A 230686-nucleotide genomic window follows, 5' to 3' on the forward strand; every position below is an offset into this window, starting at 1 on the left:
TGAGCCTTGAGCGCCCTGATCCATTAACCAACCGGGAAACTGAGATTTTACGTTTAATGGCCGGTGGTTACAGTAATAAAGAAATCGCCAATTCAATCTTTGTGGCTGAAGGTACGGTTAAAAACCATGTGTCCAATATCTTATCTAAACTCGGTGTCCGGGATCGCACCCGTGCCGTGTTAAAGGCACTTGAATTAGGTTTAATCTAAAGTTATGAATAATGAATTTGAACTAAGAGCCACCACATCACCGCATTGGGTGAAAGTGGCTTTAGCTGATTTTGATGCCTTTTTAAAAGACCACGCTGCCTGTGAGCGCAAAGCAGCGGCTCTGGCCATGTCGATGGTACAACATTACCCCGATAAACCGGATTTAATCCGTGGCATGATCGATCTGGCTATGGAAGAAATGGCGCATTTTCGGGAAGTGATTAAAATTATGCTGGCCAAAGGCTTGCAACAAGACAATGATGAAAAAGATCCGTATATTAAAGCCCTGTTAAAGCACATGGGCAAAGGCAAAAAAGCCTATTTGTTAGACCGGTTGCTGATTTTTAGTATTGTCGAAAAACGTGGTCATGAGCGCTTTCATCTGGTGGGTGAAGCCCTTGAGGACGCAAAACTAAAAGATTTTTATCAGCGCTTAGCCCGTGCTGAATACCGACATTACACCTTATTTATGGATTTGGCTTTGCAGTATTTTGATGAAACTGAGGTGAGGGCACGATTGGATGAACTGTTGGATGCTGAAGCTGAGATAATCAATAACTTACCCTTAAGAGCTGCCGTTCACTAACGGTGCAACCCTCCTTTCAGACTTACCTTGCGAACTACGGTCATGCCGTTAATCTGTCGACTGACTGTTATCAAGTCTGGCAGCATGTTTTAATCGTACCCATTTGTGGTGAGACATCTGATTGTCTGCAACAGCTCATCAGCGGGATTCAAGGTGACCGATATTTAATCGTCGCTTGTATTAATCGACCTGATAATCACCCTAAAAGCAGTCACTGGCAGCGACTAAATAAACAATTAATCAATCACTTATGTCAACAAGCCAATTCGGTCAGGCAAACGGCAAAAGGTTATTTTTTGTCTTTTAATTGCCACGATATCTGGTTGCTGGATTTTAATGATCAGCCGTTTGATGGTAACCAAGGCGTGGGTTTAGCCCGAAAAATGGCCGCAGATTCAGCCCTGCAGTTAATTGATCAACAAGCCATCAAAAGTCGCTGGATTCACAGCACCGATGCCGATGTGGTATTGCCGCCTGATTATTTTCAGGTGGCGGTAGATACAAAGTATGCTGCCTACAGTTTGGCTTTTCAGCATAGTAGCCATGACCCGGAAATCAATCAATGGCAGACACTGTATGATTTTAAATTAAGGTATTATCAGCAAGCCATGCGCTTTATCGGCTCGCCGTATGATTACATTCCACTCGGTAGCTGCCTGATTGTTCAAGCTGATGCGTATGCCAAGGTACGCGGATTTCCGATACGCAGTGGTGGTGAGGATTTTTATGTGCTGAATAAATTAACCAAAACAGGCCCAATCGCCCAACCAGACAAGCCGGTGATTCAGATTAAAAGCAGGTTATCGGACCGGGTGCCATTTGGTACGGGGCCGGCTCTACTGAAAATGAAAAACTCAGTTAAAACGTCACGTTTTTATCATCCACAGATATTTGCCGATATAAAAACCTGGTATCAGCAACTATATGATTATTATGAAAAGAAAGTTTTGCCCGATAACATCATTATTAATAATTTTTGGAACATTGAGCTGCTTTTACATAAAACCTTGCGACAAACCAAAACAGCTAAGCGCTGGCAGCAGTTTGTGATTGAATGGTTTGATGCGTTTAAACTATTAAAAACCGTGCATGCTTTGGAGATCAATTGGCCAAGACAGACGTTGGATGCGCTTCGGGAATTGGACTCTTTTTGGGCGTTGACTGAGGGGTTGGTTGTGCCACATTAGAGGGATAAGCTCTCGATCAGTCAACATGGAGTGCTGCTGAGCAGCACGACCCGCCGAGCCGGTTGGTGAGCGTAGCGAATCAGAGGCGAATAGCACGAAGTTATACGAAGTGTTCGCTGTGGCCGCTTTCACTTTTGTCGGGAACAAAAGTGAATGAAGTCCCAAGAACACACCCTTTTAAGTTGCCTGAGGCGGATTAGTTGGGATGAATTTGTGGAGAGGATGGATGAAATACATCCTGTATTTCACACTTCGTGCGCCTTTGGCGTCAAAAAAATTTCGGGAAAATTTTTTCATGTAACCCGTAGGGCGATATACAGGGATGTATAGCGTAAAATTCTTTCCAGAAGAATTTTTATTCATCGCATCCTTGTGATTCACCCCTTCGGGGCTAGCGTGATAGTTTGCTCCTGGCAAACTATTTGAACCGACTCAGATGCTCGCCCTCTCGAACAGTCAATTCATTTTGTTTACATATTCATAAGTTTTTTAAAAAATGTGAATACGGAGGGGTTATTCATAGGGATGGATGAAATACATCCTGTATTTCACACTTCGTGCGCCTTCGGCGTCAAATTTTGTTCCAGACAAAATTTTCGAACCAGCTCGGGTTCTCACCCTCAACCAGCGCCATTAAATAGCTGATTGAATCAGATATTTAATGGCGGTGAGAGAGGGATTCGAACCCTCGATAAGCTATTAACCTATACACACTTTCCAGGCGTGCTCCTTCAACCACTCGGACACCTCACCGCAAGGGTTGTGGATTTTACCTGTTTTCGTTGATAAATGGAACAATGATTGTTAAATCGTAGGGTTTTGATTTGATACTTTTTAAAAATTGGTCAACTCAGTTGTTTTATAACTGTCAATTCAACTTTATATTATAGGGTTGTCTTGTATGAATTTTAAAATGATGTGTCGAGAGGGATGGATCAAATACGTCCTGTATTTGCCACTTCGTGCGCCTGCGGCGTCAAAAAATGTTCCTGACATTTTTTTATTCATCGCGTCCCTGCGATTCACCCCTTCGGGGCTTGCGTGATAGTTTGCTCCGGGCAAACTATTCGAACCCTCGATAAGCTATTAACCTATACACAAGCTGATGTGAAAATTCATCGCTTCTTAAATCCTGCGGATTTAAACCGCAATGAATTTTGATGTGATGGTCTGCCGACGCCAGGCGTGCTCCTTCAACCACTCGGACACCTCACCGCAAGGGTTGTGGATTATACCTGTTTTCGTTTGTAAATGGAACAGTGATTGTTAAATCATAGGACATGCTTTATTTTTGACTGTTTTGTAATTGTTGGATGATTCGACTGCTGCCCATGATTTCTGAGGCTTCAATAACCACCATGATGGCACCGGGGTCAATGGCTTTAACCAGGCTTCTGAGTTGTGGAATACGGCGAGCATGGACGACCACAAACAACACGTGCTTGTTCTGATTTTGATTGAATCCGGTGCCCGATATCACGGTACCGTCACGGTGAAGTTGTTGGTTAATGGCTTGGCTGATTTCGCGGTATTGTTGTGAGACAATGTGAACGATTTTTTCACTGACACCGCCGGTGAGCAGCTTATCAATGACTTGTGCGGTAACGTAAATACTGATCATACTCCACAGCAGTTGTTCCATATCGCGAAAGATAAAACCCACGGTGATCAGTATAATCAAATCCATAAACAGCACCGTTTGGGCGGGTCTTATGGTGGTATATTGAGCAAGAATTCGGGCGACTATCGAAGTGCCACCGGCAGAAGCCTGGGCTTTGAGCACCAAAGCAATGCCGATGCCGGCTAAAATGCCGCCGTACAAGGTTGATAATAATAAGCTGTGAAGCACAGGAAAGGATACGTACGCCGCTGTTACATCGACTAAAACAGCTGTGATTATCATGGTTATAATGCTGCGGATGGCAAAGCCTAGATCGAGAAAATGAAAACCGGCTATCAGTAAAGGGATATTCACCAGCAACATGGCCACACCCATCGATATATCACTGAGAAAATAGATAATCATGGCCATTCCGGGTGTCCCGCCGGTTAAAATTTTGGCAGGCACTAAAAACAAGGAAATGGCAGCGGCCATAAGTGCCGAACCGATCAGAATCTTCAGAAAATTCTTGCTTTCTTCAAGCCAAAAAATGCGTTGTGGTTTCATGTTGGTTTAAGTATTTTCGGGTTTGTCCCAGAGTCTCATCAAACCTTGTTGTGCCGTGGACGCCACTAATTTTCCATTAATATCAAAAACATGACCGGTTGCAAAGCCCCGTGCCTCAGATGCGCTGGGGCTGTCACAATCGTATAATAACCAGTCATCAATTTTTAATGGGCGGTGAAACCACATGGCATGGTCCAGGCTGGCAAATTGTAAGCGTGGATCCAGATAAGAAATCCCGTGGGGCAGGGTGGCGGTGGATACCAGGTGGTAATCAGAGACAAAGGTTAATAAAGTTCGGTGCACCACTTGATCATCCGGTAACGGAGAACGTGCCCGAAACCAAATTCGTTTTATGGGTTTTTTTGGGGTTTCGTCAAAAGGATCCACGTCATTAACAAAACGGAACTCAAACGGCCCTTGGGTGGTTAGGGTGCGTCGCATGCGGGGTGACAACTGGCGAATTTTATCAATGGGTATCAGGGTCTTTTCGGTGAGTTCGTCAGGGCCTGGGACATCGGGCATCGGTGCCTGATGATCAAAGCCGGATTCAAGTTTTTGAAAAGAACAAGACATAATCAAAATGGTTTTGCCATTTTGAATGGCAGAAACCCGGCGGTTACTGAAGGTGCGGCCATCACGCACCCGCTCAACCTCAAATATCACCGGCTTATGGCAATCACCCTCACGCAGAAAATAAGCATGCAGGGAGTGGACCTGATGCTCCCGGGTGGTGGAATAAGCGGCTTTGAGGGACTGCGCCAAAACCTGACCACCAAAGATTCGGCCGGTACCGATGTCTAAAGACTGTCCGCGAAACAGGTTTACTTCCAGGGTTTCCAGTGCAAAATACTGCAACAGGGTGTCGATGTCATTGTCTTGATTGGTCATAATTTATCGCATGGCTTCCAATGTTAATTAGACGGGTGCTTTGCATCACAGTTTGCCAAGGAAACAGAGGGCCCGGATCCATTTTACGCAAGATGGTATGAGACGGATTGTCCTCGGCCGGAATTCTGCGTTGATCCAAATCTTCATGGCCCACAATGTGTTGTAAGGCCGGCAACTGACGGCTCAGGTATTGAATCAGTTGAATTAATGCAGAAATTTGTTGATCCGGATAGGCTTCTTTCATGTTTTGGTGGTCGCTGTGGTACCAGTTGGGGTATCGGCCTGTGTTCACCAGTTCAATGCCGACACTGTTCTGGTTATGGTCTTTAACATGGTGCGCCACCCGATCCAGCGACACCCATTGGTACACCTTGCCGTTGCGATCAATGTAAAAGTGACCGCTGTTGCCGGTTCCACTGTCGTATAATATCTTTTCTCCATATTCCCGAGCCATGGCCAGGTCCGGTAATTCGGTGCAATGAATCACCAGTAGATTGATGGCCGTCAAAGGGCGTTTATAAAGCCGTGAATCATAGCTGAGTTTTTGTGGATGAATCTTCACTCGACGCTTGCATAAAAGCCGTGATTTTATCAAAATTATGCAGGCAGTGCTTGGCTGCAATAAAAAAATGTTATAGCATTTGCATTAGTTATTAAAAACCTTTAGAATTCGCCGGCTATGGCTCAGTCACTACCAGAATCCATTGATTTAAATGCTGCGGTGAGAAACCGCTGGCAATTGTCAGGTCAAATTAAATTATCCGATCTGCAGAGGATGCCACATGAACTGTTGCACAGTGAAGACAGTTTGATTGAATATGCTATTCAGTTTCAGACATCGCAAACAGTTCTGGGTGAAGCAATCATTAAGGTCAAAGGTGATTTAGAATTAATCTGTCAGCGCAGTTTAGAGCCATTTACTTACACCATTGAAAATGTAAGTACAGTTGGTTTTATCAGTGAAGTGGAAGATGAAGCCAAACTACCGCCGGATGTACTGGCCACATGGGTTGAAGACATGTTGGTTGACCCCAAGGCACTGGTGGAAGACGAAATATTATTATTGATTCCGGATTACCCGAATAAAACCGGAGCCAAATTAGACAGTAAATACCTCAGCGATGATGCTGATGAACCGGAAAGCGGCGGAGAAAATCCATTTTCCGTGTTAAAAGATTTAAAATAATTTTGGAGAACCTAAGATGGCAGTACAAAAAAGTCGAAAAACCCCTTCCAAACGAGGTATGCGACGTGCTCATGACAAATTAAAATCACGTACTTTATCTGTTGAGCCGGAAACCGGTGAAACCCACTTACGACACCATGTCAGTCCTGAAGGTTTTTACCGGGGTAAAGAAGTGATTCAGTTTGAGCCGGTTATCGAAGAATAATTAACCGAATGCCTGGTAATTATTGGATCGTGGATGTCGCGGTTAATCAGGCAAAATTGAGCGCATCAAAGGGTGAATCAGTGATTTGCCCTTTGTGTTTTTGGGGCTTTTAAAATGGTGTGTGTGGCAGTCGATTTGATGGGCGGTGATACACCGGTTGAAGACCGGTTTAATGCCGTGCTTAAATTTGCCAGAAAAAACCCTGCCGTTGACCTATTGGTTTTTGTGGCGGCGCCTTTTGCCCAACAGCTCAAACAAAAAGCCGGACAGTTACCCGATAATTGGGTAACCGAAGTGTGTGTTTCACAAATCATGATGTCCGAAAGCCCACTGGCGGCCTTGCGCAACAAGCAGGACAGCAGTTTGTCGATGGCCATCAAAGCCATACAGGAAAACCGGGCTGATGCTGTCTTATCGGCGGGTAACACCGGTGCACTGGTGGCATTTGCGAAATACTGGTTAAAACTGATGCGCCCCATTGAAAGACCGGCATTGGCCACAGTTTTGCCCGGTCAGCCCAAACCCACCTTGCTTTTAGATGTGGGGGCCAGTCTGGAATACCGGGCCCAGGATTTTTATAATTTGGCCGAATTGGGTGTGCAGATGGCACCTCGCTTAATACCCGGTTTAAAAAACCCTGAAGTGGCTTTGTTAAATGTAGGTACCGAACACATTAAAGGCCATGACACCATTCAGCAAGCCGATCATCTGTTACAGCAATCGCCGCACAATTACAGCGGATTTTGTGAAGGCAGTGACTTATTCAACGGCCGCTATGATGTGATTTGCTGCGATGGCTTTGTCGGGAACATCACCTTAAAAGCCTGTGAGGGATTGATAAAAAGCATACAGCATCAAAACCGTCGCCTGGGTTGGCGACGGTGGATACCGGGATTTAAAACTGTTAATTTAAATCCGGCACAATATAATGGGGCATTATTGCTTGGATTAGACGGTTTGGTGGTGAAATCACACGGGCATTCTGGGGCTGATGCTTTCTTCCATGCTTTGCAACGCACCACAAATTACGTTAACACCTTTAAAGTCGCCCGATAAGAGAACGAAGAATGAGAACATATGCACGCATAAGCAGTACCGGTAGCGCGTTACCCGAGAAAATTTTGACTAATTCCGATCTGGAAAAGATGGTTGATACGGATGATCAATGGATTCAGGATCGCACCGGTATTAAACAGCGGCATGTGGCGGTTGACGGAGAAACGACCTCGACCTTGGCTGTTCAAGCGGCGAAACAAGCTTTGCAACGGGCCAATATGACCGCAGATGAACTGGATTTGATTGTGGTGGGCACCACCACCCCGGACTTGGTTTTTCCCAGTACCGCCTGTTTGGTTCAAAAAGCCCTGGGTTGTCCGGGCATCACCGCCTTCGATGTGAATGCAGCGTGTAGCGGTTCCATTTATGCCCTTGGTGTGGCGGATAAATTTATTCAGACCGGCCAACATAAAAAAGCGCTGGTGATTGGTGCTGAAACCCTGACAAGAATGGTGGACTGGACGGACCGGGCGACCTGTGTTTTATTTGGTGACGGTGCCAGCGCCATTATTTTAGAACCCTCACAAGAGCCCGGCATTTTATCCACCCATTTACATGCCGATGGCTCACATGATGATTTACTGAATGCCACCGTGGGCGTATCCAGTGGGTTGAAAAATGAACCCAATGGTGGTTTAAAAATCCGCATGAAAGGCAATGAGGTGTTTAAAACAGCGGTTTTGACCTTGGGCAAAATTGTCACCCAGACATTAAAGGCCAACCACATGAAAAAATCAGATGTGGATTGGTTAATCCCCCATCAGGCCAATTTGCGAATTATTGCCGCCACCGCCAAAAAACTGAACATGGATATGGATCAGGTGATTGTGACGGTGGATAAACACGGAAATACGTCGGCAGCGTCGGTGGGTCTGGCTTTGGATGAGGCCATCAGTTCAGGGAAAATCAAACGGGGTGAAGTGCTATTGCTGGAAGCCTTTGGTGGTGGATTTACCTGGGGTTCTGCCTTAATAAAATACTGATTTTAAAGGAGAAGTTATGCAATTAGAACAACAAGTGGCTTTGGTTACCGGCGCCAGTCGCGGCATCGGTAAAAGCATCGCTGAAACACTGGCCCAAGCCGGTGCAGTTGTGATTGGAACAGCCACCAGTGAATCCGGTGCCGGCGCCATCAGTGACTATTTATCTGCCTACGGCGGGCAGGGGCGGGTGTTGGATGTCACCGATGATGACAGTGTTCAGCAGCTGGTGACGGGCTTAAAAGAGGCCAGCGGCTTGCCGCAGATTCTGGTAAACAATGCCGGAATTACAGAAGATAAATTGTTAATGCGCATGTCAGCCACCGATTGGCAGCGGGTTCTGGACACCAATTTATCGGCCATTTACCGTATGAGCAAAGCGTTTATTCGCGGCATGATGAAGACGCGCAACGGCCGCATCATTAACATTGGGTCAGTGATTGGTTCAATGGGTAACGCCGGTCAAAGCAATTACGCCGCAGCCAAGGCCGGATTAATCGGCTTTTCAAAAGCACTGGCTCAGGAAGTGGGTGCGCGTGGTATCACCGTTAATGTGGTGGCGCCGGGTTATATCCAGACCGATATGACGGCTGATTTGCCGGAAGACCAAAAAACCGCCTTATTGGATAAAATTCCATTGCAAAAGCTGGGTGAAACCGATGACATTGCCCGGGCGGTGTTGTTTTTGGCTGCGGAATCAGGTCGTTATATCACAGGCGAAACCTTGCATGTCAACGGTGGCATGTATATGGCTTAATCACGGTCAAGTTCATCGGTCATAAACAGACGTTTGAAATAAATAGTGGTTTTTAGCTAAGCTGGGGACATTTATTGGTGGAAAAATCAGTGAAGCTTGCATACAATATAATTTTTTAAAGACAGGTAATGAACACATGAGTGACATTGAAAATAAAGTAAAAGAAATTGTTGTTGAGCAGTTGGACCTTGATGTCAGTGCATCAGAATTAAACAACAGCGCTTCATTTGTCGATGACTTGGGGGCGGATTCTTTGGATACGGTTGAATTGGTGATGGCTTTGGAGGAAGAATTTGAATGTGAAATTCCTGAAGAAGATGCCGAAAAAATCACCACTGTTCAACAAGCCATCGATTACGTCACGGCGAACGTTTAAGTTGTTCACAGCGTAACCTATTAAAGGCCGCGTTAAACCGTGGCTTTTTTTATTTGTGCAAATTATTTATGGGGACTACTATGCAAAAACGTCGAGTGGTGGTGACCGGCATGGGAATTGTCTCGCCGGTGGGAAACCAGTTAAAAACAGCCTGGGATAATATTTTAAACGGCGTCAGTGGAATTGGCCCTATCAGTCACTTTGACACCACTGACTTTGCGGCAAAAATTGCCGGTGAAGTGAAAGATTTTGATGTGTCAAAATACCTGTCAGCCAAGGATGCCAAAAAAATGGATCCTTTTATTCACTATGCCATGGCCGCCGGTACCGATGCCATTGAGGATGCGGGATTAGAAGTTTCTGAGGCCAATGCCGAGCGCATCGGTGTCTATGTGGGCGCCGGTATTGGTGGTATTTTGGGTATTCAAGAAACCACCGAAACCTGGCTGGAAAGAGGGCCGAGAAGAATTTCACCTTTCTTCATTCCCAGTACCATTATCAATATGGCTTCGGGTAATCTAAGCATCAAATACGGATTAAAAGGTCCCAACCTGGCGATGGTGTCTGCCTGCAGTTCGGCCACCCACAGCATTGGCATGGCTTATCGCAGTATTCAATATGGTGATGCTGATGTCATGATCTGCGGTGGGGCGGAATATGCTTCAACGCCGATTGCGATTGGTGGTTTTTCGCAATCTAAAGCCTTGTCCACACGTAACGATGAGCCCACCAAAGCCTCCAGGCCCTGGGATCAGGAACGGGATGGGTTTGTATTGGGTGATGGTGCCGGGGTTTTGGTGCTGGAAACCTTGGAGCATGCTCAAGCCCGGGGAGCCAGAATTTATGCGGAAATGGTTGGTTTTGGCATGAGCTCAGATGCGCATCATATGACCGCACCGTCACCCGGCGGTGAAGGTGCCGCCCGTTGCATGACCCATGCCATCAAAGATTCGGGATTGGCTAAAACCGACTTTGATTACATCAATGCCCATGGCACATCAACGCCTCAGGGTGATGTGGGTGAAAGTGATGCAGTGAAAATGACTTTTGGTGACCAGGCCTATCATCTGGCGGTGAGTTCCACCAAATCCATGACCGGTCATTTATTGGGTGCCGCCGGTGGTATAGAGGCCATTTTCAGTGTCTTGGCGATAAAAGACCAGATGCTGCCGCCCACCATTAATCTGGATAACCCGGATCCTGCCTGTGATTTGGATTATGTGCCCAATCAGTCCAGATCAGCCCATATCAATGCGGTGATGTCCAACTCGTTTGGCTTTGGCGGCACGAACGGCTCAGTTGTCTTTAAAAAATTTGCCGGTCATGAATGACTGAATCGCCCCCACCGGTGATAGAACGCCTTGAGGTTCCGCCTTCCTGTATTCATCTGGCTGCCAGCGATAAGGATTTTTTTCCCGGTCTATTAGAAAGCCAGTCGGGTGAAGGTATGAATGCCCGGTATGACATTCTTTTTGCCGCACCACTACAAACCCGGGTGGCTTATAATGCAGACCAGTTGATTGATTTGCTGACGGTCATAGATCAACAGCCTTCATCTAAGCCATCAAAGCTGCCCTTTGAGCACGGTTGGCTGGTGTATTTTTCTTATGAAGCGGTCAATTGCTGGCAACCAAAACTCTCGTTGCCCCCGCAGCAGGTTTTGGCTGCCGCCATTCTTTGTGCAGGTGCTGTCGTGATTGATCGAGTCACCCAAACAGCCTTTATCAGCGGACAATCTCAACAGGTTGTTGATGCAATTAAAAACCGTATCAAAAGACTAAATACCGGTGTTTTGGTACACAATACTTATTATTTGAAACAGCTTGAATCAGCCCAATTGTTTCATCGGGGCATTGAAACCTGTCAGCAGTATATACGTCGCGGTGATATTTATCAGGCCAATCTGTCGCGTCAATGGCTTTATCACAGCCAGGACAGCAATCCAAGTGCTGCCGGTTTATTTGCACGCTTAAAAAAAACCAATCCGGCCCCCTTTGCCGCCCTGTTTCAGTACCGCGAATGGGCCATTGTCAGTTCATCGCCCGAACGCTTGTTTAATGTTAATAATGGCTGTGTCAGTACCCGCCCCATAGCCGGTACCCATCCGAGGGGTCATAATTCAAAAGCCGATCGTCTGCAGATTAAACGTTTAATATCAGATGATAAAGAGCAGGCTGAGCACATTATGCTGGTTGATTTAGAGCGCAATGACATCGGTCGGGTCTGTGAGCCGGGATCGGTACAAGTGAATGAATTGATGGTGGTAGAAACCTACCCTCATGTGCACCACATCGTGTCAAATGTGCAGGGTCGGTTGCGAACAGATGTGGGCTTATCAGCGGTGATTAAAGCCTTGTTTCCGGGTGGTACAATCACCGGCTGCCCTAAAATACGCTGTATGCAGATTATTGCCGAAATTGAACAGCGTCCGAGAGGTGCTTACACCGGGAGTATTGGTTATATCAACCACCAGGGTCAATCGGATTTTAATATCCTGATTCGCACCCTTTCTTTACAGGGCACAATGGTTCAATTTAATGCTGGTGCGGGAATTGTTCATGATTCTGATGCGCACAGAGAAACCGAAGAAACTGAGCACAAAGCACAAGGCATGATTCGGGCCCTGAACGGATGATTATCGGCGCCTCCTTTAATACCGGTGACATCAGCCAGTGGGAAAACCGCTGTTTAATGTATGGGGACGGGGTTTTTGAAACCATGCGATACAAAAGCCAGCGGGTGGCTTTGTGGCCCTGGCATGTAGCGCGTTTACAAAAATCTCTGGCTTATTTGCAGATGGACTTAAGCGATCTTACATCCATCGAAAATTGTATTAACGAACAGACAGATTATGATCAGTCAGTGCTGCGATTGACTGTATTTCGTCAGCAGTCGCAACGCGGTTATCCGCCAGTCAGTCGTGACACGCACTGGCTTATCAGCCGATTCCCTTTTCAGGCACAAGGCGGACCGCAAATTTTGGGATTGGCCGGCCGCCATTTGTCACCACAACCTTTGTTAAAGGGCTTAAAACACCTCAACCGTTTACCACAAATACTGATTGCCGCTGAGTTAAATGGCCGGCACGTAGATGATTTGTTGGTTTGTAACCAAAGGGGTGATGTGATTGAAACCACCTGCCAGAATCTGCTGGTTGTCAAAGACGGACAACTTTACACCCCGGACACACAAGATTGCGGGGTGAACGGTGTGGCACTGAGCTGGTTAAATGAGCAATTGCCGATCGAAACCAAACGCCTGGATTTGACCGATATTAAACAGGCTGACGCGATAATGACTGCCAATGCCGTTCACGGTTTTCGGACGGTATCTTCAATAAAAACGCTGGCTAAGTTTCAGACTAATCACCCAATCTGCGATAGAATAAGCCGATTATGGCAACAACTGATTGACTGATTGCAGATGAAATCATTTATTATAAAACTCATGCTTGGTGCAGCGGTTGTTTTGTCGTTGGCGGCAGCTCATGCCTATTATCGCTATGAACAATTTCTCAGCACACCGGTTTTCAATACCGATGAAACCCGCATTGAAATTCAACCCGGCAGTTATTACAGCCAGCTGATCAGCCAAATTAAACAAAACAACGGTCATGGCGCCTCCTGGCAATGGCAAATATTGGGCCGCTGGCAGGGATACCAAAGTCAAATGAAAAGTGGTGAATACCGATTTACCCGTCAGGACACGCCCCGCAGTTTACTGGATGCGATTGCCGAGAACCGGGTGATACAATATGCCTGGACGGTTGTTGAGGGTCAAACCTGGCAACAAGTGGCGCAACAATTGAGCGCCCTGTCGCTTAAAAACCGTTTACTGACAGATAAGTCAGAAGCCCAGATTGCCGGTTTATTGGGCCTTCAAACGCTGTCGATGGAAGGTCAGTTGCTTCCCGAGACCTATCACTATACCCGTGAGGACAGCGATTTACAGTTACTGCAGCGCGCCAACCGATCTTTGCAGAAGGTATTGGATCAAGCCTGGCAAGCACGGCAGCCTGAATTGGCATTAAAATCACCTTATGAGCTGCTAATCTTGGCATCCATTATTGAAAAAGAATCTGCTGTGGATTCAGAACGCACGGTGATATCCGGTGTTTTTAATCGCCGTCTGAAAAAAAATATGCGATTACAAACTGATCCAACGGTGATTTACGGTGCTGGAAAAACATACGCCGGTGATATCACCTATCAGCATTTACGTACCGACACGCCTTACAACACCTACACACGCCACGGTTTGCCACCGACACCCATTGCTATGGCAGGCAGGGATTCCATTTTTGCGGCCGGTCAACCCAATACAGGTCAGGAATTGTACTTTGTGGCCAGTGGTGATGGGGGTCATGTATTCAGTGAAACCTATGAACAACATCAGCAAGCCGTGAAACAGTATTTAAAGAAACAAAATGAACAATAAAGCCCGATTCATAAGCTTAGAAGGATCAGAAGGTGCCGGCAAAACCACCGCACTGGAAACCGTCAAAAGCCAGTTAGAGCAATGGCAGGTGCCGTTTATCGTGACCCGTGAACCCGGTGGTGAAGAAACCGCCGAGCGGATACGCGATATTTTATTACACGCCGAGCACTTAGAGCCCATGAGTGAATTGTTACTGATGTTTGCCGCCCGTCATGAACATGTTAAAAAAGTCATTGAACCGAGTTTACGTCAAGGCACATGGGTTATTTCAGACCGTTTTGTGGATGCCAGTTTTGCCTACCAGGGATTTGGACGCAGACTTGATCTGGGCTTGATTGAACAACTGGAGAAACTGACCGTAGGCGATTGTCAGCCGGATTTAACTTTGTGGCTGGATGTGGCCCCAGCTGTGGGTTTGCAGCGGGCTTCTCAGCGTTCTGAAAAGGACCGCATTGAACAAGAGGATGTTGATTTTTTTCAGCGGATTCAGGCAGGTTACAAACAACGCCAGAGCCGTTACCCTGATCGCATCAAAACCATAGATGCGAATGTATCTGAACAGGCTGTTAAAGAACAAATTATCGACGTGCTTGAACAACACAGAAATCGGGTCGTATCATGATTTACCCCTGGTTACAACCGGCTTTGGATCAATGGCATCAGCAACTGGCCGCTAATCGTCAGCCACAGGCATTAATCATTGAAGGCAATCAAGGCATTGGTAAATCTGCCATGACCCGTGCGATTGTGGCTGAGTTGCTGTGCCGCGCGCCAAAACCCGAGCCCTGTGGTGAATGTCAAAGTTGTCGAATTTACGGCTCCGGACAGCATCCGGACTTGATTTTGGTGGCGCCTGAAAAAAATCTGATTAAAGTTGCTGTGATTCGGGAACTGGTGCGTTTTTTTACCGCCACAGCCCACAGTGCTCCTCATAAAGTGGCGGTTATCAGACAAGCCGATGGCATGAACACCGCAGCGGCCAATGCACTGCTCAAAGTGTTGGAAGAACCACCTGCCGGCAGCTTGCTGATTCTTGAAACGGATCGGGCTCATTATTTATTACCAACCATCCGTTCGCGTTGTTTGCAGTTAAAGTTGCAATGTCGGGCTGAGCAATACCCGGCGGTTAAAAACTGGCTGCAAAAGCAAAAACCGGACTTGTCGGCAGACCAACTGGCGCAATTGTGGGCGCTGAGTCCCGGATTACCATTACAAATTGCCCGCCTGATTGATGAAGATGTGGTGTCACAGTTAGCATCTCACATGAGTTCTATGTTGGCATATTTGGATGACCGGCAATCTTTGACAGTGGTTTCACAACAGCTTGATCAAGAGGTTAAAGCCAATCATTGGCCTTTGTTACAGACCTTGTTTTTACATTGGCTCAAAGAGGAGCACCGACCGCAGTCGGAGGCTTTTCAATGGTCACACGACCTGCGGCAATGGTTTTTTAAGCAGCCTTGCGGCAGCGGTTTGTTGCTAAATTTCTGTCAATTAATGAATACAATTATGGTAAACTTAAATAACCAAACAAAGACCCGGTTATTGATTGAGTCCATGTTGGTTAAGGTCAAGCAAAGGCAGGTCTCATAAAAGACACCACACAAACACAGGGGTAAGGATTATGGCATTTTCAGCCGGTATGGCCAAAAAAGGCATATTGTCACTCAATATTCAGGGTGCAGCCCAATTACACCAGCATTATATGCCGTTTATAGAAAATGGCGGTTTATTTGTTAAAACCAACAAAAACTATCGGATGGGTGATGAGGTTTTTCTGATATTAACCCTGGATGACGATGAGCGCATGCCGGTGACCGGAAAAGTGGTGTGGATAACCCCCACGGGCGCTCAGGGTTCTCGTGTGCAGGGCATTGGTGTTCAATTTAATGACAACAGTGATATGGACAGTATCAAAACCAAAATACACAGCATTTTGGCACCTTATAACGGCGAAGATATTGCCACATTGACATTGTGATTAATGATGCGTGATCTGTTAAACGGTCATGAACTGTCTCATCTTGAAGAAGAAATACGTCAAACTGAGCGTATACTTTATGTTGAAAAAAATAATATCTCAGGCTTGCGCAACAGCCTTAAAGCTATCACATTAAAAACCGGCTGGGCGCTTTATGTATGGGAAAACGGTCGGGGTCTGATAAATATCAAGAGTTCTGAACCGCCACCACCGAGAACTGAACTCTTTAAAGATGCGTTTAAATTTGCTTTGGCACGAAAACACTTTTCTGTGTTCGTGTTTCCCGTAATTGACAAGGACAGCTGGTTACAATGTAAAATGTTTTTTAATGAGAACAGACCGGATTCGACCCATCCGGTTAAGTTTTTATTTATTCTTCCCCGAGATCAAGCACATGGTTTTTTTAGTGACATGGCCCACAAGGTGTCATTTAACACCGGTCTCGATGGTAATTTCGTATTACGGGATGGACGTTGGGTGAGCGCCGATGAACTTAACTAAGCAAAGCCTTATTATTGCCTGTTCTCATAAAGAAGACCGGTTAAAGTTTTTTAATTTTTTTGACGGCTTAAATGTGAAACAGATACTGACAGCCAGTCACTTATCACAAATGCAAGATTTATTATGTGATGAAAACCTGGATGTCGGTTTGTTGGCGGTTGAATTATCGAGTCGTTGGATTAAAAACACCCAGCAATTGTCTCGGCTTCAAAAAAATCATTCCGGTTTAACCGTGGTCGCTTTGGTGGATGAGGACATGCGCCTGGATTATGCGCATTATCGTGAGATTATACAATCGGTCAGTCATTTGCTGTATTCACCTTTGAATCACAATCAGCTGGTGAGGCTGACTGATTTAGTTGATCAGACCAAACAGATCGTTGAACTGGAAACCTATCGGCAAGGGGCTTTTCAGGCAAGTAGTTTACCCCTGTTGTTGGTGAATGCCAAATCACAGGAAATTGTGGCGGTGAATGAGACATTTTTAAAGCAGTTTCAGATTTACAAGAAAAGACTGCTGGGACAGATATGGGTGGACTATCTGGCACAAGATCAGCAGGATAAGATTAATCGATATCAATCAGAGCTGAACGAGAAAGGGCAACTGGAGATTCAATCAAAATGGAGTATGAATGGTGTATCTTTCCCGGTCAAATTGTGTGCTTTTTATCTTAATTTTAACGGGGTACCTCATTACCTGATCGAATGTCATGATCAGAGTGAACATGTGTTTCGTCAGAAGATGCTGTATTTTTTAGACAAAATCAGGCTTCTTGATTTTGTTACAAAGCGGTCGGAAGAACTGTTAAAACAAATGGTACTGTGGGCTGAATTTGATTTTTGTTTTATGCTCACCAAAGGCCGAAAACAAAAGTATCAAAATATTGTGTTTGATTACTCTAAAAGCAATCATGCCCATCATTTTATTGAGTCAAATCATGACTTTATTTTTAGAAAACTCAAAACCCAGCGCACCTTGACTTTGAGTGAACAGGCCAGCCAGCACATTCCCGGTGACGAATTTATCACCATGAATGATGTTGAATCGATAATGGTGTTCAATTGTCGGGTCAATAAACACCAACAGGCGATTCTGGTGCTGGGCGGGGAGCGGGCTTTCCCACGGTGGCAACACCTGAAATTATTGTTCAGTAAACTGGTCGAGCATTACCGGGCGACCATGGCCTTTAAAATGTTGCAGCATTCTCATGAGTCGGAAAGTCAGTATGACGTGCTCACGAATTTGCTCAATCGCCGATACATCATCAAACACATTGAAAAATCCATTGAACAGGCGGCCCAGAGAAAACAGTCTTTGGCAGTTGTTTTTTTGGATTTAGATCGTTTTAAAGTCATCAATGACTCTTTGGGACATGATGTGGGCGACCAGGTTTTGGTAAACGTAGCCCAAATTCTCAAAGACATTGTCGGTGATTTCGGGGTGGCCTCCCGTTATGCCGGTGATGAGTTTTTGTTGTTGTTAAACCGCCATGTCAGTGCAGACAACATTAAAAAAGTGGCTGACAGTATTCTTAAATCTGTGGCCGAACCGGTGACCCTGGCAGATGGCAGCGAGATAAAACTGACCATCTCACTGGGCATTGCAGTGTATCCGGATCATGGAAAGCTGGTCAACACGTTAATTAAACATGCCGATGTGGCGTTGTACGATGCTAAATTAAACGGTAAAAACCAATATTCCATCTATCGAACTGAATTGGACGGCGAACAAGCCAAACAAAGCGAGGAAATGGTTAAAAATTTGGAACAGGCCATCGAATCTGATCAAATTGATGTATATTATCAACCCAAAATTGATGCCAAAACCGAAGACATTGCCGGTTTTGAAGCCCTGGTTCGTTGGCAGCATCCGGAACTGGGGATTATCAGCCCGGGTTTATTTGTGCCTCTGGCAGAGCAATCGGGCCTCATTCACAAAATAGGCTTGCTGGTCATTGAAAAAGCAGCCAGATGTCTGAAAGCCTGGCAGACCAGGTATGAATTGCCGCTGACCATGTCCATCAACCTCTCGCCCATACAATTAAATGATAACCGTTTGATTGACCGAATAAGCTATGTCATCAATCAAACCGGTATCCAGGCCAAATATCTGGATTTTGAAATCACCGAAAGTGAAAAATTCAAAAGTGTGAAAGATGCCTTGGTGATGTTCAATCGCATTGTGGATATGGGCTGTACTTTATCCATTGATGATTTTGGTACCGGTCATTCAACCCTGGATTATTTGCGCAAAATTCCGGCCAAAACACTCAAAATTGATCAGGTTTTTGTGAAAAACATCGGTTTGAGTCCTGATGATGAAGCCATTCTGGATGCGACCATCGATATGGCCAAGCGGGTAGGCCATTTTATTGTGGCAGAAGGTGTTGAAACAGAGAGCCAACGTCAATATTTAAGTCACAAAGGATGTGATTATTTTCAGGGGTATTTGTTTAGCCGGCCATTACCGGCAACAAAAATTGAAGATATTCTTGATCAACGCGCGCAAATCTTAAAAAATTATTAGATGGCGTGAACTTTTCGGACCGGGATTGAGTCCAAACAGGCACATGAATGAAACAAGACGACAACACTAAAATGTCCGAGAAAACCCTCGATGCTGAGTTGGTGGAGCAGGCCAAGAAAGGCCAAATGGCTGCCTTTGAAATGTTGGTTAATCGCTACCAGCAAAGGGTTGCCAATGTGATTGCCAAATTAGTCAAAGACCGCAGTGAAATTGAAGATGTGGCACAAGAAGTGTTCATTAAAGTTTTCCGGGCTTTACCGCGATTTCGTGGTGACAGTTCTTTCTACACCTGGGTGTATCGAATTGCCATCAACACCGCAAAAAATCACCTGGTGGCCAAATCCAGACGTATCCAGAATACGCAGGTTGATTATGAAGAGGCCGAAGCCTTCAGTAGCAACGAGGCACACAGGAACTTAGACACGCCAGATGCGGTCTATGCACGTGGAGAACTGGAACAAGTGATGTCGAAAGCCATCAGTCAGTTGCCGGAAGATTTGAAAACAGCGATTATTCTGCGTGAAGTGGATGGTTTAAGTTACGAAGAGATCGCTGAAGAAATGGCTTGTCCGATCGGCACCGTACGCTCGAGAATTTTTCGGGCGCGAGATGCCATTGATCAGGCCTTAAGACCCCTTTTAGACAGAGAGCAAACAAAGCAAGAACATGTCAGATCAATCTAAACAAAATATGTCCCAATTGATGGATGGTGAGCTGTCCCGTGATTGTAGCCGTTTTTTACTCAAACGCATGCAACATGATGGCCATTTTCGTCAAAGCTGGCACCATTACCATTTATTACGTTCTGCTGTCCAGCAAGATCATGAAGCACCGTTGATGTACAACCTGGGCAGTCGTGTGGTGCAAAAATTGCAAGTTGAGAGCGCGACAGTACAGCCTGCCAATAAGCCATCGCGCAGCTGGTTAAAAGCCCTGACAGGTTCTGCCATAGCCGCTTCTGTGGCATTGGTGGCAGTGATTTCCTTCAACCAGAATGCCTTCCAGACCGGTTATTCCGATGTCAACGTGCCTGAATACGCAAAAACGCCTCACCAGTTGATTAACCCACCCAATGCCATGACAGCCCGTGTAGAGCAAAAGCCCCGATACACCCGTTATCCTGACTTAACACCTCAGGTACAACACTACATCATGGATAAAAACACCCAGACAGTGATGCCGATTTATTACCGGGTATCCAGTAACCGCTTACCGGTTCAGCAAAGCATTCAAAACCAATCCAATCTTTATACGGACGAATGATCAGGTGGGCCACCATTGTGGCAAGGTCACCACAATGGGTGGATTTACAATTAATTAAACAGCCCGGCTGCCAGGGGTGCACCGGTCAATGTCACCGGCCCTTATTAAAACTGTTTTCTTTTGAAGACAACCATTTTCGGATTTATCGTCATGAAAAAGGCGTTCATTTTGTTAACCCCCATTTATTATTTTCTGAGGATTCTTCGGAACGTCAGGTGGGGCAGCAAGTGGGCATGCAAATGAATGACAGCACTCTATTGTCCGGTGGTTTTCAGTTTTATGTGCTGCCCTTGCTGGTGATGATTGCGGCCATGACCGGGGGACATTTTATGGCTGTACAGTTTCATCTGCCCACCGATGTCGGTGCATTTTGTGGTTTACTGCTGGCAATATTGTGGGTGTTGTTGCGGTTTAAAATAAAACAACACAAGCCACCGCCCACCCTGCCAAAAGTCACGATTTTGTAAATCTCCGGCACTTGTTTTATGCCGGACAGTCTATAAGTACGTTTAATATCATCTCAGGAGAAACTTATGAAAAAACGATTTGCCATCTTATTGATGTTAAGTTTGATGACCATGGTTCCGCAATTGTCAGCGGCTCAATTGCCTGATTTTACCCAACTGGTTAAAGATTCGGCGCCGGCGGTGGTCAATATTCGGGCACGGGAAAATGCAGAACAAACAGAGCCGGGTCAAGCCATGCCAAACGATGAATTGTTTCGTTTTTTTGGTATCCCCAATCCCGGCACGCCGCCTAACAGGGACCGTGTTTCGGGAGGTACCGGCTTTATTATTTCAACGGATGGTTATATTTTAACCAATCGCCACGTGGTTGACGGGGCTGATAAAATCACCGTAACCTTAAAAGACCGACGTGAATTAGAGGCTGAAATTATCGGTGAAGATGAAGCCAGTGATGTGGCCTTACTAAGAGTTGATGCCAAAAATCTGCCGACCCTGAAAGTGGGTTCAGTCAGCGATTTAGAAATTGGTGAATGGGTGATGGCCATCGGCTCGCCGTTGAGTTTTGAAAATTCGGTCACCAAAGGCATTGTCAGCGCCAAAGGGCGACGCATACGCGGTCAACAGTACATTCCCTACATTCAGTCCGATGTGCCCATTAACCGGGGTAACTCAGGCGGCCCGTTAATCAATATGGACGGCGAAGTGGTGGCCATCAATACCCTGATTTTTTCTAACACCGGCGGCTATATGGGGATTTCATTTTCCATCCCCATTGATGTGGCCATGAATGTGGTTGATCAGTTAAAAGAAAATGGCGTGGTTAAACGCGGTCTTTTGGGTGTGGGTATTGAAAATGTGACCCAGAAAATGGCCGACTATATGGGCATGAAAAAACCTCACGGCGCCCTGGTTAATCAAGTGTCTGAAGGCAGTGCCGCTGACAAAGCCGGTATTCAGGTGGGTGACGTTATTGTCGCATTCAACGGACAGGAAATCAGCACCGCGGATACCTTGCCACCGATTGTTGGTATGGTACAACCGAATACAGAGGTTAGTCTGACAGTGTTCCGGGACGGTAAAAACAAACGCATCACCGCAAAACTCGATGCGCTGGATGAAACCGTTGTTGCCGGAGAAAACGGACAATCAGAGGACGTTCAAGCCGGCATTGGTTTTTCTGTCAGTAAATTATCTGACCAGGATAAAAACCGCACCGGTGAAAGCAGCGGTGTGATTGTTACAGACATCACGGACAGAGAGGTGCAACGGGCACAACTACAGGTGGGTGATGTGATTAAAAAAATCAATAAAAAACCCATCAGTAATCTGTCTGACTTCAGTGATGCGATTGATGCGCTTAAAGACGATGAGCCGTTGGTGTTACTCGTTAAACAAGGACCGGCAAATCGCTTTATTGTGATTGAACGCAACGCAGAATAAGTATAAAATAGCCAACAAATCCCATCATTTGCATGGGATTTGTTGTTTTTGCATTCTTGACAGGAATGTGTGTGGTTAATTTGAGCCGGCTATTCAGGTCGATGCTGCATTTAAACCATGTCTGTCCTCGATAATTATGACTGTTTTTGGACCCTTGAATTCATGAAGAATATCCGTAACTTTTCTATCATTGCCCATATTGACCACGGCAAATCAACTCTGGCAGACCGGTTTATACGTCTGTGCGGTGGTCTCAGCGAGCGGGAAATGGCGGATCAGGTGCTCGATAGCATGGATATTGAACGTGAACGGGGTATCACCATCAAATCCCAGTCGGTGCGTTTAAGTTATCGGGCAGAAAATGGTCAGGAATACCAGTTTAATCTTATCGATACACCGGGTCATGTGGATTTTTCCTATGAAGTGTCCCGCTCATTGGCCGCTTGTGAAGGGGCTTTGCTGGTGGTGGATGCCGCTCAGGGAGTTGAAGCCCAGTCAGTGGCGAATTGTTACACCGCCATTGATATGGGTCTGGAGGTAATTCCGGTGATAAATAAAATTGATTTGCCGGCGGCGGATGTGGAGCGGGTGAAGTCTGAAATCGAAGAGGTGATTGGCATAGATGCCTCGGAGGCGTTATTGGTATCGGCAAAAACCGGTGTGGGCATTGAATCCGTGCTTGAAGCCATTGCTGAAAAAGTGCCGGCACCCAAAGGTGATCCCGAAGCGCCCTTACAAGCTTCGATTATTGATTCCTGGTTTGATAATTATCTGGGTGTGGTGTCTTTGGTTAGGGTGTTTAATGGTCGGCTGCAAGTGAAAGATAAAATCACCATTATGTCGCTCAAAACACAGCAACTGGTGGATGGTCTGGGAACTTTTAATCCCAAGAGAACGCCAAAAAATGCCCTCGAATGCGGCGAAGTCGGCTATGTCTCCGCTTCAATTAAAGATGTTCACGGTGCACCTGTGGGTGACACCATCACCACCGCTAAAAATCCGGCTGACAAACCACTGCCGGGCTTTATGGAATCTCAACCACGGGTGTTTGCCGGACTGTTCCCAACCTCTGCAGATGATTATCAGGATCTGCGTGAAGCCCTGGAAAAACTGCAGTTGAATGATGCTTCATTGGTGTTTGAACCGGAAACCTCTTCAGCCCTGGGTTTTGGCTTTCGCTGTGGCTTTCTGGGGATGTTGCATATGGAAGTGATACAGGAACGGATTGAGCGTGAATTTGACATAGATCTGGTGACCACTGCCCCCACTGTGGTGTATGAACTGGTTCAAAAAGACGGTACCACCAAAAAACTCGATAATCCCGCCGACTTACCGGACATGTTTGAAGAAATCAGGGAGCCGATTATTAGTGCCAATATTTTACTGCCTCAGGATTATGTGGGTAATGTGATTACCTTGTGTATTGAAAAACGTGGTATGCAAAAAAACATCGTTTATTTGGGCAAGCAGGTACAATTGAAGTTTGATTTGCCTTTAAGTGAAGTTGTTTTGGACTTTTTTGACCGCTTAAAATCAGTGTCCCGGGGTTATGCATCCTTTGAATATGAGCATAGTCATTACCAGGCGGGTCCCTTTATTCGGCTGGATGTGTTAATCAATGGCGAACGGGTGGATGCTTTATCCATTTTAACCCACCGCGAAAACGCCCAACAAAGGGGCCGTGAACTCACCGAACGGCTGAAAGAACTGATACCGAGACAAATGTTTGATGTTGCCATTCAGGCGGCCATCGGTTCACAGATTATTGCCCGCACAACGGTCAAAGCCCTGCGTAAAAATGTGACCGCCAAGTGCTACGGCGGTGATGCCACACGAAAGAAAAAATTACTGGAAAAACAGAAAGCCGGTAAAAAGCGCATGAAGCAAATCGGCCGGGTAGAAGTACCGCAGGAAGCCTTTTTGGCGGTTTTAAAAGTTGATAAATAAAGACCTAAGGTCTTAAAGAGAGGATAATTTCCGTGAATGAAATACATTTAGATTTCGAAGCGATTTTAACGCTGGCCACCCTGATAACGATTGTTCCATGGTTTTATGTCAAATTTAAATATAAAAAATCAGACGCAAAACCCGAAGGTGTCGGTGGTCATTTACTGGGATTTGCTTATTCATTTTTTCCGGTTTTTTTCTTTGTGTTGCTGGTCAGAACTTTTGTGTTTGAACCGTTTAGAATTCCTTCTTCTTCGATGATGCCGACCCTGCTGACGGGTGACTTTATTGTGGTCAGTAAATATTCTTACGGATTTAAGTTGCCGGTTTTTCACGACACATTGATTGAAATGGGACACCCTGAACGCGGTGATGTGGTTGTTTTTCGTTATCCGCCGGATCAAACCAAGGATTATATCAAGCGTGTGGTGGGCGTGCCCGGTGACGATGTTTTTTATGATATGCGCAGCAAACATGTTTACCTCAACGGTCAATTGATTGAACAGGACACTGTGGGTGTGTACGAAGGCTTTTTGGATGATTTGCAGGCACGCAGTCGCGTCATTGAGAAAAAAGAGCACCTGGGTGAAGTACCACACAGGATGTTGACCATCAACGGGGTGGTGGATCAGCCTTTTCAATACACCCGCTTGACCGTTCCTGAAGGTCATTATTTCGTGATGGGTGATAACCGTGATAATTCCGCTGACAGCCGCTATTGGGGGCTGGTGCCGGAACGCAATCTGGTTGGACGTGCGGAATTTATCTGGATGCATTGGCGAATACCGCATTTTTGGGAAGGTTTAAAGAGAATTGGCACCAAGATAATTTGACAAAGGCCTGTTTTTACACGGATAATTAATTCTCATTGTTGACTATTTAGAGAGAAATCATGAAAACAGCACACAAAGCGCAAGGCATTACATTGATCGGCTTCGTCATCATGTTGGCCTTGCTGGGCGTGGTCGCTTATGCCGGCATGCAGGTTATCCCTGTTTACCTGGATCACCACTCGGTGGTCAAGGCCATGAAAACAGCGGCCAATGAATCGGCCAATAAATCCCCTGCAGAAATCAAAACCCGCATTGATAAATTGCTTTATATCAGTTATGTGGACGTGGTCAAACCTACGGACTTTAAAGTCGTCAGAGGCAATGGTCGCGAATTAAAAGTCGAGTACGAAGTGGAAAAACCGTTTATTGGTAACTTGTTTTTTACCATGAAATTTAATGAATCTGTCCCGCTTAAATAAGTTTTGAAAATCTTAGGTCAAACCGTCCGCATCCAAAACAAAGCACTTATTCAGCAAGCGCTAACTCACCGCAGCAAAGGTAAAAATAACAACGAACGGCTGGAATTTTTGGGTGACTCGGTGTTGTCTCTGGCGGTTTCACAGTATCTTTTTGACCACTTCCCACAATTGACTGAAGGGGATATGTCCCGCTTGCGAGCGCAACTGGTTAAAGGCAAAACCCTGGCAGAAATTGCGCGTCATTATGATTTAGGCAATCAAATCAAGCTGGGACCCGGTGAAATCAAATCCGGCGGTGTCAACAAAAGTTCGGTGCTGGCTGATGCGGTCGAAGCGGTGTTCGGGGCTTTGTTACTGGATCAGGGCTTTGACTTTACCCAGCACTATGTTTTAACAGTGATGCAACCCTGGCTGGACGCCATAGATCCCGATGAAATCGGCAAAGACGCGAAAACCGGTTTGCAGGAATATTTACAAAAACATGGCTATCAACTGCCTCAATATGAGACGGTGGCGGTTGAAGATACGGATAATGAGCCGACTTTTGTGGTGGTTTGTCAGATCAGTGAGCTTCATAAAAAAACCGAAGCTTCTGGCAAGAGTCGCAAAAAGGCAGAACAAAAAGCCGCTTCTCAAATGATGGCTTTACTGACTGATGGTTGATAAAAAAGGATTTAAAGCCGGTTATGTGGCGGTGCTCGGCCGACCCAATGTGGGTAAATCCACGCTGATTAATCAAGTGTTGCAACAAAAACTCAGCATCGTCAGTCATAAACCACAGACCACCCGTCACCAAATTCTGGCCATCTACCACAACCCCAAAGGTCAGATTGTTTTTTTGGACACACCCGGCATTCATAATCAGAAAAAAACCGCTTTAAATAAACAGCTTAACCAGACCGCACGCAGTTCGGCTCAGGAAGTCGATGTAATTTTGCATCTGGTGGAAGCCGGACAGTGGCATGATGAAGACCGGCGCGCCACCGAAATTGTGATGTCCGGTGGCGGCCAGAAAATATTGGTGATAAATAAAGTTGATCTGGTTGATGAAAAGAGCGAACTGTTACCTTTTGTGGACAATATACTTATCAATTTTTCTTATGATGAAGTGTTTTACATCAGTGCTCTAAAAAACAAGCAAGTGGATCACCTGGTCAGTAGATTACTGAACATGTTGCCCGAATCGCCGCCTTTGTATGATCCGTCGTTTATTTCTGATCGATCAACGCGTTTTTTTGTCTCAGAATTGATTCGCGAACAGTTAACTTTGCGTTTTCATCAAGAACTGCCTTACAGTCTGACCGTCACCATTGACGCGTATGAACCAGAAGAATCCATAACCCACATTCACGCCACCATCTGGGTTGAACGTGAACAACAAAAGCGCATCATTATTGGACGTGGTGGTGCTGCCATTAAACAAGTGGGCGTCAAAGCGCGGGCAGAAATTGAAGACTTTATTCAATCCCGTGTTAATTTAAAGTTATGGGTCAAAATTAAGTCAGCCTGGACTGATGACCAGCAGGCACTGGATGGCTTGGGTTATAAAGAACCCTAACCGTCATGATCACTGACCAGGCTTTTGTGCTGCATACCCTTACTTACCAAAACAGTAGCCAGATTGTCAGACTGTTATGCCGTCAGCATGGACGCATTGATGCCATAGCCAAAGGCAGCCGTGGCAGCAAATCTCCTTTTAAAGGCCATTTACAACCCTTCATTGAGACCGCCATATGTTGTCAGGGAAAGCGTGATTTAAAAACCCTGACCCGGGCAGAGCAATCAGCCGTCATCGGCAGCCTGAATTATCTTAACCAGGTGGCTATGTTGTATTGCAATGAATTACTGCTGTTGTTAAATATGGACGAAGAAATGGCAATCCGTGTTTATCCTGTTTACCGTGATTTACTGACAGCATTGGCAAAGAATCAATCTGTGGCGCTTTTGCTGCGATATTTTGAATTACAATTGTGTGAACTCAGCGGTTATGCATTGACCGTTGATCCGGACATGGCCGATGAAGCCATACTGGTTTTTCAACCGGATCAGGGTTTGGTGGGCAGTCATGGCCATCAAAATTGTGATGCGGACACTTTCCGTCGTTTTAGCCGATACGAGACAATAACGGATGAAGAGCTGCGAGGCTTAAATCGTTTATTCCGATCCGTGGTGCATCATCTGGTCGGCGGACGCCGTATCCGTTCACGAGAATTGTTGCGCCGTTAAGCGCCAAGGCCATCGGCAACATGGGCTTTTGTGGGCACAATCCGTTATAATTACCTTTTTTAAAAAGCCTTTTTTTATGTCGATTAAAAAAATACTGATCGCCAACCGTGGTGAAATCGCAGTGCGCATTATAGAAACCTGTCGCCAAATGGGTATTCGTACAGTGGCGGTGTATTCGGATACTGATCGTTACTCGAAAGCCGTCAGCATGGCCGATGAGGCGGTTTACCTGGGTGGGGTGGCGCTGTCTGATTCATACTTAAATGGTGACAAAATCATACAAGCTGCTCAAGATTGCCAGGCCGATGCGATTCACCCGGGTTATGGTTTTTTATCTGAACAAGCTGATTTTGCCAAAAAAGTGGATAAAGCGGGATTAATTTTTATCGGTGCACCGGCTCAAGCCATGCGTTTAATGGGTTCTAAATCAGCGGCCAAGAAAACCATGCTGGCTGCCGAAGTGCCTTGTGTGCCCGGTTATCAGGGTGATGATCAAAGCCCTGAATTACTGGCCCAAGAAGCTGATAAAATCGGCTTCCCGGTGTTAATTAAAGCCGTCTCCGGCGGTGGCGGTAAAGGCATGAAAATTGTTGAGTCTGCCGCTGATTTCGACAAACAGCTACAATCAGCCCAACGCGAAGCCCGTAATGCCTTTGGCGATGACCGCGTAATACTGGAAAAATACATCACCAAGCCTAAACACATTGAAGTGCAGGTTTTTGCCGATAGTCTCGGTCAAGTGGTGCATTTATTTGAACGCGATTGTTCCACGCAGCGCCGCTACCAGAAAATCATTGAAGAAGCGCCGGCAGCAGATTTGGATGACACAGTGCGCCAGGCCATGCACCAGGCAGCCGTTCAAGCCACCCGGGCGATTGAATACCGGGGTGCCGGTACCATTGAATTTATTTTGGATGATGAGCAGTTTTATTTCATGGAAATGAACACCCGGTTACAAGTGGAACACCGGGTGACTGAACTGATAACCGGGGTTGATTTGGTGGCCTGGCAAATTGCGGTGGCCGAAGGTCAGCCATTACCCAAAAAACAAGCCGATATCCAATGTCAGGGTCATGCCATTCAGGCACGGGTTTATGCCGAAGATGCGGACAATGACTATTTGCCGTCCACCGGTCTCATTGAACACTTACAATTTTCCACAGAAGAAAAGGGCTTAGTGGATTCCGGCGTGCGCGCCCATGACAGCGTCAGCATTCATTATGACCCCATGATTGCCAAGCTGGTGGCCTGGGGCGAAGACCGATCAGCCTGTATTCAGCGCATGCAACGGATGCTGAACCACAGTGCGGTGTTTGGTGTGACCACCAATTTGGGATTTTTATCGACCATTATTGACAGCAGTTATTTTAAACAACATCAAATTTACACCAACAGTCTCGACAATCAAAACCTCGATATTCAGCAACAAATCCCGCCGGCTGTGTGGGCGATTTTGGCAAGTCAGATTATGCCTTCTCACGCGTCGGCAAGCATGTGGGAGCAGGTCGGCGGTTGGCGCTTGCAACAAACCCGGCCACTCATACTCACGGTCAATGTCAATGGCCAAAGAGAGCAGCATCAGGTGACGATGAACACAGACGGTTATTTAGTGGATGGCCAATATCATTATCAGCCGACTTCCGATGATTTGTGTCACCGGCACCGGTATTTTGTCCAGGTGATACATCACAACCACCGATACACTTTTCAATTGCCCAACCACGATGTACAAGCCGTGGCTTCAGATGCCAATGCACTGTATGCACCCATGCCCGGTAAGATTATTGATATTAAAGTCAGTGAAGGCGCGCAGGTGGCTCAGGGCGATACCTTGTTAATTATGGAGGCCATGAAAATGGAATTGGCGATTAAAGCCGAACGTGATGCTGAAATTAAAACACTGGCGGTGGCAGTGGATCATCAGGTGAAGGCCGATGATTTGTTGGTGGAGCTGATGCCATGATGAGTTTGCCGCAAAGCATTAAAATCGTTGAAGTTTCACCCAGAGATGGGCTGCAAAATGAATCACAGGTTATCGCGGTTAATGACAAAGTTCAGTTAATTAATGATTTACGTACTGCCGGTGTTAAACACATTGAGGTCACCGGCTTTGTCAGCCCCAAATGGGTACCTCAGCTGGCGGATGCGCAGGAAGTGGCCAGACAATTAGCGCCCGATGAAGATGTTGTCTATTCTGCGTTAACGCCCAATATGAAAGGCTTTGAAGCCGCCATGGACTCAGGTATTAAAGAAGTGGCCGTATTTACCGCTGCTTCAGAAACCTTCAATCAGAAAAACATTAATTGCAGTATCGAAGAATCTTTTGAACGCTTTGCACCGATTTTAGAGCAAGCCAAACAACAGAACATCAAAGTACGCGGTTATGTTTCTTGTGTGTTGGGTTGTCCCTATGAAGGCGATATTGATTCGGAACAGGTGGCGGCAGTCAGTGAAAAACTGTTTGCCATGGGCTGTTATGAAATATCCCTGGGCGACACCATCGGTGTCGGCACCCCATTAAAAGCACAGCGCATGTTTGCACAAGTCGCCAAACGCATACCAACCAATTCCCTGGCAGTTCATTTTCACGACACCTACGGACAGGCCCTGGCCAATATTCTGGCCTGCATCCAGGAAGGTGCCCGCATAATTGACGCTTCGGTGGCCGGATTGGGAGGCTGCCCCTATGCGCCAGGTGCCAGCGGCAATGTCAGCACCGAAGACGTGGTCTATATGCTCCACGGCATGGACATTAAAACCGGCATTGATCTGGATAAACTCATCACCGCCGGCCAAAACATCAGCAAAGTCCTGGGTCGTTCTGTCAACAGCAAAGTCGCCAACGCCTGCCGGTCTTCCTCATGAAAACCATCATTTGGCAGGACTTCGAACAGGTTGAACTGCGGGTCGGCACCATAATTAAAGCGGAGGTTTTTAAACAAGCCCACAAACCCGCTTACCAATTACAAGTTAATTTCGGTGAAGACATCGGCATCAAAAAATCCAGTGCCCAGATTACGGATTTATACACCACAAAAGAACTCATCGGCAAACAAGTCATCGCCGTGGTCAATTTCCCGCCCAAACAAATTGGGCCCATGATGTCTGAATGCTTGGTGACCGGCTTTTATAATGAAGAAGGCGCTGTAATCTTGGCTGTTCCCGATAAACCCTGTAAAGACGGCGTTAAATTAGGATAATACCCATATGATATCATTGTTATTTTTGGAGAGTGGTCATGGCAGGCGGATGGTATAAAGACGGGGCGGTGCAGGATCAGATTGATGCCGATGTGGCGGATGCTGTAGCGCAGTTAAAAAAACGGCAAGCAACCGGGCCCAGTCTTACGCATTGTGAAGAATGTGATGCGCCGATTCCGAAAGCCCGGCAGGAAGCCATTCAGGGTGTTCGTTTGTGTGTAGCCTGTCAGGAAGAATACGATCAAACCGTCACTGATCGTACAGGATTTAATCGGCGTGGTTCCAAGGACAGTCAGTTACGGTAATGATTTTCAAACTGGTAACTTACAACATTCATCGGGCCATCGGGTTGGACCGTCGCTTTAGCCCGGAGCGCATTGCCGATATTATAAACACCCTTAATGCGGATATCGTCATGCTTCAAGAGGTGGATTACGGTGTGCCGCGCTCCAATGAATTAGATCTTGCGGCGACCCTGGCGGACATGTGCGATTACCCCTATCAGGCCACCGGATACAACGTCAGTTTAAAAAAGGGCTATTACGGCAATGCCACCTTAAGTCGGTTTCCGATTGTCGGTGAAACCAACATCGATTTAACCGTGGATAATAAGAAAAAACGCGGTTGTCAGCATACCTTGATTGATTTGGATGAATCGCGTAATGAACGTTTGATGCTGGACGTGTTTAATCTGCATTTGGGCCTGTCGGCCAAAGAACGCCAAAAACAAGCGGGTATTTTGTTCAAATCCCCTGAATTTTCCAATATCAATCCTGATTATCCCTGCATCGTCGGCGGTGATTTTAATGACTGGCGATCTTTGCTGCGGGCTTTATTTATTATTGGCCGGGATTTTCAATGCGCCACCGATCGCACCACCATTCGTGGCAATGAAAAAGCCATTAAAACCTATCCTTCCTTTTCACCCCGCGGTGGCTTAGACCGTGTTTATTACCGCGGCGGTCTGAAAGCCCTGAATGCCCATCGCTCTAAAATAAAAACCGCTAAAATTGCCAGTGATCATTTGCCGATAGTGGTTACCTTTGAGTTAATGAAAAATGGTGAAAGCCATAACACAAGTGGTTAAGTATTTGGACGTAAATGAGCCAAATGTTTTATTTTTTAACCACAAAGAACACAAAGGTTTTCACTGAGGGCACAAAGTTATTTAATCCATTATTATTTCCTTAGTGAACTTTGTGTGTCCTTGGTGTCCTTTGTGGTTAAATTTCTTTTAATACAGCGAGATTATTCCCAAAGATGCTGATTATCGGACTTAGCCGGGACGGGGTGGGAAATAGGCCATAAAAAAGGCGGCTCGGTGGCCGCCTTTTATCGTTAAGATTAATCCATTTACCAGATTTTGACACGATCTTCCGGGGCTAAGTACATGCCGTCGCCGGGTTTGACATCGAAGGCCCGGTAGAATTCCGGCATATTTCTTAAAATGCCGTTGGTGCGAAATTCAGACGGTGAATGCGGGTCGGTTTCAATGCGTTTGCGCAGCTCTTCATCTCGGTATTTGCGCATCCAGACCTGGGCCCAGCCCAGAAAGAACCGTTGGTCGGGGGTATAGCCGTCTATCACACGATTGGCAGTGTAATTTTCTTTGAATGCTTTGTAGGCGATGGCCATGCCGCTGAGGTCGCCGATGTTTTCCCCTTGAGTAAATTCGCCTTTGACATGAACATCATCTAATACGGTAAAGGCATCGTATTGTTTAATCAGTTTTGCCGTGCGTTCCTCGAATCGTTTTCGGTCTTCGTCTGTCCACCAGTTTTTCAGGTTACCGTCACCGTCATATTTGGAGCCCTGGTCATCAAAGCCGTGACCCATTTCATGGCCAATGACTGCACCGATACCACCATAATTAACGGCTTCATCGGCTTCTAAGTTAAAAAATGGTGGCTGTAAGATGGCTGCCGGGAACACGATTTCGTTTTTGGTGGGGTTGTAATAAGCATTCACCCGTTGAGGATTCATACCCCATTCGTGGCGATCAATGGGCTGCCCCAGTTTATCGCGGTTACGTTTAGTTAAAAAGCGGTTGGCTTCCACCAGATTGGCAATTAAATCATCGGCCTGAATGTGCATTTCACTGTAATCCCGCCATTGGTCGGGGTAACCCACTTTGGGGTTGAATTTGGCCAGTTTAACAAGGGCTTTTTCTTTGGTGGCATCACTCATCCAGTCCAGTTCTTTTATGCTGTCGCTATAGGCATCCCGCAGATTTTCAATCATGACATTCATGCGCTGCTTGGCTTGTGGCGGGAAGTGTTTTTCAACATAGATTTTACCCACCAGTTCACCGATTAGGCCGTTGACCAGATTAACGCCGCGTTTCCAGCGGGGTTCCTGTTCGGGGGTGCCGGTTAAAACGGTGCCATAAAAATCGAAACTGGCTTGTTCAAAATCATCACTTAAATAGGGTGCCGCAGATCGCAACAATTGCCATCTGAAATAATCCTGCCATTGATAAACATCAAATTCAGAAAGCGCCTTGTCGATGGTCGTTAAATAATCAGGTTGCATAACGATGAGTTGCTCCGGTTGCTCAATCATGCTTTCACTGAGCCAGGCATCCCAGTCCAGATTCGGCAACAGGACTTTTAGTTCGCCAAACGTTAATTTGTTGTAGGTTTTATCCCGATCGCGGTTTTGAATGCGGGTCCACTGGCCTTCAGCCAGGAATTTTTCCATTTGATAGACACTTTGTGCCATATCTTGGCTGTCTTCGTATTCGGCCAAATCAAACATTGTGGCGATGTGTTTCTTGTATTCATCTCGAATTTTTTGAGATTGCTCGCCTTCTTTAAAGTAATAATCACGGTCCGGTAAGCCGAGGCCGCTTTGACTCATATACACAATGTAAGTATCTGACTGCTTTTGGTCAATGTAAACATACATCCGTAAGGGTGAGGTGCTGTATATATCGGCATAAGCCATGTAGGCGCTTAAGTCAGATTTGGACTCAAGGGCATTAATACGGGCTATTTCATCGGCCAGTGGTTGCATACCCAGCAGTTCTAATCGATCGGTATCCATCCAAGAGGCATAGATGTCGGCAATTTTTTGTTCTGTGCTGCCCGGTTGGTTGTCGTGACTTGAGACGTCAAGAATAATTTCTTTCACATCCTCGCGGCTTTCATCACCGAGTTTGGTAAAAGAGCCATAATTGGATTTGTCAGCGGGAATTTCAAACGTTTCCAGCCAGTGGCCGTTGACATGGCGGTAAAAATCATCCTGAGGTCGGATGGATTTGTCCATATGGTCTAAGGTGATGCCTGATTGCACAGAATTTTCTGTGTTTTGTACATCAGTTTGTTTGGTTTGATTGGTTTGGCAGGCCATTAAGGGTAAACAAACGGCTGCCGTAAAAAATAATTTTTTCATGGAATTGAGTCGGTATTATAAAACCCTGTTATCTTAACTGGTTTAGACCTGGTCTGTATGTGTCTTTGGTCATGTTCGGAGGACAGGGGTCAGAGGTCAGAGGTCAGAGGACTGAGGACAGAGGACTGAGGACTGAGGACAGAGGACAGAGGACTGAGGACAGAGGACTGAGGACAGAGGCTTGCTTTGGATTTGAGTTCTTATCTCTGTTTATGTTTTTATTAACCACAAAGTTCACAAAGATTTTCACAAAGTACACAAAGTCATTTAATTCATTATTTTTTCTTTCGCGGCCTTTGTGAGTTCTTAGCGTTCTCTGTGGTTTTCAGAGGACAGAGGAATGAGGACAGATGACCGAGGTCGGACTGAAGAATTTCGACCTTGATGTTATTTGTTTTTAATTATGAAATTTTAAATAGACAACAATGCTGAGGTAAAGCAATCTATGTTTTTGTCCTGTTTTTTTTACCATGAAGTTCGCAAAAGTGTTCACGATGAGCACAAAGTTACTTATTTCATGATTCTTTTCTTTGTGGCCTTAGTGTATTCTTCGTGTTCTCTGTGGTTAATTTCCTTTAATGTTATAGACGCTATTTAAAAGGACGCTATGCCGGTTTTGTTGGCTGAAGTCAACGCCCCTTGGATTTAGCTTTTACCGCTGAGGGCTAAATCGGTGACCGCTTTTGTAACTTTTTGAATGCGTTTGTGTTGTTGTCTGAGAAGATCCTGATTGTCTTTGGGTTGTTGGTACCAATGTTTTAACCACTTTAAAGCCCTTTGATAGACCTGTTGATTAGCTTCTTGACCGGCCATGCGGTCTGCCAGGACATTGACCTGATAAGCCATGCGTTGATCCATATAGTCTTTGGGTGTTTCTAAACCGGTGAGGTATTCACCGGCAATTAGGCGTTCTAACAGATCGTCTGTGTCAGTATTTTGTTGTAATCGATCAGCAAACCATGACCCGGCATCAGTCGAAAAATCCGAGAGTTTCTTGTCCAATTCATCGGCTGATAGATCGCCTTGTTCGTGTTGGGTATACAGTGCATCGATATGTTGCCATTGCTTTATATTCCGGTTTAATCGTTGTGCTGTAAGTTGTTGTTTATACTGATCAAAATCCTGCAGTAATTGTTGTTGTTCTTTTTGCGAAACATGACCTTGTTGCGCCAGTTGATGCCAGTTGCCGTTGAATTCACTGCGCAATTGATCCAGTGCTTCGATATCCTGACATTGTTTTAATTGTTTGCGGGTGGTTTTGATCAATTCCAGACATTGTTTTTTTAGGGCGTTCATTTCCGCTTGTTGGGCTTTTTGTTCTGCTTGACGGCGGTTAAAGATCTTGTCGTTGGCACGCCGGAATTTTTTCCACAGGGTGCGTTCGACTTTGGGGCTGACATAACCGGCTTTGGGCCATTGTTTTTGGAGTTCTTTGGCCGTTTCAATGGCTTCGGATAAGTCCTCAACATCTGCCAGGGCTTTGGCTTGTTCGATTAACGCCTGTTTATTCTGTTCGGCTTTTTTGTACCCCTCGGATAGATGGTCATTAATGCGGTTCATTTCCCGGCGCAGGGCTTTGGCGGCTTGGCCACGGTCTTTGGGGGGTAATTTATCCAGATTTTTCAAGTAGTTAACCGCGGTTCTGACCAGTTTGCTTAACTCCTGTGGTACACCTTCTTCCAAATCAGCCGCTTGCATGGTTTTAATGTGGTGATTGATTTTTTCTAACTGTTGATCCTGCTGTTCGCTGCGTTTTTCAAAAAACGGTTGTGCCGGTTCAAACAGCGCCTGAGAAACAGTTCGGAATTCTTGCCATTGCTTCTGATTTCTCGGTGAATAACGATCACCGGGTAATTTTTCCATGTCTTCCAAATCGGCCCATTGCTGGTTGGCCTGTTGCAGTTTTTGCAGTACTGCGTCGGGATGCATACCGGAACCAACCAGCTGTTTAAGGTCTTCAATGAGTTGTTGGCGCACTTTGTCGTGGCTCCATTGTTGCCATTGTCTGAGTTCTTTAAGTTGATTCCATAGTTGATCGATCGCAAATTTATGTTTTTTAAGTGTCGGGTGGTTAAAGCCGGCCTCTTTTTGGTGCGCGTTCAGACGATTAATCAAAGCTTTCGCTTCACTGAGTTGACCGTCTTTAATTTTCGTTTTGGTGGGTTCGATTAAAGCAACTGCCTGGTCAGCCGCTTGATTGCGACGATCAGCGGTGGCAGTGATTTTATCGGCCAGGCGAGCGATACCGTCATCAAATTGATTTTGCAAGGCCACTAAATCAGCGGTGTCTGAAGCTTGTTTGGTTGCCCGTTGCCATTTATTCCTAAGTTGTTTAAGTGAGTGCGGTGCAGCAGTGCTTTGTTCTAATTGCCGGTTTAGTTCAGCCAGAATATCATGACATTCAGTCGGTGCCTGGGCATCTTGCTGGGCTTTTATTAAGTGCTCGTTGAGCGTCGCCAGACCTTGCTGCCATTGCGCTGTTTGCTCTTCATTGAGGGTATCAATTTCAGCGCTTTGGTACTGTTCTATGGTCTGTTGTAATTGGCTCAACGATAGGTTGTTAGCACGCTGACTGTGATTCAGTAATTGTGTTAATAAATGCTGCTGCTTTTGTTGTTTCTGTTGTTTTAAAAAAGCATCCCGGTAGTCGCTGTCGAGGGTCATTTTGGCGGTATTCAGAGCCCCGAGGTAACGGGTTTTAAGTTGATCGGAGAGTTGATCCTGAGGCAATTGGTGCCATTGAAGTTCGATGTCGTTTAAATCGACTTTTTGATTTTTTAGGACAACATGTTCTAAGCGTCGACATAAGTCTTCTGCCATTTGGTTTGGATCTTCGGGGCTTTGTTGTTGTAATTTTTGGGTGATGGCGGCTTTTAAGTCAGCATTTTTATGACCCAGCTGTTTTAGAATGCGCTTGAGGGTTGAGCCCTGATCGATGACGGCGAGGAGAGCGTGTTGCAACTCTGCTGATTGTACCGTCAATAATAAATCACCCAGTAATCCCTGGCGTTTAAGCTGACTAATGGCTGATTGCTGCAATGCCAATGATTGACCGTGCTTAATTAGATGGGCTTTGGCTTCATTGCTTTGTAGTTGCCGGGCGATGGTTTTATGCGTTTCTGTTTGCTGTTCCGGTGTGATGGCGGCTAAGAAATGGCTCAGTCTTTTATCTGCCAGTAATTGCAGGTCTTTATTGGAGTGGTGTTGGACAATGTGTTGTAAAACACTTAAGTCCTGAATTCGATTAAGGGCGGCTTTTTGAACTTTTTCGCTGCTGTCATGAAAAACAATGTCTGATAAATGGGCTTTGAGTTCACCCTCGCTGCTGTGTTGGATCGCGGTTAATCGGACTTGTTCATTGTTGCTTTGCCATTTTGGCTTGTTAAACCAATTCAGTATGCTCATCAGGCCACCTGAGATAATAAGTGTTGTTCAATAAATTGTAATTGTGCGCGACCCTCATCAAGGGTTAACAGTTCACGAAAACGGAATTCGGCGGGCAGTTGGGCCGAAAACCATTTAATGTGTTTTTTTGCCATTCGACACCCGCGCGCGACGCCATAAAACTGATGTAAATTTAACACATGTTGATATAAGGTTGTCATAATTTGTGCTGTTGTCGGTCTGCTGATTTTTTCCCCGGACATCAAATAGGTATGAATTTGGCTAAAAATCCAGGGATTGCCCTGAGCGGCACGTCCCACCATGAGACCATCGCAGCCCGTTTCATTCAACACATGCCGTGCCTTATTAGGACTGTCAATGTCGCCATTGGCAATGACCGGAATATTAAGCTGTTGTTTAACCGTTTTGATTAATCCATAGTCGGCCTTACCTGTGTATTTTTGTCGTTGGGTACGACCGTGAACAAACAGCGCGGCAATCCCGGCTGATTCTGCATCCTGAGCAATACGCTCGATATTGAGATGATGACTGTCGGTACCCAATCGGGTTTTTAAGGTCACCGGTACAGTAACGGCATCCACCACCGCTTCGCAAATGGCTTTGATTTGTTCAGGATAAGCCATCAGGGCCGAGCCACAACGTTTTCTGGCAACTTTTTTTTGTGGACAACCCATATTAATGTCGATAATCTGTGCGCCGTTGCTGACATTGTGTCTGGCTGCATCGGCCATGGCTTTGGGATCAGAACCGGCGATTTGCACCGCAATCGGTCCCGGTTCACCCTCATGATTCATGCGAAAGCGGGTTTTGGCGGTTTTTAACAGTGATAAATCACAACTGAGCATTTCACCTACGGCATAACTGGCGCCCAGTTGTTTACATAATTGACGGTAAGGGCGATCGGTGACACCGGCCATCGGTGCCAGCATCACCGGGTGTTCAATTTTGTATGGGCCGATGTGAAAATACATGAGCCGATTACACCAGTTGGCTGAAAATTTTAAAGCCGGACACCCAGGTGGCAATGGCTGAACCCACATTAGTGAGGATAAACACAAGAAGCACCCGAGTAACCGGGTTTTTCCACCAGCCCGCAAGCTTCATGGCATCGGTTTGCAAAGATTCAAAATCCTGTACTTTGGGCTTGCGCACCATGGTTTCCACCAGTGCCGCCACCATTCCCGCCGCAATCGTTGGATTTAAAGAAGTGAAAGGTGCCGCCAGCATGGCCGACAGAATCGTCAGTGGATGACCACCGGCGACGGCTGCGCCAATGCCTGATAAGAGTCCGTTATACAGCAACCAGATTTTGATGAGTGACCAGCCAAGGGCTTCTTCGGTGGCAAAGCCCCAGACGAAACCGGTCACAATAACCAGGGTGATCAGCCAGGGCAGTAATTTAAACCACTTCTTTTTCGGCGGGATGGATTCCAGTTCAGTAATGGTGTTTTGATTGTTCTTTTCTTCGGTGACGTAGCCTGTTAAGCCTTTTAAATGGCCGGCACCGATAACCACCAATACCTGTGGTTTTTCTTTGTCGGTTTTTAATTTTTCGGCATGGACATGGAGTTTAGCCGCCATAAACTGATCCCGCTCATCAATCAAAGAGCGGTAAATACCGGCTGAATTTTCAGACAGTTCGCTGAACGTGCTTTCCAGCATATCGCCGGTTTTGAGTTTTTCTATTTCTTCATCGCTGATTTCAGATTGCTCAAAAAATCCGCCAAAACCGAATATCAGGTTGACCTTTTCTAAAAAGGACAGTCCCCGCCAGGTTCGTTTCATGGTGATGCCGACATTGCGGTCAATGTTCCACACCGGCAGATCTTTGGCCTTCGCTGATTCGATTGCCTGTTTCATTTCCGCACCGGGTTCAATGCCCAGTTGGTTGGCCAGTCTTTTCTGGTAGGCGCTCATGGCCAGGTTGGTGGCAATCACACCGGTTTGCTTTTGTTTGATGATACTGATGAGGTCTAAATTACGGTAGCGGTTGGTGTCGGTCAAAGCCTGGTAACGTAATTCATCCAATTCGATGGCAACAGCATCATAGTCAGCGTGTTCGATGAGTTCTTTTACCACATCAGCACTTTTTTGAGAGATGTGGGCGGTGCCCAAAAGCGTGTATTCAATGCCCTGAAATTCGACGATTCTATGAGGCTGATCCGACAGCAATTCAGCAATATCCACTTTTTTCTTCCCAAAAAAAGCGGCTATTTTAGCACCGATACCCTTTCAATTGTATGCTTTGCTTTATCGGGCCTTCATCAGGCATGTGATGAACATCTGTGCATTTTTTTGTTTGTACATAAAGACCAAAAGCTCTATGATAATTATATTCAATAGAGCTATCCATATTAATGATAACAAACCAAAAATATGCCTGAAACCGGTTCATCTGACTTACTGTTTTGGAATGCCCTGGCGCTGATTGTGGCAGCCAGCGTTTTTGTGCCGGTGTTTGTTAAAATCAAGTTTGGTGCGGTGCTGGGTTATCTGGTGGCCGGTATCGCCGTCAATTTATTGTTTTCAGGCGGTTTTTCCGAACATCCCGAAGAGTTATTGCACTTTTCTGAGTTCGGGGTGGTGCTGTTTTTATTTGTGATTGGATTAGAGCTGAATCCCGCCACTTTATGGGATATGCGCAAAGATATATTTGGTCTGGGTGCAGCGCAGGTGTTGTTTAGTGCGTTGGTGATTGGCCTGCTGGCTTATTTTGTGGGGATACACTGGACCGGATCGGTGGTGATTGGCAGCGGCATGGCCTTGAGTTCCACAGCGATTGTGATGAGCCAACTGAGTGAAAAAGGTGAGCGGCGGAGTTTGCACGGCCGCAAGACCTTTGGCATTTTACTGTTTCAGGACATTGCCATTGTACCTTTATTGTTGTTGGTGACATTACTCGCGCCCACCGGCGAAGACGTGACATTGGTACAAAGTCTGATTGATATCGGATTTGCGGTGGTGGCCATTGTGGCATTGATATTGATTGGTTATTATGTTTTGGATCATGTGTTTCGGCTGCTGGCGTCCACCGGGCTGCATGAGATTATGACCGCCAGTGCGTTGGGTCTGGTGATTGCCGCTGCTTTACTGATGGATGTGGTGGGCATGTCCAATGCCATGGGTGCATTTTTGGCCGGGGTGATGCTGTCTGAGTCTTCCTATCGGCATGAGGTCAAAGCCAATATCGAGCCGTTTCGTGGCTTGTTTTTGGGTTTGTTTTTTATGGCGGTGGGTTTGGCGCTGGATTTGCGGGTGGTGATGGATAACTGGCTGTTGATTCTGGCGATTGCACCGGGCGTTATGTTGCTAAAAACAATTTTATTATACGTGGTCAGCCGGTTTTTCAAACATGACCACAACACCTCGATTCGTCTGGCCTTTGCCTTACCCCAATTGGGTGAGTTTGGTTTTGTGCTGTTTTCAGCGGCGGCCACTGCCGGTATTTTTGCTGATAATGTTTCATCAATTCTGATTGCCATTGTGTCGGTGACCATGATGATGTCACCGTTGCCTTTATTATTTCAAAACATATTTATAAACAAAGAGTTACAGGACGTTCTGGATGAAACCTTCGAAGATACCCGCGGCAATGTACTGATTATCGGTTTCGGTCGATTTGGTCAGATGGTGTCCCAACCACTGTTTGCAGACGGTTACGATGTCACCATCCTGGACAATGATGCCCGCCGCATCCGAGAAGCCCGTGGTTTTGGTTTTAAAGTAAATTTTGGAGATGGTACGCGCCGGGATATTTTGCGTGCGGCTGGCGCTGAAAGCTGTGAGGTGGTGATTTTTTGCACCAATAATCCGGAAGTGACGAACCGCAGTATTCGGGCTTTACAGGCGATTAATCCACAGGCCAAGGTCTTTGTACGATCTTATAACCGCCGTCATTCCATTGATTTACATGACATGAATGTGACCTTTTCAATACGCGAAACTTTTGAAAGTGCTCTTATTTTAGGTAAACAGGTGTTAATCGAATTGGGCGTTAGTGAAGAACAGGCCAGTGATTACATTGAAGATATTCGTATCCGGGATTTGGAACGTTTACAGGAGCAGGCTGAAGGCGATATGGAGTCCGGCATGGAACGGGTGTTGCGCAAACCGGTCAAATCGGACTGAATTGCATGAATCGCAGCTAAAAATGTTGAGTCCTGGCTGAGATGCCGTAAGATAAGGGATTTTTCTATTTCAAGTGATTTTATGAATGACTTTATTGCAGATCTTGTAAAACAGGTCAAACCATCGGCGACCATTGCGGTGAGTATGAAAGCCGCCGAATTAAAAGCTGCCGGTCAGGATGTCATTGGTCTGGGCGCCGGCGAACCTGATTTTGATACCCCGGAACACATCAAACAAGCCGCCATTGAAGCCATTAATCAGGGGAAGACCAAATACACCGCCGTGGATGGCACGCCTGAATTAAAACAAGCCATCATCAATAAATTACAGCGTGATAATCAGGTGGACTATCAGGCCAGTGAAATTCTGGTGTCCAATGGTGCCAAACACAGTATTTTCAATTTATTAAATGCAGTGATTAATCCCGGCGATGAGGTGATTATTCCGGCGCCTTACTGGGTGTCTTATCCGGACATGACATTATTGGCCGGTGGCCGGTCAGTGATTGTTCAGACCGATGCCGAACAAGCTTTCAAAATGACCGCCGATCAGTTATCGAACGCCATCACTGATAAAACCAAACTGATTATTTTGAATTCGCCCAGCAACCCCACCGGACAGGTGTATTCGCGCGATGAATTAACCGCCATAGCTGAGGTGTTAAAGGCGCATCCGCAGGTGTTGATGCTCACCGATGATATTTATGAGCATATTTATTGGGGTGTTGAACCAATGACTAACCCGGTGGCGCTTTTTCCCGAACTCAAAGACCGCATTATATTGATTAACGGCGTGTCTAAAGGCTATGCCATGACAGGATGGCGGATTGGATTTGCCGCCGCCAATCGAGACATCATTACCGCCATGCGGAAACTACAATCTCAAAGCACCTCCAACCCATGTTCCATTTCTCAAGCCGCTGCGGTGGCGGCTTTTAACGGCCCGCAAGATTGTTTGCAAACCATGACCCGGGCTTTTAAACAACGCCATGACTTTGTGGTGCAGGCATTGAACGAAATAGACGGTATAACCTGCTTATCAGGTGTTGGGGCTTTTTATGCCTTTGCAAATGTGACCGCCTTAATTGATTCTCACAAGGATTGTAGCAATGATGTGGAACTGGCCACCTGGTTACTGGAATCAGCCGGTGTGGCGGTGGTGCCGGGTACACCATTCGGGGCGCCGGGTTATGTGCGGATTTCTTTTGCCACCTCCATGACAGTGTTGGAAAAGGCGATGGCACGGATTAAGCAAGCGGTCGAAAAATTACGGGCTTAAACATGCAGTTTCGAATCATTGTGCAATTTGCCGAATTGGCTCTCAAGGGCAAAAATCGGCACCGTTTTATCAGACGACTGCGTAAAAACATCAAAGATAAACTCAAAATACTGGGTTATGAATGGCCGGTGAAAGCCATTCATGACCGGATTTATGTACAGGTGCCGGGTGCTGAGGGTGAGGCTGAATCAATTGACGAAAAAACAGCCAGGGCAGTGGTCCATGAATTAGGGCGTTTGCCGGGTATTGCCTGGTTGAGCTTTGTTTATTGGCTGAGTGAACAGCGCTTTGGTTTTTTGGGCGAAAAACCTGATTTATTGGTGATACATGAATTGATTGAACGGCTGGCACAAGAACAATACCGTCCGGAGTCCAGCTTCGCAGTACGGGTGAAGCGCCGGGATAAACGTTTTGCGCTTAAATCCCAGGATTTTGAACAACAAATCGCGACCACCATTTTAAAAAGCAGCGACTGGCAACAAGTCAATCTGTCCCGTCCGGATCAGACCTTTTACGTGGACATTGCTTCGGATGGGGTGTCGGTGCACAGCGAAAAAATCATGGGGGTGGGTGGTTTGCCGGTGGGTTCCACCGGTCAGGTGTTGACCTTATTATCAGGCGGTTTTGATTCGCCGGTGGCCGCCTGGTTGATGGCCAAACGCGGCTGTCAAACCGATTTTATTCACTTCACCGCCAGTCATCGGCCGCCTGAGGCCATCGAGGCGGATAAAATTGTCCGAACCGCAAAAATTGTCAGTGAAAGCAGTGGCTTTGTGCGTTTATATATCGTGCCATACACCTATTTTGATATGGCCTTAATGGAACTGGATTTAGAATATGATTTAATTCTTTTCCGGCGTTTTATGGCGCGGGTGGCGACCCGTTTGATGCCGGATGTGGAAGCGCAGGCGCTGGTCACCGGTGATAATTTGGGTCAGGTGGCGTCGCAAACCCTCGAAAACATGGAATCCATGAACAAAAGCACCGAAGCCATGATTTTAAGACCGCTGTTGGCCTACAATAAACACGATATTATTGATTTGTCCACCCAACTGGGTTTGTTTGAGGTTTGTCGAGAACCGCATAAGGACTGTTGTGCTTTAATTTCAAAGAATCCCCGCACCAAATCACGTGCTGATGTGCTGGAGAAAATGGAACAGATATATTTAAGTGATTATGAATCCTTAATTGATGATACCCTGAATGATGCTCAGGTATTGACCTTTTATTTTGGACGATGGGTGAATCAACAACAAGTGGGCACAGAGGAATGAAACTTTGGATAACACTGCTTACTTTATTAGTAACGACCGGATTAATTGCGCAACCTTTTAAACCTGTCGAGCCGGTGCAATTAAGCGATTATCAGGTTTATCCCATTAATGGTCTTGATCAGATCGAACCCTCCGGTTTAACTTTAAAGAACGACACACTTTATACCGTGGGTGATAAACACCGCGCCATTTTTCGCTTGGATATCCAAGATGATGAGGCCTGGTTATACAAGGAAATGACATTGGCCAGTGAGCGTGATTTGGGTGTATCAGTGTTGGATTTAGAAGGCATTACCACGGTCAATGGTGATTTTGTGCTGGTTTCAGAAGCCCATCATCGACTGATTCATGTGGACAATCTTGGTCAGCTCCGTTGGCTGCCGGCGCAGGGCAACGATTTATATCGGTCTGCTTTTGCTGCAGGCTTACTGCAATTACACAATGCCGGTCTCGAGGGCGTAACCTATTTAGGCGAGCAGCGATTTCTGGTGGCGGCGGAACGCCAACCGCGTGGTTTAATCACACTCCAGTTTTCTGAAGACCTGACTGAGATTGTGTCACAGCATAACCTAATCATGCTGAACAGTCGTCAGTATTTGCATGGACGACACCCCGATATGACCGGTTTATATGTACACCGGAAACAAGTGTATGCCCTGCAGCGTAATGCCTATGTGATTCATGAACTCATCGCCGTGGGAAACCGGCAATACCAAGAGGGCCGGGCCTGGTCTTATGAGGATATTGTACGTGATCCAAAATACGCCTACAGCGATATGCAATATGGCCATGCCGAAGGGCTCGCGGTGGATGATGAATTCTTTTATCTGGTTCTGGACAACAACAGAATACCAAACGCCAAAAACCCCAACGATAAACGGCCTTTACTGATTGTTGCCAAACGACCAGTCCTGCACGGTGGTGATTAAATCGGTTTTGATAAAAGGTTTGGCCATCTGATTTTCCGGTCGTTCAGACAAATTAAATTCAGCCAACAAACCATCCCGGTGGCTTTGTATTTGCCAGTCAAAAACGGTGTCATCAGACACTTCAAATTGTAAGGTGAAGGTGGGGTTGTCAGTGATGTGGTATTCGATCAGTTTATAGCCCGGTGCAAGTTGTATCGGTGTTTTAAAGCGGTGAATACGTCCGCCCACAGCCAAACTGTGGATGGTCATTGCTTGTTGGGTGTAAATAGACACGATGTCCGTTCCCGGTGTGGCTTTGACGGTGACATTAATTCGTTGATAATTCATTTGATTCAAGGGTTTATGGGCCTCAATGGTGGCCGGATATGTGGCGTTTAAGTCACTTTTTACCAGAGTCGTCAGCGGTTTTTTATAGGTTTTTTGAAAATCTTGTGTGGCTTCTTCAGATAATGGATTGTCAAATAAATCGCTGAGCCAGTCGCCGCGGCGGTTATCGGCGTGAAACAGATAGGCGTGCGTTTGATCCACATCTTTTAAGTAGTTAATGGATGTCGGTAACGGTCGGTAAGGTGTAAATTGGCGGTATTCAAACACAATCGAAGCGCAGTAAATGACCGGGATGATCAATAACCAGGCGGTTTTGTCCTTCCCTTGAATGCCTTCAATCCATGCATTCAGAGGGGCCATCATTAATACCAGAATCAGCATCGCCGCCGGTGTCATCCAAATGCCCAGCGCCACCGGTAAATTGATCAGTAAAGCCCCCAGCGGCAACAGTGCCAAGAGCAGCATAAACGGTGCCAGTTGTTGTGCCCATGCGGGTTTATACAGGTTTAAAAAAGCCACCGGTAGCGCCGCCGCTGCGGGAATGATTAAAAATCCCGCGCCAGGCAGTGACAGGCTTAAAAAACTGACAGCAATCAACCAAATGCCCAGACTGAAGAGTGCATCACCGGCATGATTGAGCGGCAAACGACGGCGATAAATTAGAACAACAATTGCCAGGCTGAGAAAAAGTTGTGCATTGATGAGCGCATGACCGCCATACGGAAAGCCCTGTAAAATATCTTTCCAGCCGGGAATCAAGGTGTACACCGCAGCCAGTAAAATGTAATTGGCGATAAACACAAAAAAGGTGGTCATAACCAATGGTTTTAGTCCCTCGATCAGCGCTTTAAAGCCGTGGTTTTTATGGCTGATTGTGAGCGCCAGCAACACCAGCCAGCTCAGCCACAGCACCGCAAAAATAATGAGTGAAGTGCTGCGAGAATAACTCAATATACCCAGAGTCGGCACGCTGAAATAAACAGGTGATGCGTCAGATTGTAAATGTTTTAAATCAGTCTCAGCCAGATAATTCAGCAGTGATTTGCTCTGGATTAAATGGTGGGCCACAGAATTAAGTGACAGGTGCGCCAGATCATCGGTGGGGCTGTGGTAATTAAAATGGTCATCAATAAACGCCAGATTAAATGCATTTATACCGTGTTCTTTAAATGGTGTGACATCAGTGTCATTAGGCATTTTGGCGTAAATTTCCGCATCCAGTGAACTGCTGACCGGCATCGGCACACCGGCTTTTTGATAAGCCTCAATCAAGCCCCGGGTACCGGTGTCGGTTTCCGGTAATAAAATGGCCGGACCGCTGCTGCCGCGGGCTTCTAAATTAATGATGACGCCTATATTGTGGTGGCGTAATTGGTCTTCAATAAAGGCTTTGGCCCCCAATAAGCCGAGTTCTTCACCGTCGGTGATGAGCAGCAATAGTTTGTTCTTGGGTGTGGGGTTTTGTTGAATGAAGGTTTTAAAAATTTCCAGCGCCACCGCCACACCGGCGGCGTCATCGGCCGCTCCACTGGCTGAAAAGCGTGCGGCATCGTAGTGGGCCATCAACATAACGGCCGGCGCATCTTCAGTCTGCCCCGGATATTGGATGATGTAATTAGTTAAAGCAGCGGCTTTTCGGTTGTGTTGATTATAGTAATGGCTCCGGTGTTGATTGATTTTGATCTTGGGGTTATTTAACTGTTGCACGTGGCGTTCAAGGTATCGACCAACCACTTGATGGGTGGCTTGACCCACGGCATGGGGGTGTTCGGTGATTTTGTGGATATGCTTGAGTACGGATTCCATAAAAACACCGTCATAAATCAGATGAGACGGTGTTTTTGAGGGGTAACTGAGCTCATAGCCGCCTCGAATCACCAGTAAAATTAATACCATGAACAGGGTGTTTTTGAGCAGATGCATGGTTTTTCTCAGGCTATTGTCGAATAATGCGGGCCCCGAGCTGATTGAGTTTCTCTTCAATCGCCTCATAGCCCCGATCGATGTAATGAATATCATGCACTTCGGTTTGACCCTGTGCGGCCAGACCGGCAATAACCAGTGATGCCGAGGCGCGCAAATCGGTGGCTGTGACCGGTGCCCCGCTGAGCTTTTCTACCCCGGTGATAATCGCCTGATTGCCTTCAACGGCGATATTGGCACCCATACGATTGAGTTCATCCACATGCATAAAACGGTTTTCAAACAAGGTTTCGGTGATCACACTGGTGCCGTCGGCAATGGCATTTAAAGCACAGAACTGGGCTTGCATATCGGTGGGGAAAGCTGGATGCGGCGCGGTGCGAATGTCCACCGGCTGCGGCCTTTTTTCATGCATATCAAGATAAATTTGGTCTTCGGTGGTGCGGATCTCGGCGCCGGCTTCGGTGAGCTTTAACAGCACCGCGTCTAAATCATCCGGTTGTGTGTGGGTGATGGTGATGTTACCGCCGGTCATGGCAGCGGCCACCAGAAAGCTGCCGATTTCAATTCGGTCGGGTAATACATGGTGTGCCACGCCACGCAATTTATCAACGCCTTGAATCCTGATTTTTGAACTGCCAAGACCTTCAATGTGCGCCCCCATAGCGATTAAGTAGCGGCCCAAATCAACCACTTCCGGCTCAATCGCCGCATTTTCAATCAAAGATTCACCGCGGGCCAGACACGCCGCCATCAAGATATTTTCAGTGCCGGTGACCGTAACCTTATCCATAATAATGCGTGCGCCTTGTAACCTTTGACAATGGGCGTGTATATAACCGTCACTGACATCGATATCTGCCCCCATGGCTTTGAGGCCTTTGAGGTGTAAATCCACCGGTCGTGCACCGATTTGACAACCGCCGGGCAAGGACACTTTGGCCTGGCCGTAGCGGGCCAGCAAAGGTCCTAAAGCCAGAATACTGGCGCGCATGGTGCGTACAATGTCATAAGGTGCGGTGTGGTTATGTAAGTGATTGGTATTAATAAAAATGTCAGAATGGGCGCCGACAGTTAATTCGGCCCCCATATGTGCCAGTAGTTCGTTCATGGTGGTGACATCGTGCAAATGGGGGACATTTTGGATGTGAGAGTTGCCTTCGGCCAGTAAAGTGGCGGTTAAAATGGGTAACACGGCATTTTTGGCTCCGGAGGCTTTAATCTGACCGGACAGTTTCCGGCCACCGTTGATGACGATTTTATTGCTCATAAATGGGTTTGCTCATATTCATCAGGGGTCATGGCCTGAATACTCATGGCATGTATTTCTTGGCCCATGACCGAGCCTAGCGCCTGGTGGATTTGGCGGTGCCTTTTCAGTTGATTTAATCCAATAAAAGCAGGGGATACGATGGTGGCGGCATAATGGCGCATGTCATCGCTGTGGACATGGATATAATCACAGTCAATGTGGGCTTTTATCTTTTCTTCAATTATTTTTGGTTCCATCTTCATCAATTGTTTGTTTCTACCCGGGGCATTATCTTTTATAATGACCGGTTTATAAAGACATCATGCGCATTTAGTTTCATTTCAGCGCCTTTTGAGAATCACATTATATGTTAATAGCTTCAGGTTATCTGGTAATCGGACTGATATTGCTTATTTTTGCGGCTGACAAGTTTATTCTGGGTGCGGCGGCTCTGGCCAAACATTTGGGTGTTTCCACCATGTTGGTGGGTCTGATTGTGGTCGGTTTCGGCACCTCAGCCCCGGAAATGGTGGTGTCAGCCATTGCCTCCTTCAAAGGCAATTCCGGTCTGGCCATGGGCAACGCGATTGGCTCAAACATCACCAACATCGCACTGGTGCTGGGTGTCGGCTTGTTGATTACACCGATGCAGGTCAAATCCAAAATCATTAAACGTGAAATGCCGATTTTATTGATGGTGTGTTTACTGGCGTTGTTTTTATTACTTGATTTATCCCTGACTTTAATGGATGGGGTTATCTTATTGATTTCAATGCTTGGTGTAACGTTGTTACTGGGTTTTCTGGGTGTCAACGAAAGCAAGGACAGTTACAGTGAAGAGATCGAAAGTGAGTACGACCTTAACATTAAAATGTCTCATGCCATCTTATTTTTGCTGATGGGTGTTGTGGTATTGCCGCTGGCGTCCCAGTTGATGGTGATTGGTGCCACCGACATTGCCCAGTATTTTGGGGTGTCGGATTTGGTGATCGGTTTAACCATTGTCGCCCTGGGTACTTCTCTGCCAGAATTGGCAGCGATTGTGGCCAGTGCCGCTAAAAAAGAACATGATTTGGCCATCGGTAATATTGTAGGCTCTAATATATTCAATTTATTGGGCGTTATCGGCATATCCGGGGTAATCAACGATTACCATTTCTCACGCAGGTTTTTGATGTTTGATTACCTGTATATGGTGATTCTAACGGTCTTTTTGTTTATAGTTTCCATTTATTTTGTGCTCAAAGACCGATTTGTGTCGCGTCTTATTGGCTTGGTTTTAGTGTTATTATATAGTGCCTATATGATTTGGTTATTTGTCAGTAAAGCCACATGAGCAGAACGGTGAATGCAGAACAGGCCATCGCCCAGGCACGCCGGGTGTTTGCCATTGAAAATCAGGCCATCGTTGATTTGCAACAACGCATTGGCGAAGATTTTGTGGCGGCTGTCGAAATGATTTTAAACGGCTCCGGCCATGTGGTGGTCATCGGCATGGGTAAATCCGGTCACATAGCCGATAAAGTCTCGGCCACTTTAGCCTCCACCGGCACACCGGCTTTTTTTGTTCATCCGGGTGAGGCCAGTCATGGCGATTTGGGTATGATTACCAGTAATGACATCGTACTGGCGATGTCTAATTCCGGTGAAACCGAAGAAGTGCTGGCGATTTTACCGGTGTTAAAGCGCATGGGGATTGCGCTGATTTCCATGACCGGCAAACCGAATTCGACGCTGGCCAAAAATTCTGATATTCATATTGATGTGTCGGTGAATGAAGAAGCCTGTCCCTTGGGGCTGGCACCCACAGCCAGTACCACCGCCACTTTGGTGATGGGCGATGCGCTGGCGATTACCTTATTGGAGTCAAGGGGTTTTACCAAAGAAGATTTTGCCCGGTCGCATCCGGCCGGTTCTCTCGGTAAACGCCTGCTATTGGGGATCAGTGATGTGATGCGCAGCGGTGATGATATTCCAAAAGTCTATGCGCACACAAAGTTCAGTGAAGCATTGCTGGTCATGACTGAAAAAGCACTGGGTATGGTGGCTGTGGTTGATAAAGACAATCGGGTGGCGGGGGTTTTTACAGATGGTGATTTACGCCGTTCTTTACCCACTATTGAGCATTTTAAAGACCATGTGGTGGGTGAATTTATGACCCGTAATCCGGTCACCATCCGGGCAGATAAGATGGCGGTTGAGGCGGCACAATTAATGGAAACCCATAAAATTCATTCACTGCTGGTGGTTGATAAGGATGCTCGGCTCACAGGTGCTTTGAATATTCATGATTTATTACGGGCCGGGGTGGTTTGATGGTTAATAAAGTTATAGACAATGTTCTGCAAAAAGCCAAAAACATTAAATTGGTGATTTTTGATGTGGACGGGGTGCTCACCGATGGCGGGTTGTATTTCACAGACGATGGTCGTGAAATGAAAAAATTCAATGTCAAAGACGGTCTGGGCATTTCTTTACTTATCAAGTATGGTATTGAAGTGGCGGTCATCACCGGGCGTAATTCGGTGATTGTGGCTGATCGGATGCGATCTTTGGGTGTGAATCACGTCTATCAGGGGCGCTTGAATAAACTTGAAACCTATGAAAACCTCAAAGCGGCTTTGCACATTGATGATCAGCAGGTGGCGTTTGTGGGTGATGATGTGATTGATATTCCGATTATGGATAAGTGTGGCTTACCGGTTGCGGTGGCCGATGCCCATGACGCGGTGATTGATAAAGCCTTTTGGGTTTTAGGCAAAAAAGGCGGAGACGGGGCCGCCCGTCAGGTCTGCGATGTGTTGCTCAGCAGTCAGCAGATAGCCGTTGATGGTTATGAATTCACCGGCCGCCAATAAATGACGTTTAAAATTCGACAATTACTGATTATGCTTGTATTTGCCGTGTTGTCTGTGGCTGTTTATCAGGGTTTTTTTCGGCATTCTGCCGGTACTGATTATGAGCCATTTACCAAAGGCTATGCCTTAACCGAAGTGGTGATGCGTTCCACTGATGATAGCGGTCAGGTGGTGACTGAAATTCGTTCGCCGAACATGACCCATTATTTAGACAACGAACAAACCCTGATTGAACAACCACACGTGCAGTTGTTTGCGGATGACAACAATTGGATTTTGCAATCCCCATCCGCTGTTTTTCGACGCAATCAACAATTCTTATACTTTCCCGATAAAGTGACAGTGGTTTCGCAACAAGCCCCTATAGTGGTGGTTGAATCATCACAACTCAGTGTGGATTTAAACACCAAAGAAGGTCGCACGCCGGCTGCAATTAACCTACAACAGCCCGGTGGCTGGATGCGTGGTGTGGGTGCACATATTATATTTAACAACAAACAAATTGAACTATTAAATGATGTCTATGCAGAATTTCAGCCCCGTCAATAAATGTGTGGTCATGCTCATGGGTTTATCGCTGACTTTGAGTGTGTTTGCGTTAGAAAGTGATCGACAGCAGAAAATCACCTTGTCCGGTGACGGTTGCATCAGTAAGCTTAATCTCGGACAAACCGAATGTCCAAAAGGCATGTTGATTCGTCAGGGTAGTTTAAAAATTGAATCAGATTATGGATTAATAACCCACGAAGGCAAACTGATTGCCACCGTTAAAATGACCGGTTCTCCGGTGACCATGGAACAGCAGATGGATGATGGCAGCCGCATGGTTATCCGTGCCAATCAGATTGACTTTGATTACCAGTCCGAAATCGCTTTTCTCAAAGGGGATGTCCGTATTGAAAACAACATCGGCGTCAGCACCGGTGAGGCCATGGAATTCAATTTAAAAACGCAGGAAGTCAAAGCCGTGGGTGAAAATAACCAGCAATTTAGATTAGAAATCGATCCCAACAATGATTAAAGCCGACAATATTGTCAAAAGTTACCACAAAAGAACCATTATCGATTCGGTTTCTTTGTGTTTAAAAGAAGGTGAGGTGGTGGGTTTATTGGGCCCCAACGGCGCCGGTAAAACCACCTGTTTTTATATGGTGGTGGGCTTGGTGGTTGCTGACAGTGGCTGTATAACGATTGATGATGTGGATGCCACTGATTTCGGTATGCACCAACGGGCTCGACTGGGTGTCGGTTATTTGCCCCAGGAAGCGTCAATATTCAGAAAACTCACGGTTGAGGATAATCTGATGGCGGTGTTGCAACTGCGCAAAGACCTTAATCGGGACCAACGTGAAAACCGCTGCCTCGAATTGCTCGAAGAGCTTAACGTGGATCATGTTAAAAACCAGTTGGGTATCAGTTTATCAGGTGGTGAGCGGCGCCGGGTGGAAATTGCCCGCTCACTGGCCATGGAGCCAAAATATATTTTATTGGATGAGCCATTTGCCGGTGTGGATCCGGTATCAGTGATTGATATCCAGAAAATTGTCTATCATCTTAAAAGTAAAGGTATCGGGGTGTTAATCACCGATCACAACGTGCGTGAAACCCTGGGTATTTGTGACCGTGCCTATATTCTCAATGCCGGTAAAATGCTCACTGAAGGAAAACCGGAACAGATTATTGCCAATCCCGATGTACGAAAAGTCTATCTCGGGCATGATTTTTCGATGTGATTATCAGGCGGTCTGGCTGACTGTTTAAAAGCTGTGAATGCGATTGCACTTTAACATTTATTTCTGTATATTATTAGACAGGAGGTTACGGCCATTAACACAAATTTGCGCTTATCATTCAGTATCCATTTCAACCCGCGGTCAGACTTGACCGCAAAAAAAACCTCCCGCCTTTCACAATCATCCGGACTTATATACAGTGCATTAAATGGCCACTCTTTGTCAGGGTTGATTGTGCTCATTCAAAACCTTAAACCAAAATTCAAAACAACAATGAGGTATTAGATATGCAATTAGACATCACCGGTCAACAACTTGAAGTAACTGAACCCATTAAAGACTACATTGACACCAAATTTGAACGCGTTCGACGTCATTTTGACCAGGTCTTAAGTGTTCACGTGATTTTGAGTGTGGAAAAAATCAGACATAAGTCAGAAGCCACCATGCACATCGGGGGAAAAACCTTTTTTGCCGAATCCACAGAGGATCATTTATATAAATCCATCGATGCAATGGTGGATAAACTGGATAAGCAGATCAGACGCCATAAAAGCAAATTAAATAATTATAATAATAAAGAGGCGATTGCCATTAATCGCACACAATATTAACCCTTAATACGCATAACATGAGAAAATGGCCTGACACCTTGTTGGGCCATTTTTATTGAAACCATGAAATTTATTGATGTTCTGGAAGAAGAAAAGATCTTACTTAATTATCATTTTATCAGTAAGAAAAGATTGTTTGAACAGGTTGGTCAGTTACTGGGTGAATCCCGCTCTCAGGGGCTTTTTATTTATCACAGTCTTCTGGACCGGGAAAAACTGGGCAACACGTCTCTCGGCACCGGTGTTGCCTTGCCTCATGGTCGCTGCTTAAAAACCGATGAAATTCGTGCCTGTCTGATTAAATTATCCCATCCTGCAGATTATGAGGCGGTGGATAACCAGCCGGTTCAAATTGTGGTGGGTTTGGTTTTTCCGCTTGATGTCAGACCCGAGCACCGGCGTTTTTTAAAAGAAACCGCACATTTATTCAGACAGCATGTTTTATATGAGCAGCTGGTCAATATTGATGACAAACATCAGATGATGGATACGATATTGGAGGCTTTTGAACAATGCAACAATTAGTGATTATCACCGGTTTATCCGGTTCTGGAAAAACCATCGTTTTACGGGCTTTGGAAGATATGGAGTATTACTGCGTGGATAACTTGCCGGTCAGTATGTTGTCTGAATTTGCCGATCACATCAATGAAGATGTGAATTTTTATCCCAAAGTATGTGTTGGGGTTGATATCCGCAGTCAACAAAAAGCCTTGTCTCAATTTCCTGAGATGGTAGAAACGTTAAAAAAACAGTTGCATGTCCGGGTGATTTATTTATCTGCAGCTGAGAAGGTATTGATGAATCGCTACAGCGAAACCCGACGGCGTCACCCCCTGTCAACAGCTCAGCATAAACACTCTTTAACCGAAGCCATTCGTTTAGAAACCCAACTCATGGCAGCGGTCAAAGAGGTGGCGGATTTAATCATTGACACCAGTCAGCTAAAAGCACAACAGCTTAAACAACAGATTTGGCAAATCATGAACCAGAGCAACCAGAAAGTGACGGTAATCATCAAATCCTTTGCTTTCAAGCGCGGTGTGCCCTTTGATGCGGATTTTGTGTTTGATGCCCGTTGTCTGCCAAACCCCTACTGGGAAAAAGAATTACGGCCTTTCACCGGACAGGATAAAGCCATTATTGATTTTTTTTCCCGGCAGGAGCTGGTGGCTGAATACCTCACAGATTTGTGTGCTTTTAGCAAGAAATGGATCAATAAATTTGAAGTCAATGACCGCAGTTATATTACGGTGGCCATTGGCTGTACCGGCGGACGCCACCGGTCGGTGTATCTGGCTGAATCTTTACACAGGTATCTGGTGGATAAAAATATCAACAACATGTTGTTACACCGGGAATTAGAAGGTGATGATTAAAACTCACCGTTTGTGATAAGTGATGACTTTAAACGGGTAATGCGGGTTAACTTCGTCAATGGGGTGGTCTGTTTGTTCTTGTATGCGCCAATCTGACCAGTTAACTTTCGGGAAATAGGTGTCACCCTCAAATTCGGCTTCAATATGGGTGATAATCATTTTATCCGCCTCAGGCAATAACAGTTCAAATATCCTGGCGCCACCAATAACCATAATTTCATTATCAGACTTGAGGTGTTGCCAATCGTGAATAATTTTAAAACCATCACGTTGGTAGTCCTGTTGGCGTGTTAACACCCAATTGACCCGCCTGGGTAAAGGCTTTTTGAGTGATTCGCAGGTTTTTCGGCCCATCAGAATGGGTTTATTTAAGGTGTTCTTTTTAAAAATTTTTAAATCCGCAGGCAGATACCACGGTAAATCATTATCGGCACCAATCAGTCTGTTTTTATCAAAGGCTGCCACCAGAGTGAAACTCATACTGCCACCTGGCCTTTGATGTGCGGATGGGCCCGGTAATTAATCATTTTAAAATCACCATAATCAAAACTGAATATATCCTGCACGTCAGGATTAATATGTAAATGGGGACGCGGGTAGGGGGTTCGCTCAAGCTGTTGTTTTATTTGTTTCAGATGATTCAGGTAAATATGGGCATCACCAAAAGTATGAATAAAGTCACCCGCCTGCAAGCCACAGACTTGTGCCACCATATGAGTGAGGAGGGCATAAGAAGCGATGTTAAAAGGCACGCCCAGAAACACATCGGCACTGCGTTGGTAAAGTTGGCAAGAGAGTTTACCGTCACTGACATAAAATTGAAACAAGCAATGGCACGGTGGTAGCGCCATATGACTGACATCCCCTACATTCCAGGCGCTGACAATATGGCGTCGCGAATCGGGGTTGGTTTTTAGGCTTTCAATCAGTTGGCTTATTTGGTCTATCTGACCGCCGTCAGGTACCGGCCAGGAACGCCATTGGTGACCATAAACAGGGCCTAAATCACCTGATTCATCGGCCCATTCGTCCCAGATTCTGACGCCATGCTCGTTTAAGTATCGAATATTGGTGTCACCGTTTAAAAACCAGAGTAATTCATAGATGATGGATTTGATGTGGAGTTTTTTGGTGGTCAGCAAGGGAAAACCATCGGCCAGATTAAACCGCATTTGGTACCCGAACACACTCAGTGTGCCGGTGCCGGTGCGATCTTCTTTGCGGGTTCCGTGTTGCAGAATATGGCGGGCAAAATCCAAATAAGCGCGCATAAAAAAACCTTGCTATAAAAACTTAGTATTATAGCAAGGTTTAAGTGTTAATTAACGTTCGAATTTAACTAAGCAAACATACGCTGCACCACATTGGGCGCGTTGAAATTATCTAAGACGTGATCCACATCAACACCCAGTTGGGACATGCTCAAAGCACCTGTGATGCAAGGCCGTTCTTTATTGGAAAACGGGGGTTTTTTGGACAAATCAATAAAACGGGGTTTTTCAAGCACCTTGTTCTGGGCATTGCGTATCAATAAAATTTCCGGTTTCAAACGTTTTTGCTTGTTGTGAGATAACACCAGACCAACGGAACCGTCAGATAATTGAACAGGTGATCCGGCCGGATATAAGCCAATGGCCTGAATAAACTCATCCACCAGCTGAGCGCTGAACAATTTGTTCTTTTGTTTAAATAACCACTCCATCGCTTGAGAGGATGAATACACCTTGCCGTAAGGTTTCTTACTGGTCATGGCGTCAAAGGTATCCACAATACCGGCAATTTGACCCATGGCCGGAATTTCATCACCGACCAAGCCGTAGGGATAACCGCTACCATCAAAACGTTCGTGATGGGTTTCAGCAATGGTCAGAACATCATGGGGAATACTTTTATCTTTGGCGAGAATTTCTACACCCAACTCAACGTGAGATTCAAATATTTTACGTTCGTTTTCGGTGTAACTGTCTTTTTTGTTGAGCAGTTTTCGGCTGATTTTGGTTTTGCCAATATCGGCTAATAATACACCGGTGACCAGGGTTTCGAGTTTTTCTTCAGCGATGCCTAAGTGGCGACCAAATACAGCAGCAAGAATGGCAGAGCGTAATGAATGGCCGTAAACATATTGACCTTTTTCTTTCAGTTGGGTCAGCCACACCAGGGTGTTGGGGTTGCGAATCACCGAATTAACCACTTGGGAGGCAATTTGTTTAGTTTTCTTAATGTCAAGCCGTTTACCAACGCGCAGATTAAAACTGGTTTCCTCAACCGCACTGTTCAAATCAATCATCAGAGAATGGGCACGACTAAATTCACGCTTTATGGGCTTTAATTGTGTGGTGTAATAATCGTGTTTAATCACCAAAGGTTGGGTACGGGTGCGGTATTTGTGACTTTTATCTTTTTTTCGCAATAAAGGAGAAGGTTTAGAAATCTCAGGCTCGGCCACCAGAGATTTACCTTTGACCACATCAATATAGACATATTCACAAAAAGCTTTGAGGTCTTTGATCTCGTTCTGACTGCGAATGTAAAAACCCTGGAAAGGGAACGGTGTATCCAGCCATGAACGGTCTAATTTGCAGACGTACATGCCAACTTTGAGATACTTGACGGATATTTTTTCTTTTTCTATGCCCATAATGTTAACCTTTGAAGATTATACCTTTCGTGATTTTAGCACAACTTCATTCAACTTAAGTGACACAATTCACAAAAAAACCACAAAAGTGACAAATTTTGTCAATTCCCATTGCTTGCCATAAAAAAACCCGGCCACCAATTCAGTCGGTGCCGGGTTTTATGCTATTGTGTTGACGCTTTAGGCCATGGCTTTAATTTTGGCATTGAGGCGACTTTTATGTCGTGCAATTTTATTTTTGTGGTAAAGCCCTTTGCGCGCGACACTGTCAACCACGGGGACCATTTCGTTGTATAATTTTTGTGCTTTTTCCTTGTCGCCGGCTTCAATGGCAGACAATACATTTTTAATTTTGGTGCGTGCTTTAGAGCGTTGGCTCATGTTAAGCTGTCGATTTTTTGCAGCTTGTCGGATGCGTTTTCTTGCAGATGCTGAATTGGCCAAAACAGTTCTCCTGACTAATAGGGTTTTAAAAAACGGCGCATTTTCCCATTTTTTTTATGAATAGTCAATGTTTGACAGGTTAATTAAATGAATTTAGCTCAATCGACAGCGGTCGTCAGTTTTTTTACTTTGCTGTCTCGGTTATCGGGTTTTGTCAGGGATGTTTTGGTGGCACGCTATTTTGGCGCCACGGTCTGGACGGACGCCTTTTTTGTGGCTTTTCGCATCCCCAATTTTATGCGCCGCTTATTTGCAGAAGGCTCTTTTTCGCTGGCATTTATACCGGTGCTGAATGAAATCAAGACCCGCCAAAGTGAAGCTTATTTAAAAGCATACATTAACCATGTATTGGGAGCTTTATTGGCCGCTTTACTGGTGGTTTTGGCTTTGATGGAATTGCTGGCGCCGGGGGTGATTGCTGTTTTTGCACCGGGATTATTGGACGAGCCGGCTGCCGTGTTTAATACAACTGTCACCATGTTGCGCATCACCTTGCCTTACCTGCTATTGATTTCTTTGGTGGCATTTTCAGCCGGTATTTTGAACAGTTTTAACCGATTTGCTGTGCCGGCTGCCACGCCGATTTTGCTGAATGTGTGTTTGGTGGTGGCGGCGATTTATTTTCGCGATGCATTCGAGGTACCGGTGGTGGCTTTGGCCTGGGGTGTTCTGGCGGCCGGTGTCGTGCAATTGTTGGTTCAGATTCCGGCGCTGATACGTCTGGGTGTGGTGCCGGTTCCGGTATTTAAAATTCATGATCCGGAAGTTAAAAAAGTGATGAAACTGATGGTACCTACTTTGTTTGCCTCATCGGTGGCACAGATTAATTTGTTGGTTGATACTTTAATTGCTTCGATGTTGCCGCTCACGGCCAGCATCACCTTTCTTTATTATTCGGATCGTTTGATGGAGTTTCCGCTGGGCTTATTTGGAATCGCCATTTCAACGGTTATTTTACCCAAATTGTCACAAGCCTTTGCCGCCAAAGATAAGGAAGATTACCATAAAACCATGCAGTGGGGTATGTCACTGGCGATGTTGGTGGCGATTCCTTCGGCAGTGGGTTTGTTTATCCTGGCCAAGCCGGTGATTGTCACCCTGTTTACCTATAATAAGTTCAGTCCGCAGGATGCTTTGTACACGGCATACAGTTTAATGGTGTACATGCTGGGTTTACCGGCCTATATTGCCATTAAAATTCTGTTGCCGGCTTTTTATGCCCGTAAAGACCCGAAATCAGCGGTGCGAATTGCAGTCAAAGCGATGTTGGTCAATGTCATTTTAAATGTTGTTTTTGTGGCGCTGCTGTATGCCTTGGATGTGGTTTCTTTACACATGGGCCTGGCCATGGCCGGTGTCGGTTCGGCCTGGCTGCAGTGTTATTGGTTATATCAGCGTCTAAAACATGACGGTGTTATTCAACAGGCTTTGCTGCCCCTGCATTTACTGGTTAAATTGCTGGTGGCGGTGCTGATGATGGCTTTGGTGCTATGGATTATGTTGCAACACACGGGGGACTGGATGCAGTGGTTGTGGTACCAACGTCTGATGCACTTAGCGTTGCTGATTGGTGTCGGTGTGTTGGTTTATTTTGTGGTTTTATGGCTGCTTAAAGCACATAAAAAACTGCTATGAAGATTATTCGTTACCCGCAGCATCATCCCGTCACACTGCCTTCTGCCGTGACCATTGGTAATTTTGATGGGGTTCATCAGGGTCATCAGGCTTTAATCAGACAAACCATTGAGGTGTCGCGTTTACAGTCGTTACAATCGGTGGTGGTCACCATGGAACCGTTGCCTGTGCAGTATTTTAAAGGCCGGTTTGAAATCAGTTTGCTGACACCCTTTAAACAAAAAGCCCGATTGATCCAAAATCTGGGTGCCGATGTGTTATGTGTGCTCAATTTTAATCAAATTCTGGCGCGCTTATCAGCCGAAGAATTTTGTGGTCAGATTTTAGACCGGGGATTAAAAGCAAAGCACATTGTGGTTGGCCATGATTTTAAATTTGGCGTCAACCGCACGGGCGATGTTGCGTTTTTGGCCGACTGGGGGCGAGGCCAAGGGATTAAGGTTGAGATTATGCCACCGATCAATAATCAGCACGGTCGCATCAGTTCCACACAGATTCGTTCATTATTGGCACAAGGTGACTTTCAGCAATCCCGACAGGCGTTGGGGCGTGATTATGTGATTTCAGGGCGGGTGGCGCATGGTCGAAAACTGGGCCGAAGCCTGGGCTATCCAACCATAAATATTGAACTTAACAAAGGTGGTAACCCCTTGCACGGTGTCTATGCGGTCAAAGTCAAACTGTCTGAGCGCTGGTATCAGGGTGTGGCGTCGGTGGGTTACAACCCCACGGTTGGTGGCAATGCCAAGCGACTGGAGGTTTATGTTCTGGACTTTAATGCCGATGTGTATGGCCATTTCGTTGAAGTTTTGTTTTATAAAAAGTTGCGAAATGAAGTAGAATTTGACAGTCTATGTGCTTTGCGCACCGCCATCGAGGAAGATGTGCAACAAACCCAACACTTTTTTGCCGAACACAACAGGAGAAATCTGTGAGCCAAGATTATAAAAATACGCTCAATTTGCCCAAAACTAACTTTAAAATGAAGGCGTCTTTAACCACCAAAGAGCCGCAATGGATTAAGCAGTGGGATAAGGAAAAACTGTATGAAGCTTTACAGGCACATTGTCAGGATCGCCCGTTGTTTGTGTTGCATGACGGCCCGCCGTATGCCAATGGCGCCATTCATATGGGTCATGCGGTGAATAAAGTCTTAAAAGATGTGGTGGTCAAGTCAAAAACCATGTCGGGTTTTAAAGCACCGTATGTGCCCGGCTGGGACTGTCACGGGTTACCGATAGAAGTTCAGGTGGAAAAAAAGGTCGGTAAAGTCGGTCAAAAAGTGGATGCCAAAACCTTTCGGGAAAAATGTCGCAATTACGCCGACACCCAAATCACCATTCAGAAAAAAGATTTTAAACGGCTGGGCGTGATGGGTGAATGGGACACGCCTTATATGACCAAATCATTTCAATACGAAGCCGACATGGTCAGAGCGCTCGCAGAAATCGTGGCCCATGGCCATGTGGAGAAGGGCGTGAAACCGGTGAACTGGTGTTTTGACTGCGGTTCAGCTTTAGCAGAAGCGGAAATTGAATATCAGGACAAGACCTCGCCGGCGATTGATGTGGCTTTTACGGTGGTTGATCAGCGTATTGCCGAGGTGATTAATTTGCCGGATTCTGATTTGCCCCTGGCCATTCCGATCTGGACCACAACCCCATGGACCATTCCGGCCAACCGGGCGGTGTCCTTGCATCCTGAATTAGCATATGCGGTGGTAACAGGTCACAAAAAATTTATATTGATTATTGCTGAAGACATGATGGCTGAGGTGATGGCACGTTATGGGGTGGATGAATTTCATGTGGCCGCCACTGTCATGGGGCGTGATTTGGAAAAGATTCAGCTGCAACACCCGTTATTCGATCTGCAAGTACCGGTGACATTAGGCGATCATGTGACCACCGAGGCCGGTACCGGTGCGGTACACACGGCGCCGGGACACGGGGCGGATGACTTTTTCATCGGTCAGCAATATGGTTTGGAAATATACAATCCGGTGGATGCTCAGGGTTATTATTTAGATGACACGCCGATGTTTGACGGTCAGCATGTCTGGGAAGCCAATAAAACCATTGTTACCGCTTTAGAAAAAAGCGGTCAGCTGTTGCATCATGAAACTATTCAACACAGTTATCCACATTGCTGGCGCCATAAAAGTCCGACCGCGTTTCGCACCACACCCCAATGGTTTATCAGCATGGACAAACAACAACTGCGTAAGCGCGCCTTAAGCGAAATCGAACAGGTGAAATGGATTCCTGACTGGGGCAAAGAACGCATTTACGGCATGATTGAAAACCGCCCGGAGTGGTGTATTTCCAGACAGCGCACCTGGGGTGTGCCGATTCCGTTTTATGTCCATAAACAAACCGGTCAGTTGCATCCGGACACACAAAATATCATGGCAAAAGTGGCTGATTTGTTTGAACAAAAAGGCATGGATGTCTGGTATGACCTGAACGATGCTGCGTTATTGGGTGAGGCTGTGAATGATTATGAAAAAGTCACTGATGTACTGGATGTCTGGTTTGATTCCGGTGTCACCCATTATTGCGTGTTAAAAGCCCGCGAAAACTTGCGTGAGCCTGCGGATTTGTATCTGGAAGGCTCCGATCAGCACCGCGGCTGGTTTCATTCCTCATTATTAACCGGTGTCGCCATCAACGATCGCGCGCCTTATAAAGAGGTGTTGACCCACGGCTTTGTGGTGGACAAAAACGGCAAAAAAATGTCCAAATCGCTGGGTAATGTGGTGTCACCGGTGGACGTGATGAATAAATACGGTGCTGACATCTTGCGTTTATGGGTGGCTTCAGCGGATTACCGCGGTGAAATGACCATTTCCGATGAAATCCTGGATCGGGCTGCGGACGGTTACCGCCGCATTCGCAACACCGCCCGTTTTATGTTGGGTAATCTGAATGATTTTAAAGCCCAAGATGCGCTGGATCTAAATGACTGTCTGGCGATTGATTTATGGGCTATGCAGCGGATGCAGGATTTGCAGGCGCAGGTGTTGAAGCATTATGATGATTATCAATTGCACCATGTTTTTCAGAAAATCCACCATTTTTGTTCACAGGACATGGGTGCGTTTTATCTGGATGTGATTAAAGACCGGCTGTACACCGCACAAACAACAGGTCAGGCACGCCGCTCGGCACAGACCGTGATGCACCATATACTCAATGCTTTGGTGCGGTTACTGGCGCCGATCGTGACCTTTACCGCCAATGAAATCTGGCAGGCCATGGGTCATGAGCGGCATATTTTATTTGAGCAGTGGTATGAGTTTCCAAAAATGACTACTCATAACCCAATCAGCACTGAACAATGGCAATTATTGTCTGAAGTGCGCAAGCTTGTTTCTAAAGAATTGGAGCAATTGCGGGTGGCTGGTCAAATCGGTGGTTCGCTGGATGCGGATGTGACCATCTATGTGGATGATGAGTTACACAAACAACTGGCACCTTTTGCCGATGAATTGCGTTTTGTGTTGATTACCTCTAAAGCCGGTTTAAGACCTTTGTCTGAAACCGAACAGGGTACGGTTTCAATTGTAGACCACGCTTTGCGCATTGAAGCAATCCAGGCACAAGGCCGAAAATGTGAACGCTGTTGGCATATTCAGGACAGTGTGGGGCTGGACAGTCAGCACCCCGCATTATGTCACCGCTGTGTGATTAACATCGAAGGCAGCGGCGAAAAGAGGCGGGTGGCTTGATGCGTTTTCGTGAACGGGGTCTGGTGTGGTTATGGCTATCAGCGGTGGTTCTTATATTGGATCAGCTGACAAAATACATAGCCACGGAGGCACTGACGCTGTATGTGCCTCAAAAAGTCACCGGCTTTTTAAACTGGACTTTATTACATAATAAAGGCATTGCCTTTAGTTTATTGGCCGATCAGCCGGGTTGGCAACGCTGGTTTATCCTCATTATGGCTTCGGTGATTGTCATCTGGTTATTGCTGTGGCTATATAACAGCTCACGAACCCTTAAATTGCACAATATTTCATTGGCTTTGGTGATTGGCGGTGCGCTGGGTAATATTTATGACCGGGCTGTGTTAGGCTATGTGGTGGATTTTATTCAACTGCATTATACCGACTATTACTGGCCGGCATTTAACATCGCCGATTCCGCCATTTCCGTCGGTGCAGTGTTACTGATAATTGACACGCTCTTTAGAAAGCAGGATAAAGAACACAATGAAAGTACTTCTGGCTAACCCACGCGGATTTTGTGCCGGCGTTGACCGTGCCATTGATATTGTTAATCGGGCCTTGGATTCTTTTGGTGCGCCGATTTATGTGCGCCATGAAGTGGTGCATAACCAGTATGTGGTGGAAAAGTTGCGTGATCGAGGAGCGGTTTTTGTCGATGAGCTGGATGAAATTCCCGCCAATCAGATTGTGATTTTTTCTGCCCATGGGGTATCAAAAGCGGTGCGTGAAGAAGCCAAGCGCCGTGATCTGAAAGTTTTTGATGCCACCTGTCCATTGGTGACCAAGGTTCACATTGAGGTGTTTCGTTATTGTAAACAGGGCTACGATTTGGTCCTGATTGGCCACCATGGCCATCCGGAAGTGGAAGGCACATTGGGGCAATGGGACAAGCATAAAGGTGAGGGCACTGTTTATCTGGTGGATTCCGTGGATGAAGTCAAAGATCTGGCGATTGATAATCCCGATAAGGTGGCCTTTGTCACCCAAACCACTTTATCGGTGGATGACACCAAAGAAATTATCGAGGCTTTACAAACCAAATTCCCGGCCATCGAAGGCCCCAAGCATGATGATATCTGCTACGCCACCCAAAACCGTCAGAATGCGGTGAAAGAGCTCACCGAATTTTGTGATTTGGTGTTAGTGGTCGGCAGTATTAACAGCTCCAATTCCAATCGACTTAAAGAGCTGGCAGAACGCAAAGGAGTGACTTCTTATTTAATTGATGATGCCGGCCACATCAATCCTGATTGGCTGAATGGTGTTGAGACCATCGGACTCACCGCCGGCGCCTCGGCACCGGAAAAACTCGTCAAAGACGTGATTGCCTGGCTCAAAAAATACGACAACGGCTTGCAAGTTGAATCCTTAGACGGCGAACCGGAAAATATGGTATTTGCCTTACCTAAAGAACTCAGGTTGGTTCAAACTTCTTAAAAACCATCTGCCAACCAACCGTTTATCGGTTCTTTTATTCCATTGGTCGGAAGTCGCTCTCTGTTACTTGCGTTTTGACAAAAATTTAGACATGATTAACGTGTACTTAAGTCAAAACAGCGAGCGCATACAATGAAAGTCAGAGGGTTTACCTTAATTGAACTGATTATCACTTTGTTGATTGGTTCCTTATTATTGGCCTGGGGCGTCCCGAATTACCGGGATTTCAAACTCCGCCGAATGATCACCGATAACGCCAACAACCTCACCTACAGTTTAAACCTGGCCCGTGCCGAGGCAATTCGTGTGGGCACCGACGTCGAAATTGATCCGGTGGGTGGTCAGTGGCATAAAGGCTGGACCGTGACAGTTAAAGGGATTGGGGGTGCTGCTGATTACGTTATTGCTGAAGAAGATACCATGGACAGTCAAATGCGTTTTAAATTGACCAATATCGCGTCCAATAAAATTATTTTTAACCGCATTGGTGGTTTGAAAAACAACCAACCCGCCCGTTTTATCCTGAAACATAAAGACATGGCCAATGATGAAAAAGAAGTTCTTGTCACCATGTCGGGTAACATTAAGGTGGTCAACAAATGAAGAATAAAGACGACGGTTTTACTTTATTAGAGGTCCTGATTGCCATTGTGGTATTTTCTTTCGGGCTATTGGGTATTGCCGGCATGATGACCATTTCAGTGCGTAATAATCACAATGGTTACTTGCGTTCTCAGGCAAATTTTCTCGCTGAAAATATGCTGGATCGGATGCGTGCCAACCCCAACGGCTTATGGAATAGCTTTTATGCCGGTACCGCGACACCGGGAGCGACAGCTTGTGATTTGGCCACACCCTGCAATTACCAACAATTGGCTCAGTATGATATGCAACAGTGGGCGCGGTCATTACAATTGGCTTTACCCAGTGGTCAGGGAACCATTAATTGTGTAATAAATGGAACAGTTCCGGCCATATCCAGTGCCGTGACGCCGCCTTCAATCTGGGCGCCCGGAGCACCCTATAATGGTGTATGTACAATTCAGGTAACTTGGAACGAAGCCAATCGGGATTCTGCTTCAGATCTGCAAACGATGGAACTTATCGCACAACCATGAACATGAACGGTAATTATATGAATATAAAGAACAATAAATTTCAGTCACAACATGGCTTTTCATTAATTGAGTTAATGGTGGCTATGGTTATTGGTTTGATTGTTTTGCTTGGTCTGGTTTCTTTGTTTAACAATTCGAGTATTTTAAATAAAGCGCAATCAGGATTGGCATCACTTCAGGAAAATGGACGTTACGCCATTTCACGTATTAAAGAAGATGTTGAACAAGCGGGTCGCAAACATTGTGCCACATTGGCCATGCCGAACAGACTGTTCTCTAACTGGAATCAGGGCTATGAAATGTCAACTTGGTCTGTGGATGCCAATGTAAATCTTAATGCCAATACATCAACCAATGGTTTTCCTGCAATCAATCAAATTCAGCTGGATTTGACAGCCGATGCCGATCAATTACCTGACTCGGTGGTCACGGCAGGTTTGCCGGAATACCCCTTAGACCCGCAATATTTTATTCGTGGGCATGAGTGCGGTGCTTCAAACTGTCAACCCGGCGTGAATATTATTGGTGCCGATACCAGTGGCGTTATTCCAAGTATAGGGACCAATGCGGGTGATCGGGCCGCCAACACGGACGTGTTAACGGTGCGTTATTTGACCGGTGGTAATCGTGTAACCAATATCGTGAAAACCGGTAGTGGTAATACCATCACTTTAGAAGATTCTGAACCCATTTCAACCAATTTAGCGATGGTGGCAAATTGTAATTTTTCGCTGATAGGAAATGCCACATGGAACATTAATACCTTGAACTTTAATGTTAATCAACCCTTTAATCCTCAATTAAGACCGGATACCCGAGCGTTTAATATGGCACGTGATTTCAGGACAGTAACATATTTTGTGGGTATTGATAATGATCCCAATCGGTCGGGACGCCAATTTAGCTCGTTGTATCGGGCTGAAAATGGCGTGGCTCAGCAATTGGTTGAAGGGGTTGAGCGTTTTGATGTCTTTTATCTGGCTCAAACCCAAACCGGACATGTGGTTCGATTAACCGCCAATCAGGTGCAGTCTGTAAGTGGGGGTGGTGACTTAAATTCCGACGATGCTATGGATACCATGATTGGCTGTATTAATCCGCCTGTTATAGCTGAACCATCAGAGATTAATGGTGTTCAGCTGGCCAATGGTCCGGGGTGTTTATGGCGTTCTATTTATGCCATGGAAATTCATGTATTGATGAATACTGTTAATGACAGTTCAATGGTTCAGGATGAGGTTTTTATCTATTCTCCTGACGGAACGACTGTTCAAACACCCAGCGCCACATTACCTTCAGGTTTGGACAGAGAGCGTATGTACCGAAGAGAGTTTACTGCAACGATTCCCATCAGGAGTTACACCCTATGAATAATCAAAATTTCTCAGTTATTAAACGTCAGCAGGGTGCCGCTTTGGCAGTCGGTTTAATTTTATTGCTTATCATTACGCTGATGGGTTATGTCGGCATGAAAGGCACCATGTTGCAGGAAAAGATGGCTGCCGGGTTGCATAACCGCAGTCTGGCCATGGCCGGTGCTAATTCCGCCGTGCGTGCCGGTGAGTCTTTTTTGTATAATTTAATTGATTCAACCAATTCTGTTCAGGCACGTGGCACACCCTCTGGATCATTTTTTGATTTATATTCGCAGCTCACATCCGTAAAAGACCTTTCTGCACCGATAAATCCCATCGTTAAATTGTTTAAGGAACGAAACTGGAACAGCGCGGCCGGCACGGTACATGCCAATGATTTTACCACTTCGACCTACAACGGCGCACTTTCCCAACAACCTCAATATATTATAGAAGAGCTTCCTTACGAGTTATCGTTTGGTGGCTCTAGGAATGATAGACTTTCAGGTGGTGGTGGTGGCGGTGATGACGAGCAAAAAGTCTTTTTAGTAACGGGCAAAAGCCCCAGCGGTGACGGACGTACAATTGTTTTGGTGCAATCCATGTTTACTGCGATTATCAGCAGTTCTTCAACAAATTAATCAGAGGTTAGTATGTATAACAACAGAATATTTACATTTTTGGGTATTTTCACCGTCTGCTTGTTAGCCGGAACAACGCCGGCCAAAGCTTCTTTGTTGCAGTTGTCGCATGACCCCTTGTTTCTTAACCAAACTGTACCACCGGCGATTGCCGTAACTTTAGATGACTCTGGCAGTATGGCCTGGGGATTTATGGGTGAAAGTGGCTGGAATGATTTTGTGACCCCCACCGAAAACCGGATTTATTATAATCCGAATATTAAATACACCCCACCCATCAACGCCGACGGCAGCCAGATGCCTAATTCCAACCCTTATAACGCCTGGGTGGATGGTTATCCCAATAATATGACCGACACGGTTAATTTAACCACGAAATATGTTCCGGTGGCTGAATATGTTTATGATCGCTGGGATGATGATGTGCATATCCGCTTTAAGCGCACCGGCGTGTCCAATGTCAATCAAAATTGGATTGATGATAATTCATATAAAAATTACCACCCAAACTGGTCATCGGCCGGGACTCGGGCGTTTTACCTGACCAAAAACGGCAGTAACTATACGGTTCATTATCTTTATGGTGCTGCTGAATTGCAGAATTTTGCCAACTGGTACAGTTATTATAACAGCCGCATGAAATTGGCACGGGCTTCCATTAGCCGGTCTTTTGCCGGCTTTGGTCCCAGTTTTAAAATCGACTGGCAAAATTTACACAAAGACACCACCCTCAATAATTTAGACAAGTTTGAAAACACCCATCGGGATAATTTTTATAACTGGTTGTTTAAATCGCCGGCCAGTGGCGGTACACCCTTAAGAAATGCATTTAAACGGGCCGGTCAGTTATTTGAAAAAGGCAGTAGTTATGATTCTGCTGACTTTAACACCCGTTTGTCATGTCAACAAAATTTCCATATAGCCGTATCAGACGGGGAATGGAATGGCGGGTTTTCAAATCCTTCAAACTTTAAGCATGATAACCAGTCTTTGAGTACTTTGCCGGGCGACACCGGTACCACCGCACAACCCGGTGCCAAATACGGGGCTTATAACGGTTCAGGTGAACAGACCATTTATCCCTACAGTGGCGACAGCAACAGTTTGGCTGATGTGGCTTTTCATTACTGGGCCAATGACCTGATGCCGAGTTTGAATAATAATGTGAAGCGTTACAAAAAAGACTATAAAAATGCCTCAGGCGCGAATATTAATTTTGGTGGCAACACCGATGAATGGGCCAATGATGAGTTTGTCTGGAATCCCAGAAACAACCCCGCATACTGGCAGCATGTGGTGACTTATAATGTTGGCATGGGATTGGAGTCTTCTTTGGTACTGGATCAGATGGCCGGTGGTGCGGCTTGTGTCACCAATTCTATCAGCGACCCCAAAGAAGCGGTTTATCAAGCTTTGCGGGATGGCAGTTGTTCCTGGCCTTCGAATAAAATTGATGACGTTTGGCACAGTTCTATCAACAGCCGCGGTGATTTCTTCAGTGCCAATGACCCTGAAGAGTTAATTAAAGCCCTGAATAACGTGGTTAACGATATTTTAGAACGCTTATCACGGGGTAGTTCTTCAACCATATCATCCGGTGTAATCACCAATAACACCCTGGCATACTCACCGGGATTTGACTCATCTAAGTGGTCCGGTAATTTGATAGCACGAGAGGTTAATGGTGATGGCAGTTTTGGTACGGTTAAATGGGACGCGGCTTGCGTCTTAACCGGTGGATTGTGTGCGGCCACAGGAACCCATGTTACCAAACAAATGAGTCGAAATATTTACACCTATAACGATGCTCAAGGGTTGGTAGCCTTTAATACCGGTATGCCTGCGGCATTAAAAGCAGAAATGGCGGGTCATGCCAGTGATTTAATAGCCCAGACCGGTGTGACGGTGAATGATTTAATTGATTATGTAGCCGGCGATCAAAGCAATGAAATTGCCCAGGGTGGGGTGCTTCGAAACAGAAGCAGTATTCTGGCGGATATTGTGCACGCCAGTCCTTCGGTGGTCAGAGGACCCAATGCGGGATACGAAGATGGGGACTGGCCTACCGGCACTCCTGAACAATTGGCATCAGCCAATGGCAATGGTTACCTGGAATTCCAAATCGCCAAACAAAATAGACACAATGTTTTATATGTGGGTTCCAACAGCGGCATGTTGCATGCCTTTGATGCTGAAGATCCCACCACCACTCAGGAATACTGGTCGTATATTCCAAGCAAAGCTTTCGACAATATACACCGTTTAGCCAATCCGCAGTTTAAGCATTGGTCATATGTGGATAACACAGCAATCACTCGCGATGTCTATTTCAACAAAAAATGGCGCACCGTATTGATAGGCGGAATGCGATACGGTGGACAAGCATTTTATGCTTTAGATGTAACAGACGGACCTTCCACAACGCCAAAAGTACTTTGGGAGTTTACCGATGAAGATGATGCCGATATGGGATTTTCATACGGACAGGCCACCATAACCCGTGTGAGCAGTACCGGTGAGTGGGTGGCCTTATTACCCAATGGCTACAACAACACCCAAAATTGGACGGAAGATCCGTCCAATCCAAATGATATCCATGTTTCAGGCAGTGGTAATGCGGTGTTGTATGTTGTTCGATTGCGTGATGGTCAGTTGTTGGCTAAACTTAATACCGGCGAGGGTTCGCCAACCAATCCAAATGGTTTGGCTTCTGCTGTGGTTGTTGATTCCATATATGCGGATAAAACAGGCGCAACCGGAATTGGTCTGGATCAGGGCGGCGATTATGCCTATGCCGGTGATTTGTACGGAAACCTATGGCGTTTTGACATGACCAGCCCGAATTATTCTGACTGGTCTTCTTCAATCACACGCTTGGTCAAAGCTAACAATATTAAGCATCGGCCAATTACCACCAGACCAGAAGTGGTTGGAATTCCAAGAAGTTATCGCTCAAAGGAAAAAGATGTGATGGTGATGTTTGGTACCGGAAAATACATTGAAATACCCGATCGTTCCATTAATTTACCGGCTGATCAGTATATGGTGGGTGTCATGGATGGCGTTACTTCACTAAATCAGAATTTATCAATCACCAGCAGTGATTTTGTTGAACAGTCTTTTACCACTAACGGTGGCATACGAACACTCTCAGATTACCCTGTTGATTTAATGACTAAAAAGGGCTGGAAGGTTAAGTTGCCGGAACAGGGCGAGCGTCTGGCCAATCCGTTATCGATGTTAGCAAACCAAGTATTGATTGCTCCGACCACTGTTACGGCTGGTATAGATCCCTGTGAGGCCGGTGGGCGAAGCTGGATTTCTGCTTTTAACCCATTAACCGGCGGTACGCCAAGAGTGGGTAATATTTTCCGATTGAAAAATGGTGGTGTTGTAGAAACCGGAACCGGATTATTAATCAATGATTTAATTATTGGTGGGGTCAATGTCTTAAAAGATCGGTTGGGTCAGGCATTTATTCCTATTGAAGGCACTGCGTCGTCACCAATTGATCCCATTGTTTTAAAAGGCTACAACTGGCGTCGCCGTAACTGGACAAATTTACTAACTGATTAAGGTATAATAATGAATATGTCTATAAATAAAATAACTGCTATTTTCATGTTGACACTACTCTTGGCAACAGGTGTTTGTGCGCAAAACAAATCGCTCAGTCGGTTGGTTGAAGCTTCTTTACAAGAGGTGAATACAGCCAAGCAACAAGTTGTTTTTAACAACCAACGCTATCGTTATGAACCGGATTTGAAAAATGCCCTTTATCAAGATGAAGATGCCGGTAAACGGCTGGATATTTATGATTTGAAAGAAGGTGAAACTTATTTTTTTAATCTTTATCAGTCTAATACCGATCGCAATGACCAGTTTAAATTGATTTTTATCGCAAAAGAACCGCAGGCTGAATAATGAAACACTTTAAATATAAAGGCTTTAGCTTAATTGAACTCTTGGTGGTGATTGCTATTGTGGCTATGCTGGCAGCTTATGCTATACCCAATTACCGACAATATGTTTTAGAAAGCAGACGATCAGAAGCACAAAATCGCTTATTGGAAGTCGCCGGTATGTTTGAAAAATATTATGCCAACACCAACCGTTACCCCGGGGGGCTAACAGGGGGTGGTAACAATCTCGATTTGGATTCTGGTTATCTGACCTGGGAAAACTACCAAATAACGGCTGCCACCGGAGGCGGCTGGACCCTAACGGCTACGGCCATCGGCGGCCAGGCCCAAGATAGCGAATGTCCAACCATCAACTACAATAATTTAGGTCAGAAAACACCGCTTAACTGTTGGCAGTAAATGAGATAGTCTGCTGTGAGGGCGGTTTAATACCGCCCTTCTTTTAAGATGCGTTGTTTCTGACGGTTCCAGTCTTTTTCCTTACTGGCGGCGCGTTTGTCGTGAAGTTTCTTGCCTTGTGCCAAAATAAGTTTTAACTTCACTTTGCCTTTTTTCCAGTACAGACTTCTGGCCACCAGGGTCAGACCTTTGCGTTCGACTGCGCCAATTAAATAGTCGATTTCACTTTTATGTAGCAGCAATTTTTTAAGCCGGTTACTGTCAGGAACTATGTGGGTTGAGGCGGTATCGAGCGGGGTGATGTGACAGTTGGTTAAAAACACTTCGCCTAGTTTAATATAGACATAGCTTTCAGCTAAACTAACTTTTCCCGCGCGCAGCGCTTTGACCTCCCAGCCTTGCAGTTCCAGACCGGCTTCAAATTCCTCAATAAAATGGTATTCGTGTGAGGCTTTTTTATTGACAATGATGGTGTTATTGTTTTTCTTTGCTTTAGCCATAAATTAAATATTGTGTTCCCGGGTTCTGTTAAAATACCGCCTTAATTTTACCAAATTAGTCACGTTAAGCGACGATTTCAAGCAAAATGACTGAGATTATCAAATCTGCCATTGTACCGTATAGCGCCCATGATATGCGGCAGTTGGTCAATAATGTACCGGCTTATCCGGAGTTTTTGAAATGGTGCGAGCATGGCTATATTCTGGATTCTTTTGCATCGGGCTATGAAGCAGGTATGCTGGTTAAAATCAAAGGCATACGGGTGGATTTCAGCACTGTGAACACCTTGATTGATGATGTTGATTTTTTGGCGGTGGCCATGACATTATCCAAAGGACCATTTCGTCGCTTGCAGGGTTATTGGCGATTTATTCACTTATCCGAATTGGGCTCTAAGGTCCAACTGGAATTGTCTTACGAAATTAAATCAAAAATGATTGGCCGCATGTTTGCCAAAGGCTTTGATCAGGTGGCTTCACAACTGGTCAGTGATTTTGTTCGACGCGCCGGAGATGTGTATGCTTAATATTGAAGTGATTTATGCCACACCCGAGCAACAGAAAATGATTGAATTGGTGGTTAAACCCGGCACCACAATTGGACAAGCCATCGAGCAATCTGGTGTCATGACGCAATATCCGGAGATTGATTTGGCCAGGAATAAGGTGGGTATTTATAGCCAGGTAAAGCCTTTAGATTATGTCCTCAAGACCGGTGACCGAATCGAGATTTACCGTCCGCTGATTGCTGATCCAAAAGTCAAGCGGCGAGAAAAAGCCGAGCAGAATAAAACAAAATAGCTTGGATTTGTTTTTTTGAACCACAAAGTTAGCCAAGTATTGGCAAATGACACAAATTATTAATTATTTATATTTACCTTGTGAACATTGTGCTTACTTCATGTTAATTTTGATTAATTTTATGATAGTTATTAAGTAATCAGGCTCAGTCTTAAAGCCGCTGGATACCGGCCTGCGCCGGTATTGCGGTGCGATGCTTCGCATCAGCACCTTATCTACTCTTTTTCGTCCTCTGGGAAATAATTACCTTCGGTTCTGACCAGTTCATTGTCTTCAAAATATAAAGTCAGTTTTTTAAGTTTTTTAAACTTGCCTTTGACTTTAGAAGTGTTGATATAATCCCATCGATCCTGGTTAAAGGGGTCAGCGATGGCCGGTGTGCCTAAGATTATGGCCACTTGTTTTTTGCTCATGCCGGGCTTAATTTCGTTGATATCCTCTTGTTTGAGAATATTGCCCTGTTGAATCGGGGTTTTATAACAAGCCGATAAACTCAGTAAAACAGACAGCAGAATAATTTTGATGGAAATACTTTTCATGGGTAATTATGTCCAAATTTGTGTGCCAAATGATACAATAAATTCAATTAAATAACAGTTAAAAATTAACATGTCGAAAAATGAAATAAAAGAAGCCGGCTTAAAAGTCACTTTGCCCAGGCTGCAGATTTTAGAATTTCTCACTGCCAATAAAGGTAAGCACTATACAGCAGAAGATTTATTCACCGAAATGAAACTGGCCGATCAGGATTTAGGTCTGGCAACCATTTACCGTGTGTTAAATCAGTTTGAAACGGCCGGGCTGGTAATGAAGCACCAGTTTGAAGAAAATCAGGCGGTGTTTGAGATTGATACCGGCGAACACCATGATCATATGGTGGATATCGACAGCGGCAAAGTGGTGGAATTTTATGATGAGAATCTGGAAAAGTTACAAGAGAAAATTGCCGATGAACATGGTTATGATTTAATTGATCATAAGATGGTTCTTTATGTGAAAAAGAAAAAATGACAGTAGAATAGATATGGATATTTATAAAGAATTTTATTTAGAGTCAGCGCACTGGCTGCCGAATGTTCCTGATGGTCATAAATGTGGTCGCTTACATGGTCATTCATTTAAGGTTATCATCACAGTGTCCGGTGTGCCCGGTAATGACAGTGGTTGGATTATTGATTTTGCGGATATAAAGGCTGCATTTAAGCCAATTTTTGAACAACTGGACCACCAGTGTCTCAATCATGTCAAAGACCTTGAGAACCCAACCAGTGAGCGTTTAGCACAATGGATTTGGCGTGAGTTAAAGCCTCAGTTACCACAACTGTCACAGGTGGAAGTCTGTGAAACCTGCACCTCCGGCTGTATCTATCGGGGCGAGGATTAAAAATCAAAAAAAGCTGTTGATTTTAATTGACTATCTTTCGATAAATGATGATAATACGCAACCTCTTTGTGGGGCTATAGCTCAGCTGGGAGAGCGCAACACTGGCAGTGTTGAGGTCAGCGGTTCGATCCCGCTTAGCTCCACCAACAAAGAGATTTAAAATAATGTCCTTGCGTCCCCTTCGTCTAGTGGCCTAGGACTCCGCCCTTTCACGGCGGCAACAGGGGTTCGAGTCCCCTAGGGGACGCCATCTTTGAGTAGCCGAGACTCGAAGACTCTCAATCAAACAATCGGAAATGTTCTTGTGTCCCCTTCGTCTAGTGGCCTAGGACTCCGCCCTTTCACGGCGGCAACAGGGGTTCGAGTCCCCTAGGGGACGCCACTGAGAACAAATTTGAAGGTGAATCTCTGCGTTGCAGATGAATTCTGAGACGGTCACGGACTTGGTCGTCCGCTCCCGCCTTCATAATCCCTCTGCGCCTTGATCTCCACCTCCAAATTTGCTCTCAGCTCCAGTTTTGAATGCAGCTATAATTTCAGAAATGATCGATATGGTTTTCTGCGTTGCAGATGAATTCTGAGACGGTCACGGACTTGGTCGTCCGCTCCCGCCTTCATAATCCCTCTGCGCCTTGATCTCCACTTCCAAATTTGTTCTCAGCTCCAATTTTGAATGCAGCTATAATTTCAGAAATGAACGATATAGTTTTCTGCGTTGCAGAGTTGTTCTGAGACGCTCACATTTCAGAAGACTGATGACAGCGGTCATAAAACAGATTTTTCATATATCCTTAACAAAATAATTTTCAGGGATTGTTAAATTTGAAGCCAGTTGTATTTCGGACTATGGCAAGAAGCCACAATATTTTTTATTCTGTCTTCAGTCCTCTGTCATCTGACCTGTGTCCTTTGTGCGCTCTTTGTGTCTCTGTGGTTTTCTTTTTATTCTATTCATCACAGTTCAATAGGCTTTCCACAATGTGCATGAGGGGAGTGATTTAATTAGTTTTTGATGAGTTAGGTCTATTCTGAAAGACGCTTGATACCGGCCTGCGCCGGTATTGCGGTGTGATGCGTCGCATCACACCTTAGTTGTTTCGTTGCCAGGTGTAGTCACAGAGGAACAGTAGGGCTTGTTTGGCTTGGCTGTCTGGTAATTCTGAGAGGCATTGGGCGGCTTGTTGGGCTTTGGATTGGGCTTGTTGTTGGGTGTATTCGATGGCTTTGGAGTCTATAACTAATTGTCTTAATGCCATGAAGTCAGCGGCTGTTGGGTCACTTAATGCTTGGCTGACGGCTTGCTTTTGTAGTTTTGTGCCGTTTTTAAGCAGATAAATCAGGGGTAAGGTGAGTTTGCCTTCCTGAAAGTCGTCACCTATATTTTTGCCCAAGGCGTCGTCTTCGGCGGTGTAATCCAGGACATCGTCGGCGATTTGGAAAGCGGATCCCAGTAACATACCAAATTGTGCCATTTGTTGTCGTTGGTGAACTGAAGTGGCGGTGATAATCGCAATGAGTTCACAGGCGGCTTCGAATAATTTGGCGGTTTTGTTGGCAATAATTTGATAGTAATTGTCTTCGGTGAGTGTTTGATCGCCGATACTGAGAAGCTGTTGGACTTCGCCTTCTGAAATGGTGTTGGTGGCTTTTGACATCACTGACATGACATCCATGCTGTCGGCAGTGACCATCATTTTAAAGGATTTTGAATACAGGTAATCACCCACCAGAACGCTGGCGGCATTACCCCAGATTTCATGGGAAGTTTTCTCGCCACGTCGCCGGTCTGATTCGTCCACCACATCATCATGGAGTAAAGTGGCGGTGTGAATCATTTCCACCACCGCCGCTAAATTGATGTGTTGGTTGCCTGAATAGTCTAATGCGCGGGCCAAGAGCATCATAATCACCGGTCGCAGGCGTTTACCGCCATTATTAATGATATAGCGACCAATCTGGTTAATTAAAATGACTTCCGAATTGAGCTGTTGGGTTAAATGCTGATTTACCTGTTGCATATCAGAAGACGTGAATGCCAATACATCCTCAAGGCAGCTTATTTGTCCGGTCATTGTGGGTTTTAAATTGTCAAAGAAGCGTTATTATAATCAACCGTTGGCGTGATAAACAGATGATTTTTCCCTGATAAACCAAGAGTGGTCAAATTCCTCTTCAGCGGGTAAAATGCACCGCCATGACAACTTTATCCCCAAAGACCGAACGTCGGACAGCCATTGCGATTGCCTTTATGATTGCTTTGCGCATGTATGGGCTTTTTCTGATCTTACCGGTGTTTTCGGTGTATGCCCGGGACATCACCGGCTCAACACCGTTTCTGGTGGGTATGGCGATCGGTATTTACGGTTTAACACAGGCTTTTCTTCAAATCCCCATGGGTTTTTTATCGGATATTTGGGGACGTAAAAAAGTTATTGCGCTGGGTTTGGTTTTGTTTTTAGCAGGCTCAGTGATTGCCGCACTGGCATCAGATGTTTATACCATCATTATCGGTCGGGCGGTGCAGGGCATGGGTGCCATTGCGGCCACCGGTCTGGCTTTGATTGCCGATGTTTCACGGCCTGAGCAACGCAGTAAAATGATGGCGATTGTCGGTGTCAGCATTGGTTTGTCCTTTATGCTGGCTTTTATCACCGGTCCGATGCTGGCCAGGCTTTATGGTTTAAGTGGCTTGTTTTGGGTGACCGCAGTTTTAGCTGCATTGGCGATTTTGGTTTTGTTTGTATTTATCACCGAGCCTGAAAAACGCATTGATCGCGATTACCGATTCATCGAGGTGGTTCGCAGCCTCCGCAATAAGCAGTTGTTACTGCTGGATTTGGGGGTGTTTGCCATTCACGCTAGTATGTCGGCTTTGTTTTTGGTGTTACCGGTCATTTTGGTGAATAATTTTGATTGGCCGGTGATCAATCATTGGCATTTGTATTTACCGGTGATGGTGGCTTCGTTATTTATCATGATTCCGTTGATTTTCTGGCAGGAAAAACAAAAGAATCATATTCGGTTGATGCTGGTTTCGTTTTTATTGCTGGGGATAAATTTTTTGCTGTTACACATGGGTATGCAGCAATGGCTGGTGATTGTTGTCAGTTTAATTGTCTATTTTGGTCTGTTTAACTATTTGGAAGCTTCGATGCCGGCTTTGTTGTCTAAAGTGGCCACCGAACAATACCGAGGTGCGGCCATGGGGGCCTATTCAACCAGTCAGTTTTTGGGCGCCTTTACCGGCGGTGCTGTCGGTGGGTATCTGATGTCCTTAGCGCTCGGTGCTGTATTATGGGCCTTGTTTGGTTTATTGATTTTTATCGCACTTGTGGGTATTTTGATATTTGGTCATCAAAAATCCATCACCTGAATCAGTCTTCTTCACGGTTGAGTTTTTTGATTAAAACGGTGTTGATGGTGTTGTCTTCGCCCACTTCCAGTATGGTCAGACGATAATCCTCAATATCCAGGGTCAGATTGGCTGAGGGTAAATCTTTAATGGTTTCTGTAATCAGACCATTAATGGTTGTGGCGTCGTCGGTCGGTAAATCCCAGTGAAGTCGCCGGTTTAAAAAACGTATCGCAATACGCCCTTTCACCACATACTCGTGGTCACTTTTTTGAATGATTTGAAGACCACGGTCGCCAAACTGGGAGGTGAAACGCCCGACTATCTGCTCCAGAATATCATCCAGTGTAATCAGGCCGACTAAATCGCCATATTCATCCACCACCAGACCCATGCGCCGTTCTTTGTTTTGAAATTCACGCAACTGGCCCGATAAATGGGCTGTTTCGGGTACAAAATAAGGTTTGCGTAAGATGCCTTTTAATTTTCGTTTGGTTAAGGTGCTGTTTTTGAGCATGCTCAGGATGGTGCGAATATGTAAAATGCCAATAACATGGTCAATACTGTCCTGATACACCGGCAGTCGGGTCAGGTAGGTGCCGACAATTTTGCGCTCGATACTGTCCCAGTCATCGTTTATATTAATCGCCTGAATCTCATTGCGCGGCACCATCACATCTTCCACTTTTATGTGCTCTAAGTTCATCACATTAATCATCATTTTTTGGTGCACATCGGGATTGAGCATATCATTTTCAATCACAAGTGTTTTGAGTTCTTCACGGGACAAAGCTTTTTCAGCGATTTCTGCAGGCACGCCCAACAATCTGAGAATGCTGTTGGTAAACAGGTTAATCAGCCACACCAGGGGCCAAAAAATTTTTAACAACGGTGTCAGGATAAAAGCTGCCGGATAACCGATGCGCTCAGGATGAATGGCGGCATAGGTTTTGGGGGTGATTTCGGCAAAAATTAATATAGCCACGGTCAAAATGGCGGTGCCAAAGACAATGCCCTGTTCACCGGCCACTTTCAGTGCCAGCACCGTGGTCAGTGCAGTGGCCAGAATGTTGATAAAATTATTGCCGATGAGAATAATACCAATCAAGCGGTCGGGCTTTTGCAACAAACGGTGGGCCAACCAGGCACCTTTTTGGGTTTTGGCATCATTTTTTAATTTAAGCCGATTAAGGGCCATTAAGCCGGTTTCGGCACTGGAAAAGAAAGCCGACAACAACAGCAGACCGATTATGACGCTGACTAATTGTCCTGTTGAGAGGGTGGCGAGCATCAGAGCAGGTAATCAATCACCAAATAACTGCCGAGAAACCCAATCATTAGCAGGGCCATGGCAATCAGGTTCAATTTTATGGCTTTTTTGCCACGCCAGCCTTTGAGCATGCGGCCGGCAATCAGAACGGAAAACAGAATCCAGGCAAGGATGGAAAACACGATTTTGTGGCCCATTTGGTTGCCAAAGAAATTGTCGATAAAAATGGCACCGGATAACAGCGACAGTCCCAAAAATAACCAGCCGATTACAATCAAAATAAACAGCTTCTCTTCGTTTGTTAATAAACTGCTTAAACTCAAATCGGCACTCATAAAAGCGTTCTTTTTAAGTCGGTATATTTGAATGGCCAGATTAATCGCCACCAGAGAAGAAACAAACAAAAAGCTGTAAGCGAGTATGGATAATGTGATGTGTAAATCAATAAATAAAGCATAGGGTTTGGAAAAGTCCGGCAACGGCCAGAAATAAATCCACGCCATAACCGCAATGGCAATAGCGCTTAATAAAATACGAACGGTTTTTAACCTGAACTGACCGCCAATCACGATGATATTGGACAACCAGCTCACCACCAGACAGGCATTTTGGGCGTTAAACGTCCAGCCACTGTCATTAAGCAACAGCAAAGCTGTTAAAACCGTTTGAAACAAACTGGCAAGTATCAAGAACAATACGGAAACAGGGTATCTTTTAACCAGCAGCAAAGCGATTAAATGGGCCGCTGTGGTGGCAATAAACAGGCTTGTCATGGCGTTGGGAGACGATATTTGTTGATGGTCTCATTTATCTTTGAAGATGAAGCCATTATAATGGCATGCTCGTTATTTACCAACAGGATAATCCAATCATGTTCGACAATTTAACCGATCGGCTTTCGCAAAGCATCAAAAAAATTCGCGGTCAGGCCAATCTCACTGAAGACAACATTAAAGATATTCTGCGCGATATCCGGGTGGCCTTGTTGGAGGCAGATGTCGCTCTACCGGTGGTTAAATCATTTATTGATGACGTTAAACAACGGGCATTGGGGCGGGAAGTTTTAACCAGTGTTAAACCCGCACAAATGATGGTGAAAGTCGTTCAGGAAGAACTTGAGCGGGTATTGGGTAAAGAGACCAGCGGTATTAATTTTAACGCGCAGCCACCGGTGGTTATTTTAATGGCCGGTTTACAAGGGGCCGGTAAAACAACCACCTCAGGTAAGCTGGCCAAATACCTGACCGAACGCCAACAGAAAAAAGTCATGATGGTGTCTGCCGATGTCTATCGTCCGGCAGCGATTGAGCAATTGCAAACCGTCGGCGAACAAGTCGGTGTCAGTGTGCATCCTTCTTCGGTGATCGATAATCCGGTTACGATTGGGAAAAGTGCCGTGGATGCGGCCAAAAAAGGATTTTTTGATGTTCTGATTGTGGACACCGCCGGTCGTCTGGCGGTGGATGAATCCATGATGCAGGAAATCAAAGCCCTGCAGGACAGTTTAAATCCGACAGAAACCTTATTCGTGGTGGATGCCATGACCGGTCAGGATGCTGCCAATACGGCCAAAGCTTTTGCCGATGTGTTGGATCTGACCGGCGTGGTTCTCACCAAGGTGGATGGTGATGCCCGCGGCGGCGCCGCCCTATCAGTTAAGACCATCACCGGCAAACCGATTAAGTTTCAGGGTGTGGGTGAGAAAATGGACGCACTGGAGCCTTTTCATCCGGACCGCATTGCCTCCAGTATTCTGGGCATGGGTGATGTCTTGTCTCTGGTGGAAGAGGCCGAGCGTAAAATTGATAAGAAAAAGGCTGAAAAGTTCGCCAAAAAAGTCCAAAAGGGCAATAAATTCACCTTGGAGGATTTTCAGGAACAGCTGCTACAAATGCAAAACATGGGTGGTATGAGTTCCATGCTGGATAAATTACCCGGTATGGGACAGTTGCCAGATGCGGTTAAAGATCAGGCCAGTGATAAACACACCAACCGGATGCTGGCGGTGATTAATTCGATGACGGTTAAGGAAAAGCGTTATCCACAATTGATTAAGGGATCCCGGAAACGCCGCATTGCCAACGGTTCCGGAACATCCATTCAGGATGTGTCCAAATTGTTGAAACAATACAACCAAATGCAAAAAATGATGCGCAAGTTCAAAGGCAAAGGTATGATGAAAATGATGCAGAAACTGGGCGGCAAACTCCCCGGTGGTGGTTTGCCGTTTTAAATACCATGCGTAAACAGGGTTGGTTTTTGATGGCTTTGTTCGGGGTGAATCTCATTCTGATGGGGCTTGAGACGGTGTATGCAGCCAAACTGAAACTGTACCATTGCCAGTCGGCGGATGGCAACAGGGTGGTTCAGGATCGACCCTGTGCGGTAACAGGCACGATCAATGTTAAACCGGGTGCGCAACAACAAAGAAAAACCCGACATGCCGTGACAAAACCAACTGGTCCTAAACCACCGCGGCCAAACAACTTCACTTCCCATGCCCGTAAAGACAAACAGCCGGTCTCTTCACAAGCTTTTGTTGATTTGTTGCAAGGTCAGCCGTGGGCATCACAAATTACCCAAAACCGGCATGGCTGGCATCTGACGGCGACGCTGTCGGCTCAAAACAATCAGCAGCCGAGCCGTGTGTCTGTGGAATATTTTAAAAACCCTGGGTTGACACTCAATCAAGAGGCGTTTTCTTACGCTTTAAACCGTTATCACCGGATTCGTTTAACCTATCCTTTACTGGACAGTGAATTTAAGTCCCATCCGGCTTATAAGGTGTTTAATATCATCTACCGTCATGCCGCGCAAGCGGCCATAAGTGAGTTTTACGTCAGTAAAGCAGACGCATCCCTGTGGGTTTTCAGCCTGCAATGTAACCCGGTGGATCAGGACGCAGCGCGTGCACTGGTGGCACAATTTCAGGCCTTAATCTAAGTAGACTTTATCAAGAAGATCAACCCGTTCGGTTATCCACAAAAGCTGTGGATAAGTGTGTGTATAAAGTCCTTATTTTTAGTTAAAGTGAAGTTAAGTAAAGACGTTGTACAGATTGGTTAAAAATAGCTCATTCTATAATTTCTAAATATATCAATACATTACAAACATATATTGAACAAAATTCTAATAACGTTTCACTAAATGTTTGTTTTGTACTTTGGGTGCATGGCTTGTGCATAAGTGATCCGTAATGCAGTCAAAATGTGGCTTTAAGCCCGTCAAATATTATTCCTGCGTCTTGTCTTTGCGGTAACTGACGAAGAAGCCTTCTAAGTCTCCATTTTCCGTATACACATTCACCGCAACAAGAATATAGCCGAAGCGGGCAAAGTCCTGATGGGATTCGGTCATTTTTTCGGCAGCCCCGTTTTTACGGCTAAATCGTGATATATCGATAAAAACAGTGACCGCTTCTAAACCCGATTTGGCGGCTTTTTCTGCGTCTGAGGTTGCCGTCGCTGTCGATGAATAACTGATTATCATCAGAACCATGAGGGTCGATAAAATAAATTTGTACATAAATATACCTTGAATTAATCGCTTATTATTGTATTTAATCAGGCCGCTTGCATACAATAGTCGTTTTTTTATCATCATAACCTCCATGACCACAGTATTAACAGGGATCACCACCACTGGAACCCCACACCTGGGAAATTACGTCGGCGCCATTAAGCCGGCCATACATCGCAGCCTGGATGCTGATATCAGCAGCTATTTCTTTCTGGCGGATTTGCACGCCTTGATCAAATGCTGGGAGCCTGAGCGCATCGCCCAATCCACCCGTGAAATTGCCGCCACCTGGCTGGCTTTGGGTCTGGATACAGACAAATCCGTTTTTTACCGCCAGTCGGATGTGCCTGAAATCTCAGAACTCACCTGGTTGCTGACTTGTATGACCGCCAAAGGCCTGATGAACCGATCCCATGCCTATAAAGCGCAAGTGGCTGAAAATCAGGAACAGGGCAGTGAGGATCCGGACAAAGGCATCACCATGGGCTTGTTCAGTTACCCGATTTTAATGGCGGCGGATATTTTGATGTTTAATGCCGATGAAGTGCCGGTGGGTAAAGATCAGATTCAGCATTTAGAAATGGCCCGCGACATCGGTGCCCGTTTTAACCATCATTTTGGCGAGCATTTTGTGATGCCAAAAGCGGTGGTGGATGACAATGTGGCGGTTTTGCCCGGTTTGGATGGTCGAAAAATGAGTAAAAGTTATAATAACACCATTCCTTTGTGGCTGCCGGAAAAGAAACTGCGCAAGCATATCATGAAAATTAAAACCAATTCCCTGGAACCGGGGGAGCCAAAAGACCCGGATGATTCCGCTTTGATGGACATTTACCGCGCGTTTGCCAGCGATGAACAAGTGGCTGAAATGCGGCAAGCCTACCGTGACGGAATCGCCTGGGGAACAGCAAAACAAATTATTTTTGAGACTTTGAACACAGAATTGCAACAAGTTCGTCAAAATTATGAAGATTTGATGGCCAATCCTGCTAAGATTGATGAAGAGTTACAAAAAGGGGCGGCCAAAGCCAGACAGTCTGCCAAGCCATTTTTGGCGCAATTAAAAGACGCTGTGGGGATTCGGCCAATTGTTTAATTAGACAGGAATCTCATTTAAATTGGGTCAATGGGATTCTCAGTTTTTAAGAGGTCATCATGATTGATTTTAAATTTGGACAGGTCATGTCCACCTTGTTTAAAACCAAAGAATTTGTTTTATTTCGTTTTTTGATTTATATGGGCATAACGGTGGCTTATATTGCGGTCACCGGCACCGGTGGTGGGATTGGCTATTTGGTCGGCAAAGTGGGGAACAACCCGGAAAGTGGTGTATTTTACGGTATGTTTGGCGGATTTGCGCTGGTCAGCGGTGTGTTGTACTTTTTCCGAGAATACCTGCTCTATTTGGTCAAAGCCGGCCACATTGCGGTGATTGTCAAACACCTGGATAATCAGCCGATGCCTGAGGGCCAAAGTCAGGTGAAGTATGCCCAGGGTGTGGTAAAAGACCGTTTTACCGAGTCCTCGGTCTTATTTGGTGTGGATCAGTTAATTAAAGGTGTGCTGAAAACCTTCACCCGGATTTTTTCCGGTGTGATGCTGTTGCTGCCGTTTATTCCGCAACCGCTGGTCAAGTTTGCCAACGCGGTGGTGACCATGTCCTTAACCTATGTGGATGAGGTGATTCTGGCTTATTATATCCGTAATAATTCCACCAATCCCTGGGAAGATTCCCGCAAAGCCCTGGTTTTGTATGCACAAAACTACAAAACATTTCTGAAAAATGCCTTGTTTTTAACGGTTATGACCTGGGTTATGGCCTTATTGGTGTTGATTGTGGTGTTTGCCCCGCTGGCGGCACTCATGAGCTTTGGCGGCTATGAAGGTGGATTCTGGCCGTTCGCACTGGCGGTGGTCACCGCCTGGGGCTTAAAAGCCGCTTTGATAGATCCGTTCGCCATGACGGCGCTTATGCAGGTCTTTTTTAAAGTCACTGAAGGCCAGGAACCCAATCCCGAATGGGAAGCCAAATTAGAGCGCGGTTCCAAGAAATTCGTCAAACTCAAAGAAAAAGCCTTTAACTGGGTGCAAGGCGATCGTGCGAAAACCGATGACACCGCAGCTAAAATAACCCAAACCGATTAAACATTAAAGCCCGGCTCGGCCGGGCTTTTTTGATGAGCCCTTTTAGTCAACGTATCCTGTCAATCATTGCGGCCGTTCCTGTCGGCCAGGTGGCCACCTATGGTCAAATCGCGGTCATGGCCGGTGAGCCCCGCGCTGCCCGTCAGGTATCACGCTTATTGCACAGTTGCAGTGATAAATATAATTTACCCTGGCACCGAATTATCAACGCCCAAGGACGGATTGTCTTGAATGGCCTGTCGGCCCGAAAACAGACCCAAAAATTACGCGCTGAAGGCATTGAAATATCAGACCGTCATCGCATAGACTTAACGGTTTATCAATGGCAACCCAAGCGGGATGATTAAAACAAAAGAATACAAGAAACGCCGCCAACAACTGTTGAAACGCGCCGGTAATGATGCCGTCATTATTGTTAAATCTCGGCAAGAAAAACTGCGCAACGGCGATGCCCAATACCGTTATCGACAAGACAGTGATTTTTACTATTTAACCGGATTTAATGAGCCGGATGCGCTGCTGGTACTTATTCAGACTGGTGAGCAAACGGCTGAAATTTTATTTTGTCGTGAAAAAAACCTCGACAAAATGATTTGGGACGGTCCCATGACAGGCACTGAATCGGCTGTCCGAGATTATGGTTTTGACCGGGCTTACGACATCAAAGAAGCTGATCAAAGAATGCCGATTTTTTTGCAGGATCGAGAACGCCTGGTGTTCAAACTGGGTGAGCATGAAGATTTTGATCATAAAGTCAGTGACTGGGTTAAAAATATAGAACACCGTAAGGGTCAAAAATCGCGCGCGCCCAAAGAATTTGTGTCGCTCGATCCCATGGTTCACGATATGCGGCTGTATAAAAGCCGCGCAGAAATTCGTTGTCTGAAAAAATCCGCAGAGATAGCGGTACAAGCCCACCTTCGCATGATGCAAACCTGCCGGCCGGGATTGAATGAATATGATTTACAAGCCGAGTATATACATGAATTAACACGCCATCGATCTGAACCCAGCTATTTGCCGATTATCGGCGGGGGCAGTAATGCGTGTATTCTTCACTATATTAATAATAATCAACCATTAAAAAATGGAGATCTGGTGTTGATTGATGCCGGTGCTGAATATGATTATTATGCCTCAGACATCACCCGCACCTTTCCGGTGAATGGTCGTTTCACTGCCCGACAACGGGATTTGTATGAAGTGGTTCTACAAGCTCAGAAAAATGCCATTGCCGCGGTAAAACCGGGCAATCCCTGGAATAAACCGCATCAGGCGGCAGTCAAAACCCTGAGTCAGGGATTGCTCGACCTGGGTATTTTAACAGGCTCTTTAAATCAGGTCTTAGAAGAAAAAGCCTATCAACCCTATTATATGCATATGACCGGCCATTGGCTGGGCCTCGATGTCCACGATGTGGGTGATTATCAGGTGGATGACTTGTGGATTGAACTGGAAAAAGATATGGTACTCACCATAGAGCCGGCCTTGTATATCGGTGAACACACCGAAGCGCCGGCAGCCTGGAAAGGTATTGGTATTCGTATTGAAGATGATGTTCTGGTCACGGACAGCGGTGCTGATGTATTGTCATCTGAGCTGGTTAAAGAGATTGATGACATTGAAGAATTAATGAGAGATAACACATGAAGAAAATACTAGCCGTTTTTTTGTTGGGCCTCAGTGGCGCCGGTTTTGCCTTAACGGTGTCCTGTGGTCATTTGTTTGACAGTGAGCAGGGTAAATTTGTTGAAAACCAGCTTATTGACATTGATCAGGACAAAGTTAGGGCTGTCCTGGATAAAAAAGACCAGATCATTGATTTGGAATTCAGTGACGGCTATTGTCTGCCCGGTTTAATCGATGCGCACACCCATTTGTCTTCTCAAATGGGCCCCGACAGTTATGTTAAAAAATTCACGTCCAATGCCCCGGATGTGACTTTAAACGCTGTTCAGTATGCCGATCGTACGATACAGGCGGGCTTTACCACAGTCCGTGATCTGGGAGATTCTTATGGCGTCACTGTGGCTTTACGGGATGCCATTCATGCTGGTAAGGTCGTTGGACCGAGAATTTTTACTTCCGGAAAATCTCTGGCCACCACCGGTGGTCACGCCGATCCCAGCAATGGATACCGGCATGGCTTACACCCGCCCACCGGACCTGCAGACGGTGTGGTTAATGGTCCGGTGGAAGCGCGCCGGGCGGTGAGACAACATTACCAGGATGGCGCCAATCTGATTAAAATCACGGCCACCGGCGGTGTTTTGAGTCAGGCTTCCAGTGGTGATAACAGTCAGTTTACGCGGGATGAACTCGAGGCCATTATTTCAACGGCCCGGGACTATGGCTTTAAAGTGGCCGCCCATGCCCATGGCAAGGCCGGTATGAAACGGGCGATTGAAGCCGGTGTGGACAGCATTGAACACGGCAGTTATCTGGATGATGAAATTGTCAAACTGATGAAAAAACATGGCACGTATTTAGTACCGACCTTGATGGCCGGTGATTTTGTCGCTAAAAAAGCCCGGGAAGACGGTTATTTTCCGCCGATGGTGGCCAAAAAAGCCGCCACCATCGGACCTATTATGGGTGCGGCGTTTAAACGGGCTTATGACGGTGGTGTTAAGATTGCTTTTGGGACTGATAGCGGTGTGTCTGAACACGGTGATAATGCCCGTGAATTTGCATTGATGGTGGAACAGGGCATGTCACCGGCAGAAGCCATCGTGTCAGCCACCAGGTCTGCCGCTGAATTGATTGGTGATGATAAAATCGGTGTCATCAAAAACGACAGTTACGCCGATATGGTGGTGGTCAAAAGCAATCCCTTAGATAATATTCAGACACTCACCGATATTCCGGTGGTTATTAAAGGAGGTCAAGTGATTAAAAATGAATACGCAGATTAATACCCGAATTTTAAAATACCACGCCGGTGATGTGCAGGCGCACGGCTTTTTGGCTGAACCGCATCATCCCGACCCACATGCAGCGGCCATCTTACTGGTGCCGATGTGGAAAGGCCGGGTTGAATTTATTGAGGACAAAGCCCGGAAGATGGCTGAACGTGGAATGACTGCATTAGCAGTGGATCTTTATGGAGATGGTGTGGTGGCGGCAGACAACGATGAGGCGGCAGCTTTGATGCAACCGTTGCTGGATGATCGGGCCGAATTACACCGCCGCATCCAGGCCGGCTTTGAAGCCTTGAGTCAACAAAACGTGGCCGCCGATAAAATCATCGCCATTGGCTATTGTTTTGGCGGTCTGGTGGTGCAGGATTTGGCCCGGATTAATCATCAGGTGGCCGGGGTGGTGTCAGTGCACGGTTTAATGAACAAGCCGGATGTGAAAACGCCGGAACACTGGACAGCCAAAGTGATGTTGCTACACGGTGCCAAAGACCCGATGGTCAGCGATGAAGACTGGCTGCAATTACGGGATGAGATGATGCAGGCCGGTTGTGATTGGCAGAAACATGACTTTGGATTGGCTTATCACGCCTTCACCACACCCGGCGCCAATGATCCGGATTTTGGAACGGTTTATGATCAAGACGCCCACCGACGCAGTGAGCAGTTGATTTCAGATTTTATCGCTGAAATAGCGGGACGCTCAATTTAAGTGCCACAAAAGGTTTGGTAGCCGGCATCGTATTCAGGTGCCGGTTGCTGAAACCGCTGGGTGTTTTTGGTGGTCTGATAGGGTGACTGAAGTACCTGTAGAAACATTTTAAACGGATGTAAATCATTGTTTTCCACAGCCGCCGACAGAACCTGTTCGACCTCATGATTTCGCGGAATGACCAAGGGGTTGTGCTTTTTCATGGTTGATTGAACAGACTGTAAATCCGCTGTGGGTAATTGCTGGCGCCATTGCCCATAATAATCGCCCAATTGGTCTTTGAGTGCATCGTCATCAGTGGATTTTTTAGCATTTTCAGTCAATGCGATAAACACTGAGGTGTAATCCAACTGTTTTGTTTGTAATCTTTTAAGGAAATTATCAATCCATGGGCGTTCAAACACAGGCCGGTTAAAGCCTAATTTGCGGTTCATCATCGCCACAAAGTCCGTGGACTGTTGTTCCGGAATGGCTTTAATCATGTCTTCGGCCTGTTGCAAGGCCACCTTTTCATCGGCGTTAATTAAGGGTAATAAACATTCGGCCAGACGCGCCATATTCCATTGCATGATGCGGGCTTGTTGGCCAAAGGCGTAGCGTCCTTGACGGTCAATGGAGCTGAATACCGTGGCCGGATGGTAAACACCCAACATGGCACAAGGCCCGTAATCAATGGTTTCGCCGCTGAGTAAGGTGTTATCGGTGTTCATGACGCCGTGAATAAAACCAACCCGCAGCCAATGATTGATAAGTGTAATCTGTTTTTGAATAACCGCCTGAAGTAAATCAAGGTATTGATTTCGACTATTTTTAAGTTCAGGATAATGACGAGCAATCACAAAGTCAGCCAGTTTTTTTACCACACCATTCTGGCCGCGGGCGGCAAAATATTCAAAAGTGCCCACCCGAATATGCGATGAGGCCACCCGGGTGACAATGGCACCGGGCAACAGTTTTTCTCGCAAGACTTTATCGCCGGTACTGACCACCGCCAAACAACGGCTGGTGGGTACACCCAGATGATACATGGCTTCACTCATTAAATATTCACGCAAAGCCGGTGCTAAACTGCATAAGCCATCTCCGTTGCGTGAAAAGGGGGTTTGTCCGGAGCCTTTGAGTTGTAATTCAAAGGTACCATCATCGGTGTGCACCTCGCCCAATAAATGCGCCCGACCATCACCGAGTTGCGGATTAAAATGCCCGAATTGATGGCCGGCATAGGCACAGGCCACCGGCTGAGAGCCGGGTAAATTTATCTGACCACTAAAATATTCGGCACGTTTTGCGGTTTCTAATGATTGAATATGGAGCTGCCCGGCCAATTGTTCATTCCACAACAACAGCTTAGGGTCGCTGACCATAAAAGGCTGAGTCGCCCGGCATAACTGCGGGTCTAATTGTGCATAGTCATTAGTGAGTTTCATTGAGGTCAATATGTGTATTGTCTTTAATGAATAACCGGTACATGGCGGGTATCACCAGTAAAGACAAGGCCGTTGACACCGATAAACCTGAAATTATGGACCAGGCCAGCGGCGGCCACAAGGTCGATTTGGTCATCACCAGGGGCAATAAACCGGCGATGGTGGTTAAAGTTGTGAGGATAATCGGTCGGGTTCGCCGGGCGACACCTTGTTGAATGGCTGTTGCCAAATCCATGCCTTCATCCTGATTGCGTTGGATTAAATCCAACAAAACGATGGCATTATTCACCACAATACCAACCAATGCCAAGACCCCTAAAGTCGCGGTAAAACCAAAAGGCGTGCCTGTGAGCAGTAAGCCCAGGGGCACACCGGAAAAGGCCAGTGGTACGGTGATTAAAATAATCAGCACTTTTCTAAATGAATTAAACTCAATCAATAAAAACACCAACAATAAAATCACCCCGATGGGTAAAGCATTGCCCAAGGATTGATTGGCTTCGCTGGATTCCTTGGCTGCTCCGGCAATTTGATAGGATACACCCCGTGGAAAATCCATGTCATCCAGTTTTGGTAATAACTGAGTTAACACATCATTATAGGTATAGCCGTCTTTGGTTTCGGCATAAATACTGGCCGTGCGTTGTAAGTCCAGGTGGTGAATAGCGGCCGGTAAGTATGAAATGTTATCTTCACTGATGGTACTTAAAGACAATGTGTCCCGGCCGTGATAAATGGAAATGTCGGATAATTGCTCAATTGGAAAGTTAACATGCTCGGCCGATTGCATGACGATATTCATGGGATCCTTATCCCCGCGATATTGGCCAATAACCTGACCGGAGGTGCGTAAAGCCAGACCGGACGCCAGCTGTTGCCGCGTGATGTTGTTCATATTGAGTAACCCATCATCGGGTGTTAGGGTTAATTTCGCCATCCCCAGCCCCAGGGTGTTGCGCACCATACGCGCGCCCTGGGTGTTCTGCAGCTCGGATTGAATGGTTTGCACCGCATCACGGAGTTGTAAACGGTCATGGGCAATCACTTTGAGTTCAACCGGGGCTTCTGCCGGTGGCCCCTGCCCAAGGCGATGGGCGACGACCTCAGCTTGTGGAAATTGTGGGTTTATAGATGCACCAATCCATTGAATAAGTTCCTGACTGTTATCCACATCATCCAGAATGGCGACAATTCTGGCCACATGCGGTGAATGGGGTTTTTCCACCAGATTATAGTAAAAAACTGGCCCTGAATTACCCACAAAAGTTACCGTTTCTTGAACATGATCACGGGCAGCGATTTGCCGGGCTATGTTGCGGCTGACAAACATGTTTTCTTCGATGTGGTAATTCTCCGGATATTTAATATCGATAACCAATTGATTGCGGTCAGTATCGGGGAAAAAGTCTTTTTGCACATGGCTGAACAAATACGCAGATAAGCCAATAAACAGCACCGCAATAAGGATAATTAAACCACCTTTTGTGGTGGCCAGACCACCCAGTTTTTCTCCCAACTTTTCCAAAGACGATTGCCGGCGTTGTTGATTGGGCTTTAGAAAAAGGTGGCTAAACGCCGGCGTTACCATAATGGCATAGACATAACTGACTGAAATCGACAGAATAATCATCACAGGAATTGCCCGGGTGAAATCAGAAGCATTGCCCTGGGATAATAGCATCGGCATAAAAGCCGCGATGGTGGTACCGGTGGCTGAACCCAGTGACATGGCCAGTTGTTTCACAGAAATCACGGAGGCTTCGCCGCCACGGCGACCCTGGTCGATGTAATATTGTATGTTTTCGACCATGACAATGGCATTATCAACCAACATCCCCAGGGCAATGACCATGCCGGCAATGGCAATCTGATGCAGCACGCCGCCACCGAGATTAAAGATGGCCAATGCTGAAAAAGTCACCAGAGGAATAATGGTGGCCACCACCAGGCCGGGGCGTAACCCTAAAAATAAAGCTAAAATTATGGTCACTAAGGCCATACCGGTCAGTAAAGAATAGCCAAGCTCTCGCAAACGGTCTGTGACCCGATCGGGCTGAAAAAACACTTCTTCAATGGTCACATTTGGGTATTCTTGAGCCAGATCAGCGACGTAATCGCGCAGTTGTTCACCAAAATCGACCACATTCAAACGATTATTAGGCACATATACGGCCAAAGCCACCGCCCGTTCTCCCTGATGCCAAAAGCCGCTTTGACCTACTGTTTCAGACTCAATCCGGACATCGGCGAGGGTTGAAAGTGGTAATTGTTCGCCGTTAAATAATTGAATCGGTGTATTTTTAATTTCATCCAGTGACTTAAATTCAGTGTGTGCATCCAGGCTGACCCGCTGATGACCGACATGCAGCGGCTTAATGGGCCGGGCTTTGGTTTTGGCGTTGATTTGCTCGGCTATGGATTCATGATTTATGACCCGGCTGGACACAAAATCATCTTTGAGGGTGATGGTGACTTGTTCTTCGGGCATGCCGTAAAGTCGCACCTTGCCCACCCCTTTTAACCCGAACATGCGGTTTTTAATATCTTTGGCAGCACGCCGTAAATGCATGACATCGTTGTTTCCGGCGATGGCATACACCGCCAGCGCAGTGTCCAGTAAACGGTCTTCCACGGTGGCTTCCAGTACGCCTTCGGGAAATTCACGTTCGGCGCGGGTCACCGCGCGTCTGACTTTGTCCCACACCAGATCGGTGTCATTAATATGTTCCAGCATCTGTACCACCACCTGGGCAAAACCATCGCGAACGGTGGACCGAATTTCTTCTAACTCTTCGATTTGGGCGAGTTCTTCTTCCAGCGGTTTGAGCACCTGTTGCTCAATTTTATGCACATCCGCACCGGGATATTGAACCAGCACAAAACCATGACGATAGGGGAAAAACGGGTCTTCCTGGCGATTCATACTCGTCCAGGACAAAATGCCAAATAAGGCCAGCAAAATCGAGGTGGTTAAAATCAGTCTTTTCTGATTAACCAGTAATCGCACAATACTCATGATTCAGAGGATTTTTGTGGTGGTGTTAAGGTACTTTGGCCTGCGGTGACCACAGTTAACGGTGGTGTTTGCGGTCGCTCAAAACGAACCCAAATGTGGTTATTATCAAAAGCAACCACTTGAACCGCTTGATGTTGCAACTGTTCATTGTTAAGTACATAGACATAAGGTTCATTAATGCCGTCATCAATCACGGCACTCACCGGTAATTGATAAATATTATCAATAGGTTCGGGGATGGTGATGTCTATTTTTTGGCCGGCCAACAAGGTGGTATTGGGTGTTAAACTGACCAGGACTTTAAAAAGTTGCGAAGCCGGATTGGCTGAGCGGCTGATTTCCTTCACGGTAACGATCCATTTATCTGGTCCATTATGGGCTGTTAAGTCCTGATTGATTTGCAGCTGTTTAAGTAAGGCATGACTGACATATAGTGGGGCCTCAAAAAGATTGGAGCCACTGAAGACAATCACGGCCTGTCCGGCCTGAACCTGAGCTCCCGGTTTGACCATAATATCGGCCACTTCACCGGCAAACGGGGCAGTGAGGGTGGCTTCTTTTAAATTGTTTTGGGCGGCTTGTAATTCAGCTTGTAATGTCTCTTGTTGTGATTTAAGTTGTTGCACCCGGCTGGATAAACGATCCAGTTGGTTTTGGCTGATGGCTTGAATGGCGGACAGGGATTGATTCCTTTCCAGCTCAGACAGGGTTTGATTTAAGTTCGCTTGATTGGCCTCGATTTGACTCTGGATACGATCAATTTGTGGCGCTAAAGCGGGATTATAAAGCGCCAGGAGTGCCTGTCCTTTATTCACCTGCTGGCCAATTTCTACATACTGTTCAGACAACCGGCCACTAACCTGAAAGGCCAGCTGGGCTTGCTCAACGGCTTGCACAAAAGCACTGATTTTATGTTGCTTATAGTGGGTTTTTGGCGAGAACTCAGCACGGATGATGGCACTGTCATCGCTGTTTTGGCTTGGTTGATTGTCATCACTGCAGGCTGCGAGTAATAACAGCACAATGATGCCGATGGTCAAAACATAAAAACGACTGTGCTTCGCAGATCTTTGGTCGGTCATTGGGTTCATGGTTTTATCCCTTTCATTAACAAAGCAATAAAATGATTCATAAATGTGTCGTCATCCCGGTAAATGGCTGCGTCCCATTGCTCAAAGCGACAGCGGGCCACAAAATATTGATTAATACCGTTGATAAACGTCATGATAAGCACACTTGGATTGATACCGGGGCGAATCAGTCCTTGTTCCTGAGCGCTTTTAATTAAAAATTCGCCTTGTTGAAACAAAGGGCGATCTAAATCCCCGCAGCCGGCGTCATTGTCCAGATGGGCATAACTGAAAAACCGTGCCACCAAAGGGTTTTGCTTTATAAAGTTAAAGTAATTTCGCATCGATTTTTCAATCAACGTCAGCGGGTTCTTTTCCTGCTCAAACAGAATTTCCTGGGTTTGGGCGTATTGATTAAAGTAATGCTGTTTAACCTCATCCCATAACTGCTCTTTGTTACCAAAATGGTGAAATATCAGGCTTTTGGTGACATCTGATTGCTCGGCAATCATGGCCACCGACACATGGGCAAAGCCATGTTCGGCGAATAAAGTTAAGGCCGCGTCTAAAATTGCTTCTTTTTTTGTGATTGATGGATTCATAGTGGCGGATTATACAATTGACTGACCGGTCGGTCAATTGTATTGAATCACTAAACTGCCGGTTGTTACATCTTATGGGTTATACTCAGCTATTTATCTGATCTCACGATATGCGCCCTTCTTATTCACTTAAATATAAATTGGCCTCTTTATTTGTTCTGATGTTTTGTTGTGCGCATGTGCAGGCAGCAACTTTTTACCTGATTCGACATGCCGAAAAACAAACCGGCGACGACCCGAGCCTGACCCAAGCGGGACATGAGCGCGCTCATCGAATCGCGAATCTGTTAGCGCAGGCCCATATCAAAAAGATTTATTCAACAGACTACCGCAGAACACAACAAACGGCATCACCTCTGGCTCAAAAGTTGGCGGTTCCTATCACCACATATAATCCGAAAAATTTACAGCAATTGGCCAAAAAATTGCGGCAATCAAAAGAAAATGTCGTTATTTTCGGCCACAGCAACACCACACCTCAATTAGTGAGATTGCTTTCGGGACAAGCGATACCGGATATGGATGAAAGCACCTATCATCTCATCTATCAGGTCATCACCTTCCCCGAGTCCAAAAATAATAAAACCGCGGTCAATGTTTTAAGCAGTCAATAATACACGGGTTGGAAACTATGCCATTGTGGTGAATATTAAATGGATAACCACAAAGCCCACAAAGGTTGCACAAAGAACACAATGTCATATTTATGGTGACAGTTCTTGATGACCTCTGCGAGTCCTTTGTGTTCTCTGTGGAAAGCTATTTGAAAAAGAATCGGATGCCTGTCCCAGATTTGGCACTCTGTGGAAAGCTATTTGAAAAAGAATCGGATGCCTGTCCCAGATTTGGCACCATACAAAAAATAATGCATAAAAATAATCAAGCAATAAACGTATGGTGGTATTAATATGTCAATATCCATACTTTGAAGAAATTAGCAAGTTGAGTTCAAATCATAATAAAGTTAATAATCTGCCAAGCAATAAACCTGTCATCATTAGCCGGTTGGTGTTGCTATTAAGTCTGGTGTTTTGTTTTATTACTGGTCTTAGCCATGCCACTCGCTATCGTCACCTGAGTATGGGGGAATATAGTCAATTGGCTGAATTGATTGTGATTGGTGATACATATAAAGATAAAAATGATCAATATATTAAAATCACCCAGGTACTAAAAGGTGATAAGTCATTTCGGCATAAAACCATTTCATTAACCAATAAGCATTTAGATAGACCCAATAGAATAACAGTGGCCGGTTCCTATCGATTTCCACCGATAGGTGAAAAGAATGTGGCTGTTTTATTCAGTGAAGATTGGCAAAACAGGCGTGTCTTTGACATGTTTGTTTATAGTTATACCGATAAAGATGACATACGAAATTTAAAAAAAATGTTAGCTATAATTGATGTAGATAATGAAAGCAGAAGATTAAAAAAACTCATGAAGTTTGCTTTACAAGAACCGTTATCGAATTCAGCTATGCGGGAACAATTTGTAACAGAAATAGCTTACCTTGAAGATCCCAAAAGCTTTCCTGTGGTGCTTGCGTATTTTGAACAGGTATTGATGCAGCATGAAAAATTTTTACAGAAGACATCATCTTCAGAAGCCAAAAGTTTAGCTGAAGAATATTTATATGATTTGATGCGCGCAATCAATGAAACCGCTGATTTGCGGGCAGTCCCTTTTTTTGTGTCTGCCTTAGATTCAAATTCTGAAGAAGTTCGCAATACAGCAGCCCATGCCCTATATTTCACGTATCCGGGTGCTCCTGGTGTGACAGAAGCTTTTATCCGTTTTAAAGATACCCAAGGTGTTCATGAATTTGCCGCTCAATACTTAGCATTAAGATTTGACTACAAGGATTCTAATCCATTGGCAGAACATCCCTTGTACATAGCAAATAAATTAATAGAACAAGGAAAATTACAAGCAGCAAGAAGGATTTATCACCAACAGTTAGTTTTAAATGAAGCCACATTGTCTGATAAATTATTCACGGCTCAAGCACTGTTGAACATTTCCAATGAAGGAGATAAGGGCTATTTGGTTCAACATCTGCTACCGGAAATAGACGCCATGCTGATGACTGAAAAAAATTACTTCCCCAACTTGGACAGAGTGATTGATATTCTGACTGAAATTCCTAATCAAGCCAGATTACCTGCTGTTCTTAGAATTTTGGAATTAAAAATAAACCAAAATCAAAAAGCTTTTATTAAAGCAGTTTTTGTCGTTGCCACCATGGGGGATTCCGCTATTCGACAAGCTGAGTCTATTATTTTAAACAGGCTCAGCAATATTAAATACAAAGGAAAAATTTACGGCTGTTGTCAAGATTTGCACTTATTATTGGCTCTTATGTGGTTGAACCCTGATCAGGTAGCTCAGCCCCATGCGGAGATATTTTCGGATGAACTTTATAATCATGTCAGACCTTTTTCATCTGTCAGCACTGTTGATGATGAAGCGAAGTTTTTAGCAACACAATTTAAAGACATTAATGATGTCAATCCCATTGTGAAGTTATGGCTTATTCAGCGCATAACTTTTTTAAAAGATGAACAGGCTTTACCGTTGTTACTGAAATTATTAACGGCAGATAGCAACCATGATTATCAGATTCATAAAGCCCTTATGGCTATCGGTGGAGAATCCACCCAAAACGCTATGGTGTCTTTATTTTCTGACCCACGAAAATGGGTAAGAACAACGGCAATCAAAGTCTATGCTAAATTAGCCGGTGAGAAGATTCTGCCTTATTTGCGAAAAATGATAACGGATGAAAATTATGGTGACAAACATGAGGCACTTACCTACTTATATTATTACGGCACACCAGAAGATTTACCTTACCTGAATATAAATTGTGATTTTTGGCAGACCAACAATGATTTACACGACTGGGCATGTCGTGCGAGATATGGCATTTGGGACCGACATGATTATGATCTCAACGGACCCATTAAAAAAGTCAGTGGACTTCCGATAATGTCGCGTGGGAAGTGATTAAATCATAATAAATCGTTAACTTGTTCCAGTTGAGTTAAATATTACAAGCAAGCTTGTTTAAGCTCTGTGGTCTCTGTGTCTTTGTGGTGAATATTAAATTGATAACCACAATGACCACAAGGGATGCTCATAGAACGCTAAGTCATATTTCTATGCTCTATTTCTATGTGACCTCTGTATGTTCTTTGTGTTCTCAGTGGTTAACATTGATTTAAACAGTCTTTCAAGGTCGTCATGATGGATATTTTTAGATTATCAGCGTTTTCTTTTAAGTTTTTGGATTTCGCGGCGGTCTTTTTTGGAGGGGCGGCCTTCGGGTTTGGGGGTGGAGTGGTATTCGAGTTTGCTGAGCAGTTGTTTATCTTGGCGGGCTTGTTGACTGGCTTCGGTTTCTTCATAGAGGGTTTGGGCGACTTTGGCGGGGCCCCGGTTTTCGGATAATTCAAGGACATCAACCACCCATTTTAACTGGTCTTTTTTGATTTCGATTTGATCGCCGACTTCGATACATCTGGCGGGTTTGCAGCGCTGGCCGTTGACTTTGACTTTGCCTTGTTCTATTTTTTTCTTGGCCAAAGAGCGGGTTTTGTAAAACCGGGCGGCCCACAGCCATTTGTCTATTCTCACCATTATAAATCCTTTTTCGGTGGAACAAATAAGTTGCCCGCCAGCAGGCCGACTGAGATGGCGACGGCCACCAGGGCGGCACTGAAAGCGGCCTGAACGCCGGTGATGGTGTCGTGGGTGTACATGGCGGTGAGGGAGTTAAAGCCCATGCTGCCCGGAACCAGTAAAATAATGCCCGGAATCTGCATCAGTGAGGCCGGGTTGTCGGTGATGCGTGAATAAACGTTTCCGGCGGTGGCAATCAACACCGCAGTGGCCAGTGAAATAAAGGGTTGATCCAGCCACAATTTAAACAACTTGGATCCGGTATAGGCGAGGGCGATGGATAAAAATATCCAAAAAACATCGGCAAGACGGGCCTTAAAAATGACCGTAAAGGCCAGTGATGTGATGACAATCGCCAGATAGCGAAACCAGTCGGGTGTGGGTGTTGACTGGGTAAAGGCTTCATCTCCAAACAGGCGGTGACCAATGAGGTAACCCAAAGCCAGACCAAATGACAATAAGAATAACACGGTCACCGCTCCGGCCAGACGACCGCTACCGGATACCAGATGGTCGGTGGACAGCTCACGCATGGCAATGGTGATGCCCAGACCCGGAATTAAAACAATTAACCCCGATAAAGCCACCAGAACATAGTTAATACCTGAACTGTAATGGTGAATCATGATGGCGAGAATGCCCACAACCATTGCAGAAAAAGGCGCAACAACATGGGACAGGTGAAAATATTTATCGCCGGTACGGGCAAATATTCCGGTGACAATACCCAAACAAAAAGCGGATAAGACATCCAGCCAGCCACCTGAAAATAAGGTGGAAAAACCCGCTCCGACGATACCGAAAGCCAAAACCACCAACCAGCCCGGATACTTGGACTCCTGGTCTTTGATGTGGCGGATGGTTTCGATGGCGGTGTCGATGTTAATGACGTTGTTTTCCAAATCATTAATCACGCCATTAATGCGCTGCAGGGTGCCGAGATTGATTTGTCCCACTTTGGTCTTCACCATATAGGTGCGCTGTGCATCACCTTCCCCGATACTGGCGATGATGGCGGTGGGAAACGCCACAAACTGACCTGAAAAATTAAATTTTTCTAAAATCACCTGCATATAGGCTTCCAGACGGTGTGACGGGGTTCCGGCTTCGGCGATGGCTTTGCTGATACTAATCAGCATGGCAGCTTGTTTTTGGCGAATTTTCCTTTTTTCGGAAACCATGATAAGAAAAAAATTAAAAGTACTATATTAACCTGAATAGCGACTATCACCAATAAGCAGGCGTTAGATTTTGGTTTATTTGCCAAAAACCGCTACAATTCATGCTTTGAACAATTCTTGTGTCTATGACAATCCATAATTTTTCCGCCGGCCCGGCGTCACTGCCCGCAGCGGTTAAACAACAACTGAAAAGTGAGCTGGATAACTGGCAGAATACCGGCACTTCGGTGATGGAGGTCTCACACCGAAGTCCAGAGTTCAAAGCGCTGATGGCGGACAATGAAGCCTTATTGCGGTCTTTGCTGGGTATCAGTGATGAGTATGCGGTGTTGTTGGTGCCCGGTGGTGCCCGATTACAATATGCCATGCTACCCATGAATTTGTCTGCACCGAATCGCAAAACGGTTTACCACGTGAATGGTTATTGGGGGTTTTTAGCCTATCAGGAAGCACAAAAATTTTCACAGGTTGTGACCACCACTGAACCGCCCAAAGCGCCCTATCAGCCACAACACAGTCTGGGTGACTATGATGCCGCTCAAATTGACACAGATGCCGATTATTTTCATTACACCAGCAACGAAACATTAGAAGGCATTCAGTGGCACACATTGCCTGACAGCAACGGCTTGCCGTTGTGTTGTGATATGACGTCGGATTTAATGACCCGTGAGGTTAATATAGACGATTACGGCATCATTTATGCCAGTGCCCAAAAGAACCTCGGCATTGCGGGTTTAACCTTGGTGATTGTGCGCAAAGATTTCATCGGCCAACATGATAACAACATACCCACTTTGATGGATTATGCCACCTTTGAACAACACAATTCAGCCTACAACACACCCCCCACCTTTGTGTGGTATGTGATGTATTTGGTGTTGCAATGGTATCAACAACAAGGTGGAATTCAGGTCATGCAAATACGCAACCGGGCCAAAGCCCAAAAACTCTATGATTTCATTGATAACAGTACATTTTATTCAAATCGTGTCGCGCCGGGCATCCGCTCTGAAGTCAATGTGCCTTTTTGGCTGGCGGACGACGGTTTGAATGAGCAATTTTTAAGGGAAAGCAGTGCCGCCGGACTAAAAGCGCTGAAGGGCCATAAAGCCGTGGGCGGTATGCGTGCCAGCATTTATAACGCGGTACCAATGCAAGCGGTGGACGCACTGATTGAATTTATGCGCAATTTTGAGAAACAACATGCTTAAGATCGGTCAAACCAATCATTTAACCATTCAAAAACTGATGACAACCGGTGCCAAATTGGTTACCGATCGCCAAGACACTCTGTTTTTACCGGCCAAGTTTGTGACCGAATCCATGAACGAGGGCGATAACATTTCGGTATTTATTTATTTAGACAAGGATGACCAACCGGTGGCCACCACCGAACAACCCTTGGTTCAAGTAGGTCAGTGCGCGTTTTTAAAGGTGGTGGATGTGAATAAAACCGGTGCCTTTCTGGACTGGGGCTTACCGAAAGATTTATTACTGCCTTATGCGGAGCAAAAACGCCGTTTACAACCGGGTAACAAGCAGGGCGTTTATGTCTATCTCGACAAAGCCTCCAATCGGATCACCGCCACCAGTCGCTTAAATAAGTTTATTCCTGAAATAAATGGCCCGTTTAAAGGCGGTGAACAGGTTGAGTTGTTTTTCTGGGGTAAAACTGAATTGGGCTTTAAGGCGGTGATAAATAACCGGTATTTAGGCTTATTGCACCATCAGGATGATTATGAAAGTGTACGGGTGGGTGAAAAACGCAGCGGTTATATTAAATCCATCAGTCCTGAAGGGAAAATTAATCTGGCTTTGCATTTGCCGAACAAGGCCCAATTGGGTGATCTGGCCGAACAAATTTATGCGGATTTAAAAGCCCGGGGGGGTGAGTCTGATTTAACCGATAAAAGCAATCCCGAAGCGATCAAAGCCAAATGGCAGGTCAGCAAAGGCAGTTACAAAAAAGCCCTGGGCAAACTGTATAAGCAACGCAAAATCAGTCTGGCGGCGGATAAAATCAAACTGATCGATTAAGCCGTCGTTTTGTGACGACCCATTGGATTAAAACCCACAGATAAGCCAGTGACCAGGCACTGACCGCAGCGATTAAATACGCATTACGCTGGCTTGAATAGTCGGCAGCCACGCGTGACAGCACCGCAGCAATAAGCAACAACACGGGGGGGTAAAATATGATGGCCGGAACGTGCCGTTTTGGCATCAGGTATTTGAGTATCACCATCGATGACAAGGTACCGATGGCACCCATGGTAATCACATGCATAAAGGCCGGTTGATAGTGGCCCGTGCTCAATGCATAAGCCAGCAGTATACAACCGCAGATTAGCCACAGATAGCCTAAACTTAAGCCCATTAAATCACTGCGATACCAACAGAGCCAAAACTGCCAACGCAGCAGTCGCAACAACAGCAGGCCGGCCAATAACAACAACACAACCGCCGCGATGCGGTGGGTTTGCGGATGCAACAATAACAGGGAAGCCAGAGGTGGTAAGATTAAAATAAGGGCTTCAATCCGCGGTTGTACCCGCGCGAGTAAAATATAATTTTGTTGCTGTAATTCGCCGGCAAAAGCCGGTGCCAACATGCGCCCGGCGATAAAGGCCATCAGCATAATCAGCAACACCAACAGGCTTTGCATCAGATTTTGCGGACTGATTGGCCAGTGGGTCATTGACAACAATAACCAACCCAGAGGAAAGCAAAATAAGGCCACCAATAAGGGTGCAATCACTTTATTGCGCCATTTTTTCGCCACCAGATAACGTGGTGCGATATGGCGCACCACCCACAGGGCAAACAGTACCGTCAATAACGCGGTAATAAGTGTGCCGGGTGCCATCACAAACGCCACCCGGGCGGTCAGCCACAGTAACAGCATCAGCCGCATTTTAACAGCTGTTTGTTTGCCTAAGGTGTAGCCGCAGATTAAGGCCAGTACAAAACCAAAAAACATTTCATGGGCATGACCCAGACCGATTAAGGCGTGGCCCCAGGGCGTCCAACCCATGCGTGTGGTTTGCGAAAGTACCGACAACACAATGGCAGCCAGACAGGCTGCGGGGAAAAACACATCCTGAGATTTAATTAGTTGTGGTTTGGCTTTCATCATCCGCTGTCATGGCATTATCGGTTAAGTGGCGTATAATAGTTCGCCCGTAATCACTTTGCCATTATTGTCTGTCAACTGTCATGATTAAAACCAATAAACTTGATACCCATCAAATCATCTTGAGCGGCAGGAGGCAGTAATGAACCGGTTACCGCATGCCAAATGGGTTTACTGGTTGATCGCAGTGGTGGCGCTGGCTTTGGGTTTGATTGGTGTGGTGTTGCCGCTGTTACCGACCACACCTTTTTTGATTGTGGCTTTATGGGCCGCCGGTCGCTGTTCGCCCCGCCTGGCCCGGTGGCTTGAAAACCACCCCACAATGGGGCCGCTTTTGCGTAACTGGCGCGACCACCGCGCCATTCCCATCACCGCCAAAGTGTTGGCTTGTTTAATGATGGCGCTCAGTTTTGCGGTGGTCTGGTACCGTGGGGCTTCCACCACGGTACTCATCGTTGTTTTTATCGTGATTATCAGCCTGATGGCTTACATTCTCAGTAAGCCCAGCACCCATATAGGTTCCAATAATTCCCACAAACAACAGAAGAATTAAGTGAGTGATTAACTTTATCGGTACAAGGGGTGCTGGGCAGGCCCAATAACCACACTGAATTAATTAATTGAGACCTCTGCATAAGTCTGGATCTTTGGAAAAAAGAATTGAAAAGCTAAAGTTCAAGGCAGGAAACGCGAGTAATAGCAGGGCTATTGATTAGTTTTCTAACGCAGAAATTTAGCTTTTCAAACTTTTTAACATGATTCACGACTTATGCAGAGGTCTCTAATTCAAAAAAAAAAATTAGAGCCAAACTTACTTCGGCTCTAAACGAATGGCGCCGTCTAAACGAATAACAGAACCGTTTAAATAGGTGTTTTCGATGATATGCGCGGCGGTGTGGGCAAATTCGGCCGGTGAGCCGAGGCGTTTCGGGAAGGGCACGGATTCTCCCAGGGCTTTTTTAATTTCATCGGGCATACCCGAAACCATGGGGGTCATAAAAACGCCCGGGGCAATGGTCATCACGCGAATCCCAAAACGGGTGAACTCCCGCGCCATCGGCAAGGTCATGCCGACAATACCGCCTTTGGACGCTGAATAAGCGGCTTGTCCGATTTGGCCTTCATAGGCTGCCACCGAGGCGGTGTTAATAATCACACCGCGTTGCTGATCTTCATCGCCAGGGTTATTTTGCATAAGTTGGGCGGCGGCTTTGGCGACATTAAAACTGCCCACCAAATTAATTTGAATGGCTTTATTGAAATAATCCAGCGCCATGGGTGCTTCACGGCCCAGGACCCGTCCGGCAGACAATACGCCGGCACAGTTAATCACCACATTCAAGCCCTCCATATTGTCGTTGGCTTGCTGACAAGCCTGTTCAATGGCGGCCTCATTACTGACATCGGCGGCCACAAAAAAGGCCCGTTCAGGATGCAGTTGTTGCTGCTGGGACTGACCGACTTCCTGGTTGATGTCGATGAGGGTGACTTGCCCGCCACCGTCTATAATATGTTGTGCGCAGGCCAGACCCAGTCCGGAAGCGCCCCCTGTTATCAGGGCTTTAACTTGATTTATTTTCATACGATTATTGTAAAGGTTTCTGTTGGTTTAAGGGTCGCATTAAGTAGCATAAACAGTCCAGTTGCACCGCTTGCGGACTGAGGGTAATCATGGCCGGCATCACCGATTGACTCAATTGTAGTTGTTGCGCTTGAATGCGAAAGTATTGTTCCGTGATGTCATAATCCATGGCATCCGTCACCGTAATGGGCATCGGAGTTTGATCGGTTTGTAACTGACCGAACACGGTACCGGGTGCCAACTGATGAAAATTATGATAATCCAAATCTTCAGGAATTTCAAAGTCAACCGGCTCCCGGGTTTCACCGGCCACACCGATGGTCATGTCTTTTTTAAGTTTAACCACGGCAAAAATATTCATCACCTCCTGATCTTCACTGACCCCGGGTAGGTCATTGAGATTAGACAAACGGCATAGATTTTCTAAAAATGTAATGGTTTGTTCAATACCATCGGCGGTTCCGCTCATGCCGCATTCAATGGTGACGGCCGGACAAAACTCAGAAAAAGCCCCTGACTGAATGCCGTCGGGACTGGTGATGTGAATGATGGTTTTTGAAAACAGGGAGGCCAAATTAATGTGTTCTTTTTTAATCGCATTGATACCGGCATAGTGCGGATTGCGGCCGGTGTTGTTATGAATATCGACACTGGCGAGGGGGTTTTGTTGTTTCAAAAATTCGGTGATGTCCGCCATTTTTTTAGCCACTGGGTGGTGATTTGGCCGTTGACCGGGCCAGCAGCGGTTAAAATCAACGCCATTGGCTAACTGGCGCACGTTGTTTTGTGCGGCCTGAACATTGCCAAACAGAATGATCAGGGTTCTGGGTAATCTGGACAGGTGTCGTTTCAGATAAACCCGCAAGGCATCCCAGCCGGTGGTTTCATTGCCATGTTGCAAAATTGATATGAAAATGGGCCGTTTAATGCGCCCTTTCAATTCCACCAGTGTCAAATCATCGACAAACTGATGGAGTTGATTGGCTTTGACTTCTAGTATCCCATCAGGTAATTGCGACAACATCCGGGGCATGTAAGCGTTCTCTTAAATTTTTAAAGTGGTTAAGTTAACGCTTTGCCGAAAAAATTGGAAGACCCTGCTTGATTTTTTTTACCTTCGGACCCAAAATCTATGGGATTTTTTCATAACCGATTGTACCATGATTGAATGTTCACACCTCAGTAAACACTTTGGCGATGTAAAAGCGGTGGATGATTTAAGTTTTACTGCTCACAAAGGCCAGGTTTTGGGATTTTTGGGGCCCAACGGTGCCGGAAAATCAACCACCATGAAAATGATTACCGGTTTTTTGCCGGCCACTTCCGGCAATATTAAAGTATGTGGCATCGATTTGGCCGAAGATTCCCTGGCAGTCAAAAATAAAATTGGTTATTTACCCGAAGGTGCACCCAGTTATCACGAAATGCAGGTTGGTCCTTTTTTACAATTTACGGCGCGAATGCGCAATATACCGTCTGCCCGTCAACAAGCTGCGGTTGATTCGGTGGTGGCCAGACTGAATTTAAACCATGTCTATTACCAAAAAATAGACACCCTTTCCAAAGGCTTTAAACGCCGTGTGGGGTTGGCGCAAGCCATTATTCATGACCCTGAAGTGCTGATTATGGATGAACCCACCGATGGTCTGGATCCAAACCAAAAACACCAGGTGCGTGAACTGATTACCGCCATGTCCAAAAATAAAACCATTATTCTTTCAACCCATATTTTAGAAGAAGTGCATGCGGTGTGTGATCGGGCGATTATTATTGCACGTGGTGCGATTGTGGCGGATAACACGCCCACTGAAATGGAAAAAATGTCGCGTTATCACCATGCGGTCAGTTTTGTGGCCGATTTAAACACCGAATTACTCAATAAAATTAAACACCTCGATTGTGTGCGTGATGTCACATATAACGCCCGCCTGAAGGAAACCACGGTTTTTCCGTCACAGGGTTTGTTTATTTTTGATGAGATCAGTGCGGTGTTAAAACGTGAAGGTGTTCAGGTGATGAGTCTTAAAATGGAGGCCGGCCGTCTGGATGAAGTGTTCAGGAATATCACCCAACCGATACAAAAGCAGGAGGCGGCAATATGAATCACATTGGTGCCATTATTCGCAGAGAATTACACAGTTATTTTGCGACCCCGATTGCCTATGTTTTCATCGTCATTTTTTTGGTGATGAGCGGGGTGTTTGCTTTTTATTTTGGCAGTTTGTATGAACGCGGTCAGGCAGATTTGTTGCCATTTTTTAATTACCATCCTTGGCTGTATTTGTTTCTGGTGCCAGCGGTGGCCATGAGAATCTGGTCTGAAGAACGCAACAGCGGTAACATTGAATTACTGATGACTTTGCCGGTGAAACGCCTCACCTGGGTATTGGGTAAATTTTTGGCGGCCTGGCTGTTTGTGGGTCTGGCTTTGTTGCTCACTTTTCCCATCGTGATTTCAATCAATTACCTGGGTGATCCCGATAACGGGGTGATTGTGGCCAGTTACATGGGGTCATTCTTGTTGGCCGGTGCGTTTCTGGCCATTGGCAGTTGTTTATCGGCAGCCACCAAAAACCAGGTGATTGCTTTTATTCTAACAGTGGTGATTTGCTTTTTATTCCTGTTGTCCGGCTTCCCGATGGTGTTGGCGTTCTTTAAACTGTTTTTACCGCAGTTTATGGTGGATGTGGTGGCATCTACCAGCTTCTTAAGTCATTACACTTCAATTACTAAAGGGGTGTTGGATTTGGGTGATTTGGGCTATTTTGCCTTAACCATTGGTGTGTGGTTATATGCCACTGTGTTGGTGGTTGACATGAAAAAAGGAGACTGATGATGAAAAGAACCGGACATCGATTGCAACTGATAATACTGGCTGTTATTTTTTTATTATCATCTGTGATTATCAGTGAAAGCGGCTTGTTCTCACGATTACGTGTGGATTTAACCGACAATAACATGTTCACCCTCAGCCAGGGCACCAAAAATATTGTTAACAACATCGATGAGCAGGTACACCTGCGTTTGTTCTTTTCTGAACAAGCGGCACGTGATTTGCCAATGTTGCGAACCTACTTTCAACGGGTCAAGGACTTTCTCGAAGAACTGACCCGCTTTGGCGCCGGGAAATTAAAACTCAGTATCATTGATCCGGTGTCATTTTCAGAAGAAGAGGATCAGGCTTCACAATTTGGTTTACAGGCTTTGCCGGTGGGTGAGGGCGGTGAAAATGTGTTTTTTGGCATTGCGGCCACCAATGCGTTGGATAATGTGGCCATTATTCCTTTTTTTCAACCGGAACGTGAGTCCTATTTAGAATACGATTTGGCCGAGTTAATTTACAACCTGAATAACCCTCAGAAACCCCTCATTGGGGTGATGTCAGCTGAACCGATGCTGGCCAACGGCCCGACTGCACCGGGAATGCCGTCGCAAGAACAAATCGTGTTGACCCAGTTAAAAGAAATGTACACGGTCCAATCGGTGGCATTAGATCAGACGGATTTAAGTAATATTGATTTACTGATTTTGGTGCATCCACAAGACCTACCGGAACAAACGCTGTTCGCGATTGACCAGTATGTGATGGCAGGAGGGCGTTTACTGGTGTTTGTGGACCCCATGAACCAAACCCAGGAAGTGCCCGCAGACCCACAAAACCCGATGGCCCAGTTTCAGGCTAACCGCTCATCAGATCTGGCGCCTCTGTTCAAGGCCTGGGGGGTTGAATATGACCCCGGCCGGGTTGTTTTAGATAACCCCTCTGCTTTAAGCATTCAATCCACCCAGGGACAAACCATTCGCCATCTGGGAATCAATGCCTGGGATGGTGATAATTTAAGCGATGACATCGTTAATTTTGAGTTGAATAAAATTCATACCGCACTGGCAGGTTACTTTGAGGCTGAAGCGGGGCGGTTGACACCCTTAATCACCAGCCACCAGGATTCAATGACCACCGATGTGGATCCTTTTAGTATGTTGTTTAATCCTGCTTCATTGTTTCAGCAATATCAGGCCGACGAGGCGCGTTATGTGATTGCGGCACGATTAAACGGACCCCTTGAAAGTGCATTTAAAGAGGGCTTTGAAGACATGGACGTTGACGATGTTATCACTGAGCAAAGCGATCCGCGGGTGGTGTTGGTGGCGGATGCGGATATGTTGTATGACCGTTTATGGGTACAGTCACAGAATTTCTTTGGTCGTCAGGTATTTTCGCCTTTTGCGGATAATGGTTATTTTGTGAATAATCTGGTGGATAATTTATCCGGCAGTGAGGATTTGATAAAAGTGCGGTCGCGCGGCTCCTCACACAGACCGTTTGATAAGGTTCAGGCCATTCAGCTCGCCAGCGACAAAAAATACCGTGAAACTGAAAACCAATTACGTCAGCAGCTCAGAGAAACAGAAGCCAAGCTGAATGAATTGCAGCAAGCCAAGGGCAGCGAAAGTCAGTTGATTTTAAGCAGTGAGCAACAACAGGAAATAGAACGCTTTAAACAACGAAAACTTGAGGTGCGAAAGAACTTGCGTGAAGTGAAAAGAAACCTCAATAAAGACATCGAAGCGCTTGGAAACCGCATTAAATTTATCAATATTGCACTGATTCCGATTCTGATTACGCTGGTGATTATCATCGTTTCTGCCTTTCGCAGTCGTCGCAGGGAGTACAAAAAATGACAACAGGTAAAACCCTGCTGGGTTTATTGATTGTGGCCGGTGGTTTGGTGTTTTATTTAATGAACCAAGCACCAAAAGACAGCGGGCATGATTTTTTGATTGCCGCTTTGAGCAACAATGAGACCGGCATTAAATCCCTGGACCGTGTTTTGGTCACACAAGGAGAGCAGCAATTTGATATGCGCGAAAGTGATAGCGGCTGGCATTTGAATGGTGGTTTTTATGTGCGTGTGGATTCACTGTTTAATTGGGTACAGGCGTTAAAAAATGCCCGCTTAATTGAGCGCAAAACCGCCAACCCGGCTCATTTTCCCGCTTTGTCTCTGACTGAAGAAGATTTAAGGGTTCGCCTGTACCGGGGCGAACAGTTATTGGCAGATGTTATTTTGGGCCAAACCGGCAGCACCCCCGGCGCCCGCTTTGTGCGTTATGCGGAGGATACACAATCCTGGTTGGCCTCCGGCTTGAATGATTTAAACTCATCTAAAGAGCTGTGGACTTTAACCATGCTTTTTGATGTGCCGGATAATCAGGTGCAGGTCATTGAATGGACCGCCGAAGACATTGTGCGCTTGGTTAAGGATGATGAAACAGGTCAATGGCAGTTTGCCGACCCGGCAACGGATGGTTTCACACCGGATCAACAAGCGGTTGGGTCACTGGCCAGCGCTTTATCGGGTTTCAGAATTCAGCAAGCACTTGAGGCGGAACAAGATTTAGGTCAACCGCAACAGGTCTTTGTTTTTGGTTTGACCGAAGGCCGTTCGGTCACTTTGGCTTTATTTGGTGACAAAGACAGCGCTATTTTGAAAGTAACCGACAGTGATCAGCCGGAGCGCTATCTTAACTGGCAATTCACCGTGCCGGATTATAAACTGGACACCTTAATGATGTCTCAATCTGAGGCCCTGAAAAAGCCATCGGAGGACACCGAAAAAGGCCCAAATCAACTGTTATCGAGTGATCAGACGGACACAGAAGGATGAACCGTCAGGCGCCTCGATATTTGATTTTAGCGGCATTTTACGGGCTCACGGCGGTGGCGTTGGGCGCTTTGGGTCAACATGCTTTTGGTCTTGAAGCCGGTTCCAGACCTTATTTATTGTTTCAGCACGCATATATCTACCAGTTGATTCATGCTTTGCTGTTGATTTGGGTGGCGACCCAGTTACATCATGGGTTTTGGTTGCGGGCGGCTGCGCTGGCCATTGCGGTGGGTGTCTTGCTGTTTTGTGGTGGTTTGTATGTGCTGATTTTTTTAGGTCAAACCGCCTTTTCATGGATCACGCCAATCGGTGGTAGTTTATTGATTTTGGGTTGGTTAAACCTGGTGATTCATGGGGTTAAACAATTGTTTAAACCCCAATAAATTTTTCATAAATACCGTAATTGACGTTAAAAATTTATTAAAACTGACACTTTGATGGCTGTTTTTAGTTCATAAATGTGTGATTAGTCACATTTATAACAACCTTTCAGATTAAACTTTAAGACTCGTCACAGAGCCAGTCATCATGAAAGATTACCGCCAAAGCCGTCGCCAAGTCATGGCCGGTCTGTCTACCGCCGGTTTATTAACGGCTTTGCCGTTTTCAGCCTTGCCCACTGCGACAAATCAAAAATCCGTTCCACCCAAACAACAGCCCACCGCCGGTTTTAAGGCGGCCCCTTTACCCAATCAGACATTTGCCCATATGGTGCTCAATCGATTGGGTTATGGTGTTACGCCGGGTATTATGGATAAAACTTATTTTCAGGGCCTGGGCACCACCGATGCCGATCGTTTAAGTCAGTTTGTGGATCAGCAGCTGGCCGGTGGTAATGATGTCTATGTGAATCAACGTATTAACCAGGCGGGCACCTATGAGACCTTGAACAAAACATTGAACCAGTTATGGGTTGATTATCACATTGATGCCAATAATCAAACCAGTTCCAGTCAGCCGGTGGGTGAGCATATGCTTTTGAAGTTTCTGCGTTCGACTTACTCACTGTTTCCTTTACGCGAACGGATTGCGGAATTTTGGCATAATCATTTTAGTGTTTATGGTTATGATTATTATGCCCGCTCGGTCTGGAGCAGTTGGGATAGAGATGTGATTCGCACCCATATGCTGGGCAATTTTAAAGACTTTCTGATTGCGACGGCGCGGCATCCAGCGATGTTGTATTATCTGGACAATTATAATAATTCCCGCTCGGAACCCAACGAAAACTACGGTCGCGAATTGATTGAATTACATACCCTCGGGGTGGAAAATTATTACGGCCTGGCGCAACCCCATGAAGTACCGACCATAACCGTGAATGAATCCGGCGGTCCGTGGCCGGCCAACGGCGTGATTCAACAGTATTATGTGGACAATGATGTTTATGAAACCGCACGCTGTTTAACCGGTTGGCGGGTGAATGATTCAACTTCGCTGGGTGATACCGGAGAATTCTATTATGACAGCGGGCGTCATGATAATTTTGCCAAATCGGTGCTAACCGGCGGATTTCAGAATTTCACCGCCAATCAGGGTGAAACTGACGGCTTTGAAGTCATGGAAATGCTGGCCTATCATCCAGGCACCGCCAAACACATTGCCGGTAAACTGGCGCGGGCTTTTATCAGTGACAACCCGCCGCAACAGCTGATTGATGACGTGGCGACGGTATTTTATGATAACCGGACAGCCGCCAACCAACTGGAACTGGTGTTTAAAGCGTTATTCAACCATGCCGCATTCAGTGATCCCCAGTACTGGCAAAGCAAGGTAAAACGACCATTTGATGTGGTGGTTTCTGCGATGCGGGCCTGTGATGCCGATTTTACGCTCAGGCCTGATGATGGTGACAGCAACAGTTTTGTTTATCGCATGGATGACACCGGTCATTTTCCGTATGAATGGCGGCCACCGGATGGTTATCCGACCGATTCATCATTCTGGTTAAATTCCACTGCTTTGGTGCACACCTGGAAAACCGTTGACTGGTTAATTGATCACGATGCTTCTTCAAGTCCTTTGCTGCCCATTGTGCCTTATGTTGTACAACATTTTCAGGGCTTACCGGCCACTGAATTGACGCCGGATAATATGGTTTCCTACTGGATGTCACGACTGTTTGACCAAACACCGACCAATGGCTGGCTGGGTGATCCGGTGTATGAATCCATCATCACATTTATTTTAACCAGGCCTCAAGATCCGAGATACCCCCAGTGGCACAGAAGTAATTATATTGATATGTCCATGCTGGCCAACAATGAATGGCCCTATTACTGGGGTGAACGGCTGCGAGGTGCGGTTAAGCTGATGATTGCGTCACCTTATTTTATGCAACGGTAGGAGGGTACAATGCGAACCATGAATCGACGTAAATTTTTACAATCTTCTGCTCTATTAGCCGGCTTATCCGGCGTTAAAATCAGTCGGGCGCACAACCTCATGTCTTCATCGCAACCCATCGTCATCGATTTGTTTATGCGCGGTGGTCTTGATGGGTTGAACCTGATTCCACCTTTCTCCGGTGCTGACCGCATCGAATACGAAATTCTTAGACCGGATTTGCAGGTGCCTTTAACCGGCGCGAACCGGGTTTTGGATGTGGGTGAAGCGTTTGGTTTTCATCCGGCTGCCGTTGGTTTCAAAGATATGTACCTAAGCGGTGATCTGGCGATTATTCACGGTACAGGCTTGCCCAAACCGCAGGTGACACGGAGTCATTTTGATGCCACCAAACTGACTGAACTGGGAACGCCCAATAATACCTTAACCCCAGATGGATGGCTCACCCGCCATCTGCAGAGTTCACCTCAGATCACCGGCGCAGAAATTATACCGGTACTGGTTTCCAGTGGGTCGAAACCCATCAGTTTGCAGGATTATTATAATGCGCTGACAGTGAGTCAGGTGAGTGGTTACCACCCCAATTCCGGTCGTTTTGAAGACCCGCATGTGGCTGCGATTAATGCCATGTATGCCGGCACATCTGCGATGGATGAGGCGGTGCATGGCGCCATGGATACCCTGCAAATTCTGCACCAACTGGATTTGGATAACTATCTGCCCGGTGGCGGTGCGGTTTACCCGGATAACAGTTTTGGGGATCAGTTACAGTTGATTGCACAACTTATTAAAGAAGATTTAAATATCAATGTGGCAACCGCGGAATTGGGCGGTTGGGACACCCACAATGGCCAGGGCGATGGCGGTGGTGGTTATTTTGCGGATCGGGTGGGTGATTTATCCGCTGCGGTGTCGGCACTGTGGCAAGATTTGAAAGCATCCGGCTTCGGCCAACAAGTGACCATAGTGATTCACAGTGAATTTGGTCGACGCGCCAAACAAAACGGCGAAGGCTACAGTGGCACAGACCATGGATCTGGAAATGTGATGTTGGTGATGGGTGGTCGTGTTAACGGCGGTCAGATGTACGGTCAGTTTGCCGGACTGGCGAATGCTCAACTGTTTGAAGGTGAAGATGTTTCACCGGAAGTGGATTACCGTCAGGTACTGGGCACCATCGTTAAAGAAGTGCTCGGCAATCCGCATTTAGACCAGGTTTTTCCGGGATACAGCGGACACCAGTCGATGAATTTTGTGGCCAGTGATTTGATTTTTAAAAGTGGATTTGATTAAACAGCTCAGCTGTGGTGTTTAAGCAGTTTTTGTAATTGTTGCGGAGAATGCCAGTCAGGACCGCAAACAAAACGGGGCACCAACCAACGGTTTGTGGTTTTGCTGACGGCTTTTGGCTCACAGGTAAAGGCGGCTTTAATGCCGGCCCGCGCGGCACGATTCGGTAAATATTCTTGTGTCAGGTAGTTGTTGGTTTGCCCCCAGGGGTAACAAAATAATTGACTGTCAGTATTTGCTAAGCGGTCGATTTCATGTTTTGCCTGAATGATTTGACGGTCAGCTTCAGTGGCTGATTCAATGATTGAAAAATGTGCCAGATCGGGCGAATATATATCCGGATGACGGTGATCCCAGGAATGATTTTCAATCGACATCAAAGGTGATTCGTTCGCCGTTTGCCACCAGCTGTCATTTAATAAGGACTGTCCGCACAGTGATTTTTTGGCAATGATTTGTCGTGCTTTGGCATCAGCAATCACAAAAGCGGTGAGGTGGGCATGGGGTTGCTGTTGAATACCGACTTCATTTTGAAAATCTTTCAGTAAGTTATACAGACTTTTTTGTGGGCCGTACTGCAAATACTCTCCATCGAGGAAATCCTGATCCAAACCGTCATCACAACTTAAGGCCACCAAAGGCGTATCTTTTTGCGGTAATTCCTTCAAACCCAAAACCCAGTCGATTAAGGCGTGTAGAGAGATAATACAAAATCCCAGATGATGCAGCGTATAGAGATCACTTTGAAAGGCGATGCGGTCATTGGTCTGGTAACTGTTACCTGAAATGTTGCCGGCGTGATAGGTCAACACCGGCACCTGACGAATGGGCATGGGTTTTAATCCAGAAATTCTTTTTTAACCGTTTTAAAGGCATTCAAAGCCAAATCCAGGTCATTTTGTGAATGGGCCGCTGAAATTTGCAGGCGAATTCGAGCTTCGCCTTTAGGAACAACCGGATAACTGAAACCAATACAATAAACACCCAGTTCCAGCAAACGGTCGGCCATATCGGACGCCAGACGGGCATCACCCAGCATAATGGGTGTGATGGGGTGATTGTCTCCGGCCACGGTAAAGCCCAGCGCAGACACCTGCTGTCTGAAATAGTCGGTGTTGGTTTTTAGTTTTTCGATTAGATCCTGAGATTCATTAATCAAATCAAGCACCTGAATACTGGCTGCCACCAAAGGTGGTGGTAAAGTGTTGGAAAATAAATACGGCCGTGAGCGTTGGCGCAACAGTTCAATCACCTCTTTTTTACCGGTGGTGAAGCCGCCGGAAGCCCCGCCCAGGGCTTTGCCTAAAGTGGACGTAAAAATATCGACTTTGTCCAGCACGCCTTCCAGTTCCGCTGACCCACGTCCGGTCCGGCCGACAAAACCGGTGGCATGAGAATCATCCACCACCACCATGGCATGATAGCGCTTGGCCAAATCAGTGATTTGTTTCAAAGGGGCTATACGGCCATCCATTGAAAACACCCCATCGGTAACAATTAACCGGCGTTCACACTGTTGGGTTTTTTGGAGGATGTCCTCTAAAGCACTCATATCACAGTTGGCATAACGGTGACGTTGGGCCTTGCACAATCGGATGCCGTCAATAATGGAGGCGTGATTCAGTTGGTCACTGATAACGGCATCTTGATCATTCAGGATGGTCTCAAATAAACCGCCGTTGGCATCAAAACAAGATGTGTACAAGATGGTGTCTTCGGTACCGAAAAATTCACTGATTTTCGCTTCAAGTTGTTTGTGGATATCCTGGGTGCCGCAAATAAAGCGAACGGATGCCATGCCAAAACCATGACTGTCTAAAGCTTTTTTTGCGGCCTGGATAATGGCCGGATGGTTGGCAAGACCCAGGTAGTTATTGGCACAAAAGTTCAGTACTTTCTGGCCGTCGGGCAATTCAATATGTGCCGATTGCGGGCTGACGATGATGCGTTCTTTTTTATAGAGTCCATCGGCTTTAATTTGATCAATAATTTTTTGGTATTCTTGCATGTTAACTCCAGCTGCACACGACTTTACCGCATTCACCTGAGGCCATCAGATCAAAACCGTGTTGAAAGTCGTCGATTGAAATTTCGTGGGTGAGTACATGTTGTAAGGGAAAACCCGATAACAGCATTTGTGTCATTTTATACCAGGTCTCGTACATTTTCCGACCGGTCACCCCTTTGACGGACAAGCCTTTAAAAATAATGTTATCCCAGTTGATTTGGGTTTCATCGGGTAACATGCCGAGCAGGGTAACTTTGCCACCGTTATACATATTTTGCAACATGTCATTGAAGGCATGGGGGTTGCCGGACATTTCCATGCCCAAGTCAAAACCCGTGATGCGGGCATCACGCATGACATCTTTTAAGTTTTCACGGGTTACATTGACGGTTCGGGTGGCGCCCATTTTTTTGGCGAGATTTAAACGGTAGTCATTAACATCGGTGACAATCACATTGCGAGCGCCCACATGGTTACAAATGCCCGTGGCAATAATGCCAATCGGACCACAGCCGGTAATCAGCACATCCTCGCCGACCATATCGTATTCCAAAGCACAGTGTGCGGCATTACCAAAAGGATCAAAAAAAGCGGCTAAATTGGAGGGAATGGCGTCTGGAACAGGCCATAAATTTTGCACCGGCATGGCCACATATTCTGCAAAAGCACCATCACGATTGACACCAATGCCCTGGGTGTTTGGACATAAGTGCTGGGTACCGGCACGACAATTGCGGCATACGCCACAGACAATGTGGCCTTCAGCACTGACCCGTTGTCCGATTTCATAGCCGTTGACTTCTACCCCCATTTCGACAATGTGGCCCACGAATTCATGACCAATGACCAGAGGTGTTTTGATGTTCTTGGCAGACCATTTGTCCCAATTGTATATATGTAAATCTGTGCCACATATGGCGGTTTTTTCAACTTTGATGAGAACATCATTGTGGCCGATGTCAGGTTGAGGAACGTCATCCATCCAAATGCCTTTTTCGGGGGATTTTTTGACCAATGCTTTCATGTATATCACCGTGCGTGAAGTATAAGTGGGTTGTTTGATGCCAATTTTTCAGGCGACCCCATTATAAACCATAACGGACTGATTGACAGCGTTGTTACAAAGCAATCAGACCGGGACCGTTTAACGTACAATCGATTGGAGATTAGTCTGTGTCGATTTTCGCTATTTCCTCCTGGCGCAAGTCTTTGCGCAGAATCTTGCCCACATTGGTTTTAGGCAGTTCGTCTCGGAATTCAACCATTTTTGGGATTTTGTAGCCGGTGAGGTTTTTGCGGCAGTGCTCAATCACATCATCGACAGTCAAGTCTTTGTTGTTACTGACCACAAACAATTTGATTTTTTCGCCTGAGCGTTCATCGGGAACACCAATGGCTGCGGCTTCAACAATATTCGGGTGTAAGGTGGCTGCATCTTCAATTTCATTGGGGTAAACATTAAAACCCGAGACCAGTATCATGTCCTTTTTGCGATCCACAATCTTAAAGTAACCATCTTCTGTCATGATGGCGATATCTCCGGTTTTCAGCCAGCCATCGATAAAAGTGGCGGCGGTTTCTTTGGGCCGGTTCAGATAACCCTGACTGACCTGGGGTCCTTTGATGCACAGTTCCCCGGGTTCGCCCACCGGTAAAGGTTGGTTATTGTCATCGCGGATCTGACATAAAGTAGAAGGAATCGGTAAGCCGATGGTGCCATTGTAATCTTCAAGCGGAATTGGATTGATACAGGCCGCCGGAGAGGTTTCTGTCAGACCGTAAGCTTCTGCCAGCGTAACGCCGGTGACCTTTTTCCAGGCTTCTGCAGTGCTTTTTTGTACCGCCATACCACCGCCTAAAGCAAACTTAAATTGACTAAAATCCAAATCGCTGAAGCCGGGTGTGTTTAATAATCCGTTAAACAGGGTGTTCACGCCGGTCATCACGGTAAACTTGTGTTGGCCGAGCTCTTTGACAAATCCGGTCATATCTCGGGGGTTGGTGATCAAAATATTTTTAGCCCCGTAATAGGAAAAGGTCAGCATGTTCGCCGTGAGGGCAAAAATATGATACAAAGGCAAAGCAGTGATGGCCACTTCCTGATTTTTATCATCCAGTTCACTGCCAATCCACAATTTGACTTGCATCACATTGGATACCATGTTGCGATTGGTCAAAATGGCGCCTTTGGAGACACCGGTGGTGCCGCCGGTATATTGCAAAAAAGCCAGGTCGTCCAAATTGCGTTTGACTTTGTTATACGTTAACTTTTCACCTTCTTTAAGTACTTCTTTAAATTTTTGGGCATTGGGCAGACTAAAAGCCGGCACCATTTTTTTGATGTGCTTAATCACAAAATCCATGATAAAGCCTTTTAAACCGCCCACCATTTCACCAATGGTGGTGGTGATGACTTGTTGGACATCGGTTTCGTTGAGCACTTCTTGTAGCGAAGCGGCGGTGTTTTCAATGATTAAAATACCTTTGGCTTCAGAGTCATTCAGCTGATGTTTCAGCTCACGGGGCGTGTAAAGCGGATTGATGTTGGTGGCAATCATACCGGCCCGCAGTATGCCCAAAACCGCAATCGGATATTGCAATACGTTGGGCATCATGATGGCGATGACATCACCTGAATTGAAATGTTGTTGTAAATAGGCGGCAAACTGCTGTGAATAATCATTCAGTTCAGCATAAGTGATACCCTTGCCAAAATTTACAAAAGAGGTTTGCTGTGCATATTTTTCACAGGCTGAAACCATCATATCAGCCACATTTTGATAAGGTAATTCACCGATTTCGGCCGGAATGCCGGGTTTGTAATGATCTAACCAAGGTTTATCTATTTTCATACTGTCCCAATTATTTGTCATATCATTTCTGCGAATGATTTATCGATTAAAAGTCAGGTATCACCAATCAATCAGTGATCTCAAGCCCTACAGAAGTTTCTATTCAATAGTAAATGTTTTTATGACAATTTTCTACTTATTTGATAGACTTTAGACTGACCAATCAGACACAGCACCTATGCCGACAGACTTGTTGATTCATGCCCCGCAGCCGCACACCATAGGTGTTTTGGTTCTTACCGTCGTGGCACTGGTATTATTCACCCGTGAAAACATCAGCTTAGAAACCTCCAGTTTCTTTGTTTTGTGTATGTTGGTGATTGGCTTCCAGATTTTTCCATACGTCAAAAGTAACGGTGAAGTTTTTCCTGTAAGCTCTTTTTTTCTGGGATTTGGGAATGAAGCGCTGGTGGCTGTTTGTGCCCTGATGATTGCTGGTCAGGCTTTGGTTCGCACCGGTGCCACCGAGCCGGTGGGTCGTTTTTTAGCCAAAATGTGGGGTTACAGTCCGTCTTTGTCATTATTGATGACATTAATTGTCGGTGCGGTGCTCAGTGCCTTTATTAATAACACGCCGATTGTGGTGCTGTTATTGCCGGTTCTCATCAATGTCTCTTTAAAAACCGGTCAATCGCCTTCTGGAACGCTGATGCCAATGGGTTTAGCCACCCTTCTGGGGGGCATGTCCACCACCATAGGCACCTCCACCAACTTACTGGTGGTGCAGGTGGCCGAAGACCTGGGTGTGCCTAAATTTGATATGTTTGATTTTGCCTTGCCGGTAATCATCGCCAGTGCGCTGGCCATTCTTTATTTGTGGCTGGTGGCGCCCTTGATTATTCCTGAACGCCTGCCACCCTTACGCGACACCTCGCCACGGGTGTTTACCGCTGAATTAAAAATTAACGAAGGCAGTTATGCCGATGGTAAAACCCTGGCAAAAATCCGTGATAAGTTGGACGGTAAAATTTCAATTTCACGGATTGTACGCGGTGACAATCTATCAATTGCCACCCTGCCGGATGTGGTGATTCACGCCGGTGACCGGTTACTGGTCACCGATACTCCGGATAATTTGCGTGAATATGAAATTGAGCTCGGCGCTTCTTTATACACCGGCCGAAAGCAAGTGGGTGAAAGTAATCCTTTGTCCGCCGGTGATCAGTCAATTGCAGAGCTGGTGATCACATCCGGTTCTTTATTAGATCGTGTACGTGTGGGTGATGCCCGCTTAGAAAGTAAATTTGGTTTGACCTTGCTGGCCATTCATTCACAGGGTAAGGAAACATCGGCATTATCCAAAGGTGTGAATGACCGGGTGATTCATCAGGGTGATGTGTTGTTGGTGCAGGGTAGTAACGAAGCGATTAAAGCGGTGAAAAAATCCGGGTCTTTGCTGTTGCTCGATGGCGGAGAAGAATTGCCCCACACCGAAAAAGCGCCTTTGGCGCTGGCGGTGATGGCCACAGTGGTGGCGTTGGCAGCTTTTAACATCACTTCTATTGCGGTGAGTGCCACCGTGGGCTGTTTTGTGTTGATTGCCACCGGTTGTTTGCGCTGGCATGATGCCACCCGTGCTTTAAGCGTGCAAGTGATCCTCATTATTGTGGCGTCTTTGGCACTGGGTTCGGCTTTGATGACCACCGGTGGGGCGGATTTTCTGGCCAATGTTTTTGTGGTCACCACCCATGCGCTGGCACCGGGCATGGTGTTAGGGATATTAATGCTGGTGATGGCGGTATTGACCAATGTGGTGTCAAACAACGCCACCGCAGTCATCGGAACGCCGATTGCGGTGAGTATTGCGCAACGCATGGGTATGCCGGTGGAGCCTTTTGTGCTGGCGGTGTTGTTTGGTGCCAATTTAAGTTACGTGACCCCGATGGCCTACAAAACTAATTTGTTGGTGATGAATGCCGGGGGGTATAAATTCAATGATTTTGTGCGCGTGGGTCTGCCACTGGCCATCATCATGTGGTTGTCGTTGACTGGATTGTTGACGTGGATTTATCAGCTTTATTAAAGGTTAATGTATGGGTGAACAAAACATAACACGCGGTGACAGCCACGAGGCAAAACGTCTGTTTACACGGGCGGTTTTGAATGATTTACGGGCTTTGGAACTGATGATTGACGAGGGTCTTATCGAGTCCGGTGCTCGCCGCATTGGTGCCGAGCAGGAAATGTTTATCACTGATCAGAACTACAGCCCCAAACTGGCGGCTTTAAAAATATTGGATGAGATTAATGATAAGCGTTTTACCAATGAAATTGCTTTGTTTAATTTAGAAGCCAACCTGACCCCGCGCCGATTTGTCGGTTCTTGTCTGCGTGATATGGAAGCAGAAACGCAGGAAGTCGTGGCGTTGGCAAAAAAAGTGGCTGCCGGGCACGATGCACATATTATTTTAGCCGGTATTCTACCGACCCTTCGGCAACTGGATTTAACCCTGGACAGCATCACGCCGATGGATCGCTATTATGAATTGAACGACCGTTTAAAAGAAATACGCGGTGACGATTTTCGGATGGATATTCGAGGCATTGATGAGCTGGCAGTGACCCATGATAATTTTATGCTGGAAGCGATGAACACCAGTTTTCAGATTCATTTTCAGGTCAGTGGGCATGAATTTGTTGACATGTATAATTTATCGCAGGCAGTTACCGGTCCCTTAATGGCGGTGGCTGCCAATTCGGGGCTTATCCACCATTACCGGTTATGGCATGAATCCAGAATTGCGGTGTTCCAAAATTCCATTGATACCCGTTCCACGGCCCACCAAAAACGTGGGACCCAGCCACGGGTTCATTTTGGAAACGAGTGGATTGAAAGCATTGTCGATGTGTTTCGCGATGATATTTCACGTTTTCCGGTGGTGTTGACCACCGATTTCGAAAAGGACCCGGTGGCCATGGTCAAAGCCGGCACCATGCCAAAATTGAAAGCACTGATGTTGCATAATGGCAGTGTTTATCGCTGGAACCGACCCTGTTATGGGGTCAAAGACAACATTCCGCATCTGCGGATTGAGAACCGGGTGTTGCCTTCAGGGCCAACCACACTGGATGAAATCGCCAATGCGGCTTTTTATTTCGGCATGATGTCAGGTTTAATGAAAGAAGCGACCCAAATCCCGCAAAAGATGCGTTTTTCCGATGCCAAAAATAATTTTTTACAGGCTTGTCGAAGTGGACTGGAATGTCACTTTAACTGGTTTGAAGGTGAAACATTACCGGCCACGGAATTAATTTTAAAACAGCTGTTGCCAATAGCCGAAAAAGGCCTGACCAGTTCGGGTATTGATGCAGCGGATATCGATCGCTACTTGTCGGTTATTGAACAGCGGGCACACAGCAAACAAACCGGCGCTAAGTGGGCCATTAAATCCATCACTGAAATGGACAAAGAGGTCCACCCTGATGAAAAAGTACGGGCCATTGTGGCGGCCATGAACCGCCATGAAAGCAGCCAGAAACCGGTGCATGAATGGCCGTTGGCCGCCCTTGAAAAAGATGTGGACTGGCGTGCATCCTATCATCGCCTGGGCCAATTTATGACCACTAAACTCATTACGGTGCGGCCCGATGATTCCATGGATCTGGCGGCCAGCATTATGGACTGGAAACGGGTGCGACATGTGCCGGTTGAAAACGATAAAGGTGAATTGATTGGCCTCATTTCACACCGTTCAATCATCAAAAAAATTGTTGCCGGTGAGCGGGAGGAAAGTGTGGCAATTCGGGACATAATGAACCCGGAGCCGATTTTTGCCCATCCGCAAACCAGCACCGTTGAGGCATTGCGAACCATGCGTGAAGAGCGCATCAGTTGTTTGCCTATCGTGGATGAACACAACATTTTGGTCGGTGTGGTCACCGAATACGATTTTATCAAACTGGCAACCAAAATTCTGGAAAATGATTTACAGGATTTTCAGGACAACAGCCATCAGTACAAAAACAATAAATCAGGAGCGTAAAAATTATGGGTATTTGGGATAAATTATGGGGTGAATTGGTTGATGTTATCGAATGGACCGATGACAGCCGCCACACACTGGTCTATCGCTTTCCACGGCATGGCAATGAAATTAAAAACGGTGCGATGCTCACTGTTCGAGAAGGACAGGTGGCGGCGCTGGTGAATGAAGGTGAACTGGCGGATGTCTTCACGCCCGGTCTCTACCAATTGGAAACTGCCAATTTGCCTATATTATCTACACTGCAGGGCTGGAAACATGGATTTGAAAGTCCGTTTAAAGCCGAGGTGTATTTTTTCAACACCCGCACCTTCACCGATATGAAATGGGGGCTGAGAAATCCGCTCATATTGCGTGATAAAGAGTTTGGTGTTATTCGGGTGCGGGCCTTTGGCAGTTATACATTTCGTATCGCAGAACCGGCGGTGTTGCTGCGAGAGATTGTCGGTACAGATGGTCATTTTGTACTGGAGGAAATCATCGGCCAGCTAAAAAATCTGGTGGTCAGCGGCTTTGCTCAGGTGATCAGTCAGTCGGGTGTGCCGGTCCTGGATCTGGTCGCCAGTTATGATGATCTGGGTCAATTTTTAACCGAACAGATTCAACCGATGTTTGCCGCTTATGGTTTGTCTTTGGAGCAATTGCTGGTGGAAAACATTTCTGTGCCCGAAGCGGTGGAAAAAGCCCTGGATGAACGCGCCAGTGCCATTGCGGTGGGTGATTTGAACCGTTTCAGCCGTTACCAACAGGCGCAGTCCATGCGCGATGCAGCCAATCAGTCCGGCACAATGGGCGGTGCCATGGGGATGGGGATGGGTTTTGGTATGGCACAGGCCTTTGGTCAGGCTTTGACCAAAGGTGATGACACAGATCCCCTAGAACCACCGCCGATGCCGGAGTCGGTCAAAGAAATTAAACACTATTTTGTGGTTGTTGACGGTAAACGCATGGGTCCGCTTAATTTAGCCGCCATAAAAGAATTGATTGAAAAACAGCAACTGAAAGCCGAAACCCTGGTGTGGACCGCCGGTATGCACGATTGGAGTGGCGCAGATCAAATTAAAGAAATTAATGCCTTGTTACAGCAACAGCCGCCACCCATGCCTCACTAATTTGGTATCATGATTCAATATGCACACTTTAAATGTCAGCAGTGTGGCTCTGACATGGATTACGCCATCGGTCAAAATTCATTGCAATGTGTCAGTTGTGGTGCCACCAATCCGATTGAATCCACTCAAGATGTCATAGATCAGCCTCATGATTATGAATTAACCAAAAAAAATCTGGACTACCTGACACCACAATCAAGCCAATTAGAGCTTCATTGCAGTAACTGTGGCGCCACGTTTTTAATGGCAGCGGATCAACATGCCGGTGATTGCCCTTATTGTGATTTAAATATCGTGGTACCTGCTGAGCAGCACCGTCAGCTGGCGCCTGATTATGTCTTACCGTTCGAAGTGGATGACAAAACCGCCACCCAATCATTCAGGAAATGGCTGCGTAAATTATGGTTTGCACCCTCAAAACTTAAGCTAAAGGCTTTTAAATCTCAACCGATGAAAAGCGTGTATATACCGATGTGGAGCTTTGATGCGGAGGTCAGCTCATCTTATCAGGGACGGCGTGGTGATTATTACACCACCTACCGGACGGTGACTCGGCGGGTGAATGGTCGCAGCCAAACGTCGAGGCAACCGGTACAAGAGATTCGCTGGCGCTCAGTCAGTGGCCATGTCTTTAATGTGTTTAAACATGTCTATACCTTCGCCTCTAAAGCACTACCGGATAAATTTTTGAATTTTTTAAGTCGCTGGGATTTTCAAAAAGTACAATCATATAAACCGGACTATCTAAGCGGTTTCCAATCGCAACTTTACCAATTAGGTATTGATGTGGGTTATCAAAGGGCGCAGCAGATTATGGACATCACCATCCGCAGTAGCATCCGAAGCGATATTGGTGGTGATCAGCAGCAAATTCATCAAGTTAATTCAGACTATAAACAGGTCAAATTTCGACTGGTGTTGGTGCCGGTATATATGGCCGCATTCAGTTTTAAAAATAAAATTTACCGATATGTGATTCATGGCCAGTCCGGTAAAACCTATGGCGAGCGACCCTGGAGTTGGTTGAAAATAATCGGCACTTTATTATTATTGGCCTCAATTGGTGTTGCTGTGTTTATGTATCAACGCTGATTTTTTATTCAATTACAACCCTTGACGGTGATATTTATAGACAATATTTCTCTCAAAAGTTAAACTTGAGCCATGTTCAACTAAATGGGGCGATTCCTTACCCTAATGACAGACGACCAGAGTAATAAAGACACGGACGAAGACGCGTCGCAGAAAACGTGGTTATCCAAGATAACCAACCTCTTTAATGACCAGCCCCAAAGTCAGGATGATATCCTGGAAATACTGGATGCCGCTCACCAGGACGGCTTACTGGACGCCTATGCCTTGAGTATGATGAAAGGGGCCTTAACTGTTTCGGAATTGCAAGTCAGGCAGGTGATGGTACCGCGTTCACAGATGGTGGTGGTGCCGATTGATGTCACCATCGAACAAGTGCTGCCGATAATTGTTGAATCCGGCCATTCGCGTTTTCCGGTGGTTGGTGAGGACAAAGATGAGCTGGAAGGTATTTTACTGGCCAAAGATGTTCTGCGTTCTTTTGTGAAAGAAGAAAATGATTTTAATCTTAAAGAGTTAACCCGGCCTGCAGTGGTGATTCCCGAATCCAAACCCATCAACACCTTGTTGCAGGAGTTCAGAACATCGCGCAACCACATGGCGATTGTGATTGATGAATACGGCGGGGTGGCCGGTCTGGTGACCATTGAGGATATCTTAGAAGAAATTGTTGGCGAAATTGACGATGAATACGACAGCCAGAATGAACCTTTTATTCTCAAGCTGGCCGATAAAAAATACCGCATCAACGCGCTGACCACCATATCTGAGTTTAATGAATTTTTTGATTTGGATATAGATGACAGTGAGTTTGATACGGTTGGCGGCATGGTGTCAAATAAAGCCGGCCGTCTGCTGGATGAAGGTGAGACACTGGTGATTGATCACATGATTTTTACGGTGACCCAGTCAGATAAACGCCGCATCCAGTTTTTAGACTTAGAATGGTCTTAAGACAGTGCCTTTTTTTATTTTTGTGTCTTTCGGCCACCGCCCATGGTCAGATGGTTCGCTTAATTACCATAGGCCCGGGTGAAGCCTTCTGGTCGGTATATGGTCACACCGCACTGGCCATTGATAACCAGGTATATGCTTTTGGCTATTTTGATTTTGATGCGGATAATTTATTCAAAGCATTTTTACTGAATGACATGAATTATGCCATGGGTATCAGTGAATTATCCGATGAACTATATTGGGCACAACACCATGAACGCCCATTCACCGAACAAGTGCTTGAGCTGAGCACCGGGGCAGTTCAACAATTAAAGCAGCAGCTGGCACAGCATTATTTACCCGAAAACCGCCGTTACCGGTATGATTATTTTGCCAATAATTGTGCCACCAAAGTCCGCGATTTTTTAAACCAGGCCACCGACGGTGAGCTCTATCAACGCGCACAGGCGCTCAGTCCGTACAGTTATGCCGATTTGACTTTACCAGCGCATCACCAATCGGCCATGCGTTTTGGTTTGGCTGTGGGTTTTGGTTATCAAGCCTATCAAAAAATCAGTTATTGGCAGGCAATGGCTTTTCCTTTGGTCATTAAAGATTTTTTCAGCCATCAAATGGCGGATGCTGTGACCTATGAAGCGGTGATTTATCAGCCACCAGCCGATTCATGGGAATTATTAAAAAATCATGCTTTTTATTTGGTATTACTGACTGTTTTGCTCCTTGCCTGGTCCATAAAATCATTGCGATCTTATGCCATCACGGTGTGGTTTTATGTGGCCAGTCTTATCGGTGTGGGGCTGTTGTTATTGTGGTGGGTGTTGCCGCATCCCATGGCCGATGGTAATTTCAATGTGTTGCTGTTCAACCCGTTGTTATTTTTGCTGGTTTTACGCAAACAGTCGCTATTTATGACAGCATTGTTAGGAATCAGTCTGTTTGTCTGGTTGGGTTTTGCCTGGTATTGGGGGGCGTGGTATTTAGTGCCTTTGATGTTTCTTCATGTGTTATTTTTAGTGACACGATGGCAACAAAGCTCTTAACCGCAATGGCTTGATTTGTTCAAAAAACTAATCTGACCTTTGCTGCTATTTTGCAGTGCCGATTTAAAGTCAGTCATATGGTCTTTGGGCACACGTACCTGCATGTCAGCCCCTTGGCTGTGAAAAATTTCTTGCAGAACCTCACCCTCAAATTGTTGGCATAAAGCATGGACATTTTGACCATGCGCAAAAGGCACCTGCAGACAGAGGACTGTTTTCGGTATATGCCATTGAAAAGGTGCACTTTGCAGATTTTTGGCAATCACGCCGCCATAGGCGCGAGCCAGTCCGCCGGTACCCAGTTTGATGCCGCCATAATAACGAATCACCAGTGCACCCACGGCATCAAATCCGGCACCGTCAATGGCTGCGAGCATCGGTTGGCCGGCTGTGCCTGAGGGTTCGCCGTCATCATGAAAGCGGTATTGTTGACCCAATCGGTATGCCCAGCAATTGTGGGTGGCCCGGGAATCGCCGTGGCGACTTAAACATTGTTCAAAAGTCGCCAGGCTGTCAATCGGAAAACATATCCCAATAAATGTGGATTTTTTGATGTCTTCCTGATACCGGTGTGTTTTTAGCAGGTTTTTAAAGGTCGGCAAATTCGTCCGGAATTTTGGTGTCAGGGTAGGTGTCTTTAATGTACTTAACCAAATACTCTGCTTTTTCAAATTGATCGTTTTCAATCATAAAAGACAGGGCATTCACTGCATCAGTGCCATTGTTAAAACGCATGGCAAATTCCATAAAGTACGGGGAGCGTTTTTCAATTTCTTCTCGCTCTTGAGGGGTGGGAATAACAGCTTCATCCATTTTATCTGTGTCGTAGGAAACGACTTTGATTTCAGGTTCTTTTTGTTGTTCCACCACAGGTTCCTTCACTTGGACCTGAGGGCTTTCATCACTTTGGGTCATGCGATAGCCCAGTGCCACCGCAAAAATAATGGCGGCGATGATAACGAAACCAAAAACCATCGATTTAGATTGGTTGGCCATAATTTTTAAATCCTCTTCATTTTGAATGTTGCATTAGAACGTGGATCAGTCAATTCGTTCCACGATTTTGCTGAGAATTTTACCTGATTTGAGTTGGGTTGCAATGATTTCCTGGTTCTTCACCTGCCGACTGTCGGTAATCACCCGACCATTTTCGTCTGTGGTGTAGCTGTACCCGCGGGTCAGCACCGATAAGGGGCTTAAAGAAGAAAGCCGGCTGATGAGCTGTTTTAATGCATTTTGGTCTTGTTGGTATCTGCTGCGAATCAGTTGATTTAAGCCTTGTCGGCTGTGGTGTATCGTTTGTTGTAATGTGCGAATCTCTGGCTGCCGAGCCGACAGCTGATTGTGAACCTGTAGCAGCCCGGTTTTGGCGTATTCGAATTTGTACTGAAGCCTGCGGTTTAATACATGCGACAGGTGATTGACTTGATGATGTTGTTGAGACAATCGGGTTTTGGGGTGTTGTTTTTCCAGTCGGTAAGTCAAACCATCCAGCTGTTGTTGATTTTTGCGTACATTATTTTGCATCAGTAAATCAAGGTAGCTGCTTTGATTTTCAAGATTGTGTTTGTTGTCTGAAAACTGACCGCTCAGACGTTCCGCTGCCGCGGTGGGGGTGATGGCCATTTCATCGGCACACAGATCGGCAATGCTGACATCGCGCTCATGGCCAATGGCAGTGAGCAGTGGCGTCTTTAAATCAGCGATGATATGAGCCAATTGTTCATCATTAAAACACCATAAATCTTCTTCAGAGCCGCCGCCACGGGTCAGCAGTATGGTCTGGTGGTTAGACTGATCTGCTTCGGTCAGTGCCCGGATAATCGACCGAACGGCTGTGTGGCCTTGTACTGCTGTGGGATAAAGGGTTACATTTAACAAGGGGTTTTTGCGTTGGATGACTTCCAGAATGTCTCTTAATGCCGCCCCTTCAGGTGAGGTGATGATGGCCACATCGTCGATGATGGCAGGTAGTTTTTGTTTGCGCGCTGCGTCAAATAAACCGGCGGCCTCAAGTTTTTGTTTTAATTGATGAAACTGCTGCTGCAAACGACCACTGCCGGCATCGAGAACTTTTAAAACATTAATTTGAACAGTGCCACGGGGCGCGTACATGGACAAATATCCGAACACAACAATCTGCTGACCGGATTCGATGGACAGATTGTTTTGCTGTTTAAACATAACACATCGAATGCTGGCATTCGGGTCTTTTAGGCTAAAATAATGGTGACCGGCGCGGGAGCGAAAATAATCAGTGACTTCACCGCTCAGCCAGAAGCTGTTGAGTGCTGATTTTAACAGTGAAGCCAGGGTTTGGTTTAGCTCAGACGGGGTCAGTGGATTTTGGACGTTATTGCCTGAGTTTATATACATTTGAAGACCCCTTATGTGATAGAATACGCCGCTAATTTTCCAACCCAGGTGACCGCCATGAGAATTGCCTACGACGCCTTAACCTTTGATGATGTACTGCTGGTTCCCGATTATTCAGATATCTTACCAAAAGACGTTAATTTGTCCACCCGCTTTACCCGTAATATCCGGCTTAATTTGCCCATAGTATCAGCCGCCATGGACACCGTGACCGAAGCCCGGCTGGCCATTGCCATGGCACAACTGGGCGGTATTGGCGTGATACACAAAAACATGTCGATAGAACATCAGGCCGCCCATGTGGCGCAGGTTAAAAAGTTTGAATCCGGGGTGATTAAAGACCCGATAACTGTCGGTCCTTATACCACCATCCGAGAGGTTTTAGCGCTCACCAAAAAACACCGGATTTCCGGTGTTCCGGTGGTTGAAAACGATGAACTGGTGGGGATTGTCACCAGCCGGGATATGCGATTTGAAACAGTACTCGATGATCCGGTGCGCAATATTATGACCCGCAAAGAAAAACTGGTCACCGTGGGTGAGCACGCGGCCGAGCAGGAAGTGCTAAAACTGTTGCATCAGCACCGCATTGAAAAAGTACTGGTGGTCAATGACGATTTTGAATTGAAGGGTCTGATCACCGTTAAAGACATCCAGAAATCTCAGGATTTTCCGTTTGCGGTGAAAGACAAAGAAGAACAGTTGCGGGTGGCCGCAGCGGTCGGTGCCGGCGGAGATACCGATGAACGCGTTGCTGCTTTGGTCGATGCCGGTGTGGATGTGTTGGTGGTGGATACCGCCCATGGTCATTCAAAAGGTGTGATTGACCGGGTCAAACAGATTAAAGCGCATTATGACGGCGTCGATGTGATTGCCGGCAATATCACCACCGGTGAGGCGGCCAAAGCCCTGGTTAAGGCGGGTGCGGATGCGGTTAAAGTCGGGGTGGGTCCGGGATCCATCTGTACCACCCGTATTATTGCCGGTGTGGGTGTGCCGCAGATTTCGGCCATTGACGATGTGGCCAAAGCATTACGCGGTAGCGGTGTTCCGTTGATTGCCGATGGTGGCGTCCGCTATTCAGGTGATTTGGCTAAAGCGATTGTCGCCGGTGCTTCCACGGTGATGATGGGTGGTATGTTTGCCGGTACCGAAGAAGCACCCGGGGAAGTGGAATTGTATCAGGGCCGAACCTTCAAATCATACCGCGGTATGGGTTCTTTAGGCGCCATGGATAAAGGGTCCAAAGACCGTTATTTTCAGGATGAGGTGGATGCGGAAAAACTGGTACCCGAAGGCATAGAAGGTCGGGTGCCGTTTAAAGGGCCTTTGGCGCCGGTTGTGCATCAATTGGTCGGCGGATTGCGTGCCAGTATGGGCTATGTGGGTTGCCGCGATATTGATGAAATGAAAACCAAACCAAAAATGGTGCGTATCACCAGTTCCGGCGTACAAGAATCCCATGTTCATGATGTTCACATTACGAAAGAAGCCCCCAATTACGGAACCCGAAACTGATGGACATTAAACAAAGTAAAATCCTGATAATTGATTATGGATCACAGTATACCCAGCTGATTGCCCGACGCATCCGTGAGCTGGATGTTTATTGTGAAATTTACGCCTGGGATGCAGACAGTCAGGACATAATAGATTTTGCACCGACCGGTATTGTTTTATCAGGGGGGCCTGAATCCGTGCATTTGCCCGATGCACCGCCTTTGAATACCGATATACTTGATCTCAATGTGCCGATATTGGGTATTTGTTACGGTATGCAGCTTTTAAATGTTCATTTTGGTGGTCAGGTGGAAGCCTCAGATTTTAAAGAATTTGGTTATGCCGCCGTTGAACTGATGGATCAGTCCAAACTGATGGCGCAAGTGGATGATAACCGCATTGATGTGTGGATGAGTCACGGTGATCAGATTAAACAATTAGCCCCTGACTTTAAAGCCGTGGCTAAAACCGGCACCACAGAAGTGGCGGCTTTTGAATACCCTCAAAAACAATTGTTTGGCTTACAATTTCACCCTGAAGTGGAACACACTGAAGGTGGCCGGGACATGTTGGCGCAATTTGTCCACACAATTTGTGGCTGTGAAAAACAGTGGAAAACAGGCAACATCATCGATACCCATGTGGACAATATCCGTGCCCAAGTCGGTCAGGATCAGGTTTTGTTGGGTTTATCCGGTGGCGTTGATTCATCCGTGGTGGCGGCCTTATTACATAAAGCCATTGGTGATCAGTTGGTCTGTGTGTTTGTGGACACCGGTTTATTGCGTTTTAAAGAAGGCGATGAAGTGATGCAAACCATGGCGGATAAAATGGATATCCGGGTGATTCGCGTTAATGCGCAACAACAGTTTTACAGTGCCTTAAAAGGCATCGATGACCCCGAGCAAAAAAGACGGGTAATTGGCGAGCAGTTTATCCGGATTTTTGAGCAGGAAGCCAAAAAACTGGATGACATTAAATGGCTGGCTCAAGGCACCATTTATCCTGATGTGATTGAGTCTGCCGGCGCCAGCACCGGTAAAGCCCATGTAATCAAATCTCATCATAACGTCGGTGGGTTGCCCGCCGATTTGGCGCTGAAACTGATTGAGCCGCTGCGGGATTTGTTTAAAGATGAAGTTCGAAAATTAGGCGTGTCTTTAGGCTTACCGGCCGACATGGTCTATCGGCATCCGTTTCCCGGGCCCGGTTTAGGTGTGCGTATTTTAGGCGAAGTCAAGGCAGAATATGCAGATATTTTAGCCCGTGCCGATGCCATATTTATCGAAGAACTGCGTCGTCATGATCTGTACGATAAAACCAGCCAGGCTTTTGCTGTGTTCTTACCCATTAAGTCTGTGGGTGTGGTTGGCGACCAGCGTCGTTATGAATACGTGATTGCCTTGCGTGCCGTAGAAACCATTGATTTTATGACCGCCCGATGGGCACACTTGCCGTATGAGTTTATTGACCTGGTTTCTCGACGCATTATCAATGAGATAGACCGGGTTTCTCGTGTGGTATATGATATCTCAAGTAAACCCCCGGCCACCATTGAATGGGAGTAAGCGCTCAACAAGATGAAGATTTTATGCTGTTAGCTTTACAGCAAGCCAAGTTAGCGGCCGAATTGGGTGAAGTGCCGGTGGGGGCGGTTGTGGTGTATGAGAATAGCATCATTGCCAGGGCGCATAATCAACAAATCACTACTCAAAATCCCACAGCTCATGCTGAGGTACTGGTGCTGGAACAAGCGGCACAAGTCGTTGAAAATTACCGATTGCCCGGATGCACTTTGTATGTCACATTAGAGCCTTGTTTAATGTGCGTAGGCGCGATGGTTCATGCACGCATTGAGCGGCTGGTTTATGGTGCTGCTGATCCTAAAACCGGAATGGCGGGTACTGTGGATAACTTATTTGAGCAACCTTACCACAATCACCGCATCAGTTATGATGGCGGTATCATGGCTGAAAAATGTGGACAATTATTACAGGATTTTTTTAAAGCCAGACGTCTGGCGAAAAAATCCATACGTTCAGAGTAAAATCAGGGTGATGCCGTTGCAGACACGCCGGTGGTCACAACCCGGCTGTTACTAATGGCATTCAGGCGTTGCTGGTTTTGTTTGTAACGGTTGTACAAGATTTTAACCCGACGAACGTATTCTTTGGTTTCAGGAAAAGGTGGTATTTGTCTGTTATAGCGTTCAACCGCGGTTTCTCCCGAGTTGTAGGCCGCCAGATAAATGTCCATATTTTTGTAAGCATTTTTTAAGTGTTTCAAATAGGCCGCACCGCCAAGAATATTTTGTTTGGCGTCAAAGGGATTGTTGACCGCATAGGTTTTTTGGGTCAAAGGCATCAATTGCATAAGTCCTTGTGCACCGGCCGATGAGACGGCAGCCACTTTGTAAGCCGATTCTGCGTGAATAACCGCCTGTATCAGCGCTTTTTCAACACCATGGGTGGTGACCGCATGGTCAATTTCCGCCTGGTATAAATCGGTGATTAAAGGGGTGTTTTTCCAATCGACACTGTTGCGCCACACAGAACACTCAGGACAGCGAATATTAAGAATATGGTAGGATTTGCCCCTCGGTTTTTTAGAGGAGTAGTGTATAATGCCTTGCGCATCCACGTGTTTATAAACTTTCATATTGCCGGCCTGGGCTGTATTTAATCCCCAGCCAAACAAACATAAGGCGGTCAAAGCCCACGAAATGAGTTTAAAGCATGTTCCGTTAACCGGCTTCAAAATGGATGTTTTTAAGGTCATGTTAAGAACTTGTGTTTTAAAGTGGTACTGTTTATCATGACCGAATTATAATTTATTTCAACGGCTTTTAACAAACTGATGAAGCAAAATATGATGACAAAACCCTTACAATCGCTCAAAAAAGCTCTGTTGTTAGCCTTTTTAAGCACGTTAATTGCTTGTTCGCCGCCGACAGTGGTTGAGATTAATGACAACACCTATTACCAGCTTGAAGAACAGGTAGAAGCCGTCAAAAATTCTCAAGTGGCGGATGCGGCGCCGCTTGAAATGAAATTTATCACCGAAAAATTACAACGCGCCAAAAAAGCCAAAGCCATGGGTGAAAAACGCGAAGAAGCACGCCTGACCCAGCAAATACGATCAGATATTGAGGTGGCCCGCTTACGTGCTAAAGTTAATCGAATGAATCAGGCCCTGCTTGAAAAGCGCGATGAATTATCGGCGGCCCGGGTTTACCTGCAACAACTGGAGGCCCAATTACCATGAATAAAATGGTTATTGTGATGTTACTGACGTTATTTGTCAGTTATTTATCAGCCAAAGAAAACCTGGAACTGGAATCTTTGCGCATTGAATTTGATAATTTTATCACTGAACAAAAATACAAACCCTACGCCAAAAAGGAAAAAGCCCAGGCCAAATCAGCCATTGAAGCCTTGTATAACCAGCGCGGTGAAGTGAAGAATCATGCCGTCTATATGGCCCGCAATCACTTAAAAAAGGCCAAGCTGGCGGCGGAAGCGGGCTATTTGGATCAAGCGCTGAAAGAGACAGAGGCACATTTACAAACGGTCAACATGAAAACCCTGAAAGCTGAAGCGCAACTGGCTCGCATGGAAGCTGATCGGGCCCAGTTGCTGATTAAATTACATGCCGAAGAGGCTGAACGGGCGCGTCAGGAAAAACAAAATGCCCTGGAACTGGCCAATCAGAAAGCCAGTGAAGCAGAGATGACCCAGGCAGAACTGGAAGCGGCGCAGGCGTATGCTAAAGCGCAGGAAAAAGTGGCGGCACTGGCCAAAGAAGAGGCGGATTTGGCGTTTGCTGAAATTGAAGCCTTGCGGATGCAATTAGAATCTCTGGTTGCCAAAGAAACCGACGCCGGTCTGATGATGACGCTGGGCGATTTTGTGTTTGATTCTGGTTCTGCCAACTTAAAACAAGCAGCGGTGGATAATTTTGATCGGGTGATGCAGTTTATCAGTGGTTATCCCGGGCGAAAAATTCGCATTGAAGGCCACACCGATTCCACCGGCAGTGAAGACTTAAACCAAAAATTATCCCAAAAACGTGCTGATGCTGTGAAACAATTGTTGATTAAAAATGGCATTGAAGCCGAACGCATAAACGCCGTTGGTCAGGGTGAATCACATCCGGTGGCGACCAACAACACAGAAGCCGGCAAAGCCAAAAATCGTCGGGTTGAAATCATTCTCCTTAAATAAAAGGCCATTACATGCAAGTTGTTAATTCCGTGGTCGATCTGATCGGCCGCACACCCATGGTGAAAGTCAATCATTTGGACACCGGTCCTTGTGAACTGTATTTAAAACTGGAAAACATGAATCCCGGTGGTTCGATTAAAGACCGCATTGGTTTGACCATGATTGAAGAGGCTGAAAAAGCCGGTAAGATTAAACCCGGTGACACCCTGGTGGAGGGCACCGCCGGTAACACCGGTATTGGTTTGGCGCTGGTGGCGGCGCAAAAAGGCTATCAGCTCATTCTGGTGATTCCCGATAAAATGAGCAAAGAAAAAATCTTTAACCTCAAAGCCATGGGTGCTGAAATCGTCCTGACCCGTTCCGATGTGGCCAAAGGCCATCCACAGTATTATCAGGATTTGGCCCAATCCATTGCCGATGAAACCCCCGGTGCTTATTTCATCAATCAGTTTGGCAATCCGGATAACCCCAAAGCCCATTACCAAACCACCGCACCTGAGATATTTGAACAATTGGACAATCAGGTGGACGCCATCGTGTTTGGGGTTGGTTCCAGTGGTACGGTCACCGGTTTAAGTCAGTATATTGATGAACACCGCGCGGATACAGAACTGATTTTAGCTGATCCGGTGGGCAGTATTCTGGCTGAATACATCAATGAAGGCACTTTGAGCACCAAAAGTGGTAGTTGGAAGGTGGAGGGTATTGGAGAAGACTTTTTACCCACCATCAGTGATTTCAGTCATGTCACCAAAGCTTATTCGGTGAGTGATAAAGAGAGCTTTCACTATGGCCGTGAATTGCTATCAAAAGAAGGTGTGCTCGGTGGTTCATCCACCGGTACCATCTTAAAAGCCGCGCTTGATTATTGTCAGTCAGCCACTAAACCTAAAAAAGTGGTGGCCATCGTCTGTGATACCGGTAATAAGTACCTGTCAAAAATGTATAATGATTATTGGATGATGGATAATGGTTATATGGAAACGCCGGTGCACGGTGATTTACGCGACCTGATTGCCAGGCCTTATCAGAATAATGACACCATTGTAATGCGACCGGATGAAACCCTGGCCGATGTCTATCAACGCATGAAATTGTATGATGTATCCCAGTTACCGGTGATGGCCGACAATGAAATTGTGGGTATTATTGATGAATCTGATGTGTTGTTGACGGTGTTTGATAATGCCGAAGCCTTTAATAACAGTGTAACTTCAGCCATGACCGATCAGCTTGAATTTTTAGATGTCAAAGCTGAAATCAAAGAATTATTGCCGGTTTTTGAAGCGGGTCGGGTGGCCATTGTTAAACAGGATAATGAATTCTTAGGTCTCATCACCCGTATTGATTTACTTAACTATTTACGCCGTTCTGATCAAAACCAATAACACCTTATGCAATATCGGCCATTGGCACAGTTTCAGGTCTCAGAAGTGGGCCTGGGCTGCGCCAGTTACTGGGGCAAAAAGCACTTTTCCGAACAACAGGCAAGTCATGTGGTACAAACTGCGTTGGAGCAGGGTATTAACTACATGGATACCGGTGCCAGTTATTCGGGCGGTTATGCCGAGCAGCGTTTAGGTCGTATCCTTAGACATGTAGCCGATAAAGACACGCTTGTTGTCAGCAGTAAAGTTGGCACCGAAGTGGGGCGTTTTGGGCGCTTATACAAAGACTTTAGCCCTCAAAATATACGACATTCATGTGAACGCAGTCTAACACGATTAGGTATTGAGCAACTGTCTGTTTGCTTTTTGCATGGTCCCAATGTTGAAGATTTTAACGATAAAACCTATCAAACGCTGGCTGAGTTAAAACAAGCCGGAAAAGTGGCTTTATGGGGCGTTAACACATTTAATCCGCACATCATTCAACTGACTCAGGAAAGTCATCAGTTTGATGTGTTGATGACTGACTTTAATATTTTCAAACCGCATCAGCTTAATACCTTAAAATCAGCGCGACAACAGGGTCTGGAGGTCATTATTGCCGGCGCTTTAGGCAGTGCTTTGTACAGTCGTGAATGGCAACGGGCTTATCGATTAAAAAACCTGTGGTATAAATTACGGGCCTTTAAAAATAATCGAGCGCAACTAAAAGCGGCTAAGTATTTTGACTTCCTGAATACACATCCTGATTTAACTGCAACCCAACTGGCTTTGGCTTATGTCTTGCGATTTAATTGTTTTTCATCGGCCTTAATCGGCAGTACATCAGCCGGGCATATTCGGGACTTGACAGCTGTCAGTGGTCAATCTATCCCGTCAGAGTACTTTCAACAAATCAGCCAAGCGCAAAAACACTGTGGTTTTGTTTGATTAAACCAGACTTTCAATATATAATATAATACTTATATTAAGTAGAGTGTTCTATGCATATTGAATCTTTTTATCATCAAGATACCGCCACCTGGACCTATGTGGTGGTGGATATAGCGACCCGACAGTGTGCCGTCATTGACCCGGTGCTTGATTATAATCAAGATGCAGCCCGTTACAGCACTGAATCAGTGGCAGAGGTGATTGCGTATATTAAGCATCAGAATTTAACCCTGCAATACCTGTTAGAAACGCATATCCATGCCGATCATATCAGTGCCAGCCATTATTTAAAGCAGCAGTTAGGTGGTGAGACAGGCATTGGTTCGGGTATTGTCAAGGTGTTAAAACATTGGGTACCGGTGTTTGAAACCGAGCAGGATACCGCCATGGATGGTTCTCAGTTCGATCATTTGTTTGAAGATGGCGATACTTTTCGAATCGGTGAATTAAACGCGCGTGTTATGCATACGCCGGGTCACACACCGGCCTGTGCCAGTTATCTAATCGAGTCGGCGGTGTTTGTCGGTGATACCTTGTTTGCACCGGATGGCGGAACGGCCCGTGTTGATTTTCCCGGTGGCAGTGCCGAACAAATGTATCATTCCATCCAAAAACTCTATGCCTTGCCTGATGAGACAATGATGTATTTGTGTCATGATTATCCTGATGAAGGCCAACAACCGCGTAACTGCTTTACCGTGGGTGAACAAAAACAACACAACAAAATGATTCAGTCAGCTACGTCATTGGCAGAATACACCAAAGTCAGACAACAACGGGATGCCAGGCTGGCCGTGCCAAGATTGATTTTGCCGTCCATTCAAACCAATATGCGTCTGGGTGCATTTGGTGCGGTGTCTGACCAAGGCACACAATTTATTAAAATCCCCATCAATAAACTATGAGAAAATCATGAAACAATTAATGTTAATCGCAACAATCCTGTTTTTAGTGGCGTGCCAGCCACAAACCAAACAACAATCCTCTGAGACTGTCACTGAAGCGGCGGAAATTGATTATTTAAGTCTGGGGCAACAACACGCCCAAAAAGCACAACAAAAATTAGGCGGTAATCTGAAAAAAGCCATGCAGGCAAGTGGCCCGGTGGGGGCGCTGCATTTTTGTCATGAGCAAGCCATTCCCTTAACGCAATCTGTGGTGGCCGGTGATTTACTGGACTTAAAACGGGTGTCAGATAAAAACCGCAATCCGGATAATGTTCCCAATGCCGATGAACTTAATTACATTAAACAAGCCAAAGCCCGGTTGGCGGCCGGTGAAAAACCCAGCGGTGAAGTGAGGGAAGCAAATGGCCGGATGGTGGGCTATTATCCCATCGTCAGCCAACCGGGCTGTTTACAATGCCACGGTTCAACTAAAACAGACATTGCCCCTGAAACCTTACAAGCCATCAAGGAACGTTACCCCAATGACAAAGCCACCGGTTTTGATGTCAATCAACTGCGTGGTATTTGGGTGGTGACCATGTCCAAGCACCCATCCCAGCACCCATTAAAGAATCCGTGAAGTTGAAAATTGTTAGAACAGTTTAGGATTGTATTCATCTGGATGAATGTAAAGGGTGCTGGGCAGGCCCGGCACTTATTGAGAATCTGTAAGCTTTAATAAATCCGTAGGTTGGCGCTGAGTAACGCGAAGCCCAACATTTTAGAATTTAGCTTTGATGTTGGGCTTCGCGGAGCTCAGCCCAACCTACACTTTTTTCAAAATAAGTTATTTTTTTTCAAATTAAGCCAAAAACCCGCCGTCCACCGGTAAATTAACGCCGGTGATATAACCGGCCTGGTCACTGGCCAGAAATAAATAGGCGGGGGCGATTTCTTCCGGTTGTGCCATGCGGCCCATGGGGATTTGTGGCAGTATCATTTTTAACATGGCTTCGTTCTGGGTCAATGCTGAGGCGAATTTGGTGTCGGTTAAACCGGGTAGAACGGCGTTGACGCGAATACCATGGGCGGCACATTCTTTGGCGAAGCTCCGGGTCATGGCCATAATGGCGGTTTTGGTCACTGAATAAATGCCCTGCATGGGCGCAGGATCAGCGCCGTTAACTGATGCGGTGTTAATAATGACACCGCTGCCCTGTTTTTTCATTTGTTGCCCGGCCAGTTGGCTCAAGTGAAAATAACCTTCAATATTAACTTCAATGGTTTTTTTCATGGCATCATAACCGGTGTCAAGAACCGGTCCGAAATAGGGGTTGGCGGCGGCATTGTTAATCAATACATCAATCCGTCCGCACTGTTCAACCACCTGGCTAATCAGTCGTTCCCGCGAGGTTTTATCGCCGTTATGACAAACGATGGCGTGGGTTTTGCCGCCCAGCTTGCGAATATCCTCAGCCACTTGATCAATACTGTCTTGTTTACGGGAGCTGACTACCACGGTGGCCCCGGCTTTTGCAAACTGATGGGCAGCGGTTTCGCCAATACCCCGGCTGGCACCGGTTATAACGACAACCTTTTTATTAAAATCATACATGGGAATAACCTATTTGTTGTTGACTGTGTTGGATCAGAATATCACGAATTTGGCCAAAGGGTTTAAATCGCTGATCATCAGTCTGGCCTTGTTCATAGCGATAATAAATTTGTTGGACGATGACCATCAGGCGGAATAAACCATAAACGTAATAAAAATTATAATTATCCAGAGACTGACCACTTAACTGGCAGTACTGGTGGACGTAGTCATCCCGGCTGAGCATATTATCTTCCGTGGTCGGTTGGGTGCCAATGGCCTGTAAACTGGCAGCATCATCGGCTTCAATCCAGTAAGCCAGTGAACAGCCCAGGTCCATCAGCGGATCGCCGACGGTGGCCATTTCCCAATCCAGGACACCTTTGACGGCGGTAGGGTTTTGTTGATCAAAAATTAAATTATCAAATTTAAAATCATTATGGATTAAACAATAATCACGGTTATCTTCCGGTTTATGTTTTATCAGCCAATCGATCACAATATCTGCATGATTATGTCTGGCCTGAACATTTCGATAGCGCTGTATCCAGCCGGTAATTTGTCGTTCAATATAACCCCGGCCCTTGTTAAAGGCCTGAAGATCCTGGTTAAGCGGGACTTGATGTAACTGTAATTGAGCTGCAATGAGCGAACGACATAATGCCGGTTGTTCATCTGGCTTGTAATTATCGGGTAAATTTTTGTGTATTTCGATACCGTTAATGGCTTCCATAACGTACACGGGCCGGGGAAAAATATCCGTATCATCAATAAAAAAATGCACTTTGGGGCTGAGCTTATAAAATGTCGATAATGCATTGAGTAAATTAAATTCTCGTGCCATATCATGTGCCCCTTTGGCTTTGGTACCGGGTGGTGAAGTACGGACAATCCAATCACGGCCGCCATCCGTCAACCGGTAGGTGAGGTTTGATACGCCCCCGCTTAAAGCACTTAAATGAGCTTCCCCGGAGAGTTCTAAGCGCGACCGCAGATACGAGAGCAGTGGGTTTGTACTCATGTTTTAATCTCCGGCAGTAATTGTTGTCTCATGGCTAATAGGTGATGTTTATAATCTGTAAGCTCTATACCCTGTGCCTGGTATTTGTGGTTTTTTAAATACCAATCCTGTAACGCTGCTTTTAACACCGAGGCTGTTAAAAAAGGTGAACTGCAGAGGCATAAACCTTTCGAAACCGCTTTATTGATGTCAGTTATTAAGGCTTGTTCCAACAGCTTCTCTGATTCAACAAAACGATTCAGTAAGGGCTTATTAAGGTGTTTGGCTTCCATAAAGACAAAATAAAACCAACGATTCAGTCGTTCACTCATGTATAAGTGATAGACCAGCAAGTGATCAATGCTGGTCAAGGGATTGTCGCTTTGCACTGAAATTAAAACCCGCTCAGTCATGGCCACCAGACCGTGGTGAATCATCACAAACAAGTCTTCTTTGTCATGAAAATATTTATACAAGCCACCGGTACTGTAACCGGTTGTCTGGCTTAAGTCCCGAAGGGTCATGCCGTTGTAACTGTTTTGTTTAGAAATGCTAAAAACAGCCGAGATAATGGTGGCTAATTTGTTGGTGGCGATGCGCTGGTTTTTGAGATTTAAGCGTTGTTTGTTTTGCTGGTAAATAAATTGCCATTCATCCCCAAAAAAATAATCAAATTTCTTTTTAAAGGTTTCGTAATCCATAGGTTAATCAAACTTTGCCAACAGTTGCTTGGCTAAGGATAATTGATGGACTTCATCAGGGCCGTCATAAATACGCGCAGCACGTTCTTCGCGATAGAAAAAGGACAATACCGTGTCATCGGTCACACCCAAGCCACCCAAAGCCTGAATGGCATGATTCATGACTTGTTGCAACATCTGCGCGGTGTGGAATTTAATCATGGAAATGGCGTGCCTGGCGGCTGCATAACCTTCCTTGTCTATCCGTTCGGCGGTGGCCTGTACCAAATGTTGAGCCGCTTCAATGGCGGCATAACTGTCGGCAATCTTAACCTGTATAACCGGCTGTTGCGCCAGGGTTTGGGTGTCGGTAATGTGACGTTGTTTGACATGACGGCACATAATGTCAAAGCAACGCCTGGCAATACCAATCCAGCGCATGCAATGTTGTATCCGTCCGGGACCCAGGCGCTGTTGTGCCATCAAAAAACCATCGCCACGTTGGCCCAGTAGATTATGCTGAGGGACTTTAACATCGGTAAACTTCACTTCGCCATGGGAAAAGTAACCATCACCTTCACTGCCCATCACTGAAATATTACGTACCAGTGAATAGCCCGGGGTGTCGGTGGGGACAATAATCATACTGGCTTGTTGGTGTTTGGCGGCCTTTGGTTCAGTGACAGCCATAATTATGGCAAAATCAGCCCCATCGGCCCCGGTGGTAAACCATTTATGGCCATTTATGTGCCAGTGGCCATCCTTTAATTCAGCGCTGGCACCGAGGCGGGTTGGGTTGGAGCCGGCCATGGCCGGTTCAGTCATGGCAAAACAGCTGCGGATAGCACCGCTGGCTAAGGGTATAAGAAACTGTTTTTTAATACGATCATCGGCATATAAATGCAGTAATTCCGCATTGCCGGCATCCGGCGCCTGACAACCAAAGCAAACATGACCCAACGGTGATTGTCCCAGAATTGCCGAGAATTCACCCAATTGACTGACCGTTAAACCCTGACCGCCGATATCTTGCGGTAAATGCGGTGCCCACAATCCAGACTGTTTGATTTTTTGGCGAATGGTCTCAATGGTTTGTTGCAATTGTGACCATTGGTGAGAAAGTAATAAGGATTCAGCTTCGATAATATCCGTTTGTACGATATCCTGAGCATGTGATTTAAAATCTGAAAAAGATTTGTTTTGCATTCTAAGGGCTTGTGGAGAATCATTAAATTATAGCAAAAGTCGAACAGGCGTTCGAAAAACTTTGTTAAAATTATGCCATGAAAAAAACCATGGTTATTACCGGTGCGGCCAGCGGTTTGGGTCGAGCATTGGCTATTAAGGCGGCAGCGCAATATGATGTTGCCGTTTTGGATATTCAGGCACAAGCCGGTCAACAGGTGGTTGATGAGATTCAATCACAAGGTCATCAGGCCGCTTATTTTAATTGTGATGTTACCGATGCTCAGGCCATGGATACGGTGGCACAACAGGTACTGTCTCATTTTGGGCATGTCGATGTGTTGATTAATAATGCCGGTATCGCCTCTGAGGGCGGGGTTGAAGCCAGCTCCATTGAGCAGTGGAATCGGGTATTGTCTATTAATCTGATGGGTGTGGTACATGGTTGTCGGGCTTTTTTACCCTATTTAAAACAACAGCCCGAAGCAGCGATTGTTAATGTGGCGTCATTTGCGGCCCTGGCGCTGGCACCTTATATGGCCTCCTATAATGTGTCTAAAGCCGGGGTGGTGGCCTTAAGTGAAACCCTGCGGGCTGAAATGGTGGGCACCGGGGTGCATGTGGCGGTGGCCTGTCCGGCTTTTTTTAAAACCAACCTGACCCAATCCATGATCGACAGCCATGATAAAATGAAACAGCGCATTGAAAAATGGATGGAATCATCTTCATTTAATGCCGATGATGTGGCCCAAGATATTCTGACCGCCATCGATAAAAAACAATTCATGGTGTTAAGTGATCAAAAAACTAAAAACCAATGGCGTGTGGCACGCTGGTTGCCCAATGTATTTTTTCGGCAAAAAATTAAATTTATTAAACGGTTAAATTAATGAGTAAAACACAGCAGTGGTTATTATACGGGGCTTACGGTTACACCGGTGAGCTGATTGCCAGACAAGCCGTTAAAAAAGGTCTCAAACTGGTGCTGTCCGGACGCGATGAGGCCAAAACCAAACAACTGGCTAATGAACTGGGTTTATCTTATGTGGTTTTTTCTGTGTCTGATTTGGCCAACAATACTGACTTGTTAAAAGCTTATGATTTGGTGCTGAATTGTGCCGGGCCGTTTTCGCAAACGGCTGAAGTATTTTTGGACGCTTGCATTGAAGCCCGGTGTCATTATTTTGATATCACCGGTGAAATAGCGGTGTTTGAGGCCGCCGCCGAACGCCATCAACAAGCGGCTCTGGCAGAAGTTATTTTATGCCCCGGTGTGGGTTTTGATGTGATACCGACGGATTGTATGGCGGCCATGTTAAAGCAGGCCATGCCCGATGCCAGTCACCTGTGTCTGGGCTTTGATTCTCGTTCCGGTTTCAGCCCCGGGACTGCCAAAACCTCGGTGGAAGCGTTGCCTGAAGGGGGGCGAGTGCGTGAAGACGGTTTGATTAAGCAGGTGCCATTGGCTTATAAAACCCGCCGCATTGATTTCGGCGGTGGTCAGAAACTGGCCATGACGATTCCCTGGGGTGATGTGGCCACCGCTTATTATTCCACCGGAATACAAAATATTGAGGTCTATATTCCCGGTTCACCTAAATTAGTTAAGCGGATGAAACGCATGAACTGGATACGACCGGTTTTAGGTTGGTCCTGGGTGCAAAATATAATTAAAAAACGCATTGAAAAAACCGTCAAAGGCCCCGATGAGCAGGCCCGTGAGAAACTCACCACTTACGTCTGGGGTGAGGTCACTAATCCTGCCGGGGAGCGGATTCAAAAACGCTTGCTGGTGGCCAACGGTTATCAACTGACAGTGGATGGTTCCTTGCATGTGGTCAATGCGGTCTTAAGTCAATCAGATCTATCACCGGGTTATCAAACCCCTTCGAGTCTGCTGGGTGCAGATTTAATTCGGCAATTACCGGGTACTCAAGATATTCACATTGAATCTTAGAAATATGTCATTTTGCTTACCTTTAGCCATTATTCTATAATTACTATCCCCCACAAATTAAAAGAGACAGTTAGATGAGGACGATGATTTTTATAGTCAGCGTTTTAGGCATGATGTTGACTTCAAGTGTAGGCGCCAAGATAATTCCCAGTGATGGGTTATGGCAAACTTATGATGATCCGGCCATTGGTAGCGGTATCAATATTCGCACACAGGGTGATATCACCATGGTTATTGTATATACCTACCGTGATGATGGTTCGCCGGTCTGGTATTTTGCCACCGGTGAAATAGATGCCAATGGTGTCTTCCGAGCGGCCATGGGTGAAACTAAAAATGGAGAGAATCTCTTTAACGATAACCCACAAACGGCAGACATTGTTAATCCCAATAAAACCATTGAATTGGTGTTTAATGCCACCGAAACCGGAACGTTATCGATTAATGACAGCGAACCTAAACCCATCCATACCTATCGATTTGGGATTGAAGGTATTGAAACCGCACAATTGACCACGCCATCAGGTGATTCCTATCAATTTCCTGATATTACAGGTCAATGGGTGATGGGTAATGCGGATGATAATTTTGATATTAGTTTTAATTTTTATACTTACTATGGTGGTTTGCAAGACCCGCCTGAGCCCAATTTTCCGTATTATTATCTCAATGACTTCATTCAAAGTGGTGACATCTCGCATCGACTAAGATGTCCAACGCTGCGGTCATATGATGAACCTTATTGTGAGTTTAGAGTTGATCCATATGATATTCAAACCAGCGAAAAAGCAGAATTATTAAGTCGTTTATATGTGTTTTTAGATGACATCGGCATGAATACCATGACCTTTCATTTACAACCTAAAGATGATGACAGTTACAGTCGTGACCACCCGGTTTATCAGGCGTTTCGCTTAAACACTGAGTTTGAAGACCCGAATGATATTGATACGCGTACGTTTCCGTCTGAAGGCCTTTGGCGCACTTTGGATGATCCTCATATTGGTAGTGGTATCAATTTTCACTCACAGGATGATGTGGTTATGATGACTGTCTATACCTATGATGACAATGGCGACCCCATTTGGTATATGACCACCGGTGAGCTGATGACCGAAGATGTTCCGGGCAATAGTTATAATGCCAACAGTTGGTTCAGTTCAAAAATGTTTTCTACTAAGAACGGTACACCCATTGAGTCAAGCAGTCCGATGGCTGCTGAAGTTGACCAGGTTCATGATGTGACACTTTTATTGAGTGGGCAGCAAATGGCACAACTTAGTCAGGATACGGGTGACTTTAAGACCATTCAGGGTTATCAGTTTGGCTATCCGGAGTTTGTGGCAGGTCAGTTTTTTGACAATGGCGACCCACTTAAATTTGCCAGTCCGGAAGGCTGGTGGTTGATGGCGGAAGAAAATGGTTCAGAGTCCGCTTTACTGCATTTGGTTAAAGAGTCTAATAATAAACTATCACCACCACCGCCGACTGATTGGGTTAGATTTAATAATGTGGCGCCAACTTCTTCATGGATTGATGCCATTCGGTGTCCTAAAACATCAGCGGGTTTCTGGAATCGATGCCAGGTTTTCATGACGGTGCCTGATAATGCGGTCTCAAACAGTTTGCAGCTAACTAATATTGGGGTTGATGCCATGCGGATTTATCACCGTGATGAAAACAGAACGGATATTGGTGACTATCCTTATTACTATTTTTATTATAATTTTTACCGCATTAACCCGCCGATGCAACCCTAAGGATAACGGTTCATATGAATATAATAAGCCGCGTACTGTTTGTTGCTATTGCCCTTGTTTGTTTAACCGGCTGGATAAACAGTGCTGTGGCTTTATTGTTGGGTGTGGCTTTGGCACTGACTTTGGGCAATCCCTTTGCCGAACAAAGTCGGATCGGGGTCAAGCACCTGTTAAAAATTGCGGTGATTGGTTTGGGTTTTGGCATACAGGCCGGTGAGGCGCTCAGTACCAGTGTGGATAGTTTGGGTATTACGGCCATGACCATTGTGAGCACCGTTTTACTGGGTTGGATGTTGGCCAAAGCCTTGAAAATGGATCGTCATTTAGGCCATTTGGTGTCATCAGGCACGGCCATTTGTGGTGGCAGTGCGATTGCGGCGGTGGCGCCGGTGATCAATGCCCAAAATAAACACATTACCATGGCCATTGCCGTGGTTTTTTTGTTAAATGCAGTGGCTTTACTGATTTTTCCCACCATTGGTGCTTATTTAGATTTAAGCCAATATCAGTTTGGTGTCTGGTCGGCGATTGCCATTCATGACACCAGTTCGGTGGTGGGGGCGGCGCTGGCCTATGGTGATGAAGCGCTTAAAACCGCCACCACCGTAAAACTGGCACGGACTTTATGGATTATTCCGTTGGCTCTGGTGTCGATGATAATGTTTAAAAGTCATGACAACAAGATTAAAATCCCCTGGTTCATTGGCGGTTTTATTGTCGCCATGTTGATTAACAGCGCCGGTTGGTTGCCCGAAATGGTGACCGGGAATATCACCCTGGTGGCCAAGCGTCTCTTGATTTTAACCTTGTTTTTGGTGGGCAGCAGTCTATCTCTGGCGGATATCAAGGAAACCGGCTGGCGACCGATGTTGATGGCGGTTATTTTGTGGTTGTTTATCTCTGTGCTGTCCTGGTATACGGTGATTCACTGGACGTGACAGCGTTCACAATTTGACAGGTACAATTCTTCACGTTAGATTCAAGGCGCAGCCTTATCATAGAGCCATAGAATCAATGTGAGAATAACCATGAAAGATCTGATGTTAATTGTGCTGTTTTTAAGTGCTTCAACCGTAACCCGAGCCAATCCTTCTGCAGATGTGTACCGCCAAACGTTGTCTTGTGGTAAAGCAGGGTGTGCGGTGACCTGTTACCAGCCCGGCGACCGTTGGCAAAGTTTTCTGCAAACCGCCGGGGATATTGAGTTGACTTATTTTTTATCTACCGGCGTGCGTCAGTTGAAAGCACCGATGCCTGATGGCAGTTTTACCGTTCTTGACACCCATCCCACTTATCAAAGCTGCAAGATCACCGGTGTGGTGGCGCGTGCACAAACTGATGAGCCTGTTCGTCACCAATAATTCAGGTTAAAATTCAGCCTTGCCAATCAATTATAAAAAATGATCATGCGTTGTGTTGTTTACCGTTCCAACAAAAAGGCCGGTGCATATGTGTACTGCAAAGAGGGCTTTAGTCCATCAGATTTGCCTGATGAATTACAAATTTTATTGGGTTTGTGTGAAGCGGTGATGACTATAAATCTGGATGAGCGTGAAAAATTAGCACGTGAAGACATCTTAAAGGTCCGGCAAAATCTGAATGAGCATGGCTATCACTTGCAAATGCCGCCAAAAGAATCCATAGGTGTGATTAACTTCGGTTAGTCTTCATCACGCGCATCGGATCTGAGCGTTTCTGCCAGAAATGCCAGTTCGTTTTCATTCATGGATTTTAGAGGTGGCCATTGCGGGTTCATTTTTTTCAGTCTTTTTGTCATGATGGTAGCCACCAACAGTCGCATCATCTGTTTATCATCTGCCGGAATGATGTACCAGGGTGCCTCATCGCTGCTGGTTTTATCGAGCATATCATCAAAGGCGATTTGATACTGATCCCAGTGGTCTCTTTCTTTGAGGTCATTGATATTAAACTTCCAGTTCTTGTCCTGATTGGCATAGCGCCGCACCAAACGTTCCCGCTGGACATCTTTGCCAATATCTAACATAAACTTAATGACCTGGGTGCGGTTTTGGGTCAGGTGTTTCTCCACCCGGTTAATGGTGTCAAAACGTTGTTGCCAGAATGATTTTTTCACCGGAACGTCAATTTTCTGAGCGCCTAAAAAATGGGGGTGTACGCGGACCACCAGGGTTTCTTCGTAATAACTGCGATTAAAAACACTGATTTCACCCTGAGCCGGAAAATGCGGGTAACAGCGCCACATAAAATCATGGGCTGCTTCTTCTTTGCTGGGGGCTTTAAAGCTGTGTACGTGCAAAAGCCCAGGGTCACAATCTCGAAACACATTGCGCACGGTACTGTCTTTGCCGGCGGCATCCAGGGCCTGAAATATAACCAGTATCGACTGTTTGCCTTCGGCCCGCATTTGCCGGCTTAAATCACCCAGTTCGCGGCTCATTTGTTTCAGGTCGTTGTGATTGTTTTCAAACCAATGGTGCAGATCGGACATGTTGGGTCGGGTTTGACCCGGCCGGTGGCGAAATTTTTTAACAGATGGCATACAATGGGCTGTTTTAAAATTAGCCATCTTAACGAAATTTATGTCAAAACATAAAATATTATTTATCTGTATGGGCAATATATGTCGTTCGCCCTCTGCAGAAGCCATCTTTTCACAGTTGATTAAAGACGCCGGTTTGACAGATCAGTTTGTCATCGATTCTGCCGGCACCCATGCCTACCATGTGGGTCATGCGCCGGATAAGCGTTCGGTGGCCGCGGCCGGCAACCGAGGCATAGATATGAACCATTTGCGCGCTCGCCAGGTAGAGTTGTCTGACTTTACCCAATATGATCGATTGATTGTGATGGATCTGGCCAATTTACATGAACTCAAAAAACGTTTTCCTGATCAGTCCCATGACAAGGTTAGCTTAATGATGTCCTACGCAGAAAAGCGGTTTGAAACTGAAGTGCCGGATCCGTATTACGGCGGTGAAGACGGCTTTGAACGGGTACTGGATTTATTGCAGGATGCTGCGCAGGGTTTATTGGATGACATTCATTCAGGTGACAACCAAGTCTAATGTTATAATGCGCGCTTTTTTTCAGAGACTCTTCGGTGCAATTTAAACACATTAAACAAGATCAGGATGCCAGGCGCGGTCGCTTAACTTTTTCGCGTGGCACGGTGGAGACGCCTTGTTTTATGCCGGTGGGCACCTATGGCACGGTGAAAGCCATGTCGCCGCAAGAAATTAAAAGCATTGGTGCGGAAATTATTCTGGGTAACACCTTCCATTTAATGTTACGCCCGGGAACGGATGTGATTGCCGAACATGGTGATTTGCATGATTTTATGGCCTGGGACAAGCCGATTTTGACCGATTCCGGTGGTTTTCAGGTGTTTTCGCTGGCCAAACGCCGGAAAATCACTGAATCGGGGGTTGAATTTGCTTCTCCGGTGGATGGTTCGCGGGTGTTTATGGGGCCGGAAGAGTCCATGGCGGTGCAGAAGAAATTAGGCTCAGACATCGTTATGATTTTTGATGAATGCACACCTTACCCGGCAACAGAAAAAGAAGCGGCTGAATCCATGGAATTGTCTTTACGCTGGGCGGAACGGAGTTTAAAAGCTTTTGAGGGCAACCCGAATGCCTTATTTGGTATTGTTCAAGGTGGTATGTATGATCATCTGCGTGAACGTTCGGCGGCGGCGTTAACCGACATGGATTTTCATGGCTACGCCATCGGTGGTTTGTCGGTGGGCGAACCCAAGGATTTGCGCGAACAGGTATTGGCCGCCAGCACGCCATTATTGCCGAAAGATAAGCCCCGTTATCTGATGGGTGTGGGTAAACCGGAAGATATTCTGGCGGCTGTTTTAATGGGTGTGGATATGTTTGATTGTGTGATGCCGACACGTAATGCCCGTAATGGTTATTTGTTTACCTGGGATGGCGTGGTGAAGATTCGCAATGCCAAACATCAGTATGATACCACGCCTATTGATGAAGATTGTGGTTGTTATACCTGTCAGCATTTTTCCAAAGCGTATTTACGTCATCTGGATCGCTGCGGTGAAATGCTCGGTTCACGGTTAAATACCATTCACAATCTCTATTTTTACCAACAATTTATGGCGGCCATCCGACAGGCCATTGAAGACAACCGAATTGATGTCTTTGCCCGGGAAACCTTTGCACGTTTGGGGGTTGCTGTATGATGTTAAGTCGACAAAAGCAAGCCTTGATAGAAAGCTAATTAGGCGCTTCCGGTGTGTCTAAATGTGTTACAATGTTGCGTTTAATTTTTGACCTTAAGGGATGCTGATTTATGGCGGAAAATTCCACTGATATTATTAAAATAAACATCGAAGACGAGATGCAGAAATCATACCTCGATTATTCGATGAGTGTGATAGTGGGGCGCGCGCTGCCGGATGTGCGTGACGGCCTCAAACCGGTTCATCGCCGGGTTCTCTATGCCATGAATGTGCTCGGTGTCAACTGGAATAAACCCCATAAAAAATCAGCCCGTGTGGTTGGTGATGTGATTGGTAAATACCATCCGCACGGTGATGCTGCTGTGTATGACACCATTGTGCGCATGGCTCAGCCGTTTTCCATGCGTTATCTGTTGGTGGACGGGCAGGGTAACTTCGGTTCGGTGGACGGCGATTCGCCGGCGGCCATGCGTTACACTGAAGTGCGCATGGCCAAGATTTCTCATCAGATGCTGGCTGATATTGATAAAGAAACCGTTGATTTCGTACCCAACTACGATGAAACAGATTCCGAGCCTTCGGTGTTACCAACCCGGGTGCCGGCTTTGTTGGTCAATGGGTCCTCCGGTATTGCGGTGGGTATGGCCACCAATATACCGCCGCATAACCTCAATGAAGTGATTGATGCGGTGATTGCTCTGATTGAGAATCCAAAGATTACACTGGACGAGGTGATGACCCATTTGCCGGGACCGGATTTTCCGACGGCGGCTTTTATCAATGGTTCTGAAGGCATTCGTGAAGCTTATGAAACCGGTCGCGGTAAAATTTACATGCGTGCCCGTTCAGACATTGAAACCGATGAAGCCAGCGGCAAACAAACCATTGTTATTGATGAGCTGCCTTATCAGGTCAACAAAGCCCGCTTAATCGAAAAAATAGCCGAACTGGTCAAACACAAGAAAATCGAAGGTATTTCTGCTTTGCGCGATGAGTCCGATAAAGACGGCATGCGCATTGTGATAGAACTCAAACGCGGTGAAGTGGCGGAGGTTATTCTTAACCAGTTATTTAAGCTCACCCAGTTGCAAACTGTTTTCGGTATTAATATGGTGGCGCTGGTTAACGGTCAGCCGAGAACACTGACGTTAATGGAAGTGCTTAACGAGTTTGTGAAGCACCGCCGTGAAGTGGTGGTCAGACGCACCATTTATGAGTTGGCCAAAGCCCGTGATCGGGCCCATGTTCTGGAAGGTTTGTCGGTGGCTTTGGCAAATATCGAAGAAGTGATTGAGCTGATTAAAACCTCTAAAAATCCGGCCGAGGCCAAAGACCGTTTGCTGGCGAAAAAATGGGATGCAGGGTTGATTAAAGCCTTATTGGATGACAACGGTGATTTGTGTCGTCCTGAGGAGCTGGATGCGGCTTACGGATTTTTCGAGGATGGTTATCAGTTGTCGCCAATTCAGGCCAAGGCGATATTGGATTTACAGCTGCACCGTTTAACCGGTCTTGAGCAAGATAAAATCAATGATGAGTTTAAAGAAATCATCAACGCCATCAAAGAATATTTGAATATTCTGACCAATCCGGATCGTTTGCTGGAGGTCATTATTGAAGAATTAAACGAAATCAGAGAGCAGTTTGGTGATGACCGCAGAACCCGTATTTTGAATCGCCAGCGTGAGTTAACCATGCGGGATCTGATTATTGAAGAAGATGTGGTGGTGACCTTGTCGCATGCCGGCTATGCCAAAATGCAACAGCTGGATGTGTATCGCGCTCAGGCACGCGGCGGCAAGGGTAAATCCGCCACCAATATGAAAGATGATGATTTCGTTGAAAAGCTGTGGATTGCCAACACCCATGACACCTTGCTGTGTTTTAGTAATATGGGTCAGGTATATTGGTTAAAAGTCTATGAATTACCGATGGCCTCTCGCACCGCACGTGGTAAACCGTTGGTGAACTTGTTGCCTTTGGACAAGGAAGAAAAAATAACCGCCATTTTACCGGTGCGTGATTATGATCCCGATCATTATGTATTTTTTGCCACCGCTAAAGGCGTGGTGAAGAAAACATCCCTTGAAAACTTCTCACGACCGCGCGCCAACGGTATCATCGGTCTGGGATTGCTGGATGATGACTATCTGGTTAATGTGGAGATCACCAATGGCGACCAGGATGTGTTGCTGTTTTCCAGTGACGGAAAATGTATCCGTTTCCATGAAAGTGATGTGCGATCCATGGGACGTACCGCACGGGGCGTGAAAGGCATTAATTTAAAACCGAAACAGTCCGTGGTGTCCATGTTCGTGGCTGAAGAGGGTCACGTTCTGACCTGTACGGAAAACGGTTACGGCAAACAAACCGCGTTGCAGGAATTCTCACGGATTCATCGGGGCGGGCAGGGTGTGATCGCCATCAAAACTTCAGAGCGTAACGGTCAGTTGGTGGGGGCTTGCCAGGTGTTGCCGGATGATCAGGTGATGCTGATCAGTAATGGCGGAACCCTGGTGAGAACTTCGGTGGCCGGTATTTCGACCTTAAGCCGCAACACCCAGGGCGTGACCTTGATCCGTCTGGCAGAAGATGAGTCTTTGGTGGGTCTGGCCAAGATTGTCAATATGGATGAAGATGATGATTTGAGTAATGATGTTGAATCAGGAGCCGACAGCAGCCCAGAAACCGGTGACCATGATGCGTAAACTGATGGTGGCCGGAAACTGGAAGCTCAACGGCAGTCAGGTCATGTTGCGTCAGTGGTTGGCAGATTACGCTGAATCAGCCGCTGATCGCGAAGCGGTGGAAGTGGCGTTGTGTGTACCTTATGTCTATGTGCCTGTACTTAAAGAGCTGGCAGCGGCTGATGTGACGGTGGGGGCGCAGGATTTGTCTGCTCATGAAAAAGGCGCTCACACCGGCGAAGTGAGTGCCGCCATGTTAAAAGATGTGGGTGCAGAACTGGTGTTGGTTGGTCATTCTGAGCGGCGCCAGGATCATTTTGAAAGTGATGCTTTGGTGCGCGAAAAATGTCAGCAGGCACTGTCTCAAAACCTGACCGTGGTGGTGTGCGTGGGTGAAAGCCGCCAGCAACGCGAAACGGATAAGACGTTTGTCGTCATAAAACAGCAACTGGATGCATTCAGCGATCTGATAACCGCAGATAATGTGGGGCGCTTTTTGGTCGCTTATGAGCCTATTTGGGCGATTGGCACCGGCTTAACCGCCTCGGCAGAACAGGCGCAGGAAGTTCATCAATTTATCCGTTCTCAATTGGCGGCTAAAGATGTTACAATGGCGCGCCAAATTCGGCTCCTTTATGGTGGAAGCTGTAAAGGCAGCAATGCTTTTGAATTATTTTCCATGCCGGATGTTGATGGTGGCCTTATTGGTGGTGCTTCATTGACAGCGGAAGATTTTATGGCGATTTGCCGTGAGGCAAAAAAGCTGATGAACGAAACACAGTCAAGCTAATCATTTTTTCGGTTTGACACAGGCGGTGATGTGAAAGTCACTGTCAGGAGACAACAACATGACAATTAACTTTTTAAATATTTTACAGGTGCTGGTTACCATCGCCATGATTGGTTTTATTTTGGTGCAGCGCGGACCGGGTGCCACCGCCGGATCTGCTTTTGGCAGCGGCGCATCCGGAACAGTTTTCGGTGCCAAGGGGTCCAGTTCTTTTTTGTCGAAAAGTACCGCTGTTCTGGCTACCTTGTTTTTTATCATAACCATGGCCATCAGTATTGATTTTCAAGGCACCTATGGTGTGACAGAGCAAAAAGAAACCCAGGATTTGGGGGTCATGGGTACCCTTGATAATGCCCAGCGTCCTGAATCGATGATTCCAAGTGAAGGGGACTCTGAACTGAATACGCGAGCTCAACAAGCCCAAACGGGCACTGAAACTGTTGAAGAAACACCCGTTGAAACGGTTGATCCGACCATCGATGCGGCAAGCGGTGAAGAGTCGCAAAGTCAGCCAATTGATGAAGATCAAGGCAGTGACCAGTAAATGATTCGTATCATGTCCGATGCGATGTGGCGGCCATAATTATATTATGGTTTTAAGAATGTGCCGAAGTGGTGGAATTGGTAGACACGCTATCTTGAGGGGGTAGTGGCCTAACGGTCGTGCCGGTTCAAGTCCGGCCTTCGGCACCAATGTATTTAACATATAGATTATAGGGATGGATTTATGATTGCCGAGTATTTTCCGGTGTTATTATTCCTGGCCGTATCTGTCGGTTTGGGCGTGGTTTTGATTTCATTGGGTCTTCTGTTCGGTACCCGCAAAACCACTGATGAGAAAGTTTCGCCCTATGAATGTGGCTTTGAAGCGTTCGATGATGCTCACATGAAGTTTGATGTGCGCTTTTATCTGGTGGCCATCTTGTTTATCATCTTTGATTTAGAAATTGCCTTTTTGTTTCCATGGGCGGTCGTATTGACTGAATTGGGTGCATTTGGACTGGTTTCTATGTTCTTGTTTTTGTTACTGTTGGTCATAGGCTTTATCTATGAGTGGAAGAAAGGAGCATTGGAATGGGAATAGTCGATAATATTTTACAGCCGGTGGTTGATCAGGGTGTTCAGGACAAAGGTTTTGTCACTGCCCGCATTGATGACCTGTTGCATTGGGCACGCACCGGTTCATTATGGCCGATGACCTTTGGTCTGGCCTGCTGTGCGGTGGAAATGATGCACGCCGGTGCGGCGCGTTATGATTTGGACCGTTTTGGGGTAATTTTCAGGCCCTCACCGAGACAATCGGATGTCATGATTGTGGCGGGTACTTTGGTCAATAAAATGGCCCCGGCTTTGCGCAAGGTTTATGACCAGATGCCGGAGCCCAAGTACGTTATTTCTATGGGATCGTGTTCCAACGGCGGTGGTTATTACCACTATTCCTATTCCGTGGTGCGTGGTTGTGATCGTGTGGTGCCGGTGGATATTTATGTACCGGGCTGTCCGCCCACGGCAGAAGCCTTAATTTACGGCATCCTGCAATTGCAAAAGAAAATCAAACGCACCAACACCATTGCCAGAACATCATGAGTAATTATAAAAGACAATTAAGCAAGGATTTGGCGGCACAATTCAGTGATCTTGATATCATTATCAAGGAAAGTCCGCAGGGCGTCAGTTGTACAGTTCCGGTTGAGTCCTGGCTGGAAGTGGCCAAAACCCTGCGCGATGAACGAGATTTTGATTTTGATCAGTGTATTGATTTGTGCGGCGTGGACTATTTAAGTTACGGCGAACCTGAGTGGCCTACTGACGATGTAACTTTTACCGGTTTTAGCCGCGGCATCCGTGGTAAAGGACCGGGACGTTTTTCCTGGAGCGAACGCCGCCGTGAAACTGTGGCCAATCGTTTTGCCGTGGCGGTGCAATTATTATCACTGAATAAAAATCAGCGGTTAACCTTAAAGTGTTTTGCCCCGGATGAGGGCATGCTGGTGGTACCGTCATTGATTGATATCTGGCCGGGTGTTAACTGGTTTGAACGAGAAGCCTTTGATTTATTTGGAATTATTTTTCAGGGTCATCCGGATTTGCGCCGAATATTGACAGATTATGGTTTTATTGGTCATCCATTCCGCAAAGATTTCCCGTTGATTGGCAATGTGGAAGTGAAATATGACGAGAAGAAAAAACGGGTGGTTTACCAGCCGGTGTCTATTGAGCCTCGCGTTCTGGTGCCAAAAACCATTCGACGCGATTCCCGTTATGTTGATAACACAGCCGGGCAGGAGAATTCATAATGGCTGAAATTAAAAACTACACGATGAACTTTGGACCGCAACACCCCGCGGCCCATGGTGTGTTGCGACTTATACTGGAAATGGACGGGGAAGTGATTACCCATGCCGATCCGCATGTGGGTTTGTTACACCGTGCCACCGAAAAATTGGCGGAAACCAAACCATTTAATCAGTCTATTGGTTACATGGATCGCTTGGATTATGTGTCCATGATGTGTAATGAACATGCTTATGTGCGTGCCATTGAAAAACTGTTGGGTATTGAAGCGCCGATTCGGGCGCAATACATCCGCACCCTATTTGATGAAATTACCCGTATCAGAAATCACCTGATGTGGATAGGAACCCACGGATTGGATTTGGGTGCCATGGCTTTGTTTTTATATGCGTTCAGAGAACGTGAATTGTGCATGGATATGTATGAAGCCGTTTCAGGTGCCCGTATGCATGCCACCTATTACCGTCCGGGCGGTGTTTATCGGGACTTGCCTGAAAAAATGCCGAAACATAAACAAAGCCAGTGGACCAAAGGTGAAGACTTAAAGCAAGTCAACGAATGGCGCGAAGGCTCTTTACTGGACTTTATTGAAGCTTTTGCCAATGATTTCCCCAGTAAAATTGCGGAATATCGAACCTTGTTGGAAGAAAACCGAATCTGGAAACAACGCACCGTAGGTATTGGTGTGGTTTCGCCCGAACAAGCCAAAGCCTGGGGGTTCACAGGCCCGATGTTGCGCGGCAGTGGTGTGGCCTGGGATTTACGCAAAAAACAAACCTATGCCGCCTATGACAAAGTGGACTTTGATGTGCCGGTCGGCGTCAACGGAGATTGTTATGACCGCTATCTGGTGCGTATGGAGGAAATGTCGCAGTCAACCCGCATCATTAAACAATGTGTGCAATGGTTGAAAGACAATCCGGGGCCGGTGATGGCGGATAACCACAAAGTGGTTCCACCGAAAAGAGAGGCCATGAAAGAAGACATGGAATCACTGATTATGCATTTTAAGCTGTTCACCGAAGGTTATTCAGTACCGGCCGGTGAAGTGTACAGCGCGGTTGAAGCGCCGAAAGGCGAGTTTGGCGTGTACATGATTTCAGATGATTCCAACAAACCGTTTCGGGTTAAATTACGGGCACCCGGTTTTGCCCACTTATCAGCCATGAATGATATGGTGAAGGGTCACATGTTATCGGATGTTGTGGCCGTTATCGGAACTATGGACATTGTTTTCGGGGAGATAGATCGCTGATGTTTCAGATTGTCAATCCACAAAATAAAGAAAAAACTCATCTGGATTTGTTATCAGATGAAACACGGTCAGCCATAGATGGCTGGCTTAAAAAATACCCGCGTGAACAGCGCCGATCTGCGGTTCTGGGCGCTTTACACGCCGTTCAGGATCAAAATGGCGGTTGGGTTTCTGCTGAATTAATGGCTGCCGTGTCCGAATACATTGACATTCCCCTGGTATGGGTGCGTGAGGCCGCTGAATTTTATTCCATGTTTCATACCCAACCGGTGGGTCGTCATAAAATTTCAATTTGTACCAACATCTCCTGTATGTTGCGTGGGGCTGATCAGGTGGTTAAATACGCTGAAAACAAGTTAGGCATTAAGTTGGGTGAAACCACCGAAGATGGTCGCATCACACTGGTCAAAGAAGAAGAATGTGTGGCTGCCTGTACCGGCGCGCCGATGATGATTGTCGATGGCCATTATTATGAAAATTTAACCGAACAGCGTATTGATGAAATTATGGGAGGTTTAGACTGATGGAACAAGTCAATGTGTGTTTAAACCCGAGTAAAGACCCGTCATTAAAGGAATACCTGAGTAAAGGCGGTTATCAGGCCTGGAAAAAAATCCTGGCTGAAAAAACCGATCGTGATGACATTATTAACACCATCAAAGCCTCGGCTTTACGCGGACGCGGTGGTGCAGGATTCCCCACCGGTTTAAAATGGAGCTTTATGCCCAAAGATGCCCCAGGTCAAAAATACCTGTTGTGTAATTCAGATGAATCAGAGCCGGGTACCTGCCATGACCGTGATATTTTGCGTTATAACCCGCATGCCTTGATTGAAGGTATGGCGATTGGTTGCTATGCCATGGGTGCCACCGTCGGTTATAACTACCTGCGTGGTGAGTTTCATCATGAGCCCTATGAAAATTTTGAGGCGGCGGTGAATGAAGCCTATGAAGCCGGTTTACTCGGTAAAAATATTCAGGACACCGGCATCGATGTGGATATCATCGGAACCTATGGTGCCGGCGCCTATATTTGCGGTGAAGAAACTGCCTTAATGGAATCTCTGGAAGGCAAAAAAGGTCTGCCGCGGTTCAAACCGCCATTTCCCGCCAATTATGGTATTTACGGCAAACCCACCACCATTAACAACACCGAATCACTGGCTTCGGTGCCGGCGATCATGCGTGAAGGCGCCGACTGGTTTTTAAACCTCGGTAAACCCAACAACGGTGGTGTCAAAATTTTCTCGGTATCCGGTCATGTGAATAAGCCCGGCAACTATGAAATCCCACTCGGTACACCCTTTAAAGACTTGCTGGAAATGGCCGGTGGTGTTTTAGACGGTAAAAAGCTTAAAGCCGTGATCCCAGGTGGGTCTTCGATGAAAGTATTACCGGCTGATGTGATGATGGGCTTGACCATGGATTATGACGCCCTGGGAGAAGCCGGTTCCGGCTTGGGTTCCGGTGCGGTGATTGTCATGGCCGAAGGCACTTGCATGGTGGAAGTCTGCCAGCGTATTTCGCGGTTTTATTATATGGAATCCTGTGGTCAATGTACGCCGTGTCGTGAAGGCACCGGTTGGATGTACCGCATGCTGGATCGTATCTTATCAGGTGGTGGTGAACAAAAGGATATTGACATGTTACGTCAGGCCGCAGGTCAAATTGAAGGGCACACCATTTGCGCCTTTGGTGAAGCGGCTGCCTGGCCGGTACAAGGCATCTTAAAATATTACTGGGATGAGTTTGAATATATCGTCAAACACAAGAAATCAATGAATGAGAGGTTAACTTCATGACCGAGACAAGCAATCAGGTGCCTGACGATAAAGTCACCATTGAAATTGATGGTCAAACGGTATTGGCCGACAAAGGCAGCATGATTATCCATGCCACCGATGCCCATGGCATCAATGTTCCCCGATTTTGCTACCACAAAAAACTCTCCATCGCCGCCAACTGCCGAATGTGCATGGTGGACGTGGAAAAAGCGCCAAAACCACTGCCGGCCTGTGCCACGCCGGTGGCTGAGGGCATGAAAATTTATACCCGTTCAAAACGTGCCACCAGTGGCCAGAAAAATGCCATGGAATTTCTTCTTATTAACCATCCCTTGGATTGTCCGATTTGTGATCAGGGTGGTGAATGTGAACTGCAGGATGTGGCCATGGGTTATGGCCGTGATGTGTCGCGGTTTGTAGAAGGTAAGCGCTCTGTGGCTGATGAAAACCTGGGCAGTTTGGTGGCGTCCGATATGACGCGCTGTATTCACTGTACCCGTTGTGTGCGGTTCTTAAATGAAATTGCCGGCACCGATGAACTGGGCGGTATCGGTCGCGGTGACCGGACTTATATTGCCACCGCCATCGGTCAGGGACTGGATTCAGAATTATCCGGTAACATCATTGATTTATGCCCTGTGGGCGCGCTGACCAATAAGCCGTTTCGATTTAAAGCCCGAGCCTGGGAATTGATGGCCACAGCCGGCTTGTCGATGCACGATGCCTTGGGTTCAAATATATATTACCACACCCGTCACGGTAAAATTTTACGGGCGGTACCACGTGAAAATGAAGCCATTAATGAAGCCTGGTTATCAGATCGTGACCGATACGGTATACACGGATTGAACCATGATCAGGATCGCGTTACCCAGCCGATGGTTAAACAAAATGGTCAGTGGAATGTTATTTCCTGGGAAGATGCATTGGGTATTTTGGTCAACAAACTCAAAGACACGGCACCAGAAAAAGTGGCTTTGTATACCGGTCAGTATGCCACCAGTGAAGAATATTATTTACTGAAGAAAATATTCGACCAATTGGGCAGTGATCAGCATGAACACCGTTTAAATACAGTTGATTTTAGTATGCCTTATCATTCACCCCGTCACGATGTGGCTCTGGCGGATGTGGCTGCGCAAGAAAACATCATTCTGGTGGGCAGTTATGCGCGCCATGAACAACCGATTCTGAACCATAAGATCCGTCAGGCCTGGTTAAAGGGTGCACAGATTAATGCCTTTGGCCCCTGCCATTTTGAGCAGAATTATGATTTGAATTTAGACATCACCGGTAACCAGCTTGACTGGGTCAAAAAGCTGGGTGCTTTAGGTGTCAGCTTGTCGGAAATATCGGGTCAACGACCGGACGGTGCGCTGGGTGATTGGCTCAAACAGCAATCGGCTGATGAGGACATTAATTCATTGGCTAAATCCCTGTTAAAAAATAATCAGAAAGTTTTGTTTGTGGTGGGGCACATCGCTGCACGCCATCCGCAAGCCCAATTAATTCAGGCCCTGGTGGCGTGGATGGCCGGGGTGGTCAAAGCGTCGGTTAATGAGTTACTCTTGGGCGCCAATACCTATGGTGCCGGCGTCAACGGTTTATACAATGACCGTGATATTAAACAAAATGATCATGCGGTTAACCTCATATATCAGGCTGAAATTCAGGATTTTGCTGAGCCCGCCAGGATAAAAGAGTGCTTGGTCAACAGTGAGATGACCGTTGTTTTTAATGCATTTTGTGATGAGGCATTAAAATCACGTGCGGATTTGATTTTACCGATTGCACTGTTGCCTGAATCAAGTGGTAGTCTGATTAACAATGACGGTACCAGACAAACCGCGCTGGTGGCGCACAAAGCGCCCGGTGAAACCAAACCCGGTTGGCGGGTGTTGCGTGTTTTGGGCAATATGCTGAATCTGAGCGGGTTTGATTACGAAGATGTGCATGAAGTGATGCAACAAACCGAACAATTAAAATTGCCCGTTGTGAAGTCACCGATGAACCTCAAAGAAATCAGCAACCCAAAAGCCAAAGGACTGGTGCTGTTTGCTCATCAGGGAATTTATGACGGCGATGCACTGGTCAGACGTTCGCGTCCTTTACAGGAATCAAAAATAGCGACCGCCGATAATGTGTATGTGAATCCCGGTGATTTGTTATCAATTGGTTTTGCCGCGGGCGATCTTGTTTCCGTTGAACAAAACGGCCGTTATGCTGAATTAACGCTGGCCACCGATGAAGCGGTGCCGGCCGGTTCAGCGGTGGTACCCATGGGTCGTTCAGCCACCTTAAATATAAATGCCGGTGAGTTATCGGTGAGCATTATTGGAGCACAATCATGATGGAAACAGTGATTTATCTGGCCTGGACCATGGCAAAAATCCTGGCAATTGTGCTGTCAGTGGTTTTGGTGGTTGCCTACCTGACTTATTTTGAACGCAAAGTCATTGGTTTTATGCACGCCCGTATCGGCCCCAATCGGGTGGGCTTTTTGGGCTTTAAGTTGCGTGGTATCGGGCAACCATTTGCCGATGTACTGAAACTGCTCACCAAAGAAATTATTTTTCCGCAAAAAGCCAATAAATTTCTGTTTGTGATAGCGCCGATGATTACCCTGGCCACCGCTTTTGCAGCCTGGGCAGTGATTCCGTTCTCTGACGGGCTGGTGCTGACCGATGTGAATGCCGGATTAATTTATGTTCTGGCCATGACTTCTTTGGGCGTTTACGGCGTTATAATTGCCGGTTGGGCATCCAACTCGAAATATGCCTTATTGGGTGCTTTACGGTCTGCAGCACAGATTATTTCTTATGAAATTGCCATGGGTTTTGCCCTTGTGGGTGTGATTGTGGCCGCCGGTACTTTAAATTTATCGGGTATTGTCAATGGCCAGCAGGGTGGTATTCTGAACTGGTATTTTATTCCTTTGTTCCCCTTGTTTATCGTCTATTATATTTCAGGTGTGGCCGAGACCAACCGTTTGCCTTTTGACGTGGCTGAAGGTGAGTCTGAGATTGTGGCCGGTTTCCATGTGGAATATTCCGGCGCTGCGTTTGCCTTGTTCTTTTTGGGTGAATACGCCAACATGATTTTAATTTCGGCACTCGCCACCATCATGTTCTTAGGTGGCTGGCTTTCTCCTATTGGTGGTGACAGCTGGCTGGCCCAACCCAGTATTTTGTGGTTTATCGCCAAAACATCGGTTTTCTTGTATGTTTATTTCTGGCTGCGTGCCACTTTGCCACGTTATCGTTACGACCAAATCATGCGCCTCGGGTGGAAGGTCTTTATTCCTATCACCATCGTCTGGATTTTGGTTGCGGCTGTTTTAAAAGTTTACCAAATTGGCCCTTGGTTTTAATCATCAGGAGTAAATGATGTCTAAAATCGTCAAATATTTAAAAAGTTTAACGCTCAAAGAAATTCGGCAGGGTATGTTCCTGACCCAAAAATATTTCTTTAAACGAAAATTTACGGTGCGTTATCCTGAGGAAAAAACCCCGAAGTCACCACGCTTTCGCGGTTTACACGCTCTGCGACGCTACCCCAACGGCGAAGAACGCTGTATTGCCTGTAAGTTATGTGAAGCGGTGTGTCCGGCGGCGGCCATCACCATTGATTCAGAAGAACGGGAAGACGGAACGCGACGCACCACCCGTTATGAAATTGATTTATTTAAGTGTATATACTGCGGCTTTTGTGAAGAGTCCTGTCCGGTTGACTCCATTGTAGAAACCGACATTCATGAGTATCACATGGAAACCAAAAACAAAAAAGTGATTACTAAAGAGCAACTATTGGCCATCGGTGATATGTATGAAGAACAAATCGCCAATGCCCGCGAACAAGATAAGAAGTACAGATAATGAGTCCGGAATTATTAATACAAATATTGTTTTACCTGTTTGGTGCTTTGGCCATCGGGTCGGGGATGGCCGTGGTCAGTGTCAGAAACACGGTGTATTCAGCTTTGTTTTTGGTGTTTTGTTTTTTTAATGTGGCCATCTTGTGGATGCTGCTGGAAGCCGAATTTCTCGCCATCATTCTGGTGTTGGTGTATGTGGGTGCGGTGATGGTACTGTTTTTGTTTGTGATTATGATGCTGGACATCAAAAAAGTCACCAAAAGCCAGTTCAAAAGCGGCTACACCAAAGCGGCTTTATTGATTGCCGCTGCCATGTTGGTGGAACTGATGATGCTGTTTGGCTACCGCATGAAAAGTCAGTTACCGGCCGATGAGCTGATTCGTCAGGGTGAGTCTTACAGCAATGTGACGGAAATCGGCATGACTTTATTTACTGATTATGTCTATGCTTTTGAAGTGGCGGCAGTTATTTTGTTGGTGGCAATTGTGGCCGCCATTATGCTGACCATTCGTAAACGACCTGAGAATAAACAAATCGATGCGTCAAAACAAATCCATGTTAATCCGGCTGATCGCTTTCGGGTGGTGTCTATGGACGCTGAAAAAGGTAACGGAGAAGAGTCATGAGTTTAACCTTAAATCATTATTTAATCTTTTCCACCTTACTGTTTATGGTGAGTCTGGGTGGTATCTTTGCCAACCGCCGAAATATTCTGGTGGTGTTGATGTCACTGGAATTGCTGTTATTGTCAGTCAACACCAACTTCATAGCCTTTTCCAAGTTTATCGGTGATGTGGACGGACAGGTTTTTGTGTTTTTTATTCTGACCGTGGCCGCTGCTGAAGCCGCCATCGGACTGGCGATATTGGTGATGCTTTACCGCAATAAAAAATCTCTTGATGTTGATGATATTAATGAGTTAGAGGGTTGATCATGGATATGAAGACAAATTTAATTATCATTGCATTCGCACCTTTGGTGGCCGCTGCGATTGCCGGCTTGTTCGGACGTAAAATAGGCCGAACAGGAGCCCACAGTATCACCATATTGGCGGTGGGTTTATCCTGCGTGCTGTCAATAAAAGTATTGTGGCAGTTTATCGCCGGTGAAGCCTCTGCATTTAATGAGAACCTGTACAGCTGGGCGGTGTTTGGTGATGTCGCCATCAACGTCGGCTTTCTGGTGGATTCCTTAACTGCCATTATGATGTCGGTGGTGACTTTTGTATCCCTGATGGTGCATATCTACACCATCGGCTATATGAAAGATGATCCCGGCTATCAGCGTTTCTTTTCCTACATATCCTTATTTACTTTTTCCATGCTGATGCTGGTGATGAGTAATAATTTTATGCAACTGTTTTTCGGCTGGGAAGCGGTTGGTCTGGTGTCCTATTTATTGATTGGTTTCTGGTACAAAAAAGAATCGGCCATTTTTGCCAATCTGAAAGCTTTTATGGTTAACCGGGTGGGTGATTTTGGTTTTCTCATCGGCATTGCCGGGGTGTTATATGCCTTTGGCAGTTTGGATTATGCCGAGGTGTTTGAGCGCGCACCGCAAGTGGCGGGTGAAACCATCGCCATTTTCGGTCAAACTGAATGGTCTTTAATCACAGTCATTTGTATTGCACTTTTTATCGGAGCCATGGGTAAATCAGCGCAGGCACCATTGCATGTGTGGTTACCGGATTCGATGGAAGGTCCGACACCGATTTCGGCGTTAATTCACGCCGCCACCATGGTCACAGCCGGTATTTTTATGGTATCCCGGATGTCGCCGTTATTTGAAATGTCAGAAACCGCTTTGAGTTTTGTCATGCTTATCGGTGCCTTTACCGCTTTCTTTATGGGTTTAATCGGTATTGTTCAAAACGACATCAAACGGGTGATTGCCTATTCTACCTTGTCACAACTGGGCTATATGACCGTTGCCTTGGGTGTATCGGCTTATTCAGCCGCCATTTTTCACCTGATGACACACGCTTTCTTTAAAGCCTTGTTGTTCCTGGGCGCAGGTTCAGTGATCATTGCCATGCACCATAAACAGGACATGAAAGAAATGGGTGGTTTGAAAAAATATATGCCGATTACTTTTGTGGTGATGTGGATTGGCAGTCTGGCGCTGGCCGGCTTTCCGGGAACCTCCGGTTTCTTTTCCAAAGATGTGATTATCGAAGCCACCCATTTGTCAAACCGTTGGGGCTCGGGCGTGGCCTATTGGGCTGTTTTGCTGGGTGTTTTTGTCACCGCTTTGTACAGCTTTAGATTGTTATATTTGACTTTTCATGGCAAAGAGCGCATGGACAACCACACCAAAGATCATTTAAAAGAATCTCCCTGGGTGGTGACATTACCGTTGATTTTATTGGCGATACCATCAGTCGTTATCGGCTGGATGACCATTGAGCCGATGTTGTTTGATGGCTTTATGAATGATGCCATTGTGGTTAAAGCCGGCCATGATGTGGTCAAAGAGCTTGGGCTGTACCATTTTGAAAGTCCCGCTGAATTCACCTTGCACGGTATGATGGCGACACCATTTTTCCTGGCCTTGTTCGGCTTTGCAGTGGCCACTTGGGTTTATCTTAAGAAGCCAAGTCTGTCCACCAAAATCAAGCACAAACTGGCACCATTGCACCGCATATTAATGAACAAATACGGTTTTGATGATTTTAATCAAAAATACATTGTTGGTGGTACGGTGAAATTAGGTGAAGCCTTATGGAAGTGGTCTGACAGCCGTTTTATTGATGGCTTAATTGTCAATGGCAGTGCCAAATTCATTAATGGTGTTTCTAAATTACTGCGACCGTTTCAGTCCGGTTATGTGTTCCATTACGCGCTGGTGATGGTCGTCGGGGTGATTGTGTTTATCAGTTTTTATCTCTTTTAATAGGCAGTCTTAACTATGTTTGAACAATCATTATTAAGTGTATTAATCTGGCTGCCCATGATTGGTGGTCTGTTACTGCTGGCCCTGGGTCAGCAACGCGCCGGTATGGTTCGTTTTTTGGCACTGGTGTTATCGGTGGTGACTTTTTTATTGAGTCTGCCTTTATGGACACAGTTTGACGGCGGCTCAGCGGCCCTGCAGTTTGTTGAAAAAACGGTGTGGATAGACGCCTTAAACATTCATTACCATCTCGGGGTCAATGGTATTTCCATGCCGCTGGTGATTTTAACCACCATCATCACAGTGCTGATTGTGCTGTCCGCCTGGAAAGTTATTGATAAAAATGTCCACCAGTACATGGCGGCGATGTTGATTCTTGAAGGGATGCTAATCGGTGTGTTCAGTGCCCATGATGCTTTATTGTTTTATTTGTTCTTTGAAGCGATGCTGATTCCGATGTTTATCATCATCGGTATCTGGGGCGGGCCGAATCGGGTATACGCCACTTTGAAATTCTTTTTGTACACTTTCTTAGGTTCGGTATTAATGCTTATCGGCCTGATTTACCTGTATATGACCAGCGGCACCTGGAATTTAACTGAGTTGGCGGCTTTGCCGTTAACCATGACAGAGCAAACTTGGCTGTTTTTTGCCTTTTTTGTTGGTTTTGCCATTAAAATTCCGATGTTTCCGGTGCATACTTGGTTACCTGATGCTCACGTAGAAGCACCCACCGGCGGTTCTGTGGTGCTGGCCGCCATCATGTTAAAAGTTGGTGGTTATGGTTTTGTGCGTTTTTCTTTGCCGATTTTACCGGACGCCAGTCAGGAATTTACCTGGTTGCTGATTACTTTGTCGTTAATTGCCATTATCTACATTGGTTTAGTGGCGATTGTACAAAAGGACATGAAAAAGCTGATTGCCTATTCATCGATTTCGCACATGGGTTTTGTGACTTTGGGTATTTTTCTGGTTTTTATGCTGATGCGTTCAGACGGCAACAGCGATATGGCGCTCACAGGAGCCATGATTCAAATGGTTTCTCACGGCTTTATTTCTGCCGCGATGTTCCTGTGCGTAGGGGTCTTGTACGACCGCTTACACACCCGCATGATCCGTGATTATGGCGGCGTGATTAACACCATGCCATGGTTTGGCGGATTTTTTGTGTTTTTTGCCATGGCTAATTCGGGTCTGCCCGGTACTTCGGGCTTTGTAGGCGAATTTATGGTGATTCTGGCCAGTTTTCAGGCCAGTTTCTGGATTGCCTTTTGTGCCGCCATTACCCTGATTTTGGGGGCCGCTTATTCCTTGTGGATGATCAAGCGTGTGGTGTTTGGTACCATCACCAACGAAGCGGTCGAATCCATGCAGGATGTCACGACAAGAGAGTTTTTTATTTTGGCCGTGTTGGCGGTGTTTGTGTTGGTTCTGGGTGTCTGGCCTGAACCTTTGGTAGAGGTTATGCGTGCTTCTGTTCAGCAATTGATTGAACACGTGTCAGTGAGTAAGGTGATTTAATATGTTTGGATGGTCTGAATTAATTCCCGCATTACCGGAACTGTTGGTGTTGGCCATGGCCTGTGTGGTTTTGATTGTGGGTTTGTACTCTTCGAACCGCAGCGGTGGCGGATTTATCGTATTTTTATCCGTATTAACCATGTTGTTTGCAATCATAATCACCGCTAAGGATCATGTGGCTACGGTGGATTTTAGCCGACAACTATTATTCAACGGCAGCTTTATACGTGATGGTTTTGGTGATTTACTTAAAATTGTTGTTTATATTTTAATGATTGCCGTGTTCTTTTATGCGAAACAGTATTTGCGCACCAACCAGAATGTTCGGGGTGAGTATTTTGCCTTGTTATTGTTTGCCACTTTAGGCACCATGGTGATGATTTCAGGTTACAACTTCATCAGTTTATATCTGGGATTGGAATTGGTGGCATTAAGCTCCTATGCCCTTGTGGCTTACAGTCGCACTGACATTAAAGGTAATGAAGCTGCCATGAAGTATTTTATCCTCGGTGCCATGGCATCGGGATTGTTCTTATATGGTGTGTCCTTGTTATACGGTGCCACCGGCAGTTTACAGATCAACGAAATTTCTGCGGCGATTGCCCGTCAAGATAATGACATGATGCTGGTACTGGGACTGATTTTTATTTTGGTGGGGATTGCTTTTAAACTGGGTGCGGTGCCGTTTCATATGTGGTTACCCGATGTGTATGAAGGCGCACCGGTGGCCACCACGTTATTTTTATCTTCCGCGCCGAAAATTGCCGCTTTTGCCCTCGCTGTACGGGTGTTGAGTCAGGGTATGGAAAATATCTTTGATTATTGGCAACCGATGGTGGCTTCATTGGCTCTGTTATCAATTGTGATTGGTAATGTTTTTGCCCTGCAACAGGACAACTTAAAACGCATGTTTGCCTATTCCACCATTTCTCACATCGGATTTATGTTGTTGGGTCTGGTGGGTGGTGCCGATGGTGTGGCCTCCGCCATGTTTTACATCATTGTCTATCTGATTATGGCCATTGGTGGATTTGGCGTTATTGTGTTGTTATCCAGCAAAGGCATTGAAGCGGAAAAAATCAGTGATTTTAAAGGCCTCAATCAGCGCAACAGTTGGTACGCCTTTATGATGCTCCTTATTTTATTTTCGATGGCCGGTGTGCCGCCGCTGGTTGGGTTCTTTGCCAAACTCTATGTGCTGCAGGCTTTAATTGCCGCCGGTTACCTGTGGTTGGCCATTGTGGCGGTTATTTTTGCTGTCATCGGCGCATTTTACTACCTGCGTGTGGTTAAAGTGATGTATTTTGATGAGTCTGAAACAGACCAGGCGATTGATGTCAGTTTTGATGTGAAAGCTGTACTCAGTGTTAATGCGTTGGCACAATTGGGCTTGCTGGTCATTTTGCCGGTGCTGTTTCAATACTGTATTTATGTCACAAAAACGCTGTAAATAATGACCACTGATACACCACAAGTCGGTCTTATCATGGGTTCGCAATCTGATTGGCGCACCATGCGACTGGCTGCAGATATGTTGGACAAACTCAATGTTTGCTATGAACAGCAAGTGGTGTCGGCCCATCGCACGCCGGATAAGCTAATGGAATATGCCGCTTCAGCACAAAGTCGCGGCATTCAGGTGATTATTGCGGCTGCCGGTGGCGCTGCGCATTTACCCGGTATGGTGGCCGCTAAAACAAGCTTGCCGGTGATTGGTGTACCGATTCAATCCAAAACCCTCAATGGCGTTGATTCTTTGCTTTCAATTGTCCAAATGCCTGCCGGTGTGCCAGTGTTGACCATGAGTATCGGCGATTCCGGCGCCAAAAACTCAGCTCTGGCAGCCGCATCCATTTTGGCGCTGAAAGATGAAGATATCGCGGCATCTTTGAACATGTTTCGACAAGCGCAAACCCAAAAAGTACTTGATCATCCAAACCCGGCAGGGGATTCATGACCCCAACCATCGGCATTTTAGGCGGGGGTCAACTGGCCCGAATGATGGCGCTGGCCGGTTATCCACTGGGCTTTAAATTTGTTTTTTTTGATCCGGGTAAAAATGCCTGTGCCGGACAGGTCGGCCCTCTGATCGTGGCCGATTACGGCAACGAGGTGGCCCTTGAAGAGTTTTGTCAGCAGGTGGACTGTGTGACACTGGATTTTGAAAATGTACCGGTGGAAACCTTGCGACAAATTGCCAAAAAAAAGCCGGTGTTCCCGTCACCGGATGTTCTGGCCATTGCTCAGGACCGTTTGGTCGAAAAACAATTTTGTCATTCCATTAACGTACCGACCTCTGACTTTGAACCCATCAACGGTTTGTCTGAATTAAAATTTGCCGCCAGGAAATTCGACTTTTCTGCCATTTTAAAAACCCGCCGCATGGGCTATGACGGCAAAGGCCAGTATCTCATTCGCTCAGAGCAGGATATCAGCCAAATTCCGGGTGATGTTTTTAATCAGGAATTGATTTTAGAAAGAATGGTGCCTTTTGAACGCGAAGTGTCGGTGATTGTGGCGCGCAGTGCTTCAGGTGATATGAAAACCTGGCCATTGTGTGAAAACAAGCACAAGGCAGGGATTTTAACCACCACCATGGTACCGGCCAAACCCCATGAATTAGATGACAAGGCATTTGAATATGCGGTCAAGATGGCTGAATCATTGCAGTATGTGGGTGTCATGGTGGTTGAATTTTTCCAGACAAGTCATCAGGTGCTGGTCAATGAATTTGCCCCAAGGGTGCATAATTCAGGCCATTGGACGATTGAAGGTGCGCACACCTCACAATTTGAAAACCATTTGCGGGCAGGGCTGGACTTACCGTTGGGTGATACCGGTATGGATGGCATGGCCGCCATGCTCAATTGGATTGGCGCTTTCCCCGATCAGGTTCATCATTTGACTGACATTGGTTTACACTGGCATATTTATGGCAAAAAAGCCAAACCCGGACGTAAAATTGGTCACGCCACCCTGACGGCACCGGATCCGCAACAATTACATGATAAAATACTGCAATTAGTTAATCGCCTGGGTGTGCAGCTTTAGGCTGTCAAGCCCGAATACCCGTCAATCACATGAGCATCTGTCTTTTTGGAGTGAACCATAAAACCGCCGATATTGCCATTCGTGAGCGGTTTACAGTGGCTGAATCAGATTACCGTTCACACATACAAGAGACCCTCAGTCACCCGGCAATTCGGGCCGTGGTTATTTTAAGTACCTGTAACCGGACCGAATATTATTTATCGGTGTCTTCGGTTAAAGCATTTGAAGATTTTTATGAAAACACGTTCGGCCGACAGGATAACCGTGATGTGATTTATAAGATGAGCGGTCAGGCTGTGGTGAACCATTTATTTGCAGTAACGGCGGGTATCGATTCGTTGGTGGTGGGTGAAACCCAGATTCAGGGCCAGGTTAAAAAAGCCTATGAAACCGCCAGACAGGTGCGCATGGACAGTGCCTTAGATAAATTGTTTCAAATGGCTTTTAAAGCCGCTAAGTTGGTGCGTTCAGAAACCGAAATTGGTCGTAATCCTGTGTCTGTGGCCCATTGTGCGGTGCAGTTGGGGCGGCAAATATTCGGTGATTTGCAACAACAAAAATTATTGGTGGTGGGTGCCGGTGAGACCTCGGAGCTGGTGATTCGCTATTTGATGAATCATCAGGCAGACACCATCACACTTACCAACCGCACCCGTTCAAAGGCGGAAAAAATGGCCCGTATCTTCAATACCGGGGTGATGCCATTAGCGGATTTGAACCGAAGATTGGGTGAATTTGATTTGATTTTCACCGCCACCGCTTGTCCGCATCATTTAATTACCCATGCGGCCGCCAAACAAGCGCTGGTGGCCCGCAAGCACCGGCCAATGGTGATGATTGACTTGTCTGTGCCGCGTGATATCGATGATTCCATTAAAGCGCTGGATGATGTGTTTTTATATGCGGTGGATGATCTGCAAAAAGTGATTACTCAAAACATGAGTCGTCGGCAAAACACGGTGGAAGAAGCGCGCCGTATTATTGAAGCCGAAGCCACCTTGTTTATGCAATGGCAGCAAAGAAAAAAGTACCACGGTTTATTAAAGCAATACCAACATAAAGTTGACCATGATAAAGTGGGGGTGCTGGAAAAAAAACAGGGTGATGTGGATGAAATGGTTTTGCAAAAAATGGAAATTTTGGCCCATCAGGTGAGTCAGAAAATAGCTCACCCGATTATGCAGGGTTTACGAAAAGTCATTGAATCCGGTAATGAAGAACACATTAAGTTAATGGCTGAACTCCTTGATTTAGAAATAGAAAATGACACCCGAAATTAAACAGAAACTGGCCATTGCTGAAGAACGCTTTGAAGAAATCACTCGCTTATTGACTGAGCCTGACGTGATGTCCAATCAGAACAGGTTTCGAGATTTATCCAAAGAGTACGCACACTTAGAGCCCTTGATTGCAGTCTACAGAAATTATCAGGCCACTGAGCAGGAATTGAGCGAGGCCAAAGAAATGATGGCCGATGAGGAGCTCAAAGATCTGGCGCAGGAAAGTATGGCTGAAAGTAAAGCCCGCCTTGAGCAGTTGGAGAAATCGCTTAAGGTTTTACTGATTCCCAAAGATCCGAACGATGATAAAAATATTTATCTGGAAGTCAGGGCCGGAACCGGCGGTGATGAAGCGGCGATCTTTGCCGGTGATTTATTTCGCATGTACATGCGCTATGCTGAGAAGCAAGGTTGGCAAACCGAGCTTATCAGCACCCACGAAGGTGAACATGGTGGCTTTAAAGAAGTGATCGCATTGATCAAAGGTGAAGGCTGTTACGGTGATTTAAAATTTGAATCCGGCACCCACCGGGTGCAGCGTGTACCGGAAACTGAATCGCAGGGGCGGGTTCACACATCAGCCTGCACGGTGGCCATTTTACCTGAAGTCAACCAAGTGGAGTCGGTGGATATTAAACCGTCTGATTTGCGAATAGACACTTTTCGTTCCTCGGGTGCCGGCGGTCAACATGTAAACACCACCGATTCAGCCGTGCGTATTACCCATATACCAACCAACACCGTGGTGGAATGTCAGGATGAACGTTCACAACATAAAAATAAAGCCAAAGCCATGTCTTTATTGGCCTCTCGAATCTTGGCTGCCCAACAACAAGCCATTCATTCAGAACAATCTGAAGCACGTAAATTACAGGTCGGAAGTGGTGACCGTTCGCAAAGAATCCGAACTTATAATTATCCCCAAGGTCGAATCACCGATCACCGCATTAATTTGACATTATATCAATTAGGTGAAATTATAGAGGGTCAGTTAGAACCTGTTATAGAGCCGCTTAAGCAAGCAGAGCAAGCTGACTTGCTGGCACAATTGGGACGATAATATGAAGTTAACAACATGTACAGTACTGTTATGCCTGGCCTTAATCGGTTGTCAAAGTCCGACACCGAAAGCCCAGCAAACCGATACTGACGAAATCGCACAAAGTGAATGGCAAATTGCCCAAAAGCAAGTGGTTGATGCGGTGCGTGAAAGACAATTTGATGACGCCGCTGCACAGTTGGCAACAATGATAGATAAAGCGGGTGACGAGGACAGTCATTGGCAGTATATCCGCATGGTTTTAGCGGTGTTACCAAGTGAACAAGCGATACCGTTAATTCAGCAAGCGATAAATCGTCCTGTTATCCAGCAATCTCAAGCCCATTTACTGGCATTCAGTCGCTTACTGATGCAACATAAAGACCTGGCGGCCGCTTTGCCCTTAAGCAACCAGGCCGTTGCACTGGACAAATCAGAAGCCGCGGTTTATTGGCGTGCACGTCTGTTGGCGGTGGCCAAAGACTTTTTATCTGCAGAACAGGATTACCGGTGGTTACTACAACAATCGACTGATAACACGGATTACATCAGTCAGTATGCCGCTTTAAAAATGCAACAAGGTGATTTAGCTGCTGCCGAAGACATCCTCAAGATTCACAGCGAGGAACCGCGTTTATTGTATCAATATATACTAATCCTATTGCAACAAGATAAAACTGAACAGGCCAAACAACAGTATCAGCAATTAATGGCTGTGATTAACAGGCAGATACTGACACCGGAAGAAAAGCTGGATTATGGTGAAGTGGCTTTGTGGTTATCAGATTACGACACCGCGTTGTCATTACTGAGTGACGTCAACGATGCCCAACATATTTACGCGGCGAAATTATTACTGGCGCGGGTTTACCTAAAACAAGACAACCCCGATCGGGCCATGGTGTTGTTTAAACAAGTACAAAATGCGCCACCGGAATATGCTGTTCCGGCATTTCAAATGGCGGCTGAATACCACTATGAGCAGACCGATGCGGAACAAGCCATTGCCGAATTATCTGAGGGTTTACGGTTTTTTAAAGATCAGCCGGATTTGTTATATTCCCGGGCTTTGTTGTACGCTCAGGAACAAAAGGTGGCAGCTGCTGAAAAAGATTTGAACAAAATAATTGAGCAACAACCTGATCACGCCGATGCCCTCAATGCACTGGGCTATACCTGGGCCGATAATGACATGAATCTGGATCAGGCTTTGGATTACATTGAACGGGCAAATGAACTCAAGCCTGACAATTCAGCCATTTTAGACTCTCTGGGTTGGGTTCATTACAAACGCGGTGATTTACTGAAAGCCGAGCATTTTTTGCGTGAATCATTACGCCAGCCCGGCGTCAGTGCAGAAACCTACGAACATCTGATTGTGGTTTTAGAGGCCCAAAATAAAGCCAATGAAGCCGATTTAATACGGCAAAAACTAAAAGCGTTTTTAGCCGACTAAATGACCCGTGAAAACTGCTGTTTTGATTCCGGTTTTAAATAGGCATCAAACACCATACAGACATTGCGAATCAGCAAGCGGCCTTTTGCGCTGACCTGAATACTGTCTTGACTCATGTCCACCAAGCCGTCTTCTGCCATCGATTGTAGGCTGTTTAATTCATCCGCAAAATAATCATCAAAATTAATGTCAAAGCGATTGTCTAATTGAGTTTTATCAATGTAAAAATGACAGGATAAATCCTGAATCACCTGCCGGCGAATAAGGTCATCGGCGGAAAGTTTGTAGCCTTTCATAATCGGTATGTGACCCTCGTTCAAGAGTTGGTAGTATTTGTCCGAGGTTTTAATATTCTGACTGAAACAATTGTTAAACAGACTGATGGCGCTGACCCCCATGGCCAGTAAATCACAATCGGCATGGGTGGTGTAGCCCTGGAAGTTACGCTGTAAAGTGCCGTTTTGCTGCGCCAAAGCCAGCTCATCATCGGGTTTGGCAAAATGGTCCATGCCGATATAGACATAACCGGCGTCGGCTAATGTCTGGATGGTCATTTGTAGAATATCCAGTTTTTCATCTGCTGAGGGCAGGTCGGTCTCATGAATGCGTTTTTGCGGCATAAATAAATGCGGCATATGGGCATAATTAAACACCGATAAACGATCGGGTGACAGTTCAATGATTTGTTCTAAGGTATCCTCAAAAGATTGTAAGGTTTGAAAGGGTAAGCCATAAATCAAATCCACGTTAATGGATTTGGCCTTATGTGATCGACAGGCTTCAATGACATTTCGGGTCATGCTGATGGGCTGAATGCGGTTAACCGCCTTTTGGACTTTTTCTTGAACATCCTGAACCCCCATGGAAAAACGGTTAAAGCCTGTATCTGCCAACCGCTGAATGGTGTTTTCATCGGCTTCACGCGGATCAATCTCAATCGAATAATCTCGGCGGTCATCACTCAGTAAAGTAAAATGCCGGTCAATTAAATCCATCAGGCGGTGGTGTTGGGGGGCGGTTAGAAAAGTGGGCGTGCCGCCGCCAAAATGAAGTTGCTCAACAACCCTTGTCTCGGCAATATGGCTGGATTGTAGTTTAATTTCTTGTTCTAAAAAGTCGATGTATGTATCGGCTTTATCACGTTTTTTGGTGGTAATTTTGTTGCAGGCGCAGAAAAAACACAGGGTATCACAAAAGGGAATATGAAAATACAAAGACAGCGGATCATGTGCGGCGCCCTGATACTGACTTTTTAAATTCTCCAGATGAGCCTGTTCGTTGTAATCATCATTAAAAACAACAGCGGTCGGATAAGACGTGTAGCGAGGGCCGGTTAAATTGTATTTTTTTATCAGCTCTTTATCAAAATGAACGGTGAGTGGTTGTTGTAAACTCATAATCGACTGTCATGTGGGCAAAATCGTCATTATAATTGATAAACCCTCAGATAACATGATATGCGTCAATTTCCGGCTAAATTGAGCGAATGTAAATGGCTTCACTGACGCTTGTCTGACTTGCTTTATTGACCTGAAATCGGCACAATAGCAGGTTTTTACAACGAGCCTTTTATGACTGATTTCAAAGCCCTGGCAGTGCCCGGTGTGCAAAAACTTAACCCCTACGTCCCCGGAAAACCCATCAGTGAGCTGGAGCGTGAATTGGGGATTGAAAACATCATAAAACTGGCTTCCAACGAAAACCCGCTTGGCCCCAGCCCCAAAGCGATGGCCGCCATAGCACCTTTAATGTCCGAATTAGCTTTATACCCTGACGGCAATGGATTTGAATTAAAAAAAGCCCTGGCTGAAAAGCATGGTGTCGGGATGGATCAAATCACTTTAGGTAACGGTTCCAATGACGTACTGGTGCTGCTGGCTGAGGCCTTTTTATCGGCGGCTCATAATGCCATTTATTCACAATACAGTTTTGCGGTGTATCCGATCGCGATTCAAGCCATCGGCGCCACCCATAAAATGATTCCGGCGTTGGGATGGGACAGCGATTCACCGCTTGGTTGCGATTTGGACGCCATGGCAGCCGCCATAGACGCCCAAACCCGGCTTATTTTCATTGCCAATCCGAATAATCCTACCGGTTCATTTCTGACAAAACAGGCATTGTATAATTTTATTCAACAGGTACCGGAAGATGTGATAGTGGTGCTGGATGAAGCGTATCTGGAATATTCACCCGAATCCATGCGGGTTGATGGCAGTCTGTGGTTATCTGAGTTTCCTAACCTGGTGGTTACCCGGACATTTTCAAAAGCCTATGGACTGGCGGGGTTACGGGTTGGTTACAGCTTAAGTCACCCCGATATTGCCAATGTTATCAACCGCATACGGCAACCTTTTAACGTCAATTCACTGGCCTTAAAAGCCGCAGAGGCAGCCATTGACGATGCAGATTTTATTCAAAAATCCATGGCTGTTAATGCCAAAGGTTTAGAGCTGCTCTGCGATTGCTGTGATGAATTGAAACTGCGCTATGTACCCTCTAAAGGCAACTTCCTGTTGGTTGATTTTGCACAGGATGCGATGCCAATTTATGAGCATCTGCTACATAATGGCATCATCACACGGCCGGTGGCGAACTACGGATTACCGAACAGTTTAAGAATCACCATTGGTAGCGAAAATCAGATACAACGTTTAATTAATCTGTTACCGACCGCAGTTGCTTAATTCAATGACAGTTATTCAACCCCAGGATACTTTTCGCCTGCGTGCGCCGCTGCAACTGGCCGGTGAAATTTCAGTTCCCGGCGACAAATCAATTTCTCATCGGTCGGTAATTTTGGCGGGCATCAGTGAGGGGCGCAGTACCATCAGCGGATTTTTGAATTCAGCGGATTGTTTGGCTACGATGAAAATCATGCAGGCGCTGGGTGTGTCCATAGAGGCATCCGGTGATGATTTCGTGGTGCAGGGTGTGGGCTTACACGGTTTAACTGAAGCTGATGATGTTTTGGATTGTGGCAATGCCGGCACCGGCATGCGTCTTCTGGCGGGTTTGCTGGCAGCGCAATCATTTTCAAGTACTTTGGTGGGTGATGAATCCTTAAGTCAGCGGCCGATGAAGCGCATCATCGAACCGTTAACCCGAATGGGCGCACGCATTGAATCGGATAATTACACTGCACCGTTACATTTTGAACCCGCCATCGGATTAACAGGCATTGATTACCATAGCCCGGTGGCCAGTGCCCAGGTGAAAAGTGCCATTTTGCTGGCCGGCTTATATGCCAACGGTTCCACATCCGTGACCGAACCGCAATTGTCACGCGATCACACAGAGACCATGCTGAAAGGCTTTGGTTGTGAAGTGCAACGTGATGGCCTGACTGTGCGCATCACTGCACCTGAAAAACTCACCGCACAAGATATTCTGGTGCCGGGTGATGTGTCCTCAGCGGCCTTTTTTATGGTCTTGGGTGTGTTGCATCCCCAGGCTGACTTTGTCATTAATCAGGTCAGCATCAATCCGACCCGCGCAGCGGTCATTCATATACTTCAGGATATGGGTGCTGATATCACGGTTTTTAATCAAACTGAACAAGGCGGTGAACCGGTGGCGGATGTGCGCATTAAAAGCAGCCAGTTGCAGGGCATTGATATTCCGAATAAATACATCGCTTCAGCCATCGATGAGTTTCCCATACTGTTTATTGCCGCGGCCTTGGCGCAGGGCACCACAAGGCTGACCGGTGCCGAAGAACTGCGTCACAAAGAAAGCGACCGCATTGCGGTGATGTGTCAAGGTCTTAAACGTTTGGGCATTGACTGTGAGGAACTTAGTGATGGTGCCGTTATTTATGGTGGTCAATTGGGTTCGGGTATCGTTGACGGTCATGGTGATCATAGGTGTGCGATGAGCTTTCTGGTGGCTTCGGCGTTAACAGATCGGCCCATTTCAGTGCGTGGTTGTCATAACATCAACACATCGTTTCCCGGATTTTTTCAGGTGTGCAATGATTTGGGTGTGAACACTGAACGACCGTTGCCTGTGATAGCCGTTGATGGACCTTCAGGGGTTGGAAAAGGTACATTATGCAGCCGGCTGGCCCGGTCGCTGGGTTGGCATTTGTTGGATTCCGGTGCTATTTACCGGGCGCTGGCCTTGAAAATCATTAAGGATGCGTTGGTGGATGCCGATGAGGATGACTGGATTCAGGCTGCCACAGAACTGGATTTGCATTTTGAAGTGGACGCAGACAGGGGTACACGGATCATGTTAGATGGTGAAAATGTCACCGCCCGTCTGCGCAGTGAGCAATGTGCCAAAGTGGCGTCTCAAGTGGCACCGGTGGCGGCTGTTCGAACGGCTTTGTTGCACCGCCAACAGGCTTTTCTGAAACCGCCCGGTCTGGTGGCAGATGGACGGGATATGGGTACCGTGGTGTTTAAAAACGCCCCCTTGAAACTGTTTTTAACCGCTTCAGCGACAATTCGGGCAGAAAGACGTTATAAACAATTGCAAAGTGCGGGTGTCGATGTTAAAATCCGCGACCTTTTAAAGGACATCGAAGCCCGTGATCAACGGGACTCGGGTCGGGCCGTGGCGCCTTTGGTGCCGGCTGATGATGCGATTGTTATCGACACCGGTGATTTAAGCATCGATAAAGTGTATGAACTGGCCATGCAACTGGTGCATGACAACTTATCCTTGGTGACAAGTGATGCATCATCCACAGGTTAGTTAATAATTGAGCGGTTACTGCGGTAACCAAAACCAACGAGTATCGGGCAAGCCGATACAGAAGACAAGGTAAACCATCTGTTTGTTTACCGGAATATTATATGAGCGAAAATTTTGAAACCCTTCTCGACCAGGATCTGGCCGAAAAAAACATCATTCCCGGCACCATTGTTAAAGGCAAAGTGGTTGACATCGAAAATGGCTTTGCGGTTGTTGACGCCGGTTTAAAATCTGAGGGCGTGATTCCTTTGGAAGAATTTGGTGATGACGACGATTCCGTTCACATCGGTGATGAAGTCGAAGTGGCCCTGGAGAAATATGAAAATGGATTTGGCGAAACCGTGTTGTCACGAGAAAAAGCCAAACGTATGCTGGTTTGGGATCAGTTGCGCATGGCCATGGAGACCGACCAAATTGTGATTGGTCAAATCACCTCTAAAGTGCGTGGTGGTTTTACTGTTGAACTGAAAGACATTCGGGCGTTTTTGCCGGGTTCTTTGGTGGATGTGCGGCCGGTGCGTGATCCGGGATATTTAGAAGGCAAAGACCTGGAATTCAAAGTCATCAAACTGGATCAAAAACGCAATAACGTGGTGGTTTCGCGACGTGCTGTGGTTGAATCTGAATATTCTGAAGATCGAGAGAAATTACTGGAGTCCTTGGAAGATGGCGCCATTGTTAAAGGTATCGTGAAGAACTTAACCGATTACGGTGCGTTCCTGGACTTAGGCGGTATCGATGGCTTATTACACATTACTGACATGTCATGGAAGCGTGTTAACCATCCTTCTGAGGTGGTTGAGATTGGTCAGGAACTGGAAGTTCGTGTATTAAAATTCGACAAAGAAAGTCAACGGGTTTCATTGGGCTTGAAACAACTGGGCGAAGATCCGTGGAAGGATTTGTCACGCCGTCATCCAGTGGGGTCACGTCATTTTGGACGCGTCACCAACATCACCGATTACGGTTGTTTTGTTGAAATTGAAGACGGCATCGAAGGTTTGGTGCACGTGTCTGAAATTGACTGGACCAATAAGAACATCAACCCCGCCAAAGTGGTTCAGCCCGGTGATGAGGTTGAAGTCTGTATTCTTGATATTGAAGAAGGCAAACGCCGCATATCTCTGGGTATGAAGCAATGTAAACCCAATCCATGGGTTATTTTCTCTGAAAACGCGCAAAAAGGTGATGTGATTGAAGGTAAAATCAAATCCATTACTGACTTTGGTATTTTCATTGGTCTGGACGGTGGTATTGATGGTCTGGTTCATTTGTCTGACATTTCCTGGTCAGATGCCGGCGAACAAGCCATTCGTAACTACAAAAAAGGCGATCTGGTGAAAGCCGTTGTGTTGGTCATTGACGCTGAAAGAGAGCGTGTTTCTCTGGGCATCAAACAGCTTGAGCAAGATCCGTTCGGTTCATTTGTGGCCAATAATCCCAAAGGCTCACTGGTGACCGGTGAAGTGATTGAAGTCGATGAAAAGCAGGCCATTTTAGAACTTGAAGACGGTGTTAACGGCATTTTGAAGGCCTTTGATGTATCCAAAGAGCGCACCAATGATGTCAGTGAAGTCTATGCGGTCGGCGATAAAGTGGAAGCCAAATTTGTTTCCATGGATCGGCGCAAAAAAATGTTGGTCCTATCGGTTAAGGCCAAAGAAAATGATGAGCTGAAAGATGTTTTGGATGAGTACCAAAAAGGCGCATCAGGCACCACCAGTTTGGGTGATCTGTTAAAAGAAAAAATGGATGATTAATTTGTTTTATTTCTAACCATTAAAAGGCGGCCATCAGGTCGCCTTTTTTTGTCGATTATCAGATTTCAATCGGGTCTTCCTTTTTACGAATAAAAACCGACTGATATTTGTCACATGTTAAGGATTTGACGTCATGACACAACATTCTTGGCTTCTCTTTGCGGTAATCATCTGATATGTTTGATTTTTCACTGTTTATTTTTGTTTGTTTGGTTATAATTATCGCACTATGAAAGAATCCATAACCCGTTCAGAACTGATTGAAATCCTGGCTGATAAGTTTGCCCAAAGCGAACTGTCTAAATCTGATGTAAGCCTTTCGGTAAAAGAGCTTATTCAATATATGAGCACGTCCATTTCTGAAGGTCGTCGCATTGAAATACGCGGTTTTGGCAGTTTTACCCTGCGTGAGCGAAAACCCCGCATGGGTCGCAATCCAAAAACCGGTGAGCCGGTACCACTGGGTGCTAAATACGCACCCCACTTCAAACCCGGTAAAGACCTCAAAGAGCGGGTTAAAACCCAGGTGGGTCAATAAGCCTGTCAGAACAGGTTTGTAGGAGGGGGTTGCTTTAAAATTCGGGCCGCCGCCTTTTTAAATTTCATTAAGCAAACCTCAGATCTATCGAAACGTTCATCAGCCAGCTGCCGGCGATAATTTTCTAAAACCTCAGTCATTCCTGCGGCCGCACAAACCCGGGCCGAACCTTGTAAATAATGTAATTGTTTATCCAGTTCCGACCACAACTTATTGTCGTGCAGTTGTTCGATTTTTTGCATTTCCTGCGGTAATTCTTTGATAAATAATGTGCGTAACTTTTCTACAATTTCCGTATCTCCGTGGGAAATGGCCAAAGCCTGTTTTTCATCAAACGGATTGTCATATTTTATCTTTTTTGGTCGTTTTATCGGTGTGTTTTGTATCAATTCTTTTAACACAGACTTATTTAATGGCTTGACCAAAGACCGGGTGAACTGAGGATGGGGTGTGCAATCAAGGGGTTCCGCTGAAACCGCCACTATAGGGGTTTTATTGTGATTCTGAAGTTGTTTTATGTTTTTCGCCGCCGTGATACCATCCATGGGTTGCATGCGTATGTCCATCAAAATTAAGTCAAAGTCTTGTTGCCGACATACCGACAGGGCACTGGCACCACTGTCAGCTTCAGTGACATGATGATGCCATTGGGTTAAAATGGTCTTTAAATAAAGACGATTAATGTGGTTATCATCAACCACCAATATGGCTAAATGTTCCATGGTTACAACTCCCTGTGCTGTCCCGTATGTTGATAAGATTACCGATGAAAAGATGAAAAATCAAGCATGTTAATGACCTTCAATTGCTGCACTTCATACATTTTTAGGACTTTCGCCATGCTGGGATTGCTGTTGATTGCGGTTAATCTGGTGGCTGAAGAACCGCAATACAGGCTCAAGGGTCTGCAGCTTTTGCAGCAACAATCAAGCACCATCCTCGACATCAAACAACTGTATATGGCACCGGATATACAAATAAATGACATCCGTTACCGCTGTCATCACACGGTTGATGTCTATCCGTTTCACCATTGCCAACAAGCCGACCTGCGCTTTCACTTGCAACAAAATCAACTGCAGTTATCGGGTCGGGTCGATTATGATGTCCTTAACAATGTGTTAAAAGTCAATGCTGTGGATCAGGACAAAACCATGGTTTTTAATTATGACAGTGCGCGGCAGCGACAACGGATTGAGCTGACTGATTGGCCCATTAAAAAATGGCTGCCACCCTTATTGACTTCCATCAAAGATAATTTATCCGCTCAAGCCAACGGGGTGGTGGCTGTTGATTTGGATGATGGTGCGGTCAAAAGCCTCGAAGGTATTCAATTTTCCGGTTTGGACTATGAGCACAGTGATGATTTGATTGCCTTGGGATTGTCAGGACGCATTGATTTTGACTGGCTTAGCCGGCAACAAACGGTGTCAGCCAGGGTGCGAATCAATCAGGGTGAAGCTTTATTGAAACAGGTCTATGTGAATTTTTCTGAATTTCCATTGGTGTTGGATTTGAAAGTTGACAGCCGTGATTCTGATTATGTGATTCAATGGCAACTGGATAATGAAACCGCCTTTGAGGCCACGGGTGAAATGATACTGAGCGAGGATTTTAATATGGGTGATTGGCAGGGCCGCCTCGAGATTACAGACAGTACATTGTTTAACAAGCACATCACCAACAGTGTCCTGGAAATTTATGGTTTTAACAAAAATCAGGCTGCCGGTGGTTTTGAAGTAAACGCATCCGGACATGGACCACGGGTGGCGCACATGACCGCCGATTTTAAAGATTTTTCATTCACCAATCAAAAGCGAAAACTGGCGATAGCCGGTTTGAATGGAAAAGTGGACTGGCAATGGCATCAGACCAGTCAACCGTCAAGCCTGTCCTGGCATTCACTGGTTTTATCAGGTTTACCGATTCAGGCAGCGGATTTGAGGTTTAATATCAGTGAGGATGATTTGAGTTTATATGGTCGTCATGTGTTGCCTATTTTTGACGGGGCACTGGTGATTCAGCGGTTGACGGTGGATGGTTTTATGGCCGAAGAACCGGCTGCGGTTAAAATGGATGCTGAAATTGAACCGATTTCTTTGTTACCGATTTCACAGGCTTTAAACTGGCCGCAACTGGCCGGTCAAATCAGTGGACAATTACCCGGCATGGTTAAATCCGGTCATGTGATTGCATTTGACGGTACCCTGCATTTATCGGTTTTTGACGGTTCAATTCGTTTTCAGAATTTATCCATGGAGCGATTATTCGGCGTGGCGCCTGTGATTGCCGCGGATGTCGATATTAATCTGTTGGATTTAGCCCTGTTAACGCAGACCTATGATTTTGGTTTAATCACCGGTCGTTTGTCGGGTTTTATTGATCACCTGCGTATTACAAACTGGAAGGTAGATCGAATGGACGCCACCGTTTACAGTGTTAAAACTGAAAACAGTGATCAGACCATCAGTCAAAAAGCAATTGAAAATATTTCAGCCATTGGCGGAATTAAAGGGGCCATATCGCGGACTTTTTTACGTTTTTTTGAAGAATTCAAATACAAGAAAATCAAATTAAGCTGCAAACTCCATAATTCAGTGTGTCAAATTGGTGGTATTGATAACCAGGATGGTCGGTTCACCATTGTCGAAGGCGGTGGCTTGCCGAAAATAAACATTGTCGGCTACGCCCGGCAAATTGCTTGGGACGTGTTTATCAGCCGCTTACTGAATGCCAGTTATGACTCATAGAACGTTGTTTAATTCAGCCCCGGTTAACACCCGTTCTCTATAATTCGTGTTATTATTCTTTTTCCACAATTTTAATGAGGTGCAACATGAGTATTTTCAGTAAAACAGGCATATTATTGGGCAGTTTATTGGTGGCCGCTTGTGTCACCATCAATGTGTATTTTCCGGCGGCCGAAATGGAGTCAGCGGCTGAGAAAATTGTCCGCGATGTGCTTAAAGAAGAACAAAAAGACACCGACACACAAGATAATCCCCAGGGTCTGATCAGACAATCACCGGATACTTCCTGGCTGGCATCACTTAATCCGTTGAATTTACTGATAGGCAGCGCACATGCGCAACCCAAGGCAGATATTACGCTGTCATCCCCGGCCATTGATGCCATCACGGCACGCATGAAACAGCGGGTGAATGATTATCTGCGTGATTATTTGAATAAAAATGTGGTGGGTTTTACCAATGACGGGTTGGTGGAAATTGTGAATATCGATCAGTTGGATTTAAAAGAACGACAAGCCGTGAAAAAAGTGGTGGCCGATGAAAACCGCGATCGCATCGCCTTGTACCGTGAAATGGCGATTGCCAATGACCATCCAGAATGGGAAGATCAGGTGCGGCAGGCATTTGTTAAGCAATGGATTGCCCAGGCTGAATCAGGCTGGCTGTATCAGGATAATTCCGGACGCTGGGTGAAAAAATAAATATGGCGAGAGGACGACAGCGGTTGCCCAAAGAACCGATTCAACTGACCATCACCGATTTAAGCCATGACGGACGGGGTATTGCTCGTCACAATGATAAAGTGGTGTTCGTGCAAAATGCGTTACCGGGAGAAACGGTTGTGGCGCAGTTAAACCGACGCACCCGCCATTTTGATGAGGCCACGGCTCAGTCGGTTGAAAAACCCTCGTCTGATCGGGTTGAACCTGCTTGTGAATTTTATGACCGTTGTAACGGCTGTACCATGATGCACGTGAGTGATGAAAAGCAGATTGACTTTAAATTCAATACCTTAAAGTATAACCTTGATAAAATGGCTCACTTGCAACCGCTGCGTTGGTTGCCCCATTTAAGCGACCGTCACTGGCATTACCGCAGACGGGCGCGGTTAAGTGTCAAATGGGTGGCGGGTAAAGATAAAGTTCTGGTGGGGTTTCGTGAGAAGAACGGTCGTTTTGTGGCCGATATGGATGATTGTCTGGTGCTCGAAAAGCCTTTGGCTGATCTGATTAAGCCGTTGCAGGCATTGGTTTTGAAAATGTCCATCAGAACCCATATTCCACAAGTTGAATGTGCTTTGGGGGATCAACAGCCGGCTTTGATCTTACGTCACATGCGACCGCTGTCAGAGGCGGACATGGATTTATTGAAAGATTTTGCAGATACCCATGGTGTTCAATTATTTTTGCAATCAAAAGGACCGGACACTGTCACAGCCATCGCACCTGAATATGCGCCTTTGATTTTTGAGTTGCCACATCACGCCTTGCGTTACGAATTTTTGCCGAATGATTTCATACAAGTCAATCAGGCCATGAATGAACAGATGATAGACCGGGTTTTATCGGTATTGGAATTAAACAATGAATCCAGGGTATTGGATTTATTTTGTGGTCTGGGTAATTTCACATTACCCATGGCGCGTTATTGTCAACAGGTGACAGGTGTCGAAGGTGATCAGCAACTGGTGGAGCGGGCGCGTCACAACGCCATTTTAAATGGCTTAAACCATGTTGCGTTTTACACCGCTGACTTGACTGAAGACCACAGCCAAAGTACCTGGCTTAAACAGGATTTCAGTCATGTTTTAATTGATCCGCCACGTAGCGGTGCCTGGGATATTTTGCCTTTGATTGCCAAAACAACAGCCAAAACCCTGGTGTATGTTTCCTGTCATCCGGCGAGTTTGGCCAGAGACAGCGGGCGATTAGTGAATGATTTGGGTTTTACCATGGAATCTGCCGGTGTCATGGACATGTTTCCACACACCTCGCACGTGGAATCCATGGCTGTTTTTACCCGGAAATAAGTATGAATTTGTTGGCGATATTGATTGCTTTTGGTGTTTTTCACTGGCTGGGTAAGCCGAAAATTTTACAGTCTTTTGGCTGGTGGTCAGCGATGCTTAATTTTACTCAAAAACAATCATGGCTCAAACCCGACTGGCTGAAAGCCTTTGTTTTACTGATGTTGCCGGTGTTGATGGTGGCTATTATTTCACATTTTCTGCAACAGCGGCACGATCATCAGTTGTGGTATTTGATACTCAATTGTGTGGTTTTGTATTATTGTCTCGGCCCCCAACAACTGGAGATTGATGCCAAAAAAATGCTGACCGCTGAAGAAAGTGAATCTGATGATATGCAATGGTTGGTGGTTAAACTGACGGATGAAGCCATACGGCGTTGGTTTTTGATTATCTTCTGGTTTGTTGTGCTGGGTGCAGCGGGGGCTATGTTAAGTCGTTTAACGATACACAGCCAACAGCATAAGAACTTCACAGATGCCGGCTTGTCAAAAGCACTTTATGCTTTATTGTCTTATCCGGTGATCTGGCTGATGACGCTGTCATTACTGGTGGCCAGTGACTTTGACCGCATATGGCGCCACTGCAAGCGTTATTTAAAACGTCAGAATTGGTATTGGCAACACCGTTCCCTGCTTTATGAAGCCATGGACTTTGCGGTCGAGAATTGTGAAATTGAGGATTATCAGTCTGATAATCCGCAAACAGTCCGAAACACCACCTTATCGGTGCTTAAACGCATGTTAATGGTGTGGTTGGTGTTGGTGGCATTTATTGTGATATTTACCATAGGATAGCGAAATGAATTATTTGAATACCCGAATTTTATGTTTAGTCTTATTAATTATTTTTCACGGCGCATTATCTGCCAAATTATACAAATGGGTGGATGAAGACGGTAAGGTTCATTACAGCGACAAGGTGCCGCCTGAATACAATGATCAGGCCCGTCAGGAATTGAATCAAGCCGGCGTGGTCAAGGATTCAGTGGACAGGGCACTGACTGAAGAAGAAAAAAAACAAAAAGCCGAAGCGCTGGCGCGGCAAAAACGGGAAGCTGAACAACTGGCAATGTTAAAAAAACAACAACAAGCCGAACGCAACAAATTGCTTAAATCTTATAGCAATGCCGATCAGATTACCCGCCTCAAACGTGAACGCATCGAGGCCCTTGAGCGCAACATCGAATTGGCTGAAGAAAACCTGATTATACAAAAACGCAATTTAGAAGACCTGCTTAAACGTGCGGCGGACAAAGAACGCAGTGGCGGAATGGTTTCAGAAGCCTTCACCACTCAAATTGAAAAAAGCCGCGAACAAATTAAAAATCAACAGCAGTTTATCGTCGACAAAACCCATGAAATTAAAGAAACCGAAGATAAATACAATGACGAACTGGCCAAATATCTGTATTACAGCGGTCAAACCAAAAGCATAGAGCCGATTGAAAATAATCCACAGACGGATCCGGCTAACACAAATCAAGAGCCACATTAAGCGTCCGTTAATTAATAACGACCACGGCCGGGTGATTTTTTCACCCGGTTTTCACGTGTTCCATCTAAAATAAAGATTCCCTGAATTCGGATAATAAGTGCAATTTCCTGAGAAGGTCGGTTAACTGATATAGTTACTGATTTTTCTCATCAAAAGGAAAATGCAATATGAGCTATAAACAGTTAACCGAATTAGAACGATATCAGATTTACAGACTAAAGAAAATGGGTTTTAAGCAAAAGATTATAGCCAAAGAGCTTGGCCGATCACCTTCGACTATTTCTCGTGAGATATCCCGCAATACTGGCAAAAAGAATTACCGGCCGAAGCAAGCCCAACGAATGACTGAAAACCGTCGTAAGAACGCCCATAAAGCCATTAAAATAACAGAGCAAGTTAAACATTGGATTATCACACTTCTATATCATGACTTGAGCCCGGAACAAATCACCATTTATCTTAAAAAGAACAACGGTGTCTCATTGCATCATGAAACGATATACCAGCTTATTTATGCTGACAAGAAAGCAGGCGGTACTTTATATAAGCAATTAAGGGTTGCCAGTAAACACACAAGCACAAATACCGTAAAACCTCGGGCAGACAAGAACGGATATGGCATAGAATCCCCTTTTTTTAAATGTTTATAATCGCATAATCCTAAAAACAATACCACAAAAAACCCGGCCTGATTGATATTTTGCTTTTAAGAGACTTTAAGCTGTCACTCTTACCACGGCTCAAGTAAAATGTTGTCTTTTTTAAAATATAAGGTCAGACATGTCCAGAGAACTCGATAAACTTGATTTATTTGATGTGAATGCCATGCTTAATGATGAACAGCGCATGGTCAAAGAATCCATTGGCCGCTGGGTGGATGAGCGTTTTTTACCGCTGGTGGCTGAGCACTTTGAAGCCCACACCTTTCCAATGGAGCTGGTGCCTGAAATGGCGGATTTAGGTTTATTCGGCAGCACTATTCAGGGTTATGATTGTGCCGGGCTGGATTACATGTCTTATGGACTCATCTGTCAGGAGCTGGAACGCGGTGACAGCGGTTTACGCAGCTTTGCTTCGGTACAAAGTTCTTTGTGCATGTTTCCAATTGATGCCTTTGGTTCAGAAGCGCAAAAGCAGCGCTGGCTGCCGCCAATGGCAAAAGGTGAAGTGATCGGTTGTTTCGGTCTCACCGAGGCTCATGCGGGCTCGGATCCTGCATCGATGAAAACCCGCGCCAAGAAAGATGGTGATGACTGGATTATCAATGGCTCAAAAATGTGGATTACCAATGGTTCCGTGGCGGATATTGCGATTGTCTGGGCGCAAACCGATGACGGTATTCAGGGCTTTATCATTGAAAAGGATATGCCGGGATTTGATACCGAACTAATTACCCGCAAAATGTCGTTACGGGCCTCGGTGACATCGGCCTTGTTTTTTGATGATGTACGGGTTCCCGACAGTAACCGCTTACCTAAAGTTAAAGGGCTCAAAGGTCCTTTGAGCTGCTTATCCAATGCCCGTTTTGGGATTTCCTTTGGTCCCATCGGTGCAGCTCAGGCCTGTTTACAGGAAGTCCTGAATTACACCGCTGAGCGGGTGTTGTTTGATCGCAGTCTGGATTGTAACCAAATCATTCAGCAAAAACTGGCGGATATGGCCAGACGCATCACCACAGCACAATTACTGGCTTACCGATTAGGCCAGTTAAAAGACAGCAATCAGATTCAACCGACCCAGATTTCTCTGGCAAAATGGAATAATGTTCGTATGGCACTGGACATTGCCCGTGAATGCCGGGATATGTTGGGTGGTGCCGGAATCACCACTGAACACGTGGCCATTCGCCATATGCTTAATTTAGAAAGTGTGATTACCTATGAGGGCACTGAAACCATTCACCAGTTGGTGGTGGGCCGTGAACTGACCGGTAAAAACGCGTTTTAGTCATGACCAACGCAGGCGCTAAGAAGATTAACCGTGCTGAAGTGGTTAATCAAAATTTTATTGATTTTGTTCAAAATTATCAAGCAATTGAGCCCAAAAACACATTATCCGTCAGTGGTTTAGACAGTCAGACATTATGGGATTTGTTTGAGTCGCAAGTGCGCTCACGACAACTTGATCTGATGGCGCGGGTATTGAAACTGTCCAATAAAGTGTTTTACACCATTGGTTCTTCAGGACACGAAGGCAATGTCATGTTGGGTCGTCTGGTGCGACACACGGATCCGGCCTTTTTGCATTACCGCAGTGGCGGTTTGATGATGGAACGTTCCCGGCATGTACCGGGCATTGATCCAATCTGGGACACTTGTCTGTCCTTTGCAGCAGCCGCGGAAGACCCTGCCTCAGGGGGACGCCATAAAGTGTGGGGGTCAAAACCTTTGTGGGTGATTCCGCAAACCAGCACCATAGCCAGCCACTTGCCCAAGGCGGTGGGTTGTGCCCTGGGGGTGGAGCTCACCCAGCGGTTACAGGCATCTATGCCGATTCCCGATGATGCCATTGTGCTGTGCAATTTCGGTGATGCCAGTGCCAACCATTCCACCGCTCAAGGGGCGTTTAATGCCGCCTCCTGGGCCGCTTTTCAGGGGCTCAAAACACCGGTTTTGTTTGTATGTGAAGACAACGGCATCGGTATTTCCGTAAAAACCCCTGAAAACTGGATTGCCGATGGGTTTAAATTCAGACCCGGTTTGCAGTATTTTGCCGCTGACGGGCTGGATATTGAAACCGGTTATTTGCAAGTCAAAAGGGCCGTGGATTTTTGTCGTCAGGAACGCAAGCCGGTGTTTTTGCATTTAAAAACCACCCGATTAATGGGACATGCGGGCACTGATTTTGAAGTGGATTACCGTAAAATGACCGATTTGCTGGCAGATGAGGCCAAAGATCCGTTATTAAATACTGCGGCCAGCCTGATTAATCATGGCATTAAAAAACCCGGTGAAATAATTGATTTTTATCATCAAATTTATGATGAGTGTATGGCCAAAGCCGAACAGGCCCATGGACGCAAAAAAATCACCACACTGGCTGAGGTGATTGCACCGCTGGTACCACTGGATGAAGACAAGGTTTACCGGCAAGCGGGTCACCACAACAAAGAAAAACGCCTGGCTTATTTTGGCAGTCAAAAGTTATTACCTGAAAACCAGTCACCCAAACACATGGCCATTCAGATCAACCGGGGGTTGCAGGATCTGATGCTGGCTTATCCACACATGATTCTGTTCGGTGAAGATGTGGCTCAAAAAGGGGGCGTATATACAGTTACCAAAAACCTGTTTAAGCAATTTTCGGCCAAACGGGTGTTTAACACTTTGTTGGATGAACAAACTATTTTGGGTCTGGCTCAGGGTTATGCAACACTTGGTTTATTACCGGTACCTGAAATTCAGTATCTGGCTTATTTTCACAATGCCTGTGACCAAATTCGCGGTGAAGCCGCCAGTTTGCAATTTTTCTCCAATGGTCAGTTTGCCAACCCCATGGTGATTAGAATTCCCGGACTTGGCTATCAAAAAGGTTTTGGCGGGCATTTTCATAATGACAATTCCATTGCTGCCTTGCGCGATATTCCGGGTTTAATTGTCGCTTGCCCATCGCGCGGTGACGATGCGGTAACCATGATGCGCACCCTGACCGCCTTGTCGCAGGTTAATAAACGGGTGTCGATATTTATCGAACCGATTGCCTTGTACATGCAAAAAGATCTTTATGAGGAGGGCGATGGTTTGTGGAACACCGCTTATCCCGAGCCGGGCCATTACACCCCACTGGGACAACCGCGTGTTTATCACGGCAACGCCAAAGATATGCTCATTATCACTTATGGTAATGGGGTTTTATTAAGCCTCAAAGCGGCCAAAAGACTGGCACAAACCCATCAAACTCAAGCCAGGGTGTTGGATTTAAGGTGGCTGCAACCATTAAATGAAAAAGCAATCAAGCAAATTGCCGGCGAATTTGATAAAATCTTAATTGTGGACGAGGGCAGACGTTCAGCCTGTGTCGGTGAAGGGGTGATAACTGTTTTGGCGACCCAAGCCAAAAAACCAAAACACCTCCGTTTATTAACCGGTAGCGATTGTTTCACACCGTTGGCAGATGCCGCGGGACTGGTGTTGCCCAATGTGGATTCAGTGTACCGGGAATTATTACAATTACAGGAGATTCGTTGACAGAACTGTGTATTTTATTTGCTGATGTGGCAGACAGCACCGCCTTGTTTGATCAATACGGTGACGATGTTGCGCGCGGCCTGATTGCCGACACTTTAAATGCGTTACTTGAAGACGTTCATCATTGTCGCGGCCATCTGGTTAAAACCATTGGTGATGAAATCATGTGTACTTTTTCACAGGTCGATGCCGCCATAGATGCCGCCATATTAATGCAAAACAGGTTGGTAAACCGTCCTAAAGAATCGCATCAACCGGAAATCCACATCCGCATTGGCTTACATTGTGGTGAAGTCATTATCGAAGAGGATGATGTGTTCGGCGATGCGGTCAATGTGGCGGCACGGATGACATCGTTTGCCAAAAAACACCAAATTATTACCAACCAAACCACCTTTAAACGCGCAAAAACCGGTGAATTGCCGATGTTTCGTTCATTGGGTGCAGTGGACATTAAAGGCAAGGCCAAAGCCATTGAGGTGGTGGAAATCCTGTGGCAGCAGGATAAAAGTAAATTAACCCGGGTGACGTCCACGCTCGACATTAAATTACCTTTTGAACAGGCTGATTTACGCATGAATTTAAACGGCAAGCAATACCGCATGAACCATAATAACCCGCACCTAACGATAGGCCGGGCGGATGATTGTGATATTCAGGTTAAACTGTTGCGTACCTCTCGTTACCACGGTGAGTTCGATTTTAAAGGCGGCAATTTTAAATACACAGACAACAGCACCAACGGCAGTTGGGTGCAACAAAAAAACACCACGCCGGTGCGCATTCACCGCGACAGTTTTGTTTTACAAGGTGAAGGCTGGATAGCTTTTGGACAAATGGATTTTACCGATCAACATAAATTACTCCACTATAAGGTGACCAAATAATGCTTGAATTGATTAAAAAAATGGCCGGATTCGGGCTTTTAACGCTGAGTTTGTTTTATCTGGCATTGAGGATGTTTTGATGAGCGACAGACAACGACCGGTTAAATACAGAGAACGGGCAAAAAAAACCCTGCTTGAATTTCAGGCCACGGCCTGGCTGCTGTATTTTTACAGCCTGCCTTTTTTGTTTGCCGCCTTATGGCAACTGATCAGTGGTCATTTGTGGTTGTTTTTAATAAGCTTTGGTTGTTTTTTCGGTGTCTTGCTCAGTGCCGTCTGGATGTCCAAGGGGCGAAAAAATAAGCACCATTTCCAAAAACGCAAATACACCCTGCAGCAGCCTTTTCCCTTGATGTTTCTGGCCTCATTATCTCTCGGCGCCTCTGCCTTTGCCGGTGCCTTTCTGGTGGCCGGACTGGGTTTGCTGTCGGCCATCGGACACGGCGTTGCCGCAACAGTGGGCAGCTGGCTGTGGTATGGTCTGGATGCGGTCGGCGGTTCGGCTTTTGATGAGGTCAAAGATAAAGACAGCCAGACCATCTTGGCCATCAGTGAACAATCCATTGTCAACATTGAACAGGCTGAAAAAAGTATCGATAACCGGTTTCTCAAAGGGTATCTGCACGATATTGTGCGCCTGGCACGCAATGTGGTTGAAACCCTGGTGGAAAAGCCGGAAAAAATCCCCAAAGCACGGCGGTTTTTACATTCTTATTTAGACGCCACTGAAAGTGTCATTGAACGCTATGCAAAAACACACAAACAGGTGGATAATAATCAGCTGGACGAAAACTTCAAAAATGTTCTGCAGAATATTGTGAACGTATTTGCCGAACAGCAACAAAAACTCATCGAAGATGATGTGTTTGATTTAGACGTGGATATTGAAGTATTAAACACCCTTTTAGAAAAACAAGGCATTAATTAATAAAACCGAGGAAATTATGACAGACGAAACCAAAACCAAACTTGACACAGCCGCGCTGCAGGAAACCGTTCCCGGCGTCACCACTGAAATGGTGTCCTATCGGGATGCGGACAGCGAGGAACAGCAACGTATTGATGAACTGATGTCAGAAATAAACATCGCCGATGCCAATTCGATTATATTCTTTGGCACCAAAGCCCAGGAAAAGGTTACCGACATTTCCGATAAAATGCTGGAAGGGGTGAAAAACAAGGATTTAGGGCGTTCAGGTGAAGCCCTTAATGAAATGGTTGCCACCATTCGCGGCTTTGACGTGGATGAATTGGATCCGAATAAAAAGCCTGGTTTTTTTGCGCGACTATTCGGCAAAGCCAAACCACTTGCGAAGTTTTTGCAAAAATATGAAGAGGTGAAAAATCAAATTGAAAAAATCACCCAAAAGTTAGAATCGCATAAAACCACCTTGCTCAAAGACATCACCAGCTTAGACCGTCTGTATGTGGCCAATCTGGAGTATTTTCATAATCTTGAAGATTATATCCGTGCCGGTGAAGAAAAACTGCGCCAGTTGCATGATGAAGTGATTCCGCAAATGGAAAAAGAAGCCGAAAACACCGATGATATGCTGGCGGCCCAAAAACTAAGGGACATCCGCTCTGCCACGGCTGACCTTGAGCGGCGCGTGCATGATCTGCGATTAACCCGTCAGGTCACCTTACAAAGCTTACCCAGTATTCGTCTGGTGCAAGAAAATGACAAAGGCCTGATTAATAAAATTAACTCCACCATAGCCAACACCATTCCTTTGTGGCGACAACAACTGGCCCAAACGGTCACCATCTGGCGTTCTGAGCAGGCCGCCGATACCTTAAAAGATGCCACCGATCTCACCAACGAAATGCTGGCAGCCAATGCCGAAAACTTGCGCATTGCCAACCGCAAAGTGCGCGAGCAGATGGAGCGGGGTGTGTTTGATATTGAAGTGGTGAAAGAAGCGAACCAGAAACTGATTGCTACCATTGACGACAGTTTACAAATTGCCGAAGCCGGTAAGGCCAAACGTGAGGCGGCGGTTGTGGAGCTGCAAAAAACCGAAAGCCAGTTACGCGAAGCGCTGCTCACTGCCAAAGCCCGCTACGCCGAAATACAAGACGATACCAAAGAATAACAATCCAATTATCCTCTGTGCCTTTGTGGTGAATTATTTTTTTACCACAAAGTGCGCAAAGGTTTTCACAAAGCACACAAAGTTGATTATATAATTTATATTTGTGAACTTTGTGTCTTCTTGGTGTCCTTTGTGCTTCCTCAGCGACCTCTGTGGTTACCCTTTTTCAATTCGAATCAATTAGATTGATAATCAATAATCACGGGCGCATGGTCTGAAAAGCGTTCTTCTTTATAGATATCCGCACCGAGGACCTTGTTTTTAAAGTGAGGCGAGCTTAAGTGATAATCCAGTCGCCAGCCGGTGTTGTTTTGCCAGGCCTGACCGCGATTAGACCACCAGGAATATTGATGTTCTTCCTGATTGACTTCTCGAAAGGTATCAGTCAGTTGATGTTCATTCAGTAATTTGGATATCCAGGCACGCTCTTCGGGCAAAAAACCTGAATTTTTCTGATTGGCTTTCCAGTTCTTGATATCAATTTTCTTGTGTGCGATGTTCCAGTCGGCACAGATAATAAAAGGCTTGGTTTGTTGATTCAGTTGCCGGATTTTGGCTTCGATATGGTCCATACAGATATATTTAAACGCTTGCCGGCTGTCTTTCGAAGATCCCGAAGGTATATATAAACTGGCGACGATCAGATGGGACATTTCAACCGATAGCCATCGACCTTCGCGGTCAAATTCATCGAATCCCAACCCGTATTCGACTGTTAAGGGTTGATGCCGGGATAAAATCGCCACGCCGGAATAACCTTTTTTCTCCGCATCGGCCTGGAAATAGTGATAACCCTGTGGCATAAATTGTGCCGGTGGTAATTGATGTAACTGGGCTTTAGTTTCCTGAATACATACAAAATCAGCTTGTTGATGGCTGAGCCAGGGAAACAGGCCTTTACGTTCAGCCGCGCGGATTCCATTGGCATTGAGGGTAATAATTTTCATAAGAAAGCCAAAAAATGGCCGATTATAACATTGCCCAAAAAGCTTGCAATTAAGGGGCTATTTTTAGATGATGTTACTTTTCATACGCATAATCATCAAATGTCCATAGCCCACCAGTTTTTACAATTAGCCATCGAAAAAAATGTCCTGAAACTCGGTGAATTTACCCTTAAATCGGGCCGTATCAGCCCGTATTTTTTCAATGCCGGCTTGTTTGACGATGGCCGCTCTCTTCATCTGGTGGGTGATTATCTGGCGCAAACCCTTGAACAAAGCGGTATTGTGTTTGATGGTCTTTTTGGTCCGGCGTATAAAGGCATTCCTTTGGCCACCACACTGGCAATCGCCTATCAACAGCGTTATGGCCGAAATTTGCCGGTGACTTTTGATCGTAAAGAAATCAAAGACCATGGCGAAGGGGGGCAAGTCATGGGCGCTACTTTGAAAGGCCGCATTTTAATTGTCGATGATGTGGTGTCAGCCGGCACTTCGGTGCGACATTCAATCGAATTAATCAATCAATCTGGTGCCCAAGCCGTGGGTGTCGCGGTGTTACTCGATCGTCAGGAAAAGGGCCAGCAGGCACTGTCCGCCATGCAGGAATTACAGCAACAATTTAAGCTGAAAACCACCGCCATAGCCGGGCTGGACGATTTAATGGCCATGTTACCTGATGACAGTGGCGATGCCCGGCGGGTGGCCGATTACCGCCAACGCTACGGTTGTTAAATCATGGCTGATTATGTGATTGGCGACGTACAGGGCTGTTATGACGCGCTGATGGCCCTGCGCAAAAAGATTAATTTTAATCCCGATTGTGACCGACTGTATTTTTTGGGTGATCTGGTCAATCGCGGTGGTCAGTCGCTGGCAGTGTTGCGTTGGGTCTATGCCCGTCAGGCCAATTGTCAGACGGTTTTGGGTAACCATGACTTAAGTTTGCTGTACCGTTATTATTTTCCGCTTAAGCGCCAAAAAAATGCCGAATTTGCGGCTATTTTTGCAGCCACAGATTGTGACTTGTTGTTGAGCTGGTTATTACACAGCCCGTTGGCCATTGACTTACCCAATGCATTGTTAACCCATGCCGGGGTTTATCCCTGGTGGTCGCTTGCAGAATTTCTACAAAAAAGCCTGTGGGCAAGTAAAAAATTAACCCGTAAAACGGAAAAATACCTGAAAAAAATGTACGGTGATACACCAAAGCGCTATGACGATGGTTTGGACAAAATGGCCAGATGGCGATTTATCATCAACAGCTGTACCCGCATGCGCTTTGTGGATGCTGAGGGGAACCTTGATTTTAAAGAAAAGATGGCCACCAGCGACAAGCCTAACCTAAAACCCTGGTTTAGCTATCTAAATCAATCAGAATTACCCAAACCTATCTTCTTTGGTCACTGGTCAACGCTGGGATTTTATCAGCAGGGTAAAATCAACGCGCTTGACAGCGGGTGTGTGTGGGGCGGGGCGCTCACCGCGGTTCGTTTGGATGATCAGGCAGTTTTTCAGGTCCAATAAGGCGTAACAAAAGGTCGATTTTTTTATCCATAACTGCCACAATACCCCCATAACTCTCGTCTAATAATTAATTTTTCCATGACCGATAAATACGTAACCGAAAATTTTATTACCCAAATCATTGATGCCGACCTAACCAGTGGTAAACACACCGCTGTGGTGACCCGTTTTCCGCCTGAACCCAATGGTTATTTACACATTGGCCATGCCAAATCCATTTGCCTGAATTTTGGGGTGGCTGCCGATTACAACGGCACCTGCCATTTGCGATTTGATGATACCAATCCTGAAAAAGAAAGCGCCGAATACGCCCAGTCCATTAAAGAGGATGTGCGTTGGCTGGGTTTTGACTGGCAGACACATGAATACAATGCCTCTGATTATTTTCAACAATTGTATGACTTTGCCATTGAATTAATTAACAAAGGTCTGGCCTATGTGGATGATCAGTCGATAGAAGAAATCCGGGAAAACCGCGGTGATTTTAATACCCCGGGTAAAAACAGCCCGTACCGTGAGCGCAGCGTTGAAGAAAACCTGGATTTATTTAAACGTATGAAAGCCGGTGAGTTTGACGACGGCAGTAAAGTCCTGCGCGCTAAAATAGATATGACATCCGGTAATATTAATATGCGTGACCCGGTGATTTACCGCATTCGACGTCTGCATCATATCCACACCGGCGACACCTGGTGTATTTATCCGATGTATGATTTTACCCATGGTATTTCAGATGCCATTGAGGGTATCACCCATTCATTGTGCACCCTGGAATTTGAAGACCATCGGCCCTTGTATGACTGGTACCTGGACAACATCAGTATTCCGAACCATCCGCAACAAATTGAATTTTCACGGCTGAACTTATCCTTTACCATCACCTCAAAAAGAAAGTTGAATCAATTGGTTGAAAATAATGTGGTGGACGGTTGGGACGATCCCCGTATGAGTACCTTATCCGGTATGCGACGCCGTGGCTATCCACCGGCCGCCATCCGTGAATTTATTAAACGCGTCGGTGTCAGTAAAAGTGAATCGGTGATTTCCATGACCGTTTTGGAAGACACCTTAAGAAGTCACCTCAATAAAGTCGCACCGCGGGTTATGGGTGTCCTCAGACCCTTAAAAGTGGTGATTGAAAATTACCCCGAAGACAAAGAGGAAATCCTCACCGGCGCCAACCATCCCCAGGATGACAGCTTTGGTGAGCATGAAATTCCCTTTGGCCGAGAAATCTATGTAGAACAAAGTGACTACAAAGAAAACGCCAACCGCAAATTCTTCCGCCTCACCGAAGGCCGCGAAGTGCGCTTGCGCCATGCTTATTACATCACCTGCCAAAAGGCCATTAAAAACGAGCAGGGCGAGGTGGTGGAACTGCGCTGTACCTATGACCCCGAAAGCCGCGGCGGCACCGCTGACGGCCGCAAAGTCAAAGGCACCATCCACTGGGTTTCTGCAAAACATGCCAAAAACATTGAAGTGCGTCTATACGACCGCCTGTTTAATCACCCTAAACCGGCCAGTTTGGATAACTTTCTGGATGCCATCAACCCTGATTCATTAACCATCCTCAAAGATGCTCTGGTGGAACCGTATTTACTTGAAGCCGATCAGGATGTTGTCTATCAGTTCGAACGCAACGCCTACTTCAAACGCGACAAAACCCACGAAACCGACCAACCGGTTTTCAACCAGGTCGTCACCATGCGCGACTCCTGGGCGAAATTAGAGGAAAATAGTCAGTAGATGGATGCTGAACTATACACCTGATATTAATCTGTTTTAATGCTGATTTTATAACCACAGAGTACACAAAGGTTTTCACAAAGGGCACAGCGTTAAATGTTTAATTATTTTATCTTTGTGAACTCTGTGTGTTCTTTGTGGTTAAGCCTTTTATTTAACTTGAGTTGTGCAAGATTATTCCAAAAAACACTGGTTACCGGCTTTCTCCGAGGCGGTATGATGCTTTGTACCAGTGACTTAGCTCTGAGGCCTCTGCGGTAATATTTTTTATAACCACAAAGGTCGCAAAGTTCTTCACAAAGGACATAAAGTCGAATATTTAATTATTATACCTTTGTGAACTTTGTGCATTCTTCGTGCCCTTTGTGGTTAAATTTATTATTCGTTTTTTTAAAGTATTTTTGCTTTTAACCGACACAATTTAATACGAAGAACCGTTAAATTAGGTGTCTTACTCTAAAATGTAAAACTACACTGTTGTTTTACATTTAGTATTTCAAATAGGATGGTTAATCAATTTTTTGAGGCGTTGTGGCAGCAGTATATGGCGATTACACCGCAGGCGGCGGCGATTCATCAGTTGCTGGCTGAGCGGGGTGAGCAGCCGGTGAATGATCATGTGGCTTTGCGGACTTTTGGTACCGATAAACTTGGATTGAAGGCACTGATTCCGCTGATTGAAACCCTGGGTTATCGGGTCAAAGGTGATTATGAATTTACGGCTAAAAAACTGACCGCGGTTCACTTTGAACATCAGGATGACCCGAATCATCCGAAGATATTTCTCAGCCAATTGATTATTGAATCCCTGCCGGATGATTTACAGGCTATTGTGGCCGGATTGGATGCGCAAGTTGCGCCTGAAAAAACCGGCAAACTTGATTTCTTGTTCAGTGGTCGTCCCTGGGATTTGTCCTTTGCGGATTATATCCAATTATTACAAGTGAGCGAATATGCGGCCTGGACGGCGGCTTTTGGTTATCGGGCCAATCATTTTACCGTATCGATTAACCATTTACTGACCTTCTTTGAGATTGAAATGTTAAATACATTTCTCCTGGATCAAGGTTTTCAGTTAAATGAATCAGGTGGTCAGGTGAAAGGTACACCGGAACAGTTACTGGAGCAATCTTCAACCCTGGCGGATATGGTGCATGTAGAATTCAGCGACACGGATCACACCATTCCGGGCTGTTTTTATGAGTTTGCCAAGCGTTACCCGCAATCGAACGGTCGTCTTTATCAGGGCTTTATTGCCGCGTCTGCGGATAAGATTTTTGAAAGTACGGACAATAAAAAACCGGTCTAAATTTATGACCGGTTTTTATATTTCTTTAAAATTTAATGTTACCGGGTGTACGCGGAAATGGAATGACATCACGCACATTGGATAGGCCAGTAACATAACTGATTAAACGCTCAAAGCCGGCCCCAAATCCGGAGTGGGGCACGGTACCGTAGCGTCTGAGGTCGGTGTACCATTTGTATTCGGCTTCGTCTAAGTTATGGGCTTTCATCCGATTTAACAGGTACTCGAGGCGTTCTTCACGTTGTGAGCCACCCATGATTTCACCGACGCCGGGCACCAGTACATCCATGGCGGCTACGGTTTTCTTGTCGTCGTTAAGCCGCATATAAAAAGGCTTAATTTCTTCCGGGTAGTTTTTGACTACAATCGGTTTTTTGAAGTGCTTTTCGGTTAAATAGCGTTCGTGTTCGGTTTGTAAATCGAGGCCCCATTTCACCGGGTATTCGAACTTAACATTGGCTTTTTCCAGAATTTTCAGGGCATCGGCATAATTAACCTGTTCAAATTTGTCATCCAGAAGGGTTTCTAAGCGTTGGACACAACCTTTATCGACAAATTGATTGAAAAACTGCATGTCATCGGCATTATTGTCGAGCACTTGTTTAACTAAATATTTTAAAAAATCTTCAGCCAGCGCAGCCATGTCATTTAAATCAGCAAAAGCCACTTCCGGTTCTATCATCCAGAATTCAGCGAGGTGTCGCTGGGTGTGGGAATTTTCAGCGCGGAAAGTCGGGCCGAATGTATAGACTTTGCTTAAGGCACAGGCATAAGTTTCGGCGTTGAGTTGGCCGGATACGGTGAGATAAGTTTCTTTACCGAAGAAATCTTCACTGAAATCAATGTCGCCTTTATCGGTTTTCGGTAAGTTCAGCAAATCCAGGTTACTGACCCTAAACAAATCACCGGCACCTTCACAATCACTGGCGGTGATAATCGGGGTGTGCAACCACAGATAGCCTCTTTGATTAAAATACTGGTGCACCGCCTGGGCCATGGTGTTGCGAACCCGCATCATGGCACTGAATGTATTGGTGCGGGGTCGTAAATGCGCCACTTCACGCAAGAATTCCATGGTATGGCGTTTGGGTTGAACCGGATAACTGTCCGGGTTTTCAACCCAGCCCACAACAGTCACCTTATCGGCTTTAATTTCAAGGTTTTGGCCTTTGCCGCCGGATTCAGTGAGTTCGCCGGTGACAATAACCGAGCAACCGGTAAATAATTTGATGACTTCAGTGCTGTAGTTAGGCAATGATTCATCGGCCACCACCTGAATGCCATCGAAACATGAGCCATCGTGGACCACCAAAAAAGAAAAGCCTTTGGCATCGCGGGTGGTGCGAATCCAGCCTTTGATTTCAACGGTTTGACCGGTATCCACCTGACCGTTAAGTAATGATTTTATGGAATGGGATTGCATATTATTCAGTCACTTTTTTGGGGCCGTTTAACAGAGCCTGTTCAACAGCATCAACAATTAAATCCACTTCGGCTTCGGTGATTTTAAAGTGTGGCGTAAAACGCAGAGAATTCTCACCGCCGTGAATCACACCAACACCCTGATAGCGCATATACTCTTCGATGCTACCGGCCCCGTAGGCTTTAAATTCATCACTGAGTTCACAGGAAAACAGCAAACCGGTGCCCTGTACCGCGGTAATTTCGCCATCCAGTTTGTCTTTAAGGGCGTTGAGTTTTTGTAAAAATAATTGACCCATATCACGGATATTCTGTTTGATTTCCGGGGTCATGTGTTTAATCACTTCATAAGCCACATCCAGGGCTTTAGGATTGGCGGTCATGGTGTTGCCATAAATACCCACCACGTACAAAGAGGCCGCTTTTTCGTTCATGGCCAGTACTGACAAGGGGTAGTGACCGGCATTCATCGCTTTAGAATAGGTTTCCATATCCGGTGCGGGTAAATCCTCAAAACCAGGATAATCACAAATGGATAAGCAGCCTTGGGCCCGTAAACCGGCCTGAATAGAATCAATCAATAATAAACTACCGTGTGCTTCGGTCAGCTCTCTGGCTTTGGCATAAAATTCAGGTGTCAATGCCACGCCGGGATTACCCTCGCCCATCACCGGTTCCATAAACAGGGATTCAATAAACTCATTGTTTTGGGCGGCTTGGTCAAAGGCCTGGATCAAGGCATCCACATCGTTGATGGGCACTGTGATTAAGTTATTACGGCCCTGAAACGAAGCCAGATTTTTCTTGTAAGATTTTAGTGAAGAGTCTGAATACTGAGCGGGCCGATCGGTGCGACCGTGGAAAGCGCCTTCCAATGCCATTATTTTTATGGTTTTGCCGTAATGCTCACCTTTTTGCCCGGTGAGGTTTTTGGCGTTGACATCAGATATGCGTGAAGCCACTGTGACCGCCTCCGAACCTGAATTCATACAGATAAATCGGCTGTAAGGGCACTGTTCACGATGAATACCGATTTCCTTTTTCAGTAAATCGGTAAAGCGTCGCTGGTAAATATTACCCGTCATAATATTGGCCATCACATGCGGTTTGGCCATGGTTTTTAACACATAATCCGGGGCATGACCGGCACCCAACATGCCGTAACCGCCATTGTCATGCAACACGGCACCCTTTAGGGTAATAACCCAGGGGCCTTTGGCAGCCAGCGCCACATAGGGATTTACCGCATCACCGGCGTAAAAATTGACAAATGATTGTTGTACAAACGCCACCTGATCGGCTTCGTCCATAGGGATGATGTCCGGATAATGTTGCTTTATAAAAGCATACTGTTCCATGGCGTTGTTAACGGCTTCTGTGAGGTTGGGATCCTTGTCAATAAAAGAAGCCAAAACATCATCACTTAAACCGTGGGTTAACTTTTGGCCGTTGGCGGCTTTTAAGGTGTGTAAGTGGTCAATCACTGTCATGCTTTATCTCTATACAAAATTACAGTGGCGCATTTTAGCATGAATCACTTTTAATGCCACGCCTTGCGTGTGCTGTGAATGTCAATAGTTGATTAAGCGCAGATTTGTTGGCGTGGCTTCTAAAAAGTGGGTCTGATGATGCCAGTCACCCATGACGATGCGGGTGTTTTCGCCCTGTTGGTGAACCGCCGGCCGGTGGGTGTGACCGTGAATCAGTAAATCAACATTGTGCTGTTTAAAAAGTGATTGAATGGCGTTTTGATTTACATCCATAATGGCCATATCGGCCTGGCCGGTGTGTTCGCGACTTTGTTGTCGGGCTTGTTGGGCAAATTCAATGCGCTTTTCGATGGGCATGGCCAGGAATTGTTGTTGCCATTGAGGATCGCGCAGTTGCTGTCTGGCTTTTTGGTAGGCCACATCATCGGTGCATTCTGCATCGCCATGCACCAGTAAAGCAGGTCGGTCGTAGAGGTCGATGATATGGGGTTCATGCAATAATGTTAAATCACAAGAGCCCGCAAAAGATTCACCCAGCAAAAAATCACGGTTGCCGGCCATAAAGTAACATTGACAGCCTGAATCACTTAACTGTTTCAACTCAGTCTGGACGGTTTGGGCGATGTCATCGATGGCATCATCGCCCAACCAGTATTCAAATAAGTCACCGAGAATATAGAGTTTGTCCGCCTGACTCGCCTGTTCGCGACAAAAACGGACAAATCGCTCCGTTATTTCAGGGTGTTGCTGACATAAATGCAAGTCAGCAATAAACAGGGCTTTACTGTTCGGCATCAACTGGTAATTCTTTGATCACCGAAATGTCTTTAATAACCACGTTTTCTAATGGTGCGTCTTGTCGGAAGGGCGGTTTAGCCCCGGTTTCTTTAAAACGAATTTCATCCACCACATCCATGCCTTTCACCACTTCACCGAACACCGCATAGCCCCAGGTGTTGGTGTTTTGTTTGCCGGTGAAATTTAAAGCAGCATTGTCCTGGACATTGATAAAAAACTGCGCGGTGGCCGAATGAGGATCGGGCAGGCGTGCCATGGCAATGGTGCCGCGGTCATTTTTAAGACCATTGTCCGCTTCATTATAAATTGGATTGCGGGTGGGCTTTCTTTGTAAATCTTCGGTGAAACCACCGCCCTGAATCATGAAAGTGCTGATAACACGGTGAAAAATGGTGCCGTCATAAAAATCATCTTTTACATACTGTAAAAAATTAGCCACCGTTTTGGGTGCTTTGTCGTCATACAATTTTAAGTAAATATCACCTTCTGAGGTTTGCATTTTTACCAGGGTGTTTTCGGCCATGAGTGTACAACTCATGAGTACGCCGATGATAAGCATCAATTTTTTCATGGTCTGTATTGGTTTTTAAAAAAGTGTCATGATACCGCTTAGCCGGGCAGTTTTCCAGTAAAAAGAAGCCCTGGTTCAATGCTATAATGGGCGCTTTTTGTTAACAATTAAGCATGTCAGAATTTTTTTCACACACGCAACAACAACCTGTCAAAATATTGTTACTGGGCTCGGGGGAACTGGGCAAAGAATTCACCATTGAAGCTCAGCGCATGGGCCTGTATGTGGTGGCCGTTGATCGTTATAAAAATGCACCGGCGATGCAGGTGGCGAATGAATTTCGGGTGATTGATATGCTGGATGCGCTGCAATTGGCGAAATTAATTAAGGCGGAACAACCGGATTTAATTGTGCCGGAAATTGAGGCCATTGCCACCAAAGCACTGGTGAAAGCTGAAGCAGCGGGTTTTAAAGTGGTGCCCTCCGCCAAGGCCGCTGATTTAACCTTAAATCGCAAAGGAATCCGCGATCTGGCAGCCAAAGAACTGGGCTTGGAAACCAGTGATTATCAATTTGTTGAAACCTACGATCAATTCTGCCGGGCGGTCAATGATATTGGTTTACCCTGTGTGGTGAAACCGGTCATCAGCTCTTCAGGGAAAGGCCAGTCAATCGTGCGTGAATTAAATCAATTGGACGCCGCCTGGCAATTAAGTCAGGAAGCCGGGCGCGCCGGGGCGGGTGAAGTGATTGTTGAGTCTTTTATTAAATATGACTTTGAAATAACTCAATTGACGGTTCAACATGCGGCCGGTTTGTCATTTTGTGAGCCCATTGGTCATTTGCAGGAATCTGGTGACTACATTGAATCCTGGCAGCCGCAAGCCTTAACCGATACCACCTTAGCCAAGGTGCGGGAAATGTCCGAAAAAATCACCACGGCTTTGGGTGGCTGGGGTGTGTTTGGGGTGGAGTTTTTTATTCGCGGTGAAGATGTGATTTTTTCAGAGGTTTCACCCAGACCGCACGACACCGGTATGGTGACCATGATTTCACAGGATTTAAGTCAGTTTGCGCTGCATTTACGGGCCATATTAGGGTTGCCGATTCCGGCCATTAAAAATTATCAGCCGAGTGTTTCAAAGCCGTTACTGGGTCAGGGTCGGGGTGATTTAATTCGTTTTAGCGGAGTAGAGCAGGCCTTAAGTCAAACCGGTACACAGGTGCGTTTGTTCGGTAAACCCGATATTAACGGACGTCGCCGATTGGGGGTGTGTTTAGCCAGTGCCCGATCGCTGAATGCCGCCCGTAAAAAAGCCACGGACATGGTCAATGCCATCACGATTCATATTGACAGCAGTGCCTCTTTATCATGATTGAAGCGTTTGCCACTTGTCCCAAGCAACTGGAATTGTTGCTGAAACAAGAAATCATTGATTTGGGCGGTGAAGATGTGAAAGAGGCCCTCGCCGGGGTGTTTTTCAGCATGAACGCTCAAGATTTACCACGGCTTATTATGTGGAGCCGTTTGGCCAATCGCATAATGGTCAAATTAGGTGAATTCAAATGCCGTAACAAACACGATTTATATGAAGCGGCCAGTGGTATTCAATGGCGATCTTTGTGCCGACAATTTCCCGATACCCTGTCACTGCGCTTTTCAGGCATCAGTGAATCACTGAAAAACACCCATTTTTCGTCACAAATCATGAAAGATGCCGTGGTTGATCAGTTAGCTGCATTCTATGAACAACGCCCCAAAGTGGTAAAACAAGACGGCCATTTAAGTGTCTATGGCCACCTGCGCCATCAGCAAATCAGCCTCTATCAGGACATCACCGGACACAGTTTACATCAGCGGGGTTATCGCAGTGAAAATACCCTGGCGCCGTTAAAAGAAAATTTAGCGGCCGCGCTTTTGATTCGAGCCGGCTGGCCGGACAAAGCCGCACACCATTATCATCTCATTGATCCGATGTGCGGTTCAGGTACCTTATTATTAGAAGGCTGGGCGATGGCCGCCGATCTGGCACCCAATTTAAATTACAAAAGTCATGCTTTATTCAGTTGGCAGCATTTTGATGTTAGTCAGTGGCATCAACTGGAAGATGATGCCAGGCAACGGCATGAACTGGCCGCAGCCACGTATCGAGGTCAGATTATTGGTGTTGATCACCATAAGAAATCGATTGAGCTGGCGCAACAAAACAGCCGTCAAATCAGCGGTGGTGAGCGCATTGGTTTTCATTATCAAACACTGGATAAATTTAAAATCCCACCGCGTAATAATCTGATTATCACCAACCCGCCCTACGGGGTGCGGTTACAAAAGAATTATTTGTCCAGTTGGCGTCAATTGGCGCATTGGCTGGCGAATAATGTGCGTGAAGCCGAAGCGGCGATCTTAACACCGGATGAGTCCATGGCCTGGTTGTTGGGTTTTAAAGTGCAGAGTGCTTATCAGTTTTTTAATGGCCGCATACCGGTGCAGTTACGTTTGCTGAACATTAATAAAGCCAATCGCTTAACAGTGCCCGATAAACAGCATTTTGCCTTACCGGCTTCGGCCCAAATGATGGCCAATCGTTTAAAGAAAAATCAGGCTAAACTAAGTGCCTGGTTAGAACGTGAACAGATTGATTGCTACCGTCTTTATGACGCCGATATCCCTGAATATTCTGTGGCGGTGGATTGCTATCACGAGCACGTGGTGGTGCAAGAGTACCAGCCGCCGAAAACAATCCCTGAGAAACAAGCCGAAAAACATCTGAACCACGCTTTATTGGCAGTACAGTCGGTATTACAGCCAAAGCGTGAACTGATTCATCTAAAAACCCGGCGCAAACAAAGCGGTGACAGTCAGTATCAAAAACAAGAAGACACCGCCATCAAAGTGGTCAACGAGCAAGGACGGCGTTATCGGGTGGATTTTGAGACTTATTTAGACACCGGTTTGTTTTTAGACCATCGCTGGTTACGGCGAACGCTGCAATCTGAAGCTAAAAATAAACGGGTGCTGAATCTGTTTTGTTACACCGGCAGTTTATCCGTGGCAGCAGCTTTGGGTGGTGCCAGCCGGGTGGACAGTGTGGACACCTCGAAAACCTATTTACAGTGGGCCAAAGATAATTTTGATTTAAACCAGATTAAAGGCCAGCACCGTTTTATTCGCCAGGATGTGATGGCGTTTTTACAATCTTGTCAGGATAACTATGATATCATCATTGCCGACCCGCCGACCTTTTCTAACTCTCATTCCCGTGATCAGGACTGGATTTTGCAGCAGCATCATGGCGACTTAATTAGGGCGTGTATGGCTTTATTAACGGCCACAGGTACACTGTATTTTTCTAATAATTATAAGCAATTTTCAATGGATGAACGCTTGATTGAGCAGTTTGATATTACAGACATCACAGAACAAAGCCTGGATCCTGACTTTGCCGGCAGTGGTATTCATTGGTGTTATAAAATTCGACCGGCGTCAAAAAACAATTAACGAAACGATTTTTTTTCAGTATGATAACCATGCTTAATTTATAAATGTCCCATGAGAGTCCTGATTACTTTAACACTGATGCTGTTTTTACTGCACAGTCATGCCGGTGATGATTATCAAGCCTGGAAAGAAAGTCGTTTAAGTGGTTTGCAAAAACCGCATGGCTGGTTATCGCTGGTGGGTATGGAATGGCTATATCCGGGTAAAAACACCATCGGTTCAGCAGGCGATAATGATATCCGGTTAAGTCATGGGCCAAAGTACCTGGGTTATTTCAGCCTGAAACCCGATCAATCGGTGACTTTTACCCCGACACAAGGTGTGACTATTCATGCCAATGGACAGCCGGTGACACAGACCATTGGAGTTTATGCAGATATTGAAGAACCTGAGACCACTGTTTTTCATGTGGACAGTTATGAATTTTATGTGATTAAACGCCATAAAAAAGCACTTAGAATCAAAGACGCTCAGGCAGTAACACGTCTTAACTTCAAAGGTTTAGACTATTTTCCTGAACAGGAATCTTATCGGGTATGGGCGGATTTTGTGCCCTACAATCCGGTTAAAATTATTCAAACCGTGAATGTGCTGGGGCAGCTGTATGATGAACCGTCCCCAGGGCGGCTAGAGTTTACCTTAAAGAATCAAAAATTCAGCTTGGATGCTTTTGATGGTGGTGACAGTTATTATATTGTTTTCGGCGATAAGACCAATGGTCGGACCACTTATGGTCCCGGTCGGTTTCTCTATTCTGAGGGGTTGGTCAATGCGCAGGGAAAAGTGTTGCTGGATTTTAACAAAGCGTATAATCCGCCATGTGCTTTTACCGCTTATTCGACATGCACCTTGCCGCCATTACAAAACCGCCTGAATATCACGATTGAAGCCGGTGAAAAAAAATACGGTGACAGTCCTTATTAATAAAACATGAGGGGAGAACAGTGAACTCAGTCAAAATTGAAATTAAATGGGCCATCATCTTTTTTGTGGCGACCTTACTTTGGATGTGGTTAGAACGATTAGTGGGTTTGCACGATCAATACATTGAGAAACACGCCGTTTACACTAACTTTTTTGCCATTATAGCCACCGCTATTTATGTGCTGGCTCTGTTAAACAAACGTCGCGCGTTCTACCAGGGTACCATGACCTACTGGCAAGGCGTTCAAGCGGGGTTGTGGCTGACCTTGTTTATTGTTGTGTTGGTGCCTTTGGCACAGTTCATTACCCATACCTGGATTACACCTGATTATTTTCATAATGTATCACAGCATGCGGTCAGTTTAGAGCAGATGACGCCAGAACAGGCACAGGCCTATTTTTCTTTACCTCATTACATTCAGTTATCGGTTATTATGGCCGCTGTTATGGGGTTTGTGACCACCCTGGTGGTGGCTGTTTTTACTCGGAGATCAAATTAATGAAGTCCTCGTTTACCGCTTTGCTTGTCGGTTTTTTTTTATTAGCCGGCTGTGACGACAAAGAAACCGCATCAACAGATGACAAAAATAAGACTGCTGAACAAAAACCGTTTGTGGGTATTAAGCAAAACAAAAAACCTTCATTAAGGGAGCAAAAAACCGGTGAGTTTTTTAGCTCAAAAATGTTGCCTGTTTCTGAATTAAACCCTGAAACAAACCAGGATATTTATGTGCATTTAACCGGACAGGTTGTGAACATTAATGACAGACAAACCTGGGCGGTTATTCAGGGTGAAGATGTGGCATTTTTTGCTTTTAATCATGCCGCTATGCCCATCATTAAAAAAGAATTTTTAGGGCGTCAAATATATCTGCGAGCCATTATTGAAGAAAAACCTGTAACCGAGCAAGTGTTAAGTGATGTAAAAAATAATGGATTGGCACCTGGTTTTGCCACTGATAACATCGTTGTGGGGTATCAGCTGAATACCACCAAAGCAGATTTAGTCAGTGCGGTCGATGAAAAAACCTTTATGACCCCTTGACTGACTGTTTAAGTATCCAGGAATTCGTGAGAGAGTTGATGAATTAATTGTTTTTGGTCCTCCTCTAAAAACGGACTGATCATTTGCAGAATGTGAAAAATACCGTGTGAAAGTTTTTTCTGTTCATCAAAATCATCATCAAAAATGGCCACTGAATAATTCAGCCAGAAAGTGGCTGTTAAGGCTATCTGGTCTGCCAGATTGGCGCAGGTAGCGGCATCGGTTTTAAGGATTTTTAAGCTGTGTAATTGTTGCAGAATATTCAGTGCGGTTTGCGATTTTAAAGCCAAGATACGCCGAAAATGTCGTTTCAGAAACTCAATGCGATGCATTAACTGAATTAAATTTCGGTATAAGAAGCGGTATTCCACAATCACGTCAAACACCAGATTTAAGTATAGCCACATGTCTTTCATTGTGGTGTTTTCAATATCCGGTATGGTCAGTACTTCTTTGATTTTAGTTTCATAACGCAGAAACAGCTGCCAGATGATGTCATTCTTGCTTTTGTAATGGTAATACAAATTACCCGGACTGATGTCCATTTCATCAGCAATGTGGTTGGTGGTGACATTCGGTTCACCTTCTTCATTAAATAATCTTAAGGCGGTCAGCAGAATACGTTCTTTGGTGTCCATTATCAGGCGGTGAGTTTGTTCACTAAATCAATGTAATGTTGTTTGGCTTCATCCTGTGACATGCCTTTGGTTTTTTCCCAGGCTTCGTATTTGGCGGCGCCTACAAAATCAAAGAAACCCGGCTTGTCCCCGTGCACATCACCCACCGAACCTTGTTTGTAATACGCATATAATTTCAGCAAGGTTGCATCATCGGGTTTGTGGGGCAGTTTTTTTACATCATTTTGGGCATTGGCAAATGCATCATCTAATTCACTCATGGTATGATAATCCGTTTATTGAATAATCTTTATTTGACACGATTTTAACGCATCGGTCAACGACAAATACGGGAGAACATGGCATGTCATATTTTGTTACCGGTGGTTCGGGCTTTATCGGACGCTTTTTATTACCTAAACTGTTTGCCCGCAAAGGCGATATTTATCTGCTGGTCAGAAAAGGTTCTGTTAATAAACTAAAACAGCAGCTCAAAGACATGGACGCGCCGCTCAAGCGTATTGAGCTGGTGATTGGTGATTTAACTAAAGACAATCTGGGGTTGTCCAAAAAACAACAACAAGAATTAAATGCAAAGGTGAAACATTTCTTTCATCTGGCTGCGGTGTACGACATGGCCGCTGACCTTGAAGCCCAGTTAAACACCAATGTGGATGGTACCCGGCATGCCATGAATCTGGCAGAAACCATCAAAGCCGGGTGTTTTCATCACATTTCATCGATTGCTGTGGCCGGTTTGTATCCCGGTGTGTTTCGCGAAGACATGTTTGAGGAAGCTGAAGGGCTTGAACACCCTTATTTTCGAACCAAACATGATGCCGAAAAAGCGGTGCGTAACCACTGCCAGGTGCCCTATCGGATTTATCGTCCGGCGATGGTATTGGGACATTCTAAAACCGGTGAAATTGATAAAATTGACGGACCATACTATTTCTTTAAACTGATTCAGAAGTTGCGTAAAGCGTTTCCGCAATGGATGCCGATGATGGGCATCGAAGGCGGTCGTCTAAATATGGTTCCGGTGGATTATGTGGTGGATGTGATTGATCACATTGCGCATAAAAAAGGACTCGATGGCGGTTGTTTCCACATCACTGACCCCAAACCCAAACGCATCGGCCATGTGCTCAATATTTTTGCCGATGCCGCCCATGCGCCGCAGATGAATATGCGCATTGATGCGCGGGTGTTTAACTTTATTCCGGGCGCGGTGAAACAGGGTCTGATGATGCTGTCACCGGTGAAACGGATTCGCCAACAAATCATGAATGATCTGGGCATCCCGCCCGGGGTGCTGAATTTTGTCAATTATCCAACCCGGTTCGATGACCGGGAAACCCAAAAAGCGCTTAAAGGTTCGGCCATCAAGTTACCCAAACTCAAAAACTACGCCTGGACCTTGTGGGATTACTGGGAACGCCATTTGGATCCTGATTTATTTATTGATCGGTCTTTGAGTGGTCGGGTGAAAGAGAAGCGGGTGATGATCACCGGTGCCACCTCGGGGATTGGTCTGGCCACGGCGCAGATGCTGGCCGAAGCCGGCGCTGAATTGATTATTGTGGCCAGAAAACAAGCCGCACTTGACGAAACCGCCCAAGATTTAAAACAACTCGGTGCCCGTGCCGTGCATCGTTACAGTGCCGATATCGCCAACGAAAAAGCCGCCAACCAGTTGGTGGCGGATGTGATTGAGGATTTGGGTGGCGTCGATATTCTGATTAATAACGCCGGTCGTTCCATACGCCGTTCAATTGCTTTATCTTATGATCGTTTCCATGATTTTGAACGCACCATGGATTTGAATTATTTCGGTTCTTTGCGACTAATCATGGGGTTCTTGCCAGGTATGGCTGAGCGTTGTCTTGGCCATGTTATTAACATTTCTTCCATTGGTGTTCTCACCAATGCCCCGCGTTTTTCCGCTTATGTCGCCTCAAAGGCGGCTTTAGATGCTTTTGCGCGATGTGCCGCGGCTGAATATAACGATGTGAATGTGGCTTTTACCACCATTAATATGCCGCTGGTACGCACGCCGATGATAGCACCCACAAAAATCTATAATTCGGTACCGACCATTTCCCCAGAAGAGGCGGCGGAATTTATTAAAGACGCCATCATCCGTCGTCCGCAACGCATAGCCACCCGCTTAGGGGTGTTTGCTCAGGTTATGCATGCCCTGGCGCCTAAATCCATGGAAGTGGTGATGAATACAGCATTTAATATGTTTCCGGATTCTGCGGCTGCCAAGGGTGAACAAAGCAGCGGCACCCGGGAACCGTCACCCGAACAAATGGCTTTTGCCAGTTTGATGCGCGGCGTGCACTGGTAAATTTAATGAGTGTGGATTTTTTACACAATATTAAGTTCAAATCAGTACAATGTGGACAAAATTAAATTCGGGAGTGAGATGGCGTGTTTGAAATTGTAAGTAGCGGCGGCGTGGTGATGATTTTCTTGTTGTTACTGATGGCGTTGGCGATGATGATTGTGGCTGAACGTTTCTGGAGCCTGCGGAATCAAGAAATCATTCCAAAAAAATTAGCCCCCGATGTGTTGAAATGGAGCCGCAAAAAACAGCTCGATGAAAACCACATCGACAAATTGGCGGAAAACTCACCGTTGGGTTATTTAATGGCCACGGCTTTAAAACAACGCCACCGACAACGGACAGAAATTATTGAATCGGTCGAGGATGCCGGGCGGCATGTGTCCCATCAATTAGAAAAACCACTCAACTGGTTGCAGGCGATTGCTGAAGTGGCGCCTTTGCTGGGACTTTTGGGTACCGTTATTGGAATGATGAAAGTGTTTGCCAATATTATGGAATTTGGGGTGGGTGATGCCAACCAGTTGGCCGGCGGTATTTCTCAAGCCTTGACCACCACCGCAGCCGGATTGATTGTGGCGATTCCGGCGGTCTTGTTTTACCGTTATTTTAAAAACCGAATTGCTGATCAGACCATTGTCATGGAACAACAGGTGATGCAACTGATTGATAATTTGGCCCCGGCTGACAAGCCATGAAATTTTCCACCGAAGACAACAACCCATCGCGTTTAAACCTCACTTCATTAATTGATGTGGTTTTTTTGTTGTTGATTTTTTTTATGGTCAGCACCACTTTTGAAAAGCAATCTAAACTCAAAATAGAATTGCCTGAAGCAACCCAGACAGATCGTCGGACAGCGCCCCAGAATGTAACCGTCACCATTAATGCCAAGGGTGTGTTTTACCTGAATGACAAGCAATTATCCGAGCAAAATGCCAACGGTTTACGGCAACAGCTCAGTGCTGTGATTGAACAAGACGAGACCGCACGGGTGTTGATTAAAGCCGATGCCAATGCACCGCATAAATTTGTGGTTACGGCCCTTGATGTGGTGGGGCAGTTGGGCATTGAAGGTGTCTCTATCGCCACCACCGAAACCCGGCCCTGATTATGATTGAAGCCGGTTCTTCGGTGACCTACGGGTCGTTATTGCGTTATATAAAGCCCTACCGCATGGTGTTCTTTTTGGCCTTGTTTGGAGCGGTAATCGATGCCGCCATGAAAGCTTTTTTTGTGTGGTTGCTGTCGCCTATTCTGGAACATGGCTTTAATCAGCAAGACCCGCAGTGGGTGCGTCTCATTCCTTTTTTAGTGGTGGGTATTTTTTTCATCCGCAGTGTTGGTAATTATATGGCGGCTTATGGTTTTACCTGGGTCGGGCGTCAAATCATTAATGACCTTCGGTGGCAGGTTTTTAATCGTTATTTGCAATTGCCACAACGTTTTTATGATCAACACAGCAGTGGTGGTTTGTTGTCGCGGCTGATTTATGACATTGAACAAATGGCCAATGGGGTTTCAAAAAACTTTGTGTTGTTGATACGAGAGTTTTTATCCATTGTGTTTTACCTGATGGTGATGTTTTATTTTTCCTGGCAGCTGGCACTGGTGGCTTTTGTGGTGTTTCCGGTTATTGGCGGGGTGGTGCATCAAATCAACAAACGTTTCAGGCGCATTGGTCATGGTATTCAGGATTCCGTGTCTGATATTACCAATACCGCAGAAGAAGTGATTCGCGGCCATAAAATCGTGAAACTTTTTCAGGGAAATCAACAAGAACAACAGAAATTTCAGGGTAACCTGAAAGCCAATCGCCAGTTACAGGTCAAAATTGCCGCCACCAAAGAAGTGTTGTCCACCATCACCTTAATGCTGGTGGCCTTTGCTTTGGCCGTGATCATGTATTTGGCGGCAAAAAACGGTATGCCGGCGGCTGATTTTATGGCTTTTATGACCGCCATGTTGGCTTTATTACCTACGGTGAAAAATTTATCCACCATTTTTGCCACTGTTCAGACCACCATGGCCGCTGCTGACAGCGTGCAGCAGGTCATCTCGGCTGAGCCTGAACAAGATGAGGGTGAGGTTGAATTGGACAGCGAGTACATTGATATACAATTTAAGCATGTGGGTTTTGCTTATCATGACGACACACCGGCACTTCATGACATTGATTTACACATAAAAGCAGGTGAGAAAGTGGCATTTGTGGGCACTTCTGGTGGTGGGAAAAGTACCCTGGTTAATTTGGTGCCGCGCTTTTATGACATCAATGAAGGTGAATTATTGGTCAATAAGCGACCTGTTAAAAGCTACTCATTAGAGAGTTTGCGCCGTCATATCGCCGTGGTGTCGCAGGAAATTGTGTTGTTTAATGACACCGTCAAAAATAACATTGCCTACGGTGCTTTGCGCAGCTGTTCTGATAATGCGATTCATAAAGCGGCTCTGCAGGCTCAGGCAACAGGCTTTATTGAACAGTTGTCACAGGGTTTTGATACATTGCTTGGAGAAAATGGCACCGGTTTATCCGGTGGTCAGCGACAGCGCATTGCCATTGCCCGGGCATTGTTAAAAAACGCACCTTTGCTTATTTTAGATGAGGCCACTTCCGCCTTAGACACCGAGTCTGAGCAAGCCATCCAACAAGCGCTAAAAACCGTGATGAAGAATAAAACCACTTTAATTATTGCCCACCGCTTATCTACGATTGAACACGTTGACCGGGTGGTGGTTCTGGAGCAGGGACGCATCGTGCAGCAGGGCAGCCACCGGCAATTAAGTGCAGAAGCGGGCCCTTACCGGCAACTGCTTGACAGTCAGCAATTAAGCCGGTGAATCTGATGACTGAACGCGACCAAAAATGGAACCAACGCTGGTACGGCAATCAGCCGGTGGGTTTGTTTTATCGGATATTGGCGAATTTATTTGCGGTCATCTATCACAGCCGGCGTTTTTTTTACCGCATTAAACTGCTCAAAACCCATCGGTTTAAAAAGCCGGTGATTGTGGTCGGCAACATCACGGTCGGCGGTGGCGGTAAAACCCCGATGGTGATTTATCTGGCGCAACAATTAAAATCAAAAGGCCATCGTGTGGGGGTGGTGTCACGCGGTTATGGCGGTCAAAGAAAGGTGGAGCCGATGTTGGTCACACCCGGTGCCGATCCGGCCGCAAGCGGCGATGAACCGCTGCTGATGGCGAAAACTTTACACGTACCGGTGATGGTGGCCAAAAAACGCGCACAAGCGGTTAAGATGCTAATTACACAACACAACGTGGATGTGGTCGTGTCTGATGACGGACTGCAGCATTATGCCATGGGACGAGATGCTGAAATTGTGATGTTGGACAGCCGGCGACAAATCGGAAACAGCCTTTTGTTACCGGCGGGCCCATTGCGGGAACCGATCCAACGTTTGCAGGATGTGGATTTGGTTGTTTACAAAGGGCCGGTTAATGAAGGATTGAATTATCAACATGAAATTGAGCATATTTATCAGCTTAACCACCCCAAAAATATACGTTCAGTGGCCGATTTTCGCAGTCAGAAAATCATCGCCATGGCCGGCATTTCCAGCCCTGACAGTTTTTTCAGTTTACTGGCAGACAATGGATTGGCGGTCTTAAAACAACCTAAACCCGATCATCATGTGTTTCAGGTTGATGATTTCAGTGATGAACACATTACCCTGATCACTGAAAAAGATGCAGTTAAATGCGGGGCTATACAAAATCCGTGCATTTGGGTGGTCAAAACCCGCATTATCCCTTCTCGTGAAACTGATTTGGCCTTGAATCAATTGATTGAACAGGTGATGACATGAGTGATTTTGATTTTGTGATATGTATTCCGGCCCGTTATCAGTCGAGCCGATTGCCTGGTAAGCCGCTGATAAAGTTAAATGGTAAAGAACTTATTTTGAGGGCAGTTGAATCGGCGCACCGGCTGGGGGCACGTGAAGTGACGGTGGCCACCGATGACATGCGCATTGCCACTTGTGTGCGTGAGCAGGGCTATGATGCAGTCATGACGAACCCGGGTCACGCCACCGGTACCGATCGAATTGCCGAATGTGCGGACATTAAACAATGGGATAATGATACCTGGGTACTTAATTTTCAGGGCGATGAACCGGATATACCCCGACAAAATGTAGAGCAGGTTTTGCAACTGGTTGAAAAAAATCCGGAGGCTGTTATGGGTACTTTGTACCAGCCAATCACTGAATTGGATGATGTTTTTGACCCCAATGTGGTGAAAGTGGTTTTGAATGATAAAAACCGGGCCTTGTATTTCAGCCGTGCCCCCATACCTTGGTCACAAGCCCATTTTAATCACCAGGCGAAACGCATGCCCAATCAGGAAATTTATAAAAGACACATAGGTCTTTATGTGTATAAGGTTTCATTTTTGCATCGATTCAGTGACCTGCCGGCCGCTGAACTGGAGCAATGTGAATCTCTGGAGCAACTCAGGGCACTGGCATCCGGCGAACAGATTGTGGTGGCGCGGGCGGTCACCGATATGCCGCACGGTATCGATACAGCTGAGGATGTTATGCGGTTTGAACAGCGTAATAAACCTTGATAAGACTCAGTTCACTTGTATAATTTTGTGTAAGAATCTACAATTTCCGCCTAATTCTTAATCATCATGGATATGTTATCAACCCGTCAAATCAGGTCTTTGTTTCTGAGTTATTTTAAACAACATGGCCACCAAATTGTAAAAAGCAGTTCCCTGGTACCGGCCAATGACCCCACCTTGTTGTTTGTCAATGCCGGGATGGTGCAGTTTAAAGATGTTTTCCTGGGTGCTGAAAAAAGAGATTATCAGCGTGCGGTCAGTTCCCAGCGTTGTGTTCGGGCCGGTGGCAAACACAATGATTTGGATCAGGTGGGATATACCGCCCGACACCACACGTTTTTTGAAATGCTGGGTAATTTTAGTTTTGGTGATTATTTTAAAACCAAAGCCATTGAATTAAGTTGGGATTTTTTAACCAATGAACTGAACTTGCCGGAAGATAAATTACTGGTTACGGTCTTTGAAGAGGATGATGAAGCCGAACAAATCTGGCATGAGGTGATTGGCCTGCCCATGGAACGCATTTTACGCATCGGTGCCAAAGACAATTTCTGGCAAATGGGCGATACCGGTCCTTGTGGTCCTTGTTCTGAAATATTTTATGATCATGGCCCTAAAGTACCGGGCGGGCCTCCGGGTTCAGCCGATGAAGACGGTGATCGGTTTATTGAAATCTGGAATCTGGTGTTTATGCAGTTTGACAGACAAGCCGATGGTGAATTGGTACCATTACCCAAGCCCAGCGTTGATACCGGCATGGGTTTAGAACGTATTGCCGCCATTTTGCAAGGTAAACACAGCAACTATGAAATTGACCTGTTCCAGGGATTGATTAAAGCAGCGGCACAATTAACCGGATGTGATGACTTAAGTCAGCCGTCATTAAAAGTGATCGCTGATCATATCAGAACCTGTGCTTTTTTGATAGCCGATGGTGTGTTGCCGTCTAATGAAGGTCGTGGTTATGTGTTGCGACGCATTATTCGACGGGCCGCTCGTCATGGTCATAAATTGGGTGCGGAAAATTTGTTTTTCTATCAAATGGTCGAGCCATTGATTCAGCAGATGGGTGAGGACTATCCTGAACTTATTGAAAATCGCAGCCTGATTGAAAAGCGTTTAAAAAAGGAAGAACTGCAATTTGCCGAAACTTTGGACACCGGTATGCAAGAATTCAACAAAGTCACCGCCGGTTTGGCGCCTGGAGAGGTGGTTTCGGGTGATTTGGCCTTTAAACTATACGACACTTTTGGTTTTCCTTTGGACTTAACCGAAGATTTGGCCCGAGAACACAACCGCAGTGTCGATGTGGTGGGCTTTAACCGTTGTATGGAAGCACAAAAACAACGTTCCAGATCAAACAAACAATTTAATCAACAACATCAGATTCCCGCTGATTTGATCCAAACCTTAACACCGACCCGCTTCAGCGGTTATGACCGGTTTGAAGACAGTGGTGAAATCATGTTGATGACCAATCAAGCGGGTCAGCAATGTGATTTTTTATCTGCCGGAGAGCAGGGTTGGGTGGTGCTTAACCGCACACCGTTTTATGCGGAATCCGGTGGTCAGGTGGGCGACACAGGGTGGCTCGTGACTGACACCGGCAAAGCCCGGGTGCATGATACCCAAAAAGCCGCAGGTCAGTACCACATTCATGCGATAGAGATCACCGCCGGTGGATTGAAGCAGGGGCTCATTGTAGAAGCACAGGTGGATAAAGCGCACCGACAAAAGGTGATATTAAACCACTCGGCCACCCATTTGTTGCACAAAGTATTGCGTGCAGAACTGGGAGAACATGTGCAACAAAAAGGTTCTCTGGTTAACGCCGAAAAACTGCGCTTTGACTTTTCCCATGATCTGGCGCTGAATCCAAAACAATTACGCACCATTGAACGACTGGTCAACCGGGCCATTCGTGATAATTTGCCGGCTCAGGAACAGCACATGGCCTATGATGAGGCGATTGAATATGGTGCGGTGGCTTTGTTTGGTGAGAAATATGGCGATCATGTGCGGGTCATGGATTTTGGCGGTTACTCGGTTGAATTGTGTGGCGGTACCCATGTTCAAGCCACCGGTGACATCGGCTTATTTAAAATTATTTCAGAGGGCGCTGTGGCATCCGGGATTCGCCGCATCGAGGCGATCACGGGTGAAGCGGCATTGAAATGGATTGAGCAGCAGCAACAAACGATTCAAGCGGTGTCTCGACTGATCAAATCAAAGCCTGAAAATATCGTTGATCAGGTCAAAAAACTGGTTCATCACAACAAAGATTTACAACACACCATTCAACAAATACAGCAACAGCAAACCGGTGACATTGTCAGTGACGTTTTCAATAACACCCAAACAATGGGTGATATTAACCTTTTAAGTCATGTTTTTGAGTCAGCAGATGCTGCAGTCCTGCGAGACGGCATAGATGGGTTCAAAAGTAAATACACACGCGGGGTGGTGATTTTTGGTTTATATGAAGATGAAAAAGTTCAGTTGATGGTGGGTGTCACCAAAGATCTGATCAAAGAATACCGTGCCGGGGATTTAGTAAAAACCATCCTCAGTGAGATTGGTGGTCGTGGTGGCGGTCGACCGGATTTTGCGCAGGGTGGTGGTCAGACTGATTTAAACACCTTTAAAACAGCCATTGAAAAAGTTGTTAGCCAACAATTTGGTGGAAAGCATTATAAAATGACTTAACTAAAAAAAATCAAATAAGGGCTTCAAATTGGTCTTTAAATATTGTCTAATCAGTACATAAAAAAAAGAGACCTGCGTCTCAAAATAATAATTTTTGGACAGGTACTTCCCGAGGGTACTTTAATAACACGAAAACGGAGAAATAAATGTTAATTTTAACCAGACGAGTTGGTGAAACATTAATGATAGGGGATGATGTCACAGTCACAGTATTGGGCATCAAAGGTAATCAGGTGCGCATTGGTATTAATGCCCCAAAAGAGATTGCCGTACACCGTGAAGAGATTTATGAAAGGATTAAAAATGAACAGCTGAACCAAAACAGCTCTTCTGAAGAAGTCACAGCCATCGATGACGATAATATAGGTAACCAGTAAAGTTTATTTTGCGGTTGCAATCAGCTTATTTTTGACTACAATAACCGCCTTGTCTTATTTAGTTAGTCTCATTAGACATTTAGGGTGCTTTGGGGATGATGCTCCGTCAAGTATTGTCAGGTTTTGCGAAAGCAAAACACTGAAAGATAAGTCAATTAAATAAACACAATGGCTTAATTAAAGCCATTAAAAAATAACCGGAGAGTTGGCCGAGCGGCTGACTAAAATGACTGGATCATTTTAGCCCCGCGAAGCGGACCCGAAGGGTGTAGGGCAGGATGCCCGGAATAAGGCGCTTCCATTGGGGAGCGCAGAAAGAATTTACCATCCCACCGGAAGATAGGTGGGTCATAGAGAAAACGGAGAGTTGGCCGAGCGGCTGAAGGCGCTCCCCTGCTAAGGGAGTATGGGTTTTATAGCCCATCGAGGGTTCGAATCCCTCACTCTCCGCCATTTTATAAGGATCCGCAAAGCGGGTACTTATAAAATACTGGATAGTGAATTATGATAGCCCGAGGGTTCGAAAAATACGCCTGGAGCGTATTTTCACCGCCGAAGGCGCTGCTAAGCAGTCAAAACAGGATGTTTTGAGTCATCCCTCACTCTCCGCCATTTTTATAACAGTCATTTAGATAATAATAATTTGATTGGTTTGTTATGAAATAAATATGCGATATATGTTTTTCCTGTTGACTTCATGGTCGAAAACAAACATAATTCGCATCCCTAATGCGCGCCCGTAGCTCAGTTGGATTAGAGTACCTGGCTACGAACCAGGCGGTCGGAGGTTCGAATCCTTCCGGGCGCGCCATTTTTTTATCATTTTGCTGGGACGTAAAAATGATTGGCCTTGAAATTAAGGCGATAAAACTTATTTTATGATTGAACTTGCTGGGTACACGTATTAAAATTCGCCAGCTTGATGAATTGAGTGAAATAAGACCTGTCGGGGTATAGCGCAGCCTGGTAGCGCAACTGCTTTGGGAGCAGTGGGTCGGGAGTTCGAATCTCTCTACCCCGACCACTTTATGGAACCGAATGCGCCCGTAGCTCAACCGGATAGAGCATCGGCCTTCTAAGCCGAGGGTTGCAGGTTCGAGTCCTGCCGGGCGCGCCAGGCAGGCATTTGTATGGTGGCCGTAGTTCAGTTGGTAGAGCGCCAGATTGTGATTCTGGTTGTCGTGGGTTCGAGCCCCATCGGCCACCCCATTCATTCCTTTCATCCTATTTCGAGACCTAGGCCGTTAATCGGCTTGGTTTCTCAACGTTAATTTGCGAAAGTGGCGGAATTGGTAGACGCGCTGGTTTTAGGTACCAGTATCTTATGATGTGAGAGTTCGAGTCTCTCCTTTCGCACCAAAATTTATTGATAAACTCTGGAGTAATGATGCAAATCTCAATCGATCAAGCAGAAGGTTTGGAACGTACGGTCAATATTCAACTGGCGGCTGAAGATATTCAACCCAAAGTGGATGAAAAAATTACTGAATTGGGTAAAGAAGTTCGGTTAAAAGGATTTCGTCAAGGGCGTGTTCCTAAAAAAATACTGATACAACGCTTCGGGCAACACGCACGCCAGGAAGTGTTGGGTGAATTGATGCAAGATTCCATTGAAAAGGCTATTAACGATAATGAATTTGAATTGGCAGCTGCGCCTGAAGTGACTAAAACGGATGATGCAGACGACGGCGGCTTTGTTTTTGAAGCCAAAGTTGAACTGATGCCGCAAGTGCCTGAAATTAATTTCACTGAAATTGAAGTTGAAAAAGAACAGGCTGACATTACTGATAAAGATATTGATGGTATGATCACCAACCTGCAAAAACAAAAGCAGGAATGGAAAGACAGTAAAGGAAAAATTGCCAATGGTGATTTGGTTACTTTAAATTACAAGGCCAGTAACAAAGATTTTACTTATCCGAAAAAAGACACCGAACATATGGGTATTTTGCTCGGAGAGAGCCGAATTCCGGATGACCTGAAAAAAGCCCTGATCGGTATGAAAGCCGAAGAAGAAGATGCTTTGGAATTATCTTTCGATGAATCATTCAATGTCGATGAATTGGCCGGTCAAAAAGTTAAATTTGAGTTTACAATCAAAGAAGTCAAGAAAGCCAAATTACCACAAGTTGACGAGGAATTTGTCAAATCCTTTGGCATTGAAAGTGGTGATGTGGCGCAATTAAAAAAGGACATTGAAAATAATTTAAAACGAGAATTAAAACAAACGGTCGATAATCGATTCAAACGTAACGCACTAAAGGCTTTGCGTTCACATTGTTCAGATATGCCGTTACCTGAATCCATGGTACGTCGCGAGAGTGAATACATGGCGAAACAGGCACAACAACGGGCAAAACAAATGGGTCAAGAGAATGCGCCCTCACAAGACCCTACTGAATATGAGAAAGCGGCCAAAGAGCGTATATTAAACAGTTTAATTATTCAGGATATTGCCAAAAAGCAGGATATTAAAACCGACTTCACCAAAGTCCGTGAACAAATTAACGAAATTGCCCAAACTTTTGAACAACCCCAAGAAGTCATTCAAATGTATTACCAAAATCAAGATCTGATGGCCAGTGTGGAGCAAAATGTGATTGAAGCTCAGGTGATGGAATGGATTGAATCAGAAGTCAAGGTCAAAGAAAATAAACAAAGCTTTGATGACATTATGAAACCTAAAGATAACACATGAACAATCAACGTATAGAAGAAGCCATGCAACTGGTGCCAATGGTCATTGAACGAACCGCCCGCGGTGAGCGTTCTTATGACATCTATTCTCGCTTGTTGAAAGAACGCATCATTTTTTTGGTGGGTCAGATTGAAGACCATATGGCCAATCTGGTGGTGGCTCAATTGTTGTTTTTAGAGGCTGAAAACCCTGATAAAGACATTAATTTATATATCAACAGCCCGGGTGGTGTGATTACCTCAGGCATGTCTATTTATGACACCATGCAGTTTATTAAGCCGGATGTGAGCACCATGTGTATCGGTCAGGCGGCCAGTATGGGGGCTTTTTTGTTGAATGCCGGTACCGCCGGTAAACGCTTTGCCTTACCCAACTCGCGGGTGATGATTCACCAGCCACTGGGCGGTTTTCAGGGTCAGGCCTCTGATATTGATATCCACGCCAAAGAAGTGCTTAAAATAAAGGCTAAAATGAATGAAATTATGGCCAAACATTCTGGCCAAAGTATCGAAAAAATCGAAAAAGACACCGATCGGGATAATTTTCTTGATGCGGAACAAGCCAAAGATTACGGCTTAATTGACCAGGTGGTCAGTCACCGTCAATAATCCCTCTGTAGCAGGCTGGTTTATATGCCGGCCTGCTCATTTCAATGAATCATCTCTGAATACTGCGTCAGTCATTCCGTTCCTCACCTTGAAAGCACTGATGTTAACCTTATATAGTTTCCAGATTTTGAAACAAAAAAAGCTTCAAGCTTTACTGGTATTAAAAGTAGGCAGCTTAGCGCATTTTTTGTAAGATACCAGTGATGAGATAAAAAATTAAAACCCATGAGTGAAAATCAAAAGTTAGATGAAATTAAACACTGCAGTTTTTGTGGTAAAAGTCAGCAGGAAGTTACCAAGCTAATTGCCGGTCCCAGTGTCTTTATTTGTGATGAGTGCGTTGATTTATGTAATGAAATCATTCGCGATGAAATGGAAGATATTCTCGGTGATGGTCACGATGATTTGCCGACTCCCAAACGCATCCATGAATTGCTGGATGAATATGTCATTGGTCAGGAAGCGGCCAAAAAAGTGTTGGCAGTGGCCGTTTACAATCACTACAAACGTATTCGATCTGCAATCGAGGATGATGACGTTGAATTGTCCAAATCAAATATTTTATTGGTGGGTCCCACCGGGTCGGGTAAAACGCTGTTGGCTGAAACGCTGGCCAGAATTTTAAATGTACCATTTACCATTGCCGATGCCACCACCCTGACCGAAGCCGGTTATGTGGGTGAAGACGTGGAAAACATCATCCAAAAACTATTGCAAAATTGTGATTACGATGTCGAGAAAGCGGAGTCCGGTATTATTTATATTGATGAAATTGATAAAGTATCGAGGAAATCAGAAAACCCTTCGATTACCCGGGACGTTTCCGGGGAGGGTGTTCAGCAGGCCTTGCTGAAATTAATTGAAGGCACTGTGGCTTCAATTCCGCCACAAGGCGGCCGCAAACATCCCCAGCAGGAGTTTTTGCAAGTTAATACCCGTAATATATTGTTTATATGTGGTGGTGCTTTTTCAGGACTCGAAAAAATCATTCAGGAACGTTCGGTGAAAACCGGCATTGGTTTTTCGGCGCAAGTCTCATCTGCCAAGGATCGTGAAAAAGAATTGGCCATGTTTAAAGATATGGAAGCCGACGATCTGGTTAAATTTGGTCTGATTCCAGAGTTTGTCGGACGTTTACCGGTGTTGGCGACCCTGGAACTGTTGGATGAAAAAGCCCTTATACGTATATTAAAAGAGCCTAAAAACGCTTTGTCCAAACAGTTTATGCGTTTGTTTGATATGGACAACGTTGAGTTGGAAATTCGAGAAGATGCCCTAAACGCGATTGCCAAACTGGCCATGAAACGAAAAACAGGTGCGCGCGGATTAAGAACCATAATGGAAGCGGCTTTGTTAAATATTATGTACGAACTACCTGATTTAGATAATGTTGACAAGGTGGTGATAGACCGGGCCGTTATCGAGGAAGGGAAAGACCCTTATCTTGTTTACGGTGCGATTGCCAATGAGATGAATGAATAAATACTGACTATGTCTGAGTTAAACACACAATATTCTGTTTTACCGCTGCGAGATGTGGTGGTTTTTCCCGGTATGGTGGTGCCCTTGTTTGTGGGGCGAAATAAATCCATTGATGCCTTAAAAAATGCCATGAACCATAACCAACCGGTTATTTTGGTGGCGCAAAAAGACTCTGAAGTGGATGATCCGACGGTTCAGGATATTTATGACGTGGGTACCGTATCGGCCATTTTGCAAATGGTTAAATTGCAGGATGACACCTACAAGGTTCTGATTGAAGGTCAAAGCAAAGTCGCGCTGACTTCCTTAAAAGATGACGGTTTTTTTAAAGCCTGTTTTAACCCAATAGGTCACCAAACAGATTTAACCGCGGATGAAGAAAAGGTTTATCTCAAAACCTTAAAAGAACGGTTTAAAGCGTACCAGAGCAAGCACAAAAAGATTTCATCAGAAGTGCTTCGTAATGTCATGGGCATTGAAGATTTATCTGTATTGGCCGATACCATCGCAGCACATTTAATGATTGAGCATCAGCAGAAACAAAAATTACTTGAAATTAATCAACAGGAAGACCTGGTCACCAGTTTGCTGTCGATTATCGAGGCCGAACTTGATTTGCTTGACATGGAAAAGAAAATTCGCGGTCGGGTAAAAGGCCAAATTGAAAAGAATCAGCGCGAGTATTACCTCAACGAGCAGATCAAAGCCATTAAAAAGGAATTGACGGATATTGGCGAGTCGCATGCGGAATATGCTGATTTGGAAGAGAAAATCAAAAACACGCAACTTTCAGAGCAGGCGCGCAAAAAGGTGGATTCCGAGTTTAAGAAATTACAACTGATGCCGGCCATGTCGGCGGAAGCCACAGTGGTGAGGAATTATTTAGAAACCCTGTTGGCTTTGCCCTGGGAATTGCGCAATGATCTGAAAATGGATTTAGATTACGCCCAAAAGGTGCTGGATGAAAATCATTACGGACTGGATGAAATCAAAGACCGTATTCTTGAATATTTGGCGGTACAACAAAGAACCCCGAAAATGAAGGGCGCCATTCTGTGTTTAGTGGGTCCACCGGGGGTGGGAAAAACATCTTTGGGGCATTCCATAGCGAAAGCCACCAACCGCAGCTTTTCCCGTTTTTCTTTGGGTGGTGTATCCGATGAATCTGAGATTCGCGGACACCGACGCACCTATATCGGATCAATGCCGGGTCGTGTGATACAGAACATCACAAAAGCCGGGAGTTGTAATCCGGTGATGGTGCTGGACGAACTGGACAAAATGTCCCGTGATTTTCGCGGTGATCCGGCTTCGGCGCTTTTGGAGGTTTTGGATCCGGAACAAAACAGCCATTTTTCGGACCATTATTTGGAAGTGGATTTTGATTTATCCGAAGTGATGTTTATTGCCACTGCCAACTCATTAAATATACCTGCTCCATTGCGGGATCGCATGGAAATCATCCGCATTCCCGGTTACATGGAAGAAGAAAAAATTTCGATTGCTGAAAAATTTCTGATTCCCAAGCAGTTACAAGCCCATGGTCTCAAAAAGTCAGAGGTGAAAATTTCAAAAGCGGCGATTAAAAACATGGTGCGCTATTACACCCGTGAAGCCGGGGTGCGTAACTTAGAACGTGAAATTGCTAAAATTGCGCGTAAATCGGTGAAGCAACTGTTAACGGACAAATCATTAAAAACCATCAAAGTTTCTCTTAAGAACCTGTCAGACTATCTGGGTGTTCAGAAATTTAACTTTGGTGTTGCAGAAAAAAGTGACGAAGTGGGTACCGTTACCGGACTGGCTTGGACTGAAGTTGGTGGTGATTTATTGCAAATTGAGGCATCGGTGTATCCCGGTCGCGGTAAGCTCACCCACACAGGCCACTTGGGTGATGTGATGAAAGAGTCTATTCAGGCTGCTTTATCGGTGGTTAAGTCACGCGCCGGGTTGTTTGGGATACCTTCTGACAGATTTAAAAATAATGACATCCATATCCATGTACCCGAAGGAGCCACCCCCAAAGACGGCCCCAGTGCCGGTATTGGTATGTGCACCGCTTTGGTGTCAGCACTTAGTCAGAATCCGGTTAAAGCCACCGTCGCTATGACTGGAGAAATTACCTTGCGAGGCCGGGTATTGGCCATAGGCGGTCTGAAAGAGAAGTTATTGGCGGCTTTGCGTGGCGGTATAAAAACCGTCATCATACCCAAAGAAAATGAAAAAAATCTGACCGAACTGCCAGAAGCTTTACGTTCTCAGTTGAACATCATTCCGGTGAAATGGATTGATGAAGTGTTAACATTGGCTTTGGCTGATAAAATAAAACACATTAAATCCGATGATGACAACAATCAGCCGGTTCATGTGCCCGGTAAAAGCCATAATTTGAGTGAAGAAAATCACCACTAATTGAATAACATTGAGATTGAGTGTGATAAGATATGTTGCACTCATAAGAGGGTCTTAAAACCGTCTATTCCGAACTGAATGACGAAGCCGACATTTTTACTTAATTTTAATAAATAGTGATGGCTTTATGGTCAACACATGGTATAAAATGCGCGTTTCGTGGCGGTTAAGTCAACATTTAAAAATTGTAATTCGAAGGAGATAAACAATGAAAAAACAAGATTTTATTAAAGCTGTTGCCAAGCAGGCAGATGTTTCGCAAGCAACCGCTAATGATTGCTTTGATGCAGTTGTCGACACCATTACCAAAGCCTTAAAAAAAGGCGACAAACTGACTTTTGTGGGCTTCGGCACTTTCTCAGTCAAAAAACGTGCAGCCCGTCAAGGACGTAATCCACGCACCGGTGAAACCATTCAAATTAAAGCGGCTAAAATTCCATCATTTAAGGCTGGTAAAGCACTAAAAGATGCAGTAAACTAACGCCCCCTGAATCGGGTGCTTAGCTCAGTTGGGAGAGCATCGCCCTTACAAGGCGAGGGTCGGGGGTTCAAGCCCCTCAGCACCCACCAGATTCGGAGCGGTAGTTCAGTTGGTTAGAATACCGGCCTGTCACGCCGGGGGTCGCGGGTTCGAGTCCCGTCCGCTCCGCCAGTTAAAGAAGGGTGTCAATCGACACCCTTTTTTTTATTAAATCTTTTGAGTTGAAATACAGATGTTAACTTGGATTAGAGATAAATCAACAGGCTTATTCATGACCATCGTCATGGGTATTCTAATATTGGCTTTTGCATTATGGGGTGTGGGCGATTATTTCTCACAATCCAACAGTGATTCGTTGGCTAAGGTTAACGGTAAAACGATTACTTACAGCGAATACAGCAATCAATTTGCGACCTACCGACAAAATATGCTGAGTCAGTTTGGCGATCAGTTACAGCCGGACTTTTTTGACTCTCCCATGATGCGGCGCAACTTCCTGGAATCAATGATTAACAGTGAATTACACCGTCAAGCTGCTTTGGCCAATGGTTATACCGTGACCGGTGACCAGATACGTGCGATTTTATCGGATGTGGAAATTTTTCAAGATGCCGATGGGCGTTTTGATCGGGAACTGTATGCCGGTTATCTGGCCCAGACCAATCAGACGGCCCAGTCTTTACAAGCCAGAATTATTAATGAAGAGGCCGGACAAGCCGTTAATCTGTTATTCAATGATACGGCGTTTATGACACCCAAGGAAGCGAAAACCATTGCCGTATTGAGAAATCAGACCCGTGATTTTGATTATTTTTTGATTTCCGGTAACCAGTTTGCTGAAGATGTTACGGTGAGTGATGAAGAAATCAGTGAATATTATAATGACAACAGTGATCGGTTTATGACTGAGGAAATGGTTAAGGTCGATTACATTGAACTGGATGCTGAACAAGTGGCTGAACAAATCGATGTGACTGATCAGGATGCCTTAAGTTACTACGAAGAAAACAAACAACGTTTTGAGAAACCGGCTCAACGCAAAGCGGCCCATATACTGATCAATGACGATGCGCAAGCGCAAGACACCTTAAAAGAAATCCAGGGTAAACTGGCACAGGGTGAACCTTTTGCTGAACTGGCCAAAGAATATTCTCAGGATCCAGGTTCAGCAGAACAGGGTGGTGACCTGGGTTTGGTCAGCCCCGGAGATATGGTTGAGGCTTTTGATGAAGCCTTATTCAATATGGAAGAAGGTCAAATCTCAGAGCCGGTGAAAACCCAGTTTGGTTACCATATCATATATTTAGAGAACATCAAAGCGGCTCGAATTCCGAACTTTGAAGAGGTCAAAGATGATATAGTCCGGGAATTACAAGCCAAACAAGCGCAAACATTGTTCCTGGATAAAGCCAACGAATTATCCGGTTTGGTTTTGGATGCCCAAAGTGGCTTGTCACAAGCAGCTGAATCCACCAATCTGCCGGTCAAAACCACTGAATTTTTTACACGTTCGGGAGGCGAGGGCATCGCCGCTAACCCTGAATTTGTGAAAATGGCTTATTCTGCAATGGTCAAAGAAGATTTATTAAATTCAGATGTGGTTAATCTTTCTGACACCCACATCGCTTTTATTCACATGAATGAAATCAAACCGGCAGAATTAAAACCGCTTGATACGGTGAAAGAAACGATTCAAGACACGTTAATTAAAGAAAAATCTGCTCAAAAGGCAAAGGAATTGGCCGACGAAATTAAAACCAAAGCCAAACAGGACGCTGTTAACCTTAATGCGTTGACTGAAGAATTTGA

216 protein-coding genes, 13 tRNA genes and 2 pseudogenes (2 of these 231 only partly in view) are annotated in these 230686 nt (G+C 45.8%); 179 read left to right on the plus strand and 52 right to left on the minus strand.

Annotated elements, in window-relative coordinates:
* The 3 genes in view from IEV16_RS04535 to IEV16_RS04545 are tightly spaced (at most 4 nt apart) and all read left to right on the plus strand, a layout consistent with a single transcriptional unit that may run on beyond the window.
* Positions 1-209 carry the end of a response regulator gene (locus IEV16_RS04535; protein ID WP_188364497.1) on the plus strand. Its footprint begins 433 nt before the window's first position, so 209 of the gene's 642 nt are visible here — the last part of the coding sequence; the start codon falls outside the window, past its left edge; it ends in the stop codon at positions 207-209.
* A 4-nt stretch (positions 210-213) separates the two neighbouring features.
* The gene (locus IEV16_RS04540) at positions 214-795 is read left to right on the plus strand and encodes a MiaE family protein (RefSeq protein ID WP_188364498.1); all 582 of its coding nucleotides are present in this window, start codon (positions 214-216) and stop codon (positions 793-795) included.
* Positions 796-797: 2 nt separating this feature from the next.
* Positions 798-1982 (plus strand): glycosyltransferase family protein, encoded by a 1185-nt coding sequence (locus tag IEV16_RS04545; protein WP_188364499.1) that lies wholly within the window; start codon positions 798-800, stop codon positions 1980-1982.
* 662 nt (positions 1983-2644) lie between these two features.
* On the opposite strand, the gene IEV16_RS04550 is transcribed toward IEV16_RS04545, so the two are convergent.
* From IEV16_RS04550 to IEV16_RS04565, 4 genes are all read right to left on the minus strand, one after another.
* Positions 2645-2735: transfer RNA gene (locus tag IEV16_RS04550), tRNA-Ser, on the minus strand.
* A 532-nt stretch (positions 2736-3267) separates the two neighbouring features.
* On the minus strand, positions 3268-4149 hold the full coding sequence (locus IEV16_RS04555) for a YitT family protein (RefSeq protein ID WP_188364500.1): 882 nt from the start codon (positions 4147-4149) through the stop codon (positions 3268-3270).
* Between the two features lie 6 nt (positions 4150-4155).
* Positions 4156-5037, minus strand: a complete 882-nt coding sequence (locus tag IEV16_RS04560; protein WP_188364501.1) for an acyl-CoA thioesterase — start codon at positions 5035-5037, stop codon at positions 4156-4158.
* The gene (locus IEV16_RS04565) at positions 5018-5599 is read right to left on the minus strand and encodes an N-acetylmuramoyl-L-alanine amidase (protein WP_188364502.1); all 582 of its coding nucleotides are present in this window, start codon (positions 5597-5599) and stop codon (positions 5018-5020) included. Before IEV16_RS04565 ends, IEV16_RS04560 begins: the two co-directional genes overlap by 20 nt.
* A 117-nt stretch (positions 5600-5716) precedes the next feature.
* On the opposite strand from IEV16_RS04565, the gene IEV16_RS04570 reads away from it, so the two are divergent.
* The 30 genes from IEV16_RS04570 (at position 5717) to IEV16_RS04715 (ending at position 31925) form a co-directional block, all read left to right on the plus strand.
* Entirely contained in the window at positions 5717-6223 is a 507-nt protein-coding gene (locus tag IEV16_RS04570; RefSeq protein ID WP_188364503.1) for a YceD family protein, read from the plus strand.
* Positions 6224-6239: 16 nt separating this feature from the next.
* Positions 6240-6428 (plus strand): 50S ribosomal protein L32, encoded by a 189-nt coding sequence (rpmF, locus tag IEV16_RS04575; protein WP_188364504.1) that lies wholly within the window; start codon positions 6240-6242, stop codon positions 6426-6428.
* A 114-nt stretch (positions 6429-6542) separates the two neighbouring features.
* Positions 6543-7484 carry a phosphate acyltransferase gene (locus tag IEV16_RS04580; RefSeq protein ID WP_188364505.1) on the plus strand — a complete coding sequence of 314 codons (942 nt, stop codon included), beginning with the start codon at positions 6543-6545 and terminating at the stop codon, positions 7482-7484.
* A gap of 11 nt (positions 7485-7495) precedes the next feature.
* On the plus strand, positions 7496-8467 hold the full coding sequence (locus IEV16_RS04585; protein ID WP_188364506.1) for a beta-ketoacyl-ACP synthase III: 972 nt from the start codon (positions 7496-7498) through the stop codon (positions 8465-8467).
* Positions 8468-8483: 16 nt separating this feature from the next.
* On the plus strand, positions 8484-9221 hold the full coding sequence (gene fabG, locus IEV16_RS04590) for a 3-oxoacyl-ACP reductase FabG (RefSeq protein WP_188364507.1): 738 nt from the start codon (positions 8484-8486) through the stop codon (positions 9219-9221).
* A 136-nt stretch (positions 9222-9357) separates the two neighbouring features.
* Positions 9358-9597 carry an acyl carrier protein gene (gene acpP, locus IEV16_RS04595; RefSeq protein ID WP_188364508.1) on the plus strand — a complete coding sequence of 80 codons (240 nt, stop codon included), beginning with the start codon at positions 9358-9360 and terminating at the stop codon, positions 9595-9597.
* An 80-nt stretch (positions 9598-9677) separates the two neighbouring features.
* Positions 9678-10928, plus strand: a complete 1251-nt coding sequence (fabF, locus tag IEV16_RS04600) for a beta-ketoacyl-ACP synthase II (RefSeq protein ID WP_188364509.1) — start codon at positions 9678-9680, stop codon at positions 10926-10928.
* Positions 10925-12232 carry a chorismate-binding protein gene (locus tag IEV16_RS04605; RefSeq protein WP_188364510.1) on the plus strand — a complete coding sequence of 436 codons (1308 nt, stop codon included), beginning with the start codon at positions 10925-10927 and terminating at the stop codon, positions 12230-12232. The genes fabF and IEV16_RS04605 overlap by 4 nt, the downstream gene beginning before the upstream one ends.
* Positions 12229-13014 carry an aminotransferase class IV gene (locus tag IEV16_RS04610; RefSeq protein WP_188364511.1) on the plus strand — a complete coding sequence of 262 codons (786 nt, stop codon included), beginning with the start codon at positions 12229-12231 and terminating at the stop codon, positions 13012-13014. Before IEV16_RS04605 ends, IEV16_RS04610 begins: the two co-directional genes overlap by 4 nt.
* 6 nt (positions 13015-13020) lie before the next feature.
* The gene (gene mltG / locus IEV16_RS04615) at positions 13021-14034 is read left to right on the plus strand and encodes an endolytic transglycosylase MltG (protein WP_188364512.1); all 1014 of its coding nucleotides are present in this window, start codon (positions 13021-13023) and stop codon (positions 14032-14034) included.
* Positions 14024-14656: a dTMP kinase gene (gene tmk, locus IEV16_RS04620; RefSeq protein ID WP_188364513.1), complete on the plus strand. Its 633-nt coding sequence runs from the start codon at positions 14024-14026 to the stop codon at positions 14654-14656. The genes mltG and tmk overlap by 11 nt, the downstream gene beginning before the upstream one ends.
* Positions 14653-15627, plus strand: coding sequence for a DNA polymerase III subunit delta' (gene holB, locus IEV16_RS04625; protein WP_188364514.1), 975 nt, complete (start codon positions 14653-14655; stop codon positions 15625-15627). Before tmk ends, holB begins: the two co-directional genes overlap by 4 nt.
* A gap of 31 nt (positions 15628-15658) precedes the next feature.
* Entirely contained in the window at positions 15659-16015 is a 357-nt protein-coding gene (locus IEV16_RS04630) for a PilZ domain-containing protein (protein WP_188364515.1), read from the plus strand.
* A 3-nt stretch (positions 16016-16018) separates the two neighbouring features.
* On the plus strand, positions 16019-16516 hold the full coding sequence (locus tag IEV16_RS04635) for a hypothetical protein (protein ID WP_188364516.1): 498 nt from the start codon (positions 16019-16021) through the stop codon (positions 16514-16516).
* Positions 16503-19043 (plus strand): putative bifunctional diguanylate cyclase/phosphodiesterase, encoded by a 2541-nt coding sequence (locus tag IEV16_RS04640; RefSeq protein ID WP_188364517.1) that lies wholly within the window; start codon positions 16503-16505, stop codon positions 19041-19043. The genes IEV16_RS04635 and IEV16_RS04640 overlap by 14 nt, the downstream gene beginning before the upstream one ends.
* A gap of 47 nt (positions 19044-19090) precedes the next feature.
* Positions 19091-19726 (plus strand): RNA polymerase sigma factor RpoE, encoded by a 636-nt coding sequence (gene rpoE / locus IEV16_RS04645; protein WP_345258855.1) that lies wholly within the window; start codon positions 19091-19093, stop codon positions 19724-19726.
* On the plus strand, positions 19710-20306 hold the full coding sequence (locus IEV16_RS04650) for a sigma-E factor negative regulatory protein (protein WP_188364518.1): 597 nt from the start codon (positions 19710-19712) through the stop codon (positions 20304-20306). The genes rpoE and IEV16_RS04650 overlap by 17 nt, the downstream gene beginning before the upstream one ends.
* Positions 20303-20773 (plus strand): SoxR reducing system RseC family protein, encoded by a 471-nt coding sequence (locus IEV16_RS04655; RefSeq protein ID WP_188364519.1) that lies wholly within the window; start codon positions 20303-20305, stop codon positions 20771-20773. The genes IEV16_RS04650 and IEV16_RS04655 overlap by 4 nt, the downstream gene beginning before the upstream one ends.
* Before the next feature lie 66 nt (positions 20774-20839).
* Positions 20840-22213: a Do family serine endopeptidase gene (locus IEV16_RS04660; protein WP_229728253.1), complete on the plus strand. Its 1374-nt coding sequence runs from the start codon at positions 20840-20842 to the stop codon at positions 22211-22213.
* 162 nt (positions 22214-22375) lie between these two features.
* Positions 22376-24160, plus strand: coding sequence for a translation elongation factor 4 (lepA, locus tag IEV16_RS04665; RefSeq protein WP_188364520.1), 1785 nt, complete (start codon positions 22376-22378; stop codon positions 24158-24160).
* A gap of 32 nt (positions 24161-24192) precedes the next feature.
* Complete coding sequence (lepB, locus tag IEV16_RS04670) at positions 24193-24993, plus strand: signal peptidase I (RefSeq protein WP_229728254.1); 801 nt, start codon at positions 24193-24195, stop codon at positions 24991-24993.
* Positions 24994-25052: 59 nt separating this feature from the next.
* On the plus strand, positions 25053-25412 hold the full coding sequence (locus IEV16_RS04675; protein ID WP_188364521.1) for a DUF4845 domain-containing protein: 360 nt from the start codon (positions 25053-25055) through the stop codon (positions 25410-25412).
* 3 nt (positions 25413-25415) lie between these two features.
* Positions 25416-26075: a ribonuclease III gene (gene rnc / locus IEV16_RS04680; RefSeq protein WP_188364522.1), complete on the plus strand. Its 660-nt coding sequence runs from the start codon at positions 25416-25418 to the stop codon at positions 26073-26075.
* On the plus strand, positions 26068-26970 hold the full coding sequence (gene era, locus IEV16_RS04685) for a GTPase Era (protein ID WP_188364523.1): 903 nt from the start codon (positions 26068-26070) through the stop codon (positions 26968-26970). The genes rnc and era overlap by 8 nt, the downstream gene beginning before the upstream one ends.
* Before the next feature lie 5 nt (positions 26971-26975).
* Positions 26976-27638: a DNA repair protein RecO gene (gene recO, locus IEV16_RS04690; RefSeq protein WP_188364524.1), complete on the plus strand. Its 663-nt coding sequence runs from the start codon at positions 26976-26978 to the stop codon at positions 27636-27638.
* 76 nt (positions 27639-27714) lie between these two features.
* On the plus strand, positions 27715-29601 hold the full coding sequence (locus IEV16_RS04695) for an acetyl/propionyl/methylcrotonyl-CoA carboxylase subunit alpha (protein WP_188364525.1): 1887 nt from the start codon (positions 27715-27717) through the stop codon (positions 29599-29601).
* A 5-nt stretch (positions 29602-29606) separates the two neighbouring features.
* Positions 29607-30503: a hydroxymethylglutaryl-CoA lyase gene (locus IEV16_RS04700; RefSeq protein ID WP_443093949.1), complete on the plus strand. Its 897-nt coding sequence runs from the start codon at positions 29607-29609 to the stop codon at positions 30501-30503.
* The gene (locus tag IEV16_RS04705) at positions 30500-30838 is read left to right on the plus strand and encodes a tRNA-binding protein (protein WP_188364526.1); all 339 of its coding nucleotides are present in this window, start codon (positions 30500-30502) and stop codon (positions 30836-30838) included. The genes IEV16_RS04700 and IEV16_RS04705 overlap by 4 nt, the downstream gene beginning before the upstream one ends.
* Positions 30839-30876: 38 nt before the next feature.
* Positions 30877-31143: a DksA/TraR family C4-type zinc finger protein gene (locus tag IEV16_RS04710; protein WP_188364527.1), complete on the plus strand. Its 267-nt coding sequence runs from the start codon at positions 30877-30879 to the stop codon at positions 31141-31143.
* Positions 31143-31925, plus strand: coding sequence for an endonuclease/exonuclease/phosphatase family protein (locus tag IEV16_RS04715; RefSeq protein ID WP_188364528.1), 783 nt, complete (start codon positions 31143-31145; stop codon positions 31923-31925). The genes IEV16_RS04710 and IEV16_RS04715 overlap by 1 nt, the downstream gene beginning before the upstream one ends.
* 266 nt (positions 31926-32191) lie before the next feature.
* Here IEV16_RS04715 and IEV16_RS04720 read toward each other — a convergent pair whose 3' ends face one another.
* From IEV16_RS04720 to IEV16_RS04735, 4 genes are all read right to left on the minus strand, one after another.
* A complete protein-coding gene (locus tag IEV16_RS04720) occupies positions 32192-34231 on the minus strand; it encodes a M13 family metallopeptidase (RefSeq protein ID WP_229728255.1) in 2040 nt (679 codons plus the stop codon).
* Between the two features lie 645 nt (positions 34232-34876).
* Complete coding sequence (locus tag IEV16_RS04725) at positions 34877-37636, minus strand: DUF349 domain-containing protein (protein ID WP_188364529.1); 2760 nt, start codon at positions 37634-37636, stop codon at positions 34877-34879.
* A complete protein-coding gene (gene dusB, locus IEV16_RS04730) occupies positions 37636-38607 on the minus strand; it encodes a tRNA dihydrouridine synthase DusB (protein ID WP_188364530.1) in 972 nt (323 codons plus the stop codon). Before dusB ends, IEV16_RS04725 begins: the two co-directional genes overlap by 1 nt.
* Positions 38608-38614: 7 nt before the next feature.
* On the minus strand, positions 38615-39823 hold the full coding sequence (locus tag IEV16_RS04735) for a TraB/GumN family protein (RefSeq protein ID WP_188364531.1): 1209 nt from the start codon (positions 39821-39823) through the stop codon (positions 38615-38617).
* Positions 39824-40012: 189 nt separating this feature from the next.
* On the opposite strand from IEV16_RS04735, the gene IEV16_RS04740 reads away from it, so the two are divergent.
* The 4 genes from IEV16_RS04740 (at position 40013) to IEV16_RS04755 (ending at position 45245) form a co-directional block, all read left to right on the plus strand.
* Entirely contained in the window at positions 40013-41764 is a 1752-nt protein-coding gene (locus tag IEV16_RS04740; protein ID WP_188364532.1) for a cation:proton antiporter domain-containing protein, read from the plus strand.
* An 81-nt stretch (positions 41765-41845) separates the two neighbouring features.
* Positions 41846-43042: a pyridoxal phosphate-dependent aminotransferase gene (locus IEV16_RS04745; protein WP_188364533.1), complete on the plus strand. Its 1197-nt coding sequence runs from the start codon at positions 41846-41848 to the stop codon at positions 43040-43042.
* Between the two features lie 2 nt (positions 43043-43044).
* The gene (thiI, locus tag IEV16_RS04750; protein ID WP_188364534.1) at positions 43045-44316 is read left to right on the plus strand and encodes a tRNA uracil 4-sulfurtransferase ThiI; all 1272 of its coding nucleotides are present in this window, start codon (positions 43045-43047) and stop codon (positions 44314-44316) included.
* The gene (locus tag IEV16_RS04755) at positions 44313-45245 is read left to right on the plus strand and encodes an SdiA-regulated domain-containing protein (RefSeq protein WP_188364535.1); all 933 of its coding nucleotides are present in this window, start codon (positions 44313-44315) and stop codon (positions 45243-45245) included. Before thiI ends, IEV16_RS04755 begins: the two co-directional genes overlap by 4 nt.
* On the opposite strand, the gene IEV16_RS04760 is transcribed toward IEV16_RS04755, so the two are convergent.
* Genes IEV16_RS04760 through IEV16_RS04770 form a run of 3 tightly spaced genes read right to left on the minus strand, consistent with a single transcriptional unit; the run spans position 45201 to position 49004 of the window.
* Positions 45201-47495 carry a M20/M25/M40 family metallo-hydrolase gene (locus IEV16_RS04760; RefSeq protein ID WP_188364536.1) on the minus strand — a complete coding sequence of 765 codons (2295 nt, stop codon included), beginning with the start codon at positions 47493-47495 and terminating at the stop codon, positions 45201-45203. The two genes, IEV16_RS04755 and IEV16_RS04760, sit on opposite strands and share 45 nt — an antisense overlap.
* 13 nt (positions 47496-47508) lie before the next feature.
* Complete coding sequence (murA, locus tag IEV16_RS04765) at positions 47509-48765, minus strand: UDP-N-acetylglucosamine 1-carboxyvinyltransferase (RefSeq protein WP_188364537.1); 1257 nt, start codon at positions 48763-48765, stop codon at positions 47509-47511.
* Positions 48762-49004 carry a BolA/IbaG family iron-sulfur metabolism protein gene (locus IEV16_RS04770; protein WP_188364538.1) on the minus strand — a complete coding sequence of 81 codons (243 nt, stop codon included), beginning with the start codon at positions 49002-49004 and terminating at the stop codon, positions 48762-48764. Before IEV16_RS04770 ends, murA begins: the two co-directional genes overlap by 4 nt.
* Positions 49005-49114: 110 nt before the next feature.
* Between IEV16_RS04770 and IEV16_RS04775 the strand changes: the two genes are divergently transcribed.
* The 9 genes from IEV16_RS04775 to rapZ all read left to right on the plus strand — a co-directional run bounded on the left by IEV16_RS04775 (position 49115) and on the right by rapZ (position 55331).
* Positions 49115-50083 (plus strand): calcium/sodium antiporter, encoded by a 969-nt coding sequence (locus IEV16_RS04775; protein WP_188364539.1) that lies wholly within the window; start codon positions 49115-49117, stop codon positions 50081-50083.
* Positions 50080-51063, plus strand: a complete 984-nt coding sequence (locus IEV16_RS04780; RefSeq protein WP_188364540.1) for a KpsF/GutQ family sugar-phosphate isomerase — start codon at positions 50080-50082, stop codon at positions 51061-51063. The genes IEV16_RS04775 and IEV16_RS04780 overlap by 4 nt, the downstream gene beginning before the upstream one ends.
* On the plus strand, positions 51063-51605 hold the full coding sequence (locus IEV16_RS04785) for a KdsC family phosphatase (protein WP_188364541.1): 543 nt from the start codon (positions 51063-51065) through the stop codon (positions 51603-51605). Before IEV16_RS04780 ends, IEV16_RS04785 begins: the two co-directional genes overlap by 1 nt.
* The gene (gene lptC, locus IEV16_RS04790; protein WP_188364542.1) at positions 51606-52154 is read left to right on the plus strand and encodes an LPS export ABC transporter periplasmic protein LptC; all 549 of its coding nucleotides are present in this window, start codon (positions 51606-51608) and stop codon (positions 52152-52154) included.
* Entirely contained in the window at positions 52129-52626 is a 498-nt protein-coding gene (locus IEV16_RS04795; protein WP_188364543.1) for an LptA/OstA family protein, read from the plus strand. Before lptC ends, IEV16_RS04795 begins: the two co-directional genes overlap by 26 nt.
* Complete coding sequence (gene lptB / locus IEV16_RS04800; protein WP_188364544.1) at positions 52619-53338, plus strand: LPS export ABC transporter ATP-binding protein; 720 nt, start codon at positions 52619-52621, stop codon at positions 53336-53338. The genes IEV16_RS04795 and lptB overlap by 8 nt, the downstream gene beginning before the upstream one ends.
* Positions 53339-53625: 287 nt before the next feature.
* On the plus strand, positions 53626-53952 hold the full coding sequence (gene hpf / locus IEV16_RS04805; RefSeq protein WP_188364545.1) for a ribosome hibernation-promoting factor, HPF/YfiA family: 327 nt from the start codon (positions 53626-53628) through the stop codon (positions 53950-53952).
* 63 nt (positions 53953-54015) lie between these two features.
* Positions 54016-54477 (plus strand): PTS sugar transporter subunit IIA, encoded by a 462-nt coding sequence (locus IEV16_RS04810; protein ID WP_188364546.1) that lies wholly within the window; start codon positions 54016-54018, stop codon positions 54475-54477.
* Entirely contained in the window at positions 54465-55331 is an 867-nt protein-coding gene (gene rapZ / locus IEV16_RS04815) for an RNase adapter RapZ (protein ID WP_188364547.1), read from the plus strand. Before IEV16_RS04810 ends, rapZ begins: the two co-directional genes overlap by 13 nt.
* A gap of 3 nt (positions 55332-55334) precedes the next feature.
* On the opposite strand, the gene IEV16_RS04820 is transcribed toward rapZ, so the two are convergent.
* The 4 genes from IEV16_RS04820 to rpsT all read right to left on the minus strand — a co-directional run bounded on the left by IEV16_RS04820 (position 55335) and on the right by rpsT (position 58413).
* Positions 55335-55811: a dihydrofolate reductase gene (locus tag IEV16_RS04820; protein WP_188364548.1), complete on the minus strand. Its 477-nt coding sequence runs from the start codon at positions 55809-55811 to the stop codon at positions 55335-55337.
* On the minus strand, positions 55808-56602 hold the full coding sequence (locus IEV16_RS04825; RefSeq protein ID WP_188364549.1) for a thymidylate synthase: 795 nt from the start codon (positions 56600-56602) through the stop codon (positions 55808-55810). The genes IEV16_RS04820 and IEV16_RS04825 overlap by 4 nt, the downstream gene beginning before the upstream one ends.
* Positions 56603-56670: 68 nt before the next feature.
* On the minus strand, positions 56671-57969 hold the full coding sequence (locus IEV16_RS04830; protein WP_188364550.1) for a cyclic di-GMP phosphodiesterase: 1299 nt from the start codon (positions 57967-57969) through the stop codon (positions 56671-56673).
* A 180-nt stretch (positions 57970-58149) separates the two neighbouring features.
* Positions 58150-58413: a 30S ribosomal protein S20 gene (gene rpsT / locus IEV16_RS04835; protein WP_188364551.1), complete on the minus strand. Its 264-nt coding sequence runs from the start codon at positions 58411-58413 to the stop codon at positions 58150-58152.
* Between the two features lie 87 nt (positions 58414-58500).
* Here rpsT and murJ point away from each other — a divergent pair, with 87 nt between their 5' ends.
* From murJ to IEV16_RS13385, 12 genes are all read left to right on the plus strand, one after another.
* The gene (murJ, locus tag IEV16_RS04840) at positions 58501-60048 is read left to right on the plus strand and encodes a murein biosynthesis integral membrane protein MurJ (protein WP_188364552.1); all 1548 of its coding nucleotides are present in this window, start codon (positions 58501-58503) and stop codon (positions 60046-60048) included.
* A complete protein-coding gene (locus IEV16_RS04845) occupies positions 60045-60983 on the plus strand; it encodes a bifunctional riboflavin kinase/FAD synthetase (RefSeq protein ID WP_188364553.1) in 939 nt (312 codons plus the stop codon). Before murJ ends, IEV16_RS04845 begins: the two co-directional genes overlap by 4 nt.
* Entirely contained in the window at positions 60980-63778 is a 2799-nt protein-coding gene (ileS, locus tag IEV16_RS04850) for an isoleucine--tRNA ligase (protein ID WP_308611018.1), read from the plus strand. The genes IEV16_RS04845 and ileS overlap by 4 nt, the downstream gene beginning before the upstream one ends.
* A complete protein-coding gene (gene lspA / locus IEV16_RS04855; RefSeq protein WP_188364555.1) occupies positions 63778-64284 on the plus strand; it encodes a signal peptidase II in 507 nt (168 codons plus the stop codon). The genes ileS and lspA overlap by 1 nt, the downstream gene beginning before the upstream one ends.
* On the plus strand, positions 64265-65218 hold the full coding sequence (gene ispH / locus IEV16_RS04860; RefSeq protein ID WP_188364556.1) for a 4-hydroxy-3-methylbut-2-enyl diphosphate reductase: 954 nt from the start codon (positions 64265-64267) through the stop codon (positions 65216-65218). Before lspA ends, ispH begins: the two co-directional genes overlap by 20 nt.
* A 132-nt stretch (positions 65219-65350) precedes the next feature.
* Complete coding sequence (locus IEV16_RS04865; RefSeq protein ID WP_188364557.1) at positions 65351-65821, plus strand: GspH/FimT family pseudopilin; 471 nt, start codon at positions 65351-65353, stop codon at positions 65819-65821.
* Entirely contained in the window at positions 65818-66336 is a 519-nt protein-coding gene (gene pilV, locus IEV16_RS04870; protein WP_188364558.1) for a type IV pilus modification protein PilV, read from the plus strand. The genes IEV16_RS04865 and pilV overlap by 4 nt, the downstream gene beginning before the upstream one ends.
* Positions 66337-66353: 17 nt before the next feature.
* Complete coding sequence (locus IEV16_RS04875; protein WP_188364559.1) at positions 66354-67706, plus strand: prepilin-type N-terminal cleavage/methylation domain-containing protein; 1353 nt, start codon at positions 66354-66356, stop codon at positions 67704-67706.
* A complete protein-coding gene (locus IEV16_RS04880; RefSeq protein ID WP_188364560.1) occupies positions 67703-68332 on the plus strand; it encodes a pilus assembly PilX family protein in 630 nt (209 codons plus the stop codon). Before IEV16_RS04875 ends, IEV16_RS04880 begins: the two co-directional genes overlap by 4 nt.
* Before the next feature lie 12 nt (positions 68333-68344).
* Complete coding sequence (locus IEV16_RS04885; protein ID WP_188364561.1) at positions 68345-71908, plus strand: pilus assembly protein; 3564 nt, start codon at positions 68345-68347, stop codon at positions 71906-71908.
* A 45-nt stretch (positions 71909-71953) separates the two neighbouring features.
* Positions 71954-72256 (plus strand): hypothetical protein, encoded by a 303-nt coding sequence (locus IEV16_RS04890; protein ID WP_188364562.1) that lies wholly within the window; start codon positions 71954-71956, stop codon positions 72254-72256.
* Entirely contained in the window at positions 72256-72654 is a 399-nt protein-coding gene (locus IEV16_RS13385; RefSeq protein ID WP_188364563.1) for a type IV pilin protein, read from the plus strand. The genes IEV16_RS04890 and IEV16_RS13385 overlap by 1 nt, the downstream gene beginning before the upstream one ends.
* A gap of 26 nt (positions 72655-72680) precedes the next feature.
* Here the strand turns inward: IEV16_RS13385 and smpB are convergent, their stop codons facing one another.
* A complete protein-coding gene (smpB, locus tag IEV16_RS04900) occupies positions 72681-73154 on the minus strand; it encodes an SsrA-binding protein SmpB (RefSeq protein WP_188364564.1) in 474 nt (157 codons plus the stop codon).
* 86 nt (positions 73155-73240) lie between these two features.
* Between smpB and IEV16_RS04905 the strand changes: the two genes are divergently transcribed.
* The gene (locus IEV16_RS04905; RefSeq protein WP_188364565.1) at positions 73241-73681 is read left to right on the plus strand and encodes a type II toxin-antitoxin system RatA family toxin; all 441 of its coding nucleotides are present in this window, start codon (positions 73241-73243) and stop codon (positions 73679-73681) included.
* Entirely contained in the window at positions 73674-73955 is a 282-nt protein-coding gene (locus IEV16_RS04910; protein WP_188364566.1) for an RnfH family protein, read from the plus strand. Before IEV16_RS04905 ends, IEV16_RS04910 begins: the two co-directional genes overlap by 8 nt.
* Before the next feature lie 215 nt (positions 73956-74170).
* On the opposite strand, the gene IEV16_RS04915 is transcribed toward IEV16_RS04910, so the two are convergent.
* A complete protein-coding gene (locus IEV16_RS04915) occupies positions 74171-74494 on the minus strand; it encodes an outer membrane protein assembly factor BamE (protein WP_188364567.1) in 324 nt (107 codons plus the stop codon).
* Between the two features lie 70 nt (positions 74495-74564).
* Here IEV16_RS04915 and fur point away from each other — a divergent pair, with 70 nt between their 5' ends.
* The 5 genes from fur to IEV16_RS04940 all read left to right on the plus strand — a co-directional run bounded on the left by fur (position 74565) and on the right by IEV16_RS04940 (position 75721).
* A complete protein-coding gene (gene fur, locus IEV16_RS04920; RefSeq protein ID WP_188364568.1) occupies positions 74565-74966 on the plus strand; it encodes a ferric iron uptake transcriptional regulator in 402 nt (133 codons plus the stop codon).
* A gap of 13 nt (positions 74967-74979) precedes the next feature.
* Positions 74980-75339 (plus strand): 6-carboxytetrahydropterin synthase QueD, encoded by a 360-nt coding sequence (queD, locus tag IEV16_RS04925; RefSeq protein ID WP_188364569.1) that lies wholly within the window; start codon positions 74980-74982, stop codon positions 75337-75339.
* A gap of 70 nt (positions 75340-75409) precedes the next feature.
* Positions 75410-75485: transfer RNA gene (locus IEV16_RS04930), tRNA-Ala, on the plus strand.
* A 28-nt stretch (positions 75486-75513) separates the two neighbouring features.
* Positions 75514-75589 (plus strand) — tRNA-Glu (locus tag IEV16_RS04935).
* 56 nt (positions 75590-75645) lie between these two features.
* A tRNA-Glu gene (locus IEV16_RS04940) sits at positions 75646-75721 on the plus strand.
* 706 nt (positions 75722-76427) lie between these two features.
* On the opposite strand, the gene IEV16_RS04945 is transcribed toward IEV16_RS04940, so the two are convergent.
* Positions 76428-77411, minus strand: coding sequence for a polyprenyl synthetase family protein (locus tag IEV16_RS04945; protein WP_188364570.1), 984 nt, complete (start codon positions 77409-77411; stop codon positions 76428-76430).
* Positions 77412-77533: 122 nt separating this feature from the next.
* On the opposite strand from IEV16_RS04945, the gene IEV16_RS04950 reads away from it, so the two are divergent.
* Positions 77534-78712 carry an MFS transporter gene (locus IEV16_RS04950; protein WP_188364571.1) on the plus strand — a complete coding sequence of 393 codons (1179 nt, stop codon included), beginning with the start codon at positions 77534-77536 and terminating at the stop codon, positions 78710-78712.
* A gap of 1 nt (position 78713) precedes the next feature.
* Here the strand turns inward: IEV16_RS04950 and IEV16_RS04955 are convergent, their stop codons facing one another.
* On the minus strand, positions 78714-79982 hold the full coding sequence (locus IEV16_RS04955) for an HlyC/CorC family transporter (RefSeq protein WP_188364572.1): 1269 nt from the start codon (positions 79980-79982) through the stop codon (positions 78714-78716).
* Positions 79982-80734 carry a cytochrome C assembly family protein gene (locus IEV16_RS04960; protein ID WP_188364573.1) on the minus strand — a complete coding sequence of 251 codons (753 nt, stop codon included), beginning with the start codon at positions 80732-80734 and terminating at the stop codon, positions 79982-79984. Before IEV16_RS04960 ends, IEV16_RS04955 begins: the two co-directional genes overlap by 1 nt.
* Before the next feature lie 98 nt (positions 80735-80832).
* Here IEV16_RS04960 and ffh point away from each other — a divergent pair, with 98 nt between their 5' ends.
* Together ffh and IEV16_RS04970 are read left to right on the plus strand one after the other, a co-directional pair.
* Positions 80833-82194 carry a signal recognition particle protein gene (ffh, locus tag IEV16_RS04965; protein WP_188364724.1) on the plus strand — a complete coding sequence of 454 codons (1362 nt, stop codon included), beginning with the start codon at positions 80833-80835 and terminating at the stop codon, positions 82192-82194.
* 5 nt (positions 82195-82199) lie between these two features.
* Positions 82200-82904, plus strand: a complete 705-nt coding sequence (locus IEV16_RS04970) for a hypothetical protein (protein WP_188364574.1) — start codon at positions 82200-82202, stop codon at positions 82902-82904.
* Positions 82905-83192: 288 nt separating this feature from the next.
* Here IEV16_RS04970 and IEV16_RS04975 read toward each other — a convergent pair whose 3' ends face one another.
* Positions 83193-83564 carry a hypothetical protein gene (locus IEV16_RS04975; protein WP_188364575.1) on the minus strand — a complete coding sequence of 124 codons (372 nt, stop codon included), beginning with the start codon at positions 83562-83564 and terminating at the stop codon, positions 83193-83195.
* A 7-nt stretch (positions 83565-83571) separates the two neighbouring features.
* Between IEV16_RS04975 and IEV16_RS04980 the strand changes: the two are divergent.
* The 6 genes and pseudogenes from IEV16_RS04980 to IEV16_RS05005 all read left to right on the plus strand — a co-directional run.
* Positions 83572-84570: pseudogene (locus tag IEV16_RS04980) on the plus strand (tryptophan--tRNA ligase); the annotation flags it as partial.
* A 65-nt stretch (positions 84571-84635) separates the two neighbouring features.
* The gene (locus IEV16_RS04985) at positions 84636-85625 is read left to right on the plus strand and encodes a hypothetical protein (RefSeq protein WP_188364577.1); all 990 of its coding nucleotides are present in this window, start codon (positions 84636-84638) and stop codon (positions 85623-85625) included.
* Between the two features lie 32 nt (positions 85626-85657).
* Positions 85658-85972: an MGMT family protein gene (locus IEV16_RS04990; protein ID WP_188364578.1), complete on the plus strand. Its 315-nt coding sequence runs from the start codon at positions 85658-85660 to the stop codon at positions 85970-85972.
* Complete coding sequence (locus IEV16_RS04995; RefSeq protein WP_188364579.1) at positions 85965-87275, plus strand: aminopeptidase P N-terminal domain-containing protein; 1311 nt, start codon at positions 85965-85967, stop codon at positions 87273-87275. Before IEV16_RS04990 ends, IEV16_RS04995 begins: the two co-directional genes overlap by 8 nt.
* The gene (locus IEV16_RS05000; protein ID WP_188364580.1) at positions 87272-88540 is read left to right on the plus strand and encodes a metal-dependent hydrolase family protein; all 1269 of its coding nucleotides are present in this window, start codon (positions 87272-87274) and stop codon (positions 88538-88540) included. The genes IEV16_RS04995 and IEV16_RS05000 overlap by 4 nt, the downstream gene beginning before the upstream one ends.
* Positions 88524-89255, plus strand: coding sequence for a dienelactone hydrolase family protein (locus tag IEV16_RS05005; RefSeq protein ID WP_188364581.1), 732 nt, complete (start codon positions 88524-88526; stop codon positions 89253-89255). Before IEV16_RS05000 ends, IEV16_RS05005 begins: the two co-directional genes overlap by 17 nt.
* On the opposite strand, the gene IEV16_RS05010 is transcribed toward IEV16_RS05005, so the two are convergent.
* From IEV16_RS05010 to IEV16_RS05025, 4 genes are read right to left on the minus strand one after another with little or no spacing between them, the layout of a single operon-like run.
* The gene (locus IEV16_RS05010) at positions 89252-90682 is read right to left on the minus strand and encodes a protein adenylyltransferase SelO (RefSeq protein ID WP_188364582.1); all 1431 of its coding nucleotides are present in this window, start codon (positions 90680-90682) and stop codon (positions 89252-89254) included. The two genes, IEV16_RS05005 and IEV16_RS05010, sit on opposite strands and share 4 nt — an antisense overlap.
* Positions 90669-93698, minus strand: coding sequence for an efflux RND transporter permease subunit (locus IEV16_RS05015; protein WP_188364583.1), 3030 nt, complete (start codon positions 93696-93698; stop codon positions 90669-90671). Before IEV16_RS05015 ends, IEV16_RS05010 begins: the two co-directional genes overlap by 14 nt.
* Entirely contained in the window at positions 93695-94789 is a 1095-nt protein-coding gene (locus tag IEV16_RS05020; protein WP_188364584.1) for an efflux RND transporter periplasmic adaptor subunit, read from the minus strand. The genes IEV16_RS05015 and IEV16_RS05020 overlap by 4 nt, the downstream gene beginning before the upstream one ends.
* On the minus strand, positions 94786-95370 hold the full coding sequence (locus IEV16_RS05025; protein WP_188364585.1) for a TetR/AcrR family transcriptional regulator: 585 nt from the start codon (positions 95368-95370) through the stop codon (positions 94786-94788). Before IEV16_RS05025 ends, IEV16_RS05020 begins: the two co-directional genes overlap by 4 nt.
* Positions 95371-95480: 110 nt before the next feature.
* Between IEV16_RS05025 and IEV16_RS05030 the strand changes: the two genes are divergently transcribed.
* On the plus strand, positions 95481-95984 hold the full coding sequence (locus IEV16_RS05030) for a SixA phosphatase family protein (protein ID WP_188364586.1): 504 nt from the start codon (positions 95481-95483) through the stop codon (positions 95982-95984).
* Positions 95985-96264: 280 nt separating this feature from the next.
* Entirely contained in the window at positions 96265-98379 is a 2115-nt protein-coding gene (locus tag IEV16_RS05035) for a HEAT repeat domain-containing protein (protein WP_188364587.1), read from the plus strand.
* A gap of 258 nt (positions 98380-98637) precedes the next feature.
* Here IEV16_RS05035 and IEV16_RS05040 read toward each other — a convergent pair whose 3' ends face one another.
* Positions 98638-99012 (minus strand): RNA-binding S4 domain-containing protein, encoded by a 375-nt coding sequence (locus IEV16_RS05040; protein ID WP_188364588.1) that lies wholly within the window; start codon positions 99010-99012, stop codon positions 98638-98640.
* Positions 99012-100193: a threonine/serine exporter family protein gene (locus tag IEV16_RS05045; RefSeq protein WP_188364589.1), complete on the minus strand. Its 1182-nt coding sequence runs from the start codon at positions 100191-100193 to the stop codon at positions 99012-99014. The genes IEV16_RS05040 and IEV16_RS05045 overlap by 1 nt, the downstream gene beginning before the upstream one ends.
* A 167-nt stretch (positions 100194-100360) precedes the next feature.
* On the opposite strand from IEV16_RS05045, the gene serC reads away from it, so the two are divergent.
* A complete protein-coding gene (gene serC, locus IEV16_RS05050) occupies positions 100361-101449 on the plus strand; it encodes a 3-phosphoserine/phosphohydroxythreonine transaminase (protein WP_188364590.1) in 1089 nt (362 codons plus the stop codon).
* Positions 101442-102275 (plus strand): CvfB family protein, encoded by an 834-nt coding sequence (locus IEV16_RS05055; RefSeq protein WP_188364591.1) that lies wholly within the window; start codon positions 101442-101444, stop codon positions 102273-102275. Before serC ends, IEV16_RS05055 begins: the two co-directional genes overlap by 8 nt.
* Here IEV16_RS05055 and IEV16_RS05060 read toward each other — a convergent pair.
* Positions 102259-103374, minus strand: coding sequence for an NnrS family protein (locus IEV16_RS05060; RefSeq protein ID WP_188364592.1), 1116 nt, complete (start codon positions 103372-103374; stop codon positions 102259-102261). The genes IEV16_RS05055 and IEV16_RS05060 overlap by 17 nt on opposite strands.
* A 139-nt stretch (positions 103375-103513) precedes the next feature.
* Between IEV16_RS05060 and IEV16_RS05065 the strand changes: the two genes are divergently transcribed.
* On the plus strand, positions 103514-103924 hold the full coding sequence (locus tag IEV16_RS05065) for a YbaN family protein (protein WP_188364593.1): 411 nt from the start codon (positions 103514-103516) through the stop codon (positions 103922-103924).
* A 258-nt stretch (positions 103925-104182) separates the two neighbouring features.
* On the opposite strand, the gene IEV16_RS05070 is transcribed toward IEV16_RS05065, so the two are convergent.
* Both IEV16_RS05070 and IEV16_RS05075 read right to left on the minus strand, forming a co-directional pair.
* Positions 104183-104953 (minus strand): SDR family NAD(P)-dependent oxidoreductase, encoded by a 771-nt coding sequence (locus IEV16_RS05070; RefSeq protein ID WP_188364594.1) that lies wholly within the window; start codon positions 104951-104953, stop codon positions 104183-104185.
* A gap of 4 nt (positions 104954-104957) precedes the next feature.
* Positions 104958-105986 (minus strand): M14 family metallopeptidase, encoded by a 1029-nt coding sequence (locus IEV16_RS05075; RefSeq protein WP_188364595.1) that lies wholly within the window; start codon positions 105984-105986, stop codon positions 104958-104960.
* A 127-nt stretch (positions 105987-106113) separates the two neighbouring features.
* Between IEV16_RS05075 and IEV16_RS05080 the strand changes: the two genes are divergently transcribed.
* The 7 genes from IEV16_RS05080 (at position 106114) to IEV16_RS05110 (ending at position 114261) form a co-directional block, all read left to right on the plus strand.
* Complete coding sequence (locus IEV16_RS05080; RefSeq protein ID WP_188364596.1) at positions 106114-107055, plus strand: ABC transporter ATP-binding protein; 942 nt, start codon at positions 106114-106116, stop codon at positions 107053-107055.
* Positions 107052-107786 carry an ABC transporter permease subunit gene (locus tag IEV16_RS05085; RefSeq protein ID WP_188364597.1) on the plus strand — a complete coding sequence of 245 codons (735 nt, stop codon included), beginning with the start codon at positions 107052-107054 and terminating at the stop codon, positions 107784-107786. The genes IEV16_RS05080 and IEV16_RS05085 overlap by 4 nt, the downstream gene beginning before the upstream one ends.
* A complete protein-coding gene (locus IEV16_RS05090; RefSeq protein ID WP_188364598.1) occupies positions 107786-109636 on the plus strand; it encodes a GldG family protein in 1851 nt (616 codons plus the stop codon). Before IEV16_RS05085 ends, IEV16_RS05090 begins: the two co-directional genes overlap by 1 nt.
* Complete coding sequence (locus IEV16_RS05095) at positions 109633-110622, plus strand: DUF4340 domain-containing protein (protein ID WP_188364599.1); 990 nt, start codon at positions 109633-109635, stop codon at positions 110620-110622. The genes IEV16_RS05090 and IEV16_RS05095 overlap by 4 nt, the downstream gene beginning before the upstream one ends.
* The gene (locus IEV16_RS05100; RefSeq protein WP_188364600.1) at positions 110619-111005 is read left to right on the plus strand and encodes a DUF423 domain-containing protein; all 387 of its coding nucleotides are present in this window, start codon (positions 110619-110621) and stop codon (positions 111003-111005) included. The genes IEV16_RS05095 and IEV16_RS05100 overlap by 4 nt, the downstream gene beginning before the upstream one ends.
* A 145-nt stretch (positions 111006-111150) precedes the next feature.
* Entirely contained in the window at positions 111151-112968 is a 1818-nt protein-coding gene (locus tag IEV16_RS05105; protein ID WP_188364601.1) for a DUF1800 domain-containing protein, read from the plus strand.
* A gap of 18 nt (positions 112969-112986) precedes the next feature.
* Positions 112987-114261 (plus strand): DUF1501 domain-containing protein, encoded by a 1275-nt coding sequence (locus IEV16_RS05110; protein WP_188364602.1) that lies wholly within the window; start codon positions 112987-112989, stop codon positions 114259-114261.
* Between the two features lie 5 nt (positions 114262-114266).
* Here IEV16_RS05110 and IEV16_RS05115 read toward each other — a convergent pair whose 3' ends face one another.
* The 4 genes from IEV16_RS05115 to IEV16_RS05130 all read right to left on the minus strand — a co-directional run bounded on the left by IEV16_RS05115 (position 114267) and on the right by IEV16_RS05130 (position 119118).
* The gene (locus tag IEV16_RS05115) at positions 114267-115091 is read right to left on the minus strand and encodes a polysaccharide deacetylase family protein (RefSeq protein ID WP_188364603.1); all 825 of its coding nucleotides are present in this window, start codon (positions 115089-115091) and stop codon (positions 114267-114269) included.
* A 5-nt stretch (positions 115092-115096) separates the two neighbouring features.
* Entirely contained in the window at positions 115097-116266 is a 1170-nt protein-coding gene (gene kbl, locus IEV16_RS05120; RefSeq protein ID WP_188364604.1) for a glycine C-acetyltransferase, read from the minus strand.
* Between the two features lies 1 nt (position 116267).
* The gene (gene tdh / locus IEV16_RS05125) at positions 116268-117290 is read right to left on the minus strand and encodes an L-threonine 3-dehydrogenase (RefSeq protein ID WP_188364605.1); all 1023 of its coding nucleotides are present in this window, start codon (positions 117288-117290) and stop codon (positions 116268-116270) included.
* Positions 117291-117432: 142 nt separating this feature from the next.
* On the minus strand, positions 117433-119118 hold the full coding sequence (locus tag IEV16_RS05130; RefSeq protein WP_188364725.1) for an AMP-binding protein: 1686 nt from the start codon (positions 119116-119118) through the stop codon (positions 117433-117435).
* Between the two features lie 178 nt (positions 119119-119296).
* Between IEV16_RS05130 and IEV16_RS05135 the strand changes: the two genes are divergently transcribed.
* The 6 genes from IEV16_RS05135 to IEV16_RS05160 all read left to right on the plus strand — a co-directional run bounded on the left by IEV16_RS05135 (position 119297) and on the right by IEV16_RS05160 (position 127302).
* Positions 119297-121141 carry an SLC13 family permease gene (locus IEV16_RS05135; protein WP_188364606.1) on the plus strand — a complete coding sequence of 615 codons (1845 nt, stop codon included), beginning with the start codon at positions 119297-119299 and terminating at the stop codon, positions 121139-121141.
* A 10-nt stretch (positions 121142-121151) separates the two neighbouring features.
* Positions 121152-123101, plus strand: a complete 1950-nt coding sequence (locus IEV16_RS05140; RefSeq protein ID WP_188364607.1) for a CBS domain-containing protein — start codon at positions 121152-121154, stop codon at positions 123099-123101.
* A gap of 5 nt (positions 123102-123106) precedes the next feature.
* Entirely contained in the window at positions 123107-124213 is a 1107-nt protein-coding gene (locus IEV16_RS05145) for an SPFH domain-containing protein (protein WP_188364608.1), read from the plus strand.
* A 9-nt stretch (positions 124214-124222) separates the two neighbouring features.
* The gene (locus IEV16_RS05150) at positions 124223-125305 is read left to right on the plus strand and encodes a TFIIB-type zinc ribbon-containing protein (protein WP_188364609.1); all 1083 of its coding nucleotides are present in this window, start codon (positions 124223-124225) and stop codon (positions 125303-125305) included.
* A 105-nt stretch (positions 125306-125410) separates the two neighbouring features.
* Positions 125411-126259 (plus strand): CorC family transporter, encoded by an 849-nt coding sequence (locus tag IEV16_RS05155; RefSeq protein WP_188364610.1) that lies wholly within the window; start codon positions 125411-125413, stop codon positions 126257-126259.
* A 50-nt stretch (positions 126260-126309) separates the two neighbouring features.
* Positions 126310-127302, plus strand: a complete 993-nt coding sequence (locus IEV16_RS05160) for a lipoprotein N-acyltransferase Lnb domain-containing protein (RefSeq protein ID WP_188364611.1) — start codon at positions 126310-126312, stop codon at positions 127300-127302.
* Here IEV16_RS05160 and IEV16_RS05165 read toward each other — a convergent pair.
* From IEV16_RS05165 to xseA, 3 genes are read right to left on the minus strand one after another with little or no spacing between them, the layout of a single operon-like run.
* Positions 127299-127904 (minus strand): IMPACT family protein, encoded by a 606-nt coding sequence (locus IEV16_RS05165; protein WP_188364612.1) that lies wholly within the window; start codon positions 127902-127904, stop codon positions 127299-127301. The two genes, IEV16_RS05160 and IEV16_RS05165, sit on opposite strands and share 4 nt — an antisense overlap.
* Positions 127891-128298, minus strand: coding sequence for a hypothetical protein (locus IEV16_RS05170; RefSeq protein WP_188364613.1), 408 nt, complete (start codon positions 128296-128298; stop codon positions 127891-127893). Before IEV16_RS05170 ends, IEV16_RS05165 begins: the two co-directional genes overlap by 14 nt.
* Positions 128299-128343: 45 nt before the next feature.
* A complete protein-coding gene (gene xseA / locus IEV16_RS05175) occupies positions 128344-129678 on the minus strand; it encodes an exodeoxyribonuclease VII large subunit (protein WP_188364614.1) in 1335 nt (444 codons plus the stop codon).
* 57 nt (positions 129679-129735) lie between these two features.
* On the opposite strand from xseA, the gene guaB reads away from it, so the two are divergent.
* The 3 genes from guaB to tadA are packed head-to-tail and all read left to right on the plus strand — an operon-like array spanning position 129736 to position 133225.
* Positions 129736-131196, plus strand: coding sequence for an IMP dehydrogenase (gene guaB, locus IEV16_RS05180; RefSeq protein WP_188364615.1), 1461 nt, complete (start codon positions 129736-129738; stop codon positions 131194-131196).
* Positions 131193-132746 carry a glutamine-hydrolyzing GMP synthase gene (gene guaA / locus IEV16_RS05185; protein ID WP_443093950.1) on the plus strand — a complete coding sequence of 518 codons (1554 nt, stop codon included), beginning with the start codon at positions 131193-131195 and terminating at the stop codon, positions 132744-132746. The genes guaB and guaA overlap by 4 nt, the downstream gene beginning before the upstream one ends.
* On the plus strand, positions 132737-133225 hold the full coding sequence (gene tadA, locus IEV16_RS05190; protein WP_188364617.1) for a tRNA adenosine(34) deaminase TadA: 489 nt from the start codon (positions 132737-132739) through the stop codon (positions 133223-133225). The genes guaA and tadA overlap by 10 nt, the downstream gene beginning before the upstream one ends.
* Positions 133226-133227: 2 nt before the next feature.
* On the opposite strand, the gene IEV16_RS05195 is transcribed toward tadA, so the two are convergent.
* Positions 133228-133836, minus strand: a complete 609-nt coding sequence (locus IEV16_RS05195; protein WP_188364618.1) for a lytic transglycosylase domain-containing protein — start codon at positions 133834-133836, stop codon at positions 133228-133230.
* Positions 133837-134046: 210 nt separating this feature from the next.
* Between IEV16_RS05195 and IEV16_RS05200 the strand changes: the two genes are divergently transcribed.
* From IEV16_RS05200 to IEV16_RS05225, 6 genes are read left to right on the plus strand one after another with little or no spacing between them, the layout of a single operon-like run.
* On the plus strand, positions 134047-134442 hold the full coding sequence (locus IEV16_RS05200; protein WP_188364619.1) for a DUF4398 domain-containing protein: 396 nt from the start codon (positions 134047-134049) through the stop codon (positions 134440-134442).
* Positions 134439-135401, plus strand: coding sequence for an OmpA family protein (locus tag IEV16_RS05205; protein ID WP_188364620.1), 963 nt, complete (start codon positions 134439-134441; stop codon positions 135399-135401). The genes IEV16_RS05200 and IEV16_RS05205 overlap by 4 nt, the downstream gene beginning before the upstream one ends.
* Before the next feature lie 11 nt (positions 135402-135412).
* Positions 135413-136789, plus strand: a complete 1377-nt coding sequence (locus IEV16_RS05210; RefSeq protein WP_188364621.1) for a pyridoxal-phosphate dependent enzyme — start codon at positions 135413-135415, stop codon at positions 136787-136789.
* A gap of 6 nt (positions 136790-136795) precedes the next feature.
* On the plus strand, positions 136796-137719 hold the full coding sequence (locus IEV16_RS05215; RefSeq protein WP_188364622.1) for an aldo/keto reductase: 924 nt from the start codon (positions 136796-136798) through the stop codon (positions 137717-137719).
* A gap of 53 nt (positions 137720-137772) precedes the next feature.
* Entirely contained in the window at positions 137773-138627 is an 855-nt protein-coding gene (locus tag IEV16_RS05220; RefSeq protein WP_188364623.1) for an MBL fold metallo-hydrolase, read from the plus strand.
* Between the two features lie 7 nt (positions 138628-138634).
* A complete protein-coding gene (locus IEV16_RS05225; protein WP_188364624.1) occupies positions 138635-139249 on the plus strand; it encodes a Tll0287-like domain-containing protein in 615 nt (204 codons plus the stop codon).
* A gap of 222 nt (positions 139250-139471) precedes the next feature.
* Here the strand turns inward: IEV16_RS05225 and IEV16_RS05230 are convergent, their stop codons facing one another.
* From IEV16_RS05230 to IEV16_RS05245, 4 genes are read right to left on the minus strand one after another with little or no spacing between them, the layout of a single operon-like run.
* Positions 139472-140224: a glucose 1-dehydrogenase gene (locus tag IEV16_RS05230; RefSeq protein WP_188364625.1), complete on the minus strand. Its 753-nt coding sequence runs from the start codon at positions 140222-140224 to the stop codon at positions 139472-139474.
* Positions 140217-141224: a phosphotransferase family protein gene (locus IEV16_RS05235; RefSeq protein ID WP_188364626.1), complete on the minus strand. Its 1008-nt coding sequence runs from the start codon at positions 141222-141224 to the stop codon at positions 140217-140219. The genes IEV16_RS05230 and IEV16_RS05235 overlap by 8 nt, the downstream gene beginning before the upstream one ends.
* Entirely contained in the window at positions 141221-141904 is a 684-nt protein-coding gene (locus IEV16_RS05240) for a TetR/AcrR family transcriptional regulator (RefSeq protein ID WP_188364627.1), read from the minus strand. Before IEV16_RS05240 ends, IEV16_RS05235 begins: the two co-directional genes overlap by 4 nt.
* 3 nt (positions 141905-141907) lie before the next feature.
* Positions 141908-143089: an acyl-CoA dehydrogenase family protein gene (locus tag IEV16_RS05245; RefSeq protein WP_188364628.1), complete on the minus strand. Its 1182-nt coding sequence runs from the start codon at positions 143087-143089 to the stop codon at positions 141908-141910.
* A gap of 77 nt (positions 143090-143166) precedes the next feature.
* Here IEV16_RS05245 and IEV16_RS05250 point away from each other — a divergent pair, with 77 nt between their 5' ends.
* From IEV16_RS05250 to IEV16_RS05275, 6 genes are all read left to right on the plus strand, one after another.
* Positions 143167-143958 carry an SDR family oxidoreductase gene (locus IEV16_RS05250; protein WP_188364629.1) on the plus strand — a complete coding sequence of 264 codons (792 nt, stop codon included), beginning with the start codon at positions 143167-143169 and terminating at the stop codon, positions 143956-143958.
* Positions 143958-145025, plus strand: a complete 1068-nt coding sequence (locus IEV16_RS05255) for a saccharopine dehydrogenase family protein (protein WP_188364630.1) — start codon at positions 143958-143960, stop codon at positions 145023-145025. The genes IEV16_RS05250 and IEV16_RS05255 overlap by 1 nt, the downstream gene beginning before the upstream one ends.
* Positions 145026-145108: 83 nt before the next feature.
* The gene (locus tag IEV16_RS05260) at positions 145109-146785 is read left to right on the plus strand and encodes a hypothetical protein (protein ID WP_188364631.1); all 1677 of its coding nucleotides are present in this window, start codon (positions 145109-145111) and stop codon (positions 146783-146785) included.
* A gap of 14 nt (positions 146786-146799) precedes the next feature.
* Entirely contained in the window at positions 146800-147723 is a 924-nt protein-coding gene (locus tag IEV16_RS05265) for a YeiH family protein (RefSeq protein WP_188364632.1), read from the plus strand.
* Positions 147724-147813: 90 nt separating this feature from the next.
* The gene (locus tag IEV16_RS05270; RefSeq protein ID WP_188364633.1) at positions 147814-148146 is read left to right on the plus strand and encodes a hypothetical protein; all 333 of its coding nucleotides are present in this window, start codon (positions 147814-147816) and stop codon (positions 148144-148146) included.
* Positions 148147-148191: 45 nt separating this feature from the next.
* Positions 148192-148449, plus strand: a complete 258-nt coding sequence (locus IEV16_RS05275; RefSeq protein WP_188364634.1) for a YcgL domain-containing protein — start codon at positions 148192-148194, stop codon at positions 148447-148449.
* On the opposite strand, the gene IEV16_RS05280 is transcribed toward IEV16_RS05275, so the two are convergent.
* Positions 148446-149306 (minus strand): PPK2 family polyphosphate kinase, encoded by an 861-nt coding sequence (locus IEV16_RS05280; RefSeq protein WP_188364635.1) that lies wholly within the window; start codon positions 149304-149306, stop codon positions 148446-148448. The genes IEV16_RS05275 and IEV16_RS05280 overlap by 4 nt on opposite strands.
* A gap of 40 nt (positions 149307-149346) precedes the next feature.
* On the opposite strand from IEV16_RS05280, the gene IEV16_RS05285 reads away from it, so the two are divergent.
* The 25 genes from IEV16_RS05285 to IEV16_RS05405 all read left to right on the plus strand — a co-directional run bounded on the left by IEV16_RS05285 (position 149347) and on the right by IEV16_RS05405 (position 174895).
* Positions 149347-149832 carry a low molecular weight protein-tyrosine-phosphatase gene (locus IEV16_RS05285; protein WP_188364636.1) on the plus strand — a complete coding sequence of 162 codons (486 nt, stop codon included), beginning with the start codon at positions 149347-149349 and terminating at the stop codon, positions 149830-149832.
* Positions 149833-149867: 35 nt separating this feature from the next.
* Positions 149868-150971, plus strand: coding sequence for a tRNA guanosine(34) transglycosylase Tgt (gene tgt / locus IEV16_RS05290; protein WP_188364637.1), 1104 nt, complete (start codon positions 149868-149870; stop codon positions 150969-150971).
* A 110-nt stretch (positions 150972-151081) separates the two neighbouring features.
* Positions 151082-153679 carry a DNA gyrase subunit A gene (gene gyrA / locus IEV16_RS05295; protein WP_188364638.1) on the plus strand — a complete coding sequence of 866 codons (2598 nt, stop codon included), beginning with the start codon at positions 151082-151084 and terminating at the stop codon, positions 153677-153679.
* Positions 153672-154448 carry a triose-phosphate isomerase gene (gene tpiA, locus IEV16_RS05300; protein WP_188364726.1) on the plus strand — a complete coding sequence of 259 codons (777 nt, stop codon included), beginning with the start codon at positions 153672-153674 and terminating at the stop codon, positions 154446-154448. The genes gyrA and tpiA overlap by 8 nt, the downstream gene beginning before the upstream one ends.
* Before the next feature lie 58 nt (positions 154449-154506).
* Positions 154507-154992: a preprotein translocase subunit SecG gene (gene secG / locus IEV16_RS05305; protein WP_188364639.1), complete on the plus strand. Its 486-nt coding sequence runs from the start codon at positions 154507-154509 to the stop codon at positions 154990-154992.
* Between the two features lie 62 nt (positions 154993-155054).
* Positions 155055-155141: transfer RNA gene (locus IEV16_RS05310), tRNA-Leu, on the plus strand.
* A gap of 34 nt (positions 155142-155175) precedes the next feature.
* Positions 155176-155532 carry an NADH-quinone oxidoreductase subunit A gene (locus IEV16_RS05315; protein WP_188364640.1) on the plus strand — a complete coding sequence of 119 codons (357 nt, stop codon included), beginning with the start codon at positions 155176-155178 and terminating at the stop codon, positions 155530-155532.
* Positions 155523-156035, plus strand: coding sequence for a NuoB/complex I 20 kDa subunit family protein (locus tag IEV16_RS05320; RefSeq protein ID WP_188364641.1), 513 nt, complete (start codon positions 155523-155525; stop codon positions 156033-156035). Before IEV16_RS05315 ends, IEV16_RS05320 begins: the two co-directional genes overlap by 10 nt.
* The gene (locus tag IEV16_RS05325) at positions 156032-156745 is read left to right on the plus strand and encodes an NADH-quinone oxidoreductase subunit C (RefSeq protein ID WP_188364642.1); all 714 of its coding nucleotides are present in this window, start codon (positions 156032-156034) and stop codon (positions 156743-156745) included. The genes IEV16_RS05320 and IEV16_RS05325 overlap by 4 nt, the downstream gene beginning before the upstream one ends.
* A complete protein-coding gene (locus tag IEV16_RS05330; protein ID WP_188364643.1) occupies positions 156745-157998 on the plus strand; it encodes an NADH-quinone oxidoreductase subunit D in 1254 nt (417 codons plus the stop codon). Before IEV16_RS05325 ends, IEV16_RS05330 begins: the two co-directional genes overlap by 1 nt.
* On the plus strand, positions 157998-158522 hold the full coding sequence (locus IEV16_RS05335) for an NADH-quinone oxidoreductase subunit NuoE (RefSeq protein ID WP_188364644.1): 525 nt from the start codon (positions 157998-158000) through the stop codon (positions 158520-158522). Before IEV16_RS05330 ends, IEV16_RS05335 begins: the two co-directional genes overlap by 1 nt.
* Positions 158522-159799, plus strand: a complete 1278-nt coding sequence (gene nuoF, locus IEV16_RS05340) for an NADH-quinone oxidoreductase subunit NuoF (protein ID WP_188364645.1) — start codon at positions 158522-158524, stop codon at positions 159797-159799. Before IEV16_RS05335 ends, nuoF begins: the two co-directional genes overlap by 1 nt.
* On the plus strand, positions 159796-162132 hold the full coding sequence (nuoG, locus tag IEV16_RS05345) for an NADH-quinone oxidoreductase subunit NuoG (protein ID WP_188364646.1): 2337 nt from the start codon (positions 159796-159798) through the stop codon (positions 162130-162132). The genes nuoF and nuoG overlap by 4 nt, the downstream gene beginning before the upstream one ends.
* On the plus strand, positions 162129-163151 hold the full coding sequence (gene nuoH, locus IEV16_RS05350) for an NADH-quinone oxidoreductase subunit NuoH (protein WP_188364647.1): 1023 nt from the start codon (positions 162129-162131) through the stop codon (positions 163149-163151). Before nuoG ends, nuoH begins: the two co-directional genes overlap by 4 nt.
* A gap of 16 nt (positions 163152-163167) precedes the next feature.
* Positions 163168-163656: an NADH-quinone oxidoreductase subunit NuoI gene (nuoI, locus tag IEV16_RS05355; protein ID WP_188364727.1), complete on the plus strand. Its 489-nt coding sequence runs from the start codon at positions 163168-163170 to the stop codon at positions 163654-163656.
* The gene (locus IEV16_RS05360) at positions 163656-164282 is read left to right on the plus strand and encodes an NADH-quinone oxidoreductase subunit J (protein WP_188364648.1); all 627 of its coding nucleotides are present in this window, start codon (positions 163656-163658) and stop codon (positions 164280-164282) included. The genes nuoI and IEV16_RS05360 overlap by 1 nt, the downstream gene beginning before the upstream one ends.
* Complete coding sequence (nuoK, locus tag IEV16_RS05365) at positions 164279-164587, plus strand: NADH-quinone oxidoreductase subunit NuoK (RefSeq protein WP_188364649.1); 309 nt, start codon at positions 164279-164281, stop codon at positions 164585-164587. Before IEV16_RS05360 ends, nuoK begins: the two co-directional genes overlap by 4 nt.
* Positions 164588-164589: 2 nt before the next feature.
* Positions 164590-166548 (plus strand): NADH-quinone oxidoreductase subunit L, encoded by a 1959-nt coding sequence (gene nuoL / locus IEV16_RS05370; RefSeq protein WP_443093946.1) that lies wholly within the window; start codon positions 164590-164592, stop codon positions 166546-166548.
* 15 nt (positions 166549-166563) lie between these two features.
* Positions 166564-168069: an NADH-quinone oxidoreductase subunit M gene (locus IEV16_RS05375; protein WP_188364651.1), complete on the plus strand. Its 1506-nt coding sequence runs from the start codon at positions 166564-166566 to the stop codon at positions 168067-168069.
* Position 168070: 1 nt separating this feature from the next.
* Positions 168071-169519 (plus strand): NADH-quinone oxidoreductase subunit NuoN, encoded by a 1449-nt coding sequence (gene nuoN, locus IEV16_RS05380; RefSeq protein WP_188364652.1) that lies wholly within the window; start codon positions 168071-168073, stop codon positions 169517-169519.
* Between the two features lie 3 nt (positions 169520-169522).
* Positions 169523-170026: a 5-(carboxyamino)imidazole ribonucleotide mutase gene (gene purE / locus IEV16_RS05385; RefSeq protein ID WP_188364653.1), complete on the plus strand. Its 504-nt coding sequence runs from the start codon at positions 169523-169525 to the stop codon at positions 170024-170026.
* Positions 170023-171120, plus strand: a complete 1098-nt coding sequence (locus tag IEV16_RS05390) for a 5-(carboxyamino)imidazole ribonucleotide synthase (RefSeq protein ID WP_188364654.1) — start codon at positions 170023-170025, stop codon at positions 171118-171120. Before purE ends, IEV16_RS05390 begins: the two co-directional genes overlap by 4 nt.
* Before the next feature lie 29 nt (positions 171121-171149).
* Positions 171150-172400 carry a glutamyl-tRNA reductase gene (gene hemA / locus IEV16_RS05395; RefSeq protein WP_268234400.1) on the plus strand — a complete coding sequence of 417 codons (1251 nt, stop codon included), beginning with the start codon at positions 171150-171152 and terminating at the stop codon, positions 172398-172400.
* Positions 172384-173460 (plus strand): peptide chain release factor 1, encoded by a 1077-nt coding sequence (gene prfA, locus IEV16_RS05400; RefSeq protein ID WP_188364656.1) that lies wholly within the window; start codon positions 172384-172386, stop codon positions 173458-173460. The genes hemA and prfA overlap by 17 nt, the downstream gene beginning before the upstream one ends.
* Position 173461: 1 nt before the next feature.
* The gene (locus IEV16_RS05405; protein ID WP_188364657.1) at positions 173462-174895 is read left to right on the plus strand and encodes a tetratricopeptide repeat protein; all 1434 of its coding nucleotides are present in this window, start codon (positions 173462-173464) and stop codon (positions 174893-174895) included.
* Here the strand turns inward: IEV16_RS05405 and hemN are convergent.
* Positions 174892-176292: an oxygen-independent coproporphyrinogen III oxidase gene (hemN, locus tag IEV16_RS05410; RefSeq protein ID WP_188364658.1), complete on the minus strand. Its 1401-nt coding sequence runs from the start codon at positions 176290-176292 to the stop codon at positions 174892-174894. The two genes, IEV16_RS05405 and hemN, sit on opposite strands and share 4 nt — an antisense overlap.
* A gap of 174 nt (positions 176293-176466) precedes the next feature.
* On the opposite strand from hemN, the gene hisC reads away from it, so the two are divergent.
* From hisC to IEV16_RS05430, 5 genes and pseudogenes are all read left to right on the plus strand, one after another.
* A complete protein-coding gene (gene hisC, locus IEV16_RS05415; RefSeq protein WP_188364659.1) occupies positions 176467-177582 on the plus strand; it encodes a histidinol-phosphate transaminase in 1116 nt (371 codons plus the stop codon).
* A gap of 4 nt (positions 177583-177586) precedes the next feature.
* Positions 177587-178891, plus strand: a pseudogene (gene aroA / locus IEV16_RS13605) (3-phosphoshikimate 1-carboxyvinyltransferase); the annotation flags it as partial.
* A 12-nt stretch (positions 178892-178903) separates the two neighbouring features.
* On the plus strand, positions 178904-179596 hold the full coding sequence (cmk, locus tag IEV16_RS13610) for a (d)CMP kinase (protein WP_443093951.1): 693 nt from the start codon (positions 178904-178906) through the stop codon (positions 179594-179596).
* A 101-nt stretch (positions 179597-179697) separates the two neighbouring features.
* Positions 179698-181356 carry a 30S ribosomal protein S1 gene (gene rpsA / locus IEV16_RS05425; protein ID WP_188364661.1) on the plus strand — a complete coding sequence of 553 codons (1659 nt, stop codon included), beginning with the start codon at positions 179698-179700 and terminating at the stop codon, positions 181354-181356.
* Positions 181357-181597: 241 nt separating this feature from the next.
* Positions 181598-181894, plus strand: coding sequence for an integration host factor subunit beta (locus IEV16_RS05430; protein WP_188364728.1), 297 nt, complete (start codon positions 181598-181600; stop codon positions 181892-181894).
* Positions 181895-181899: 5 nt separating this feature from the next.
* Here IEV16_RS05430 and IEV16_RS05435 read toward each other — a convergent pair whose 3' ends face one another.
* A complete protein-coding gene (locus IEV16_RS05435) occupies positions 181900-182616 on the minus strand; it encodes a response regulator (protein ID WP_188364662.1) in 717 nt (238 codons plus the stop codon).
* 117 nt (positions 182617-182733) lie between these two features.
* Here IEV16_RS05435 and IEV16_RS05440 point away from each other — a divergent pair, with 117 nt between their 5' ends.
* The 11 genes from IEV16_RS05440 (at position 182734) to IEV16_RS05490 (ending at position 195337) form a co-directional block, all read left to right on the plus strand.
* Positions 182734-184644 carry an intermembrane phospholipid transport YdbH family protein gene (locus IEV16_RS05440; RefSeq protein WP_188364663.1) on the plus strand — a complete coding sequence of 637 codons (1911 nt, stop codon included), beginning with the start codon at positions 182734-182736 and terminating at the stop codon, positions 184642-184644.
* Positions 184645-184730: 86 nt separating this feature from the next.
* The gene (locus IEV16_RS05445; RefSeq protein ID WP_188364664.1) at positions 184731-185345 is read left to right on the plus strand and encodes a DUF1318 domain-containing protein; all 615 of its coding nucleotides are present in this window, start codon (positions 184731-184733) and stop codon (positions 185343-185345) included.
* Positions 185346-185347: 2 nt separating this feature from the next.
* Entirely contained in the window at positions 185348-186673 is a 1326-nt protein-coding gene (gene rlmD, locus IEV16_RS05450) for a 23S rRNA (uracil(1939)-C(5))-methyltransferase RlmD (RefSeq protein ID WP_188364665.1), read from the plus strand.
* A gap of 2 nt (positions 186674-186675) precedes the next feature.
* The gene (locus IEV16_RS05455; protein WP_188364666.1) at positions 186676-187467 is read left to right on the plus strand and encodes a hypothetical protein; all 792 of its coding nucleotides are present in this window, start codon (positions 186676-186678) and stop codon (positions 187465-187467) included.
* 4 nt (positions 187468-187471) lie between these two features.
* Complete coding sequence (locus IEV16_RS05460) at positions 187472-188167, plus strand: DUF4124 domain-containing protein (RefSeq protein ID WP_188364667.1); 696 nt, start codon at positions 187472-187474, stop codon at positions 188165-188167.
* Between the two features lie 167 nt (positions 188168-188334).
* A complete protein-coding gene (locus IEV16_RS05465; RefSeq protein WP_188364668.1) occupies positions 188335-188817 on the plus strand; it encodes a helix-turn-helix domain-containing protein in 483 nt (160 codons plus the stop codon).
* Between the two features lie 130 nt (positions 188818-188947).
* Entirely contained in the window at positions 188948-190114 is a 1167-nt protein-coding gene (locus IEV16_RS05470; RefSeq protein ID WP_188364669.1) for an acyl-CoA dehydrogenase family protein, read from the plus strand.
* A 2-nt stretch (positions 190115-190116) separates the two neighbouring features.
* Positions 190117-192354 carry a thiamine pyrophosphate-dependent enzyme gene (locus tag IEV16_RS05475; RefSeq protein ID WP_188364670.1) on the plus strand — a complete coding sequence of 746 codons (2238 nt, stop codon included), beginning with the start codon at positions 190117-190119 and terminating at the stop codon, positions 192352-192354.
* Positions 192351-193241, plus strand: coding sequence for an adenylate/guanylate cyclase domain-containing protein (locus IEV16_RS05480; protein WP_188364671.1), 891 nt, complete (start codon positions 192351-192353; stop codon positions 193239-193241). Before IEV16_RS05475 ends, IEV16_RS05480 begins: the two co-directional genes overlap by 4 nt.
* A 79-nt stretch (positions 193242-193320) precedes the next feature.
* Positions 193321-194169, plus strand: coding sequence for a 5-bromo-4-chloroindolyl phosphate hydrolysis family protein (locus tag IEV16_RS05485; RefSeq protein ID WP_188364672.1), 849 nt, complete (start codon positions 193321-193323; stop codon positions 194167-194169).
* Between the two features lie 16 nt (positions 194170-194185).
* Positions 194186-195337 (plus strand): toxic anion resistance protein, encoded by a 1152-nt coding sequence (locus IEV16_RS05490; protein WP_188364673.1) that lies wholly within the window; start codon positions 194186-194188, stop codon positions 195335-195337.
* 176 nt (positions 195338-195513) lie between these two features.
* Here the strand turns inward: IEV16_RS05490 and IEV16_RS05495 are convergent, their stop codons facing one another.
* Positions 195514-196284, minus strand: coding sequence for an exodeoxyribonuclease III (locus IEV16_RS05495; RefSeq protein ID WP_188364674.1), 771 nt, complete (start codon positions 196282-196284; stop codon positions 195514-195516).
* Between the two features lie 99 nt (positions 196285-196383).
* Here IEV16_RS05495 and pyrE point away from each other — a divergent pair, with 99 nt between their 5' ends.
* The 4 genes from pyrE to IEV16_RS05515 all read left to right on the plus strand — a co-directional run bounded on the left by pyrE (position 196384) and on the right by IEV16_RS05515 (position 200863).
* A complete protein-coding gene (gene pyrE, locus IEV16_RS05500; RefSeq protein WP_188364675.1) occupies positions 196384-197013 on the plus strand; it encodes an orotate phosphoribosyltransferase in 630 nt (209 codons plus the stop codon).
* Between the two features lie 3 nt (positions 197014-197016).
* Positions 197017-197805 carry a symmetrical bis(5'-nucleosyl)-tetraphosphatase gene (locus IEV16_RS05505; protein ID WP_188364676.1) on the plus strand — a complete coding sequence of 263 codons (789 nt, stop codon included), beginning with the start codon at positions 197017-197019 and terminating at the stop codon, positions 197803-197805.
* A gap of 78 nt (positions 197806-197883) precedes the next feature.
* Entirely contained in the window at positions 197884-199554 is a 1671-nt protein-coding gene (locus IEV16_RS05510) for a glutamine--tRNA ligase/YqeY domain fusion protein (protein WP_188364677.1), read from the plus strand.
* 505 nt (positions 199555-200059) lie between these two features.
* Complete coding sequence (locus IEV16_RS05515; RefSeq protein ID WP_188364678.1) at positions 200060-200863, plus strand: DUF1338 domain-containing protein; 804 nt, start codon at positions 200060-200062, stop codon at positions 200861-200863.
* A gap of 25 nt (positions 200864-200888) precedes the next feature.
* Here the strand turns inward: IEV16_RS05515 and asnS are convergent, their stop codons facing one another.
* The 4 genes from asnS to IEV16_RS05535 all read right to left on the minus strand — a co-directional run bounded on the left by asnS (position 200889) and on the right by IEV16_RS05535 (position 205144).
* Positions 200889-202286, minus strand: a complete 1398-nt coding sequence (gene asnS / locus IEV16_RS05520) for an asparagine--tRNA ligase (protein WP_188364679.1) — start codon at positions 202284-202286, stop codon at positions 200889-200891.
* A gap of 1 nt (position 202287) precedes the next feature.
* Entirely contained in the window at positions 202288-203775 is a 1488-nt protein-coding gene (locus IEV16_RS05525) for an aminotransferase class III-fold pyridoxal phosphate-dependent enzyme (protein ID WP_188364680.1), read from the minus strand.
* A gap of 81 nt (positions 203776-203856) precedes the next feature.
* On the minus strand, positions 203857-204570 hold the full coding sequence (locus IEV16_RS05530) for a UDP-2,3-diacylglucosamine diphosphatase (protein WP_188364681.1): 714 nt from the start codon (positions 204568-204570) through the stop codon (positions 203857-203859).
* On the minus strand, positions 204557-205144 hold the full coding sequence (locus IEV16_RS05535) for a peptidylprolyl isomerase (protein WP_443093947.1): 588 nt from the start codon (positions 205142-205144) through the stop codon (positions 204557-204559). The genes IEV16_RS05530 and IEV16_RS05535 overlap by 14 nt, the downstream gene beginning before the upstream one ends.
* 113 nt (positions 205145-205257) lie before the next feature.
* Between IEV16_RS05535 and purT the strand changes: the two genes are divergently transcribed.
* Genes purT through IEV16_RS05560 form a run of 5 tightly spaced genes read left to right on the plus strand, consistent with a single transcriptional unit; the run spans position 205258 to position 210552 of the window.
* Entirely contained in the window at positions 205258-206460 is a 1203-nt protein-coding gene (gene purT / locus IEV16_RS05540) for a formate-dependent phosphoribosylglycinamide formyltransferase (protein WP_188364682.1), read from the plus strand.
* Positions 206457-208583, plus strand: coding sequence for a bifunctional 23S rRNA (guanine(2069)-N(7))-methyltransferase RlmK/23S rRNA (guanine(2445)-N(2))-methyltransferase RlmL (gene rlmKL / locus IEV16_RS05545; protein ID WP_188364683.1), 2127 nt, complete (start codon positions 206457-206459; stop codon positions 208581-208583). Before purT ends, rlmKL begins: the two co-directional genes overlap by 4 nt.
* A gap of 51 nt (positions 208584-208634) precedes the next feature.
* On the plus strand, positions 208635-209507 hold the full coding sequence (locus tag IEV16_RS05550) for a DUF1684 domain-containing protein (RefSeq protein WP_188364684.1): 873 nt from the start codon (positions 208635-208637) through the stop codon (positions 209505-209507).
* Positions 209508-209527: 20 nt separating this feature from the next.
* Entirely contained in the window at positions 209528-210007 is a 480-nt protein-coding gene (locus IEV16_RS05555) for a DUF4199 domain-containing protein (protein WP_188364685.1), read from the plus strand.
* Positions 210007-210552 (plus strand): hypothetical protein, encoded by a 546-nt coding sequence (locus IEV16_RS05560; RefSeq protein ID WP_188364686.1) that lies wholly within the window; start codon positions 210007-210009, stop codon positions 210550-210552. Before IEV16_RS05555 ends, IEV16_RS05560 begins: the two co-directional genes overlap by 1 nt.
* Positions 210553-210560: 8 nt before the next feature.
* Here the strand turns inward: IEV16_RS05560 and IEV16_RS05565 are convergent, their stop codons facing one another.
* Together IEV16_RS05565 and IEV16_RS05570 are read right to left on the minus strand one after the other, a co-directional pair.
* Positions 210561-211190, minus strand: coding sequence for a TetR/AcrR family transcriptional regulator (locus IEV16_RS05565; RefSeq protein WP_188364687.1), 630 nt, complete (start codon positions 211188-211190; stop codon positions 210561-210563).
* Between the two features lie 2 nt (positions 211191-211192).
* Positions 211193-211450 carry an acyl-CoA-binding protein gene (locus IEV16_RS05570; protein WP_188364688.1) on the minus strand — a complete coding sequence of 86 codons (258 nt, stop codon included), beginning with the start codon at positions 211448-211450 and terminating at the stop codon, positions 211193-211195.
* An 83-nt stretch (positions 211451-211533) separates the two neighbouring features.
* On the opposite strand from IEV16_RS05570, the gene IEV16_RS05575 reads away from it, so the two are divergent.
* The 22 genes from IEV16_RS05575 to IEV16_RS05680 all read left to right on the plus strand — a co-directional run.
* Positions 211534-213522 carry an SDR family oxidoreductase gene (locus IEV16_RS05575; RefSeq protein ID WP_188364689.1) on the plus strand — a complete coding sequence of 663 codons (1989 nt, stop codon included), beginning with the start codon at positions 211534-211536 and terminating at the stop codon, positions 213520-213522.
* A gap of 83 nt (positions 213523-213605) precedes the next feature.
* Positions 213606-214217 (plus strand): MotA/TolQ/ExbB proton channel family protein, encoded by a 612-nt coding sequence (locus tag IEV16_RS05580; protein WP_188364690.1) that lies wholly within the window; start codon positions 213606-213608, stop codon positions 214215-214217.
* A complete protein-coding gene (locus IEV16_RS05585; RefSeq protein ID WP_188364691.1) occupies positions 214214-214630 on the plus strand; it encodes an ExbD/TolR family protein in 417 nt (138 codons plus the stop codon). The genes IEV16_RS05580 and IEV16_RS05585 overlap by 4 nt, the downstream gene beginning before the upstream one ends.
* Positions 214631-214632: 2 nt before the next feature.
* Entirely contained in the window at positions 214633-216360 is a 1728-nt protein-coding gene (gene msbA, locus IEV16_RS05590; protein WP_188364692.1) for a lipid A export permease/ATP-binding protein MsbA, read from the plus strand.
* A 5-nt stretch (positions 216361-216365) separates the two neighbouring features.
* Positions 216366-217349, plus strand: coding sequence for a tetraacyldisaccharide 4'-kinase (gene lpxK / locus IEV16_RS05595; protein WP_188364693.1), 984 nt, complete (start codon positions 216366-216368; stop codon positions 217347-217349).
* Complete coding sequence (gene kdsB / locus IEV16_RS05600; protein WP_188364694.1) at positions 217346-218113, plus strand: 3-deoxy-manno-octulosonate cytidylyltransferase; 768 nt, start codon at positions 217346-217348, stop codon at positions 218111-218113. Before lpxK ends, kdsB begins: the two co-directional genes overlap by 4 nt.
* Positions 218114-218179: 66 nt before the next feature.
* Complete coding sequence (gene alaS / locus IEV16_RS05605) at positions 218180-220819, plus strand: alanine--tRNA ligase (protein WP_443093948.1); 2640 nt, start codon at positions 218180-218182, stop codon at positions 220817-220819.
* 146 nt (positions 220820-220965) lie between these two features.
* The gene (gene csrA / locus IEV16_RS05610; protein ID WP_188364696.1) at positions 220966-221196 is read left to right on the plus strand and encodes a carbon storage regulator CsrA; all 231 of its coding nucleotides are present in this window, start codon (positions 220966-220968) and stop codon (positions 221194-221196) included.
* Positions 221197-221557: 361 nt separating this feature from the next.
* Positions 221558-221649 (plus strand) — tRNA-Ser (locus IEV16_RS05615).
* Between the two features lie 280 nt (positions 221650-221929).
* Positions 221930-222007, plus strand: a tRNA-Arg gene (locus IEV16_RS05620).
* A gap of 136 nt (positions 222008-222143) precedes the next feature.
* Positions 222144-222220 (plus strand) — tRNA-Pro (locus IEV16_RS05625).
* A 16-nt stretch (positions 222221-222236) separates the two neighbouring features.
* Positions 222237-222313, plus strand: a tRNA-Arg gene (locus IEV16_RS05630).
* A gap of 16 nt (positions 222314-222329) precedes the next feature.
* A tRNA-His gene (locus IEV16_RS05635) sits at positions 222330-222405 on the plus strand.
* A 65-nt stretch (positions 222406-222470) separates the two neighbouring features.
* Positions 222471-222555: transfer RNA gene (locus IEV16_RS05640), tRNA-Leu, on the plus strand.
* 25 nt (positions 222556-222580) lie between these two features.
* On the plus strand, positions 222581-223894 hold the full coding sequence (tig, locus tag IEV16_RS05645; protein ID WP_188364697.1) for a trigger factor: 1314 nt from the start codon (positions 222581-222583) through the stop codon (positions 223892-223894).
* On the plus strand, positions 223891-224502 hold the full coding sequence (gene clpP / locus IEV16_RS05650) for an ATP-dependent Clp endopeptidase proteolytic subunit ClpP (protein WP_188364698.1): 612 nt from the start codon (positions 223891-223893) through the stop codon (positions 224500-224502). Before tig ends, clpP begins: the two co-directional genes overlap by 4 nt.
* Before the next feature lie 225 nt (positions 224503-224727).
* On the plus strand, positions 224728-225984 hold the full coding sequence (gene clpX / locus IEV16_RS05655) for an ATP-dependent Clp protease ATP-binding subunit ClpX (RefSeq protein WP_188364699.1): 1257 nt from the start codon (positions 224728-224730) through the stop codon (positions 225982-225984).
* A 9-nt stretch (positions 225985-225993) separates the two neighbouring features.
* Positions 225994-228396 (plus strand): endopeptidase La, encoded by a 2403-nt coding sequence (gene lon / locus IEV16_RS05660; RefSeq protein WP_188364700.1) that lies wholly within the window; start codon positions 225994-225996, stop codon positions 228394-228396.
* A 208-nt stretch (positions 228397-228604) separates the two neighbouring features.
* A complete protein-coding gene (locus tag IEV16_RS05665; protein ID WP_188364701.1) occupies positions 228605-228877 on the plus strand; it encodes an HU family DNA-binding protein in 273 nt (90 codons plus the stop codon).
* A 13-nt stretch (positions 228878-228890) separates the two neighbouring features.
* Positions 228891-228966: transfer RNA gene (locus IEV16_RS05670), tRNA-Val, on the plus strand.
* Positions 228967-228971: 5 nt separating this feature from the next.
* A tRNA-Asp gene (locus IEV16_RS05675) sits at positions 228972-229048 on the plus strand.
* Positions 229049-229109: 61 nt separating this feature from the next.
* On the plus strand, positions 229110-230686 hold the 5' portion of the coding sequence (locus IEV16_RS05680; RefSeq protein WP_268234402.1) for a SurA N-terminal domain-containing protein. Its footprint extends 328 nt past the window's final position; the window shows 1577 of its 1905 coding nt (coding positions 1-1577); the start codon lies at positions 229110-229112; the stop codon falls past the right edge of the window.

Origin of the sequence: Marinicella pacifica (assembly GCF_014636635.1) — a bacterium.
Taxonomy (GTDB): Bacteria; Pseudomonadota; Gammaproteobacteria; order Xanthomonadales; family Marinicellaceae; genus Marinicella; species Marinicella pacifica.

Coding starts and splice junctions, on each gene's coding strand:
- lptC (WP_188364542.1), top strand. CDS start 51,606: ATGACGTTTAAAATTCGACAATTACTGATTATGCTTGTATTTGCCGTG.
- IEV16_RS04970 (WP_188364574.1), top strand. CDS start 82,200: ATGCGTAAACAGGGTTGGTTTTTGATGGCTTTGTTCGGGGTGAATCTC.
- IEV16_RS05035 (WP_188364587.1), top strand. CDS start 96,265: ATGGTGGTATTAATATGTCAATATCCATACTTTGAAGAAATTAGCAAG.
- nuoH (WP_188364647.1), top strand. CDS start 162,129: ATGATGGAAACAGTGATTTATCTGGCCTGGACCATGGCAAAAATCCTG.
- smpB (WP_188364564.1), bottom strand. CDS start 73,154: ATGGCTAAAGCAAAGAAAAACAATAACACCATCATTGTCAATAAAAAA.
- IEV16_RS05195 (WP_188364618.1), bottom strand. CDS start 133,836: ATGAAAGTTTATAAACACGTGGATGCGCAAGGCATTATACACTACTCC.
- IEV16_RS04905 (WP_188364565.1), top strand. CDS start 73,241: ATGACTGAGATTATCAAATCTGCCATTGTACCGTATAGCGCCCATGAT.
- hemA (WP_268234400.1), top strand. CDS start 171,150: ATGAGCATCTGTCTTTTTGGAGTGAACCATAAAACCGCCGATATTGCC.
- IEV16_RS05485 (WP_188364672.1), top strand. CDS start 193,321: ATGAGCGACAGACAACGACCGGTTAAATACAGAGAACGGGCAAAAAAA.
- IEV16_RS04985 (WP_188364577.1), top strand. CDS start 84,636: ATGATTGATTTTAAATTTGGACAGGTCATGTCCACCTTGTTTAAAACC.
- IEV16_RS04695 (WP_188364525.1), top strand. CDS start 27,715: ATGTCGATTAAAAAAATACTGATCGCCAACCGTGGTGAAATCGCAGTG.
- IEV16_RS04845 (WP_188364553.1), top strand. CDS start 60,045: ATGAAGATTATTCGTTACCCGCAGCATCATCCCGTCACACTGCCTTCT.
- rpoE (WP_345258855.1), top strand. CDS start 19,091: ATGAAACAAGACGACAACACTAAAATGTCCGAGAAAACCCTCGATGCT.
- IEV16_RS04650 (WP_188364518.1), top strand. CDS start 19,710: ATGTCAGATCAATCTAAACAAAATATGTCCCAATTGATGGATGGTGAG.
- clpP (WP_188364698.1), top strand. CDS start 223,891: ATGAACAATCAACGTATAGAAGAAGCCATGCAACTGGTGCCAATGGTC.
- nuoG (WP_188364646.1), top strand. CDS start 159,796: ATGACCGAGACAAGCAATCAGGTGCCTGACGATAAAGTCACCATTGAA.
- IEV16_RS05075 (WP_188364595.1), bottom strand. CDS start 105,986: ATGCCCCGGATGTTGTCGCAATTACCTGATGGGATACTAGAAGTCAAA.
- rlmKL (WP_188364683.1), top strand. CDS start 206,457: ATGATTGAAGCGTTTGCCACTTGTCCCAAGCAACTGGAATTGTTGCTG.
- fur (WP_188364568.1), top strand. CDS start 74,565: ATGTCGAAAAATGAAATAAAAGAAGCCGGCTTAAAAGTCACTTTGCCC.
- IEV16_RS05015 (WP_188364583.1), bottom strand. CDS start 93,698: ATGAGTATTGTGCGATTACTGGTTAATCAGAAAAGACTGATTTTAACC.
- IEV16_RS05230 (WP_188364625.1), bottom strand. CDS start 140,224: ATGTATGATTTTAATAAAAAGGTTGTCGTTATAACCGGTGCCAGCCGG.
- IEV16_RS05115 (WP_188364603.1), bottom strand. CDS start 115,091: ATGCCCATTCGTCAGGTGCCGGTGTTGACCTATCACGCCGGCAACATT.
- IEV16_RS04660 (WP_229728253.1), top strand. CDS start 20,840: ATGAAAAAACGATTTGCCATCTTATTGATGTTAAGTTTGATGACCATG.
- IEV16_RS04655 (WP_188364519.1), top strand. CDS start 20,303: ATGATCAGGTGGGCCACCATTGTGGCAAGGTCACCACAATGGGTGGAT.
- IEV16_RS04640 (WP_188364517.1), top strand. CDS start 16,503: ATGAACTTAACTAAGCAAAGCCTTATTATTGCCTGTTCTCATAAAGAA.
- IEV16_RS05070 (WP_188364594.1), bottom strand. CDS start 104,953: ATGAAAATAAATCAAGTTAAAGCCCTGATAACAGGGGGCGCTTCCGGA.
- IEV16_RS04995 (WP_188364579.1), top strand. CDS start 85,965: ATGATTAAAACAAAAGAATACAAGAAACGCCGCCAACAACTGTTGAAA.
- IEV16_RS04795 (WP_188364543.1), top strand. CDS start 52,129: ATGCAGAATTTCAGCCCCGTCAATAAATGTGTGGTCATGCTCATGGGT.
- IEV16_RS05505 (WP_188364676.1), top strand. CDS start 197,017: ATGGCTGATTATGTGATTGGCGACGTACAGGGCTGTTATGACGCGCTG.
- IEV16_RS13385 (WP_188364563.1), top strand. CDS start 72,256: ATGAAACACTTTAAATATAAAGGCTTTAGCTTAATTGAACTCTTGGTG.
- IEV16_RS05375 (WP_188364651.1), top strand. CDS start 166,564: ATGTTTGAACAATCATTATTAAGTGTATTAATCTGGCTGCCCATGATT.
- IEV16_RS05210 (WP_188364621.1), top strand. CDS start 135,413: ATGCAAGTTGTTAATTCCGTGGTCGATCTGATCGGCCGCACACCCATG.
- IEV16_RS05110 (WP_188364602.1), top strand. CDS start 112,987: ATGAATCGACGTAAATTTTTACAATCTTCTGCTCTATTAGCCGGCTTA.
- xseA (WP_188364614.1), bottom strand. CDS start 129,678: ATGTATATAAACTCAGGCAATAACGTCCAAAATCCACTGACCCCGTCT.
- IEV16_RS05065 (WP_188364593.1), top strand. CDS start 103,514: ATGAACCGGTTACCGCATGCCAAATGGGTTTACTGGTTGATCGCAGTG.
- IEV16_RS05405 (WP_188364657.1), top strand. CDS start 173,462: ATGAAGTTAACAACATGTACAGTACTGTTATGCCTGGCCTTAATCGGT.
- IEV16_RS04715 (WP_188364528.1), top strand. CDS start 31,143: ATGATTTTCAAACTGGTAACTTACAACATTCATCGGGCCATCGGGTTG.
- kbl (WP_188364604.1), bottom strand. CDS start 116,266: ATGCAAGAATACCAAAAAATTATTGATCAAATTAAAGCCGATGGACTC.
- IEV16_RS05530 (WP_188364681.1), bottom strand. CDS start 204,570: ATGCCGAACAGTAAAGCCCTGTTTATTGCTGACTTGCATTTATGTCAG.
- tadA (WP_188364617.1), top strand. CDS start 132,737: ATGGGAGTAAGCGCTCAACAAGATGAAGATTTTATGCTGTTAGCTTTA.
- holB (WP_188364514.1), top strand. CDS start 14,653: ATGATTTACCCCTGGTTACAACCGGCTTTGGATCAATGGCATCAGCAA.
- IEV16_RS05205 (WP_188364620.1), top strand. CDS start 134,439: ATGAATAAAATGGTTATTGTGATGTTACTGACGTTATTTGTCAGTTAT.
- hemN (WP_188364658.1), bottom strand. CDS start 176,292: ATGAGTTTACAACAACCACTCACCGTTCATTTTGATAAAGAGCTGATA.
- dusB (WP_188364530.1), bottom strand. CDS start 38,607: ATGTATTTTCACATCGGCCCATACAAAATTGAACACCCGGTGATGCTG.
- hisC (WP_188364659.1), top strand. CDS start 176,467: ATGACTGATTTCAAAGCCCTGGCAGTGCCCGGTGTGCAAAAACTTAAC.
- lspA (WP_188364555.1), top strand. CDS start 63,778: ATGCGTTTTCGTGAACGGGGTCTGGTGTGGTTATGGCTATCAGCGGTG.
- rpmF (WP_188364504.1), top strand. CDS start 6,240: ATGGCAGTACAAAAAAGTCGAAAAACCCCTTCCAAACGAGGTATGCGA.
- IEV16_RS05055 (WP_188364591.1), top strand. CDS start 101,442: ATGCTTAAGATCGGTCAAACCAATCATTTAACCATTCAAAAACTGATG.
- IEV16_RS05275 (WP_188364634.1), top strand. CDS start 148,192: ATGCGTTGTGTTGTTTACCGTTCCAACAAAAAGGCCGGTGCATATGTG.
- IEV16_RS05240 (WP_188364627.1), bottom strand. CDS start 141,904: ATGGATTACGAAACCTTTAAAAAGAAATTTGATTATTTTTTTGGGGAT.
- tpiA (WP_188364726.1), top strand. CDS start 153,672: ATGCGTAAACTGATGGTGGCCGGAAACTGGAAGCTCAACGGCAGTCAG.
- tmk (WP_188364513.1), top strand. CDS start 14,024: ATGAACAATAAAGCCCGATTCATAAGCTTAGAAGGATCAGAAGGTGCC.
- nuoF (WP_188364645.1), top strand. CDS start 158,522: ATGGAACAAGTCAATGTGTGTTTAAACCCGAGTAAAGACCCGTCATTA.
- IEV16_RS05245 (WP_188364628.1), bottom strand. CDS start 143,089: ATGCAAAACAAATCTTTTTCAGATTTTAAATCACATGCTCAGGATATC.
- IEV16_RS04780 (WP_188364540.1), top strand. CDS start 50,080: ATGAGCAGAACGGTGAATGCAGAACAGGCCATCGCCCAGGCACGCCGG.
- IEV16_RS05460 (WP_188364667.1), top strand. CDS start 187,472: ATGAATTATTTGAATACCCGAATTTTATGTTTAGTCTTATTAATTATT.
- lpxK (WP_188364693.1), top strand. CDS start 216,366: ATGACTGAACGCGACCAAAAATGGAACCAACGCTGGTACGGCAATCAG.
- ispH (WP_188364556.1), top strand. CDS start 64,265: ATGAAAGTACTTCTGGCTAACCCACGCGGATTTTGTGCCGGCGTTGAC.
- IEV16_RS05085 (WP_188364597.1), top strand. CDS start 107,052: ATGAATCACATTGGTGCCATTATTCGCAGAGAATTACACAGTTATTTT.
- IEV16_RS04955 (WP_188364572.1), bottom strand. CDS start 79,982: ATGCTCGCCACCCTCTCAACAGGACAATTAGTCAGCGTCATAATCGGT.
- rapZ (WP_188364547.1), top strand. CDS start 54,465: ATGCAACAATTAGTGATTATCACCGGTTTATCCGGTTCTGGAAAAACC.
- IEV16_RS05135 (WP_188364606.1), top strand. CDS start 119,297: ATGCCGACAGACTTGTTGATTCATGCCCCGCAGCCGCACACCATAGGT.
- murJ (WP_188364552.1), top strand. CDS start 58,501: ATGAATTTAGCTCAATCGACAGCGGTCGTCAGTTTTTTTACTTTGCTG.
- IEV16_RS04570 (WP_188364503.1), top strand. CDS start 5,717: ATGGCTCAGTCACTACCAGAATCCATTGATTTAAATGCTGCGGTGAGA.
- IEV16_RS05095 (WP_188364599.1), top strand. CDS start 109,633: ATGACAACAGGTAAAACCCTGCTGGGTTTATTGATTGTGGCCGGTGGT.
- IEV16_RS04755 (WP_188364535.1), top strand. CDS start 44,313: ATGAAACTTTGGATAACACTGCTTACTTTATTAGTAACGACCGGATTA.
- IEV16_RS04630 (WP_188364515.1), top strand. CDS start 15,659: ATGGCATTTTCAGCCGGTATGGCCAAAAAAGGCATATTGTCACTCAAT.
- IEV16_RS05490 (WP_188364673.1), top strand. CDS start 194,186: ATGACAGACGAAACCAAAACCAAACTTGACACAGCCGCGCTGCAGGAA.
- IEV16_RS04960 (WP_188364573.1), bottom strand. CDS start 80,734: ATGACAAGCCTGTTTATTGCCACCACAGCGGCCCATTTAATCGCTTTG.
- IEV16_RS04785 (WP_188364541.1), top strand. CDS start 51,063: ATGGTTAATAAAGTTATAGACAATGTTCTGCAAAAAGCCAAAAACATT.
- IEV16_RS05325 (WP_188364642.1), top strand. CDS start 156,032: ATGAGTAATTATAAAAGACAATTAAGCAAGGATTTGGCGGCACAATTC.
- IEV16_RS05575 (WP_188364689.1), top strand. CDS start 211,534: ATGTCATATTTTGTTACCGGTGGTTCGGGCTTTATCGGACGCTTTTTA.
- IEV16_RS04555 (WP_188364500.1), bottom strand. CDS start 4,149: ATGAAACCACAACGCATTTTTTGGCTTGAAGAAAGCAAGAATTTTCTG.
- IEV16_RS05005 (WP_188364581.1), top strand. CDS start 88,524: ATGAATACGCAGATTAATACCCGAATTTTAAAATACCACGCCGGTGAT.
- IEV16_RS05455 (WP_188364666.1), top strand. CDS start 186,676: ATGAATTTGTTGGCGATATTGATTGCTTTTGGTGTTTTTCACTGGCTG.
- IEV16_RS05285 (WP_188364636.1), top strand. CDS start 149,347: ATGTCAAAACATAAAATATTATTTATCTGTATGGGCAATATATGTCGT.
- IEV16_RS05235 (WP_188364626.1), bottom strand. CDS start 141,224: ATGAGTACAAACCCACTGCTCTCGTATCTGCGGTCGCGCTTAGAACTC.
- IEV16_RS05200 (WP_188364619.1), top strand. CDS start 134,047: ATGATGACAAAACCCTTACAATCGCTCAAAAAAGCTCTGTTGTTAGCC.
- nuoK (WP_188364649.1), top strand. CDS start 164,279: ATGAGTTTAACCTTAAATCATTATTTAATCTTTTCCACCTTACTGTTT.
- IEV16_RS05320 (WP_188364641.1), top strand. CDS start 155,523: ATGGGAATAGTCGATAATATTTTACAGCCGGTGGTTGATCAGGGTGTT.
- IEV16_RS05270 (WP_188364633.1), top strand. CDS start 147,814: ATGAAAGATCTGATGTTAATTGTGCTGTTTTTAAGTGCTTCAACCGTA.
- IEV16_RS04740 (WP_188364532.1), top strand. CDS start 40,013: ATGCCTGAAACCGGTTCATCTGACTTACTGTTTTGGAATGCCCTGGCG.
- IEV16_RS05565 (WP_188364687.1), bottom strand. CDS start 211,190: ATGGACACCAAAGAACGTATTCTGCTGACCGCCTTAAGATTATTTAAT.
- tig (WP_188364697.1), top strand. CDS start 222,581: ATGATGCAAATCTCAATCGATCAAGCAGAAGGTTTGGAACGTACGGTC.
- IEV16_RS05335 (WP_188364644.1), top strand. CDS start 157,998: ATGTTTCAGATTGTCAATCCACAAAATAAAGAAAAAACTCATCTGGAT.
- pilV (WP_188364558.1), top strand. CDS start 65,818: ATGAAGAATAAAGACGACGGTTTTACTTTATTAGAGGTCCTGATTGCC.
- IEV16_RS05030 (WP_188364586.1), top strand. CDS start 95,481: ATGCGCCCTTCTTATTCACTTAAATATAAATTGGCCTCTTTATTTGTT.
- IEV16_RS04990 (WP_188364578.1), top strand. CDS start 85,658: ATGAGCCCTTTTAGTCAACGTATCCTGTCAATCATTGCGGCCGTTCCT.
- pyrE (WP_188364675.1), top strand. CDS start 196,384: ATGTCCATAGCCCACCAGTTTTTACAATTAGCCATCGAAAAAAATGTC.
- IEV16_RS05550 (WP_188364684.1), top strand. CDS start 208,635: ATGAGAGTCCTGATTACTTTAACACTGATGCTGTTTTTACTGCACAGT.
- queD (WP_188364569.1), top strand. CDS start 74,980: ATGGATATTTATAAAGAATTTTATTTAGAGTCAGCGCACTGGCTGCCG.
- IEV16_RS05100 (WP_188364600.1), top strand. CDS start 110,619: ATGAACCGTCAGGCGCCTCGATATTTGATTTTAGCGGCATTTTACGGG.
- nuoL (WP_443093946.1), top strand. CDS start 164,590: ATGGATATGAAGACAAATTTAATTATCATTGCATTCGCACCTTTGGTG.
- clpX (WP_188364699.1), top strand. CDS start 224,728: ATGAGTGAAAATCAAAAGTTAGATGAAATTAAACACTGCAGTTTTTGT.
- IEV16_RS05510 (WP_188364677.1), top strand. CDS start 197,884: ATGACCGATAAATACGTAACCGAAAATTTTATTACCCAAATCATTGAT.
- IEV16_RS05535 (WP_443093947.1), bottom strand. CDS start 205,144: ATGAAAAAATTGATGCTTATCATCGGCGTACTCATGAGTTGTACACTC.
- IEV16_RS04865 (WP_188364557.1), top strand. CDS start 65,351: ATGAAAGTCAGAGGGTTTACCTTAATTGAACTGATTATCACTTTGTTG.
- lepA (WP_188364520.1), top strand. CDS start 22,376: ATGAAGAATATCCGTAACTTTTCTATCATTGCCCATATTGACCACGGC.
- IEV16_RS05130 (WP_188364725.1), bottom strand. CDS start 119,118: ATGAAAATAGATAAACCTTGGTTAGATCATTACAAACCCGGCATTCCG.
- IEV16_RS05010 (WP_188364582.1), bottom strand. CDS start 90,682: ATGAAACTCACTAATGACTATGCACAATTAGACCCGCAGTTATGCCGG.
- murA (WP_188364537.1), bottom strand. CDS start 48,765: ATGAGCAATAAAATCGTCATCAACGGTGGCCGGAAACTGTCCGGTCAG.
- IEV16_RS04585 (WP_188364506.1), top strand. CDS start 7,496: ATGAGAACATATGCACGCATAAGCAGTACCGGTAGCGCGTTACCCGAG.
- gyrA (WP_188364638.1), top strand. CDS start 151,082: ATGGCGGAAAATTCCACTGATATTATTAAAATAAACATCGAAGACGAG.
- IEV16_RS05330 (WP_188364643.1), top strand. CDS start 156,745: ATGGCTGAAATTAAAAACTACACGATGAACTTTGGACCGCAACACCCC.
- fabG (WP_188364507.1), top strand. CDS start 8,484: ATGCAATTAGAACAACAAGTGGCTTTGGTTACCGGCGCCAGTCGCGGC.
- tdh (WP_188364605.1), bottom strand. CDS start 117,290: ATGAAAGCATTGGTCAAAAAATCCCCCGAAAAAGGCATTTGGATGGAT.
- mltG (WP_188364512.1), top strand. CDS start 13,021: ATGAAATCATTTATTATAAAACTCATGCTTGGTGCAGCGGTTGTTTTG.
- IEV16_RS05105 (WP_188364601.1), top strand. CDS start 111,151: ATGAAAGATTACCGCCAAAGCCGTCGCCAAGTCATGGCCGGTCTGTCT.
- IEV16_RS04875 (WP_188364559.1), top strand. CDS start 66,354: ATGAATATAAAGAACAATAAATTTCAGTCACAACATGGCTTTTCATTA.
- ffh (WP_188364724.1), top strand. CDS start 80,833: ATGTTCGACAATTTAACCGATCGGCTTTCGCAAAGCATCAAAAAAATT.
- IEV16_RS05140 (WP_188364607.1), top strand. CDS start 121,152: ATGGGTGAACAAAACATAACACGCGGTGACAGCCACGAGGCAAAACGT.
- purT (WP_188364682.1), top strand. CDS start 205,258: ATGTCAGAATTTTTTTCACACACGCAACAACAACCTGTCAAAATATTG.
- csrA (WP_188364696.1), top strand. CDS start 220,966: ATGTTAATTTTAACCAGACGAGTTGGTGAAACATTAATGATAGGGGAT.
- IEV16_RS05145 (WP_188364608.1), top strand. CDS start 123,107: ATGGGTATTTGGGATAAATTATGGGGTGAATTGGTTGATGTTATCGAA.
- purE (WP_188364653.1), top strand. CDS start 169,523: ATGACCACTGATACACCACAAGTCGGTCTTATCATGGGTTCGCAATCT.
- IEV16_RS05280 (WP_188364635.1), bottom strand. CDS start 149,306: ATGCCATCTGTTAAAAAATTTCGCCACCGGCCGGGTCAAACCCGACCC.
- IEV16_RS05250 (WP_188364629.1), top strand. CDS start 143,167: ATGAAAAAAACCATGGTTATTACCGGTGCGGCCAGCGGTTTGGGTCGA.
- IEV16_RS04605 (WP_188364510.1), top strand. CDS start 10,925: ATGACTGAATCGCCCCCACCGGTGATAGAACGCCTTGAGGTTCCGCCT.
- IEV16_RS05045 (WP_188364589.1), bottom strand. CDS start 100,193: ATGCTGATTAGTATCAGCAAAGCCATCGCCGAAGCCGGAACCCCGTCA.
- IEV16_RS05315 (WP_188364640.1), top strand. CDS start 155,176: ATGATTGCCGAGTATTTTCCGGTGTTATTATTCCTGGCCGTATCTGTC.
- IEV16_RS04975 (WP_188364575.1), bottom strand. CDS start 83,564: ATGATGATAAAAAAACGACTATTGTATGCAAGCGGCCTGATTAAATAC.
- rpsA (WP_188364661.1), top strand. CDS start 179,698: ATGAGCGAAAATTTTGAAACCCTTCTCGACCAGGATCTGGCCGAAAAA.
- nuoI (WP_188364727.1), top strand. CDS start 163,168: ATGTCTAAAATCGTCAAATATTTAAAAAGTTTAACGCTCAAAGAAATT.
- alaS (WP_443093948.1), top strand. CDS start 218,180: ATGGATATGTTATCAACCCGTCAAATCAGGTCTTTGTTTCTGAGTTAT.
- rlmD (WP_188364665.1), top strand. CDS start 185,348: ATGGCGAGAGGACGACAGCGGTTGCCCAAAGAACCGATTCAACTGACC.
- IEV16_RS04760 (WP_188364536.1), bottom strand. CDS start 47,495: ATGCATCTGCTCAAAAACACCCTGTTCATGGTATTAATTTTACTGGTG.
- IEV16_RS05495 (WP_188364674.1), bottom strand. CDS start 196,284: ATGAAAATTATTACCCTCAATGCCAATGGAATCCGCGCGGCTGAACGT.
- IEV16_RS04775 (WP_188364539.1), top strand. CDS start 49,115: ATGTTAATAGCTTCAGGTTATCTGGTAATCGGACTGATATTGCTTATT.
- IEV16_RS05585 (WP_188364691.1), top strand. CDS start 214,214: ATGAAATTTTCCACCGAAGACAACAACCCATCGCGTTTAAACCTCACT.
- recO (WP_188364524.1), top strand. CDS start 26,976: ATGATCACTGACCAGGCTTTTGTGCTGCATACCCTTACTTACCAAAAC.
- thiI (WP_188364534.1), top strand. CDS start 43,045: ATGCAGTTTCGAATCATTGTGCAATTTGCCGAATTGGCTCTCAAGGGC.
- IEV16_RS04915 (WP_188364567.1), bottom strand. CDS start 74,494: ATGAAAAGTATTTCCATCAAAATTATTCTGCTGTCTGTTTTACTGAGT.
- IEV16_RS04725 (WP_188364529.1), bottom strand. CDS start 37,636: ATGAGCATACTGAATTGGTTTAACAAGCCAAAATGGCAAAGCAACAAT.
- IEV16_RS04910 (WP_188364566.1), top strand. CDS start 73,674: ATGCTTAATATTGAAGTGATTTATGCCACACCCGAGCAACAGAAAATG.
- IEV16_RS05665 (WP_188364701.1), top strand. CDS start 228,605: ATGAAAAAACAAGATTTTATTAAAGCTGTTGCCAAGCAGGCAGATGTT.
- secG (WP_188364639.1), top strand. CDS start 154,507: ATGACAATTAACTTTTTAAATATTTTACAGGTGCTGGTTACCATCGCC.
- lptB (WP_188364544.1), top strand. CDS start 52,619: ATGATTAAAGCCGACAATATTGTCAAAAGTTACCACAAAAGAACCATT.
- IEV16_RS05040 (WP_188364588.1), bottom strand. CDS start 99,012: ATGGTGAGAATAGACAAATGGCTGTGGGCCGCCCGGTTTTACAAAACC.
- IEV16_RS05445 (WP_188364664.1), top strand. CDS start 184,731: ATGAGTATTTTCAGTAAAACAGGCATATTATTGGGCAGTTTATTGGTG.
- IEV16_RS05265 (WP_188364632.1), top strand. CDS start 146,800: ATGAATATAATAAGCCGCGTACTGTTTGTTGCTATTGCCCTTGTTTGT.
- nuoN (WP_188364652.1), top strand. CDS start 168,071: ATGTTTGGATGGTCTGAATTAATTCCCGCATTACCGGAACTGTTGGTG.
- IEV16_RS05440 (WP_188364663.1), top strand. CDS start 182,734: ATGCTGGGATTGCTGTTGATTGCGGTTAATCTGGTGGCTGAAGAACCG.
- IEV16_RS04880 (WP_188364560.1), top strand. CDS start 67,703: ATGAATAATCAAAATTTCTCAGTTATTAAACGTCAGCAGGGTGCCGCT.
- IEV16_RS04580 (WP_188364505.1), top strand. CDS start 6,543: ATGGTGTGTGTGGCAGTCGATTTGATGGGCGGTGATACACCGGTTGAA.
- IEV16_RS05160 (WP_188364611.1), top strand. CDS start 126,310: ATGGTTCGCTTAATTACCATAGGCCCGGGTGAAGCCTTCTGGTCGGTA.
- IEV16_RS05465 (WP_188364668.1), top strand. CDS start 188,335: ATGAGCTATAAACAGTTAACCGAATTAGAACGATATCAGATTTACAGA.
- IEV16_RS05515 (WP_188364678.1), top strand. CDS start 200,060: ATGGTTAATCAATTTTTTGAGGCGTTGTGGCAGCAGTATATGGCGATT.
- asnS (WP_188364679.1), bottom strand. CDS start 202,286: ATGCAATCCCATTCCATAAAATCATTACTTAACGGTCAGGTGGATACC.
- IEV16_RS05390 (WP_188364654.1), top strand. CDS start 170,023: ATGACCCCAACCATCGGCATTTTAGGCGGGGGTCAACTGGCCCGAATG.
- IEV16_RS05220 (WP_188364623.1), top strand. CDS start 137,773: ATGCATATTGAATCTTTTTATCATCAAGATACCGCCACCTGGACCTAT.
- IEV16_RS05025 (WP_188364585.1), bottom strand. CDS start 95,370: ATGAATCCATCAATCACAAAAAAAGAAGCAATTTTAGACGCGGCCTTA.
- IEV16_RS04635 (WP_188364516.1), top strand. CDS start 16,019: ATGATGCGTGATCTGTTAAACGGTCATGAACTGTCTCATCTTGAAGAA.
- IEV16_RS05150 (WP_188364609.1), top strand. CDS start 124,223: ATGATTCAATATGCACACTTTAAATGTCAGCAGTGTGGCTCTGACATG.
- IEV16_RS04950 (WP_188364571.1), top strand. CDS start 77,534: ATGACAACTTTATCCCCAAAGACCGAACGTCGGACAGCCATTGCGATT.
- acpP (WP_188364508.1), top strand. CDS start 9,358: ATGAGTGACATTGAAAATAAAGTAAAAGAAATTGTTGTTGAGCAGTTG.
- IEV16_RS05155 (WP_188364610.1), top strand. CDS start 125,411: ATGACAGACGACCAGAGTAATAAAGACACGGACGAAGACGCGTCGCAG.
- IEV16_RS05020 (WP_188364584.1), bottom strand. CDS start 94,789: ATGAACCCAATGACCGACCAAAGATCTGCGAAGCACAGTCGTTTTTAT.
- IEV16_RS04885 (WP_188364561.1), top strand. CDS start 68,345: ATGTATAACAACAGAATATTTACATTTTTGGGTATTTTCACCGTCTGC.
- IEV16_RS04675 (WP_188364521.1), top strand. CDS start 25,053: ATGAAAACAGCACACAAAGCGCAAGGCATTACATTGATCGGCTTCGTC.
- msbA (WP_188364692.1), top strand. CDS start 214,633: ATGATTGAAGCCGGTTCTTCGGTGACCTACGGGTCGTTATTGCGTTAT.
- IEV16_RS04770 (WP_188364538.1), bottom strand. CDS start 49,004: ATGGAACCAAAAATAATTGAAGAAAAGATAAAAGCCCACATTGACTGT.
- IEV16_RS04825 (WP_188364549.1), bottom strand. CDS start 56,602: ATGCGCGCTTATTTGGATTTTGCCCGCCATATTCTGCAACACGGAACC.
- IEV16_RS04560 (WP_188364501.1), bottom strand. CDS start 5,037: ATGACCAATCAAGACAATGACATCGACACCCTGTTGCAGTATTTTGCA.
- IEV16_RS05470 (WP_188364669.1), top strand. CDS start 188,948: ATGTCCAGAGAACTCGATAAACTTGATTTATTTGATGTGAATGCCATG.
- lon (WP_188364700.1), top strand. CDS start 225,994: ATGTCTGAGTTAAACACACAATATTCTGTTTTACCGCTGCGAGATGTG.
- IEV16_RS05560 (WP_188364686.1), top strand. CDS start 210,007: ATGAAGTCCTCGTTTACCGCTTTGCTTGTCGGTTTTTTTTTATTAGCC.
- IEV16_RS05170 (WP_188364613.1), bottom strand. CDS start 128,298: ATGGCCAACCAATCTAAATCGATGGTTTTTGGTTTCGTTATCATCGCC.
- IEV16_RS05255 (WP_188364630.1), top strand. CDS start 143,958: ATGAGTAAAACACAGCAGTGGTTATTATACGGGGCTTACGGTTACACC.
- era (WP_188364523.1), top strand. CDS start 26,068: ATGGTTGATAAAAAAGGATTTAAAGCCGGTTATGTGGCGGTGCTCGGC.
- IEV16_RS04720 (WP_229728255.1), bottom strand. CDS start 34,231: ATGAAAAAATTATTTTTTACGGCAGCCGTTTGTTTACCCTTAATGGCC.
- IEV16_RS05360 (WP_188364648.1), top strand. CDS start 163,656: ATGAGTCCGGAATTATTAATACAAATATTGTTTTACCTGTTTGGTGCT.
- IEV16_RS05225 (WP_188364624.1), top strand. CDS start 138,635: ATGAAACAATTAATGTTAATCGCAACAATCCTGTTTTTAGTGGCGTGC.
- IEV16_RS04945 (WP_188364570.1), bottom strand. CDS start 77,411: ATGACCGGACAAATAAGCTGCCTTGAGGATGTATTGGCATTCACGTCT.
- serC (WP_188364590.1), top strand. CDS start 100,361: ATGACAATCCATAATTTTTCCGCCGGCCCGGCGTCACTGCCCGCAGCG.
- prfA (WP_188364656.1), top strand. CDS start 172,384: ATGACACCCGAAATTAAACAGAAACTGGCCATTGCTGAAGAACGCTTT.
- IEV16_RS05090 (WP_188364598.1), top strand. CDS start 107,786: ATGATGAAAAGAACCGGACATCGATTGCAACTGATAATACTGGCTGTT.
- IEV16_RS04810 (WP_188364546.1), top strand. CDS start 54,016: ATGAAATTTATTGATGTTCTGGAAGAAGAAAAGATCTTACTTAATTAT.
- IEV16_RS04540 (WP_188364498.1), top strand. CDS start 214: ATGAATAATGAATTTGAACTAAGAGCCACCACATCACCGCATTGGGTG.
- kdsB (WP_188364694.1), top strand. CDS start 217,346: ATGAGTGATTTTGATTTTGTGATATGTATTCCGGCCCGTTATCAGTCG.
- IEV16_RS05435 (WP_188364662.1), bottom strand. CDS start 182,616: ATGGAACATTTAGCCATATTGGTGGTTGATGATAACCACATTAATCGT.
- fabF (WP_188364509.1), top strand. CDS start 9,678: ATGCAAAAACGTCGAGTGGTGGTGACCGGCATGGGAATTGTCTCGCCG.
- IEV16_RS04710 (WP_188364527.1), top strand. CDS start 30,877: ATGGCAGGCGGATGGTATAAAGACGGGGCGGTGCAGGATCAGATTGAT.
- hpf (WP_188364545.1), top strand. CDS start 53,626: ATGCAATTAGACATCACCGGTCAACAACTTGAAGTAACTGAACCCATT.
- IEV16_RS05475 (WP_188364670.1), top strand. CDS start 190,117: ATGACCAACGCAGGCGCTAAGAAGATTAACCGTGCTGAAGTGGTTAAT.
- IEV16_RS05260 (WP_188364631.1), top strand. CDS start 145,109: ATGATTTTTATAGTCAGCGTTTTAGGCATGATGTTGACTTCAAGTGTA.
- IEV16_RS05525 (WP_188364680.1), bottom strand. CDS start 203,775: ATGACAGTGATTGACCACTTACACACCTTAAAAGCCGCCAACGGCCAA.
- IEV16_RS05215 (WP_188364622.1), top strand. CDS start 136,796: ATGCAATATCGGCCATTGGCACAGTTTCAGGTCTCAGAAGTGGGCCTG.
- IEV16_RS04610 (WP_188364511.1), top strand. CDS start 12,229: ATGATTATCGGCGCCTCCTTTAATACCGGTGACATCAGCCAGTGGGAA.
- IEV16_RS05570 (WP_188364688.1), bottom strand. CDS start 211,450: ATGAGTGAATTAGATGATGCATTTGCCAATGCCCAAAATGATGTAAAA.
- IEV16_RS05080 (WP_188364596.1), top strand. CDS start 106,114: ATGATTGAATGTTCACACCTCAGTAAACACTTTGGCGATGTAAAAGCG.
- IEV16_RS04745 (WP_188364533.1), top strand. CDS start 41,846: ATGAATGACTTTATTGCAGATCTTGTAAAACAGGTCAAACCATCGGCG.
- IEV16_RS04830 (WP_188364550.1), bottom strand. CDS start 57,969: ATGGGCATAGAAAAAGAAAAAATATCCGTCAAGTATCTCAAAGTTGGC.
- IEV16_RS04890 (WP_188364562.1), top strand. CDS start 71,954: ATGTTGACACTACTCTTGGCAACAGGTGTTTGTGCGCAAAACAAATCG.
- IEV16_RS04705 (WP_188364526.1), top strand. CDS start 30,500: ATGAAAACCATCATTTGGCAGGACTTCGAACAGGTTGAACTGCGGGTC.
- IEV16_RS05060 (WP_188364592.1), bottom strand. CDS start 103,374: ATGATGAAAGCCAAACCACAACTAATTAAATCTCAGGATGTGTTTTTC.
- IEV16_RS05000 (WP_188364580.1), top strand. CDS start 87,272: ATGAAGAAAATACTAGCCGTTTTTTTGTTGGGCCTCAGTGGCGCCGGT.
- guaB (WP_188364615.1), top strand. CDS start 129,736: ATGAGAATTGCCTACGACGCCTTAACCTTTGATGATGTACTGCTGGTT.
- IEV16_RS04820 (WP_188364548.1), bottom strand. CDS start 55,811: ATGAGTTTCACTCTGGTGGCAGCCTTTGATAAAAACAGACTGATTGGT.